The following is a 230,686-nucleotide window of genomic DNA, read 5'->3' as shown; positions in this document are numbered from 1 at the left end:
TATTATCCAGACGTGGTCGACAAACTGATCTTGATGGCGCCGGCCGCAACGTTAAAGTCCGATGCGCAACAAGGTGTTCTGCAAGGTGCGACCTATGATCCACAACATATTCCGACCTATTTGAATATTCGTGATGGCCTTAAAGTTGGTGGCTTTTATTTGCGGACCGCACAACAGTTGCCGATTTATGAGGTAGCTCAGCAGTATTCCGGTTCGGTGACATTGATTCACGGTACAGCCGACACGGTGGTCTCGCCACAGGCTTCTGAAAAGTATCATGAGGTCTATCAGCACAGTCAGTTGCATTGGGTTCAGGACGGTGACCATCGCTTTAGCGGCGATGTGCGCGCTACCACGATCCAATTAGCACTGGCCGCGTTTAAATGATGACTTACGCCAGTTAATATAATGTTAGGTTAGTTAACGTTGGTGAGTTTAAAGGCGGTGCTGACAAATTAGTTTAATGTTCAATGAAAATAACCTTAATCTTTTACCGGAAGACGCCTATACTAAGAGTAGTTAGTTTTCTGAAAGTAAGGTGTGCAACGTGAAAAGTGAAGTACAGGGAATCATTCAAGATTTATATCAAGAATTAGCACCAACTGCGGCGAATCAAGAAATTCGGGCAGCACTATTGAAGGCACACCAACAATTGAAACAGGCGCCCCAGCTTGATCATGCGCTAATTAAGCGGTTAACGAATGACGTGACTTATAATATTTTTACTAAACAGTTGCGCTTGACGCCAACTGAAAACTTATTGGTTAGTGAGTTACTATCGGTCAGTCATCGGTTGAGTGCGTAATGGCTGAACCAGCGACTCATTTTGGAGGTGGGACGATGCGCCGAATCATCGCAATCGGGAAAGCACTAGTGACGGCCGGATGGTTAATAACGATTATTCTGGTGGGTTACGGTGTTAGCCGTCAGCTCAAGCGGACACTATTCGAGTAGCACCCTGTTATCGGTTACAAATTAATTTGCTCAATCTAATGAATATAAAAAACCTCGTAAATTAACGCTTATGATAATGCGTTAATTTACGAGGCTTTATTTGTGATACCTTCGAACAACTAGTATTGACTACCGAACAAGTTACCAATTTGATTGGCAAAGTCAGTTGCGTGACTGAGAAGTGCAGTCTGTAAATCCTGCAGAATAATTTTATCCATAAAGTAGAACAGCAGGCTAACGACTAGAACCGCAATAAGGGCTAGGTAGACACGGCTAATTAATGGTTGGGTCACCGACTTGTTAATGACGAAGATCAAACCTAATTGCCAGACAAGGACACTGACACTCAACAGGATGATCGACCATCTGAAGCTAGCCGCAATGGTAAAGAAGTTATCAACACTGAAGTTAACTAGGGACGAAGCAAACCATAATAATAGGTTCACAATAATTGCGTAATTGGTTAACTGACCGAAGCGTTCCATATAGGTCGTAAAGCCGACTTTGGTCCCACGACTGCCAAGTAAGCAGGTGACATAGCCGACAGCCAGGTAGAAGCACATGCCGATTAGGAGACATAAGAAAATCTTTAAGTCGGTGGAAAAAGCTAATTTACTAATGTGGAAATAGCTTTGACTGTCATTGGCAGTGGTCAGAAACTTATTGCTAATGGTTACAGCGGCCAACGTCATAAATAGTGCTTCAATGACAAAGGAAATGTAACTAAAATAACTTTCAGTTCGGACTTCACAGCTAGGATTTTTCCAGCTAGCCAAGAGCCAACTAAAATAATTCTTAGCAGATGATTGCAGCTGTTGGACTTGTTGGTTAGTAGCCGTCCGTGTCGTATCAGCAGCTGCTGAACGTGATGCTGTTTGTTTTTCAGCGCTGGCCGATTGTTGTTGATTGGCTGAAGCTGTGCTGGTATGGACAGCTGCTTGCGTCGTTGCAGTCGTTGTTTGGGTAGCTGTGGCTGAAGTGGCGTTGGCCGTTGCCGAGGCCGGTGTCGCTTTGGTTAGATCGTAACCACAGTGGGTACAGAACTTTGCATTGGCAGCAATCTCAGTGCCGCAGTTGGGACATTTTTTCATAAGTTAAATTCTCCTTCATTAATTATCAGAATCATCGGATTTAGTGTACGACCGAATTTTTTGGGCCGGTGTGATTTTAACAATCTTGTAGTGCCCCCCGGTTTTCTCGACCGTCGCGGTGTAACGAAAGACCTGAATGCGTTCATCTTCAGAGTTGGTAAAGTCATATTTGACGTCATAAGTGATCTGACTTTGTTGTTTAGCTGCTGGAACCGTTGATAAGACAGTCGGCTCATAGGTGACATCGAGGACGTCATCATTGTCGTAGTAGCCCTTCGCCATTTGGACCAGTTCTTTGTAGTCCGTGTTATCGGTACCGTTGACGAAGTAGTCGTCCAAAGTGCGGTCATCGTAATCCGAAGCATCCGATAGGTCACCGGTGGACGTATAACTGCTGACAGCGGTGAAGATACCGTTCAGGTAGTCCGAGGCAGTATCTTTACTCATCACACCGGCAAATTTGAGGTCCACGTCTTGACCCTCAGCGTCACTAACGTTAGTTTGTTTGGCGGTCAATGTTTGTGAACCGGCTTTGTATTTACCAGTCAACATCATGCGATTAGACCAGGGAATATCATTCAGCGCCAGTGTGCCACTGCTGTTAATCGTTCCTTCATTTTCGCCATTGATATAAACGGTGGTATTCGGTGTACCATTAACGGTGAAGGAAATTGTACGTAAATCTAAGTCGTAAGTTTGGCCGTTTGCCCGGAGGTAATAGGTGCCCTCATTGGTAATCTGATGGCCGCTAACCGTTCCCTTGGCAGTCAAGGTGTATGAACCAGGAACATACGGCCCGATTTTATGCTCGTAAGTTGCTTTATTAGATGTTGCGACGTGCTTACCATTAACGCTGAGTGCAACGTTACGGTGGTTCGTCGCCAGTGTGGCATAAACGGAAGTGACTTGTAGTTGATACTTATCGAAAAACAACCAGGCTTTACCGGTTTTAACGAACTGAATACCGTAATCATTAGTCGCAGAACGACTTTTAAGCGAACTAGCCAGTGATGCTAATGATTTTCGATTGTTTTTAAAGTAAGTGACCATCGGCTTGACGCTATCATTTGTAATCTTGAGTGATGGGTCAGTGCTAGTTACTTGCTTCGCTAAACCTTTTCCAGTCTTGAGTGCGGTTAAGTCACGGTCGAGCTGATTGAGCGGTTGATAATAATTCTGTCCATACAGATAGCCGCCAATCAGAATGACAACGATAACGGCAATCAGACCCCAACCCCAAGTTGGCATATGGCGTTGGGTTTGTTGTCGAACCTTGCGCGTCGAACTTGTTGTTGACTGCGCGGTGTTTACTGATGGCGATGGCTGATCAGTGGTTGCGTGCAACTTAAAACCGCAATTAGGACAAAATTCATCCGTTGCGGCCACCGCTTGCCCACAGTTAGGACAAAACGATGCTTGGCCGCGACGATCGTCAGCGGCTTTAAAAAATTGGTGCTGTTTATACATTCCCCGATGCTCCTCCAAAAATAGATTGATTAGTCGACAATAAAAAACTATTTACTGGAGTCTTCACAGTAAATAGCCGCTACTATCAATCGAGTTAAAATTCTGAATAAGACGTGTCACTTGAATATGAATAATAAGTGCTAATCGATGAATAAGGCTATTGATGACTAATCATCGTTAATAACTTAAGAAAGTCTAAAAATTATTAACATATTTTAAAGTATAAACATGATTAAACTGTTTATCAATGTTTACACGGCGTATTTATTTAGTAATGCCCCAGTTTGCACAATAAACGACATGTCACGCATTAAAAATACGACTCGGCTAAATGCTGTGCCGGTTCGTTAGTCATGAATTATGATTGAAACGTGCCAAGTTTAGATTGTTATTCGTCAGCCGGTGCGCGTCCTATTCCGACCTCCGGGGCTGGGTGACAATTGCTGGAACGTAGCCGACGTCGATTTGAGCTAACGCCCAACCCGCGTCATCTCAAATACGAGTCTTATTCTAAGCCGGAAGTACCCCACTTCCGACTAAGAATAATTTGGCTACTGAGCATTGTCCACCCAGCCCCTCCGGTCGGGAAGTCGCTCGAATGGCTAATGAACGACCACCGAACTCGGTACAATTTGTCGTTGGCTATTTTGATTAAACAAAGCATTAGGTGTATTAAGCCCTCTGTCAAGAGCTTAAATCTCACTACACCAATTCAGGATTAGTGAGCTATCTCAATATCATTTTCACCCTGACAGTTGATTGACAAAGTTATTGTTTATGAAAAACAATGACGAATTCACCAAAAGTTGGGTACGCACATGTCCGCCATTCGAACACTGTTCCGACTGGAAGGCGTTTCAGCCAATGCTCAGCGGTGAAATTCCACTTAGCAAGCGTCCTTGGCTTGGTTAGTGGAAGACCAGTATTTAAGACGTGGGTTGCGGCTTAAATCTGTGTCCACCGCGTTCCAGCAATTGGCAGAAATGCCTGGAAGTCGGCGTAAGACGCGCCAACTAAGCAATTTTACGCTAACTCGAACTTTTTCCAGCGGGCCTAAGCTGGCTGCTTTTGACTTTGGAAATCAGCACGTTTCAATCATAATTAATACATAACAATCATCGACCTAATGCGTTTAGTTGTATTATTCCATTCACGAATAACATATCTGCGCAATCCGAATTGAACCCGCTTACGAGTGGCCGTATGATGGTCTTGTAAACTTTAAGGGAGATGAATGAAATGGCAGAACAACCATGGGATTTGCGTCGCGTGCTTGATGAGATCAAGGATGATCCAAAGAACTATCATGAAACTGACGTCGAAGTTGATCCAAATGCGGAACTTTCTGGTGTTTATCGGTATATCGGTGCTGGTGGGACCGTTCAACGGCCAACGCAAGAGGGTCCAGCAATGATGTTTAACAACGTTAAGGGGTTTCCTGATACGCGGGTCTTGACTGGATTGATGGCGAGTCGCCGGCGCGTTGGTAAGATGTTCCACCACGATTATCAGACGTTAGGGCAATACTTGAACGAAGCAGTCTCTAATCCAGTGGCGCCAGAAACGGTTGCTGAAGCGGATGCGCCAGCTCACGATGTCGTTTATAAAGCGACGGATGAAGGCTTTGATATTCGGAAGTTAGTGGCAGCACCAACGAATACGCCCCAAGATGCTGGACCATATATTACGGTCGGTGTGGTGTTTGGCTCAAGCATGGACAAGTCTAAGAGTGATGTGACGATTCACCGAATGGTCCTTGAAGATAAGGATAAGTTAGGGATTTATATCATGCCTGGCGGTCGGCACATTGGTGCGTTTGCGGAAGAGTATGAGAAAGCTAACAAGCCAATGCCAATTACAATTAATATTGGTTTGGATCCAGCCATTACGATTGGTGCAACTTTCGAACCACCGACCACGCCATTTGGCTATAACGAATTAGGTGTTGCTGGTGCGATTCGGAACCAAGCTGTTCAATTAGTTGACGGGGTGACCGTCGATGAAAAGGCAATTGCGCGTTCTGAATATACGCTTGAGGGGTACATTATGCCTAACGAACGTATTCAGGAAGATATCAATACGCATACGGGTAAAGCGATGCCTGAATTCCCGGGTTATGATGGTGATGCTAATCCAGCCTTGCAAGTGATTAAGGTGACGGCGGTGACTCATCGGAAGAATGCCATCATGCAAAGCGTGATTGGACCATCCGAAGAACATGTCAGCATGGCGGGGATTCCAACTGAAGCTAGTATCTTACAATTGGTTAACCGTGCCATTCCTGGTAAAGTGACGAATGTTTATAATCCGCCGGCTGGTGGTGGTAAATTGATGACCATCATGCAGATTCATAAGGATAATGAAGCGGATGAAGGAATTCAACGGCAAGCTGCTTTGCTTGCGTTCTCAGCCTTTAAGGAATTGAAGACCGTTATCCTGGTTGATGAAGATGTTGATATTTTTGATATGAATGATGTGATTTGGACGATGAATACCCGTTTCCAAGCCGATCAGGACTTGATGGTCTTATCAGGCATGCGGAATCATCCGTTGGACCCATCGGAACGCCCACAATATGATCCAAAGTCGATTCGTTTCCGTGGGATGAGTTCTAAACTAGTGATTGATGGCACCGTACCATTCGATATGAAGGACCAATTTGAACGGGCCCAATTCATGAAAGTGGCTGACTGGGAGAAGTATTTGAAGTAACGTCATCCATTGCACTTGATGAGCGTATTTTTAACTTATCCGCTTATGCCAACCCAACGAGGTGGAACCAGAACATCTCAACTAATGCAACGACAAAGACAACCGCCGTCAGTGGGATTCCTAACCGCATCACGTCTTTTTGTGTGTAACCCCCACCAGTATCGGGGTCGCTTCCAACTAAGACAGCGAGGTTGTGGAACGGTAAAATATAATGCAAGTTTGTCACCGAGAAGACTAGTAACGATACGGCCAAGGGTGAAATTCCCATATGAGCCGTGGCCGCTACGAAGGCCGGAATCGTAATCCCCATCACCGCAATGACAGAACCCATGAACATGTGGATAATCATGGCAAAAGCAGTAATCACAATCGCTAATAAATAAATATTAGTTGGCAAGTTGCTTGGAATCAAGGTCTTCGCAATCCAATTATTCATGCCAGTCACACCACCGACATTCCCGATTGCGATTGCCGAAGTCAAGAACACGAGCACGTTCACGGGAACACCTTCCCATGATTTGGCCGTCAAGATCCCGCCAACTACCGGGAGACTCATCATCAGCGCAACGATCAACGTCAACCAACCAACGTCCAAACCGGTGATCCCACTCGTTAACCAGAGTGCAATCGCAATGATCAGCCAAATAATTGTTCGAACTTCCTTCCCCGTCATACCACCCAACTGGGCTTGTTGTTGCTTTAACGCTTCCACATCGATGTGGACTTCCTGACTAGGCTTGAAGAGGAATAAGAACAGAAACATGGTTAAGATGGCCGCAATGATCATGGGCACGCCCATGTAGATAAAGTAAGAGACAAAGTTGACGCTTTGACCAGAGGCCTGTACTGCCAACGGATTTAGTGACGTGTCACCAGTATAAAAGACCCCGGATAGTGGACAGGACGCAGCAAAGACAGCGAGGCCTAGCTTAGCCAAATCGCGTTTGGGCATCTTCGCCGTTTCCGCGACCACCGTAATGACGGACATAATCATGAACGCCCGAGGCCATGGATGGGGAATCAGGAGTGCGAGGATAAAGGTCAGGGCAAAAATCGAAATCACAATCCCTTTCCAACTCCGCACAAACTTGATAATGAATGCGTACGCGATGCGTTGACCCAAACCAGATTCATTAACCGCTCCCGCAATCAAGTACGCCCCAATTACGAACCACATAATTGAACCAGTCCACGCCGACGAGAAGACCTGTGACGGTGTCGCCACGTTCATAATAATGAGCAACATTAAGTAAATCCCACCAACGAACGCGGGTTGCGCGATTTGGGTGGCCCACCAGACGACCGTCATCAAACTAAGTGCCAAGTCCATCTGCCCCTTAGCTGACAAGCCGGCAATCGGTAAGAAGTAAATAATGGCAAATACGGCGATTCCACTGAAAAAGCCAATCGTTTTCTTGTTCACGAGCTACATGCTCCCTTCAATTTTGACGACGAATTGTCAAATCAAGCGCAACTTTTTGCCGAAGAAAACTTCACTTGGACTTTTCCATCCCAAGACCTTGCGTGGACGGTTATTTAAATCTGTGACGAATGCGATAATCTCTTGGTCATTTAAATCGTTCAAATCAGTTCCTTTGGGGAAATATTCACGAATTAAACCGTTAGTATTTTCATTGGTTCCACGTTGTTGTGGTGCGTGTGGATCTGGAAAAAATACCGGTATTTCTAAAGTGTCAATGACGTCTTGATAATTGGCAAACTCAGTTCCACGATCAGGTGTAAGTGTCTTTACCCGTTCCGGTGTGACGCTATTTAATAAGTCCATCATAGCTTGTGCCACGGGTTTAGCTGCGACTTTACTTACCCGTTCCGCTAATAAATACCGTGATTTACGGTCTACCAGCGTCACCAGCGCTGAACGTCCGGTTTTACCACGCACTGTGTCACCTTCCCAGTGACCAAACCGAGTTCTATTTTCAGCCGAAAGTGGGCGGTCGTGGATTGAAGGTACATCGTTAAAACGACCACGCCGTTCCTTGATAGTTCCCTTAACTTTGCGCGTTTTACCTCGATGTCTTAATTGGCGGGCGAATCCACGGGCACCATGACTTTTACGCTTTTCACCAAGATTATTCAAAGCAATTCCACGATAAATTGTGTTGTAACTGATTTTCCAGTTACTATGCTCAAAATTTAGCCGTCCTGCGATTTGTTCTGGGGACCATTTACGATGGACGATACAATTAATGACAAATGCCCGGATATCAGTTTGCGATAAGATCCGTGGCCGTCGACTTTTCAAACGTTGACGCTCATAATTTAGTTGCGCATTAACTGCGGAATATTTAGAACGACCACCATTCCGGCTAACTTCCCGTGAAATAGTCGCTTTAGAACAACCGATGCGTTGGGCAATGGCCTGGTAAGACTGTTTTAAAGTTAGCCCAACTAGTAGGCATTCACGGTCATTTAAGGTAAGATGATGATATAGGCTCATAGTCTGAGTCCTCCTTGTAAGTAAGTTGTGGTGACTATATTTTACAAGGACTCAGGCTGTGAGTCTTCTTTTTGATCATTTGTTGCACTTCAATTGTAAATTCGTCGTTTAAAAAATACCCTTTTCAAACGGCCGGTTGGTCGGATGAAAAGGGTATTTTTTAAACTTGTTGATTTTCCTGGGCAGTCACCGTCAAGTAGTCAATTAAGTCGGTGAGTAGCTGGTTCCCCGTTCGCTGGGGATATACAAAGTTCAGTTGACTGATGAACGGGATGGCGAGTGAGCGCATGACCACGTGTTCAGTCATGAACGGAAGTACCGATTGTTTAAATAAGAAAGTCACGTTATTTTGATTGAGAATGCCCAGGAGCGTTTCAATATGCGTACTTTCAAAGAAGAATTGGGGCGTCATGCCTTGCTGAGCAAAGAGTGCGTTGATCGGTTCGTAAACACCGGAGCCTGGTGGTAACGTTGCAATTTTCTGCCGCGCTAAGTCTTGAATCCGAATGACTGGCTGGGCAGCTAGGGGGTGATCACGCGGTAAAATAATTTTGAGTTCGTCAGCGAGTAGTGGTTGTTTTTGAAATTCGGTGGGTTGCAATTGGGTCGTCTGAGTATCGCGAATGATGGCCGCTTGCAGCTCACCACTCAGTAACCGTTTGACGATTTGGTCGCCCTCATCCTCGATGATTTTGATTTCAGTATCAGGATGCTGAGTATCAAAAGTGGCGATCTTTTTGGCAATGTTATATTGACCTGAGATTGGAATGGCGCCAATGATGAGCTTGGCAAATGTCGTTGGCCGATTCGGTGCCAAATCGTGCATCATGGTCTCATAGTCTGTAATCATTTTATGCGCATGATGATAGAACGTTTCACCAGCTGGCGTGATTTGTAGACGGCGCTTGTTGTGTGTATCTAGTAGTTTAATGTTCAGTTCGTTCTCAAGGGCTCGCATTCGTTTGGACAATTCCGATTGTGATAAGTGGAGTTCTACGGCAGCGTTAGAAATGTGGCGTAAATCGTACACCATCACGAATGCTTGGAGATCATTAATGGTCATAGCAGTCACACTTTTCTTTAGGTTAAATTTTATTCTAACACCGATGGCGAGGCCCGCCTAATTAAGTAACGGTATAAATTAGTATCAATATTGTGAGGCCGCTACGGTAATCGAAATATTAGTTATTTTTTTTATTGAGAATGGGTCACTAATGAAATCATGGTGCGGGTTAACATTTGTTAGCGGTGATAATTATTCGTTACCGTTTAATTGTGGATGGGGACTCGTGTTGAGGGAGGCAGTAATGACATCTAGATATAATTATTTTGGTGATGTGGATGAAAGTTGTTGAGTGGTTGGTGATTACAAATACGCTGAATCACTAGCTTTCCTTGCTTTTGAAATTGAGTCCGGCAAAATGAAATAGTTCCAGCAGTTTCATATTGATCATCATGCTGGTCATGGCTGGGCAATACTTTTTAAAAGGGGATTAGTTTAGTATGTCAAAAGCGCTTAAGATAGTGATGGGAATCACCATGTTAACAGGGGGCATCATGGCCCAGAAAATGACGGTACATGCAGCCGAATCTAACACTCGAACCGGTCAGGCAGTAAGGATGAATGGCACGGTCAGTTTAGCAAGTCAGGTCGAAAATAACCCAGCTGTTAAGGCGGCCCACTACCAGGTAACGCAAGCGGTGCAAGCATTAACCATGGCTACTACGGCAGTCAAAACGGCTATGAGTGATCTGCAAGCGGCGCAAACCACGTTAGACGCTGCCAACAAAACGTTAGCCAAGAATCAAAAGATTCAGACGCATATGGGCGTACTTAAGCAAGCAGCCACTGACCGGCACGTCAAGGCAACGAAAGCACTTGATGAACAATTGGCAACTAAAAAGACAAGCCAAACTGCGGTAACGACGGCGCAAGTGGCAATGACTAAGTCACAAGCTGCTGTTCAAGTAGCCCAGAGCAACTTCGATAAGGATAACAGTGCGGCCAACAAAGTCACGTTACAAACTACTCAGGCAAAGCTGAAAACGGTACAAGAGACGTTAACAGCGGCACAAGCTAACCTTGATAAGACTAATGAGCACGTGATGATGGCCGAAGAAGAACTAGCCAACGCCAAAATTGAAGTCAGTGGCACGAGCCGCGACTTCCAAATGGCACAAAGAGATTATGATATTGTTCAGCCCCAAGCAGCAGTTAATCAGGCGAAAGCAGCGGTGACAGCTAAGTTGCAGCGCGTTGCGGGTACTCAAGATCAGATCGTTACTGCACAGCGGGAATTGTCCCAAGCTCAAGCTGGATTAACGACCGTGCGCGCTCGGACCTTGGCAACCTTAACAGCAGCGGCCGAAAAGCCAATGACTGAAAAAACTGTGGGCGAACGACCAGTCGTTAGTCATTCAACTGGCACGTCAATCAGTACTAATCAGTCGGCGGCATCACAAGCGACCCCGGCCAAGCCCACTCTTAATCAGTCAAGTTCAGCTTCCGTCCCAACAGCGCAGCAGGTTGTTACGACGCAGCCACGACAAGCCACAACGGTATTGCGGACGACGACGAGTCCGGCCATGGCTAAGCCAGTGACTCATCAGACGGTGCCAACGACCGCAACTAAAACGGCCATGTTACCACAGACTGGTGAACAAACCAATCGAGTTTTGACCGTATTGGGCTTCGTATTATTGGCCGCAACTAGCTTATTTGGTTTTAGTAAGCAACAACGGCGCCATAAAACAACTGATTAATTAACAAGTGTGTGGGCACAATTCGGTTTCTCAATGATTATTTCGAAGTGCAAGACTAGTCCAGTCGGTTAATTTAGTCTGAGCGACTAAGTTGACGGCGGAATTAATGGCGATTTAAAAAAGTTCTTTCGGAGTTTTAGTTGTTCCGGAAAGAACTTTTTTGCTGGGAATGATTGGTATCGTTTAGTTAATAATAATATGCTAAGAACGCCTGTTTTTCGGCCGGAAATACTTGCTTGAAAGTAGCTGCTGGACTACTATAAACATGGTTTCAAAGAGCCCAAGAATTTTACTAAATAAGGAGTTGAGTTTGTGATGATGATGACGGGAATGATGGTTCTATTTGTATTGTTAGTTGGTTTAGTTTTAAGTGGGATTTTCTTCCGATATATGGATACAACTGCCGGTATCTCATTCAGCTCACTGAAGTTCGCTGATTTGCGGATGGAATTGTTAAACTTGGTACTCGTTATTGGACTATTGCTGTGGGCACTGGTTTTAATTCGTTAAAGCGACAATTAAACTTATCAACTTAGCTATTATTGCGAGTCCGGTTAACGCCGGACTTTTATTTTGGCTTGTGATTGACGAATTATGTTAGTGCGGCCGCCAAAATACTTGCGCTTCAACGTGGAACACCGCTATTATGGATAAGTGATTATTATCTAGAAGGGAATGAATAACTATGACGCAGTCGCCATATTGGCAACGGATCGCGGCCAAAGCTCAGGCCGCCCAGCGACCGTTTTTTAGTTTAGCACCGATGGAAGCCGTGACCGGCTCCGTTTTTCGCCGGGTCGTGATGCGCGCTGCGGCCCCCGATGTCTTTTATACTGAATTTACGAATGCGTTAAGCATTACTCACCCGAAGGCTAAGTTTACAACGCGGGGACGACTATATGTTGATGAGGCCGAGTCGCCCCGACCAATCGTTCAACTTTGGGGCAATAGTGGTGAGGACTTTACGAAAGCGGCCCATGAAGTGAAGAATCAAGGTTATCAAGCCATTGATCTTAATATGGGCTGCCCAGATATGGCGGTCATTAAAAATCATAGTGGTAGTGATTTAATCCGACATTTTGATCGTGCCAAAGAAGTGATTGAGGGCGCACGTCAAGCAGAGCTTCCCGTTAGTGTTAAGACGCGGTTGGGCTTTGACGATGTGCATGAGTACGAGACTTGGATTCCATTTTTGTTGCAACAGCAGGTTCCCGTGTTAACGGTTCACGTGCGCACGAAGATGGAGATGAGCAAGGTACCAGCGCATTATGAGTTAATTGATAATTTAGTTCAAATGCGTGATACTTTGGCACCAGCGACGCTATTACAAATTAACGGGGATATCCTGGATTATCAGGCTGGCCTGAAGCTTGCCAAAGCCCATCCAGGAGTCGATGGTATCATGATTGGCCGCGGTATTTTTCAGAACCCATACGCTTTTGAACCGATTCCCCAGCCTCATTCAACGCGTGACATGCTAGAATTGTTACGGTACCAAGTAGATTTATATGATCAATTTATTGGCTTGGGTCTACAAGGGCATTTCGCACCGCTTCAACGCTTCTTTAAGATTTATGTTCGCGGTATGCGTCATGCGGCCGAATTGCGCAATGAATTAATGCAGACGAAGACAACGGATGATGTCCGTGCGATTATTGATCGCTTAGAGGCTGAGCTACCAGCGGATTAGGTCGTGTTATTTTAACTAAAACGGCTATATTTTTGCCATTTAGCTGTGCTTGATTAAAATGGTTTTAATGTCGAACGTACCACATCTAAAGTCAACTGCAAATTAAATGCTAGCCTGTAAGTGGGCCATAAAATAAGCTAGGTCCTTTAAGAAGTTAATTTCTTGGAGGACCTGGCTTATTTTGTGGTCTAAATTATTGTAAACCGGTCATCGAGTAAGGTAACTTGTTCAGGTGATAAGCCAACGATTTGAAGCTCACGTTGTTTAGTCACAAAAATGGCGCCGTAAATATCGGGTCGCTGAGTTGCCCAATCGGGAATCGGTTGGCCCGCAAAGAAGAGCCGCGTCGTTTCGATTTCACCATCAATGGAAGCTTTCGAGAAAACGGTGACACTTTCAAGGTCGTTTTGTCGGGGATAACCCGTTTGCGAATCTAAGATGTGGTGGTAGGACTGGCCGTTAAATTCAAGGTGCCGCTCGTAAATACCGCTGGTCACGGCCGAGCAGGGACCAATCGTAACGCTGGCAATCGCGTTACCGCGGTCAGTGGTGGGATCTTGGATACCAACGCGCCATTGCCCATCCGGATGAAGTGGGGACGTCCCCACCATTAACAGATTACCACCTAGGTTGATCATTCCGGCCCGCTGTCCAAATGCTTCCCAGTAATCTTGAATGCGGTCGGCAATGTAGCCCTTGGCAATTGCGCCTAGATCCAGCTCCATTCCCGTGACCTTGAGAAGCACACTGAAATCAGCGTCATTACAAATGACGGCTTCGGGGTCGATCAAGGCCAATCGTTCGTTAATTGCAGACTGTTCAGGGACGTGCGCGTTAGTAAAACCAATGTGCCAGAGTTTCACGAGCGGACCAATCAACGCATTGAAACCAAAATGTTGTCGACTGAGTTCGACAGCTTGCCGAACGAGTGTATAGGTGGCGGCGCTCACTTGAACGGGGTGTTGGCCCGCCGCCTGGTTGATTGCCATGACCTCAGAAACAGTCCGGTTGACAGTCAAGCGGTCTTCATATTGGTCGATAAGATCGCAAGCAGCTTGTAGGTACTGGTCACTATCACTACCAAAAAGGGTCAAATCAATGTCGGTACCGAGCGCGTGATGAGCTTGGTGTCGACGCTGCTGAGCGAGTGCAGGAATTGCTGTCTCGCCATTATAAGCTAAAGTTGTCATAAAACCAGTCCTATCTTTCATAAATGTCAACGAGTTCAGCAAACTGAACATTTATTCCCGCTCAGTTAGAAGTAGGCACAATTAAATCAGTTTCCCTGCACAGTGATCTAATTCGTGTTGAATAATTTGTGCTGTGAAGTCGTTGAATCGTTGTTGTTGCGGTTTAAAGTGTTGATCTTTATATTTCACCGTGATTTGGTGATAGCGGCTAGTCGGACGTTCACCAGGTAAGGACAGGCAGCCTTCCTTAGTCTCGTAAGTGCCGTGATGATCAATGATCTTCGGATTGATCATTGCAATTGCAAAGGGACCGAGTTGCACGACAATAATTTGTTTGTTGACCCCAATCATATTCGCGGCCATTCCAACGCAATTATCGGTGTGTGCGGCGAGGGTATCCAGTAAATCAGTCAAGACTTGAGTGTCTGCAGGGGTTGCTAAGTCAGCAGGGACACTAAGCGCGGCGGGATCATGCACAATTGGTCGAATCATTTGATGTTCCTCCATTGATTAGTCATATTAATTTAATTATAGAGAGCACGGTTGACAGAAGCAAGCCGTTCGCTAGTTGTCAGGCCCTAAAAAACACACCACACTCACACAAGTCAACGTGCAAATGTGGTGTGGCCTTCAATTAGTACGACAATTTAAATGTTGGCGTTAAGGTGCCCGCCTTTAAGGCGTCATTAGTTGTGGTGGGAACCTGGTTGTGTTCAGGCTGCCAATTTGGATCTTTAATCAGTGCGATATTAGTCCCTTGATAATTCATGGTCATTTGATTAGCGTCGTTGAGGGTCAGTTTTGCAACATTGTGATCGATTGTGAACGTGGCACGTGTATCACTTAACGTTAACGTTGCGCGACTACGAATGGGCGTATGTCCGCGTCGGAACCAAGCAACTTGATGATTGGTACTGAGGTACAGACTCATTGCTGGTCTAGCGCTGACCCAGCGACCTAAGAAATCCCGAGTCGTGACTGAGCGAACGGCGCTGACTTTTGATGTTGCTGGTTGAACGGTGGGCGTTTGTGTGTCAGTGGCAGAATGGCATCCTGTCAGTAGCCCTGTCAACAACAAGCCAACGATTATTCCCCTGCTTTTTTGCATAATTATTCTCTCCTCCAATGTCCACATCCCTCAATGAGGACTTAATTTCATTATAGCGAATCCGCCGCATGAGTTAAACAAAATAGTCATAAGTTAATCAGTTTACAACAACTTGGTTGTGTTCAGCTTAATTTTTAACGAATTAAAATTCGGTTTATGGCGTGTGAAAAATATTGAAAGCAAGCCGTATCAAGGTTGGTTCGGTAGTTAACGAGATTGATTAAATATTCTGATATTAGATAAAAAACAGTATAAAAAATATTTTTTAAATATTCCAAAGACGCACTAACCGGACGATTAAAGCGATTTGGTGTACACAACTGAAGGTGACAGTTAATTTTGGCAATGGGCAAGTTAATGGAAATGAGCTACTATATATAGTGTTGATTCAAACAGAACGCACTATCAATTGTATTCAATCAATGACTTTGAAAAGTGGGGAATTAAGATGCTAACAACGACAACTAACGATATATTAGACCAATTACGGCCACTGACCGTCACAAAGCGGGGTGGCGCACAAACGAAATTTCATCCGTATAAAATTGACTTTGTCTTACGACGGTTGTTAGCGACTGATGACGAGGTACGGGTCGTCAAGCAGGCCCTTGTTGCCCAGTATCAAGATGCTGACAACATTGATACTCGGGAGCTACGTAGTACCATGATGCAGATTTTGAATGCGCAAGGCCTGACCGCGGCAGCTAAGGCATATCAGGATTACTTTGAAGCTGAACAGCAGCGGTTTGCGGCAGCAACTAATGTTCAAGGACGGATTGAAAAGTTGTTTGAGCGCGATGCCAGCGTTGTGCATGAAAATGCAAATAAGGATAGTACGATTTTTAACACGCAACGCGACTTAGAAGCCGGTGCTGCAAGTCGCGCCATGGGCTTGAAGATGCTACCAGATGTTGTGGCTAAGGCGCATCTGCGTGGCGATATCCATTGGCATGATCTCGATTATTCACCAGTCACGCCTGAAACGAACTGTTGCTTGATTGATTTTGACGGCATGTTCAAAAATGGGTATAAGATTGGGAACGCCGAAGTTGCCTCACCCCGGTCGATTCAAACGGCCACAGCGCAAATGGCGCAGATCATTGCCAACGTGGCTTCATTACAGTATGGTGGCTGTTCCGCTAACCGGGTCGACCAATTATTGGCTCCCTATGCGGCAATCAACTATCAAAAACATATGACTGATGCGAAAAAGTGGGTCCCTGCTGATCAGCGGGAAGCTTATGCGAAAGCCAAAACTAAAAAAGATATCTATGACGCGATGCAAGCCCTTGAGTATGAAATCAATACGTTATATTCGTCACAGGGCCAGACGCCGTTTACCACGGTCAATTTTGGTCTAGGAACTAGTTGGATTGAACGAGAAATTCAAAAGGCGATTCTCCAGATTCGAATCAAGGGACTCGGTAAGGAGCACCGAACTGCGATTTTTCCTAAATTGATCTTCACGATGAAGCGGGGGTTAAATTTAAGTCCGAATGATCCCAATTATGATATTAAAATGCTCGCGATTGAGTGTTCGACCAAGCGGATGTATCCCGACCTTTTAATGTATGACAAGATCAAGGAATTAACGGGGAGTTTTAAGACGCCGATGGGGTGCCGGTCCTTCTTACAAGGTTGGCGTGATGAAAATGGTGTCGAGGTAAACTCGGGCCGGATGAATTTGGGCGTGGTGACAGTCAACCTGCCACGAATCGCGTTAGCCGCACATGGGGACCAACAGTTGTTCTGGGAAATCTTCGAGGAACGGATGGCGACTTGTCATGAAGCACTCGCGTACCGTATCGAACGAACGAAGGAAGCTAAGCCGGAAAATGCACCACTCTTATACATGTATGGGGCGTTTGGCAAGCGGCTACCAGCAGGTGGTAATGTCGATGAGCTCTTCAAAAATCAGCGGGCGACTATTTCACTGGGATACATTGGAATTTATGAAGTCTGCACGACCTTCTTTGGTCCGAACTGGGAACAAGACGAGCACGCGTTAGCTTTTGCGGAGACCGTGGTGAAAGCGTTACGGGATAAGTGTGCGCAGTGGGCGGCTGAAAGTGGCTATCATTATAGTCTGTATTCAACGCCGGCTGAATCGTTGACGGATACGTTCTGTCGTGACGATATTGCGAAGTTTGGCCGGATCGCAGATATTACGGATAAGGAATATTACACGAATAGTTTTCATTATGATGTCCGTAAGCACCCGACGCCCTTCGATAAATTAACTTTGGAGGAACGTTTTCCACAATATGCGTCAGGCGGCTTTATTCATTATTGTGAATATCCTAATTTGACTCAGAATCCTAAAGCCTTGGAGGCCGTCTGGGACTGGGCCTATGATCATGTCGGCTATTTGGGAACGAATACGTCGATCGACCAGTGTTTTAAGTGTGGGTTTAAGGGTGAGTTCAAGGCCACTGCCCGTGGGTTCGTCTGTCCAGAATGTGGCAATCACGACCCTAAATACTGTGATGTTGTTAAGCGGACGTGTGGGTATCTAGGTAACCCACAACAACGACCAATGGTACATGGTCGCCACGTTGAAATCGCGTCCCGTGCTAAAAATATGTCTCCGGAGATGATTAAGAATGCCGCGCGCTACGAAAGGACCAAACAATCCGATGCCCAAAGAATGGCTGGCAGAGGACTTAAGTGAACAATATGTTGCTGATTATAAGGCATTTAACTTTGTTGATGGGGAAGGGGTCCGCTGTAGCTTGTACTTGAGCGGCTGCCCATTCCACTGTCCAGGCTGTTATAATGTGGCGGCACAAAATTTTCATTATGGACAACCGTATTCACAAGAATTGGAAGATCAGATTATTGAAGACCTTGGGCAAGATTATGTGCAAGGGTTGACGTTGCTAGGTGGTGAACCGTTTCTAAATACTCAAGTCGGCATTCGGATTTGTGAACGCATTCGCTCCGAATTTGGAAACACGAAGGATATTTGGTCGTGGTCAGGTTATACTTGGGAAGAATTGCAACAAGACTCTGAGGATAAACTGAAGATGCTATCATTAATTGATATCTTGGTAGATGGGCGCTTTTTACAAGATAAGATGGATCTCTCGCTACAATTTCGGGGGAGTTCCAATCAACGTATTATCGACGTTCCTAAGTCGCTAACAGCTGGTAAAGTCGTCATCTGGGATAAGTTGGTTAAGTGAAATTAAGACTGGTAAAAAGAGCGTTATGACGAGGTCGTCACGACGTTCTTTTTTTGTTACGGTCAATATAACGGTTACATATAACCCTTAATAATTTTTTTAATTAAAGTCTCTAACTATGTCTCGATATTTTAGTTAAAAGCGGTTATACTTTACAGGAGTTGTCAATTTATATTGACGTAAAGAAATCATTAAAAGCGAGGCTTCATGAATGTATCGTTTTTTTGTTCAACCCCAAGTTGATCACAGCCATCGAGCTGTTTTTGGTTATGAATTACTGTTACGTAAAGAGATGAATGGTCACTGGGCCGTTCCGAAGTCGTTCACTGAATTATCATTAGATAAACAAGCTGAATTATTAGAACAACTTGCTAGTCAATTGCAGACGAAAGCGACTAATCAGGTGTTAGCCCTTAATTTAAACCGGCAACAAGCTGAGGACGACCTGATGTTAGGGACGATCATTTACCTAAAAAAAGGTTGAATCCGGCCGCGCTGACGATTGAGTTGACAGAATGTCCTTCATTAAACGAGATTCAAAAATATAGTCTCTTTTTCCACCAACATGATATTAAATTAAGCATTGATGACGTGGGGACGGGCACGAACACGTTTGAGAATATTCGCCACGCACTACCGTTTGTTGATCAAATCAAGTTTGCGATGCAAAACTTACGGATGAGTGGGCAAGCGGAGCGCATTCCTCATGAATTAGCATTTTGGCGTGATATTGCTCAGTCTTACCATCTGGAATTTATTCTGGAAGGTGTCGAAGACCAGGGTGATCAAAAGATGGCCGAACAACAAGGTATTGAATGGCACCAGGGTTACTATTATGGGAAACCGCGGTTAGTCGATGATGGTCGGCAATTGGTCAACGGCGGATGCTGAGAAAGGATCCTTACGATGACATGGTCTAATTGGCGAATTTCGCCGTTCGTAACGAGTATTTTCTTTATATTAGGTGTTCTAACACTTTACTGGGTCCTCTTTAATTGGATTACGACGTGGTTTCATGCCTGTCACATTAACATTGACGATGATACCGTCAATGCTTGGCACGGTGTGATTTACATGTTGGTCTTTGTGTTTGTCATGCAACTGTCGGTCGTCGGTAAAGCAGATAGTTGGGAGTTTGTTAACTTTCACTTGATTGCCGTCGTGTTCTGCTCGTTTTTTTTGAATATTCGAATGCCGTATTATTCATTGTTACCTGTGGTCATAGTGTATATGGTTTTCGACCAGTCGATTTTTTACTGGGAATCGTGGAGTTACGCCGTCGTGTTCGTGCTATTTTTCTGGAGCATGAATTATCTACGGCTGTGGGTACCTAAGCATCGGTATCCTTGGCTATATTACTATGGCGCGGTCGCTTTTTACGGCGGAATCTTGTGGGGCCTGATCAAGCTTAAATATTCGCTGGATTGGGACAATACTTTACAAGAATATGGCTACTTAATGATTTTTGCAGGATTATTGTACGCCTACGTTAATATGCTGACCCAAGATAGTGAGATTAAATTACGGTTGGCCCAGTTTGCGAGTCACGACGCTTTGACTGAGACTGAGAACTTTGCCGCTTACACGGAACATATCAAATATTTATTCGATGATAGTGCCAAGAACAATCTCAACTTATCGATGATGATGTTCGATATTGATCACTTTAAGCACGTTAATGACACGTACGGGCACCTTGCAGGGGACCGCGTTTTGCAAGAAGTTGCCGCCACGGTCACAACGGTCTTGGCCGCCAATGACGAGAAGGTCAAGCTGTATCGCACCGGTGGTGAAGAATTCAATGTCCTGTTTCCCGGTTATGATCTGGCTAGTACCAAAGTGATTGTCCGTCAGGTCTTTGAAGCAGTCAATCATCTCGTTGTTAAGTATGAAGACGAGGAAATCAATGTGTCGATTTCGGTTGGTGTCTCGACACTGCATCAAGCCGATGGTAGTCCGATTGATTTGTACAACCGTGTTGATCAGAACCTCTATTTTTCAAAGCGGCACGGGCGGATGCGTGTTACGGTTGAATAGTGGCTGAGATTAAAAATAAATAACGTTGACTTGTTGAGCTCCCGGAATAAAAGCCGGAAGCTCTTTTTTGCTCGCAATCGGTCTGACTGAAATTGTAGGCCTAACCGTCATTGCCTGATTGACGTATTGGGGAAACATGATGTCAAATCTACAAGATTGCTTGAGTGCGACATTGGGGTTATGGTGGCCGATTTCAGCTATTTAGTAGCATCGTTCGTTAATTGAGTTTACGAATTAACGCTAACAGATGTAAACCTTAATCGAAACCGTTAATTATGCTGGCATTCTAGTTTAATTATGGTATGGTTTATGTTGTAAAGATAACAGTCAACGACTTAAACTAATTGACTTACATATTAAAGAAAACAAGTTTTTTACGTTACGTTTGTTAAGGTTATTTAAATACGAATGGTTGCCAATTTATAAAGTAAGGAAGTGAGAAGTGTGCCAGTGGTCATTAGCTCATTAATTCCCGTAGTTGCGCCGGTTAAACGCCAAGTGATCAATGTGACGACCCTTGCAAATACGGTTCACTTATATGGGTTACTAGGATTTAAGCAGCAAATTATACCGGCAACAGATCAAATTGTTGCGCCCTTTGCTGGGGTTATCACAGCCGTGGCAGCCAATCAACGGTTAATTGGCTTTCGAGCGGCCAATGGTCTGGTGGGCTGGCTACGAATTGGACAATTAACCAGTGCTTTGGAATCGCCTACATTTAAGTTCAACGTTAAACCGGGTGACTGGGTAGTTGCTGGGCAGATGTTGGTTGAAGTGATTTCACTACTGACACAACGGCTCCAACCAGTTAAAACGACGGTGGTATTGACGATTAGACATGCGGTTGTTCGTGTTCGAGAACGGTTGCTGGCAGCAAGTAATCAAGTCGATCCGATGGGAACTGTTATCTCAGGTATTACGACCAGTATGGCTGGTAATCATCGGGTCGCAACGATCGGGCCACCCCAAGGTAATTAATTGTTTGACAATAAGCAATCGACGTCCTAGATACGGGGTGTGTCTAGACGTCACGCTTCGACGCAGCCCATTGAATGGGCAGTAGTGGCTGAGGTGTGCGTTTTAATAACGCAGTTAGGGGCAGTACTGGACACATGAACAGTACTGGTTCACAAGGTCGCCGTACTAGGAGGTACGGCGTCGCTGATGTTATAAGGTATTAAGATTAAGTAGTTGTGGGTAGCAGTAATTGGTCAGCGATTAAGTTTTGGCAGACTTATAAGCACAACTGCTATCACGGGTACGATTAATTGGGTGCTAACGTAAGTATGGTTACCTAGTCAATTAAGTTTCGTCGGTCAAAGGTTAGGCCGGTATTACCGAGATGGTTGTGGGGGTATAACTACTTCGGCGATCGTTTGATGTCGCGTTATGTTCAAGATAGGTCAATTATTTGGTTTAAGAACGGATCACTTGCTTTTACTTGGCAGTCCAGTTTATCATGACGGTAAATTGTGAAGGAGTGATTCGGCATGAATTCAGCGACATTTAATCAAACTGAATTAGCAAAATATAATGGTCAGGATGGTCAACCCGCATACGTGGCGGTTGATGGTGTCGTTTATGATGTAACGGGGGTTGCAGCATGGGCTGGCGGTAAGCATCATGGTAATCTTGCGGGGCAAGAATTAACCGCAGTCATCGACACCAAATCACCACATGGACGTAAAGTGTTAACGGGATTGACCGTCGTTGGTCAATACGTGACTAATTAAATTATTGAAGACTGGTTGATTGTGACCAGTCTTTTTTTTTGTGGATAGGCGGCTGTTGTGATTGCTTAAACGAGCTTTCACACCAAAATTTTTCGTACTGCGAGGCAAGTATTGACCAATTTTAGGCGGCTGTTTGTGGGTTTGAGACATTGTGTAAAATAAGTGCGTGATGATAATCGATATTCCAAGTAAACGAATAGATAACAAAAATACTAACTTATGATTAGTTAAGACCTGTAATGGTTGCTGGCACGTCTATTGACAGTCATCCACTGTTTATATAACAATACAAAATAAATTATATAAAGAGTTGAATGTTGTATGAAAAAGCGTGAAAATAGAATTGAATTAAAGGAAAGTTAATAAACTATATTTTAGGTGGGTAAATGATGGAGCGAAAACGGACGAATTTTAAAATGTACAAAATTGGCCGTCGCTGGGCGTTTGCATGTGCCGTTATCTTGACGATGGGCACAACAACGCTGGTGGCTCGGGCTGATGATGGAACGACTGCAACGGGGACTGATACGGCATCAACCAGTTCAAGCACAACCAAATCAGTCACGGCTAAGATACAAACTTTGAAGACTGCGGCCACAACTGAAGCGAATGTGACTAACCAAAATCAGCCGGTTTTAGATACCGATGGTTCGAATTCAAAGGCTGCTGCTGGCACAGTGGCTGGAACTAAGGCGGCAACGAATACTGATACAAACGCTACCACCAATTTGGATGAGACAACTAGTGCCAATACTGAAACTGGTTCAGATACGACAGCTGGTTCAAAGACGGCAAAAGAGACGAATGCGACAACCGGTTCAGAGTCGACAAAAGAGACGTCGACCACAACTGATTCTGCCACTGCAACGGCTGCGCGGACAACAACCAGTTCTAATAAAGGTGCGACTACTGACTCAGCTACCAGCAATGATACCGCGGCAACGGCTGCTAAAACTACCGATGCTAGTGCTAAGATTGCCGGTACGACGACTAGTGATAGTGTAGTCCAGCAAACGACGACAACTAAAGACCAGTCGACGATAACTGCAATGCCCCAGACCGTCGCGATGGCGCTTAGTCAAGCTGTGACCCATGCAAACGATGCCGTTGCCGATGGTGGTAATGTGACGGACGATTATCCGGATCTACATAACATGCTCGGGGTTTCGTCCCAATTCCATATTTTTGCACGGGAAGCAGAACTACATGCCCATACGAATGGGAACGTTGCGGTGCAAAACTTAGTGGGTAACGTTAACTTTGGGACGAACATTATTGAAGAATTATTAGATAAAGATATTTCGTATATTCAAAATATTAGTAATATTGCTGGGAGTTCGTTTGTTTCGGCTGGTGAGACGCGGAGCAATAAAGTCATCTTTGGCGAAAATATTGAGATTGATGTTTCGAATCCTAATCGGCCGATGGTCAACGGGGTCTATATCGACCATTTACTTGCCTCTGAAGTTTATCAAGACAAAGATGGTAACGTCTATATTGATTTTGACAAAGAGTTTGCTAAGTTGGAACAATTGAGCGCTAGTCTTAGCGAAGCGTCCGCGAACGCCACCTATACGAGTGACAGTTTTGAAGATATGAATCAGCGGGTCATCGATGTGACGGATATGCAACCTGATGCGGATGGACACATTGTGATCAATCTGTCAGCGGATGTTTTAAACACGAGTACGCCGCTGACAATCAAGGGACTATCGGCAGATGCGGATGGTAATACGGTCATTATTAATGTTGATACGGCAGGTGCGACCAACTATCAAGTTAACTCGCAGATCAAAATCATTTATGATGACGGTACGGAGCGGAATAATAAAGAAACTGAAGACTTTGGTGATAACCATTTGCTTTGGAACTTCTATGATTCAACCGCGAGTGACAAGTTAGCAACTGGTGTCATTAGTGTCGACCGGCCATTTCAAGGCAGTATTTTAGCCCCAGCGGCGGAAATTGATGCAAATCAAAATATTGATGGCAACATCATTGCTAATAAAGTCAACGTGAAAGCTGAGACTCATCGTTGGGATTTACAGGATAATGTTGATAATGAAGATGATCCCAAACCGGTTCCGGATTATGAGAAACCGGTCCATCCAGGTATTGATGCCGAACTACCAGATGGCGGCGAGGAAGAGGAGCCAGAATACGACAAGCCAGTCCATCCAGGTATTGATGCTGAACTACCAGATGGCGGTGAGGAAGAGGAGCCAGAATACGACAAACCAGTCCATCCAGGTATTGATGCTGAACTACCAGATGGTGGCGAGGAAGAGGAGCCAGAATACGACAAGCCGGTCCATCCAAGTATCGACATCGAAATGCCAGATAATGGCGAAGAAGAAGAACCAGAGTACGACAAACCAGTTCATCCAAGCATCGATGTTGAAATGCCTGACTTTGACGAGATTGAGGACGAAGAAGAAGCTGAAGACGCAGAAGAAGAATTTGAAGACGATATTGAAGATGAAATCGAAGCTGGTGTGACGCCAGACGAAGTTGTCGATCAAATCGAAGAAGAAGTCGACAATGAAATTACAGCTGACTGGGTCACGGACGAAACTGCGACTGAATTGGAAACGGCGTTTGAGGAAGTTCAAAAAGAAGCAGTGGTTGGCGATCAGATTAAGGATGAGGAAACACTGATCAACTTGATTGACCGGGCAATCGCACAAGCTAAAGCGCATCATAATACGGCGTTAGTAGCGCAATTACAAGCTCTACGGACCAAGGTAGCTCGCGCGTTGGCAGTGGCTAAGGGACAAGCATTGCCACAGACTGATGAAACGTCTAGTCAAATGATTAGCTTAGCGGGAATCGCATTAGCAAGTACATTAGTATTAGGTGCTGCAGCGGTTAGCCGGCGGAAGCGTCAGTATTAAACTTAAAATTGTATTTTGAAGTAACTGTTGATTCGGCAAGTTTAATCTTGCGAATCAACAGTTTTTTTGCATAAAAAAGTCACTAAACCAAATTGGTCTAGTGACGCTCAATTCTCTCTACTCCATGACCGACCTAATCTCTTGACCCCAAATGCGCCACTAGTGAAACGTGGTATAAATGCTAACCCCCATTAGCATTTATGATATTTATTATAAATAATTCAGCACATTAGTCAACTTTTATTCGAATATATTTTTAATTTATGTTGAAACTTATTCACAGATAAATTTAATTGACCGACTGAATTGGTCTAAAGTAAGTAACCATAATAAAAAGCTGGATGGTCCGGATGACCATTCAGCTAAGTAATGTTGGTAAGGTTTAATTACGAATTAATTCATTGAAGTTAAACTCGTTCGGAATAAAGTGGGATTCAGTGTATTCAACCTGGCGTCCTTCATCGTTAAATGCGATGCTAATCATATTACCGACGCAATTATTATCACCGAGCGCTAGCTGAGCTTTGTCGAGTTCGGTGGCGGATTCGACTCGTAGCATTCTTTTAACGACAGCAATTTTCAGACCATTTTTTTTGAAGTGTTGATAAATTGAGTGTTGGGCAATGGTCTTAGTCAGAGTGGGTGTGCGCTGGGCGTTAAAATAGTTAATGTCCAGCACTGCCCGAATACCGTCGACGATCCGAACCCGTTGAATGGCATACACTGGAATGCCCACTTCAAAAGCGGTATGTGTGCTAAGCGGCTGGTCAACGATTCGTTGCTGAAAGGCCACGACCTCGGTCTGATAATCGAGGTGGCGCTCCGCGTTGAGGCTCTGCAGACCGTTGAGATTATTTAAGGCCAGGTTGAATTGCTGGGTTTGCGGCGTGTGCTCCAATAAGACCACCCCGCGCCCCTTAACGCTGTAAACTAGGCCGTCTTTGGCTAATTGTGTGATTGCCTTACGAACAGCATAGCGACTGCTATCAAATTCTGTAATTAACTCGTCTTCAATTGGTAACCGCATCTTAACGCTGTAGTGCCCCGTGAGAATGCGGTCCTTTAAAACGTGATAGATGTCGCTGAATGTTTGTTTCCCCATTTGAATACCCCCACTCATCATATAATTAATTTAATTATAGCAAATAATAGTTATTAGCGAGTAAATAAGCGAATAAATATTAATATTTATTCGAATAAAAATTGACAAGTAATCATGTGACCTTCTATAATGAAAGCGAAATCAAGTCGGTAATACGGGAGTAGGAGGGGGAACATATGCAAGTTGAACAGCGCACATTAAATACTGCGGCACACCCATTTCAGATCACGGCGTATTGGTTAGACCAAATTAGTGATTTTGAAACAGCTGTTGATTATCCAATCATGATTATCTGCCCGGGAGGTGGCTTTACTTATCATTCTGGGCGGGAAGAAGCGCCAATTGCAACCCGGATGATGGCCGCCGGAATGCATACGGTGGTCTTGAATTACCAATTAATTGTGGGAGATCAGTCCGTCTATCCTTGGGCGTTGCAGCAATTAGGTGCAACAATTGATTGGATTACGACCCAGGCGTCCGCGCACCATGTTGATTGTCAGCGGATTATTCTTGCCGGGTTTTCGGCTGGCGGCCACGTGGTTGCGACTTATAATGGCGTTGCGCCCCAACCAGAATTGCGCACACGGTATCATTTGGATCATTATCAAGGTCAGCATGCTGCCATTATTTTAGGCTATCCAGTCATTGATTTGACAGCGGGGTTTCCCACGACTTCGGCGGCGCGTAATCAGATTACCACGGATGCCCGGTTGTGGGCAGCCCAGCGCCTAGTCACACCAGCTAGTAAACCCGCTTTTGTCTGGCAAACGGCGACGGATGAGTTGGTCCCGCCAATCAATTCGTTAAAATATGTGCAGGCCATGCTACAACATCAGGTCGCAACTGCGTATCATTTATTTGGTAGTGGGATTCATGGGTTAGCGTTAGCCAATCATGTGACGCAAAAACCTGGCAAGGACAAGTATTTGAATGACCAGGCTGCAATATGGCCACAATTAGCATTGCGGTGGTTACAAGAACAGGGATTGTTAGCTGGTAATTATTGAAAATAAATCTGGGCGATCAGTCGTGCTTCACTGATCGCCCGTTTTTTGTCAACGATCCTGACACCAATTAATTTTCTGCGGTATAATAATACGAATAAGCTTATTAAGTAAGAAGGAGCGATTGAGATGGCAACAAATCAACACTTGGTCATTATTTCCTTAGATGCGTTAGGATTTCGTGATTTACGCGAACATCAAGCAGAATTACCCGTTCTGAGTGGATTGATGACCGGTGGTACTTGGGTCAAGTCGGTGACGGGCATTTATCCAACACTGACATATCCGTCACATACCACGATTATTACGGGACAGTATCCCAGTGTGCATGGAATCGTTAATAATACTAAGTTACAACCGACACGCCGTTCACCAGATTGGTATTGGTATCAAAAGGATGTTCAAGTACCAACACTATATGATTTGGCACGGCAAAAGAAGCTAACAACGGCGGCTTTTTTATGGCCAGTGACGGCTGGTAGCAAGATTACATATAACCTTGCCGAGATCTTTCCTAACCGCATTTGGACGAACCAAGTTCTCGTCTCGTTGAAGGCGAGTTCACCGCTCTTCTTACTCGCGATGAATCATAAGTATGGGCACCTTCGGAATGGGATTAAGCAGCCCCAACTGGATGAATTCATCACGGCTTGTGCAGTCGATACGTTAACGAATAAGAAGCCGAACCTAACGATGATTCACTTAGTCGACATGGATAGTATGCGCCATCGCTATGGCGTGCGATCCAATGAGGCTATGGCAGCTTTACACCGGCTAGACCGGCACGTGGGTCAGTTGATTGACGCGACTAAAGCTGCGGGCACGTTTGCGGATACCAACTTTGTTATTTTAGGTGATCACTATCAAATCAATGTGGATCACATGATTCATTTAAATACGTTATTCGCTCAGCAGGGCTGGTTGACCGCACGTCAAGATCAGACGTTTGAAGATGACTGGTCCGTGATGGCGAAGACGGCGGACGGCTCAACGTACATTTATACGCGACCGGAATTTGACCAGTTAGATGAATTGAAGGCCCTGGTTAGTCAGGTGGAAGGTGTTGAGACCATCATTACTGGGGAGGCAGCTGCACGTCGTGGTGCCGACCCCGCTTGTGTATTGATGGTTGAAGCCCAGGAAGGCTATTATTTTACTGATGAAAGTCGACGACCAACTGTGGTTGAACCCGTCCATCCAGCGACACTCGGCCAACCAGACCGTTACCACGGGGTTCATGGATATGACCCGACTAAGCCTGACTATCAAACGACCCTGTTATTCAATGGACCAGCAGTTAAAGCTGGTGGGATGATTGAAACGGCTAACTTAGTCGATGAAGCGCCGACATTTGCGCGGTTACTCGGATTGAATTTCGATGGCCCCATGCCGGGACATTGCCTCGATGGTATTTTCAAAGACTAGACAAAAAAGAGAGAGAGGAAAAGCGGGCGGACATCAGCACCACTAATATTGTGGTTAATGCTCGTTCCGCCTCCGATTGCGATCAGAGGTTCCCGCGAAGTAACTTAATGAAATTTAATAAACAGCAGTGGGGTTGGATCTTTTACGATTGGGCCAACTCGGGCTATGGCATTATTGTCACAACGGCGGTGCTACCCGTTTACTTTAAGGCAGTTGCCCAAGGTAGCGGTGTGACACCGGCCAATGCAACGGCTTACTGGGGTTATGCCAATAGTATTGGGACCTTACTAGTTTCGATTTTGGCGCCCGTCCTAGGTGCACTAGCAGATTATCCCCATGCCAAAAAACGAATGCTCAACATCTTTTCGATACTCGGAATGGTGATGACGCTAGGGCTGAGTGTTGCCCCGACTAGTGCCTGGAAGTGGCTATTAGGTATTTATATTTTATCAATTATTGGTTATTCCGGTGGTAATCTGTTTTATGACAGTTTTCTGACTGACGTGGCGCCAAACAATCAGATGGATCGATTATCGTCATATGGTTATGGGTTTGGCTATCTCGGTGGTGTCTTGGCGTTTATCTTATTCTTGGTCTTACAATTAACCAGTGGTTTTGGTCAATTATCAAGCTATGGGGTCGCGCGGTGGAGTTTTGTCTTAGCCGCTGCGTGGTGGATTATCTTTTACATTCCTTTGTTGAAAAACGTTCACCAAAAGTACGCATTAGCACCCAGTGCGCATCCGGTGCGTTCAAGTTTTCAACGGGTATGGTCGACTTTGAAACACATTCGGAATTATCGCGCTGCGGCGTGGTTCTTGGTGGCGTACTTCTTCTACATTGATGGAGTCGACACGATCTTTACAATGGCAACTTCGATTGGGATGGATATGGGAATTACGACGACCACGTTGATGATTGTCTTGCTGGTTGTTCAGCTAGTCGCGTTTCCGTTTTCACTGCTTTACGGGTGGTTAGCGAATAAAACGTCGACCCGGACGGGCATCTTGCTTGGCATTATTATTTATTTAGGTATCTGCTTGTACGCGTTGCGGTTGAATAGTACGACGGATTTTTGGATTTTAGCCATACTAGTTGGAACCAGTCAGGGTGGGATTCAAGCGCTCAGTCGTTCGTACTTCGGTCGTTTGATTCCTAAGACTAGTGGGAGTGAGTTTTTCGGCTTTTACAATATTCTCGGTAAGTTCTCAGCCGTGATGGGCCCCGTCCTAGTTGGAATCGTGACCCAAATGACGGGGAAGTCAACGATTGGTGCTGCTTCTTTAAGTATTTTATTTGTTGTTGGATTAGTGATTTTCTTGGCTCTACCGCATTTGAACCAGACAAAGTCGGTTTAAGCCAGGGTTTGTTTAATATCATGCAAAAAGAACTTCTTCTAATTTGGAGAAGTTCTTTTTACGTTGCTCAAGCTCAGACCATCATGAGTTATAAATTCATTTCCGTATTCCGCTGTAATACATAATAAATGATAAACCAACACAATACGCGCTAATTATAACAATCTGAAAGGCGTAGCTATCAGTAAGCCTTAGGCCAGTTAATCAGTATGTGTGATTAAGAAAAAGCCTGTTCCAGTCTGGCATAATTTATTGCCAGGCTAGAACAGGCTTTCGGTGTTAAAGATGCTTGTGAGACTGATGCGATTGGCGATAAGTCTGGGCTTGCTTAGTACGAACGTTACGAATTGCAAATAACGTATTATCAATCCGGGGGTGATGATGTGTTTCTAAGACGCTGACTTCATCAAGCAATTGGTTGCCAATTTGCCAGTCGCCAAAGTAGAGATTCCAGATGCCAAGCCAGAATTGTTGGCTCAACCGCCCATCCCAGTTTAACTGGTGACTGTCGATGGCAGTGAACTTGGTTTTCAGATTTTGAGCGGATTGAAAATCATGAAAGTTCAATTTAGTTTGAAATAGTGATCCATAAAAATCGAGTAAGTCGTTGCTGACGTGAAAGGGATCGCCCCAAGCCGTTTGATAACTGGCACAATTGGCGGCCATACGGGTTGTCAGTGGTGTTAGCGCGGCCAAGCCGTCGATGGATGCAATAATTGGAATTAGAACGGGCACTAATTTTAGTTCCTGCAGGGTCCAAGTCTTGGCTTGGCGCAGGTGATCAAAAGCGGGCTGGGTCGTGGTTGTTATGCCGATTGAACGATGGTCATAGGATAGCATCAAGATGCTGGCATAACTGGCGATGAGTTGTTCGTAGGCATGGGGGCTGTGTCGATGTTCGCGAATCCAAGTGGCTAGGGCGGGAAAATTTAGCGTTTCATAAGCGTGACGAATTGTCCAAAGGGCCTGGTCATATGCTGATGGCTGGTAGTTTTGGTGTATGAATCGTAACTCGTCGGCTGAAATTGCTAAGTTATCCAGAATTGCAAAGAGTTTACTGGCGCCAATATCGTTGGCACCACTCTCAAAGCGTGAGGCGAATGAGCGCGAGATAATACCGCTATACACTTCTTGTTGAGTTAAGCCCTTACTTAATCGAATCTGATGAATAGTTTCTCCGATGTTTGTCATCTAGCACTCCTTAATGTGGCATATATGCAACCTACTTGCTGATTGTACCACGGTAATGACGAGTAAGCTAAGTCCATTATCTTAATGGGAGATGGGTTAATGCTGACTTTATTAAAAAATCGGACCCTCCAAACGATTGCTAGTGCAAATTTTTTTACGACGCTGGGGGTGAGTTTGTTCAATATCATTTTACTCACGTACGCAAAGAATTTTCCAAATCCACATTGGTTTGTTGCCATCGTTTCGGTGGTGACAGTTGTGCCGTACGTTTTCGGGGGATTAACGGGGCGACTCGCTGATCAGACGCGCCGAAAAACTAACTGGCTGATTGGTACTAAGGTCGTTCAAGCGGGGTTATATCTCGTCTTGGCCCAAGTGATTACTCAGCAAACGGTGGTTGTTTTCTACGTGGTCGTTGCGATTAATTTTATTTCGGATCTACTAGGACGATATGGTGGCAGTATTTTGACAATTGTTATTCAAGACCGGATTGGGCCTGACGATCACCAACAAGTGATGGGGCTTAATGCGAGCGTAAGTACACTTGTTGAGCCACTGGGTCAAACACTAGGGGTCTTGATTATCGCCCAGTGGCATGATTATGCGTTAGCTGGAATAGTGAATGCGATGACTTTTATTGGGGCCGCTAGCTGCTTGTTGGCCGGACATTCAGCGATTCAGTCGACTCCCAAAGTTGCTGGACGACCACGACATATTGAGGCCTGGCCCGTGATTCAGCGAGTGATGCTGACGACGACTAGAATGGGCGCAGTCAGTTATCTGGGTATTCTGATGATTTTAAACGTCGCAACGATGAGTATTGATGCGATTTTGAACTTAATGTTTATTGACTTGGCATCCCGCATGCCCGTGAGCTATTCGGTCGCAATTTTAATGGTCAACGTGGTCTTTGTTACCGGAAGCGTATTGGGTGGCATTACTAAAAATACTTGGTTTGATCGGCTCTCGTTGTTTCAATTGCTACTGACAGCGATTCTAGCGCCGATGCTGACCTATGTGATTTTGCTAGTCGTTCCACAACTAATCTTGATTCTTGGGGGCATGTTTGCAGTGGGCTTCATGAGTGGCAAACTGGACCCGAAGATGTTCGCCATCATGATGCCACAAATTGACACGCACTTAACAGGAACGGTCTTTGGTACCATCAGTTCGATTGTGACGTTGGCGGCACCTGTTGGTAGCGTCGGCATCGTTTTATTATATAACTTGGTTGGTGCGACGGCGGCGTGTTCGGTGATGATTGGTGTTAGTGCGCTGGCGTTGATTTGGGCAGTGATGGCGCACCGGCAGTGATTAATTGTTAATCTTTTGTTATTGATATTTCAATTTGGCGTTAGGATGTGGCTATCAGCTTTGTGATGACTTACGAATGGATTTAGTGAAATGCAGTGCTCAAAAAGAGATCTTGGGACGGCTGACTAACTGAAATGGTACATTAAGGAAAAGGACGTTAATTTCGTCCGCTTCATTGGCACTATCTCAGCATAACAAAAGCGTGTCTAACCCCTAGCAAGTTGACTAGCTGGGGGTTAGACACGCTTTTTGATTAAATATTCGATAAGACCGTTGTGATGAATGAGGTCGGTCATCAGTTCATTGGTTAAACGTGGAATAGGGCCAAATGCGTCTTCAAATATTGCCCTGTTACACTAGTTGGATTTTGACTAACGGCTAATGGGGTACCGGTGGCGACAATGTTACCACCGTTGATACCGCCCGCGGGTCCCATATCGATAACGTAATCAGCGTTGGCGATTACGTCGAGATCGTGTTCGATGGCAATGACGGTTGCCCCTTGCTGAATCAGTTGGTCAAAGACTTTGACGAGTTGCTGAATGTCGAGCGGGTGCAAACCGACTGAAGGCTCATCGAAGACAAAGAGCGTTCCCGTTTGGCGTTTGCCAATGCGGGAGGTGAGCTTCAGGCGCTGAGCTTCGCCACCCGAGAGTGCCGGCGTACTTTCACCTAATAGTAAGTAGCCTAGTCCCATATCATGCAGAATCTGGAGTGTATTAGCGATGGCGGATTGCGCTTTGAAAATTGGTAGGGCCTCGTCAACCGCGAGATCTAAAATATCCGCAATCGAATAGCCATGCCATTTGACGGTCAGCGTCTGTTTATTGTAGCGCTTGCCGTGGCATTGGGGGCAGACTTCGGTGATGTCTGGCAGGTATTGCACATCTAAGGAGATTTGGCCCGTACCACCACAAGTTGGGCAAGCACCCGCAGCGACGTTATATGAAAATTGGCTAGCGGTCCAACCGTTTGCTTGTGCTGCTGGGGTGGCGGCGAATAATTGGCGTAGATGGTCGAGAATATTGGTATAAGTGGCGACCGTTGACCGTACATTCTTACCAACGGGCACTGAGTCGACGGTAACAACGTGTCGAATGTGACCATTGTCAAAGGCCTTAACGTGGGTTGGGAGTGGTCGCTTTTTAGCTGTGGCAATCAGTGCTGGAATCAAACTATCTAGTACCAGAGTCGTTTTACCAGCGCCGCTCATACCCGTGACGGTCGTGAAACGGTTTTTGGGAATGCGCGCCGTAATGTCTTGGATGTTAAAGTGATGAGCCACCTCAATAGCAAGGGCCCCCTTTTTCCAGAGTGCATCGTCGGTTAATACGGGGCGTTCACGCAGCGTGGCAGTACCGGTGAGAAATGGCGCAATTAAGGACTCTTTGTCCTGCTTGATGGCTGCGACAGTGCCTTGTCCGACAACGGTACCGCCGTGCTTACCAGCCCCCGGACCAATCTCAATAACATCATCAGCTGCACTGATAATACTAGTGTCGTGGTCAACCACCACGACGGAATTTCCTTGGGCGACTAGCCCGCGGAAAGCTTTGATTAGGCCCGCCACGTTAGCTGGATGAAGTCCAACGGAAGGCTCATCAAGGACATATAACACGCCAGTCGTGGCGCTACGCAAAGTGCGTCCGAGCTGAATGCGTTGTAATTCACCAGTTGACAGGGTCGCGCCGGGGCGACTGAGTGTGAGGTAGTCGAGTCCAAGTTCTTCCATGGGTTGCAGGCTGAGTAGCAATTCATCAACAAGGGATTGTCCAAGATGATGCATCTTAGTAGGTAGCCACGGGACAATCGTGGCCGCAAAATCATGCAAGGCGGCGACAGTCATATCACTAACCGTCGCAATGTTTTGACCATTTAATTCGTAGTTAAACAACTGAGGATTGAAGCGTGATCCGTGACAATCTGGACAAGTATCAAACTTGTAAAAGCGATTCAGCCGAGTAATTGCCCGTTCATTTTTGGTCGTCGCCATACTATCTTCAACGGCGGCAAAGGCGTTCTCGTAGACAGCGTTGTCCATGTGAAAGATTTTACCTTTAGCGCTTGGAATGTTGATGGCAACGGTTTGCTTAGGACCATGTAATACGCGTGTTTTATCGGCTTCACTAAGGTCTTTATATGGAATGTCGATGGGAATCCCAATTTCGCGCGCAACGATCGGCATAAAGTTACGTCCAGGTAGGTGCCAAGAAGCAACGGCCCCTTCTTCGATAGTTTGATTTTCATCCGCAATAATGAGTGCCGGGTCAATTTGGCGAACTTGGCCTAGGCCACCGCAAGTCGGACAGGCCCCACCTGAATTGAAGGCGAAATCTTCGGCGCCAGGCGCTCTGAATTTGGCGCCACAAGTCGGACAGGTGACGTAACCATCATTTTCAGCCACATCAAGCGTTGGTGGCATGCGGTGACCATTGGGGCAAACTGCTGAGCTGAGTCGTGAGAAGGCTAGCCTTAAGATATTTAAGCTTTCAGACATGGTGCCGACGGTTGAACGGACGCCGGGAACCTGGGGGCGTTGGCGTAGCGCTAATGCGGATGGTAAGTATTGTACTGAATCAACACTGGCTTTGCCGACCTGATTGATTCGGCGGCGGGTAAAGGTTGATAGGGCGTTTAAGTAGCGGCGGGCCCCCTCAGCGTACAGGACGCCCATTGCGAGTGATGACTTACCGGACCCACTGCGACCAGTAATCGCAACAAATTCGTTGAGTGGAATGTCGATATCGATATTTTTTAAATTATTGACGTGTGCGCCTCGCACTTGAATGTGAGTCGGTAACGTGGTTTGTGGCATGACTAAAACCCCTTTCGTGTCACTTTCTATGCTACAACAAAAGGACGGCTTTGCCTAAGAAAGCGGTGGCAGTATCTCGCGCCCCACGGCCGGGGGAGTATGATAAACTAGGGCTAACGATTATTGGAGGGGGCGATGGTGAGATGTCGAAGAAGCGACGATTAAGTTGGCTGAGCGTGCTCGGACTATTGGCAGGATTTTGTTGGTGGTTTAGCTTAGCAATGCGCGCGGCTGCGGATTATGATATTGACCAATATCAAGTCAATGTAGCCATTCAACGTGATGGTAGTGCGAATGTAACGCAAGCGATGACTTATCAATTTGATGATGATTATCACGGGGTATTTAATGTTCAAGATTTGAAAGGTATTCAGGGGGCCCAGTTGGAAGGGGTCACGACGCAACTGAATGGTGGGACCACGGTGACGGCGGCGCCAAGTGAAACGGGGGCCAACAACACGTATCAGTTGACCCAAAATGCTGACCGGATGCGTGTCAAGCTCTACCGGCAAGTTCAAGAAGATGATAAGTTACGGGTTGTCTATCGGTATCGGCTTAAAGGGGTCGTAACGAACTATGCAGACACGGCCGAACTGAATTGGAAAGTGATTGGTAGTGGCTGGGATGTACCACTGAATAATGTCAAAATCGTGATTCAGTTACCTGCCAAGAATGTGAGCGCGTTACAAGCCTGGACGCACGGACCGTTGAGTGGTCAGACAAAAGTTGAGCGCGCGGCAGGCCGGGTGACGATGACGTTGGGACATAATCCCGCGAACCAATTCGTTGAAAGTCACCTACTATTTCCAACCACGGTCACGGCGACGAATACGCGGACGAATACTGCCAAGCGAAAAGCGACGGTCCAAAAACAAGAAGCTAAGTTGGCACAGGAAGCTAATGAAAAACGGCGACGTAATCAGTTACTGCGTCGCGTTATCTTTGGTGCCGCGGTGGCTGGTTGGTTATTGGTCATGATTGGCTATCTTTGGTGGCTGGCTCGTCATCCGGCTAAGCCACATCAGCAGCCGATTCCCATCAATCATTCATTTGACGTGCCACCAGTAACACCAGCAGTTGCTGAGTCATTGTGGGCACAGCGGTCGCCGAATACGGATGCTTTAACGGCTGAAATTTTGCGAGCAGCAGCTAATCACGAAATAACGATTGAAACGGTTGCGGGTCACCGAAAACCGGATGTGCGGTTAACGCAATTGAAACCAGTGACTAACTCATTTTTGGCTCACTGTTTTGATAAAATCGCGGTTGACGGGCAGTTCATGTTAACGGATCTCAAAAAATACGGGAAGCGTGATAAAGCTGGTCGGTTGGGCAAATGGTTTAGCCGCTGGCAGACCGAAGTAGACCAAGACGTGGCGGTCTATCAAGACGAAACTAATTATCGGCTTCGTAATCAATGGCTGATGGCAGCAGTTGTCGTGAGTGTTATGGGGATGATTGCCACGGGTGCTGGGTTATTAGTTAGTCCGAAGGTCGTGACCCTGATGGTGATTCCAGCGGTAGTGGCCGCGGTGGCTTTCTGGATCGGCTGGATAATTCAAAGGCGGCGGATTGCCATCAATACTGACGCAGGCTTGGAATTACGTAATCAAATCAATGGACTACGCCGCATGCTTAAGGATATTGGGCACTTTAATACGGCCCAAGTCGGTGATTTGATTTTGTGGGAACAAATCTTGCCATACGCCGCGGCTTTTGGACTAGCCAATCAAGTGACTAAGCAATTGGCGATTGATTTTGGTACGGAAGCATTGGCTACGGGGATGCTCGTGTATTACCCACTCTTCTATGCGAATGGTGGGCTGGACTTCGATTTGTCCGGTGCAATCAACGATAGTTTTAGTGGCGCCTTAGATGCCTCTGGAAGCGCTAGTTCGGCGTCGGGTGGTTCAGGCGGCTTCTCCGGCGGTAGTTCTGGTGGCTTTGGCGGTGGCTCCGGTGGTGGTGCCTTCTAACAAAGTATCAGAAAAGACTTGTACTTTGCGGGCATAATCGGTAGGCTGAGGGGTAGAAAAGGCTTACATGAAATGGATGATTAGTAATGACGATTAAATTAATAGCAACGGATATGGATGGGACGTTTTTAAATGATCATGGTGATTATGACCAGGAGCGGTTTGCCAACGACTATGCGGCGCTACAGCGGCGCGGTATTCAGTTTGTGATTGCCAGTGGTCACCAAGCGGCGGAACTAGCCACGACCTTTAGTGCTTACCCTGAAATGTGGTTGATTGGTGGTAACGGCGCAGAACTGTGGCAACGAGAAGCGGGACTCAAAGCCGCGACGTTCAGTCCCCAAGCGACTCAGCAAGTGTTAGCGGCCCTGGCACCGTATCCTGAATTACAAGTGGCATTGTGTGGCACCCAAACGGTCCATGTGTTGGCGCACGCGAACCCGCAGTTTGTAGCTAATATGCGTGACTACTATTACCAATTAGAGACATGTGCGGATTTAACCACAGTTACTGATCCGGTTGTGAAGTTCGACGTTATTTGTCCCGCGGCAATGACGGACCAGTTAGTATATGAACTTACCCCTAAGCTCGCTGGCATTGCCGTACCCGCTTCAGGTGGTCAGGGCAGTATGGACTTGATTCAGCCGGGAATGCACAAAGGCCGCGCCCTCAAACAGCTTGGTGAACAGTTGGGTATTCTGCCGGATGAGATGTTAGTTTTTGGCGACGGCACCAATGATCTTGAGATGTTTCACTATGCGACCCATGCGGTTGCCATGCAAAACGCGCCTGAAAATGTCCAAGCCAATGCGACAGCGGTGACAGGTACCAATGTGGACAATGGTGTATTGGATTATATTGAACAACATATTTTGAGTTAACTTTGTGAGACCAGTATTTTGCTAACTTGGGTTACTTGGTGTGCGTGATGATCGTCAGACGGGGCTTTGGTCGCGCAAGCCTGTTCACTAGACATGGTTAAAACTGGTGTTTACGGGTGGGGTTAATTTGGATTGTTTATGAAAATGATGAGATGCTTTCAGAAAATCACGTATGGTTTTGATTGCCAAACGAGCTGAAAGCATGCTAAAATTAAAGTTATATAATTAACGACACAGAGGTCTGGAAGGTTTGTTTAATTCCGACCTCTTTTCTATCGGACAATTTCACTTTAAAAAAGAAGAGGTAATGGAATGCTCACCGTAAATAATGTTAGTATGCAGTTTTCAACACGTAAGCTTTATGAAGATGTCAATTTAAAATTCACGCCGGGAAACTGCTACGGCGTTATTGGTGCCAATGGTGCTGGTAAGTCGACGTTCTTAAAAATCTTGGAAGGTAAATTACAACCGACTACTGGGACGGTCTCGATGGGGCCTAACGAGCGGATGTCTAGCTTGAATCAAAATCACTTTGCTTTCGAAGATGAAGAAGTGTTAGCAACTGTTATTCGTGGTCACGAAAAGTTATATGAAATCATGACTGAAAAAGATGCGTTGTATGCCAAACCTGATTTTAGCGATGAAGATGGGATTCGGGCCGCTGAATTAGAAGGCGAATTTGCCGAAATGGATGGCTGGAACGCGGAGTCGGAAGCGGACCAGTTGTTACAAAACCTTGGTATCGATGAATCAATGCAACACTTGAAGATGAGCGAGTTAACTGAACCGCAAAAGGTGAAAGTCTTATTAGGTCAAGCGCTGTTTGGAAGCCCCGACGTGCTATTACTGGATGAACCGACGAACGGGTTGGACGTCCAATCAATTAGCTGGTTGGAAGACTTTTTGGCTGGTTACGAAAAGACAGTCATTGTCGTTTCTCATGACCGGCATTTTCTAAATCAAGTTTGTACCCACATGTGTGATGTCGACTTTGGCAAGATCACACTATTTGTTGGGAATTATGATTTTTGGATGGAATCTAGCCAGTTAGCGGCCAAGTTGCAAGCGAATGCCAATGCCAAGAAAGCTGACCAAATTAAAGAGTTGCAAGAATTCGTGGCGCGATTCAGTGCCAATGCTTCGAAATCTAAGCAAGCCACCTCACGGAAGAAACAATTGGAGAAAATTACGTTGGATGATATCAAACCATCATCACGTAAATATCCGTTCATTAAGTTCACGCCAGACCGTGAAATCGGTAATGACCTTGTGAAGGTCGAGAATGTCTCCAAGTCGATTGAAGGCGTTAAGATTCTTGATAACATTAGCTTCACGCTCCGTCCCAATGAAAAAACGGCGTTAATCAGCCGCAACGATTTGGCAACGACAACACTGATGCAAATTATTGCTGGGTCGATGGCACCAGATAGTGGCACGGTGACCTGGGGACAAACGACTTCGCGGACTTATTTGCCTAAAGATATTAATGAAGAATACGCGGGTAGTGAATTGCCAATTATTGATTGGTTACGCCAGTTTGCATCGAAAGAAGAAAGTGACAATACTTTTTTGCGAGGTTTCCTGGGTAAAATGTTGTTCTCTGGTAGCGATGTTGAACGACCAGTGAACGTGCTATCTGGTGGTGAAAAAGTACGGGGAATGTTATCAAAGATGATGCTTAGTCGGGCTAACGTCTTATTATTAGATGATCCGACCAACCATTTGGACCTGGAATCCATTACCGCACTGAATGATAGTCTGATTGATTTCAAAGGCGCCATCGTCTTTACTTCTCATGACCATGAATTTATTCAAACGATTGCCGACCACATTGTCGAAGTGAGTGCGAAAGGCGTTGTTGATCGTGGTGATACGACTTATGATGAATACTTGGCCCATGAAGCAACACAGGGCCGGGTGCAAGATCTTTATTAGTTAGTTGCTGAACCACGCGTTGTGCTAGTTACTGTTCGGGATGAATCATGATTGAAGCGTGCCAAACAGTTATTGTCAAAAGCAGCCAGCTTGGGCCCGCTGGAAACAGTTCGAGTTAGCGTAAACTTGCTTAGTTAGTGCGTCCTACGCCGACTTCCAGGCATTTCTGCCAATTGCTGGAACGCGGTGGACACAGATTTAAGCCGCAACCCACGTCTTAAATACTGGTCTTCCACTAACCAAGCCAAGGACGCTTGCTAAGTGGAATTTCACCGCTGAGCATTGGCCGAAATGCCTTCCAGTCGGGACAGTATTCGAATGGCGGACGAAGATGTACCTAACTTTTGATGAATTTGTCGTTGCTTTTCATAAACGGTAATTTTGTCAATCAACTGTCAGACTGAAAGTGATATTGAGATAACTCACTATTTCGGAATCACCACAGTAATAATCGAACGTTTCAACAAAGTGGTTAAGGTAGTCCTAACGTCTCGTTTAAAGTTCTATTATCAAAATAGTCGACGACCAATTGTACCAAGTTAAGTGGCCGTTCATCAGCCATTCGAGCGGCTTACCGACCGGAGGGGCTGGGTGACAATGCTCAGTAGCCAAATTATTCTTAGTCGGAAGTGAATTTCTTCCGGCTTAGAATAAGACTCGTATTTGAGACCGGGCGGGTTGTGCACGGGCTCAAATCGATGTCGGCTTACGTTCCAGCAATTGTCACTCAGCCCCGGAGGTCGGAATAGGACGCGCACGTGCTGACGAACAACAAACTACCTAATCAGCACGTTTTAATCAGGATTTATGACAAATTAACTAGTACAATGTGTCGCTGAACCATATAAATCTAAACAAAATCACGTGTGAGCGTCCCCCAATCTGGTATGATTAATGCATATCAGATTGGGGGATTTTTTTATGACGCCGGAAACCGAACAATTATTACGACGCTGGTACATGGGACAGCTCATCGTGTTATTTGGCGCGGCCTTTATTCAACTATTTACGTTTGATGGTGGTGTGTTTTTCCCAGTTGGTGGTATGCAGTTGCTGATATGGGGACTGTTAGCCTGGTGGCCAGCTGCCGAGGAGGACCAAGCACAGTGGCGGCGTTTGCGACATGTTAATTATTATGTCCAAACAGTACTGCAGTTCACACTCTTGCCGATTTTACTGGCAATCCTCGTGGCTTGGTTAAGTCAGCTGTCATGGTTAGACGAGCAGGGATTGATTGCTGTGGGGATGGCTTATTTAATGGTCGCATTCGTACCGGTGGCAGTGGTGGTCACTAAACCGATCGAATCTGTGATTGGCCGGATTGCGGTTCTAATTACGGCTATTTTTAGTGGTGTCGTCAGTGCGCAGCAGACTTTTTTGATTTTACCGAATCTGCAAGCACCATCAGTATTCGAGATGGTCAGTGATACTGGTATTTTAGGCGCCCTGGGCTTTGTGATTGCTGTTGGGGTCTTACTGCGGGGATGGGGATTGACGGGCCCATCGTGGCGGTTTAATCGTCAGGCCCAAACTAGTTTAGTGGTTGGGCTGATCGTGGTGGGAACGGCTTTTAGTCTATGGAATGCCTTTAGTGCGGGTGGTTCATGGGCGACAACGTTCACACATTGGGACTTCCAGCTACGGTCAGCGACTTGGAAAATGTTTTTGAGTGGGTTAGAACCGGGAATCGCGGAGGAATGGTTGTATCGTTTTGCCGTTTTAACCTTGTTATTACAAGCTTTTCGGCATCGGCGTTACCAGATCGACTGGGCAGTGTGGCTAAGCGGTGGCCTATTTGGAATGTGGCATATTACAAACGTTTTTGCGGGCCAACCCTTGTCAGCCACGGTTGAGCAAATCATTTTTGCAGCGACACTAGGCTGGTTTTTAGCCTCGACGTACCTATACTCAGGTAGTATCTTGTTGCCGATGGTGATCCATGCTGCTATTGATATTTTGAGCATGATGGCATCAGGTAGCCAGACAATGGTTAAGCCAGATGCGTTCGAATGGCAAACAATCGGTGCTACCGTCATTATTTTTGTTGGCATAACGATTTATTTCTTGACCGGTTCTCGGCGACAAGTTATTCAAGCACATGTCAATCAACGGCTTTTAGCTCAATAAAGGCCGACTGTTAAGGCCATAGTGGGTGACTTTGTTCGTTAAAGATAAACTGGGTGTCCGTAGCCAGAGACGATTAAGCAATACCAGGCTAACTTTTAGTTGGTTTAGACCAGTTGTAACATTTTTGTAATCTTCGTGTTATCTAAACGCAATGCTGGCTCGCTATACTAAAGACAAAGTTATGAAGCAATACATACGCTTTGTCAGCGGATTTAGGTTGGGAGCCGGATCGATTTACTTTGTCAGGACATTGTTAATAAGCAATTATTGATAGTGATAAGTAGCTCAGTTAGCTGAATCATAACGTTTGACAAGCATTTATACCTCTCGGGATGGGCTGGGTCCATGACGAGGCACATACACAATGGCAAGCTTGGGGTTTGCAAGTCGATCAGAGAAAGGGACGGTTGGTTACCGGCCCTTTTATTGTGGTTAAAATTTGCGAGAATTGGATTTAGGAGGACGAAATGAGAACGCTGCATAAAACGTTAACACGGTTATTACAGGCAGACTTGATTCCGATTGCGCATGTTTCATTTAATGAGATGTATACCGGCTATAGTCGCCGCTATGACACCGTAGTTTTTGTTAAAGTTTTCAGTCCGAATCACGAACGTAAATTTAGAACTGAGCAGCAAGTGACAGCGCAACTCACAGACCGGGTCTTAGCCAGTTTTCAATTAGCAAGTCGCGAGTGGGTGTTGGTGTTGCGAGATTGGCAACTAACTCCTGTACCGACAACTTTGACTCCAGCGCTCGTTTACCAAATGGGTCAGGTAGTCTCCAGATTTCACCACGCAATTCAACTTCCAACAACCGCAGACCTGATGCCGGTACTGGATTTCGATGGGATGGCCGCCCGGGTTGAGCGGTTAAAGACTAGTCCCCATTACGACGCGCTGGTGTCCTTATTACCATACTTTCTCGACCACCGGACGATGATTATAACCGCACTAGCACCGCAACCAGTCATGACACTGCATGGGGACATGGGTACTCGTAACTTTCGCTACCATCATGGTCAGCTTGTTCTGATTGATTTTGAACGAGCCCGTCACGGGTACGCCCTCGAGGACTGTTTGAAATTCTTTTTTGAAGATCTTCAACAATCTGCAACGTTGATTCAAGCTTTTTGGGCTGGTTATGGGACAGACTTACAAATACCACCATTAGTGACACAGTGGTTACTGTTACAATGTAGTACTGGGATATTTACGTACGTTAATCAGATTACTGACCCCCGATTTGAAGCGGTAGGAACTGCGATGCTGGCACAGGTGACTTTGCCAAATCATTGAGAGTGGAACGAAATAATTTACATTTGCCAGTAGATTATTATAATTAACGAATCAATAATAATTTGGGGATGGCAATTTGACTCAGTTTGAAACGGAACGGTTGATATTACGACCAATGACAGCGGCGGATCATGATGCGTTAGCGGACATGATTTTTGATCCGCAGGTTGTCGCTTATTTACGTTACCGCCGGGTTCAGAGTCCGGCCGCGTTCGAGCAACTGTTTACGACGCACTTTTTGGCAGACACGACCACTGTTTTTGGCATTGAACGTCGCCGTGATCATCAACTGATTGGGTTTTATGAGTTTCATGGTAGTGGTGCGACTGGTGAATTGACGTACGCTTTAAGCCCAGCTGCGTGGGGGCACGGTTATGTTGCGGAAGCCGGCAATTGTTTGATGCATTATGGGTTTGAAACGCTGAACTATGAGACCATCGAGGCTCACTATGCGAGTGCCAACCCTAATTCTGGCCGAGTGATGGCTAAGATGGGCATGCAAGCGGCTGGAGAACTGCACACGTTTACCAGTGATAAAGGTGAAGTGATCCACGTCATGCGGTACTTACTGACCAAAGCAACCTGGCGCCAACTTAGTGCTTGACCTGAAACGCGTTTCAGCAGCTATACTAAAATTGTTGCGACAGCTTGCAACACACGCTTAAGACTTATGACCACCATTCTTTCAGCCAGAATGGTGGTTTTTTAGCTGTCGTTGTCCCTAAGTGAGCTAAAGTCAAGGACGGCCAGCTTCGGTTCGCTGGAAAAGGGGCCGTTTAATGTAAGTTTATATGTCCACGAATGTGATTGTTGTTAGGGTGGTTTTTCGATAGAGTAGACCTATGAATTGAGAGGGCGTGATCAAATGACGGCAACAATTACAATTCGACCGCTTCAGCGCGCAGAATTAACGACGCTATGGCAACTAGGTTTTAGTGATCCAAATGCGGAGTGGATGCGCTGGAATGGACCGTATTTTCATGACCAACTACCGACTCAAACAGACTTTGAGACAATTATTGGCCCCCGTGATTGGTTGATTCGACCGCGTAACTGGGTCATCACACGGGATGGTGTGATTGTCGGCAGTGTTAATTGGCACTTTGTGGATGGTTCCCTCAAACGCTGGTTAGAGGTAGGCATCATTATCTATAATCAGGAGCATTGGGGTGAGCATATTGGGCGCACCGCGTTGACTAAATGGTTGACCCACTTATTCCAAGAGGAGACGACTTTGCCGCACATTGGATTGACAACGTGGTCGGGGAATACGCGGATGATGCGGTTAGCGGAAGCCGTGGGATTAAAGCAGGAGGCTCGGATTCCACAAGTTCGTTATTGGCAAGGGCAGTATTATGACTCGGTCAAGTATGGGATTATAAGGAATGACTGGCAAGTACAAAAAGATTAAAAGAAAACGTTTGTTCCCCTTGTGAAAGTACGGTATGATAGAACCGTACTTAAAAAAGACGGGGTGGAAGAGAATCATGGTGAAATTAATGCGACGCGTTGGCATAGCGGGTCTCTTGAGTTTGAGCTTACTGTTGGGTGGTTGTAGCTTGTTAACGTCTGGTACGGATACGACGAGTTCGACGACTAGTCAGCAGTCTGAATCCAGTCGTAATCAAACGACCAGTACGACTGGTAATACACAACAAACTTACAAACAACTGGCAAAAATGACTTATCAATCGGGCAGTGCTGCGGCCATCAAAGTTAATAGCGGTAAGAGTACGCTGGCAGCGAGTCAGTGGAAAAATTCCAAGATTGATTACGGTAATTTAGATTCATTGAATCGGACAACCACGGACACGGCTTACTTGAGCAAGGCCAATTTAGGACGGTCTGAAGGACGGACGGCGCAAACGTGGAGCCCAACTGGCTGGCATAATCAACCGATTACCGTTAATGGTAAGCGGGTCTATCCGCAAAATCGCGGGCACTTGATTGCTTACACGTTATCCTTTAACTTGACGTCTAATGGGCAGTATCGCGCTGGTGAAGATGGTAGCTTAGATAATCCGAAAAACTTGGCAACTCAGACGGCCTACTCGAATCAAAAAACGATGCAGATTTATGAAGATCAAGTGCGTACGGCGTTAGAACAAGGTAAAAAAGTCATTTATCGTGTGACGACGGTTTTCCGTGGCAACGAATTGATGCCTCGTGGTTACTGGTCGCAAGCAGTCTCAACCGATGGCAGTGTCAATTTCAACGTCTATATTTGGAACGTTGAGCCTGGCGTTAGCTTCGACTATGCTACTGGTCGTGGGAAAGCGGACTCGGCGATGCAGGTTGCTGGGGCTGATAAAGTCAGCAGTAGTCAGAATACAAGTACGAGTCGCTCGTCTCAATCGACGACCACTAGTAAGCAAGTCGAGCGCGAGTTGGTTAAGTATGGTTACAAATATGTGAAGAAGGCGTTGAATTAAACGGCAAGACAGTCATCTAGGTCAGCATAATGGGCACGGTCGGCTGTTAAACGTCGTTGTTTCATACAACAATTTAATCTAAATGTCCTGTTTTACGACAAAAGGTTCAAAGTAGGACTAGCAAAGTTTCACTGAGCGATTATACTGTAGTTATTCGAGTTACTTAACCGCCGTTAATTTGCTGATGTTTCTGTCATTATTAACAAGTAACGCGATGTCTTAGATCATGGGGCCTTCCCAAACACCTATGATTTTCCATACAACGGCTCCGGCTCCCAACCGGACGTTGCTATCAATCGTTTTGATTGCTAGTACTAATTACCCTTGGAGACGTCTGACTGCGTGGTCAGGCGTCTTTTTTTTTGCGTCAAATGCGACAAAAATAATAATTTGTCGCGTTTATCGACAAAGTGAATTTAGGTGTTGCAAACGGATTCAAAAAGTTTTATCATTGATACATTCGAACATTAGAATATAAGAATATAGGAGGCTAATCGCATGGTCAGTAGTGAAGAAGCACTGCAAGAATTTCGAGAAACAATTCCGATCTTTGAAGTCTTAGCCGATGAACGGCGTCAACAAATCATGATTGAACTTTCGCAACACGCGCAGGGCATGACTGTTGGTGAATTAACTGAACGGATGCATATTTCGCAACCGGCCGTTTCGCATCAATTGAAGACGTTAAAGGAACGACACTTTGTCGCAGTTGAACATCAGGGGACCCGTAACTATTATCGGGTGACGTTTGACGCGCCACTAACGCAAGTTGAGCATTTGATTCACACGCTTAAGGCGGACTTGGAATTGAAACCGTACTTGCACTAAACTGCATGAACACCAGCAATCGTTGCACGGGGATGCAGCGGTGTTTTTATGGCAACTATATTCTTCTATTCGAATATAAGAATTCAAAAACGGGGTGATGGTAATTTCAATTCGTACGGAGCTGGATTTACAGCGGGCGATGTACCAATTGTTGGAGCAACGTTCAATCTCACAAATTACGGTTGAGCAGATCTGTAAGCAAGCATTTATACATCGCAGTAGTTTTTATCGTTATTATACGGATAAATTTGATTTGCTCAGGCAGATGGTGATGCACACGTTAGATGAACTATTGGCTGCTGAGCGAACTGATACGGTTGGTTCGGCAATTATGTCGACGTTTATCGGGGCGCACACGCAAGTTTTACGACATTTATTAGTGACGAACAATGAGGGTGACAATACCCGTTCTCAACAAGTGATCAATGACTGTTTTGTCACGGTCGCCGAGACGGGTGCGGATGATCGGGTTTTTGCGATGATTCGCCAGTCGCAGCATCCCGATTTGACGGCGTACTTAGTCAGTGGGGTCGTCACAAGTATTGTCCAGTGGCTCAATAACGGTCATCGTGATGGTCAGGCGGCCAGCACGCAGGCGATGATTCAGGGGACGCTTGCGACGGTGTTTTCACTTGAGCAACATACAGTTTAATTATTTGAAGGAAGGTTTCAGGTTGTGAAAATGATACGCGACGAATGGCGGTCAATTCGTCATAGCAAAATACTATGGATTTCAGTTTCAGTCATGATTTTGATCCCGTTTTTATACAGCATCTTCTTCTTGAAGTCGGTGTGGGATCCATATGGGGATACGCAAAACTTACCAGTGGCTGTCGTTAATGAAGATAAGTCAGTGAACTATCAAGGCGAAAAGTTTGCAGTTGGTAAGCAAGTCGTGACGAATTTAAAGAAAAATAACGATTTGGATTGGCACTTTGTGTCGGCTAAAAAAGCCAAGCAGGGATTGAAAGACCGGAAATATTACACGGTCGTCACGATTCCTAGCAATTTCTCAAAAAATGCCACAACGATGACGGATACCAATCCGAAAAAGATGAACTTGCATTATGAGACCAACGAATCGTTGAACTATATTGCTAAGGTCATTACCGATACTGGTGTTTCACGAGTTAATAAGAGTATTCGGGCGCAAGTCACTGAGGCCTACGCATTAGCAATCTTCAAGCAGATTCGGACTGCCGGTAAGGGCTATCAAAAAGCCGCCGATGGGGCTACCAAGCTTAAAGATGGTGGCGTTGAACTGCAGGATGGCTTGACGACGTATACGACGGGCGTTCGTACGTTGAAGAACGGGACGACTGAGCTGAATACGAAAGTGCAGCAATTACCTGCTGGGATTGCTAAGCTTGCTGATGGTGGTAGTGCGTTGAAGACCGGTCTGGATACGTTGAATAGTAAGACCGGGGCGTTGGCTAGTGGCGTCAGTCAGCTACAGGATGGTTCCGGGCAAGTTACTAGTGGGCTTGGAACGTTGAATGGTAAGACTGGGGCGTTAGCTAGTGGCGTCAGTCAGTTGGCAACTGGGTCAGCAAAAGTAAGCAATGGTCTGACGACATTGAATGGCAAAACTGGTACATTATCAAATGGTGTTGTTAAGCTAGCAGACGGCTCTAAGGCCTTGCAAGTAGGAATTGTAAAATATACTGGTGGTGTTTACACTGTCTCGCAAGGGTTAAGCAAACTGAATAGTCAAACAGGAGAGCTTTCAACAGCAGTTCCATTGCTTGCAAAGGGCTCATCTAAACTGGAAAGTGGTGTTTCTGACTATACTGACAATGTTAAAATAGTTGACGGCAAGTTAAAGAAGGCAACTGCCAGTGCTGGCCAGCTGAGTGATGGTGCTACTAGGCTAAAGAATTCAACTGATGGATTAAATGAAAACTCAACTAAATTGCTTTCTGGGGCAACACAGGTTAACTCTGCTGTTGAAGGGCTCTATAGTGGAAGTAATAGAATTACAACAGGCTTAGCTGCTTTGCATAGTGCTGCAACATCCAACCAGGAAAAAGAGCAAGTTGAAAAGTTACAGTCAGGGATGACTGGGATGAATTCAACTTTGAAGGATGTCGATGCATTAATTTCAAGCTTAAAGAATAACGTTGATACATCAAAGATTTCGGCTTTAAATAGGGCAATTAATAGTGATGTTGCAACTTTAACGGCGTCAACAGATGAAACTAATATAAGTGCGGAAATCAATACTAAGATTGAAAGTATCAAAGAATCACAAAATTTAACAGATGAACAAGTGAAAGCACTTGAAGCTACACTATCTGGAGTTGGCAAAAGTACCTCAGATAATGTTGCCAAACAACAGGCAGCAACGGATTTAAGCAATAAAATGAAGCAGATTCAAACAACTTTGGGAATTGTTGGAAAAGCTAACAACGTTAATGTCAGTTTGGCACAAAGTTTTGGTGGCTTGGAAAGTGGCGTAAACGAATACATTGAATCTGTTAATCAATTAGCTGACCAGATTGAAAATTTACGGGGTGGTTCTGAAGAAGTAACAAAAACTTTGAAATTGCTTCAATCTGGAACAGGTGATCTTAAGAATGGATTAACGACGCTGAATGGTTTGGTTCCAGGATTAACTTCAGGAATTTCAACCTTATCTAGTTCAACAACAGCGTTGTCCTCGGGACTGGGGTTGCTTTCTAATGGTGTTACCTCACTTAATAACAATTCAGCAAATCTTAATAGTGGTGCTAGTCAAGTACAAACAGGGCTAACAAAATTAAATGGTAAGATTCCGTCCTTAGTTGGTGCAATTAGTCAGTTGAGTAATGGTGCTGCAGCATTGAATGAAAATTCTGCTACATTGAATAATGGTGTTGACCAAGTGGCTTCAGGTAATCAGCAGCTAAATGAACAGGTACCAACTTTAGTGTCGGCTATTAGCTTACTTACTGGTGGGGCCAACCGAGTAACAACTGGCCTTGTAACACTAAATGGTCAAGTACCAGCCCTAACAAGTGGCGTTCAGCAACTCTTTGTTGGCTCTAGTAAGGTCACAAATGGTTTAGTAACGTTAAACGGTCAAGTACCAGTCCTAGTAAGCGGTGTCCAACAACTTGACACCGGTGCCGGTCAACTAAACACTGGTTTACAAACCTTACAAGGTAGTACTGGTCAATTAACGAGTGGTGTCAGTCAATTAAATGACGGTGCCATCCAGCTTGACAACAACTCTGCTAAACTCCTATCCGGGACAAAGCAGATCAAGAACGGTAACAAGACACTCGCGACTTCCTTACAAGAAGGTGCGGATCAAGTTAACGCGACACCATTAAAGAACGCGAATGCGAAAATGATGGCGGCGCCAACTAAGACGTCCTATAAGGACTACACGCACGTGCCAAACTATGGTCATGCGTTAGCACCTTACGTCTTGTCACTGGCCTTGTATGTTGGGGCAATCGTCTTCAACTTCGCTTATCCAATTCGACGGATTGCGGATGACGACGGCACGCCAACACAATGGTTCTGGAGTAAAGTTGCCGTTGGTGGTCCCGTAGCACTTGCGATGGCGGTCATCGAAGCGACAGTGTTATTAGTTGCTGGTTTGAAACCAATCAGTGTACCTGAATACTACTTGACGGCAATCATGATTGCCTTAGCGTCAATGTTCCTAGTCATGTTCTTATCGATGCTATTCGATAACCCAGGACGGTTCGTCGCAATGGTTATCTTGATGCTACAACTTGGTGGTTCTGGTGGGACATTCCCAATGGAAATTACCAACAAGTTCTTCAACGTTATTCACCCGTACTTGCCATTAACGTACTCGATTCAAGCGTTCCGGCAAGCCTTAACTGGTGGTTGGGGTAGTGGTATCTTCTGGTCATCAATCGTTGTCTTAGCAGGAATTACGATTGTGTCGCTGGGCTTACTGTGGGCTTCCATGGTCTTCCTCAAGCAACACGATATGCAAGTTCCAGCCGAGGCTGAAATTCAGATGAAAGCTGGTAAGTAATTACTGGTAATCATATTATCGCGCTTCCAAGACGAAAAACCGCGTCTTGGGGGCGCGATTTTTATTTGGATTTAAGATACTTCTGGTAAGTTCAGCTGATGTCGAAAAAAGTACACATCGAATTTTTAGCAACTGCATTATGGACTAATGCAAAAGCACTCATGGTCAAATATGCCGCCATCAAGTTTGTGATCATTGTAGTATTGGATATCTCCTTAGATCTGTTTAGCCCAATATGTTAAAGCTAAATATCTGAAAAAATAGATGACATATGATTATCTCATGCTATCATATAAGGACAAAGTATAATACCGGTAAAAACTGGGAAACGTATTATGAAAAGGGGTAGTTTAACTGTGTTACGTGCACTATCGTTATCGGCTGTAGGGCTGATTGTGTCAATTTTTTTCCATGTTATAAATGCCAACTCGAGTACTTTTACAGAGCAAAGCGTTACAACTGAACAAAACGTGATTTATGACAAGGATGGCAATCAGGTTCCACTATTTGATGCATCATCTCAAGAACCAGTTATCGAAGACCGGGGCCCGAAACAACCAACAACCGTCAAGCGGTTGGGTAAAGGGCAATCTTGCCAAGTAAATAAATTTTCTGGTTCAAGAATGCGCTATGGCAGATATATGGGTGGTGTAACTGGAAACGCTAAGAACGTTAGCTTTTCAGAAAAAAAGGGTGCTTTTACGGGTTACATTACTGATCGTCCTGATCTAAGCACTGTGGCACAGTATTTTACAGCAACTCCAAGTGGCGGTCCTTACCACGCCGCCTTCCATGGTCTTCTTTACTTTGAGGCTGACAATCCAGTACCTGGTCCAAACTATTTTATGCAAGTTCACTAAAACCGTAATAATTTGCCCGCAACGGTATAAAGTCGACTATGCAGTCAGCTTTATGTATTTATATCCAATACGCGTTGTGCTAGTTACTTTGTCATGAAACAATTATGACAGCTGACTTTTCCGGTTGTTATCTGAAAGTATTAAAATCGGTGCTAATGTCTTGCCAGTGGCTAAGCCTAAGTTTGACGATTGGCTGAATGACTAGAATAATCTATCTAGAAAATAATAGTCGATTGCTGCATTCGAAGTTGTTCAGGTGTTAAAAAGGTAACTGCCAAGACGAAAATGTTTTGCGGTTGGTACTAGTGAAGTTAGGCGTTAGTTGGTAAATGGTTTTTTATATGGGACGAATTTACAATTGAAGTGCAACAAATGATCAAAAAGAAGACTCACAGCCTGAGTCCTTGTAAAATATAGTCACCACAACTTACTTACAAGGAGGACTCAGACTATGAGCCTATATCATCATCTTACCTTAAATGACCGTGAATGCCTACTAGTTGGGCTAACTTTAAAACAGTCTTACCAGGCCATTGCCCAACGCATCGGTTGTTCTAAAGCGACTATTTCACGGGAAGTTAGCCGGAATGGTGGTCGTTCTAAATATTCCGCAGTTAATGCGCAACTAAATTATGAGCGTCAACGTTTGAAAAGTCGACGGCCACGGATCTTATCGCAAACTGATATCCGGGCATTTGTCATTAATTGTATCGTCCATCGTAAATGGTCCCCAGAACAAATCGCAGGACGGCTAAATTTTGAGCATAGTAACTGGAAAATCAGTTACAACACAATTTATCGTGGAATTGCTTTGAATAATCTTGGTGAAAAGCGTAAAAGTCATGGTGCCCGTGGATTCGCCCGCCAATTAAGACATCGAGGTAAAACGCGCAAAGTTAAGGGAACTATCAAGGAACGGCGTGGTCGTTTTAACGATGTACCTTCAATCCACGACCGCCCACTTTCGGCTGAAAATAGAACTCGGTTTGGTCACTGGGAAGGTGACACAGTGCGTGGTAAAACCGGACGTTCAGCGCTGGTGACGCTGGTAGACCGTAAATCACGGTATTTATTAGCGGAACGGGTAAGTAAAGTCGCAGCTAAACCCGTGGCACAAGCTATGATGGACTTATTAAATAGCGTCACACCGGAACGGGTAAAGACACTTACACCTGATCGTGGAACTGAGTTTGCCAATTATCAAGACGTCATTGACACTTTAGAAATACCGGTATTTTTTCCAGATCCACACGCACCACAACAACGTGGAACCAATGAAAATACTAACGGTTTAATTCGTGAATATTTCCCCAAAGGAACTGATTTGAACGATTTAAATGACCAAGAGATTATCGCATTCGTCACAGATTTAAATAACCGTCCACGCAAGGTCTTGGGATGGAAAAGTCCAAGTGAAGTTTTCTTCGGCAAAAAGTTGCGCTTGATTTGACAATTCGTCGGTACAAGAAAGGCTCGGGTACGCTAACCCGGGCCTTTTTGGTATAGTTTCAAAGTATTAAAGAATTAATTTCCAAAAATACAGCAATCAATCCACTTGCAAGACTAACGATGCTATCAGTCAATCCTAGTTTTGCCCCGCTTCAAGCCGTTTAACATGCAAAACACTAACCAAAATGGCGATTGCCAACACGAATAATAGCAAGAAATCCAATTTGCTCCCCATAATTGTTCCAGTCACAGTCGGGTGATGAATTTCATAGCCGGCAATTACAGCGGACATAATACTGGTCCCGATTGAACCGGCGTACTGTTGCATCATACTGAACATCGAGTTTTGATCGGATTTTTGAGGCAGAGGGACGCGGGTGCTACCATCCGAAATCGCGGTTCCAAAACCGGTATTAAAGCCGACACGTAGTAGCGCGTAGATGACAGCCATGATGATGACTGTGAAGTAATCGGTTGTCAGCCAGAATAATAGTAAGGCGGCGCTCGCCATGATGGCACTAAATGTTAATAAGGTCGTTGGGCCTTGTTTATCGTAAATTCGACCGGCGATTGGCCCAGTGATGGCGCCGACGATTGCGCCGGGCAACATCATGAGCCCCGCCGTCATGGCCGAAGCCCCAAGAACGGTTTGGGCGAAAAGTGGCAGGACGAACGACAACCCGATATTAATGAATTGTAAACCAAAGTAATTAAATAGCCGAAGTCGCAAGATTGGCAATTTGAGAATTGAATAATCGATCAGTTGGCGACGCCCCTTGATGGCGTACGTCACCATTGCACCAATCATCACGATGCTCCACAGACACCAGAGGCCGAAGTTCGGCGACAGCCAGCCGTGAGTTCCCGCGTTGTTAAACGTGAACAACAGACTAGTGAAGGTGATGGCTAAAAGGATTGCGCCCAGATAGTCGAATTTTTTATCGCCAACACCTAAGGCCTTCCCCGAAATGTTGAACGCCCCTAAGATTGCCAGTAATGCCAATAACGGTACGATACCAACGAAAATTACCCGCCATGACCAGACGCTAGTTAAAATCCCGCCATAAGTTGGTCCGAGAGCCGGGGCTAGAGACACGATGACACTAGCTAAACCAGTATAAGTTCCTAGTTGATTGCGAGGGACGTAAGTGAAAATCAACTGGAACATCAGTGGAATCGAAATCCCAGTGGCTACGGCCTGTAAAAGGCGGCCAGTTAATAATACGGGGAAATTCGGCGCTAACCAACAAAGAATGCCCCCAAGCAGACACACGAGGGCGGCAAATAAGAATAAGGGCTTGGGGTTAAACCGCTTTAGAACATAGGCCGTGGTACTCATGACAATGGTTGTCAGTAATAGGTAACCGGTCGTCAGCCACTGGACGGTATCTAGTGAAACCCCCATTGTTTTAATCAGCGTGGGGAACGTCACATTCATCGATGTTTCCACGAGAATCCCGACAAATGAGAGTAAACCAACGGATAAGATTGCCAGTTTGGTTTTTAAAGTGACGGTACTTGGTTGGGACACAATCAACACTCCTTATAAAAATAATTGGCGTATTTTGGACAGCTCACCAAGCCCAATAGTCGGTGGTAAAAAATCAGTAATCTGAATTTTTACGATTGAAAGGGACGATCGTAATGACCGCCCCACTAACGTCCCCAGTTTAAGCTTATTTTCAATCTGGTGCAATCACTTTGCGTTCGGGATGGAACTTATCATTAAGGGGTTTGCGCGAGGTATGGTATTATAAAAAGTTGTCTAATTAAATTTTAATTAAATTATTGGAGGTGCGCTGTGAGTATATTTTTGAAATTAGGCTGGTATTTTCGGCGTGAATGGAAGTTGTACCTCGCGGGGGTGCTTGGACTAGTTTTGACTGCTATTATCGGCATTGTGCCGCCCCGGATTATTGGGGACGTTGTTGATGGGATTAATCAGCACAGCTTGACGGCGCACACGCTGACGGTCTATTTAGTTATTATTGGTGTGGCCGCCGTTGGTCAGTACCTGGCGCGTTATTTATGGCGGAATGCCATCTGGGGTGGTGCAGCCGGCCTTGAACGAACGCTGCGGGAACGACTCTTTTGGCATTTTATGAAGATGGATGCGACGTTTTATCAGCAATACCGTACCGGGGACTTGATGGCCCATGCGACCAATGATCTCACGGCGGTTGAACGGGTCGCTGGTGGTGGCATTCTCCAATTTGCGGATTCCATTATTACTGGTGGGACAACGCTGATTGCGATGATGACACTAATCGACTGGCGACTGACGCTGATTGCGGTGGTGCCTTTCCCATTATTAGCGGTCGTGTCACGGTATTTGGGTAAAAAAATTCACGTCGCGTTTCGTGCCTCCCAAGCCGCCTTTTCGCGACTGAATAATAAGGCCCAGGAAAGTATCAGTGGGATTAAAGTCATCAAAGCGCTAGGTCAGGAAAAGGCCGATGTTGCTGATTTTAATCAACAGATTGATCAGACGATTAAGATCAATCGGCATGTCAACGTACTCGACTCGCTATTTGATCCCGCGATTACCATGATTATTGCGTTATCTTACGGCGCCACAATTATTTTGGGCGGGTTGTACGTGACCCACGGTGTCATCACAATCGGTAACTTGGTCTCGTTCGTCACTTATTTGGGAATGATGGTCTGGCCGATGTTTGCGGTCGGGATGTTATTCAACACGATGGAACGGGGAAACGCCTCGTATGATCGGGTCATGGAATTATTGAATCAGCAAAGTGCCATTATTGATGCCAAACGGGGCATTGAACAGCGCCCGCATGGTGATATTCAGTATCAAATCAAGCAGTTCAATTATCCCAACGATGCAGGAACCAGTCTGAGTAACGTGGACTTTACTTTGAAGGCGGGACAGACGCTCGGAATTGTCGGGCGGGTTGGTGCTGGTAAATCAACGATTATGAAACTGATTTTGCGTGAATTTGATCAGTACGAGGGCCACATTACTTATGGTGGTCACGATATTAAGCAGTATGCGCTTGATAGTTACTTACCAGCCCTTGGTTATGTGCCCCAAGATAGTTTTCTGTTCTCGAATACGATTCGTGAAAATATTCGTTTTGCCGATCCGACTGTGAGTCAAGCCGTTGTGGAAGCGGTCGCCGCCAAGAGTGATTTGAGTGGTCAGATTGCCAGCATGCCCGCTGGTTACGATACCCAAGTTGGTGAGGAAGGTATCTCGCTATCTGGAGGGCAACGCCAACGACTAGCCATTGCGCGGGCCTTACTCATCAATCCTGAATTGCTGATCTTAGATGATGCGTTATCCGCGGTTGATGCCGAAACTGAGGCAGAAATTTTAGCTAATCTAAAGGCAGAACGAGCAGACAAAACGACGATTATCGCGGCCCACCGGTTAAGTTCGGTGATGAACGCTGATGAAATCATTGTGTTGGATGCCGGTCACGTTGTTGAACGAGGGACCCACGCGCAATTAATGACGCAACACGGGTGGTATCAGAAGATGTTTACGCGCCAACAATTGGAGACCAAAGTGGAAGGAGCGGTGCAATAATGGCAGCACGTCAATCGGTATGGGCACGTTCCATGCCTGTTAAGGAACAACTCACGGTTATTCGGCGACTATTGCCGTATGCGAAACCGTTCAAATGGTTTTTTATTGCGGCCATCGTTTTTTCCGGTCTGATTAGTGTGGTTAATATCTATCTACCGCGTGTATTACAGACCTTTATTGATCATTATCTCAAAACAGGACACGCCACGGTACCGGTCATGTGGTACTTTGCGGGCCTGTATTTCTTCGGCATGGTTGTGCGCGCGTTGATGCAGTTCGTACAGAACTTCAGTAGTACGATGGGGGCAGAATATATGCTTGAAAATGTCCGCCGACAAATGTTCGCCAAGTTGCATCGGATGGGCATGCGCTACTTTGATCAAGTCCCTGGTGGCTCAATTTTGTCACGCCTGACTAACGATACGATGTCGTTTTCCAATTTTTGGGCGTTGTTTAATACATTATTTACCGCCTTTTTTGCGGTGATTTCGTCGTTTGTCGCGATGTATCTCACCGATGCGCAGATTGCCTTGTGGTTATTGGTTTTCATGCCTTTTTTGGCTGTAACGATTTGGTATTATCAACGGTATAGCTCACGGGTTTACCGGCGAATGCGGGAACGGCTCAGTGAGTTGAATACCAAGTTGAGTGAAGCAATTACTGGAATTAGTGTTATTCAGCAATTTCGACAAGAACACCGCATCAATGGTGAATTTGATCATACCAATGATGCCTATTTTAAGACCCGCCAAGCGATGATCCGGACGAACTCATTATTATTAAGTCCACTGATCGACTTGTTTTATGCGTTAGGGACGGTCATGGTTCTGGGAATCTTCGGGGTTCGTGGACTCAATGGTTATGTGGCTGCCGGGGTCGTTTACGCGTTCATCACGTACCTGAATAACTTCTATAATCCGATGACGTCGATGATGGATAATTTGTCAGACTTTCAAGATGGCGTCGTCGCCGGATCACGGGTTTTACGGGTCATGGATGATCCAACGATTGCCCCGACCCAACACGCCGATCCTACGGCTAAGATTACGCGCGGTAAGATTGAATTTCGGCACGTCACCTTTGCCTATGACGGCCAGCATCCGGTCTTAAAAGACGTTTCATTCGTGGCTGAACCAGGCCAAACGGTGGCACTAGTTGGTCAGACGGGGAGTGGAAAAACGTCGACGATTAATGTTTTGATGCGGTTTTATGAGTTTCAGTCAGGAGAAGTCTTAATTGATGATCGCGACATTCGTGAGTATCCGGCTGAGGAATTGCGACAGAAGATGGGGTTGGTCTTGCAAGAACCGTTTATGTTTTATGGTGATATTAATTCCAACATCCGAATGTTTAACGATCAGATTTCAGATGAACAAGTTCAAGCAGCGGCACGGTTTGTAAAGGCCGATGACTTCATCAACGATTTACCTGAGAATTATCAGTCACGTGTCATTGAGCGCGGGGCCAGTTATTCTTCAGGACAGCGGCAATTGATTTCATTTGCGCGGACGATTGTGACTGACCCTAAGATTTTAATCTTGGACGAAGCCACGGCGAACGTCGATACTGAGACCGAAGAGATGATTCAGACTGGTTTGGATCGGATTCAGGAGAACCGCACGACGATTGCGATTGCCCATCGCTTGTCCACGATTCAAAATGCTGATTTGATCCTGGTCTTAAATCAGGGGCAAATCGTTGAACGCGGGTCCAACGACGAGCTATTGCAACAGCATGGTTACTACTATGATATGATTCAGTTGCAAAATTCCGCTCACGTCGATTAAAGTGTGGTATGCTCGATTTAAATTAATTGAGGTGATGCCGAATGCGTCGAAAATTATCGTTAATGGTCGTGATGACTGTTATTAGTACGCTGGTTAAAGTGGGCTGGCAATTAATCTTAGCGCGTCATCAAGCGCCTAAAAAGTTAAAAATTAAGGTAAAACTGAAATAAACATTGTCGTCGTGTCGGTAGCGATGCTTACGGCGATTCAATCAGTTGTCATGACCGACCGTTCTGGAAAAGGTGTAACTTCCAGAATGGTCGGTTTTGTGTTGGAAAATTGAGTTGGCGGAGGTGGTCACGGTGAGTTGTGGTGGTGCCCACAAAACCGGTTTATCAGTGGTTCGACCTTAAAATCGGTCGGTGACACTCACTGCAGGATGTGGCCTGGTATGGTTGCAATCGTGCTGTTCATTTTTGGCCCAACACCTGGAGTACGGTGCCACGCTTGGATGTCGCCAGGCACATTGAAAATAATGATTGGTGACTAATAACGGTCATTAATTCCTAAAACGACTGGATGACGGATAACTATACGGAATGGCTATAATTGATTATTTGAACTAGGTATTTTACTCTGCCAACGGATCGCGTTTTAATAAAGAGGGTAATGAGTTAACGAAGGGAGTTGTGATGCAATGCAATATCGACAATTAGGAACATCCGATTTAAAAGTCTCGTCGATCGCACTTGGGTGTATGGGCTTTGGTGCGGGGACTGGAACGGCACTTAATCAGCGCTCATGGGCGGTTGGTCAAACGCAGGCGAACCAGGTACTTGATCGCGCGATATCACTGGGGATTAACTTTTTTGATACGGCGCCGGTCTATCAGGCGGGTGCGAGTGAACGTGTCTTGGGACAAGGCCTAAAGAAATTTCAGCGAGATCAATTGGTACTGGCAACTAAGTTTACGAATCGGACCACCCAAGAAATCGAGAATCATGTCAGTGGGCGTGAACACGTCTTGCGGTCCCTCGACCAGAGTCTACAGAATTTACAGACAGACTATGTTGATTTATATATTTATCATATCTGGGACTGGTTAACACCAATGGCTGAAATCATGGCTGGGCTTAATGAAGCCGTTCAGGCCGGTAAGGTTCGTTACATTGGGATTTCTAACGCCTATTCCTGGCAGATTGCGCAGATCAATGCGCTAGCGGTTCGTTATGGTTATCCACAATTTGTCTCGATCCAGAGTCATTATAATTTGGTCTATCGCGAAGATGAACGGGAACTGTTCAGTTATGCTCATGAGAACGGTTTGGCAACGACGCCGTATAGTCCATTAGCTAGTGGCCGATTGGCACATCCTTTTGGCACCCAGACTACTCGGCGACAACAGGATACGTTTGCTGATACCAAATACCAAGCTACCAGCGAGATGGATCAACCAATTGTTGATCGCGTTGAGGAACTGGCCCACCAACATCATGTTTCAATGGCGGCCATTAATTTGGCCTGGCTACAACAACGAGTAACGGCGCCGATTATTGGGGCAACTAAGCCGCATCATTTAGATGCAGTGGCTGAGGCAGCGGTGTTGGCGTTAACTGCTTCGGAAATACAGTACTTGGAAACCCCTTACCAACCCCATGACTTGGAGGGCGTGATGGCACTTAACCGGTCACGAACTAATAATTGGAATCAGTATTCCGGACAGTAAGCGAACAAGTTAGTTGACTTAACGTGCAGTTGAAGTAATACACTGATCCTATCGTGCGACTAAAGGTCCACGTTTCAGTATAAAGGAGTTATTGAGATTAAATTGAAAACAATCACACAACAGTATTTAACGGGCGAGCGGGCACTCTTTAAAGCTCACGACCTTGAAATCGACAATACAACGTTTGCTGATGGTGAATCACCACTGAAGGAAAGTCGCAATGTCACGTTGAAACAGCCAATCTTTAAGTGGAAATATCCCTTGTGGTACAGTCAACATGTGACTGTGGATCAAGGTTTGTTTGAGACAATGTCTCGCTCTGGCATCTGGTACACCAAGGATATTACGATTACGAATAGTACGCTACAGGCACCTAAGCTATTTCGGCGGGCCAGCCAAGTTAAGTTAGCGCACGTTCACTTTTCAGATGCGGAAGAAACGTTATGGAACTGCCAAGATATTACGTTGAATGATGTTCAAGCAGCTGGTAATTATTTTGGAATGAATAGCCAGAATATTCGCATTGATGGCTTCAACCTCGTCGGTAATTACGCCTTTGACGGTGCTAAGAACGTTGAAATTCATCATGCAACGCTGATGACCAAGGATGCGCTATGGAATTGTGAAAATGTTACCGTTTATGATTCACAAATCATTGGTGAATACCTGGGCTGGAATTCGAAGAATATTCGGTTCGTCAACTGTACGATTGAGAGCGATCAGGGCCTGTGTTACATGGATAATGTTAAGTTGGAAAACTGTACGTTACTCAATACGGACTTAGCTTTTGAATATTGTCGTAACATTGACGCTGACGTGATTTCAACGATTGATAGCGTTAAAAATCCGCTTAGTGGTCGGATTCATGCGCAAGCCATTGGTGAAATCATCATGGATGATCCTGAAGTAGATCCTCATCAGACCCTGATTAGTGTTGACCATGAAAGCCGTGCACCCCATGCCGTTTGATTTTGAGACCGTGCTTAATCGGCGGCACACAAATGCCGTTAAGTGGGACGTCGCGGATGATGAGTTGCCGATGTGGGTCGCTGACATGGACTTTGAAACGGCACCAGTTATCAAGCAAGCGTTGATAAAACGCGCCCAGTTTGGCGTCTTCGGTTACGAAGAAGTCCCCATGGCTTACTATGAAGCCGTGGCAGACTGGTGGGCAACGGAACACAACTTCCGTCCGCAAATTGAGTGGTTGATGTTCTGCACCGGCGTCGTTCCGGCGATTTCATCAATTGTTCGTAAAATGACAGCGGCTGGCGATAACGTGTTAGTTCAGGCTCCGGTTTATAATATCTTCTATCATTCAATTGAAAACAATGGCCGGCATACCTTGAGTAGTGACTTAGTGGCACGTGACGCGTCGTACGCGATTGATTGGGACGATTTGACGACGAAACTAGCTGATCCGTTGACCACGATGATGATTTTATGCAATCCGCAGAATCCGATCGGCATCGTCTGGTCACGTGCGACGTTGCAGCGCCTCGGCGAGCTGTGCTTGAAATACCATGTGCTAGTCGTTGCCGATGAGATTCATTGTGACTTGACCCTTAACGGTAACGCGTACACGCCATTTTCATCATTGACTGCGCCAGTAGCACATAACAGTATCAGCTGTATCTCGCCAAGCAAGACTTTCAACGTGGCAGCCTTACACGCGGCAACGTTGATTATTCCCGATGCCCACGTCCGCGCATTAGTGAGCCGGGGGATCAACAATGATGAATTGGCTGAACCCAATTCGTTTGCGATTCCAGCCAGCATTGCGGCCTATACTGAAGGTCATGACTGGGTAGCCGCATTACGGACCAAACTAGCCGCCAATCAACGCCAAGTTCAGACTTATTTGACCGCTGAATTGCCGCAAGTCAAGTTGGTTGAGGCCCAAGCGACGTATCTATTATGGTTGGACGTGAGTCAAGTGACAACCGACAGTGCGGCTTTGGCTGCTTTTATTCGCCAACGAACCGGGTTGTTTTTATCAGCGGGCGATGTTTACCGTGGTGATGGCAACCGCTTCTTGCGACTGAATGTGGCTTGTCCAACGACTACCCTGACGGATGGATTGGCACGATTAAAAGCTGGTATTACGGCTTACCAACAAGTTCAAGCATAGTTGACGCGTATGGGGTGCAATTCCATAATGATTTCGCTATCATTAAGATAAGCTGGTTTGGTCTAGATGACCGCTGACAGTCCGTGATAACGGACCAGATAAGTTGGTTAATTCAAACCATTATTAAAAGATGAGGTGGAGGATAGTTATGGAAATTGGAATTATTGGTGCCGGTACGGTCGGCACAGTATTAGCCAAGACCTTTGCGCGCGGTGATCATCAAATCAAATTAAGTCGGCACAGTGGTGCGGCTAGTTTAGCAACACGGCGCGCCGAGTTTGCTGCCAATGTGGCTTTTGTAGAAGTTGCTGAAGCCTTACAACAACCGTTAGTCATTCTTGCGGTGCCGTTTGAACAGGCGCCGGCAGTATTAGCGCAGGTCGCCGATTATAAGCAACGGATCGTGGTGGACGTGACGAACCAGTTTACGGCTGACTTTAAGAAAATTAAGACGGCCCCGTTGACTGGAAGTGAAGTCATTGCTCGTGCAGCTAACAATGCCCGGGTCATTAAAGCCTTCAATACGATTCCGCCGGAGTTTATGGATGGGCACGTTGATGGGCCTGGAAAGCGGGTCTTGTTCTATGCGGGCGATGACGTTGCTGCCAAGAAAGAATTCGCTGCGCTCGTCCGGCCGTTGAATTTCCGCCCCGTTAACTTGGGCAAGCTTCGGCATGGCGGCAGTGTCATGCAAGTTGGCGGTGGACTAGGTAACACACACTTTGTTCAGATTGAAGAATAGTGGATTGTAAAAAGGGGTTCACTTTTGGACCAAAATAGTTAGTGCTGACCTTGTAAGAAAAGGTGTGGCTAGTGTCACTTTGATTGGGCCGTGCGGTGGGCATCAATTGACAGGTGTTCCTGCCAATCGATGCCGCGTGGTTAAATTTGAATCGTGTTATGGGTCATGAAGCCTGATTCTTACTGTGTCGTAACTGTAAGAATGGGGCTGCATGGCTTTTTTCAATTGAGGTTAATTATTGTTTATACGGTTTGATGAGGACAATGGTATTGATACGAGTCTAGTCAATCAAATCAGCCCACTTAGCTACGGAAATATCCGATAGGCACAATAAGAAGGACGTGAAAATTCTTATGTCTTTACGTTATTTTGGTTAAATAAAAGTGTGAACATTACCTGCTTTATATCGTATGAGATGCAGTGTGCCCATTCAATAGACTTTGCAGATTACGTTAATGAATTTCAACTATACGCACAATACATATTATTATATTTAGCCACGGGTGTTCTTAGTTCCCAGCTACCTATATACTAGATCAAGCAATGATACTTTCAACTATTATCGAAATTTATTGGAATAATGCAGGTTTTCCACTTACAGCGCCTGAATTTAATCTCCGCTGTCAAAGCAGGTGCATGGGCAATAACCCTTGTCTGACCTGATGAATCATAATAGTGTTATTCTTCAGGCGTATAATCATTTATTTTCTAATACCAAAAGCGTTGTGCTTCATTTCAATGAGAAATCTAGACACAACGTTTTTCATTAAATACTGCTATCTAAGCTAAGATACTTAGGTGACTTCAGAAAGAATTTTCTAAATTAATGTCTTCATATTCGAATGAGCTGCTCATGCTGATTTTCCAATCGACGCTATTCAAACAAGTTATCATACTTTTCGCTTATGGTTGCTTGTACTATTTGGTAACTCATTTTATAGATAAAAAAATTCAGCATAAAAAAATTTCTTATTGAAATTAGGCCTAGTTAAACTCCAAAAAAGAAATAAGACAAGGTGGGAAAAAATACGATTGATAATGCAACTGTTCTTACTGGCATCGATACCGGTCTTAGTCTTTAGTGAACTCGTGCTAAATACTGATTACCAGTACATGCTTTTGGTTTCTTCTATTATGAAGTGTGTTGGTTTCATTTCTTTTGTAATTGCGTTTGTGGATAGTTTAGGCCCAATAAAGGAGATGCAGCAGTTGATTGCTGGCGCGCAAAGCAGTGATACTTTAGACAGTGATAAAAAGGCGCTAGCGGTGACGAGCTTTAAAAAAATTAGATGGATGCTGATATTAAAGCAGGTATTAAAAGTACCCTTGCTTGTAATTCTTTTGAGCTTAAGCGTTGATTACCGGAGCGACGGCTACTTTTTATAAAAATTTGAATATAACTTATTTGTAAGCCTATTCCTTTAGCTATTTTTCTCGCACATTAATTGATAGCAAGCGTCAAGTGGATTAAATCTGCAAATCTTATCCCCTGAGAAGAAAGGGCACGTTTTGACAGCTTACCCAGATGAACTGTTATTAGCATTGTTTCACGGCCGAATCTTGAATTAAGCAACGACGACTGTTTTATATAAATTGCTTTTCTTGCTGATTCGTCAATTGGTCTTTTTGTTGATTGGAGATCAAGGTAAGCAGGTTATTGAGTTAAAAGCCGTCAACACAACTACTCCGCATAGGACCTAATATGTTAAATAGTTCAGTTTTTAAGATACGTTAGGCCTGCGCGCAGAGGTTGCTGATTGTTTTTGCGTTTAAGCTGTTAATAACAGTTTTTGCAGTTGCTTAAAGTTATCCACAGTGTAAGTTGGGGCAATTGTTGTGTCGTTGTGCGCATGCTGTGGATTGTACCAGATACTAGGTAACTGGACGGTGGCCGCTCCCGCGATGTCTGAACGCAGGCTATCACCAATCATGACGGTATTCGTGGCATTCATGTCTGGGTATTGGTCATGAATAGCGTTGAAAAAGTGTGGGTTCGGCTTGGCATAGCCGATACTTTCAGAGATGAAGATATGATCAAAATAGGGCGTCATATGGGCACCTGCCAAGCGACTGAGCTGGGTGTGTTTGATACCGTTAGTGCCGACGAGTAAGGTCAGCCCAGCGTTGGTCAGCGTGCGCAAAAGTTCGTGGGCGCCGGGAATTACCTGATAACTGTGCGCTAATAATTGGTCGTATTCTTGTTGAACCGCAGGACCGTCAACGGTGATGCCCAGTGTGCCTAGAAAGACTTGAAATCGTTGGTCTAACAAGCTATCACGATCGGCACCTTGTTCGATTTGTTGCCAAACAGTTTCGTTATAGGCCTGATACTCATTTTCTGCACGGCGAATATCAGTGACGCCATGATGCTGAAAGACGGCTGCGAGGTTAGCCGCTTCAGCGCGGTCAAAGTCAAGGATGGTATTATCGAGATCAAAAATTGCGTATTGCATGGAACCACTACTTTCAATAGGTTTATTTAAACCATCATACAGCAATTTTGAATGGTGTGGTATGCTTAAAGTATCATACTTAAAAGGAAGTTAAACATGGAAATCGATAATGACCCAGCGTATCAACAAATGATTAATGGTGAATTGTACTTAGAATCACCAATCCTACAGCAACGTCGGCGAGACGTGCGGACGAAGTTAATGCAATATAATCAGATTGCTGACAATGATGACCGGAATACTAAGATGAAAAGCCTCCTACGTTCAGCCGGTGACCGGTTCTTCATTGAACCGACCTTTGAATTCAGTTATGGCGTCAACATCCGTATCGGCAATCATTTTTATGCGAACCATGGGGTCACGTTATGTGATGAAGGACTCATTACGATCGGTAATGATTGCAAATTCGGTCCTAAAGTTGGCTTGTACACGCCTGCTCATCCATTAGACCCAACTGTGCGGCGGACTGAAGCGGAACGGACTGCACCGATTACGATTGGTAATGATGTTTGGATTGGTGGTAGTGCCGTGATCTTACCCGGGGTGACGTTGGGCAACAACGTGATTGTTGGTGCCGGTGCTGTCGTAACACATTCATTTCCAGATAACGTCATCGTAGTCGGTAATCCGGCGCGTGTCTTGAAACAAAATGCACCGCAGTCATAATTGACAATTACGCCTAAATTGATGAAAATAAGGGTGTAGTCAGATTATCAGAGAATGGGGAGTGGAGCCATATGTCAGAGATGAGTCCTAAGGAATTTAAGCACATCTTAGTCGGGGTTGATGATTCGGATGACGCGCAGTTAGCGTTTCGGTACGCCATTAACCGGGCCAAGAGTGACGGTGCTAAGTTGACCATCGTCTCGATTTTGGAACAGGATAATATGAATGTGTATGAGGCGATGAGCAAGGACTTTGTTCATGGTCAACGCAAGGATTTGGAAGAACACGTCCAGCAGTATCAGAAGTTGGCCCGTGACTTCGGGGTGACGGATGTTAACGCGGTCGTTGATGAAGGTGACCCTGGTGAAACCATCGTGAAGACGGTGATTCCAGCGTTAAAGCCCGACTTACTAGTCATTGGCTCAGTTGCCAAGCATGGTGTTCGTAAGTACTTCGGTTCGCAAGCCGCATATATGGCAAAACATGCACCGATTTCAGTACTGGTGATTCGGTAGTGATAAGATGAATTTTGATTGATCAGGCCTTCCGGTTATGGAGGGCTTTTTTTGTTGTGTCTTGAGTATCATTTTCCGGCGATGGTGTTGATGATGAATAATAGTGGTTGTGTCTTGAATACCGTTGTTATCAAAGCAGTGTTCGTTTGAGCAAATCAGATGTTTGCTAGCTTCTATGACTTCGTGGTAAAGTGACCGTGACATGTCGTTGGGATTAACTGAAAATTAAGTTGTGATGGAAAGGTGTGCTGATAGATGGAAGTGAGTATTCGTAAGATTGGCAATGCTCAGGGAATCATTTTTCCCAATGAACTGAACCTTGAAGTAGGGGCACGTTATAGAATTGAGCAAAGTGGTCCGGCACTGATTATGACACCAATCAATTCGGAACTTTTTGCTAATCCAGATGATTGGGTGGGCTTTCGTGACAGTATCTCCCAAGCAGACCGTGAATGGGACCAGTTAGCTGACTCCTAAACTGGTTAGTGACAGGCAATTATAGTGTTAGTTACTTAAAGCGCATCAGTTTTTTGGTGGTACTAGTATTCTGATGATGTTAAATAGGATTGTTCAGTAGGGCGCTGGGCAATCTTTTTTTTGAGGCGACTCTTTTTGAGGGATTGTTTTAACAAAGAGTAAAGGAGGTTAAGTATAACGGATAAAAAATAGTCATTGCACCACACGTTAGTGGCGACAGTACAAAGAGGACGGCGGCTTACATTTGATTTTTACAAAAAACAATTAGAGATACAATTAATAGCAGAAAACCAGGTCTAGCGGTGGCCGATTTCCTGATATTGCTTTTCATAAGTAAAACTTATCAATGTGAGCTGAATTTGAAATTGGTCTAAAAGACGTTTGCTTGTAAGATATGACTTGTAAGTTAAGGTGAATCAAAACAAGTAAAGAGGTCAATGAATATGAATGACGAAGTAATCGTACTTTTCGGTGCCGGTTCAATCGGCGAAGCAATTGTTCGACGTGTCGCTGCCGGTAGAAATTTATTGTTGGCAGACTATAATGAAGCAAAATTAGTTGAAATGAAACAACACTTGACGGAAGCTGGATTTAACGTTGAGACCATCCAAGCGAGCCCAGAGCAAGTGCTCAAAGTGGACCTTTACGGGACTGCTGTTTTGTTAGAAGAATTTGGTCGAGTCATGGCTCCCGGTAGTGCGGGAATCGTCATTTCGTCGCAATCAGGACACCGATTACCCGCCTTATCACAAGCAGATAATCAAGCCTTGGCTATGACACCGACTGAAGAATTATTGGATTTACCAATTTTACAACCGGACGTGATCAAGGATTCATTGGCGGCTTATCAATATGCGAAACGAACCAATGTTTTACGGGTCGCTGCCGAATCGGTTAAGTGGCAAGCTCACAGTGCACGGATCAACACGATCAGCCCCGGTATTATCATGACACCATTAGCCGTTGACGAATTGAACGGGCCGCGTGGTGCGGGTTACAAAAAGATGTTCGAGTTAATGGTTACGAAGCGTCCAGGAACACCCGATGAAATTGCCAATTTGGCGGAACTCTTAATGGATCGCCGTGGTGCCTTTATCACAGGGAGTGATTTCTTGGTTGATGGCGGAATTACCGCACAATATTGGTATGGTAATGTTTCAGAAGTTCGTAACAATGGCGTCCAGAAATAGAATTTTAAGGGGAGTTTATTATGAAAGCAGCAACTTTTATTGAACCAGGAAAAGTCGAAGTTAAAGAATACGACAAACCAACTATTCAAAAGCCAACCGATGCAATTATTCGGGTGCTCCGGGCCTGTGTATGTGGGTCGGATTTGTGGTGGTTCCGCGGGATTTCACAACGCCAAGCAGGCTCAACCGTTGGTCATGAAGCAATTGGAATTGTTGAATCTGTTGGTTCAGCCGTTAAAGATGTACAAGCAGGCGATTTCGTGATTGCGCCGTTCACCCATGGTTGTGGGCACTGTGCCGCTTGTTTAGCCGGTTTTGATGGGGATTGCTTAAACCAAGAAGCCGGCGGTAACGGTGGCTATCAAGGTGAATACTTACGCTTTACTAATGCAAACTGGGCGTTAGTTAAGATTCCTGGACAACCCGAAGATTATTCTGACGACATGCTGAACAACTTTTTAGCCTTAGCTGACGTGATGGCAACGGGTTTCCACGCCGCAACTAGCGCAGAAGTCAAAAAAGATGATACCGTTGTTGTGATGGGTGATGGTGCCGTTGGTTTGAGCGGGGTGCTTTCCGCAAAATTGCTTGGCGCTAAGCGGATCATCGCAATGAGTCGCCATGAAGATCGGCAAAAGTTAGCAAAAGCATTTGGCGCCACGGACATTATCGCTGAACGGGGTGATGAAGCGGTTGCCAAAGTGATGGCCTTGACCGAAACTGGGGCTGACGCGGTGCTTGAATGTGTAGGTACTGAACAATCCGTTGACACAGCAGTCAAAGTTGGCCGCCCTGGTGCGGTTGTTGGTCGCGTTGGGGTCCCACAAAAGGCTGAAATGAATACCAATAATCTTTTTTGGAAGAACATTGGCTTACGTGGTGGGATTGCTGCTGTAACGACGGATGACAAGCAAGTTTTGTTAGATGCTGTTTTGACGGGGAAAATTCAGCCCGGCCAAGTCTTTACGAAACGGTTTATGTTAGATGATATTCAAGCTGCGTACGAAGCAATGGACCAACGGACGGCGATTAAGTCATTGGTCATTGTCAGTGATAAATAGGAGGGAGCATGAAGAAAGTTTTAATTATTGGTGCAACGGGGACTATTGGCGGTGTAGTTCGACAAACGCTTTTGAATGAAACCGATAATCAGTTAACGTTGTTTGCTAGAAGTGCCAATCGATTAAAGACTAGTGAGCGTGAAAGTGTTATCGCTGGCGATGTTACTAAAGATAGTGACTTAGACAAGGCGATTGCAGGACAAGACGTTGTTTTTGTTGCCTTGAGTGGTTCTTTAGGTCGCTTTGCCCAAAAAATTGTTGCGGCAATGGACCGAAATAAGGTTTCACGGTTGCTGTTTATTACTTCAATGGGTATTTATGATGAAATTCCCGCTTCGGTTGGTGCTAGTGGAAATTTGAGTAGTAATCCAATGCTACGCACTTATCGGGAAGCCGCCGATGTTGTTGAAGCTTCTGATTTGAACTACACCCTGATTCGTCCGGGCTGGTTTACTGGTGGTCCTGTTGATTATGAAATCACGAAAAAAGGCGAACCATTTGGTGGGCATGATGTCTCAATCAATTCGATTGCGGATTTTGTCAAGAATGCGATTGTCGATAATGATTATTATGCACATGATAGCGTTGGACTAAATGCAAAATAATATTCAAAAGGTCATTAGCTAGATAGCTAGTGGCTTTTTTCGTTTATAAGCATGGCAGAGAATCGGTTCAGGTTCTGCTGCAAAACATTTCTCAAATTGTTGATTAAGGTTATACTAATTAAAATAATATGACAAATCTGAACATTCAAAGATAATTTTGTAAAGGTTGAGGTGCCGGTAATGTTTCAACAGATGCAGTATTTTATCGCAATCGTTAATAATCATAGTTTTACTCAAGCGGCCGTGGACTGCCACATTTCGCAGTCAGCGATTTCTCAGCAAATGAAGGAGCTAGAAAGTCAACTTGGTGTGAAGTTATTGAATCGGAAAGGACGCAGCTTTGAAGTTACTGAAGCGGGTCAATACTTTTATAGTCATAGTCAGGATATTTTGGTGGATGTGGACCAACTTATAAAGAAAACTATCAAAATTGAAAAGAATGATGAGGTCGAGTTGCGGGTTGGCTATTTAAGAAGTTTTGGGACTACCGAGTTTTTACAAACTGTTTCGAAGTTTACTCAGGAGTGTCCTAAAGTGAAAATCAAAATTAGTAGTGGCACGCACGAAGAACTCTATGAATTATTACAGACAGGAAAAATTGATTTGAATTTTTCTGATCAACGGCGGGCCTTATCCAATGAATATCAAAATGAATTTTTGACTGCTAGTGAGTTTATGGTTGCCGTTAACAATTCGTTGCCAGTTGAGGCACAAAAAATCGACGTTGCTGACTTAGTGGATATTCCTTGTATTTTGATTATTGATGGTCATCAGCAAGTCTCAGAAGAGGAGTATTATCGCAATGTTTTAGGTGTCAAAAGTGAGTTTGTGATTGCTAAAAGCTATGACGAGGCACAAATGTTGATCGCGTCTAATCAGGGGTATTTGATCATCAATCAGCGGATGAGAACACAATTAGATAAAGATATTGTTAAAATGATTTCTTTGGTTAAAGGGGACCAAAAATTGATTCAGAACTATTACGCTTATTGGCAAGCTAATAATTCAGGTTATTATACCGAAACTTTTGCTGAATTATTGAAACAAACCTTTGCATAATTTTTACTTATGAATGACCCTTGATTTCTGAATGGTTTTGGCATAGAAAAGTTGGTATCATGCTTGATGTAAGTAAAGAAAGCGTGGTAAGAATGACGGATAAAGAAATAATTATTCAATTGTATCGTGATGAAAATATTGCTATGGTTCAGAAAAACCTCAGTCGGTTAAATGAAATTTTGGCACCAACTATGAAGTTAACCCACATGACGGGGTATGTGCAGTCTAAATTGGAGTGGATTGACCAAATTCAAAATGAAGAAATGCAATATTTTGCTTCAAAAGAAGATACCATCAAAGCTATTCAAATTGAAGGTAACCGGGCAAGCTTAATTGGTCAGAACCAAGTTCAAGCAAGAATTTGGGGTGGTGGTACGCATACTTGGCGGTTGCAGATGCAGATGTTTTATGAGAAGAAGAAGGGTGATTGGTTCATTAGTGCGCAGAAAGCCAGTACCTACTAAAGCGACTAGTGATTAGTGGTCAGTAAAACGGTCGCATTAGGAAAATAGTATTTGTTGGCTTGGCTAGACTGTCAACTAAAGGCAACACGCCTGTGCTTTATGACAATTCCTGAATAGAATATATTAAGCGAACCATAATACCTTTAATTTCTGATGACTGTGGCATATAACAATTATGGCGATTAAGAACAATGTTCGATATTATACATCTAACACTACTAATGAAGAGAAATACACAATGATGGTGTTAAGCTTACCATCAAAGGAAGTGTGGTGACTTGATGAGTATTCGGCATGGCGATTTTTCGCTAATTCTCGGTTAGCCAAAATGAACGAGCTGTTGCCGCACAATAATTAAAGTCGGGGTAAGGATGCACATCTGATTCTTATCCTGATTTTTTGTTTGCCAGCTGTATGTTTTAAAATGATAGTTGTTTCATTCTTGATGACAATTCTACTCAAATTCATATTAAACAAGTCCTAGAGTCCGTTTGTCCGGCCAAGTTTTTATGCTAAAATAGTTGAATAATCTAAAAAAACTAACGGAGAATTAACCATGAAATCAATCACCTTACACTTAGTCGTTGCTGGAGCAACGTACTTTAATCAACTTGACCGGTTCCAGGGTTGGAGCGGCACGCCGTTGACGGCGACTGGCGAACAGGCGACGGCCAAGGTTGCGCAACAGTTGGCGTCGACAACGTTCGATACCGCCTTCGCTAGTGATACGAGTCGGGCGATTCAGACTGCGCGCATTATCTTAGACTCACGAGTACAACCCGTTAAGTTGCGAACGGTAGTCGCGTTACGTGCGCCATTCTATGGCGGCTTTGAAGGCACTGAACGCGCGGCGGTTTGGTCAGGATTTGCGACTAAGCTAGGCTATCAGAGTGTGGCCGCTTTTGCCGCAGATCAGACCCCCAGTGAGCTACAGACATTGTTGCACGATCACGATGCGGATGGATTGGCGGAAAGTGGTCGGGAGTTCTGGGATCGCTATCAGAAGGGGTTACAACAGGTTATGGCGGCAACGCCTGATCATGGTCAGGTCTTGTTGATTGTGGACGGCGCAACGTTGCGAATGATGCATTACGTCGCAACTGGTCGTGCGGCAACGAGACAAGAATTGGCACCAAGTGTGGTGACAACGATGGTTTACACTGGGGATAAGTTGACTGTACCGGTCACGGAATAAGTTATCCACTGTGGACAACTAGTGGCTTGCGGTTTATACAAAAGTGCGCTACTGTGAAAATTGAGTTTAAAAATTTTAACGAGGAGCTTTTAAAATGCAAGTTAATGTTATTACGAGTACGGTGGCCGGCCAAGAGACGGTCGCAACTGCGGATGTGCAAGCTTTCATGGCCGCCATGGAAAAACAATTGGGCGCAGATTTCAACTTCACGTTAGATACAGATTATGGTCAGAGTTTGACGGACCATAGCGCGGACGTTTATCTAGTTTATTTTGGCTCCCAAGCGAACTTATCCCCAGAACAACGGTCCCAAATGATCATCTTCTATTCCGATGAAGATGTGGCTAACTTAACAATCGGACGTTTTGTGGATATGCTACAACAGTTAAACAAGCAGTAGGCACTGCGTTAAACACAAGTTAGGAAGTGGCACTATGCAATTACTAATTTTAGGTGTTATTGCAATTGTTATCTTTATCTTAGAAGAGTACCTGTTTACGGCCAGTCGCTACTTTTGGGTCGGCGGTATTGTTCCGGTTTTATGGACGGTTTTTTTGGCGTACCTTGTCGTGGTTAATGCCATGAACTTAACGGTGCGCGAGTATGCTTTAGCAATTATTGCGGTCATCATTCCTTATGTTTGTTGGGGTAACGGCTATCAACGGCATCAGAGGCGACAGTCATGAAAATCCAACCGATAGCGGCAGCTCAAATTCCACGGGATTTACTGTTATTAGCTGATCCATCTTGGGCACAGGTCACAGCGTACTTATCGACAGGCCAATGTTATGGTTATCAACAAGATGGACAAGTGGTGGGTGTTGTCGTGTTGACAACGTTCAAAACAGGGGTGTGGGAAGTTAAAAATATTGCGGTGGCGCCCGCCTATCAACATCGCGGCATTGCTAAGGCCCTACTAGCAACGGCGATTGCAGTCTGCCAAGCAGCGCCAACCTGTGATGAACTGCAAATTGGCACTGGTAATTCATCGTTGCGGCAACTAGCGATTTATCAACACGCTGGTTTTGAGATGATTGAGGTGTGGGTCAACTTTTTTGTGGATAACTATCCAGACCCGATCTATGAAGCTGGCTTGCAGTGTAAAAGTATGGTGCGATTGAGTATGTCAACAACCGGGGAGGTGGCACAACGTGTGGAAAACGAGTCATTTACTAATTAGTTGGTTTTACGGTGCAATCGCCGTCTTCATTATCATGTTTTTTACGGCCCGTCAGGAAGTCAATCGGATCGTGTTAGAATTTAATCCGTTCGTCATTTACAGTATTATTTGTGCGCTCGTGCTGTTTCCAATTGTGAAGTATCGTTGGCCGCGGGTGTTTCAAGTCTGGCGTAAACAACCCAAGGAAACACCGTCAACGCGACCAGACGATGAGCAAATCATTCAGGACTCTGGCCGACCATGGTCAGTAGCAGCCAAGCGGACAAAGCCCAAACCTGTTCCAACCGCATTAACGCCGCAAGTCGAGGCTAAGAGTGACTTCATGGATGGCTTTATCAACTTCTTTAAGAATATTTTGATGGCAGTGATTTTGGTTCCTTTAAGCCCAATTATTTGTGGGTATTTTGGGGTCCAGGATTGGCGTCAGCGCCAAAAATAGTCGGAGCTGATAATCTGTTCAGAAAACTGATCAAATCAATTGAAGACTTATGCAGATACTGTGGATAACGGCATTAAGTTATTAACTGTGGATAAAAGTCTGGTTAACAAATAAACGAATCAACAAGTTGTTCATAACTTTGTTGATTCGTTTATTTGTTAGTTTTGAAAATGATTGATGTATTGTTGCCGGTTCTGTCTAATGACGCCAATGACTTTGCATCGGCCATAAATGAGGACAATGCAAATACAGACGAGTCATCTGTATAACAAAAAAGCAAGTCGCAGTTAACGACTTGCTGATAAGGTGTTCAAATCTTAAGGTTGGTAGTTATTAATATATTGTTTGCGGTTCTGCCATGGCCATGCTTTGACGACCCCAATCATCTTGCTCTTAGGAACGAGCCCCCAGTAACGGCCATCGTTAGAGACGCTCCGGTGATCACCAAGGACAAAGTAGTAACCCTTCGGCACCGTATTGTTGGTCACGGACTTGGCCCAGCCTTGATCATGGCTCAAACTATTGAGTGTCCAACCAGTGAACTTGCTGTGACTATTAGCCATGAAGGACCCAGTCGTTTGTTGATACTTATTTTTGAGGTAGGTTTGCTTGACTAATTTGTTGTTCACGTAAAGTTTACCGGAACTTGTGTAGCGGACCGTATCCCCAGGCATCCCAATGACCCGCTTAACATAAACGGCGTTTTTGTCGGTCTGGTTCGGATCGAGTCCGTAGGCGTTGAAGACGACGACGGAACCTGCTTGGATTTTGCTAGTCTTAAAAGCTACGACGCGTTCGTTATTTTGTAAATTCGGTTGCATCGAAGTCCCATCGACTTTGACCATAGTAAACCAGAACTGACGAATCAGTAGGGCGATGATCAAGCCAATCGCAATCGGGACCACCCAGCTCATAATGCTTTTAAATGTTTTCAATGGTTAAAACTCCCTTAATTGTGTGTATACCTCTCATTATAAACGATAATGATTTTTTCGCAGTATAAAAAAGCTTAAAAGTTCAACGATACTCAAAATGGGGGCGGTTGCTTTCGAGAATGCGTGTTCATGGTGATAATTGCGTGCTATGCTGGTGAAAGTGAAATGCGATTGATGGGAGGAACTGGGAGTATGAAAACACAGAAAGAACGAATGCTGGCGGGTGAGTTGTACGTTGCTGATGATCCAGAATTAGGACGTGAAAATCATCGTGCCAAACGGTTAGTACGGGAATTTAATCAAACAACCGAAGCCCAACCAGAAGAACGGCAACGATTGTTAACGGCAATGTTCAACAAAATTGGTGACGGGGGCTATATCGAACCGCCATTTCATACCGACTATGGAAGTAACACGACAATTGGCAAGCACTTTTACGCCAATTACGATGCGATTTTTATTGATGTGGGTCGGATTACGATTGGGGACAACGTCTTTATGGGGCCGCGGGTCGGCTTATATACGGCGGGTCACCCCATTGACGCCGCCATTCGTGCTGAACAACTCGAATATGGTTGGCCAATTACGATTGGACACGATGTTTGGTTTGGGGGCAACGTGGTCGTTAATCCGGGTGTCACGATTGGGAGTAATGTCGTGATTGGGTCTGGTTCCGTGGTTACTCATGATATCCCGGATAACGTGGTTGCGGTCGGCAATCCTTGCCATGTCTTACGAGAAATCACCACCGCCGATCATGAATATTGGGCTCGACAACGGGCCGCCTATTTTGCTGATCGTGATGATGATTGATAAAAATTAATGGTACTGTGTTCATGTCATTAGAGTTTGGATTAGAAATAAGACCGCGATATTTTTAATAATAGACATTACACCCCCTCAGCCTTAAAATTAACTTAGAAACAGGATAAGAAAGAGGCGGTAAGCGCAATGCTAAAAGATGATCAGATCGTGTGGGCAATTCACCAAATGGAAGCAGACATCGGACCAGTGGGGCCTTCCCTGGACTCGCGGACGCCGTTTCAGTATTTGATTTCAGTAATTCTGAGCGCTCAGGCGACCGACGTCTCGGTTAACAAGGTGACGCCGGTGCTGTTTGAGAAGTATCCAGAACCAAAGGACTTGATGGCTGCCGATGTTGCGGATGTGGAAGCAATTATCAAGAGCGTCGGATTATTTCATAATAAGGCTCGCAACATCATTAAAACGGCGCGCATTGTCCATGAAGAATTAGCCGATGTCGTGCCTACCGATCGTAAAGGCATCATGGCGTTACCAGGTGCAGGCCGCAAAACTGCCAACGTGGTATTGAGTGACGTTTTTGAACAACCGACGTTTGCTGTCGATACACACGTCTCGGCAATCTCGAAACGCTTGCACTTTGTCGCTCAGACCGCGACGCCGTTACAAGTTGAACAAAAAATCGTGAGTGTGTTGGCACCGGCAGAATTACATCAAGCCCATCACACGATGATTGAATATGGGCGGAAGTATTCGATGAAGTTGACGCCAGACAAAGAAGTTTGTCAATTGATCATTGACTGTGACAAGTTGAACGAGGAAAATGAAGCGTTGATCTAACAGCGTGGGGCGACAGCGAGCATATTTTAGCCATTGGTAGAACTGCCTGTAAGTCTTGCTAGACGTGTAATCAAAGCCAGGTTACGCTAAACAACCTCTTTTCCGACAGGCCGAAGTTGGCTGCCCTTGATCTTAACTGGCAGTCCTATTTTTAACATAATACGTACTGACGTGAGCATTAAGACGAGTGGTAGTCTTGATGTTCGCGTTTTTTAGTTTGTTCACGGTCGTGTTTTTCGATGCGTCTGAAAAATAGGCTATTCAGAAAGTAAGTAAAACCGAACATAAAAACAATTAGCATTAAAACAGTCGCAATGGCTTGGGCAATCATAGTTGGACCTCCTCGGATAACGGGTGATAACACTGGAATTATCAGTGTCAGTGACTGTTGTCATTGTACGGGCAATGCGAGGCAAAATGCAAGCGGTGGCTTAAATGCTAACCGTGAATCTTGAAGATACGGTATGATAATAGTAACCGATTACATATAGGAGGCTAAATTATGGCATACATCGAAGTGCAGCAGGCAACGCGCCAGTTTAAAAATGGTGAGCAGGTCACCGTTGCTAATCGTGATATTTCATTTGAAGTTGACCAGGGAGCGGTCGTTGTGATTTTAGGCCCGAGTGGTGCGGGTAAGTCCACGTTACTCAATATTTTAGGTGGCATGGACAGCCCTACAAGCGGCCGTGTACTGGTGGATGGTGTGGACATTGCACAATTCAACTCACGGCAATTAACGACCTATCGCCGGCAAGCGGTCGGGTTCGTTTTTCAATTCTACAACCTGGTTCCGAACTTGACGGCGCGTGAAAACGTCGAGTTGGCGTCGCAAATTACCAAGGACGCACGCGACGTTGATGAGACGTTGGCCTTGGTAGGACTGACGCACCGGGCAGATAACTTTCCAGCCCAGTTGTCCGGTGGTGAACAACAGCGGGTCGCAATTGCGCGGGCAGTTGCGAAGAATCCCAAATTATTACTCTGTGATGAACCCACTGGTGCGCTCGACTATCAGACGGGGAAGCAAGTCTTACAGGTGATTCAAGATGCAGCTAAGCAGACGCAGACAACGGTCATCATTGTGACGCATAATAGTGCGATTGCGCAGCTGGGTGACCAAGTCATTCGTATCAATGATGCTCAAGTGCAGTCGGTTGAGCATAATGCTCATCCAACGCCTTTGGCTGAGATTGAATGGTAGGTGCAGCGATGACAGCAGCTTATTTTAAAACAATTATGCGTGAGATTTGGTCGTCGAAAGCCCGTTTTGCTTCAATATTACTGATCATTTTCTTAGGGGTTGCTTTTTATACGGGAATTCGGGCGACTGGTCCGGATATGTCACAGGCAGCTAATGATTATTATGCGAAGCAAAAGCTGGCGACCAATAGTGTCCAGTCGACAATGGGGCTGACTAAGGCCGATATACGAGTACTGAATCAACACCGCTCACAGCTCACTTACCAAGCGACACGCTACGCTGATGTTAATCAGTTGAACAATAGTCAAGTCGTGCGGGTGATGGTGTTACCGACAACCCAACGACTGAATCGGTTACGGATCGTTAAGGGACGATTACCGCGGCATGCCAATGAGATCGTGTTAGACGCGCAAGCACAGCGATTGCAGCCGAAGCTAAAAGTCGGTTCAACGTATCGAATTAGCAGTACGGCTAAGCGCAATGCACAGTTCACGCGGCGAACATTCAAGGTCGTGGGGTTTGTCAATTCACCAACATATGTTGAAAATACGAATCGTGGCGTCACCAACGTTGGTAAAGGGACTTTGGACTACTTGGTCTATGTCCGTCCGCAGGTGATTAAGTCCAGTGTGATAACGCGCATTGACGTGCAATTCAAAAATTTGCGGGGCGTCACCCCCTACACGGCGAAGTATCGGCGCTTGAATCGCGAGAACACCGCGCAACTCAAACGCTGGTTAAAACCACAAGCGCGTAAGCGGCAGCAGGCATTACAAGCCCAGGCCCAGGCTAAGCTGAAACCATTGCAACAGGCGACCCAGCAACTTGCTAGTCAAGTACCAGCGGGAACGGCACAACTAGTCAAGTTACAAAGCCAATTAAAACGCGCGCAGGCCCAGGTCGCGGCCATCACAATGCCGACTTATTTGTACACTGACCGTACGGATAATCCGGGTTACACAGAATATCACGAAAATACGCAACGAGTCGTGGCACTGTCGACTGTCTTTCCGCTGTTCTTTATTGCGATTGCCGCGTTAATTTGTCTAACGACGATGACGCGGATGGTTGAAGAATTGCGGCTACAGATGGGGACGTTAAAGGCCCTCGGGTATACGAATACCGCGGTCGGTAGTGAGTTTATGATTTATGGTGGTTTAGCCGCGCTGATTGGGACCGCGCTAGGCGTCCTGTTCGGCGTCAATTTTTTCCCGCGGTTTATCGCGCAGGCCTATGGCAGTATGTATAATTTGCCCGCAATCAACGTTCAATACATTTGGATGGACATTGGTATCGCCTTAGCCATTGCGTTGTTGTGCACGTTGGGGACGGCACTGGTCGTGCTCCGCGTGGATTTAAACAGTTTACCCGCGCAACTCTTACAGCCACGAGCACCTAAGGCCGGTAAGACTTTGCTATTAGAACGCTGGCAATGGCTATGGCATCGGCTGAGTTTTAATCATAAAATCACACTTCGTAATCTATTTCGGTATAAGCAACGGTTGCTGATGACCGTGCTCGGTATTGCGGGCTGCATGGCAATGATGATTACGGGGTTTGGCTTAAAGGGTTCCATTGGTGATATTAGCGTCAAGCAATTTAACGAATTGTGGCACTACGATGCAGTGGTGACGCGTAGTGGGAACGAAACGGACCAACAACGGCAAGCACTTAGTCGTGGTCAACTTTACCAGGCTAGTTTGAAATTACAGGCCAAGCAGGTGACGGTCAAACAGTCCGGGGTAGCAGAACAGACGGCTACGCTCGGTATCCCGGCACCCCACCAATCGCTAAGCAAGTTCGTGGTATTACGGCACCGACAAAGTCATCAGGCCATTCATATTGGTGATCGCGGTGCGGTCATCGATGAAAAATTAGCTAAGTTATATGGCGTTCAGGCGGGCGATGATTTAACAATCAAGTTGGCCGGGCAAACCACCAGGCGAATTCACATCAGTGCGGTGGCTGAAAATTACGTCAATCACTTTATCTATATGAGTCCGACTTATTATCGACGTGTCTTCAAGCAGGCACCAGTATATAACACGAACTATGTCCGGTTTAAGCAGGCAACGAAAAAGCAAGAAAATGCTTATGCGGATCGGTTATTGAAACAGGCGGGGGTTCAGAACGTGACACTGATGAGTACAGAGAAAGCCACTAATTTTAAAATGCTGGATAGCATGAACTTAGTCGTATTGATCTTTGTCATCTCGGCGGGGGCACTAGCGCTAGTAGTGCTCTATAACTTAACGAATATTAATGTTTCTGAACGGATCCGGGAATTGTCGACAATCAAAGTGTTGGACTTTTACGATGGTGAAGTGACGATGTATATTTTCCGTGAAAATCTGATATTGACGGTTTTAGGCATTATTGCAGGTTGTTTCTTGGGCAACTGGTTGCACGCATATATCTTGCAAACGGCTGAAACGAACGCGTTAATGTTTTCACCAACGATTCATCCGTTGAGTTACGTTTACGCGGCATTATTGACCCTGGCCTTTAGTTTATTAGTCATGGGAATGATGCATCGTAAGTTAAAGCGAGTCAATATGCTGGATGCACTGAAATCTGTCGATTAAACGTGTCTGACAACGCCCAACGGTAGCCGAAGTGGTATAATTAAATTGATTGGAACAGTTTAATTAAGGATGACTAGGGGATGAATGGCATGGCAGAAACGGCACAGTTAGAAGCTGCTGTACAGGCATTAAGCGATATTGTAAAAATGAATACGGTAAATAACCATGAGCAATTGGTGGCGGATTATTTGGTCACACTTTTAAAGCAACATGGTATTGAAGCACAATCAATCGAGTACGCTCCCGGGCGGGTGAACTTGGTGGCCGAAATTGGTGATGGTCACGGTCCAGTCATCGCGTTGGATGGTCATGAAGATACGGTGGCGTTGGGTGATGCAGATAAATGGCACACGGACCCGTTGGCAGCAACTATCAAAGATAATCGGTTGTATGGTCGCGGTGTGACGGACATGAAGGCTGGACTAATGGCTGAAGTCTTCGCGATGATTGCATTGCACGATCAGGACGCCCCACTCCATGGCACGGTGCGGTTACTCGCAACTGTGGGAGAAGAAGTCGACCATTTAGGCGCTGAACAATTGACGGAACTCGGTTACGCCGATGATATTCAAACGTTGATCTGTGCGGAACCAAGCGGTGCGGACAAACAACTTTTACTGACCAAGTCGATTCAAGCCATGTTAGGTGTTGACGGCGATACGGCGCAACGGATGGCGGATGCGAATCCGACGACCGAACAACACTTCATCGAATTAGCGCATAAGGGTTCACTGACTTATACGATTAAAGCGCAAGGGGTGGCGGCCCACAGTTCGATGCCAGCGATTGGTCAAAACGCCATCGATATGTTGATGACTTACTATCAGAAACAAACCGCCTATTTTGACAGTTTCAAGACTATCGTTAATCCCGTATTGGGCCCAACCGTACCTGTCGTGACGTTAATTAGTGGTGGCGAACAGGTCAACACCGTCCCAGCCAGTGCCGAAATGTCAGTAAAAATTCGGACGATTCCAGAATTACGGAATGACCGCTTGATTAAGAATTTGGAAGCCATCGTTGCTGAATGCAATGCAGATGGTGCCAATCTAACGATGGACATCGCAAGTTCGTTCTACCCAGTGCATACGCCGGAAGATAGCCAGTTGGTCCAGTTGGCGAAGAAGGTTGGGGAACAAGTCTTACAACAACGGCTCCCGTACTTTGGTGCTCCTGGTGGGACGGACGCATCGTCTTATATTGTAAAGAGTCCTGATATGCAAGTGATTGTCTTCGGACCCGGCAATATTACAGCGCACCAAGTTAATGAATATGTTGATTTGGATATGTATGGGCGCTTCATCGAGATTTATCAAAAAATGATTACGGAATTGCTGGCTTAACGGAAACGTCAATAAGTGTGAATTTAATTGTGCCGGAAAAGGTTTCAAAAAAAGTAATAGTCGTTTCAAGAATTGATTCTTGAAATGACTATTACTTTTTTTGAGCAAGGCGACTGAATCTCGGTGTATCTAACTTAATAATGATTGTGGTGACGGTTGTGCGTTATTCAGTTATTCGTGATGCCCAAACCGTTGCAAGTAACTCGAAAAATCTTCGTGATCCTGGGTAATGCCAGCTTCCTTTTCTTCATACCAATTAATTTTGTCGTTGAGAATCTGTAGATGATGCTGAACTTCGTTGAACTGGACGAGAAAGTCTTCTTTAACGTGTTTGAGTAGTGCTAATCGCTGGGGAATCGTGTCGTCGCCGGCTGCGCGCCAGGTAACGTATTGTTGCAATTCGCTAATACTCATACCCGTTCCTTTAAGATGCAATAAGAATTTGACCCAGTTAATATCGGCAGTCTCATAATAGCGCCGGCCATTGTCTAAGCGATGTGGTTCAATCAAGCCCGCTTTTTCGTAGTAGCGTAGTGTGGGGGCGCTGAGACCAACGGCTTTAGCGAAGTCACCGATTGAATAACGTTCTGTAGTAGTCCTTACCAATTTTAAAATTCTCCTTATTCTAACTTTTATTTGAAGTAACTTTAGCAATAACAATACCACGAAATCCTATTTTAGCAAGCTTAAACTTTATTGTTGACTTAAAGTGCACTTTAAGTTGTAAGCTGTATTCATCAATCAGTTAGCAAGCAAATAATTAAGGAGTGTTTTTAATATGACAACAACTAATAATAGCGGCCTATTTGGATTAGGTGTAAAGAATGAGGCCTACCAACAATACTTTATCGGTCAAAGTTACCTGAATGCCTTAGCCGGTGATGAGCAGGTCGACGTGAATGTTTCCAACGTGACGTTTGAACCTGGCTGTCGGAATAATTGGCATATCCATCATAACGGATACCAAATCTTATTGGTAACGAGTGGTGAAGGTTGGTATCAAGAGGCTGGTAAACCAGCCCAGTTATTGCATCCCGGTGACGTGGTCACAATTCATCCTGGTGTGAAGCATTGGCATGGTGCAACAAAGGATAGTTGGTTTGCCCACATCGCGATTACTAAGGGAACTAGCGAATGGCTCGAACCAGTTGATGATGAAGCCTACGCAAAATTATAAAAGTTAAAGTAGTTATCGAAGGAGGAAACTAATATGACAGTTAAACAAACCGCAGGACGCGACAACTTAGGCAAATTAGCACCACAGTTTGCCGCATTAAATGATGATGTGTTATTTGGTGAAGTCTGGGCACGCGAAAGCGCACTAAGTTTACATGATCGGAGCATGATTACCATTGCGTGCTTAATGACCAGTGGTGATTTTCCACAATTAAAGGCGCATTTTAAGATGGGCAAGAATCATGGTATCTCAAAGGATGAATCCGTTGAAATCGTTACCCACTTGGCTTTCTATGCGGGATGGCCTAAGGCGTGGTCAGCAATGGCACTGATTAAAGAAGTTTACGGTGAATAGGAGGAATAGTTAGGTGACAGTTAAAAACAAAGTCGTTGTGATTACGGGGGCCTCGTCCGGAATTGGGGCGACGACCGCTAAGCAATTAGCCAGTAATGGTGCTAAAGTCGTATTGGGTGCACGACGTGAAGAACGCCTGGCCGCTTTAGTTGATGAAATCAAGGCAGCCGGTGGACAAGCGGCCTATCAGGTGACGGATGTAACGAAGTCAGCCGATGTACAAGCACTAGTTAAGCTAGCGCAAACGCAATTCGGTGGGCTTGACGTGATTTTCAATAATGCCGGGATTATGCCGACATCACCAATCAGTGCTTTGAACACGGATGAATGGGACCAGATGATTGATATTAACATCAAAGGCGTCTTGAACGGGGTGGCAGCGGTCATGCCAATCTTTACCGCTCAAAAATCTGGTCAGATTATTACGACATCTTCAGTGGCTGGGATTAAGTCCTTTGCTGGCTCCGGCGTGTACGGTGCTACGAAGTTTGCGGTTCGTAATTTGATGGAAGTCATTCGGATGGAAAGTGCCCAAGAAGGTACTAATATTCGAACGGTCAGCTTATATCCAGCGGCCATCAATACGGAATTACTGCACACGATTACGGATAAGACGGCCAAACAGAATATGACTGATTTTTATCAACAAGTGGGAATCAGTCCAGCAGCCGTTGCAAACGTGGTCAACTTTGCCATTGACCAACCAGAAGATGTTAACGTTAATGAATTTACGATTTATCCGACGAAGCAGGCTTAACTTGATTTAGCTGTTGTTATCGGTTGTTTGAGCTAGTTGCCGATAAGTCGAAAATGTGAATTCAAAAAATACAAGCACCCGGTCTAGCGCATAATGGCGTTGCTAGACCGGGTGCTTGCTGTTGTTATATTGTATTAATAATATTTAATTAGTGGGCCTACTTCAACCGTAAGCCACGCTTTAAGTTGCCCCAGAAACCGAGTTCATCCGTTTGTAACATTAGCCCACCATAGATTCGGCCGATGTAGATCATACTTCCAATGATTGTTGCAATGAGAATCAGGAGTGACACGATTGCAGCGGGCATCGTTGCCATGCCGTTAATGAGGCGTAATGGCATGAAGTATGATGAGAAGAACGGAATATATGAGAAAATCTTAACGAAGAGATTGGTGGGTGTGTTCTGAAAGGCTAGGGCCATGAAAAACGCTAGCATACTCAGATAGATGACCGGCTGTGCTGCCTTGCTAGCATCCGCGACCCGGGTCACCAAAGCACCACAGAAGGCCGATGCTACGGTGTAGAGTAGTACGGCCAGTAATGCAAACAACAAGTTGATTGAGACCAAGTTGTGAATTACTTGATTGATCAGATCGGTATTCTGTTGCCAAAAATCAATTGTGAGTGAGCTACGTTTAACGAATTGCATGACGGCAAAGCCACCCACTAAGTAGACGAGCAGCTGAGTCACAATGACTAGTAAGACACCGTAAATTTTACCATTGAAGTATTTCCGCGGTGTCGTACTCGAGAAGATGACTTCCATAATCTTGGTGCCTTTGTCTGCGGCAATTTCTTGGGCTGTGATTGCTGAATAAGTGGTCAAAATCAAGTAGACAAAGAAGACGACAATATAGAAGGAGACCGTTTTAGCCGTTTTATCTGAAGCAGCGTGTTTCTGTAATTGTTCAGTAAATTTGGGCTGTACAGCCAACGCCTGGGTCTGCTTGGCACTTAGTTGTGCGCGCTGTACGTTACGTTGGCTTTGGGCAGTGGCTAAGAACTGCTGAATCTTAGCCTTGTCACCGCCGCTGACAGCATTAGGACCAGTGAACTGCGCTTGCAACTGTTGATTCTTGGTTGTTAAAACGAGGTAGCCGGCGATGTCATTGCGCTTCGTCGCCGCCTTAGCGCTGGCGAGTGTTTGGTATTTATTAGCGGTAGCCACATGACTCTGCTTAATGAAACTTGTGCGTAATTGTGGGCTAGTGCTAACGACCGCGATGTCATTCTTACTAGCGCTGGGTGCAGCAAAATAAGAAAAGGCGGCCACGAACCCGAAGAACAAGAAGGGCATAAAGACGAGTGACAAAAAGCTCCAGGACTTGATCTGCCGCAAGTAGGTTTCAAAAGTCACAATCCAAGTCTTATTCATGGTTAACACCTCCCGCTTCAGTTCGGAAAATCTCATCCAGCGTTGGTGGCTGCTGACTGAACTCTTCAATGTAATGACCAGCAGTGACTTGATCAAAAATCGCTGGACCAACTGAAGCATCTGCAAGTTCGAGTCGGAATCGACGGGCACCCTGTTGAGTAACGGTGGTGACTCCTGGTAGATCGGCCAGTTGCGCTTGTGACCAGTCAGTCGTCAAGAAGAGACGGGTCCGGCCAAACTGGGCGCGAACATCTTCAACAGTACCCTTAAGGACTACTTCACCATTACGTAGCATAACGAGTGAGTCACAGATCGCTTCGACATTACTCATATCATGACTGGAAAAAATAATCGCGGCGCCCCGTTGCTTAGCATCTAAAATGGCTTGCTTGAGCAGGTCGGCGTTGACCGGGTCCAAACCACTGAACGGTTCGTCTAAGATAATCAGTTTGGGATCATGAATTAAAGTACAAATCAGCTGGACCTTTTGTTGGTTTCCTTTAGATAACTTATCAATCTTATCGGTCGGCTGCCCCTTGACCGCAAAGCGCTTCATCCATGCGGCAATTTTTCCCTTGGTCACCCGTGCCGGCTGATTTTTCAAACGGGCCAAGTACACGATTTGTTGTGTGATGGTTAATTTGGACATTAGGCTACGTTCTTCGGGTAAATAGCCGATTTGATCGTAGTCATCAGCGGTCAACGGTTGCCCATTCCAAGTGATTTGACCGTCGAATGATAGAAAATTTAAGATGCTGTGAAACGTAGTTGATTTCCCCGCGCCATTTTGACCAATCAATCCCATGATTTCCCCGTCATGGACGTCAAATGACACGTCATTTAATGCTTGAACAGTCCCGAAACGCTTCTGAATATGTGCGATGGATAGCATTAGTTTGTCCCCCAAATTCTTAAAATAAAGTCATTACGTGTTGTGCGAGCTAATTAGTCATGAAATAGGATTAAAACGTACCAAGTTTAGATTGTTATTCGTCAGCCGTTGCGCGTCCTATTCCGACCTCCGGGGCTGGGTGACAATTGCTGGAACGTAGCCGACGTCGATTTGAGCTAACGCCCAACCCGCGTCATCTCAAATACGAGTCTTATTCTAAGCCGGAAGCAACCCACTTCCAGCTAAGAATAATTTGGCTACTGAGCATTGTCACCCAGCCCCTCCAGTCGGGAACCCGCTCGAATGGCTGATGAACGGCTACTTAACTTGGTGAAATTTGTCGTTGGCTATTTTGATACGGGAACTTTAAATAAAACATCAGGGTGCATAACCTACTTTGTCGCAACATTCAATTTTGACTACAGCGGCTTAAGATGTTGAGCTATTCCAATATCATTTTCAGTCTGATAGTTGCTGAGAGAAATTACTATTTATGAAAAACAATGACGAATTCACCAAAAGTTGGGTCCGCACATGTCCGCCATTCGAACACTGTCCCGACTGGAAGGCGTTTCGGCCAATGCTCAGCGGTGAAATTCCACTTAGCAAGCGTCCTTTGCTTGGTTAGTGGAAGACCAGTATTTAAGACGTGGGTTGCGGCTTAAATCTGTGTCCACCGCGTTCCAGCAATTGGCAGAAATGCCTGGAAGTCGGCGTAGGACGAACGAACTAAGCAGGTTTACGCTAATTCGAACTGTTTCCAGCGGGCCTAAGCTGGCTGCTTTTGAACTTACACAATTGGCACGTTTTAATCCTAATTAGGCCTAATAACTATTAGCAATCATTGTTTGATTTTATGATGACATAGTTGATTCGGTGTGACAAGGGCGTGCGCTTGGTTCTAAGTGAAGCTTATTTGGGCAAGCAGGCGTTTTCAAGAGCTAATAGGGCGCGTTTCATTGGCAAACCACCACGATAGCCGCCAAGTTGACCGTCTTTGCGGCGGATACGATGGCAGGGGATCACAATAAGGAGTGGATTTTTACCAACGGCGCTGGCGACAGCTCGGACTGCGGTAGGGTGATTGATCATTGTGGCGAGTTGTGAATAAGTTGCAGTTTGACCGTATGGAATACGGGTTAAAGCTTGCCAAACTTGGTGTTGTAAAGGGGTGCCCGTCGTTTGGTCGAGGGGTATGTCAAAATGCTGGCGTTGACCAGTTAGGTAATCATGTAATTCTTGACAGGCCTGTTGATTAGCTTGTTGATCATAATGAATATTAGCGGATTTGAAGAAGGCTTGCCATTCGTCGCGTGGACCGTTGGCACGGCCGACAAAGCCTAAGCCGGTGGGCGTTGTGCCCAGCCAGTAAGTTTGCTGGTTAATGGTTGTTTGGGTCAATGTTAAGTGCATGTGTGAGCCCTCCGTCTCAATTAGGATAGCGTTAGTATAACAGAATTGGTGGTGTGACGACCTGATTAAATCAGAACATCACTGCTATATTTTAATGAAAAAAGCCAGTGCGAACGATTAATTGTTCGCACTGGCTTTGATGTCAATGATAAAGCTTGAATTTGATAATTGCAGATGCTGATTAGTACCAGCCGTTTGCTTGCCAGAACGCTTTAGCAGCAGTCCATGAGCCGTAACGGCCAGCGACGTATGCGTCGGCAGTCGCTTCTTGGTTGGCGGCAGAATAATCGCCATTTAAGAGGGATTGACCAAGTTGATATTTACCATAGTAAATACCGTTGGTTACGGTGTAGGAGCCACCAGATTCGCGAGCAGCAATCCAAGCCTTGGCAGCAGCCTCAGATGTACTAGTCGAGCTGGTTGTCGTGTTTGTTGTTGAACTGGCCGTGCTTGAGCTAGCTTGACTGGCAGTTGTGCTGCTAGTACTTGCACTACTAGTTGCGGCTGAACTAGCGGTGGTCGTCGTGCTTTGACTGGTTACCGTTGTACTTTGACTAGCCGCACTTTTTACTGAACTAGCACTGGCTTGACTAGTACTGCTTTGGCTAGCGGCCGACGTTGCACTCTGGCTCGTCGTACTAGTGACTGAACTAGCACTGGCTTGACTAGTACTACTTTGGCTAGTGGCCGACGTTGCACTCTGGCTCGTCGTACTAGTGACTGAACTAGCACTAGCTTGACTAGTACTGCTTTGGCTAACGGCCGACGTCGCGCTTTGGCTCGTTGCACTGGTAACTGAGCTGGCGCTGTTTTGACTCGTGCTGCTCTGGCTAACGGCTGATGTGCTGCTTTGACTGGCTGCACTGGTAACTGAGCTGGCACTGGCTTGACTCGCTGTGCTTTGACTAACCGTTGACGTGGCGGTAACGGTGCTAGTAGGATTTTGAACGGCGGCACTAGTTGTTGTAGTCGTCGTGCTTGGCGTGGCTACTGAGGTGGTGGCCCGTGTCATTTTAACTGTCTGGTGTTTGTTAACTTGTAGTTTGTCCCCGACGTAGATTAAGTTGACGTTCTTCAAATGGTTCAACTTTTGAACGGCGGCAACGGTTGTTTTGTGAGTGTCTGCGATTTCACTGACAGTGTCACCAGCCTTGACCGTCACCGTATCGGCCTTAGCAGCAGTTGCACCAAGGGCAATGGCACCAGTTGTTGCTAATGAGGATAATAATAGGTGTTTAATTTTCATATAATTGATTCACTCCCAAACTAGATTAGACTTCCCTTAAAGTTTACCATCATGTAAGCGGTTCGTTAAGCGCAATTTGCTTACTGACGGACTTTTTAGAAAATAAAACATGCCCGATTAAGACATAGTGTAACAGATTAACGCTTACATTACCGCTAATTTGCAATGCAATCTTAGTGACGAGTGTGTCAATGTAGTGACCTGCGTAACGTGATTACGTTGACGGTGGGGGGCATGGTAGAATTGGACTTTTGAAAAGCCCTCCCAAATTGACTGCGGCTTGCACGTGTTCGACTTTACAGCAGACCATTTGCATAGTGGTTGATGAAGGACTGCAATAAGGGCCGATCATGGGGGGATTGCCAGTTTGCAGTCAGGCAAGTCCGATGCACCTATATGGCAACAGAAAAACGCGGCCCCCATATAGGACCGCGCTGATTGTATGTTCAGTTGTGCATGAATGTGTTTAGTAATAACCGTTGGCTTCCCAGAAGGCCTTGGCCGCTACCCATGAACCGTAGCGTGAAGCCACGTATTCGTCAGCGACGGTTTCCTGATTAGAAGCTGAGTAGTCACCGTTTAGAAGTGACTTGCTGAGTTGATACTTACCATAATAGTTCCCGTTAGATGCGGTATAGGAGCCACCGGATTCCTTGTTGGCAATCCAGGCTTTTGCGGCAGCTTCAGCACTACTTGATGTGCTAGTTGTTGATGAACTGCTGCTAGTGCTCGTTGTGGTGCTGCTTGAAGTGGTAGCACTACTGCTGGCTGCCGTACTTGTGCTGGCGGCACTGGAAGCAGTGGTGTTGCTCAACTTCGTCATAGATGCGGAAGTAGCGGTTGAACTTGATGCCGTGCTAGCTTGGCTCGTTGCAGAGCTTGAAGTGGCACTGCTAGTTGACGAACTGGCGGCACTGCTTGAAGCAGCACTGCTGGTTGATGAACTGGTGGCACTACTTGATGCCGCGCTGGCGGTTGACGTGCTGGTCACGCTACTTGAAGCAGCACTTGTGCTTGATGAGCTGGCAGCACTACTTGAGGTGACACTTGTCGTTGACGAACTGGTAGCCGTGCTAGCTGCTGACGTACTTGTACTGCTGCTAACGGATGCGCTGCTGGCACTTTGGGTGCTAGTACTGTTGGCCGTTGAACTGGCAGTACTGGTCGAACTAGCCGTACTTGAAGCAGCACTAGCTGGTACTTGGGCAGTAACCGTGGTTGCGTGGTGTTTGCCGTTGACTTCCAGTTTGTCACCGATATAGATCAAGTTAACGTTCTTTAAATGGTTGGCTTTTTGAATCGCTTTGATGGTCGTCTTATGCGTTAAAGCAATTTCACTGACAGTATCGCCAGCTTTAACGACAACGGTATCGGCATTAGCAACGGTAGTACCTAAAGCTAACAGACCGGTAGCTGCCAATGAAGTTAATAGGGCATTTTTAATTTTCATAAGTTAATCAGTCACTCCTATAAAAGTTGTGTTGTTATTTCGATTGAATGGTGATTAGTATACCGACCGCAGATTGCAAAGCAATAAATAACAGATTACGGTTTGAGCCAATTTTGTAATAAAGTAACATGGTGTAACAAGTTAACACTTTCATCATGTTTTCGCCACATTATCATCACACTCGCGGTAAAATTCAGAAGGTAACTTAAAAAATGGTTTAAAGCTGTGAGCGATATTCTTATTAATTCAGTAAAATTTGTTATAATCGAAACCGTTAAGCAGAACGTCGTGTAAGGGAGCGAGTAATAATGTATTATTTTGTGAATACCAGCATTAACCCGAAAAAATCGGGAATTGAACATGCTGAAATGAAACGGCTGGCGCTTTTTAACCAGCATCACGTTCCTGCTAAGATGGTGACCAGATTCTTTTCATTGTCATTACATCAAACCTTGAAGTCAGCGGGAATTGCGGCTGAAAATCAAATTAATCTGTTTGATTTCATTCAGCATTCCAGTGAACGGCCAACGACTAAGATGACGATTGAAGATCTGCATCTAGCACCGGACTTGCGGGTGCAATCCGTTGGGCGTCATTATGAAGTTTATCAAAATGACCAATTATTAATGAAGGTCAATACATTTCTGAACACTCAAAAACAACTGAACAATGTCCAATATTATGATCAAAATGGTAAGTTAGTGAAGACCGATTGGTACGATACCCGGGGATTTAAAGGGCTTGAACAGTTCTATGCCGCTGATGGACAAGTAGCAAGTGAACAAGTCTTTAATCCGGACGGGGAGGTTGTCTATCAGACATTTCATATGGCAGATCGACAAAATCAGGTCCAAAATTCACTTTATCGATTCATTAATTATGAGGGGCAAGACTGGTCATTTGCTGGTGAAACGGCAATGACAACCTTTTTCCTCGATGAACTTAATCGGAGGACGCCGCATGCGGTCTTTGTCATTGATCGGACGTATGAGTTGGCTTACGCCGCACTTCACATGCGAACTAAAGCGTTTAAAGTCATGCACTTACACAGTAATCACGTTAATGATCCAGCACATCCTAAGACGGCTAGTCTCAACTTTAATTATGCTTACGCGCTCAATAACCTAGACCAATGGAACGGCGTCATTGCGTCGACTAAGCAACAAACTGCTGACTTTCAAGCCCGCTTTGGCAATCAACCCGCCGTTTATACGATTCCAGTTGGGATTGTCGATGACGCGACTTTGAATGCGCCCAAGCCATCTTTTGATCAGCGCACCGCAGGCAAGATTATTTTTGTGGCGCGTTTAGCCGAAGAAAAGCAACAAGATCAGGTGATCCGGGCATTCAAAAAGGTATTGGCCCAAGTGCCGAATGCGACCCTTGATTTCTGGGGCTATGCAAATGGTGATACCGGCAAACAACTGCATCAACTTGTGGAACAGCTGGGACTGAAAGCGGCAGTTACGTTTAATGATTATACGACCGATTTAACAGCTGTCTATAATGATGCGCAGTTGGCGATGTTAACGTCGCGGGCAGAAGGTTTTGCACTTGCCTTGCTTGAAGGTCAGGCCCATGGGGTGCCCCAGATTGCCTATGATGTCAAATATGGGCCACGTGATATTATTCAAGACGGTCGCGATGGTCAATTGGTGCCGGTCAATGATGAAAATGCGTTGGCTACGGCGATGATCGACTTGTTAACGCAGCCGAAAAAGTTAGCCATGTATAGTCAACAGGCTTATCAAGATGCCCAACGCTTTAGCACAACGGCTGTTTGGCAACAGTGGCAACCACTCATGAAAGCCGCAGCCGATTTTTATCAAGTTGAGGGGGCAACACAGCGATGAATTTTTTTGTGAACCAATATTTAATGGCGTTAAATTCTGGTGTGGAACATGCCGAATTCAAACGGCTCCAGTTGTTTAAAGATCATCAGGCACCGGCTAAACTAGTAACGCGTCAATTCGATGGTTTGTTACATCAGAATATGCGGCGCTTCAATATTGCCGATGATCAGATGGCCAACTTGTTTGACTTTTTTCGTGAAACGACCAGCTTTTCCAGTCGGGTCATCAAGATGGCTGATTTGAACTGGCCAACTGCCTATGACATTAAGCCGGACCCCAATGTCAGTGAGGTGCGAGCTGGTGATCGGCTGGTTGCTAAGGTCCACTTTGTCCCCAGCACGGTGGGGCATGTGTACTTCATTGAAATTTTTGATCACTTCAATAATCTTGTTCAGCGTACTGATTATGATGAACGGGGCTTTAAGGCCCGTGATGAATTCTTCTCGTCAGCCGGGGAACCAATCACGGATATTTTCTATCGACCAGATGGTAGTCGGATGGCCGAACAGTATTATACGCATGATAATAATGGGACTAATTATGTTTCGTTGTGCCATCTTATCAATTATCATGGCCGTGACTACTACTTTAATGGTGAACAAGAATGGTACCGGTTCTTCTTAGATGAACTGAACAAGCAATATGATGAAAACAACGTCTTTATTGCGGATCGGCCGTTAGCTGCTCAGTGGCCGGTGGTGAACATGCAGACGGCGGCTAAAAAATATTTGTGGTTACCCACGCCACATGCAGTCGATCCGCGTGATCAAGTCTATTCTAATTTGAATAACGCGTATGTTTATGGCCTGCACGAGTTTCTGAGTGCTTGGGACGGTGTGATTACGAGTACCGAACAACAGAAGCAAGATTTGACGCAGTGGCTCGGTGGTCAACCGAGTGTCCCAATCCTGACGATTTCAGCAGCCATTGTTTCCAAACAGCAAGCTCAACACGCACCAATTTCGATCAGTGAACGTCATGCGCATGAAATTATTTATACCGGCCGTTTGGATGCGGAACGGCGCGTCGATCAGCTAGTGACAGCTTTTGACCAAGTGCACCATAAGATTACGGATGCGACCTTAGTGATTTACGGGTATGGTGGTGAGCTTGACCGTCTAAAACAGCAAGTGTCCCAGTTGCACTTAGAGACCGCCGTGACTTTTGCTGGGTATCAACCGAACTTAACAATGGCTTATGATCAGGCCGGTGCCTACGTTTATACTGGTGAAAGTGATGCGCAGCCATTATCGTTAATTGAAGCCCTTAGTCATGGTGTGCCAGCAATTGCTTATGATATTAACTATGGCCCTAAGGATGTTTTGAAGGATGGCAAGAATGGTTATCTGGTCACGGATGGTGTCGTCAACCAACTAGTCAGAGCGCTGACCCGAACACTTGAAAGTCCGCAACGTCAGCAACGACTTAGCAAGGGGGCCTATCGGAGTAGTGAACAATATAGTGATGAACAAGTTTGGCAACAGTGGCAGCCGGTTGTTCAGTGAATATCAAAAATGGTCTGACTTTAGTGGTCAGACCATTTTTTAAACGCTAATGTCAAAAAGACCTAATAACAACGGCGGGGATCGCTAATCTGACCACGTTGTTAGGTACTGGGTAATTGCAGTCTGTACGGGGCGCAGTGCCGCCGCCGGTTGCGTGTTAGTCAGTAAAAAGAATTGGCGTTGGTAATGAGCACTTAGCTGTTCGATGGGAATCTCGTTGCTTAAAACGTGACGTGAAATAATTGTTTGGCCGATACCATGAGCGAGGAGGTCCGCGATGATTTGGTTACTGTGGATGACCATGACTTGTGCTGGCTGAATGTTGCGAGCTTTTAAAAAGGCGTTGGTATAATGACGCACACCGGAATTAGGTTCACGTAGCAGCCAGAGGGGACTGGCAAAGTCGCCCGCATGGACGAGCTCATCGTGACCAAACGGCAAGCGATTGAGCTGGTCAGTAACGAGTGGCTTTTCAACTAAACCAAAGTCCAGTTTGTGTTGGGACATAGCGGTCAAAATTTCGGCCGAATTGGCAAGCGTCACTTGAAAGTCAAAGCGATCACTGACGGCACTCAAATTGGCTAATAAGGTGGGTAGAATCAGACGCCCAGTTGTGTGTGAGGCACCAATCCGGCAAGGAACTTTCACCAAGTGGCGTGGTGATTGCACCGCTGTTTTGGTAGCGGCCCAAGTTGTTAACAGCTTTTGAGCCTGTTGATAGAGGAGCTGACCACTGGCAGTAGGAACGATTTCTTGGCGCCCGTTACGTGTTAAGAGCGTGGTTTGTAAATCGGCTTCAAGTTGTTTGATTTGTGTTGAGACGGTGGGCTGGGAAATAAAAAGTTGCTCGGCGGCATGGGAGAAGTTGCGAGTTTCGTATACCGCACAGAACGTTTCCAATTGTTTAAACATTGTGTTCACCCCTAACTATTATGTTTATTAATAGTAACTATCATAATAATTTATTTCTCAAATGTAAATAACTTTCGTATACTTAAAAGCATCGAGATAGAGATGGGAGAAAGCGAATGAAGGTCAAAGGGATTTTACCGGGGTTAGTGACCAGTCTGGTCATTGCAATTATTAGTCAAGGATTGGCGCAATTTGTGCCAGCGTTAGGTGCGGCTACTATCGCGATTCTACTAGGAATCATTGGTGGCAATACGTTTCTGAAACAACCGCAACTTGGTCGGGGGACTAAGTTCGCAGAAAGTAAGCTGTTGGAATATTCCGTGATGTTGCTCGGTGCGACGATGACGGTACAGACAATCGGCAAAATTGGTGGGTTCGGCGTGCTCTTTATTCTTTGCCAAATGACGATTACGATTGTTGGGGCTTTGTGGTTAGGGCGTAAGCTGGGTTTCAGTCAGTCGGTACGTATGTTGATGGCCGGCGGTAACGCCGTGTGTGGGTCGTCGGCGATTGCATCAATCGCCCCCGTTATTGACGCGGATGAAGATGATAAGGGGACTGTCATTACCTTAGTTAACTTGATGGGGACAGTGCTGATGTTAACGTTACCGGTCTTAGGAATGGCCGTGTTTGGTGGCAGTGTCATTCTTAAAGGGGCGTTGATTGGGGGAACTTTACAATCAGTTGGGCAGGTAGTGGCCGCAGCTAGTATGGTTAATCAAACAACGGTTCAATTTGCAACGATTTTCAAAATTATGCGGATTATGATGCTAGTCGTCGTTGTTTTGATTTTTGGCCGGTTACACCAACGCACGATTGAAAATGAATTGGCTGAGGATGCTGTCGTCAGTGGTAATGGGAACGGTCATTGGTTACCATGGTACGTGGCCGGGTTCTTAATCTTATGTGCATTGAATAGCTTGATTTCGTTACCAGCAATTATTGGCGCAACGGCTCATACAATCAGCAGTTGGTTTGAAATCATTGCGTTAGCAGCTATCGGGTTACGTTTGAATCTTGTTAACTTTATGAAAGCTGGCAAGCGCTTAGCACTGTATGGCTTAGGCGTGGGGACGATTCAGGTCGTCAGCGCCTTGATTTTAATTACGTTATTACTGCAACATTAATTGGGTTTTGAGACACTTAAATCGCAATCATGGTTAATCATTCAATTAATCATGATTGCGATTTTTCATCTAAGAGAGTAGGAATGTTCATGCTAACTTATCGAGTCACACCAGCGATTGAATTGCGAGAACCGCTACCCCAAAGCGATGCGCCGGCATTACTAGCATTATTAACCGCTAATCGTGCGCAGTATCAGTATTATTTGCCATGGGTGGCTAAAATTCAAACGGTGGCGGATGAACAACGCTTTTTAACCGTAGCACAGCTTCAGTTACAATGGTCGCAAGCGCTCAACCTAGTCATTGTCGTTGAACAACGGGTTGCGGGAATGGTTAGCTGTGACCACTTCGATGATAACGACCACAGTGCCAACATCGGCTATTGGTTGGGACGACCATTTCAGGGACGCGGCGTCATGACGGCTGCCGTCCGTGGCGTTTGTGATTTGGGTTTTAATCAGTATCATCGGCAATGTTTGCGGATTCGTGCGGCGGTGGACAATCAGGCAAGCAATGCGGTGGCGCAACGGGCGGGCTTTGGCTTTTTGATTCAGCATTCAGGTGGTCAGCACTTATTGGATGGCGATCATGATGAGAATGTGTATCAGGTTTCAGCGGTTGATTGGCTGGCGAAGCGCCACAAGTGATGACGATTAAACAAAATAAAACTGACTAGCCAAGATGGTTAGTCAGTTTTATTAACGTCTAATTTTTAACTGTCACCACTTGCCACGTCTTAGGAATTGTAAACAAATATTGGCGTTGAACAATTTTTGTCTTGGTATTTCCTAGGCTGAATAACACGTGTGTCAGGTGATTTTTGAACTGCCAAGTCGTGGTCTTTAGTTGAACCTGCGCGGGTGAACCGCTAGTCAGTTTAGTTGTTGTGGTGGTTGCGGTCACCGTGTGACTGACTTTAGTGGCGGCTGCAACCCGGTAACTGATGACGCGTTCAGACCCTGTTCCGAGTTGCTGGACCCGCAACGCTACTTGTTTGGATTTTAGCGGGGCTAAGTCTTGAATCTGCGTGCGGGTGACCTCGTGCATGCCCCAATGGTAATTGTCGTTTAGGACGAGGGCGATGAGGCTAGTGGCAATAATGAGGCCACTAATGATAATGGCAATGAGACGGTTACGGCCTGCCGGTGAAAAAATCATCGTGCCAGCAAAGACAAAGGTTGCCAGAATTAGTAAGACAATGATCATGCGGCATCATCCTCCTGACTAATGGTTTTTGAATGATTGGCTTTTAAGAAGAAGGTAATCCCAAAGCCAATCGCACAAAAAATGAGTGAGACAACGAACGCCATGTGATAACCAGTTAAGGTTGCGGTGATTCCGTCCTGACGGTATTTCAAAGGTGCCTGTGTCAGTAATTGATGTCCCGGCATTTGCCACTTAGCGACGCTGGAGTAGACACTGATTAAAACGGCCGTCCCCATTGAAGCTGCGACTTGACGTAGGGTGTTGTTGGCGGCGGTCCCATGGGAAATCAGCCGGAAAGGTAACGCATTGATCCCGGTCGTTGTGACGGGCATGGTAACCATGGTCAGGCCAAACATCCGAATGGCGTAAACAACGATGATCCATAAGATTGGGGTCGTGGCACTAATTGATAGGAAGAAAGCAGTTCCTAGCGTTAGGAGTAACATCCCCGTCATTGCTAGTCTGCGGGCACCGATATGGTCAAAGATGCGACCAGTAATGGGGCTCATAATCCCCATCATGATTGCGCCAGGTAATAAAATCAATCCAGAGTCCATTGCTGAACGACCGAGGACCGTTTGAATATACATTGGCAAAATCATTTCGACGCCCATCATAGCCATGTAAGCGAGGGCGGTCAGGATTGCGGATAGGGTGAAAGCCGGAATCTTGAAGACACGTAATTCCAATAATGGCTGATCCATGTGAAGTTGCCGCCAGACGAATAGACCAATGAAAATCAGACCAATGACTAAAGTTGTGAGAACGACTGGGTCGCCCCAACCAGCATTACCAACGGATGAAAAGCCGTATAACATACTGCCAAAACCAATTGTTGAGATCAAGACTGACCACCAATCAATTGGTTGTTTGGAAGTTGGTAAGACTTTCCGTAAAGTGAAGAATGAAACGATGATGACTAGAATATTGATTGGCAGGATGAATAAGAAGAGTGCCCGCCAGGAATAGTTATCAATAATCCAGCCAGAGAGTGTCGGTCCGATGGCGGGTGCTAAGCCAATAACAATTCCGGCTGTCCCCATTGCGGAACCCCGTTTTTCGGGTGGATAAACTGAAGACATGATTGTTTGAAACACTGGGGCGGAAATTCCGACGCCCATTGCTTGAATCATTCGGGCAATCAGCAACATCTGAAAGTTGACGGCAAAGTACGCCAGCGTAGTTCCCAGACCAAAAATAAGCATGGCTGTTAAGTACAAATACTTGGAATTGATTCGGGTCAGTAACCAGGCACTGACGGGAATCATGATTCCCATGATTAACATGAAACCAGTGGTCAACCACTGAACGGCGGTTGCTGAAATATGAAAATCGGCCATTAACGTTGGAAAAGCTGTCGTTAATAGTGTTTGGGTAATGAAGGTGGTGAACGTCCCGACAAGTAAAGTCAATACAAGCCAAGTCCGGTGATAGGGCTGGCCGTTGGCATCAAGCGGCAACGTTGAATTTTGAGTTGGCATAATACCGTCCTTTCTTTTATAAATTCTGTAATAATGCACAATCAATAAGTATATCACGATGCAAGTCCTAGGCCTATTAATTGGTACTGGGGCGGTCTGCTGAGTGTTCGGTGTCGTGGTAAAATGAAATAGATAATATTAGTTAATTTGTGGTGAGTCGTGCTAATGATAGCCAGCACAATTCATCGACATTCAGTAAGGAAGCTAAAAAATATGACCAAAAAATATTTAACATTTGATTGTTACGGGACGTTAATTAATACTGAGCCGCTGTATCAATGGGTGGCTAATTTAGGATTGGCGGTTGGTTTAGACCCACTAACGGTTCGCAAAGCCTACGCGACTTATGAGGACGATCCTGCCAGTGTCAATCCTTATCTAGATTATTCAACATTAGTCCGGGCTGATCTTAAGCATTTAGATCGATTGTTTGAACAGAGACACTTCTTTGAAAGTCATTACGTTGAATGCTTGGAAGTGCAACGACACCTATTACCATACGCCGATGTTATACCGACCTTAATAGCCTGGCAGCAATTGGGCTATCAATTGATTATTATGTCGAATTCTTCCTGGGATATCATGCCGGCCAACATTGCTGCTTTAAAGGTGTCGTTCACAGCGGTTGTTACGGCTGAAGACATTCAAGCTTACAAACCAGCGTTAGCTTTCTTTGAAACGGTTCAAGAGCGTTTTAAGTTAACGGCAGATAATCATTGGCATATTGCACGTGGCTATGAATCCGATGTTGTTCCAGCCAGTGCTATGCAGTGGCCGATGATTTGGATTAATCGTGATCAGCGACAACCGACTAGTTCTGAACGGCCGACCCATATGGTTACTGATTTGGCCGCTGCTAAGCAGTGGGTTAACTAGGCGTGCGCGGTAGTGTCCCCGTTGATCAACAGTTAAAACACTGGTTGATCATCAGGGCTGAACAAGCTTTCTAATTTTGACTAAGCTGTTAAATCTCAAAATTGGAAAGGAAATTAACGTGAATTCAAAATCTTTAAATAAAAGTACGGTCCTATTAATGGCGATCTCCGCGGCCATTGTAGTGGCTAATATTAATTATATTCAACCGATTGAGGCGGACATTGCGCAACAGTTTAATCTCCCAAACGCCGTTATTGGCGCGGTGGCAATGCTGACGCAGTTAGGCTATGCCTTCGGGTTGCTCTTAATTGTACCCATGGGTGATATCATGAATCGCCGAATGTTGATTATGCGCTTACTGGTACTCGCAATCATTTCAGCGTTACTAGCCTTCGTGGCTCCCAATATTTGGGTGTACGCCTTGGCAAGCTTACTGATTGGGATAACCTCAGTGGCACCACAAGTTATTATTCCGTACGCCGGCTTTCTCGCACCTCGTAATCAGCGTGGTCAAGTCTTGGGCAACGTCCTGAGTGGCTTGCTCGTGGGGGTTCTCTTGTCACGAACTGTCAGTGGGGTACTTGCGAGCTATTTGCCTTGGCAGATGGTCTATCTGATTGCCGCTATCTTGATTGCAGGATTGTGGCTCGTCTTGTGGCGAAAATTACCGCATGATCCCGTGACGACACATACCACGAATTATAAAGCCATGATTCAGACAGTACCTCAGTTAGTAAAACGCTATCCGGTTTTGCGAGCGTCGGCTGTTAACGGATTTGTCTTGTTTGGTGTTTCTAATATTTTCTGGGCAACCCTCGTCTTTTACTTGCAACATCAATACGGGTGGGGAAGTCGTGAAGCTGGTCTGCTTGCGTTGCTAGGTGTTACCGGTGTGTTAGCAGCCCCTTTAATTGGCCGTCTAGCTGATCGTTTTCGGCCCCGAACGATTATCGGCTTGGGTCTAGTGTTATCAACATTAGCCTACGTAGTGTTTTGGCTGAGTGGTACGCATTTGGTGGGGTTAATTATTGGTATTGTCATTCTTGATTTAGGTACTCAATTCGGGCAGGTCGCGAATCAGACACGGATTCAAAGCATTGATGTCCATGCCAGTAGCCGTTTCAATTCGGTATTCATGTTTGGCTACTTCATGGGTGGCGCCCTAGGTTCATTTTGTGGCAACGTCTTATGGGATTTAGCTGGTTGGAACGGCGTCTGCGGGTTAGCGGTCGTCGTGTTAATGATTGGCTTTTATGCCCACTTTGTTCATTATCCACGGGTGGTGACACGACAAGCGCAACATTAGCAGTGTATTAGTTAATCGGTCATGAATCATGATTGAAACGTGTCAAGTTTAGATTGTTGTTCGTCAGCCGGTGTGCGTCCTATTCCGACCTCCGGGGCTGGGTGCCAATTGCTGGAACGCAGCCGACGTCGATTTGAGCTAACGCATAACCCGCGTCATCTCAAATACGAGTCTTATTCTAAGCCGGAAGAAAATCACTTCCGACTAAGAATAATTTGGCTACTGAGCATTGTCACCCAGCCCCTACAGTCGGGAACCCGCTCGAATGGCTAATGAACGGCCACTTAACTTAGCACAATCTGTTGTTGGCTATTTTGATACGGGAACTTTAAACGAAACGTTAGGGTTGTATTAACCACTTTGTCGAGACGGCCAATTATTACGATGTTGATTGAGGAATAGTGAGACATCCTAATATCATTTTCACCCTGATAGTTGATTGATAAAATTATTGTTTATGAAAAACAATGACGAATTTACCAAAAGTTGGGTACGCACATGTCCGCCATTCGAACACTGTCCCGACTGGAAGGCGTTTCGGCCAATACTCAGCACTGCAAGAGTGTGAGGTTCAGACGAGTTGAGACTGAGGATTAGCCTAGCTAGGGCGTTAAGCGGTGAATTTCCGCTTGGCGTCATAGCGTAGCTAACCGCAAGTCTCAGTCTGACCCGAACACGTTTCACCAATATGGCATTAAAGCGTGGAAGACCAGTATTTAAGACGTGGGCTTCGGCTTAAATCTGTGTCCACCGCGTTCCAGCAATTGGCAGAAATGCCTGGAAGTCGGCGTAGGACGAACTTGAAAAGCATGTTTACGCCCACTCGCACCTATTTCCAGCGGTTTTTAGCTGGCCGTTTTTGAACTCCCGGTTTGTAAAATTAAGTTAGAAATTTAAAAAGCCATTTGTGATAGACTTTTGAGTGTCAAAATCAAAAGAAAGGCTGATCACAAATGACCTATACTCATCTTACCATAGACGAACTTGCCACAATTTATTCTTTTTGGAAACTCGGTAAAAAGGCTTATCTAGTGGCCCCAGCGCTCCATCGGAGTGCTGAAACTGTGTATCGTATTTATCGGTTTCTTGACGCTGGCGGTACGATTATTGATTACCAATGCCACTATCGAAAGCATAAACAACATTGTGGGCGTAAACCAATTCAACTACGCCCTGATGAACTGGCCTATATTCAAGCCAAAACTCAAGCTGGTTGGCAACCAGATACCATTATTAATCGCCAAGAACGGGCTTTCAGCTGTGGGGTTCGAACCCTTTACCGCCTTTTCAAACGCGGTGTTTTGGGGTTGTCGACCAAAGATTTACCGATGCACGGCAAACGGCACCCTAATGGTTACATTGAACGCCGTGGGAAAGCGGGTCAATTGGGCAGGGATTTAAAGAATCGTTATCAGGACTATCCTAATTTTAATCAAGAATTCGGCCATTTAGAAGGTGACACGGTTCAAGGTAAAAACCATCAGGGTGCGGTAACCACGCTGGTTGAACGACAAACTAAGGTCGCAATTGTGCTGAATTCGCATACCAAGTCGGCACACGATGTCAATCGTAGTTTAGCAGGATGGCTTTCGAAGCTGCCACGACACCTATTTAAGTCAATTACGTTTGACAATGGTAAGGAGTTCGCCGGTTGGCGAACCATTGCTAACCAATTTGATTTAAATATTTACTTTGCCGCTGTCGGAGCACCCAATCAACGTGGTTTAAATGAGAACACCAATGGTCTGCTGCGTAAAGATGGTTTACGTCACAATCTTATTATGGACCAGCTATCAGATAGATTTGTTCAAGCAGTTGCCAGTCGACGAAACCACATCCCACGAAAAAGTTTGGGTTACCAGACACCTCTGGAAGCATTCATCAGTCAGATTACAGATGAACAGTTAAAAAATTTCTAACTTAATTTGACAATTCGGGACTTAAAAAACGACACGTTTTAATCATGATTAATCCTAAAATGACTAGCACGATACCTGTTGTTAAGTAGGCTGTTGATGTTTGTGTAATAACTTAATGATTGGTATAGGCGCTGGCAGTAGGGGACAGTTAATTAATATGAAGTATGCTGATGATGAGCTTAATGAATATTAACCATAATTGGCGTTGAACTTAATATTAGTCGTAAATCAATTAAAAGGATTGTATTTCAGAGAAAATGGTCTAAACTCTAATTATTCATGTTAGAAGATGTAACATGAAATCTAAATAAGAGGGTTTTGCTATGCGAATTGAAGCTGATTGTATTGGTAAGTTAGCTGTTCCGGATGATGCTTTGTATGGAATTCATACGTTACGTGCCGTTCATAATTTTCCGATTACGACGGAATTGATGCATCCACTGATCATGCAAAGTCTTGTTCAAATCAAGAAAGCGGCGGCCAGTGTGAATGCGGCTGCCGGAACTTTGTCTAATGATAAGGCACACGCCATTATTGCGGCATGTAATCAGTTACTACTGGGGCGTTACGCGGATAACTTCATTGTGCCAGCGATTCAGGGGGGTGCTGGGACCTCGGCTAACATGAACGTCAATGAAGTGGTGGCTAATTTGGCTCACCGGTTGATGCCGGCAGTTGCCGTTCATCCCAATGATGATGTTAATCAATCACAATCAACCAATGATACTTTTCCAACGGCCGGTAAAATGGCGCTTTGCATGCAACTCCCAGGACTATTAACGGCACTCAGCCGGTTGGTACAAACGTTACTGGTTAAATCGCAGCGTTATCAAGATGCCATCAAAGTTGGCCGAACTCAGCTTGAAGATGCGGTACCGACGACGTACGGGCGGACCTTTCATGCTTATTACCAATTATTCAAGCGTGATTTGACCCGTGTACGGCAGGCGGGCGAACATCTCCGAATCGTAAATTTGGGTGGGACTGCAATCGGTACCGGCATCAACGCGACTCACACGTATCAACAGCAGATTTTAGTGAAATTAAATCAAAATACTGATTTAGATTTAGTAGCCGCACCAGACTTGATCGATGCAACGCAAAACTGCGATTTGTTCGTGGAATTCTCTGCGGCCATGAAGACGTTAGCCGTTGACCTTTCCAAGTTTAGCAATGACTTAAGATTGCTGGCGAGCGGCCCACAAGCTGGCTTTGGTGAATTGAATTTGCCCGCGCAGCAAGCAGGCTCTTCTATTATGCCAGGTAAAATCAATCCGGTTATTCCGGAGGTTGTTAACCAAGTTGCGTTTGAAGTGATTGGTCACGACACGACGGTAACAATGGCAGCGGAAGCGGGCCAATTGGAATTAAACGCTTTTGAACCAATTATGTTACGGGCATTGCTAGCCAGTGAGCAGCATTTACAGCAGGCCTTGACTACATTAGTCGATCACTGTGTGCGGCAATTGACGGTCAATCGCCAACGCTGTGCAGATCAAGTGGCACATTCGGCCATTACGGCAACTGTTTTGGCGCCATACCTTGGTTACGAGACGACTACCGCGCTGATTAAAGAAGCGCTCACCACTAACCAAGCAATTCCTGAATTATTACATCGACGTCGCTTGCTTAGCGATGATTTGGTCGAGCAGCTGTTTTCACCGGCCGGACTAACTCAGCCACGTCCAGAGGTTATTGAACAACTACGAGCGGTTGCAAAGTAGCCACTGTTTTGCAGTGCAATTCATGGCTGAGATAGGCTAGTGCTGAAGGTTGACACCAGCCAATTTAAAGCCAATGGACGTCGCACGGCTTAGCACAACCCCAAGTTAGCGCGCTTTCTGCCAATTACTAAAACGCAGTGGATCCAAGTTTAAGCCGTATCTCAAATGCTAGTCATTAAAAATGAGTCACCAGAATGAAAAATTCTGATGGCTCATTTTTAGTTGCCGTTTACTTAGTCTTAACTAAAAGCAGCGAGGCACATTAGTGTAAGTTGACCAAAGCAAAAACGATTGGAATGGTAACGACACTTAAAATCGTTGAGATGCTCATTAGGGCAACGGCTGGCCCGGGATCACCGTGGACTTTGAGCGAGAACAAGACGACGATTCCGGCGACTGGGCAAGCAGCCATTAACACTGTGGTGAATAATGGGATGCCAGTGATACCCATTAGCTGGAGGACAACAATCGCCAAGTATGGAAACAATAAATTGCGCAATAAGATGACTAACCAAAGACGTTTATCGAGTGTTGCACGGTTAAGTTTAACGTCTGCCAAACTATTCCCAATAACGATCATGGACAGGGGTGTGTTGACCGAACTGACATATTTAATAGCGCTATTGGCAATCGTTGGCAGTTGCAGCGAGGTTACGAAGATCAGTAGCCCAACAACAATGGCGATGATATTCGGATTAAAGACGATCTGTTTAAGATTATCCCGCCGATTGCCCTGTTGTCCGGTGAAGAGGGTGATACCGTGAGTCCAGCTAAAAATATTGAAGGCCGCTAACGAGGCAACAGCATAGAATACGCCAGTTGCACCGAATAGGGAGCTGGTTAATGGAATCCCCATAAAACCGGCATTAGAATATACGGCACCGTAACGCATAATGCGACGCAAATTCTGGTCAGAGACACGTTTGAATAGTAATTGCGTCACAATAATCATGAGCACATAAATGATCACAATTCCAGCAATGACCCGGGCTAACATTTGTAAGCGGTCGGCTGAAAATGTCTTTTCAAAGGCTTGAATAATCAAGCAAGGTGACACAATGTATAACAGGATGTTGGTTAAATCAGTTGAAGTCTGGGCATGCATGAAGCCGAGCTTGTTAACGAGCAGGCCGACGAGCATGAGAATGAACATCAAAATGATTTGACTAGTTAGTTGCGTTAAATTCATTTACTTCAGTCCAATAAATTAGAATACTCTCATTATTGAGGCTTGGCCTGAACTTTGTCAAGATTCATTTAGGCCGGATGATGCGCCTGGACAATATCCACGTGATGTTTGAGATGGGGAAATACATGATGATCGGACCACCCCATGATGGCACCTTGAGCAATTAGGGCAAAGGCCGTCCCGAAGCCAATGGCGCGCAAATGACCTGTGGCGAAGAATGAAACGACGATAATCGTCAGAGGTGGCAAATAACTAGTCCACTGGGCAATAATAGCGGAACCATGTAAAAACCGAAAGCGTAAGATATACGATAAATCATCGTTCGGATGCTGAATTAAATTACAACGCTGGTAAATCGAGACGGCGGCCGCAACGCCTAATAGCCCAAGCACGTTTAGAATCAAGCGTGGTAACAGGGGCAGGGCGGGAATCTGTAGCCAATCCCAAAAGTAGCCGATAAATTGGACCAGGTAACTAAAGGGCACGATATAGAGCAAGTTGGAGATAAACCGCCGCCGATCAAAGTGACCTAACAGAAGTTGGTTGAGAATCGTGACAACCACACCGTACAGTAATAAGGTGGTTCCTAATGAAATATGGGTCCAGTCAGCTAGATTAACGCTGGAGCCAGTCCAGACGGCGCTGCCTAGGCTGGTGGCGATGGTGAGCGCGTTGGCAGCAGAATTCAGAATAATGGAAAAGACTAAAAAACCAAAACGTTGACGAAAATCAGGAATGTTCAACACGACTAAGCGACCTTTCAGTTAACAGTATATGAGTTATTATAACCGCTTTCATAAGTAGATGTCACGGCTAGACTCATAAAAATATGCTATACTAATTGCACAATAGATTTTACGGTTGAAGGACACTTCAAGAATTCGGACTACTTTTGGGTTGGGTAGTCAGAGCTTGCAGTGCCCTTTTTTAGGAGGTTTTTAATGGATTACGTTGGTAGTTTAGCGTTGATTTTAATTGTTACGGCGGTTGCGGGTCACCTGAGTGTCCGAATGGGCCTACCCGCGGTGATTGGCCAATTGTTAAGTGGAATTATACTTGGTCCAGCCGTATTAGGTTGGGTCTCAGCAACAAGTTTTATCAAAGACTTCGCGGAGCTTGGCGTGATTATTTTAATGTTCATGGCCGGCTTAGAGAGCGATTTGAAATTGCTGAAGAAGTATTGGCGTCCTAGTTTGTTAGTTGCGGTCCTGGGGGTCATTCTACCCGTTGCGGTGATTGACTGGTGTAGCCAACTATTTCACCTTAACGCCACTGAAAGTTTGTTCTTGGGCGTAACCTTCGCGGCCACATCGGTTTCGATTTCAGTCGCGGTTCTCAAAGAGTTAGGCGCTCTCGATGGTAAAGAAGGAACGACGATTTTAGGTGCAGCGGTCGTTGATGACGTCCTGGCTGTTTTGATTCTGAGTTTGATGATCAGCTTATTTGGCAGTGAAGTCAGTGGTGGCGGTAGTCATGCCTCAACCAACTTGGGACTCTCGCTGGCGATTCAGTTGGCGTTCTTTGTGGCGCTGTACTTTGTGGTCAAGTGGGTGGTGCCACATTTAATGGCCGTGGGGAATGCCCTACTGGTTCCAACCTCCATCACGCTGATGTCACTAGTGATTTGTTTTGGACTCTCATACTTAGCGGACGCAATCGGTTTAAGTGCTGTGATTGGCGCGTTCTTTGCCGGTATCGCCGTTGGTCAGACGGACTATCATGAAGTTATCGATGAGCATATTCAACCCATTGGTAATGCTGTATTTATCCCAGTCTTTTTCGTTAGTATTGGGCTGAATATGTCATTCAATGGTTTCTTGAACGATTTTTGGTTCATCGTTGTGATTACCGTTGCGGCAATTGCCACTAAGCTCATTGGTGCCGGGGGCGGCGCACGGTTAGCGGGTTTTAATTGGTTAAGCGGCTATGAGATTGGCGCCGGCATGGTGTCACGTGGGGAGATGGCCCTGATCATTGCACAGATAGGTTATCAAGGTAAATTACTATCAGCTGATCGTTATTCGGCAGTCATCACAGCAATCATTTTAACGACGCTGATTGCACCGCTATTACTTCGTCAGGCGGTTAAACGCCAACGTGAAGCTTAAAGCAATTGAAAATCCCAACTTGTTTGCGTGTTGCAAACGGGCTGGGATTTTTTAATCACGACATTATTCAGTTGTTAAACGTTGATAGTGGACTTCGGCGAGCTGACCATATCGATTGGTGTCAACTAATTCAAAGCGCTGTTGCTGGTCAATTGCTTTAAATAAGGGAATACCATCACCCAAAATGACCGGTGCAATCTGAATGTAGAGTTCATCAACTAAATCAGCAGCTAATAACGGCATTAAGACGCCAGCACCGCCCACAATCCAAATATTTTGGCCAGTGGCACGGCGCAAGTCTTCGACGATTTCCGTGACGGGCGTGTTGGTGAACTGTGTGCGTTCATCGCCGGTGTGGGGGTGGGAAGTCATGACAATATTGTGGGTCGCCGGATTATATGGATTAATGAGTTGATCAGTGGTTTGTTCCATCGTGTATTCGTAAGTATGGCGGCCCATGATGGCGGTATCAACTTGCTGCATAAATGCTTCGGTGGGGGCATCGTTGGCACCAGCTGTTTTGAACAGCCAGTCCAGCCGATTATCCTTAGTGGCTAAACAACCGTCAATTGAAATGGCCCCATAAAACTGAACTTTACGCATGATTCGACACCTACTTTATCTTTAGTAGTCATATTGTACCATGTTTTCCTGTCATTCACTTGCTGAACTCCGGTAAAAGTTCAGTAACATAATTAAATAATTGGTTCGAAATGGGAGGTGGGAAACTACTTAAGGTGTCGCTGGGAGCGTATGAATACTGCAAATAATGATGTTGCGGGGCTAATGGGGATGAGTATTCACAGCGGGTTAAGCAGGTCGTGGTGATCATTGTCGGAGAAGTAGCATGCGGCAATCAAGATGTGAGTCGGAGTAACGATTGGTGGTTTTCAAGGGCCCCACCGTCCGCTATAATTGGATTAGCATTTCATCACATACAGTTTGACCTAATTAGGCGAGCTGGCCTGGTTCGTAAACTTCCCAGGATAAAAAACCAAGAACTTCAGTTATCGGAGGTAAGAGAATGAATGCGACGCGTAACGTTATTATTGACTGTGATCCCGGGATCGATGATAGTTTAGCACTATTATTGGCGCTTAAATCACCGGCACTTAATGTGATTGGGATTACAATTGTTTGTGGGAACGTGCCAACCCATATCGGTGCGGAAAATGCACTGAAAATTTTAGATTTGGCTGATCGATTGGATATTCCAGTCTATTTGGGCGCTAATCGCCCATTGGAAGTCGCCTATACGAGTGCGCAAGACACCCACGGCGATGATGGTTTAGGGAATAGTCAGATTCCAGCGGTAACGGCGGTACGACCGATTCAAGATGCCGCTGGTTTTATTGAAGAGACGCTGATTGAAGCACCTGATACTTCGATTTTAGCGTTGGGACCGTTGACGAACATTGCAACGGTACTGCAACGTGATCCACGCTTATTTGAACAAGTCGATCAATTTACACTGATGGGTGGAAGTTATCGGAGTCACGGGAATTGTTCGCCAGTAGCTGAATACAACTTCTGGTGTGACCCGGATGCGGCCAAGGTCGTCTTTGACTTGATGCCTGTTCCCATTCAGATGGTTGGTTTAGACGTCACGCGTAACATCGTGTTGACACCCAGTTTATTAACGTATATTAAAGACGTCAATCCAGCAATGGGGGCGTTTGTTGAGAAAATTACAACCTTCTATTTTGACTTTCATTGGGAATATGAACGGGTTATTGGTTGTGTGATCAATGATCCGTTGGCCGTGGCCGGAATGCTTGACCCAACGATTCTGAGTGGCTTTGAAAGCTACACGACGGTTGTGACGGATGGTATCGCGCGTGGGCAGTCAATCGTGGATGATCATGATTTCTGGCACAACACACCCAATAGTCAAATCATGACGAAGGTTGACGTCGTAGCTTTTTGGCGGTTGTTCTTAACGACTGTGGTCGGTGCGGCTGATCCTGATTTAACGCAAGTCTTGCACCAATTGGTGAGTGCATGAAGAGAATAAAAACGCGGGCAATTACGTTATTGGCGCTCTGCATTGCCCTGAATATTGTTGGCAGTAACATTGCCTTGATGTTAAAATTACCGATTTATTTAGATTCAATTGGTACCGTTTTGGCTGCTGCTGTGTTTGGACCACTGGGTGGAATGTTGGCCGGGGGTGCCACCGGAGTTATCGTGGGTGCGACGACAGACCTGTACTCGCTGTTCTTCATGCCCGTTCAACTGCTGACTGGGTTAGTTGCTGGTCTGCTATATCGGCGAATCAAGCCGGGCACGTGGCGGTCAAATTGGTGGCTAGCTGGTGTTATTTCACTTCCCGGAACACTTTTATCCACGGCGATTACGGTCATCTTATTTCATGGCATCACATCGTCTGGTTCGAGCATGCTAGTCCAATTATTATTAGGTACCGGTATGGGCAAAACGATGGCCGTCTTCTTGATACAAGTGGGAACGGATTATTTAGATCGGTTTATCACAGTGTACGTGGTCGCACTTGTTTACCGCGCATTGCGATATAAATTGCCGCAAGCTAATTAGTTGAACGGATGACTAAATCTAAGCATGTTTACGCTAACTCGCACTTTTTCCAGCGGGCCGAAGCAGGCTGTCTTTGAGCTTGGTAAACTCTAGCTTTCGATTTGTAGTACCTGATAAGTTGTGTGAATATGAACAATAAAAATGACCTCGCAGGAATATTATTGCGAGGTCATTTTTGTTGTTATGAGGTTAAAGTGCAGTGGTCAATATCGCTACGAATCGCGGCGACTCATCTTACCATCTTCAATTTGATAGACCACGTCACAGTCATCAATTAGCCGCTGGTCATGGGTCACCATTACGATGGCCTTTTGGTGCTGATGAGCTTCGTTGACGAGGCGCTTGACGACGTCGATGGAGCGGGGCGTGTCCAGGCTGGCGGTCGGTTCGTCTGCGAGAATGACGCTTGGATCATTGTAAAGAGCGCGGGCGATGGCAACACGTTGGCGTTCACCACCGGAGAGGTCACTTGGGTAGGCATCCCGAACTTCAGTAAGGGCTAACTCTGCTAGTAATTCATCGGTGCCTGCTTGATCAAATTTGCGCCGGGCCATTTTATCGACGAGCTTGAACTGTTCACGAACCGTCAGGAATGGAATCAGATTGGAACTCTGCAAGATAAAGCCAATTTCATTGAAACGGTAGGCTAAGCGCTGTTTTTCCGTTTGATTCGATAGTGGTTGTCCGTTCAGAATAACTTGACCACTTGTTGGCGTTTGTAAACCGGCAGCAATCGTCAAAAAGGTGGATTTACCTGAGCCAGAGGGGCCGATAATCGCGACGAATTGGCCAGCACTGACTTCGAAATTGGCATCAGTCAAAGCGTTAACAGCGGTATGACCGTGACCAAATTGTTTATTAATATTTTGTAAGGCTAAAACTGGTTGACTCATTGATATCATCCTCCTTATCCAATGGCAACGACGGGGTCAATCTTGGCGACAGTCCGCCATGAGAGTAAGGCACCGACGACTGCAGCTAACAAGAGAGCCACACTATAAATACCAAATTGTGGCCAGTCAATGGCGAATGGTAATCCGGCGGGCATGATTTGCGCGAGGCCTAACGTAATTAGAAGGCCGATGCCGATACCAATGATTGCCATGACGACACTTTGGGTGAGTAGGGCAGCCAAGATGTGTTTGGTACCAATACCTTGTACTTTTAAGACCCCGAACAAGGCTTGTTTTTGAAGGGTCAGAACGAACATGAAAATTCCAATCACGGCTAGGGCAATTGCGAACAAGAAGTAAATCATCGTGTTGAGTGTCAACTGCTCAGCGCTGTATCCTGGTAATTTTTCAATAAACGTGGCAATTGATAAACGTTGCATGTTGCCATGATGTTGAGTCTTGAAATGACTCTTTTTAGTCACAAAGGCGTTGACCGGTTGTTGATCGCCACTGGTGATGGGATTACCTTTGAGACGATTGAGCGTGGCAACGTCCGTGTAGACCGTTGGCGCAATACTATAGGTACTAGCTTTGAAAGTACCGACGATTGTTACCTTTTGATCAGTGGTCCCAATGCGAACTTTCTGACCAATCCGATAGCCTTTGTCTTTTAATCCCGCGGAAATCAATAATTGATTCTTGCCGTTGATTCGGTGTCCTGAGATGACTTTTGGCATCAGAAAACTATCGTGAGTGGTCCCAAAAGCGCTAGCGTTAGTCTTTTGACCATTACTGGCAGTTCGTAAAGTACCGGACAGACTAGCTAAGGGTGCGACGTCCTGACCTTTGATTCGATCTTGGTCTGCTAGTTTTAATTGGGATGCTGACAGTGTCTGATTCGCATCTTCGTTCAAATAAACTGTTTGAGCATGCCACTGGTCAACAGCCTGACGATTACCATTGGATAACCCGTTAGCAAGGCCCGCTAACATAAAGACGACGAGGGCAATTAGTAGCAAAACCCCGCTAAGTAGCCCATATCTGAGTTTTTCGTGGGCCATTTCTTTTAAGCCTAAATACATGTCAATTCCTCCCTTTTAATTTCATTTATCAAGTGATAAATCAATGTGGTAATCGTATCACGTTCATTTTTGTAAATCAAATTTTTTATTTAATTACCAGGCTAAATTATTTCGAAATGGGTACCAAGGCTGGTATGATTAATTTATTGAATAGAGAGGCAGGTAATTATTAATGGTGAACAAGCAGTTCAATCATCGGGCCGCAGTTATTGCTGGTGTGACTGGTGGTGTGATTTCTGGTTTAGTTAAGTTAGGGTGGGAGAATATCCTACCGCCACGAACGCCACAGCGGGATCAAACGAATCCCCCACAACAATTATTGCAACAAATTGGGATTCCCGCCAGCGTTACGCATGCAACGTATTCATATTCTGGTCATGATTTACCAGGTGTCAGCTATGTCATGCATTTCGGATTCTCAACGACCTTTGCTGTGGCCTATAGTTTATGGGCTCGCAAGCACCCCCGGGCAAAAGGTGGCAGCAGCGCGTTGTATGGGTTAGGTATCTGGACAGCCTTTCACCATGGTATCTTGCCAGCACTGGGGACCGTTCCCGCTGCGAAGGATCAACCAATGACCGAACACGTGTCAGAAGCCATTGGGCATGTTTTATGGATGTGGACCGCTGATTGGGTTAGTGCCGCTGTCTATGACCGGATGACCCGTTCCAAATAGCGGTTTAAATCGGTTAGTGAGTGACGACATGATGAAGTGTCGTAATCGCAACCGTTGAATAAAGTTTTTGCTTAAAAAACTAGCTTGGTTAGGAATGATTACAACTGCTAACCAAGCTAGTTTTAATTGTCGCTATTTTGGTTAATGTTCGGATTCTGATGGTAACGGAAATAGTGATTCACCGCGACAATCACGTGATTATGAGGAAAGCAACTGAGATTAACGTCTATTACAATGGGACCATTTGATTTTAATGATTGATTTTTTAATTTAATTCTCATATTGACTGAAAATGTGCTAAAATATTAATATTGTGTGCAATGTTTCATAAAAACATCCATAAATGAGAATGGGGCGGAAGTAGCTTGGAAAAGCAGGGAAAGATGAAGCGGTATCGCCAGTTCCGATTGAGCTTGGGCTGGCAGATCTTAATTGGGCTAGTGCTTGGAATTGTATTAGGGGTCGTCTTTTATGGCAATAAAACGGCGATTACTGCGATGCAAAACATCGGGACGATGTTCATCAGTCTGATTCAAATGATCGTTTTACCAATCGTGGTGGCATGTCTGATTACCGGGATTGCTAATATGGGCGACCTCAAAAAGCTAGGTCGGATCGGTGGTAAAACCATTATCTATTTCGAAATCATGACGACGATTGCGATCGCCTTAGGGTTGTTAATGGGTAACATTTTTCACCCTGGTGACTATATCGATATTCATCAACTACATGCGTCGAATATTAGTCAGTATGTGCAAACCGCTAAGACGGTCTCACACAATGGTATTTGGTCCACGGTCATGGGCATTATCCCGACTAACGTCTTTAAATCATTGTCAGCTGGTGACATGATTCCAGTCATCTTTTTTGCCGTTTTCTTTGGTTTAGGGACGGCGGCTATTGGCGAACAAGGCAAAATTATTCTGGACTTTATGAACGCTGTCGCCGAAGCTATGTTCAAAGTGACGAACTGGGTCATGCACACGGCTCCGATTGGCGTCTGTGCCTTAATTGGGGTAACGGTCGCTGAAATGGGCTTGAAGGCGCTGGCCCCTTTAGGCTATTTCATTATTCTTGCTTATATTACCATGGCAATCTTTATTGTGGTTGTGATGGGCATTGTTGGTAAGTTATTCGGTTTAAATATTTGGCACCTACTACGGGTCATTCGTGATGAAATGGTGCTTGGCTTTTCAACGGCGAGTTCTGAAGCGGCCCTGCCCCGCATTATCGATAAGATGGGGAAATACGGTGTTAGTGAAGGGATTGTCTCATTTGTGATCCCAACTGGGTATACGTTTAACTTAGATGGTTCCGCAATTTATCAATCGTTAGCGGCGCTTTTCTTAGCTCAGGCTTATGGGATTCACCTGTCCCTCAGCCAACAGATCACTTTATTGATTGTACTTATGATTACGTCAAAGGGGATTGCTGGTGTGCCGGGGGCTTCGTTTGTTGTCTTATTGGCGACGATTTCAACGATTGGCGTGCCAGTACAAGGGCTCGCCTTTATTGCGGGAATCGACCGGCTAGTTGACATGGGACGAACCGTGGTTAACGTGGTCGGCAATTCATTAGCTGCGGTAATTATCGGTAAGTCAGAACATGAATTTGATACGGCCAAAAGTGATCAGTATTTAGCTGAGATTCGGGCGGGGCATGCGCGCGCAATTACGAAATAATTGAAAACAGCTCTGTCAGTTAGTTCTGCATTAATAATGCGATGGCGATGGTCACTGATGATTGATAGGCCCAAAAGTTGTATTTCAGAAATTAATTTCTGAAATGCAACTTTTTTTATGATATCTTATTCTGGTTACAGCAATTACTTCAGCGATTAAGTTATGATAAGACCTATAGGGGAGGATGGCGATCGGATGACAACTGATTTTTCGATTGGGCAACTCGCACAGTTATTTGATATCCCAGTGGCGACTTTACGCTATTATGACGAGATTGGGTTATTGACGCCGGCACGAGTCAATCCGCATAGTCACTACCGATATTATGGGACGCCTCAGTTCGAACGGTTGAGTACCATTAAATATTTGCGAGCACTCGGCTTACCATTAGCTACGATTGCCGATTTTTTTGCGGCCCGTGAACTGTCCAAGCTGACGAGTATGTTAACGACCCAACAGCAGCAGGTTGAGGCGCAATTGCGATTATTAACGGCGGTACAACAACGGATCAATACACGCTTGGCCCAGATTAAAACGGCCCAAAGTGCCAATTTTGATGTGACTGAATGCGTGACGTTACCTGAAAGAGCGATGGTGGCTTTACGTCAGCCTTATCGCCCTCAAGATGATATTGAACTTGTTATTGCTAAGCTACGCGCACAGACCGGCGCGACGAACGAAATCTTTCTCGGCAAGGTTGCGCTGATGCTCGACCAGCAAGCCATCCAAGCCGGACATTTTGACCGCTATGCGGGAATTTGTTTATTATTTGAACCGGGTGATACGGTGCCACCCCATCAAGAACACTTGGCGGCTGGTAGCTATGCGCAGCGGATTTTTCACGGCACTCATTTGGATGCCCCGATGCAGTATCGACAATTGTTAGCGGATTGTCGTGCTCACGGCTGGCACGTGGCGGGAACAGCTATTGAGACAGCACTGATTGATTATGGGATTACAGATCAGGTTGCACAGTCGGTGACGCAGATACAATTACCAATCAAGGCTTGACCCTCAAGTAACTTTAGACTTTATACTAAATGATAATTAATTATTTTAAATTGAAATAAGCGCTAAGGATTAAGCTATTGATTAGGAGTGGCGATATGATTGGGACGATTTTTAATACGAGTATGATTTTAGCCGGGTGCTTAGTCGGCAGTATTTTTAAGAAAGGAATCAAACCGGCCTACCATGCGATATTATTACAAGCGTTAGGGCTGGCGGCTTGTGTCATCGGCATTAATGCGGTCGTGCAACGGATGCCGCAGAGTAAGTACCCGGTGCTTTTTATTGTGAGCTTGGCGATTGGTGGATTAATTGGTCAAGCTTTGGATATTCAAGGGAATTTTGACCGCTGGGTGGGCCGTTTGGCGGGTGGCAACTTAGCGGAAGGCCTAGCGACTGCGGTGTTACTGTACTGTATTGGATCGTTATCGATTTTGGGGCCGATTGAGGCAGCCTTAAAGCATGATTACACCTTTTTATTTACGAATGGCATGTTAGATGGCATCACGTCGATCGTATTAGCATCCACTTTCGGATTTGGCATCGCGATTGCGGCGGGCGTCTTATTTTGTTGGCAGGGGAGCCTGTATGTTTTAGCATTAATTTTGAAAGGTGCATTGAGTGCAGCGTTACTGAATGAAATTACCATTGTTGGTGGTATCTTGATTCTAGCATCCGGCTTAGGCATGTTGAAAATCAAGCAATTCAGTACGTTGAACCTATTACCAGCCTTGCTAGTGCCACCAATCGTAATTAGCGTGATGCAATTATTTTAACTAGTGGGCCAATGGTGAAGTCAATTAAGTCTTTTGATTGATAAAGTAAAAGCCACCAACTTAGGACAATCAGTGAAAGCTGATCATTTTAAGTTGGTGGCTTTGTGTATAATGCATCGATTTGAGAGATTGGCATTAAATATGGTTAAAACGGACTGTTTAACTGGATTGTTTTCCGTCAGCCGGTGCGCGTCCTATGCCGACCTCCGGGGCTGGGTGCCAATTGCTGGAACGCAGCCGACGTCGATTTGAGCTAACGCCCAACCCGCGTCATCTCAAATACGAGTCTTATTCTAAGCCAGAAGCAACCCACTTCCGACTAAGAATAATTTGGCTACTGAGCATTGTCACCCAGCCCCTCCAGTCTCAAGCCTGTGAGGGGCCACGGGTTGAAGCCGCTCGAATGGCTGATGAACGACCACCGAACTTAGCACAATCTATCGTTGGCTATTTTGATACTGGAACTTCAAACAAAGTGTTAGGTGCATTAGCACTTTGTCGAGAGATTACATCTTACTACACCAATTCAGGATTAGTGAGCTATCTCAATATCACTTTCAGTCTGACAGTTGATTGACAAAGTTATTGTTTATGAAAAACAATGACGAATTCACCAAAAGTTGGGTCCGCACATGTCCGCCATTCGAACACTATCCCGACTGGAAGGCGTTTCGGCCAATGCTCAGCGGTGAAATTCCATTTAGCAAGTGTCCTTGGCTTGGTTAGTGGAAGACCAGTATTTAAGACATGGTCTGCGGCTTAAATCTGTGTCCACCGCGTTCCAGCAATTGGCCGAAATGCCTGGAAGTCGGCGTAGGACGCGTCAACTAGGCAATTTTATGCTTACTCGACTTTTTTCCAGCGGGCCTAAGCTGGTTGCTTTTGATTTAAAAAGTAGTCCGTTTTAACCATAATTCACGCCAACACGCACAATAGATGTCAAAGTAAGACACCGGTTAGATTAAGTGGTGTTTGATGCTGAAGAGTTGACGATTGCGTTCCAGATGACGGTGAATGTGATCGATGAGGACGTCGTGCGACCAATCGGTAGTTGTGTTAAGTGGCGGAACGGGAAAACGTTCATCGATATCGATTGTCGGTGGCGTGATGGCACAGTTGGCGACTAGGGCGATGGCGAGGCTCGTAGGTGTGTGCTGGTACATGAGGTCATTTCGAATCGCAAACCTGATGTGCTGCTGGTTGGCTAGTTTAACGTAGCGATTCAGGATGTCTTCATCTAGTAAGCCATGTAAGAGTAACTGGTAATCAGGATGGGCCACCATTTCACTTTTTAGTTCGGTTGAGTAGTCACGCATGAGTGCTTGGGTGAAAGTAATGCCCACATCGATTCGTTCGTGAAACGTGCCAAGGTTACGGTGTTGTTCATCCGGATGTAGTACAGGGGCCCCGAATATTGCGGATTGTAAGTGTTTATCCATTTGGTCTTCAGAATTAGCCATGCCGGTCAGGTCCTTTCACAATTAACCATAAGATTTAACTACTTTTACTACTATTGTAATAAAGAAAGCGCTTTAATCAACATAAAATTTTCTAAAGCTGATTAGAAGTTACATCTTTGGATGCCACTAGGCTTGAAACGGATGACAGATAATTAAGGACGCAACGGATTTGCCGGGGCCAATTTAATGCTGTTTTGAAAACAAGGACTCGGTGCTTCATAAAATAAAGAAGGTGCCCAGAATTAGGAAAGGTGGCTTCATCGGCAAATAACGAATATTCAAGGCCATTTTGGGAAAAGCCAGCCTCGGCCAGACAATCTCAATTATAATCTAAGTAACGGTCAGGGCTAATTTAACAAATTGATAATAAGGTTACTAATATATCAATAAACTGATTAAAGCAGTGTGTTGCTTAATGATTAACCAGGCTAACCTTAATCCTTGTCAGCATTGACTTACGGCTGATTATACAAGTCTTTTTTTTAAGATTGTAAAGGTGTATTATTGATTCGTCCATGGTATGATACTACATAGTATGTTAGTAAAGTAGTCAATCAAATTAAAAGAGAAACGGATGGTAACAAATGCCAAGACATTTACGGAAGCGGCGCCGGTCATGGACGCTGATCATAATTGCCATGGTGCTTTTGGGGGTCATTGGATTTACAAGCACACAAGTTTCTGACTGGATTGATGCATCGTTTACAACTAAACAAACGGATGCAGCTAAGTCTAGTTCCCAAACGAAGCCCAAGTCGGTCAATCAGGTCAAGTTGGACGTCCCGCTAGTGAATCAAATGACAACACCACGTTTATATAATGGTTGTGAGGTCACATCGCTGACGATGTTGATGAATTACGCGCATATTAATGTCACCAAGAATGAATTGGCGGCAAAGATTACGAGTGTACCACTCACTTATAGTGATGGCGAACATGGTAATCCAGAATATGGGTTTGTTGGGGATATTACTGGTAACAATCCTGGGTTAGGTGTTTATCATAAACCAATCTATAAATTGGCGAAAACTGAGACGAGCCATGTGAAGGACTTAACTGGGTCAAACTTTGATACTGTGATTGAACAGTTAGAACAGGGCCGGCCCGTTTGGACGATTACGACTGCTTCGTTTGCACCGGTCAGCACGATGCAAACTTGGCAGACACCACAGGGCTCCGTTAAAGTGACTTATGATATGCACAGCGTGGTCATTGTTGGCTTTAACCGGACTAAAAAGTTGATTTATGTTAACAATCCGTACGGAGAAAAACAGCAGGCAGTCAGCTGGAAGAATTTTGAGGCTGCTTATAATCAGATGGGCAAGCAAGCCATTGTTCTGACGTTACCACATTAGTTAGTTAACAACATGCTATTGTGAACCAATTAGTTTAAGCAACTAATCTTGGTCAAGATGAGCCAAAATCTTGATGAGGGTTAGTTGTTTTTTTTGTAGCGGCGCTTGCGAATGAAATGAGGGCGATGCCCGGTAATACGGGCAGTTTGGCTGCCGCAAATTAGTTTGAGAATGGGTGATTGCGAAACTGTTGTAACCAAACTGTAATCCAAATATCAGCCTTTCCGGAGTTGTTCATAATATTAACCATAAAGGGGCGAAGCTTTGTTAACAAGCTGTAACTGAATTGAAATCGAATTGACGCCGCAACCCATCGAAAATGACCTATCATTGGTAGTATAAGAATGTTAAAGTTATGGGTACGTCATAAACTGGTTTTAACAGTTTAGTTGTTTGTAATTGTGGGGATTACTAGCAACTTATAATGATAATTTTTTTAATTGCGGAGCACAATATGGGGAGAGGGACCGCATGATGGGGATTAAAAAGCTCAGTTGGTTAGTTGGAACGGTTGTGGTCGCCACACTTGGTATGCAAATTAATGTTCAAGCACAGGGACACGCGGTGGTTGATATTTCCGAGTGGCAAGGACAGCTCAGCCCAAGTCAGGTGCAGGCGATGAAGTCGCAAGTGCTATTTGTGATCAATCGCCGTCAGTATGGTTTGAATTATGTTGACCGGGATGCAGCAAATAATACGGCATTATATGTTCGCTATGGCATCCCGTTTGGTGAGTATGATTTTTCGCAGTTTACGGATGCCGTCAGTGCGCGCCGTGAAGCCCAGGCGTTTTATGCGCGGTCTAATAAGGCTGCTCGTTTTTATGCCTTGGATTTTGAAGTTAATACGGTCCGCTCCGGCTCAACCAATGCAGCCGTTGCGGCTTGGTATCACGAAATGCGGGCGTTGACCAATAAGAAACTGATTTTTTATTCGTACGCTTCGTTCGCACTAACGTATGCCAACCAAGCGCGGCAACGGTTCGACGCCCAGTGGATTGGAGCGCTAACACCCAACCCGCCGATCGTTCCGGCTGCGTTGTGGCAGTATACAGATCGTTATCACTTAGCTGGGCTAGCTGCGCCAGTTGATAATAGTCGGGTGATTACAAGCGTTCATCCCGTTTCGTGGTGGCTGGGGACGGACCGTGTTGCACGCGTTGTTACGAGTAACACCCAACCGAGACTAAAAGTTGTCCGCCATCGCCGGTTGACAGCGCCCGCCCGCAATCAATGGGACGGACGAGGACGAGCGACCCAACCAGTTGCCGCCATAAAGCCGTCAGTCGTAGTCCAAGCACAGCCACTCGCTCAATCGCAAGCACGGCCCCAGGTTCAGCCGGTTGTTAAGATTCAGCCGGAGCACCGGCTGGCGACCAACCAAAAGACACATTGGCGGGTCAAGCGGCGGGCATCGCGCACAATTAGCGTTAACCATCGTAAGGTAATTCGACACCGCGTCATTTGGCATCAAGCGACGCCGCCCAAAGTGGTAAAACTTAAAGTGACGCGGCGTAAAGGTACTAAGTTTAAGCTGAACACGGCCAGGGTAATAAAGCGTAGCCAACGCGGGCAAAGAAATCGAACAAACCGGGTGGCTCGTTTTAAAGGCCGGACACGGCAAGGGGGCACACGGCGTCAACGGTTGCTGGGACAGCGAAGAATAAGGCGTAATCAATTCCAACGGCACGCACCACGAGTAACGGTGCAGCGCCAGCAGTCAACGTTTCACCGTGAAGCACGTCGGCCAGTTCGACGATTCACACACACACGTCCCGTACATAATACTTCCCGGGACAAGCGAGGACTTAGCTGATGGCATGGCTGTCACTCGGTTCTCATTATCATGGTAGCAAAGGTTATTAATGGTTAAGTAAAATCGGTCATTTGTTGTAGAAATTAGGAGGACATTTTTCATGAACTTTAAGCGCAAAATTCAGTTGGGAATCGCCACGGCAACTGGGATGTTGGTGGTTGGAATCGTTGCCGTACCTTCAGTAACGAACGTACTACACGCGGCTTCAGACAATGTTAGTTTGGTTAGCCAGACAGCAGCACCTACGAGCGTCAAGGCAACTAATCAAACAGTCAAGGCTATCAGCGCAAGCGGGACAAAGGGTAATTACCGGGTGAAGTACGCCAAAGCTGGGACTAGTTCGACGACTGCGACCTATCAGCAGACGAACTACAATACGAAAAGCGATGCTAGTAACCAAGTCGATTATTTAGCGAATACGCAAGGTCAGCGTACGACGCTTAATTCAGGTACGGCAGCGACGGTCCAAGGGACGATGGGCAAAGTGTATGTTCATTGGAACACGGGTAGCTGGTCAGTGACAACGATTGCCAATACGCAGGACGTTGCCGGTAATCCAACTAAGTTTGCTAATCAGGTCAATAATCAGATTCAAAAGCAAGATTTAACAAGCAAGAATGTCACCAGTGGCGCTGTCACGGTATACGATACACCACAAAACGGACAGGCTAACTCAGTTCAGTGGCAAAACGGCAAGCAGGTTGCTAAGGTTCAAGGCCAACAAGCCAATACGGTCATTAAAATTGCGGCGAATGCTAAAAATTAGGCGTTTACTCGGAAGATCAGTAAATAAGCAGTGGGCGCTTGGACGTAATCGGAGCGGCGATGCTAGCCGCGTTTCCGTACTGAACGCCCTCAGCTAGCCAGTGGCCGTCAATGCGGTGTTTCGACGGAAAATAGGATTGACTTTTGTCCGTGGAGTGCTTATGATGTTAGATAATAATTAAAAAGTAGTGATCGTTAATTAGTAGTCGTTGACCCAACAGTCTAGCGACTCGGTGGGTGGTGCGAACCGAGCTGTGGTCAAGGATGAATTACATAACGTGAACTGCCATTGGCCGGATGATATCCGTTACTAATCAATGAGCGATCACATTTGGTGATAACTTGGGTGGTAACGCGGAAAACTCGTCCCTGTTTTGATGACAGGGACGAGTTTTTTTGTCCAGCGACAATCACAAGGAGGACTAACATGAACATTATCGACGATTTAAAATGGCGTGGTGCCATTAACCAACAAACGGATGAGGCCGGGTTAAAGGAACTTACCGAAAACCAATCCGTCTCACTATACTGTGGGATTGATCCAACCGGGGATAGTATGCATATTGGGCATTTGATTCCCTTCATGATTCTCAAACGATTCCAGTTGGCTGGTCACCATCCCTACGTTGTAGTTGGTGGTGGGACCGGTGCTATCGGTGATCCGTCTGGTAAGAACTCAGAACGTAAGTTACAGACCATGGATCAAGTGAAGCATAATCAGGATGGCTTAAGTGCTCAGATGTACAAGTTGTTTGGTCATGACGAAAACTTTTCGATTGTAAATAACTATGATTGGTTATCCAAAATTTCATTACTAGATTTCTTACGCGATTATGGTAAGTTGTTCAGTGTGAACACGATGCTGAACAAAGAAGTTGTGGCTAGCCGGTTGGAGGTCGGAATTTCATACACTGAATTCACGTACCAAATCTTACAATCAGTTGACTTCTTACACTTGTACCGGGCTGAACACGTGCAACTCCAGATTGGTGGGGCCGATCAGTGGGGCAACATCACGGCGGGGACGGATTTGATTCACCGCTTAGAAGGTAATGACGCCAAGGCTTACGGGTTGACGATCCCATTATTGTTGAAGGCGGATGGGACTAAGTTCGGCAAGACTGCTGGTGGGGCCGTGTGGTTAAACCCTGAGCGGACATCACCATATGAATTTTATCAATTCTGGATCAACCAGGATGATCGGGATGTCGTCAAATATCTCAAGTACTTCACGTTCTTAAGTCATGAAGAAATTGACCGCCTAGCCGAAACAGTGAAGACTGCACCTGAAAAACGGGAAGCACAACGGCGGTTAGCTGAAGAAGTCACGGAATTTGTTCATGGTAAGCAGGCGGTAGTTGAAGCTGAAAATATTACTAAGGCGTTGTTTACTGGTGATGTTCAAAGTTTAACAGCAGACGAAATCGAACAAGGATTCAAAGGGGTGCCATCAGCCGACGTCTCTGCTGAAAAGCAGAATATTGTTTTGTGGTTGGTTGACGCCACAAAATTCGAACCTTCACGGCGTCAAGCACGGGAAGATATCAAAAACGGTGCGATTCGTATCAATGGTGAAAAGGTGACGGATGTTGATGCCGAGATTGATCCATCAGCTGCTTTTAATGGCAAATTTGTCATTGTCCGTCGGGGTAAGAAACGTTACTTCTTGGCACACGTTAAGTAAATTAATTTAGCAAGTAGACTGGACCCGGTGTGGCCCAGTCTTTTTATTATTATCGTAAGTAGGAACTGGTGTAAACTTTACTTTGGTTGCACTAACAAGGTGTGATCATGGCCAGATGAGAATCAATTGAGGAGATGAAAGTTTTGGTGGGGGTTAAATTTAATACGCGTACGATTGCAATCTTAGGAATGTTGATTGCACTTAATGTTGTTATTTCTATCTTTTTCCATATTCCAATCCCGATGACGCATGGTTATATTAATTTATGTGATGCGGGAATCTTTATTGCAGCACTGATTTTTGGCTGGCGTGGTGGTGTCATTGTTGGTGGCGCCAGTGGGCTATTGTTGGATCTGTTGCTGGGATACCCACAGTATATGTTCTTCTCGCTACTTGTTCATGGCTTAGAAGGTGGGCTAGCAGGGTATCTTGGTGCTGGTAAATCGCATGGTCGGCAGATTGCGGCAATTATCACGGCAGCGGTGGTTATGGTTGTCGGCTACTTTTTATCAGATTCATTGTTGTATACGATGGCAGCGGGGCTAGTTGGTGTGCCGACTAATTTAGTTCAGGCCGTAGTTGGTGGTATCCTGGCGTTTCCAATTGTTGCTGGTATTCGTCCAATTGTTAAGGGCCACTTGAACATGTAAAATTAGATGTGATTTGTTATTCGGTTAAATTAAGTGCTCGCTAGATTTTAGGCGGGCGCTTTTTATATTGTGGTGGGTGTGTACCGCAGTATGGTGGCTGACAAGTCTGGGAGGTTGGCCAATTTCGCAGGAGGGGAATTGCTGACCTATAATGTAGCAATTGTGTAATTTTTCGACACTGGACAGCTGGGTTTTCATAAAAATGAAAAAATATTGAATTATTTGTTGACAGTTTCGTGGTCGGCTGGTATATTAGTAAACGTTGCTGCTACGGCAGATGCAATTCATCATCAAATAATTATTGAAATTAGTTGTTGACAACTTCTTCAGTAATTGGTAAGATAGTTTCTGTTGTCGCAACGGCAACCACGACAAATTAATCAAGTTACTTCTTAAAAAAAGTTGTTGACAAGATATTGATTAAGATGTTATGATGATTAAGTTGTGTTAAGCGATTAACACACGGAATTAGATCTTTGAAAACTGAACAAAGTTTCGACGAATCAAATGTGTAGGGTCTCTTGATTTTGAATCAAGAGCAAACATTTGCGAAGTCAATTCGCTAGCAAATAAATTTTAGTACAACATTAAATGAGCTTTTTAGAACTCATCATTAATTTGAGAGTTTGATCCTGGCTCAGGACGAACGCTGGCGGCGTGCCTAATACATGCAAGTCGAACGAACTCTGGTATTGATTGGTGCTTGCATCATGATTTACATTTGAGTGAGTGGCGAACTGGTGAGTAACACGTGGGAAACCTGCCCAGAAGCGGGGGATAACACCTGGAAACAGATGCTAATACCGCATAACAACTTGGACCGCATGGTCCGAGTTTGAAAGATGGCTTCGGCTATCACTTCTGGATGGTCCCGCGGCGTATTAGCTAGATGGTGAGGTAACGGCTCACCATGGCAATGATACGTAGCCGACCTGAGAGGGTAATCGGCCACATTGGGACTGAGACACGGCCCAAACTCCTACGGGAGGCAGCAGTAGGGAATCTTCCACAATGGACGAAAGTCTGATGGAGCAACGCCGCGTGAGTGAAGAAGGGTTTCGGCTCGTAAAACTCTGTTGTTAAAGAAGAACATATCTGAGAGTAACTGTTCAGGTATTGACGGTATTTAACCAGAAAGCCACGGCTAACTACGTGCCAGCAGCCGCGGTAATACGTAGGTGGCAAGCGTTGTCCGGATTTATTGGGCGTAAAGCGAGCGCAGGCGGTTTTTTAAGTCTGATGTGAAAGCCTTCGGCTCAACCGAAGAAGTGCATCGGAAACTGGGAAACTTGAGTGCAGAAGAGGACAGTGGAACTCCATGTGTAGCGGTGAAATGCGTAGATATATGGAAGAACACCAGTGGCGAAGGCGGCTGTCTGGTCTGTAACTGACGCTGAGGCTCGAAAGTATGGGTAGCAAACAGGATTAGATACCCTGGTAGTCCATACCGTAAACGATGAATGCTAAGTGTTGGAGGGTTTCCGCCCTTCAGTGCTGCAGCTAACGCATTAAGCATTCCGCCTGGGGAGTACGGCCGCAAGGCTGAAACTCAAAGGAATTGACGGGGGCCCGCACAAGCGGTGGAGCATGTGGTTTAATTCGAAGCTACGCGAAGAACCTTACCAGGTCTTGACATACTATGTAAATCTAAGAGATTAGACGTTCCCTTCGGGGACATGGATACAGGTGGTGCATGGTTGTCGTCAGCTCGTGTCGTGAGATGTTGGGTTAAGTCCCGCAACGAGCGCAACCCTTATTATCAGTTGCCAGCATTAAGTTGGGCACTCTGGTGAGACTGCCGGTGACAAACCGGAGGAAGGTGGGGATGACGTCAAATCATCATGCCCCTTATGACCTGGGCTACACACGTGCTACAATGGATGGTACAACGAGTTGCGAACTCGCGAGAGTAAGCTAATCTCTTAAAGCCATTCTCAGTTCGGATTGTAGGCTGCAACTCGCCTACATGAAGTCGGAATCGCTAGTAATCGCGGATCAGCATGCCGCGGTGAATACGTTCCCGGGCCTTGTACACACCGCCCGTCACACCATGAGAGTTTGTAACACCCAAAGTCGGTGGGGTAACCTTTTAGGAACCAGCCGCCTAAGGTGGGACAGATGATTAGGGTGAAGTCGTAACAAGGTAGCCGTAGGAGAACCTGCGGCTGGATCACCTCCTTTCTAAGGAATATTACGGAAACCTACACACGCGTCGAAACTTTGTTTAGTTTTGAGAGATTTAACTCTCAAAACTTGTTCTTTGAAAACTAGATAATATCAAATATATTTTTTCATAATGAAACCGAGAACACCGCGTTTTTTGAGTTTTTTATTGAAGTTTAATTATCGCTAAACTCATTAATCGCATTTACCGTTAGGTAAATGAGGTTAAGTTAACAAGGGCGCATGGTGAATGCCTTGGCACTAGGAGCCGATGAAGGACGGGACTAACACCGATATGCTTCGGGGAGCTGTACGTAAGCTATGATCCGGAGATTTCCGAATGGGGCAACCCAGCAGTTTTAATCAACTGTTACCACTAGATGAATTCATAGTCTAGTTGGAGGTAAACGCTGTGAACTGAAACATCTCATTAGCAGCAGGAATATAAAGAAATTTCGATTCCCTAAGTAGCGGCGAGCGAACGGGGAACAGCCCAAACCAAAGTGCTTGCACTTTGGGGTTGTAGGACTGAACATTTGAGTTACCAAAGAACTTGATAGTCGAAGGATTTGGGAAAATCCGCCATAGATGGTGATAGCCCAGTAGATTAAATCAAATTCTCTCAGTTCAGGATCCTGAGTACGGCGGAACACGTGAAATTCCGTCGGAATCCGGGAGGACCATCTCCCAAGGCTAAATACTACCTAGTGACCGATAGTGAACCAGTACCGTGAGGGAAAGGTGAAAAGCACCCCGGGAGGGGAGTGAAATAGTTCCTGAAACCATGTGCCTACAATAAGTCAGAGCGCGTTAATGCGTGATGGCGTGCCTTTTGTAGAATGAACCGGCGAGTTATGATCCCGTGCAAGGTTAAGACTAAAAAGTCGGAGCCGTAGCGAAAGCGAGTCTGAAATGGGCGATTTTAGTACGAGGTTATAGACCCGAAACCAGGTGACCTATCCATGTCCAGGTTGAAGGTGCGGTAAAACGCACTGGAGGACCGAACCCGTGTAAGTTGAAAATTGCTGGGATGAGGTGTGGATAGCGGTGAAATTCCAAACGAACTTGGAGATAGCTGGTTCTCTCCGAAATAGCTTTAGGGCTAGCCTCGGAATTAGGATCATGGAGGTAGAGCACTATTTGGACTAGGGGCCCGTCTTGGGTTACTGAATTCAGATAAACTCCGAATGCCATTGATTCATATCCGGGAGTCAGACGATGAGTGATAAGATCCACCGTCGAAAGGGGAACAGCCCAGACCATCAGTTAAGGTCCCTAAATGTATGCTAAGTGGAAAAGAATGTGGAGTTGCATAGACAACTAGGATGTTGGCTCAGAAGCAGCCACCATTTAAAGAGTGCGTAATAGCTCACTAGTCGAGTGATCCTGCGCCGAAAATGTACCGGGGCTAAGCATACTACCGAAACCATGGATGCGACCATTAGGTCGCGTGATAGGAGAGCGTTCTAAGGGCGGTGAAGCAAGATCGTGAGGACTTGTGGAGCGCTTAGAAGTGAGAATGCCGGTATGAGTAGCGAAAGATAGGTGAGAATCCTATCCACCGAATGACTAAGGTTTCCTGGGGAAGGCTCGTCCTCCCAGGGTTAGTCGGGACCTAAGTCGAGGCCGAGAGGCGTAGACGATGGATAACAGGTTGAGATTCCTGTACTAGTTAAGTGCGTTTGAGCAATGGAGGGACGCAGGAGGCTAAGATGTGCATTCTGTTGGATTAGAATGTCCAAGCAGTAAGTCTTGTGAAGAGTCAAATGCTTTTCACTTTAAGGACAAGCTGTGATGGGGAGCGAAATTTAGTAGCGAAGCGTCTGATGTCACACTGCCGAGAAAAGCTTCTAGTGAGTACTTAACTACCCGTACCGCAAACCGACACAGGTAGTCGAGGAGAGAATCCTAAGGTGAGCGAGTGAACTCTCGTTAAGGAACTCGGCAAAATGACCCCGTAACTTCGGGAGAAGGGGTGCTGATCGCAAGATCAGCCGCAGTGAATAGGCCCAGGCGACTGTTTATCAAAAACACAGGTCTCTGCAAAATCGTAAGATGACGTATAGGGGCTGACGCCTGCCCGGTGCTGGAAGGTTAAAAGGATGGGTTAGCTTCGGCGAAGCTCAGAATTGAAGCCCCAGTAAACGGCGGCCGTAACTATAACGGTCCTAAGGTAGCGAAATTCCTTGTCGGGTAAGTTCCGACCCGCACGAAAGGCGTAACGATCTGGGCACTGTCTCAACGAGAGACTCGGTGAAATTATATTGTCCGTGAAGATGCGGACTACCCGCGACAGGACGGAAAGACCCCATGGAGCTTTACTGTAGCTTGATATTGAGTGTTTGTACAGCTTGTACAGGATAGGTAGGAGCCATAGAAACCGGAACGCTAGTTTCGGTGGAGGCGTTGGTGGGATACTACCCTCGCTGTATGACCACTCTAACCCGCACCACTAATCGTGGTGGGAGACAGTGTCAGGTGGGCAGTTTGACTGGGGCGGTCGCCTCCTAAAAAGTAACGGAGGCGCCCAAAGGTTCCCTCAGAATGGTTGGAAATCATTCGCAGAGTGTAAAGGCACAAGGGAGCTTGACTGCGAGACAGACAGGTCGAGCAGGGACGAAAGTCGGGCTTAGTGATCCGGTGGTACCGTATGGAAGGGCCATCGCTCAACGGATAAAAGCTACCCTGGGGATAACAGGCTTATCTCCCCCAAGAGTCCACATCGACGGGGAGGTTTGGCACCTCGATGTCGGCTCATCGCATCCTGGGGCTGTAGTCGGTCCCAAGGGTTGGGCTGTTCGCCCATTAAAGCGGTACGCGAGCTGGGTTCAGAACGTCGTGAGACAGTTCGGTCCCTATCCGTCGCGGGCGTAGGAAATTTGAGAGGACCTGTCCTTAGTACGAGAGGACCGGGATGGACATACCTCTGGTGTACCAGTTGTGCCGCCAGGCGCATCGCTGGGTAGCTACGTATGGATGTGATAAACGCTGAAAGCATCTAAGTGTGAAACACACCTCGAGATGAGATTTCCCATTCCTTTATGGAAGTAAGACCCCTGAAAGATGATCAGGTAGATAGGTTAGAAGTGGCAGTGCGGTGACGCATGAAGCGGACTAATACTAATCGGTCGAGGACTTAACCAAGTAATTGGTGTTCCAGTTCATATGAAGATATTTGATATTAGCTAGTTTTGAGAGCACAAGTTTCTCAATAGTGTGGTGACGATGGCGAGAAGGATACACCTGTTCCCATGTCGAACACAGAAGTTAAGCTTCTTAGCGCCGAGAGTAGTTGGGGGATCGCTCCCTGCGAGGGTAGGACGTTGCCATGCGACCTAAGGAATCGTTAATTCGATTCCTTTTTTTGCGTCGAACGTCAATAAGTACGGTTTGAATTTGAGCATGCTTTTGGTATACTGGAAAAGGTCAATTAACGCCGTTTTAGCTCAGCAGGTAGAGCACTTCCATGGTAAGGAAGAGGTCGGCAGTTCAAATCTGCTAAACGGCTTCGAGATATTATTTATTGTGATTGGCTGTCAAACAAATCCATTCCATAAACGCTTTTAAATAGGCGCTTACGGAATGGATTTTACTTTTGGGGGTATTAAGAGTTTCGCTAAATCAAATATTGTAGACGCGTCGTACACACGGATGCTTAGTAGCAACCAGCACGTGTTTGACGTTCGAAATTGAGTGTCGTGCCAGATCTGAATGCAAGCGATGAATAATCACCACCAGACTAAGATGTGGACGTACGCTTGAGGTTAGTTCGGCCAGGCGGCTTCAAATTGCGTGAACAGTGGCGTTAATGAGTGACGGTTGCCAACTAGATAGTTGACATAGATGGGCATATGAGCACTATCATCGCTGATTGGAATAGCGACCCGATTATCATCATCGTTTTGGTTATCCTGGGGGTGCCGGTCCAACGTAGTAAAGTTAGTACTGAAATACGGAAAATCAGAGTACTTAGTGATTTCTGTAAAGGCCGTGCGTTGGGGTTGGTACAAAAACTTGGCATCTGGGATGGCTTGCTGAATAATGGTTTTCCAAATACCGATTGCACTCAGGACTACAAAGCTGATGCCTTTGAGTTCAGCGAAGGTGATACTAGGTTGATTCGCACGGTACATGAATCGTTGCAAATGAACGACGAGATTTTCCGAACCGATGAAACGAGATTCAATGTCGGCCGTCAGAATCTCCTGATTAGAGAAAATAAAACTAGTCTGGCGACTAATGAGATGCTCATTAATCTGGTTATCTGTAATCAATGATTGCTTTACCTGGAGCGTATTAGGTAGTGCTGCTTTCAGATGAGCAAGTAACACGAGGGGACCGGGTAAGGTGGTCTCGACAGTACGCGTAACTAAGCTTTGCTCGTAGTTTTGGATTTTAGTCACAAAGGCCCGTTGTTGTGTCAATAATCGTTCAGCTTCCTGAGCAGCTAACTGGCCAGTGGGCGTCAGTGTAATTCGATTAGGCTGGCGATCAAACAAGCGAACGGCAAGCATCGTTTCCAACTTCTGCATGCCACGCGTGATGGTTGGTTGCGTCACGTTTAATGCGGCCGCGGTCTTAGCCAACGTGTGCTCGTGGGCGAATGTGATCAGTTCTTCTAGTAAATAATTTTCAATCATCAGGAACCTCCGTTAGCAGTATGCGCTATATGTATACTAGTATGAATAAGTAGTAATTTTCAAGTATTAGGTTTGCGGGTATGCTGGTTATTGTAATCAAATAGCGAAAGGTTGATGCGTGATGGTTCCAACAACGAAATTGAACAATGGTGTGGTTATGCCCCAATTGGGATTTGGCGTGTTCCAAGTCCCTGACCTGGATGAATGTGAAGCAGCGGTGACCGCAGCCTTAAAGGCTGGTTATCGTTTAATTGATACGGCAACCGCATATCAAAATGAAACCGCAGTGGGGCGGGCAATTCAAAAGAGTGGTCTGAAGCGTGATGAGCTCTTTGTCACTTCCAAGCTGTGGGTCTCAGAATTCACCTATGAACGTGCCAAGCAAGGCATTGATGCGTCATTACAACGTTTAGGCTTAGACTACTTAGACTTGTATCTTTTGCATCAACCTTATGGCGATGTGATGGGGGCCTGGCGCGCCTTAGAAGAGGCTTACCATGCTGGCAAGATTCGCGCAATTGGTGTTTCCAATTTTTATGCGGATCAGCTAAAGAACTTGGAACTGACCATGTCTGTGCAACCGGCTGTTAACCAGATCGAAGTTAATCCGTGGTATCAGCAGGCAGACGAGGTCAGCTTTAATCAAAATGAACACGTGCGGGTCGAAGCCTGGGCACCGTTTGCAGAAGGTAAGCATGCGATTTTCAGTCATCCAAGTATTCAAACTATCGCACAGGCCCATGGTAAGACGACCGGACAAGTTATCTTGCGTTGGTTGTTGCAACGCGGTATTACGGTAATTCCAAAATCAGTGCATCCAGAGCGGATGGCAGAAAATATTGATGTCTTTGATTTTGAATTAACAGCGGCTGAAATGGCAGCGATGGCTGAACTTAATCAGGGCGTCAGTCAATTCTTTGATCACCGCGATCCCGTGACCATCGAACAGATTTTTGGCGCTAGTTTACGCCAATTACACGAATAAGTTAAGAAACGTCAACTGATACCAATTGACCAAAGCTAGCGACAATTAGAGATTATCACGCAGGGCCAATAAATAGTAATAGCAGGAATAGTATCAGAGATTAATTTGAATAATTTATATCATACGAGGAGTGGTTATTAATGACAAAAACACCAACGATTACGCTAAATGATGGCCGCGCGATTCCAGCAATTGGGTTTGGCACTTTCCAAATTCCAGATGACGGGTCTACTTATCAAGCAGTCAAAGAAGCCTTGGCAATCGGTTATCGACACATCGATACGGCCGTCGCCTATTTTAACGAAGACGAAGTTGGTCGGGCAATCAAGGATAGTGGGATTCCTCGAGACGAAATCTGGGTGACGAGTAAACTTTGGCTTCAAGACTATGGTTTTGACGCAGCCAGTCGCGCCATCGATCGTTCGTTAACTAAGTTGGGACTAGACTATATTGACTTGTACTTAATTCATCAACCTTATGGCGATGTTCCGGGGGCATGGCAAGCAATGGAAGATGCGCAAAAGGCCGGCAAATTGAAGTCGATCGGTGTTTCCAACATGACACCCAAGTTATGGCAAAAATTCGTACCTCAGTTTGAAACGGTCCCGGCGGTCAATCAGGTTGAATTCAACCCATACTTTCAGCAGCAACCGTTGCGCAAATTACTTGCGGCCCAAGACGTCAAATTAGAGGCCTGGGCAAGGCAATCAAGCACTGCTTGAAGAACCAGTCATTCAGCAGTTAGCCACTAAGTATCATAAAGATGCTGGCCAAATCATCCTCAGATTTGAACATCAGGAAGGCGTAATCGTCTTTCCAAAATCGGTACACACTGCGCGCATCAAGAGCAATCGTGACATCTTTGATTTTGAATTAACACCCACTGAGATGGACCAGTTACGAGCTTTAGATACGGGTAAAGGTCAACATAACCCCGATGCACCGGGGGTTTCAGAACAGTTGTTGCATGCCTTTGATGTGCATGCTGATGACTAGCGTGCGCCGGGCAGCACCACTACTTTGATCATAACTAAAATTAACGGCGATATGGACGCTAAAAATGCTAGCGTAACATGTCGTCGTTTTTTTTGATTCGGTTGTTTGTTTAAGGACATTCAAAGCGGTACTTCGATCGGATGAGCGTAACATCGAGATGATACTGAGAAAGTGGTACCACTAAGCAGTGATAAGACTGCGTGCTGCCACTGATTAGTGGCCTGCAGGAACCTCGTTATTAATAATTTGCTCATTAAAGTCATTGAAGATGTCGAGCAGAGACTTCACGCGTTGCGGGCCCAACTGAGTCGTCCACTGGTGAACCGTTTTGTGCATGGTGGTCATTAGTTGTTGATCTAGATGACGGCCGGTAGCCGTTAAGGAAAGTCCTTTTTGGCGGCGATCAGCAGCATTCGCCTGTTGCGTAATGTATTGATTGCTTAAGAGCATACTAATTTGGCGTGAAATCGCGCTGCGGGAAACGTGGTGCCGATGTGCAAGTTCCATTAATAACAGCGGTCGGGGACTTTGACCGATTTCGTGCATGATAAAAAAAGCGTCAAAGGTTAGATGTTGCGTGGTCAATAATGAATTCAAACGAGAGTTCAGGTAGCGAGAGATATTAGCGTAATCGGTCAGAAACATGTCGAGAGCGTCGACGGTAGCCATAAATAAGAACCTCCTTGAAGGGCGACGGCTTGGTGAATTTTGATTGACTATATTCACTAAGCATCATACCGCTAAACGCAAGAAAAGTGTAAGATTGTGAGCTACAAATTAGCATCCGAAATCGGGCATGAATTACTTGCATGGCAGGTAACGTAAAAACACCGCTGACGGCTTTATGCGCTGTCAGCGGTGGCGAATGACTCATCGATTAACCTTGTCGAAAGGCGGTGCGTTCGCAGGCGTAGAATCGTGATGTGAACACTTAAATTTGCGGCGTACTAAGCGGTTTTAGCGCGATGACGACACGCGATCATTGGCAAAATCATCCCTAAGGCCACAAAGATGATTGGCGTCAAAATGTTTAGCGTCAGTTGGAAGAGCCAACTGCTAGGATTGCTGGCGTAGGAAGTCTTAGGAACCATGCCGAGGATGCAAGCAAATGCGGTAAACAGGAAGCACCAGGCACCAACTAATCGACCAGCGACCGGATTTTTCAGGAACTTGTAATCACTCTTAAATTCCTTTAAGTGCTTGTTGAGTAACATGTAAGCCAAGAAGACCCACAGGTAGCGCATTGGCATTACGACTGAATTCAAGTTCAGTAACCAATTAAAGAGTTCATTCATGTTTCCAATCCCTAATGCAGGAATGATAATGAGAATGCTGACCAGAACTCCAGTTAAGATGTAGCCATTGACAGGCACATCCTTCTTGTTCATTTTACTTAATTTTTTGGGAATAAATTCAGGGTCGGCGTCACCAAGCAAAATCTTTAACGGTGCGTCGATTGAGAACGCCAAGGCTGAAATCTGAGCGAGGACGTTGGCAATTGCGTACAGGATCAAGAACAAGTTACCTACGTGGTAGAAAGCGCCCAGTCGTTGAAATGCATAGTAAGCACCGTTGGCCATCAAATCAGCGGGAATGTGTTTGGAGTTGAATAAAATTCCCATGGCGAATGAGCCCAGTAGCGCACAGATTGCGACCATTCCAGCGAGTACTAACATCCCTAATGGGAACTCACGTCCTGGATTCTTCGTCTTATTAACGTACGGCGAGATTTTTTCAGAACCCCCGACCGCAAAGACGAGCATTGAAACGGTCGTAAAGTAGGTAAAGTCGAACTTAGGTAAGTAGGACTTGAGTGAAAACATGTTCGGTGTCTGAACAGTCGCCTTGGTCATAAACGGTGCTGAGACGGCCAAGATGATGAACAGAATCGACATGATGAACATCCCCGTACCAGCAACACTCCCGATGCGTTTCAGTGTCGTTAGTCCCAATGAAGCAATCCAGAGGAAGAATAAGAATAGCACTAAACAAATGGCTTGAACGACTAACGCAGGCGTTGTATTGACAAAGTTCCCATTTCCACGGAACAGCCAGCTGAACGCAATCAGGATCCCTTGGGGTTTTTGTGCTAAGTACGGAATGTGGACGATCCAGTAAGTCCAAGCGGCATAGTAGGCTAGGCGCTTAGTACTCGTTGCCCGAATCCAGGACGAGACGCCCCCCTCAGCATCCTTAAAGGTCGATCCCAGTTGACCTACGATCAAGGTGTAGGGGATAAAATAAATAATCATGATCAAGATCCAAGAAGTGACGACTGAGAGTCCTTGCAACGCAAAGTTATTGACAACGTTACCCAGACCCCAGACCGCCACGAATGCAATTAAAGCAATGTTGGACCAGCGAAGCTGCTTTTCGTTTTCCATGTTGAACTCCTTTGTGATAAAGTATGCTTAATTGTAAGGCCAAACTGAAAACGATACCAGTATTAACAAGTTAATATTAAAAGCGCTTTAAATTTTAGACTAAAAAATGAATTTTGGGTGTCAAAATGGCGAAAATTTGCTATTGTTAAGAGGAGACAAAATTTAACGGCGGCGGACGCGAATCGGTCGAATGAAAAATGAAAGCAGGAATGGTCTTGAAAGAAGTTACGGTTGGGGAGTTAACGTTAGCGACAGGAAAGCCTAAAATTGGCGTTGTTTTGGCGGGGGCAACACGGGAGGACCTGTTGCGTAAAGCGGGCCAGATTTTAACCTCGGTAGCGCAAATTGTTATTTGGCGATTAAATCCCTATCAAGAATTGGATAACCGCGCGGAACTCGTCAATACGGCGGCACAATTACAACAAGTTCTGGGGACCATTCCGTTGATTGCCATGTTCAGTATGGCGAATGAAGCGCCCGAAGCGCCCGAATATTATCAAACTTATCAAACATTGGTTAATAATCGAAGTGTCGCCGGGGTGGATATTGACTTAGCTATGGTTAATCAGCCAGATTTCATGACGTTGACCAAGCAGATGCGTACCAATCGAATTCGGTTAATTGCGAGTCAGACCGTCACGACGGCAACGACTGGCGATTTGTTGGCGACTTATCGCGAATTAGCAGCAACTGGTGCTGATGTCGTGCGGGTGACAGTGGCCAGTCACGATGCGCAGACGGTGTTGGCATTGATGGCGGCGACTGAACAGGCACAGCAACAATTAGCTGTGCCAATCGTGGCAACGGCGACGGGCAAGTTTGGTCGGTATAACAGTGTTTGTAGCCATTTGACTGGTTCAGCCATCGCCTTTGGGCATGTTGGCCGGGTCGGTGACCAGAGCCAACTAGCCGTGAGTCAGGTCAAACAGGCGTTACAGATGTTAGCGCCAATTGAAGGAGCGTGAAAGCAATGCAATGGCGATCGTTTTGGCGACATACCCGAACGATTTTTGAAACGTTAGTCATCTATTTCTTACTGATCCAAGGACCATATGATTTATGGATCGGTAAGATCGGCTATCGATTCAGTTCGTATGTAATTGATATTGTGGGTATCACGGTGCTGTTTGTCATTGTCGAGCTTGTCTATAATGCGATTCGACAAATCGTGGTAAAACGGCGATCCAAGTGACGCAGGCGTCGGTGCAATTACTGCGCCGACGAACTAACGATCGTGCGGGTCGCATTCCGCAATCGAATTCGGAAAACGCGCAATTTGAATGGGTAAATAAGGTCTTGGACAGTATTACTGTTCAAGGCCTTTTTGATGCTCAAGCATTACTGTTAGACACGGTCAGTCATTACGGTAACAATTGACCGGTGCACGATGCAACTGTCGCTATGGTGAACGGATGTTGGTGGCAAAGTGTCAGGCTGGCCAAGACTGACGAATCATCTGAGTGAAAGCGATTACTTAAATATCGAGCTGATAATTATATTTTTGCGATAAATAAGCGGATTAATCATAATGATAACGGGTTAATTAGAATTGTGATAATCAGTTGAGCATTCTGAGGATACCATGGTATATTTAAAAACCGTAAATGATGTACTAGTTAAACACGATAATCAAATATAGTAAAAACACTTTATTTAATGAGATTAATCGTTAGGTCAGTCAGGTTATTTTTTGAGGAAATGGGGAATTATGATGAATTACCGTGAATCAGATGTAAAACGTTATAAAATGTATAAAGGTGGTAAGCTGTGGTTATTTGCAAGCGCCTCACTATTATTGTTGAATACGCAACTGTTAACCGCACGTGCGGATGCTGGTTCATCCGCGTCGACTAGCGAAACGAGTGTCGTAGTGACCAGTGACGTGTTAGTTCATGACCAAGGTAGCGGCAATCAAGTACCGGTGAGTTCCGTTTTCAATACGGATAACGTTGCTGAGGCTAATGATGAGAACGCTTCGATTACTGATCAGACGGTAATCGATGGGCAGCCAGCGACTAATGACGAGCCGCAATCTGACGCATCAGCGGCTGCGCTGAACAAGGTTCCTGACGCATCAGATAGTGAAATAGCCGCTGAGTCGATGCCAGCAGTGAACGAGCGCGACCAAACTGTGTCGTCTGCCGCCAATCATGAAGCACCTCGGACTGAGGATCTGTTCAGTAATGCCGCAGAAGCAGCCGTTAGTGAACAAAGTCCTGAAGCAGCTGAACAAGCACAGGTGGGGACTGCTAATATACCAGCGCGCGAACCAGCTGCTGACAGGCAAAGTATCAACGCTGAGCACCATCAGCTGGGCGATGACCTTAGCGCAGATGCCCCGCAAGCTGGCACTCGCACCTGGATGACGGCCGCAACTAGGGTGGATGAGGATGAAATGTCTGGTAACTTCGGCGTTGATTGGCACTTTGATGCCAGTACGGGCACACTAACCTTGAACGGAGGGACGTTAAATAACAGTTATGGGGATAATCCTTGGCGTCGTAAGTCGTGGGCGCCGCTGATCAAGTGTATCGTGATTGCCGATAAAATTGTAGCCGGTACCAACATGAACAGTCTGTTTGCGAATCTTGACAGTGTGACGCGTTACGAAGGGCTAGAAAAGATCGACACCAGTGCTGTGACCAACATGCAGTCGCTATTCAAAGAAAATACCTCGCTAGAGCGGCTGGACTTGAGTGCTTGGCAAGTCGGTAACGTGACCACGATGGTGAACATGTTTATGGGGAACTTCATGGGTACTGAACTTAAATACCTCAATCTCAGTGGCTGGGATACTCATAATGTCACCAACATGCAAAATATGTTCCAGTTCAACGGCCAACTTCGAACTATTGACGGTTTGACTGACTGGGATACGCGCAGTGTGACGACGATGGCCAACATGTTTGCGCGTACCGGCGTCCGTCACTTGAATCTGACGAGCTTTGATTCAGCAAGCCTGGTTGAAATCGATGGTGCCTTTGCGCAGATGTCCGATTTGGAGCGTATCGAATTCGGTACGCAGTTTACTGTCGCTAAAGTCACTCAAATCAATAGTTTGTTTAATGATGATGTCAAACTAAAGGTGCTCGACTTGTCCCATTTCAATATGCAGAATGTTGAACAAAACTGGCAAATGCTAGCTGGTTTGACAAGTTTGCAAACGTTGACACTTGGTCCGGGACTGGATTTTAGTCAACACGGCACGCAACCCTTAGTTGGTTTACCGGAAGTGCCTAAGAATAGCAAATACACCGGCAAATGGGTCAACGTAGCTGATAGCTCGCAAACGTTCACGAGTGCTGAACTCCTGGCGCAATATTCGGGAAACCACGCTGACACGGCGACGTTTGTCTGGGAAACCGTCTCTGCGGCTGCGATTACCGGTAAAGACAGCACGCTCTTCGTGGATCAAGAGTGGGACTGGACACAAAATGTTGCGCAACTAGTTGATCAAAATGGGCAGTTGGTGGATCCTGGAGTCTTGTTCAGTACAGATCCCCAAGCGGTGACAGTTAGCGGCGAGCCTGTTGACACCAGCCGGCCAGGGTCGTATCACGTGACACTAACTTATGCGGGGCGGCAAACATCCGTGGTTGTCACGGTTGTGGCTAATCAAAGTCAACTAAACTTGCATAACCAAGAAGTTGCGGTTGAAATCGATCTCGCAACGGGAAGCGCTGTCTGGCGCCCACGGGATAATTTTGCAAGTGCAACGGATGCGGATGGGCGTTCAGTGGAATGGCAGAACGTGACGGTACTTGGCGAACCAGACTTAACGCGGCCAGGAACGTATGAGGTCGTTTATCAGTTCACTGACTTGACCGGACAGTTAGTCACGGCGACAACGATCGTAACGGTGACTGAACAAGAGGCTGACGTTGAAGACCTGACAGAACTGGTTGTTCAAGACACAACGGTGACAGTTGGTGACCACTGGCAGGCGACGGACAATTTTGTAAGTGCCAGTGATGCGACGGGACTGCCGTTAACATTAGCGGACTTAGTTGTGATTGGTGACGTTGACACGACGCAACCCGGTACTTATGAAATCACGTATCAATATACGAACGCCGATGGCCTGCAGTGGACTCAAACGGCAACGGTTACGGTAGTCGCAAGTACTGGCAATGGTGAAACGCCGTTACCGGGAGAACCTGCTGAACCGGAACTACCGGAAGAACCAGGAACACCAACAGAACCTGAATCCCCAGCGACACCGGCAGAGCCCGAAACGCCAGCAGAACCTGAATCCCCGGCGACACCGGCAGAGCCCGAAATACCTGAACAACCTGAATCCCCAGCGGCCTCAGAGACGCCCGAACTGCCGGGAGCTTCTGAAGCGTCAGAACAACCAGGAACTACTGAACACCCTGACACTAGTGATTCTAACAGTGGTTTAACAGACGCAAACGCTCGTCCTAGCAATCAAACTGAACAAGCAGACGTCGTGGCGCGACCAGACTTTAACGCTGGTTTAGAGAAGCAAGTGACCACGGTGTTTCGTGATGACTTGAAACTGAACACTAGTGAAAGCAATGAGCGCAGAATTGATGGCAAACGGTATATTGTGGGTGATGCAGCTAAACCCGAAGTGGCTATGGCTCCAGTCAGCCATCCCACGTCAGTAGCTGATGAGTTACCGCAAACTGGCGAACAAGTTAATCGCTTCGGGCTGCTGGGACTCATGATGTTAATGGTAACTGGTTTAGCCAGCATCGTCGGGATTAAACGTCGCCAAGGTTAATTAATAAAGGAGTGAGGAATTAATGGAACAAGCGAAGAAACGGTATAAAATGTATAAAAGTGGAAAAGTGTGGGTTGCAGCGAGTACCACAGCTATTGTACTGAGTATAAGTCTATTTAGCGCGCAAGCAGATAGTTCTATTGAGCAACAACCGACCTTAAGTATTGAAAGTACGCTAGAAGATGAATTTTCAATGTCGCGTGCCGAAACTTTAAATACGAAATCGGATACCGAAGCATCTTGCAGTGAGAATTCAAGTATGTTAGAAGAAGCGCCAAGTACTAATTCAGTTGAAGTGGTGGCAGAGACAAATATGCCAATTTCAGATGTTCAGGAAGGTGAAAGTGTGCTGAATCAGGCACAAGATCAACTAGACTTAGGTGAGCATCCCGACGCTACTACACAATCGGTTCAGAATACATCTGATAATCAATTAATCCCAAGTGTATCTGAAAATGATGATGAATTGTCAGAGAATCGTGTTGAAGATGTAACGAGTAGTGCCCCTTCAACTGAAAATAACGGACCTAGACGAGACGAAAAGATAGGGGAGTGGGACGCAAATAAAATCCTGCCTGCAGAGACTAGCGAAAATCATAAAGCGTCCAATTTGACAGAAACAATGGCTTTATTAGATAACCGTCACGCATTGCCACGGGAAAAGGATCATCTAGAAACAGAAAAATTACAGACTGAATTATCTGGTAATATTGGTGTTGATTGGTGGTTTGATCAGAATGCCGGGGTGCTTTTCTTTGGTGGTGGCGATTTAACTACTCATATGGGAATCGACTTTTGGCGTCAGTATTCTTGGTACGATCAAGTAACTAAGGTCGTTATTACAGATAATATTAACGCAACTAATTTAGGTGGAACATTTGCCAATCTTATCAATGTCAAGCACTATGAAGGATTGGAGAAGATTGATACTGCTAATACGATTTGGTTAGAATATACGTTTTATAATAATCTAAGTTTAAAGTCATTGAACTTGAGTAGTTGGAAGACGCATAATGTCAAGTATATGAATGGCGCTTTTATGGTAGACATGCGGTTGTTTTCTACTTTGACGACATTGGATCTAAGTGGCTGGGATACTAGTAACGTAACGGACATGGCGAATATGTTTATGTATGCACGTAGCTTAAAACAAGTTAAGGGGTTAGAGTGCTTTGATACTGCAAAGGTCAAAGATATGACTAATATGTTTTGTGGTACTGGATTTGATAGTCTAGACGTTTCAAATTTTGTCACCAATAATGTTCTAGCAATGGGTGGTATGTTTGGCGTTATGCATAATATTACTAATATTAATCTGGGTGTGAATTTTAATACGAGTAAGGTTGTGGATTTCCGCCTGATGTTCTTTTTGAGCCCTAAATTAGCTGAACTAGATTTATCTGGTTTAGATATGTCTAGCGCCCAGGAGATTTTTGGGATGTTTAGCGGGTGTACTAGCCTGAGAAAGATTACTTTAGGCCCCAAAATTAATTTTTCTAAGTTTGATGATGGCCTATCAGTCGGACTAATGGAGGCTCGATTATCTGAGCAGTACAGCGGCCGTTGGGTGAATATTAATAATCCAGCGCAAACTTTGAGTGCTAAAGAACTGATGGCGCTCTATACGCAGCAGGGAGCCACCTTGGAGACTTTTGTCTGGGAAGCAAACCAAGCAGTTATCGATGCTGGCGACGTTACCCTACAAGTTGGCGAAAATTGGAACTGGACGGACAGTATTGGGGGCTTAACCGACCAATTTGGTCAAAAAGTCGATGTTCAGGCCCTCTATGCCACTAATCCCCGGGCTGTAAAGTTATCCGGTGACCGGGTAAATACGAGCCGGCCGGGGACTTACCGGGTCACTTTCAAGTATGCAGGTAAGACGGTCACTGCTTTGGTGATCGTGAAAGCTGATCAGACAAGTCTGACTGTCCATGATACAGAATTACACGCTGGTGGGACTTGGCATGCGCAGGACGGTTTTGACGGGGCGACGGATCAAGACGGTCACGCCATCGACTTTAACGATGTGACGGTGACAGGTGAAGTGAACACCATGGTCCCGGGTGATTACCAGATTACTTACACGTATGGTAGTCAGACGCAGACGATTACTGTAACTGTTAAGGAAAACCAAGCAAGTTTGAATTTACATCAAAATCATGTAACGGTCCATACGGATGGACAGGAAACCAGTACTTGGCAGCCCCAAAGCAATTTTCAAAATGCTACTGATAGTGACGGTCAAACGTTAGACTGGTCGGCCATTGAGGTCGTTGGAACGCCAGATTGGGCCACGGCGGGGGATTATCAGTTGACGTATCAATTTACTGACAAGACTGGCCAGTTGGTGACGGCAACGATGACGGTGACGGTGGCTATCGAGGAGGCTGACGAACAAGCGGAATCCCAAAGTGATTTACAGATTCAAGATTCAACCATCACTGTCGGTGAGTCGTGGCAACCAAGTGATAATTTAATCTTAGCTACGGATGTTAACGGCGATGAATTGTCGATTGCTGACCTAGTCGTAACCGGCACGGTTGCTACTGATCAAGCTGGTGTTTACCAAGTGACTTATCAGTATACGGATGCGAGGGGCCAAGTGTTCACCCGCGTGGCAACAGTCACGGTCGTTGCGGCGAACGCTGGCGATACGAATACTGAACAACCGGGTGTGAACGACACCGATGATGATGTGAACGCCGGCTCGACCGGAAATAGCACTGGTGATGATCAAGCAGAGCTACCCACGAATGATGCTGACCAGGTGAAGGACGATACGGCTGACGTTGATGTAAATGCAGTTATTGACGACGTAACACATGCAGTTGGTACTAATCGTGGAAAGGGCGCAAATCACAATTCTGGCGTGCAAGCGACGGCTAATGTGGCTAAATCAGAAGTCACGGCATGGCCGCATCGGAGCCAGACGCCCAGCACGGTTAGTTCGCAACATGCGCAATCAAGCGTTGCTGATCATCATCAAAAGTCGCGGCCAACTGAACCAGTTTCAGCAGCTGTTCAGCCCGCAACGGCCAAGCTTGGCACAGCGACTTTACCACAAACTGACGAAGCACCAAGCCGTGCAAATGTGCTGGGAACAGTGCTATTAGGCTTGACCATGTTCGGTAGTTGGCTCGGATTTCGGCGTATGAAACGTCAGTAAACAGCGTGTTTGAAATCGTAAGGACTGAATAAAAGTAATCACGGTGATCGTGATTTTCGCTATCAGCGTCATGATGACGTGCTGATAGTCGCCAAACAAAGGAACGCTTCAAGAATTATGAATTCTTGAAGCGTTCCTTTGTTGTTCACTCAGTCATCAGGTTACTGAACTTTAGCAACGAGTTGTTCAGTAAATGCATCCAGGGCTTTCACATCGTCGACTTCTGGTGCAAGGTTAACGAACACATCCTTGGCACCTTGAGTAGCACCAGCCTTCTTCAGTGCGTTACTAAAATCGGTGACGGCACGGCAGTAATCATCATCGTAGAAGGTATCGCCGGAACCGGCGCAACCATAAATCTTACCGGTCAAGTCCAAATCTTGTAAGTCCTCGTAGAAGTCGAGCCCCTCTTCAGGGAGGGCGCCCTCATCGTAGGTGTAAGGGACGACAACACAAATATCAACATTGTTGAATTCGGTTGCGTCGGCTTGCGAGATTTCTTCTTTGGCAACATCGACCCCAAGTTTTTCGAATTTTTCAGTAATAATATCGGCAACGTCTTCGTTGTTACCAGTAATGGTAGCAAAAATAACTTTCGCAGTGGCCATATGAACTCCTCGCTTTCAAATATCTTGATAAGCTGATTATAGCAGAGTTTTAACCTTAATTTAAGGTATTGGGCAGTTATTCACAAATCCGCTTGACCAGTGGTTTCTCAGCGGACGATTCCATGCTATAATTTAACTATTAATGGTTATTTTACCGAAATTGGTCACAATTTTTGGTCGGCGCTTAACCAGGAATCTAATGTAAATTATAAATTGGCGAGGAGCGTTGGTTTTGTCTAGAAAAAATAAAAAAGAAGGTTTGGGTAGACGGCTTTGGAATTCGATTACTGAGCCAATTCCCGACGATGATAGTACTGAACAGGATAATGAACAGATCCCTTTGGCTTATGATCTGAAAGACTCGGCCGCATCAAAGGCGGACGAAGCCGAAGCAAAATCAACAGTCAATATTCCACGCTCGACGGCAAATAGTGGTGCTGAAAAGCAACCCGTTGACGCAGTAATTGAACCGGAAAAGGTGGCTAAAAAAGCGCACCAGTCCGAAGCCGGCAGCCAGGCTGTAAAACAATCGGCAACCCCCGTCAAGCACGGGGCGACTAGTGCAGTTAAGCCTAAAGAATTGGCTGGCTCTCAGTCGTCGTCCAAGGCGGTATCCGCTCAAATAACTAAAAAATCAGCAGCAAGCCAGGCGGCCCCGAAGACGGCCAGTGCAGCCCCATCACAGGTAGCAAGCGACCGGGGTGTCAAGCACGCAGCTTCGACGACCGCTAGCGCGGCGCAATCGGCACCGGCACGCGCCGCTAAGCAGGCGTCACAAGCAACCAGCACCGCTGTGTCTGACCAGAAGCGTGCGGCTAAAAAAAACGCCAGTACCGAGGCTAGTCAGTCGGCGGCAACGTCGGAAGTTCCAATGACGCGGATGGCTCGGCGTGCCAGTCAGGAAGCCGCCAGTCAGGCCAAGTCGCACGGTCAACAATCTAGTACGTCAACATCGAGTGCTGCGGCCGCCGCATCTGCGGTAGCCCAATCGTCAGCGCCAAAGTCGGCAGCACCAAAGTCAGCAGCGCCAAAGTCGGCGGCCAGCAGCGCTACGAACGCAAAGTCCACCGCCACGACCGCTAAGGACTCGCAAGCGACTGCTGCTAAGCAGCCGAGGGTCGAAAGGCGCATCCCAGCTGACCACATTCCACCGGTTGCCCGTAAACAGCAGCCCCGGATTGCGGTCAAAGGAACGGAACAAGCGGATGATGACACGCAACCTGAATTACCACTATCACGTGAAGAGTTGTATGGTGATCAGCAACCAAATGGTGGTAAGCAACCTAATAAGGCAAGCATGTCACGGGTCGCTCGCCACGAAGAACGGCGGGTACCACATGATGACCAGCCCGATGACGACCGCGACTTTTCCGAATTAGAAACGGATGAAAAGAATCCGCATCTTAAAAAGCCATCTCGGCGCTACAACTGGAAGTTAATGTTGACTGGTGTCGCAATTTTGGTTGTTGCTGCGGGTGGGGCCTTCTTCATGTGGAACCATGGGCAAGCCACTCAAGCTGCGGCTCGAACTAACGCGGAAAAAATCGTGGACCAAGTTTATACGTCGTCAGCGCAACGGGACTTGCGTGCGAGCGCCTCAAGTTCGACTTTGACTGAGTTGCAAAACAATATTGATAATATGAAGGATTCCAGTGAAAAGACTCGTTTGCAGAAACAGCATGATACGGCTGCTAAGATGCTGACGGTCCGGACTAGTTATCAAGATTTACGCAACGCCAAGGGGCTACTCAAGACCGATGTGACCATGGACACCATCACCAAGGACCAACAACGGTTGACGACCGCTGGTTTAACCAGTAGCAAGCCGTACTTTGCGAAGAAGTACGACAAGTTGTTCACGACAACGGGTAAAACGGTTAAGAAAGTCGTCAGCTATGACGCTGCTTTCCAAAAGCTGTATAACAAGAAAAATAAGCTTAAGGCTTCTACCCCGTCAACGACGGTCGATAAAGTACTTGCTAATCTGAAAGCTTATCGTAACAAGTCGCAGTTAGCGGCCAATGATTACCAGAAGCTGATTACGGATCGCAAGAAGTTGGCAAAAGCGAATAACGCGTCGTCTTCGATCTCAAGTTCGAGCTCGTATAGCTATAGCGAACCAGAATCATCGTCGAGTTCATCATATTCGACCTATAGTGAAAGTAGTGACGATAGTAGTTCGTCTTCAACGTACAGTTATAGCAACGATACGGACACAAGTTCAGCAACTTCAAGCTCGAGCACGCCTAGCTACAGTTATAGTGCCAACACCGATAGTAGCTCAACGACGAATTATGGTGAGACGTCTTCAACGACGACCGGTGGTACAGCTTCTTCTACGGATGGCTATAGTACGACAACGAGCAATAATTAATTTTGCTGGGTAATAGACCAGTAGCATTGATGATTGTCTGAAATTATAAAAACCGGCCGGCTTAATTAGTTTATAATTAAGTTGGTCGGTTTTTGGCCGTTAATGACTGATTTACTAGTCCCCACAATCTGAGAAGAGTGGCAGGCACGCGAACATCCATATTGGGGTGAGCCAGTAATTCCACGGATTGTCATCAATCCAGGGAGTACCACTATCTAGGGTGAGTGATGACCAGTTTGCGGCAACTGTCAGGCACAAGAGTGATGTAAATGGGACATCAGTGTTAGAATGTAAATATAAAATTAATTATAAAGTGAAAGAGGCGTGTTTTGAGATGGAAATCACAATTTTTGGTAAGGGCAACATGGGGCAAGCGATTGGTCATAATTTTGAGGTCGCTGGGCACGAGGTCACTTATTATGGTTCCAAGGACCAAGCTACGACGTTCGGTGAAATCGTGATTATGGCGGTACCTTATCCCGCTTTAGCTGCGCTGGCCAAACAGTACGCGGCTCAGTTGAAGGGTAAAATCGTCGTTGATATCACGAACCCCTTGAATTTTGATACGTGGGACGAATTGGTTGTTCCAGCTGATAGTTCGGCCGCTCAAGAATTACAGCAGCAACTACCAGATAGTCAGGTACTCAAAGCCTTCAATACGACTTTTGCAGCGACACTTCAGAGTGGACAGGTCAATGGTAAGGAACCAACGACTGTTTTAGTTGCTGGTGATGATGACAGTGCTAAGCAACGCTTCACTCAAGCCTTAGCTAAAAGTCCGTTAGAAGTGAAGGATGCGGGTAAGTTGAAGCGCGCTCGTGAGCTCGAAGCGATGGGCTTCATGCAAATGACACTAGCAGCCAGTGAACAAATCGGCTGGAACGGTGGCTTTGCGGTTATTAAGTAATTGATCAGAAATTAAATCAAATTAGGCTGATTATCAACTGGCGATGCTCGGAAGTGTGACTTTCGAACATCGCCTTTTGTTGACACTTTTGACTTGGCTGTCAACGACAATGGCAAATATTGATGATTAGACCAAACGCTAGGCTAAAGTGGTTTGCATAATCTACAGCGTGAATCTAAACTAATATTCGATTGTGAATCATTACGGTTCAACCGAATGATAGTGGTATGATGAAAGTATTGATCAAGAAATTAGAGATGGGGTAATAAGTTATGCCAATGGTATTGATGGCCCAAGCAACCAAACCTGAACAGCTGCAACAGTTACAAACCGCTTATCCAGACTGGACGTTCAAGGATGCGGCGGCAGTCACGGCGGCCGATTATGACCAAATTGAAGTCATGTACGGGAACCATCCGTTATTAAAGACGATCCTAGCGCGGCCAACCAACCAGTTAAAGTTTGTACAGGTCATCTCAGCCGGCGTCGATTATTTGCCATTAAAGGCATTGCAAGCGGCCGGGGTAGTGGTTGCGAACACCAGTGGTATTCACGCCGATGCAATCAGTGAATCGGTCTTAGCCGCGATGTTAAGCGTAGTCCGGGGGTATCATGCGGCCTGGTTGAATCAGCACGGAGCGCGGCAGTGGGCGTTGCCAATGACGACATCAACCTTGACCGGGCAACAGTTGTTGATCTATGGCACGGGCCAAATTGGGCAATCGTTAGCGGCGAAGGCTAGTGCGTTAGGCATGCACGTGATTGGGGTCAATACGACCGGTCACCCCGCTGATCATTTTCATGAAACAGTGGCATTTACCGCGACGGCCGACGCGTTAGCAACGGCTAACTTTATTGTCAACGCTTTGCCATTAACGCCAACAACGCATCATTTGTTTAGTACTGAATTATTTCAGCAGACCAAACAGCAACCGATGCTGATTAATATTGGGCGTGGTCCGGCGGTTGATACTACAGCGTTAATGACCGCCCTGGATCATCATCAACTCAGTATGGCAGCGTTGGACGTTACTGAACCAGAGCCATTACCGACGGACCACCCGTTGTGGCAACGAGATGACGTGCTGATTACGCCACATATTTCAGGTCAAATCGCTCATTTTCGTGCAACCGTTTTTCCAATCTTTGCGGCGAACTTCGCCCAGTTTGTCAAAGATGGTACACTGGTACGTAATCAAGTGGATCTGAATCGTGGTTATTAATTGACTGCATTCAGCGATAGCAGCAAAGTAAAAGCCGGTTGTGACTAAAGCTTAGTCACAACCGGCTTTTACTGGCTTCATGGTTGTTTGAAATTCTTCGCCATGCGATCATTCGGACCCTGCCCGATCGCCAAAATAAAGACGGTACTAATAATCAGGACACTGCCCAGAATGTCGAGCCACCCAAAGCTGACACCGAGTAGCACCACCGCAATGATAGTTGCGGATAACGGTTCGAAAGCATCTAGCAGGCTGATGACGGTTGGCCGGATATATTGCAAACTTTGCAAGAAAAACAGGAAAGCTAACAATGTTCCGAACAACACAACGAAGGTCAACTTGCTGATATTCAGCACCGTCAGTGGAATATGGATTGACCAGACTGGCTGAACGATGTTGAACAAGATACCACCCAATAACATTGACCAGGTGTTGACGGTCATTGGATCATACTTAGTGAGTAACTTGGTCGGCAACAAGGTATTCGTAGCGGACGAGACCCCTGATAAGAGCCCCCAGATCAGCGCCCAGACGGAGATGCCTAGGGTCTGAGGATTGCCGTGAGTCACGAGCAAGAATGAACCTAGTAGCGCACAAATAATGGCGAGGCCTTCCGCGCGGGTCGGCAATTGCCGGTGAGCGACTAACATCCACAACGCAATGAACACGGGGCCCATGAATTGTAGGATCGTTCCAGTTGCTGCGTTACTAGCTTCAACAGCTAGAAAATAAGTGAACTGGACCGGCATTAGGCCCAATAGTGTGTAGGCGATGATTTGTAGCAGATCGCGGGGGTGACGCCAGATCGACCACAGATCAACGTGGGTCAGCAAGCTGACTAGTAGTAGCGCAATGCCAGCTCCCAACATGCGAATTCCCGTTAACCAGATGGAATTAATGTCGGTCGTATCAAAAAGTGTTTGTGCGACGGCTCCGGAAATCCCCCAGAAGGTCGCACTGATACTGGCAAGAAAGATGCCTTTGAATTCCCGACTGACTTGCACAGTGAATCGCCTCCCTCAGTAAAATCAACTTAACTTCCATTGTACATGATTTTGCTGAGAAAAGGGGAATCGGTTACGCGCTTGCTTGTTGACTGGCTTGTTCAGTCGCGTCCTGAACATTTTGTTCAGTATCGTGTTCAGTTGCGGTGCTGGCTTGGCGGGTCGTTTCGGCTAAGTGAACCAGGTGAGTCAAGAACGCGTGCGTTTTTGCTTGATAATGGTATTTTTGGCCGAGCTTGACGAGGTAGCCATTGATATAATCGACTTCAGTCGGTCGGTTATGCGACATATCCTGATACATCGATGGGTAATGGAGCGGATTCGCCACTTTGCTGACGTAGTTGACGGAGGCGAGTTCTTCCGCGCGGGTATTCAACATGGTGACCCCATCGCGTTCACAAACATCATAGGCCTCATCGATCAATTGCCGGCTCAGCTCATCGGCCCCTGGATAGGCGGCAAATTCACCCATCGTAATTTCGAAGAGGGTACAGAGGGTGTTGACCACCGAGTTGAAGACGACTTTGGCCAGTAAGGTACCACGGAAATTCGTCGTTAAATTGGGGTGGAATTGGCATTTATCTAATTCTGTCACGATTCGGTGGGTCATGTCGTCCGGCTGTTCCGTATAATTAGCAAGATTCATGGTGCCGGCGCCACGAGCTCCAATGAAATCGACATCGCCAGGCCCATTCAAGACCGTAGCGACTAGCGCGGTCCCAGCTAATAATTTTTCAGGTTTAAAGTAGTGTAAGAGCTTTTCAACGTGACCCATCCCATTCATGCAAGTGAGCACGTACTGGTGGTCGTTGAAAGCGTGGGCGGTCCGCGTCAGAAAATCAGCAAGTTGCATCTGTTTGGTAAAGACGACCCACACATCCGGATCGTCGTGATAATCTTCGGGCGTCGAGACTTTGACGGGAACTAAGTGGCGGTTCTGGTGATCGCGTGACACGTAGACGCCACCTTGACGATGAATCTGATCAACGTTGGTTTGCCACGTGTCCACAAAATCAACTTGATTGCCTGCTTCTTGTAATAACACACCGTAACGTAATCCCATGGCGCCTGCGCCGAGTACTGTAAAATGCATATGTATGACCATCCTTTAAAGTGATTTATTAATAAATGAAAATAAAGCGTCCGGCAGACGATTTGTCTGCCGGACGCGAGCGCGGGTTACCACCGGTATTCGTCAGTGACTCACATTACTGACCTTAAGCACATCATAACAGGTGTGCCACACGTTAATGGGTGTTAACCAGTCTGGGTTACTTAGTTTCACCCGAACACTCACAGCCGATGTTCGTGATACCGGGTTAGGTCTGCTCACACCATCTCAGACTCGCTAAGGCTAACGGCCGGCAACTACTGAACTGCTCAATGCTTTTTCATCATTTATTAATTGTTCTCTAATTTAGCGACCTAGTGACTGAATGTCAAGCCGCACGTTTGAATCCTTTGGTATGTAAAGCTGATTACGGAAAATAAAGGGCTAAAACGACCACTAAACTTAAGATTGTTCAGTTTGGTCTGGTCAAAATGCGTTAACGCCCCTGATTTTGAAAGCGATTTCCATTATAGGGTGGAATAGCGTACAATTGAAAGTGTAAATAAGCCTAGTGCTAATTATGATTGCTGGCAAAATGCTGGGCGGGGCAGTCTTTTTGGAATTAAAGCGCCTTCAAGTCCCGGCTAAATAGCGGGTGTTCGTATCAGTGACTCGCGCTAAGCTGTGTGGTTACCAGCGATTGCAGGAGTGGGGCGGACTGTTTGTAGGCCCAGCAGCGCAATCTGGCTGAGTGACAGTAAGAATCAGAGTGCTAGCACAGCACGTAGGTAAATACGTAGGAGGAGTTCAACTATGCCAAAATATCTAGTCTTTATGGACATTGACGGAACATTATTAACGGATCATCAATATGTCTCGGAGCGAACTCGCGCGACGATTGAACGGTTGCAGAAGCAGGACGTGTTATTTTACATCGCTACGGGGCGCATGTACGAGCTGGCGAAGATCGTTCGGGACAAAGTAAACGCTGACGTGCGCTTGGTAACGTCTAACGGGGCGGTGTTCGATGGTGCCCAGGGCCGCGAGCTAACCAAACTCGGGGGGGCTGCAGTTGAGCTTGCCTATCTGATTGCACGTCGTGATAACTTGCCAATGATGCTGTTCACGCCGGACATGGCCTATTATACGGAACAGATTCCACGGTTCGTGGCACGGAATGCAGCCAACTTTGATGCGGATGAAGTCTCAATCGGCTATGAAGAAGTGAAGAGCTTTACGCAATTGGCCACGATTGAGGACCAGATTACGAACGGCGTGATTCTCAGTCGTGAAGATATGTCACGGTTGGATTCTGCCCGTGAAAAACTAACGAATAGCAAATTACTGCGGCTGTCATCATCGAATCCGAATAATATTGAGATGATCCCGCTAAATACGGATAAGGGGACGGCGGTCAAACAAATTCAACGTGAGCAACATGTTAATGCTGCCCACACGTTTGTCTTTGGAGATGGCATGAATGACGTTGGGATGATGGCTGAAGCTGACTTATCGGTGGCAATGGGCAACGCCTTGCCACAAGTTAAGAAAGTCGCGAACTATGTGACTGATATGAATTATAATGACGGTTTGGCGCTTTTCTTAGAAAAATACTTTGCGGCTCACCCCCTTGTCAACGACTAAGTAAGGTCAGCTTACAAGCGTATTTGTATATCGACGAGGACAATAAGGCCGTAAAAAAGCGATTCTCACGTGTTTGAGAATCGCTTTTGTGTTATTATTAAAATTTCGCTATGACTTAAGTGGTGGTGATTGACTTTTACGTCAAATTTGGCACACTTAGTATTGAAGTGTTTTTAGGAAGTGATAACTGTTGAAAATTGAAATTTTACCGACGACTACCGCGGAAATTCCGCTAGCGATTTTGTCAATGAGCAATCTTGATAACCGCGAGTTGAATCCAGCAATTGAAAAGCAACTGACCATGCAAGATCTGGCCGTTGCTCAGCCGCAGAGTGCCTTGGCGGACTTGATCCAAGTGATTCACGCACGTCACCCAGTGCAAATCAATGCGTGGGACATGAACGCGCTAGGTACTGAGCAGGTTCAGCTTCGATTAACGGCACAGGGGGCCAGCCTTTCAGCGGATGCTGTTACCCCAATCAAGCCTAATGTCGACAGTAAAAGCAGTCGCATCTTAATTGTGATTGGTGATCTGGAGGCCAGTGAGGACGCAGTTCATGCGACTGGGCAAGAATTGCAACGCAAAATCAAAGCCTTTTTTGGTATCCAGGCCCGCTTGCAATTTCCAAGTTGTACCACCCAGGCGCTTAGTGTCGAGACGACTAGACCCGCTTCTTAGGGGTAATATTAATGTCAATCAACTTAAATTGTCGATCTTGATAATCAATGCGACTCACACTTGTATTTTTCAGGAGTCGGGTGGGCAGCTCACGGGGGCTGATTTGGTATAGGAATGCACTGAGGACCAGTCCGTGAGAAACGATGAGAATGTTCTTGTCATGCTGACTGTTTTGAGATTCGTATAAACAGATTCGGCGCAGCGCGCTACTAATTCGATCCGTGACACCGACTAAAGTCTCGGCGCCACGAGTCTGGTCGAGGGAATTAAAGACCCACAGTAGCGTGGCGAAGCGCTCTCGACTCAACATCAACTTAACAAACGTTCCGATGCCCAATTGTTTTTTGACTTGCTTGACGATCCACATGTTTCTGGTACCCTCAAGCCCACCAAAATTAAATTCGCGTAAGCCGACGTCAACCGTCGGCTTTTTTATTTCAGGATGGAGTGCGGTGATGATGCGACTCGTTTGTTGTGCTCGGCCCAAGTCACTGACGTAAGCGGCGTCGAAATGAACGTCTGCCAGCATGCGGGCTAACCGTTGGGCGGAGCGGACACCGGTATGTGTGAGCTCTGAGTCATAGATGCCTTGCAGCCGGCCAGCTGCGTTGAGCTTAGTTTGTCCATGACGGACTAAGTATAAGTGAATCGTAGCCATCGCTAACCCTCCCATCAAATTAATTAACATAGTCCAATTGTAAGGCGTTACCGGTTATTCAACAAGTCTTTAATTGTTAATTGCCACTTTATTTTGTCGCTGATATCAAAAAGAGTTTGAGCAGCTAGCTTGTTTCGCGCCACGGTCGGTTTAATTGGCGGTGGAAGCGCATTCCAGACTGCGAGTGGATGGCTACTAGCCTCGAATAATTGCGCATCTTCTGGTCATCGTAGCCGATTATGCTAGGTATCAAAAAATCCCCTAAAGGGTGATAGCTATTTCAGCTACCGACCTTTAGGGGCGATGGCAACGTAACGTTGCTACTGATTATTCCAATCTTCGTTCAAAACTTGCTTGTTTTCCTGCTTGAGAATCTTCATCATCTTACGACGAGCGGTGAAGAATGGAATTCCAATGTGAGCAAGGTTGCTTCGAAAACGCCAACGGTAATGGTAAGTCCGGTCCGGTACGTATTCGGAGGACTGTACGTAGTTAGCGTAACGAAAGGCAAACAACTGGTCTTCAAGAAAATCAATATCTTCGTTGAACTTGAGGTGGTGTGTGGTAATAATGCTGCGAATGAATGCTTTATTCCACGAAAAACCACCGACCGTCCCAAAGTTGATGTTAGCAATCAAATCTTTTTGGCTGTATGTTTTGGCGGGGCTCGGAACTGCTAAGTAACCGTAGTGGCCGCATACAACGAGCTGGGTATCAGGTGCTGCTTGGTAGGCGGCTAGGAAGGTTGCCAGGAAGTCTGGTTCGACCCAATCGTCGCCATCGACAAAGCAAAGGTACTTACCCTTAGCAGCAGCCATACCGGAGTTACGAGCTGCGGAGACGCCCCGGTTATGGGCGTGAGTGATCACGTGGAACCGGTCGTCGCCTTTGATTAACGCGGCAATCTGTTCACCAGTGTCATCAGTCGAACAATCATCAACCACGAAGACTTCAAAGTCTGTCAAGGTTTGGCGTTGTAGACTAGTCAAGCAGCTATCTATAAATTTGTGCTGGTTGTAAGCTGGTACAACCACTGAAAAAAGGGGTGCTGACACGCTAATTCCTCCATCGTAAATTTGGATACTGCTACTAGTATACCCATAAATTGTGATGAAATTATAGTGAATCGTCTTTTTTTAGCCATAAATTAATTATTTGCAAGATTTGTCGTATGAAAATACAATGCGAGGTCGGGATAAACAAAGATGGTGTGAGAAAAATCTAGTAAGCCATTATTCTTATAATAGTTACAAGAATCCAAGGCCAAGTGAGTTGCGCCCTGTGCCAAATTCATTAGTTCGGCCTCTTCCTTGTTAAGATTGGTGAGTGAAAGATAATCATCACTGTTAGCAATCCCGATGCCGTAAGCTTCGTTGATGAAGTCCCAAATTGACGTATTGACAGCTTCGGTCGATAGATAGGGGACGACAGAGCGTAAGTAGTAGGCCTTTTCCAAACAATACAGTTGGTCGTGCCAATAGCGGAGGCGAATGATACGATACAGTTCTTCGTCGACGGGAATGTTGAGTTTGCGGCTCAGGGCACTATCGCCGTGGATCGTATCAAAAGTCAGAATCTTGGAAGTTAAAGTCCGTGGGTGGACATGACTATTGAAGAGTGAGCGTGCTGACAGATTCACTACCGTTTTATGTTGAAGCTGAATATTAGTAATATAATAGCCACTGCCTTGAACCCGACGCAGGAGCCCCTGCTGGTACACCAAGTCAATCGCTTTGCGAATGGTGTTGCGGCTAGCTTGGTAACGTTCCATTAATTGGGCTTCCGTGGGGAGTTTGACGGTAAAAATGCCGTCTTGAATGGCGGCAACGAGTTTGGTTGCAATGTCACGATACATGGTGTTCACTTCTTTCGAATATTAAGTTGTTATTTAATAATTTGTGGGTACAAATCAAATAAATTGCAGATATCTGATTAATAAGGCTTGTCAAATTTGTACCCATGACTTATAATTCTAATTGTAATGAAAGCGGTTTATTAAAGCAACCGCTGTAACATATAAATTTAAAACAATCTAGGAGCGTGTTTATTATGGCTGAAAGAACAATTATGTTGGTATGTGCCGCTGGGATGTCAACGTCATTATTAGTCTCAAAGATGCAAAAGGCTGCGGAAGCAGAAGGCATTGATGCAGATATTTTTGCAACCGCTGCCAGTGACGCTGATGCGAAGTTAGCTGAAAAGAATCCTGACATTTTAATGCTTGGACCACAAGTTCGTTATATGTTAAGTGATTTCCAAAAGCGCGTTGATATTCCAGTTGAAGTTATCAACATGCAAGACTACGGCATGATGAACGGCGAAAAAGTTTTAAAGGAAGCCGAAGCATCAATTGCAAAAGCAAACTAATCATTAAATTGTAAGTGCTACCAGCCCAAGGTAGATCAATCGCGGCCGGTGGCATTTTGATTGTGATGCACACGAATAAATGCTAAAAGGATGAGGGTAAATGGCAGAAGAACAAACAAAAGAAGTTGAAGCAAGTCTCGAAACCATTATGGGTTTGATCGTTAATGGTGGTAATGCAAAGAGTTCCGCTTTCGAAGCAATTAAAGCTGCTAAGGAAGGCGACTTTGAAACCGCTGATGCCAAGTTAAAGGAAGCAGATAACTTTCTAACCGAAGCACACAATTCACAAACCTCAATGTTAACGGCGGAAGCACAAGGGGAACATACCCACGTGTCATTGTTATTAGTACATTCACAAGATCACATCATGAATGCCATCACCTTCCGCGACTTAGCTGGTGAAGTTGTAGACGTTTATCGGCGTTTAGCTGCCGATGAGGCGAAGTAGTTAATTAATTTGAGCCTAGGCAAATACCTGCTGGTGTTGGTCTGGGCTTGTTTTTTCATTCATGCCGTGGTCGCTTATAATGGCAGACAGCTTAACAACGGTGACGTGGCGGTTACACGCTTTTCGTTAGTTAAGGTAACAAAGACTGTAACTCAGGGATAGCCTGAGCAGCATTAATGGAGGGAATTAGTTCATGACAAAAGGATACAAAATGCCCAAAGATTTTCTGTGGGGTGGCGCGGTCGCGGCCCATCAATTAGAAGGCGCTTGGGATGTTGATGGCAAGGGCGTTAGCATTGCCGATGTAATGACAGCCGGACGTAACGGGGTTCCCCGTAAAGTCACGGATGGCGTCAAAGATGGTGAAATCTATCCTAATCACTGGGGCAATGATTTTTATCATCGCTATCCAGAAGATGATCGATTATTTGAAGAAATGGGCTTTAAGTGTTTCCGGACGTCAATCGCGTGGACCCGGATTTTCCCGAATGGTGATGAGAGCGAGCCTAACGAAGCTGGTTTGAAGTTTTACGATGACTTATTCGATGATTTATTATCGCATGGCATCCAACCCGTTGTGACCCTGTCACACTTTGAAATTCCATACCACTTAGTGAAGGTTTATGGTGGTTTCAGCAACCGTAAGATGATCGACTTCTTTGTTCATTTTGCGAAGACCGTCTTCAAGCGCTATCAGGATAAGGTCAAGTATTGGATGACCTTCAACGAAATCAATAACCAAACAGCTTGGAGTGATCCGCACCCATTGTTACAAAATTCCGGCCTGCAACTTAGCAAGGATGACAATTGGGAACAGGCGATGTATCAAGCAGCTCATTATGAATTAGTAGCGAGTGCCCTAGCTGTGCAAGCGGGCCACGCAATCAATCCTGATTTTCAAATCGGCTGTATGGTCGCGATGTGTCCAATCTATCCACTAACAGCTAAACCAGCGGATGTGATGATGGCGGAACGGGCCATGCAAAAACGGTATTGGTTCGGGGATGTCCACTGTCTCGGTGAATATCCAAAGTGGTTACCGAAGTACTTTGAACGCAAGGGCTTCGATATGGATATTACCGCTGCTGACTTGGCAACTTTAAAGGCTGGTACGGTGGATTACGTTGGTTTCAGTTATTACATGTCATTTGTTACAAAGGGTCGTGACGGTGACAGTGATTACGATTTCAAGGAACCCGATGACTTTGTTGAGAACCCCTACGTTGAGAAGTCTGATTGGGGCTGGCAAATTGATCCAACTGGGTTGCGCTATGCGATGAACTGGATGCAAGATCGGTGGCACTTACCACAATTCATTGTTGAAAATGGCTTTGGTGCTTACGATAAGAAGGAAGCCGACGGGAGTGTACATGACGACTACCGGATCAGTTACTTCCGTGATCACATCTTGGCGATGGAACAAGCGGTCGTATTAGATGGTGTTGATCTGATTGGCTATACACCGTGGGGCTGTATTGATTTGGTCTCAGCAAGTACTGGTGAAATGGCGAAACGGTATGGATTCATTTATGTTGACGCCGATGATAATGGTCAAGGCAGTTTTGACCGTTCTAAGAAAGACTCCTTTAACTGGTTCCAACAAGTTATTGCGAGTGATGGTGAAGATTTATAGTGAAAGGATGATAATGCATGGCAACAACGAGTGGTTTACGATCTGATTTCTTATGGGGTGGGGCGGTCGCAGCCCATCAACTAGAAGGCGGCTGGCAAGCTGGTGGCAAAGGGGTCAGTGTGGCTGATGTCATGACTGCCGGTGCCAACGGTGTTCCTCGTGAAATCACGGATGGTGTGATTGCGGGTAAGAATTACCCGAACCATGAAGGCATCGACTTTTATGGTCACTATAAGGAAGATATCAAGCTATTTGCTGAGATGGGCTTCAAGTGTTTTCGGACATCGATCGCCTGGACGCGGATTTTTCCAAATGGTGATGAAGAAGAACCCAATGAAGCGGGTTTGAAGTTCTATGATGATATGTTCGATACTTGCCGGCAATATGGTATCGAACCAGTGATTACGCTGGCCCACTTTGAAATGCCGTACCACTTAGTTAAGGAATATGGTGGCTGGCGTTCGCGGAAAGTCATTGACTTTTTCGTGCACTACGCTGAAACGGTCTTCAAACGCTATAAGAACAAGGTTAAGTACTGGATGACCTTCAACGAAATTAATAATCAGACGACTTATACGAACCAATTCCTGATGGCGACGGATTCTGGTTTAGTGTTGAAGCCCGATGATCCTGACGCTGAAGCGTTGATGTATCAAGCTGCTCATTATGAAGTCGTTGCCAGTGCGCTAGCCGTTAAGATTGGCCATGCCATTAATCCCGACTTCCAGATTGGCAATATGATCAACATGACACCGATTTATCCTGCAACTGCTAAGCCACAAGATATCATGCAAGCTGAAAAGGCCATGCAGCGGCGTTATTGGTTTGCAGACGTACAGTCATGGGGTTATTATCCAAATAATATGGAAGCTTACTTCAAACAGACTGGTTTCCGCCCTGATATCACGGCTGAAGATCGCCAGGTCTTGAAGGAAGGCACCGTTGATTATATTGGTTTTAGTTACTATAATTCCAACACGGTCGCTGCCCAGGATGACAATCCAAGTTACCACTTTGTTGGGACCGAAGCCGTTGACAATCCATACTTGAAGACGAGTGAATGGGACTGGCCAATCGATCCAGAAGGTTTGCGGTACTCGTTGAATTGGTTGCAAGACCGTTATCACAAGCCAATGATGATTGTGGAAAATGGATTGGGTGCCCGTGACAAAGTCGAAGCCGATGGCAGTATTCATGATCCTTACCGGATTGACTATTTACGCGCTCATATCAGTGAAATGATCAAGGCCGTTACCGAAGATGGCGTCGACTTGATTGGCTATACGCCATGGGGTTGTATCGACCTAGTCTCAGCCGGAACCGGTCAGATGTCGAAACGTTATGGCTTTATCTACGTCGACAAGGACGATGAAGGTAACGGGACACTAGAGCGCTCGAAGAAGGATTCGTTCTACTGGTATCAAAAAGTGATTCGGACGAATGGGGCCGATTTGAAGTAGGAAACTCGTTGTGCTAGAAGACTACTGAATGATTATGCAGTTCGAACGACGATTATTAGTCAATTAATAACCACTAATTGAAGACGACGTTCAAAGTGAGTGAACTTTGAACGTCGTTTTTCGATTGCCTTATTAGCTTGTTTGATTGGCTAATCAACAATTATTGTTAATCAGTGCCTAAAGATTGTTTCTAAGTATCAAATATGGTTAAATGATGGACGAAGGCGATGTCATATTATCTAACATGAGTTGTGATTAAAAATCGTTAGATTCAGAGAAAAGCCACTAACTTAGGTTCGGTTGAAAGGGTCGGGTTGGGGGAGGCTTGTTGGCTCAGTGCGTGTTATATCGACTTATCGGCATTTGTGCTGATCGTGGTGACGTTTCAGTATGTTACCTAGTCTCGGAAGGTCGGAATAGGCTGAACGCATGCAGACGGCCATCGAAAACTGATAATTTTAACTCACGATACGTAATATGATGCAATTAAATGAAAAGGACCTGAAAGTATGGATACAACGGTAATGATTGAAGAACACCCACAGATTAAGGAATTGATGGCAAAACGACCAATTGTTTGGCAGAACCCAGATTATGGGAAGCGGGCGGACCTGCCGTTGACGCGGGCCGATATTTTTGACGCGGTCGCACGTTGGGAACGTTTCGCACCATTTTTGGCGGTTGCTTTTCCAGAAACGGCAGCTATGAATGGGATTATTGAGTCACCATTGTTACCACTTGAGCAGATGAAACCCGCATGGGAGGCTATCAACCATCAGTCATTGGCCGGGCAGCTTTACTTAAAAGCTGATAGTCAGTTGCCAATTTCGGGTTCGATCAAGTCCCGTGGTGGGATTTACGAAGTGCTCAAGTTTGCAGAACAAGTTGCCATGGCTCACACGGATCTAACGTATATGGATGATTACAGTGTGTTGGCAACGCCTGAGTATCACGAGTTATTTGCACAATACGGCGTCATCGTTGCGTCAACGGGAAATTTGGCACTCAGTGTGGGCATCATGGCCGCAACATTTGGTTTCAAGACGACCGTTTATATGTCGCACGATGCTCGTCAGTGGAAGAAGGACAAACTGCGGGCCAATGGCGTCACCGTTGAGGAACTAAATACCGACTTTTCAAGTGTGATTCCAGTGGCCCGCGCCGCTGCAGCTAAAGATGACCATACACACTTTGTTGATGATGAAGGGTCACGTGACTTATTCCTCGGGTACGCGGTTGCTGGGGTACGGTTGCAACATCAATTAAAAGCACAAGGCATTAAGATGGACGCTGAGCATCCGGTCGTCGTTTATCTGCCAGCCGGGGTCGGTGGCAGTCCTAGTGGCGTTGCTTTTGGCCTCAAGATGATCATGGGAGCCAACATTTACCCCGTCTTTTGTGAACCGACCCACGTGCCGTCCGTGACCTTGGGGATGATGACCAAGCTGAATGAAAAAATCGCCGTTCAAGACATTGGTTTAGATGGATTGACTGCCGCCGATGGGTTAGCCGTTAGCCGGCCATCACGATTGGCGGGCAAGGTGATGCGAACGTTATTACTCGCAACAGCAACATTTGAAGATGATGATTTATACCGTTATTTGACGAAGCTCGTCGATACCGAAGATGTGATGGTCGAACCATCTGCTGCAGCTGGATTTACCGCGATCGCCCCCATCATGGCCCAATTTCCCACGCTTGCTGGCAAAGACGTCACCCACATTGTCTGGGCAACTGGCGGCGACATGATGCCGGAATCGGAGCGTCAGTTGGATTATGAGCTAGGACAAAAATTGCTGACCAAGATTAACAATCGTTAAAACATTGCTAACGCTTATATCAGTGCTGATATTTAATTAAAATGCGACATCCCAACAACGGGGTGGCGCATTTTTGTTTGCAGTGCGGTGACAAATGGGCTGGAAATAAAATGAGTGAGTGACAACTCATTTTGCTGTTGACAAACCGAGATGTACTGATTATACTAAAGCCATTAAGTGAGTGAGTATACACTCACCTCGAGAAAGAGGGTTATTAAAATGGCAACGGATTATGTCATCGCCAAGCAGGTCAGCAAGCACTTTGGTCATCAGCAAGTGCTTAATCAGATTGATTTGACACTGCCGGCTGGAATGATTTATGGCTTGATTGGGCCATCGGGAGCTGGGAAGACCACCTTGATCAAGAGTATTTTAGGGATGGAAGCTGTGGATAGTGGCACTGTTAAAGTTATGGATACGGTGATGCCCAATAGGGCGGTAATGGCACAAGTAGGGTATATGGCTCAAAGTGATGCTTTGTATGAGACACTAACGGCCCGGGAAAATCTTAACTTTTTTGGGCAATTAATGAGTGTTCCAAAAATAAAGTTAGCACAGATGATTGATTATGCAGCCGGATTAGTTGACTTGACGTCCCAATTAGACAAGCGGGTCAGTGGCTATTCGGGTGGGATGAAACGGCGCTTGTCGTTGGCAATCGCCCTGATTCAGGATCCCCAATTATTGATTTTAGATGAACCGACCGTTGGGATTGATCCAGAATTACGGCAACAAATTTGGACCGAACTAAATAAGCTCAAGGATACCGGTAAGTCGATGCTCGTGACAACGCATGTCATGGACGAAGCAGAACGGTGTGATTATCTCATGTTGATTCGGCACGGGATTGCGCTTGCTGAGGGGACACCCGCGGCACTGAAACAACAGTATGCAGTAGATACGATCGAACAGGTCTTTTTGAAAGCGGGGCGGATGCAAGATGCGAACGATGGCAATCGTTAGACGAGTTTTTAAGCAAATGTTACGTGATAAGCGTACCTTGGCGCTGATGTTTTTGGCACCACTCTTAATTATGGCGTTGATGTATTTTTTGTTCCAAAATAACACGACTCAAGTGGCGACTTTAGGTGTTCACAATGTTGATCATCAGGTGGTCAAAGCCATTAATACGAAGCATGTCGATATTCACCATTACAGTAGTAACCAGGCAAAAGCGATGATTAAGCAGCATGATTTGGATGGATATTTGACGCAAAAAGATGGCAACTTAACGATCACGTATTCTAATAGTAATCCGACCAATACGTCATTGATCAAAGCTTCTTTGCAAAGCGGACTGGTCAAATTAAAAATTCAAACGTTGGTCACGGCTACTAAAGCACAAAAAAAGGTGTTGCAAACGCAACAGGTGGCACTACAAAAGTTGACCGCGGCGCAAAAACAGGCAACGGTTAGCAAGCTAAAGACGGCCTTGGCCCAAGCACAGGCAAGTGGGAATACTGCTGCGGCGGCTAAAATTCAAAAGCAATTGAGGCAGGCTACAGCGAGTGCTGCGGCGCCAACAAATAGTCAATCACAAACGACGACCTATACCACTAGCAGTCATTATATTTATGGTAGTAGTAATTCAACGTTCTTTGAAAACTTTTTGCCAATCTTTCTCGGTTTCTTTGTCTTCTTCTTTGTGTTCTTGATTTCTGGCGTTTCACTTTTGAATGAGCGCACTACTGGAACCCTAAGCCGGCTACTTGCAACTCCAATTCGACGGAGTGAAATTATTATGGGCTATCTAATTGGTTATGGGGGCTTTGCCATCATTCAGACTGTCCTGACCGTTGTTTTTGCAATTACGGTCTTCAAGATTCACTTAGTTGGTAGTATTTGGCTGGTCTTTCTGACTAACTTATTATTAGCGTTAGTGGCTTTGACCTTGGGTATCTTTATTTCCACCTTTGCTAACTCAGAATTTCAAATGATTCAGTTTATTCCACTGATTGTTGTACCACAAATCTTTTTTGCTGGGTTGATTCCAGTCGATGGCATGGCGAGTTGGTTGCAAGCAATTGCCCACATCATGCCGTTATACTATGGTGCTAATGCGTTGACGGCTGTTGTGACAAAGGGTGCTGGGCTTGGCGATATTGGTGTCAATTTGTTAATATTAGTAGGGTTTATGGTCGTACTAACAATGTTGAATATTGTTGGAATGAAACGTTATCGGAAGGTGTGAGGATATGGAACGACCACGGATACGGGATTATTTTCAACATGATCTAAGTCAGAATGAAACGATTACACCTAAGCAACGGGCCATCCTCCAGGCAAGTCTCGATTTGTTTGCTGAAAAGGGTTTTGACCAGACTAGTACTAGTGATATTGCACAACGGGCCGGCGTTGCGGAGGGGACGGTCTATCGGCGGTATAAGACTAAGGCTGCCTTACGGGATGCCATCTTAGCACCAATTGCCGCACACATTGTGCCAATTTTAGCGAGTGATTTTTCAGAGGATGAATTACGGCAGCGTTATCCCAGTCTACAGGCATTCGTCACAGCAATTTTTACGGACCGAGTTGCATTTGCTAAAGCTAACGTGAAAGAGTTAAAGGTCATTTTTGAAATGGCAGCTTTTGACGCCGAACGACGCGAACAGATTCTTAGCCAGATTGCGCCTAAGATGGTCAAGCAGATGGGAAGTGTCATAAATCAACTAAAAGCAGATCATTTGATTGTGGATTGGCCGAATGATTTGATACTGCAAAGTTTGTTATCGCAGCTATTCGGTTACCTAGCGCGGTTAATGCTGGAATTGCCGGGAACTGAAATTGAGCGCGAACAAGCGTATTTGATTACGGTGATGACCAAAATATTGACCCCGGGTGAACATGATCAAATTACTGGTCAGTGAGCTAAGTGTTACTTGATATAAACTAAAGCCACTTCTGTACTTAGCGGTCATTTGAACGCTAAGTACAGAAGTGGCTTTGGTCGTTGCTACGCGTGTTCGTTTGTTAATCTGCTAGTATCGTCATTTTATTCAACAAACTAGTTTGTAACTGGCTGAGTGTGGTTGTCATGTAGACCGGGTAAAGATCTGGGTTGACGAGCCGCTGGGTTGTTCGTGGGAGCTCGGCAAGTTTAGCCTGGGTCGTTGCCTGAATGGTTGTAACCGGAATTGACGTGGTGTTGGACAAATCTACCGGCGCGAGTAAGGGCCGGGCTTCAAAATGGGTGAGTCGCTGTTGGCGGTCGACACTGAGTGGGTCACTGTTGACGACGGTTAGGCTGGTCGCATCGACGATCGTCTCGGTAGCTAGTGCAATCAAGTCAGCAAAGGCCCGCTGAGTTCCTGGTTCGTACAGACGATAGACTTGCTTATCACCAGGAATCGTTAGTTTTTCGCGACTGGCACTGACCTTGATCTTGGGGGTGCTCTGACCATTGCTCTCAGTTGCCGCAAGCTTGTAGACGCCACTTAGAACCGGTGCGGACGCGCTAGTGATGAGCTTTTCACCGATACCAAAATTATCGATCGGTGCGCCTTCGTGCAACAGCGAAGTAATGATGTGTTCATCCAATGCGTTAGAAATAGTGATTTTGGCATTGGGAAAGCCAGCCGCGTCCAATTGTGTCCGGGCAGCTTGTGATAAAGTCGTGACGTCCCCCGAATCGATTCGAATACCGACGGGTTCATGCCCAGCTGCTCGTAGCTCCTTAAAGACCGTCACCGCGTTAGGAATCCCAGAGTTAAGCACATCATAAGTATCGACTAGTAGCGCACTATTGTCAGGATATTGTTCGGCCCATTTGCGAAACGCCGTTAGTTCATCCGGGAAGGCCTCAATCCAACTGTGGGCCATGGTACCAGCAACGGGAATATCAAACAGCTTCGCAGCGAGAACGTTTGAAGTACTATTGGCGCCACCAATAATGGCTGCCCGGGTGCCGTAAAGCGCGCTGTCCGGGCCTTGCGCACGGCGCGCACCGAATTCCATAATTGGACGTCCTGCCGCAGCATAACTCAGTCGACGAGCTTTAGTGGCAATCAGTGATTGGTGATTGACGATATTTAAGACGAGTGTTTCAAGTAATTGCGCTTGCTCAAGTGGTCCAGTGATTGTCAATAGTGGTTCACGAGGAAAGACCGGGGTTCCTTCTGGTAGTGCCTTAATTTGGCAAGTTAACTTAAAATTTGCCAGCATGGCTAAGAAGGATTCATCCCATAGGTTAAGTTGACGGAAGTAGTCGAGGTCACTGTTGGTAAAATGAAAATCTTGTAAAGCTTCGACAACTTGCTGAAGGCCGGCCGCAATGACAAAGCTACCATTGTCAGGAACCCGGCGATAAAAAAGGTCGAAGGTGGCGTTGGTCTGAGGTAAGTCGTGATGAAATCCATTTGCCATTGAGAGTTCGTATAAGTCGGTTAATAAAGATAAATTGCGCATTGCTAATCAATCCCGTTATTAAGATTTAGGTGTCTTGACACCTATGGTAAATGAACTTAGTTTATCATAATTTAGTATTTGATGAAAGCTATTCTACTGGTTTTCTGGTAGAATGATTCTATTGAAAGAGTAAGAAGGGTGAGTCATGACAGGATCAGAACGGCGTGAACAAATTCGATCAAAATTATCGCAAACGCAGATCCCCGTAAGTGCAACAACGCTAGCGAAGCAGTTTAACGTTAGTCGTCAGACCATTGTTGGGGATATTTCATTATTGAGGGCTCACGGAACGGCCATTGTTGCTACTCTTCAAGGGTATGAATTAGAAAAAGCGGATCAGCCAACTGCTGTCCTAGTTTGCCGTCATTTTCCAAACGAAGCGATGCAGGAAATGGCCTTGATCATTCACGCAGGGGGCATAATCAAGGATGTTGAAGTCGAACACCCATTGTATGGCCGGCTCCGGGGTGAATTAGAGATTCGCTCAGTTGGTGATGTTAATCTGTTTATGGGCCGGCTCAAGAAATTACAAGGCCATTTATTATCAGAATTAACAGATGGCGTCCATAGCCATACGGTTGCTTATCAGACCCCGGAACAATTAACAGCCATCAAGGCAGCTTTACGGGATGCGGGTTATTTGTATGAAAATTAATGTCAAGACATGGTTAATATTACATTGGTAATCAATTGATATTCGTTAGTTTTATTTACGCACGATGCTGGTGATTAACCAGGATAATGTCAGTAAAAAGATGTTTGGAGATCTAGTCGGATCTTCAAACATCTTTTTTGAATAGAATAACTATTTGCCGTTGCAAAAGCGCTAGTTGTTCATAACGATTGGTCGTGATGTTGATCGTAACATTGGCTGGTATAATTCCTAGGTATTATGTCGGTCGTTAATCAATAATTTGTTTATTGGCGGTTTTATGAGGGCTCGAAGTGATAGAAGCACGGTGGTGAGCCCGTTGAAAGTCGAAAGCAACGTTTTCCATCGCAATCGGGATTGTTAATTGCCTGATGATACGTGACTCATGGCTGTTCACTATGAATGGCCTGATTTAATGGCCGCAACAGCAGTAACGTATACCCAAGTAGTAGAATTCCGTTGATGATTAGTACGAGACCGCCATGAGTGGTACTTTGAAAGATTAAAGTGAACATAAGTGTTCCGATTGGCATGATTGAGCTATTGACTGTTGTTAATGTTGCAACGACTCGGCCTAGTAATTTAGTTGGCACGGTTTGCTGCAAGTAGACCTGAAAAGTTATATTAAGAATAACAAGCGCGAAAGCCAATATTCCCATGATAAAGCTACCAAGCAGGGCATATCCAGTTGGTGATTGGGACGTCATGAACAGAACACCTAATAGCAATATTTGGCTATCAAGAATAAGTACCGGAATAATTAATTTTAAAAAGAGACGTTTCTGACCGGTTGGCGGTAGCAAAGTTAAAAGTAGACTGCCAAGTAGCATACCAATTGCGCTCCCGGTTTCAAGCACGCCAATAGGACCATTACCTGTGTGAAGCTGATCTTTTAAGATGTACGGAATTCCAATCGTAACAGCAGTATATAAGAAGTTCAGAATAACACTCAACAGAATTGTAATTTTAATCATTGTTCGCGACCGCATGTAATTTAGACCAGAATGAAATTTTGCAAACTGACTGTGCGAATTTACTGGGGCGTGTTGTGAATTAGCGAATTGATTAGTTGCGTGATAATGAAATTTCATCGTGAGCATAATGCCAAATGAGGCGAGTGTGGCAGCAATCTCTAATATAATGAAGCCAGAAAAGCCGACTAAACTGTATAAGCCAACGCCTAACGCTGGTGATAGAATCGAGGAGAGTGAAATTGCACTTTGCGTCAATGAACTTAAACGTTGAATATTGTGAGTGTTAACAAGCTCGTGAGTGGCAGCGGAATAACAGGTATCATTAATATTTGTTGAAATGGCATCGATGATTAGAAAAAGAACGATTGGAATGAGTTTTGCCGTTGCTGTAAATAAGTTGATGCTCACAGCAAATAAAAGTCCTGCAAGTACACGGGCAGTCAGACTAACAGTGAGAATGGCTTTGTGCGGGTAAGTATCAACAAGATTGCCAATTGGGACAAGGCAAAGCAAGCCAACAATTGGACTGATAATCATGTTGATACCGAAACTAATGGCAGAATGTGTCTCATCGAGTAACATGAGTCCAAGTCCAAAAGTGAACATTTTACCGCTTAGTGAGCTAATGAAATTACTTGCGGCAGCTTTGAAGATTTGCAAGCTAGATTGATGATTACTAATGTTGATGGTTAAGTCAGGTTGCTTGATGGCCATGGCGAGTTCCTTTCGGTAGTATGGATTTATTAGAAATGAGAAATAGTAAATTAACTAATCTAATATAATTTTAATATTTTTAATCAAATTGTCAACTTCCACTAGACCAGACTTATCCATAGTAGAATAGCTAGTTAGTAAAGTGGCCACATATTTGATTGGATTAAACAGATGAAAGCGTTACTTGCCAAAGAACCTTAGAAATTAGTGGTTGAAAATTAAGGCGATTAGTTATCGTCAAATGGTAATTGAAAATCGCCACATTTGAATCTTTCTATCGAGTGATGTCCAGTGTGTTTGCTAAGACAGCTGAAGTATGGCGACTAATCAAAGACGTGGCTTGGTTACCAATTCGTGATTATTAAGTTGATTTGCTCACAATGCTGCCGATTATTGTGGGAGTGCCAGCTTAATCGACCAGTACTAGTATCTGTTGCCATCTGATTTGTAAATAACTTAACCCATGCAAATCTCAATACCAGCCAGCGCCAAAACAAAAAGTGGACCGTCAGAAAATATTCTGGCGGCCCACTTTGAGTCAGTCATGCTGCTTATCTAAATTAAGCACTTAGAAGTAGTCAATAAGTGCTGGTCGTTCTTTAACTAGACTAGTGTCAAGTCGGTTGATCGCATTCACATCACCGGTGATTAATCCGTGTTGGTACGCCCGGGCTAAGCTCTGGGTGCCAAAGCAAGCAGTGGTTAATTGCTGAATCGTTAACTGAATGTCAGCCGGTCCAGTTAATTGGTCGCTAACCCGATTGAGCGTTACTTGCCCGTTGTGCCGCGTCAATGACCAGATTCCTTGATTAGCAGGGAGGGTAGCGTCACTGACTGCTAGGCGAATTGGTTGGATGTCCGTGAGAAACGGATAGCGCTTGATAAAGTCATATAAATCAACAATGCGGGCCATCATGTACGGCTGGACAGTCACTTTTAAACGGTATGGGTCGGCTAGTAGGTCCAAGCCGTTGGTCGCACTTGGGCTATCATAACTAAACGTTTCAAAGGTGGTGCCATGCTTAGTGATAAAGTTAGCCAGTCGTTCGAAAGCGGTCGGCGTGCTAGTCACCCATTCTTGAATCGCAAAGTTAGTGGCCTGCCGTTCATAGATCAAATAGCCCTCGATATTGGCAGCCGCATTGCGGTAAATTGCGACCGACCAATGATGTTTGAGAGTCAGGTAATGTTGCCACCAGGCTGGTCGAATCAGACCACCACGCTGATTTTGCGGTTGTCGTGCATAAAAATCGTTGATTTGGGCCAGCCCGTCATTGCCATAGCGGGTGATCGTACCAGACCAGTCCGTCGGTTTGACACGTGGTAGGTCAGAAGCGGCCATGACTTGGTGCGCGTGGTCGAAGACGTGTTCATAGCCAAAACGACGATAGTAACCGTACGCGAAGGGGGCAAGGTAGGACAGCGTCACGTGGTTGGCTTCCATTTCTGTCAGCGCCGTCGTTAACAGCTGTCCCGCGCCACCCTGACCGGCATATTCAGGCGCACTCATCACGTCGCCAATACCATTCATCCGGTAGGTGACGCCATGAAAGTTGACTGCTAGTGGTAGACTGTATAGCCCACTGACCAGTTGACCATGATCGTGACGGCCGTAGATCCAGCCATGTTGGTAGCGATCCATGAAAAATCGCCGCCGCGCGGGGGTATCGTGATTATTGAACGCGTATTGATAAAGTTGGTAGAAAGCTTCGCGGTCAGCATCGCTAGTTAAACGGTAATCAGTTGTCATTAATGCGACCCCTCCATTCATTGAGTACTATTTGGCAGCGACAAATTTAAAGTCGGCCCACGGTTGTAACAAGTTAAGGCAAGGTAAGTCACTCTTGGTAATATGACCAACCACATTGATTCGGCCAGTATTTTCAAGATTTTGGCGTGCAATCTGCAATTCACCTTTGTATTGCCCAAACTCATCGTTATCGATCAAAACATCACCGGTATGAATGGCATCTAGGTGATGAGCAGGAAAGGCTTCGTCTTTGTAGATGACCCGGGTCTGAGAAGAACGAATGACGTAATCTGAAAAATCACCGCGATAAGTCTGTGGTTGCGCAAAGAGTACTTTTTCTTCAACTGCCGATAGATCAGCAACGGTTTCGACGTGTAGCAGTGGGTAAGGACTAAAGAACACTTCAGCAGCCGCTTTTAGTTCGGCTTCACTCGCGTAGGCGTTACCAATTAAGACGTCGTCGATTAGCCCCGTCATTTTCAAATGTTGAACTTGTGCCGCAATCGGTAACCCCCGATGATCTTCAAGGGTACATAACCCGTCTTGCATGGGCCAAGGCCCATAAGTCGCATCATTTGATGAAACAAACGCGGCGGTGTTGATGCCATACTGACGGTATTGTTCAGAAGTCTGAACAAAATAATCATAACCAAGACCAGTGTATTGTTGTGGGTAGAAGTTATGTGAGCCTAGTAAGTTATCTTTTTCAGGTGAATAATCCATAATCGTGTCAACATAGTGAGTCCCTTTAGACATGTTGATTTCAATCTTAATGCCGAATTCGTTGTGCGTCATCCGGGCTTCTTCTTGACCAGTGAATCCTAGGTCGAGGCGGACACCCCAGGCACCGAGGTCGTGGAAGAATGACAAGTCGTCATAGGACACGCCAAGTTGTTTGAAGAGGTCAGGATTGACGTCGACCATTACTTGCAAGCCTAATTGGTTCGCGTAAGTGATCACTTTTTTAAAGTTGGCAACCACTGCGGCTTGGTCCCCTTTGATTTCAAGCAGTGAAGTGAATACCCGTTGATAGCCATATTTTGCGGCTAAATCGAGGTACGCCGCATCCTTTTCAAAGGTTGATCGTTCGGGATAAACGGAAACACCGAGTTTACTCATTTAAAATTCCTCCAAATAATAATTAGTTTCTGTATTCGCTTACATTATCGCACAAATAATTGGTCCGTACCAGTAAAATAGACAATTTGTTGGTACCAATTTTTGCCTGTCACTCCACGCGGGATTATGATACGATTTGGGTATTAATAATTGGAGGTATCATGATGACATTTGAAGCTATTTTACCTGAATTAAAAGCTGGTAAGCGCGCTGTTCGGACTGGTTGGGAAGGGACCGAATTGTTCGTCGAATTACAGACGGCAACCACTTTTAACGGCGACCCGCTGAACCCGTACTTTTTAATCAAAACGGCCGATGAAGCCTATAGTATGTGGTCACCAACGGATTGTGATATTTTAGCGACGGACTGGCAGTTGGTTGACTAATGCAATTTGATGAATATCGTGGACAGACTGTCTTGGTTACTGGAGCTGCCTCCGGGATTGGCTTAGCCCAGGTCCAGAGTTTCCTAGCCCAGGGGGCTGACGTGATTGCCATTGATCGGCAGCCACAGCCATCAGCGCTAGTAACGACGTCAGCCCTGCGCTATGAAATTGCTGATGTGACCGACACTAATGCGCTCGTCGCGGCGATTAAATCAGGAGTTAACGTACTCGGCAAGCCAACCGTCGTGTGCAATACGGCCGGTAAGTTAGACGGCTATCAACCAACTTTAGCAACGGATCTGAAAACGTGGCAAGATATTTTGGCGACGGATCTGACAAGCCAGTTTATCGTGACTAATGCGGTGCTACCTGCAATGTTAGCCGCACAACACGGCGTTTTCGTGAATATGGCATCGATCGCTGGACTGGTGGGTGGCGGAGGCGGCGCAGCGTATACCGCAGCCAAACACGCCATCATTGGTTATACGAAACAACTTGACTTGGACTATGCGGCTCAGGGAATTCGCGCCAACTGCATTGCGCCGGGGGCTATCGATACCCCGATGAATGCCGCTGATTTTGCTGGCGATGGTAAGATGGCGAAATGGGTTGCCAGTGAGACGCCCGCAAAACGGTGGGCCCAACCGCAGGAAGTTGCAGATCTGACGCTATTCTTAGCGAGTCAGCACGCTGATTATATTCATGGGACGGTGGTTCCAATTGATGGTGGTTGGTTAGCAAAATAGGAAGGGGACTTTGGTATGGCTTGTATTTTTTGTCAGCCGTTGCCGTATATTTTGGAGAATGACCTAGCAGCGGCCTTCTTCGATAAAAAGCCGGTGAGTCCGGGGCATTTGTTGATTATTCCGAAAGCACATTATGCCACGTATTTTGATGTGCCCACGGCGACCAGGAATGCGATGCTCGCCTTATTGACCCAAGCAAAAGCGTACCTAGATGCGCACAATCATCCGGATGGCTATAATATTGGCATTAACGTTGAACCGGCTGCGGGCCAAACCGTAATGCATTGTCATCTCCATCTGATACCGCGATATCAAGGTGACGTGCCAGACCCCGCGGGTGGCATTCGTAAGATGTTGCCGGCGGGCGTACCAGATTTGAGAAAGACTAAGGAGTAGTGAATGTGTATGGCAGATTTATTTGAGAAAGTTGGCCGGCCCGGTAAGGTCCTCTCAACGACACCGGTGTACCATGGGCCGATTTTTGATTTGGTCAAACAGACGATTGAAACACCGGATGGCTTAGAAGTAAAACGCGATTTGATTCAGCACGGGAACGCCGTCACGATTTTAGCCATCACCGCGGATGACCAAGTCGTGCTAGGTTCAGAGTACCGGGTCGGTCGCAATGCCGAGACGATCAGTTTACCTGCTGGCCTCATTAATGCGGGGGAAGATCCGTTAACGGCCGCGGCCCGTGAATTACAAGAGGAGACGGGCTACATCGCCCATGAACCACAAATTATGACGCAAATTAGTTCGTCGGAAGGCTTCACGGACGAAACGGTCAGCTTGATTTTGACCCACATCGATCCACAAGAACATGGCGAACGACACTTTGATGCGGACGAATACGTGAATACGCAACTTGTTCCGCTCAGCAAAGTGATTGACCTATTAAAGAATGGCCAGATTCGTTCAGCACAAGGAATCTGTGCCATCACGTGGTACTTGAATTTTATTCGATAAAAGAGGGGTGCGGGATGGATTTAGATGAGAAGTTTGCGTACATGGCGACTGGTCAGCCGTATCGAGATACTGATGCAGAACTAACGGCGTTACGTGACCAAGCGACGTTGACAACGAACGCGGTCAATGCGACTGCTGATCCAGAGACTAAAGAAACTTTATTGCGACAATTGGTTGGTTCAGCTGGTCGCAAGCCATTTGTAAATCCTAATTTTCGCGTTGAATTTGGACGGAACATTCATCTAGGTGATAACTTTTATGCCAACTATGATTGTGTAATGTTAGATGGGGCGCCAATTACGATCGGCAGTCAGGTCCTGTTGGGGCCAAAAGTCGGCCTTTACACGAGCAACCACTTGTTTGATGTAACCGAACGAATTAGGGGCGGCTGCATCGCCCGACCAATCACAATTGGAGATGGTTGTTGGCTAGCCGCTAACGTCACCGTATTACCAGGAGTGACCATTGGTGCTAACACGATTATTGGTGGTGGGAGCGTGGTCACCCACGATATTCCAGCTAACGTGATTGCGGCTGGCAACCCTTGCCAAGTGATTCGACCAATCACGGCGGCCGACCGCACTGGTTACACCGGGGCGCAATTCGAATTGTCATGATGAACGACAAAATACCACCTTCGCAGGTTGTTACCTGACGAAGGTGGTATTTTTGTGTTCAGCGCATAAAAGTATTCTGACAGATACGTGCAGTGTTATTAGAAGATTTACCAGCCAGCAGCTTAATCGTCCTTGGCATTGTGAGTTGGTCACTCATATGGTGACTGTTCCACCGGTATCAGGGCTTAACTTTGATGCCGTTTAAAGCAGCGGCCAAATATGCAGCCTGCTCAGTATTGACAATCATACCGCGTGCTGCGGCAGTATCAAGTTCGAGACGCTCGAATTGACAGGTACTTAGGTCAATATTTTTGAGGGCGGTATCGTTGAAAGCGACTTGGTCAAGGTTGGTTTCGTTAAACTTGACGGTCGTTAGTCGATTGTTCATAAAGCTGGCCCCATTCAGCCGACAGTGATCAAAGGTCACGGTTTTGAACCGCATGTCGCACAGCATGGCTAAGTCGAGCTGACAGTGGTCAAAGGCGACGTTATTGAGGGCAGCCTCGTTCAAGTCGACACCGACGAGCTTACAATCTTTGAATTGAGCGCGTAGCCAGCTGGCTTTTTCAAACTGGCAATTAGAAAAGTCACAATTGATAAAGACGGCATCGGTCAAGTCAAGCCGTTCAAATTGACTGGCCGTAAAACGGACATTTTCGAAGTGCACGTGATCCAGCATGGGGTGATCGATGTGTTGGTGACGCACGTCTTCTTCACTAACCTGAATATAACTTAAGCTATGGTCCTCATCTGCTAAAATATCGAAAAAAGTGCCAGTCGTTAATTCTGCTGGGATAATGCGGGGATCTTGCATGGGACACCTCGTTAGTTTGATTTTGAGTGGTTGTGCTAAAAAAGAAGCCCGTTACAGGCTTCAGTTTGGGATCAGTTGAAGTAATTTTCTAGGAAAACGGCGACCCCGTCCTCGTCATTACTCAGGGTGGCATTGGTGGTTGCAGCCTTGACCGCAGGAATCGCATTCGCCATCGCTACGCCAACTTTGGCGGCGGTTAGCATTCCTAGGTCGTTTTCTTCGTCCCCAAAGGCCATCAAGTTGTCATAGTCTTCATTAAAGTGACCGAGGAGTTGTTTCAAACCACTGGCCTTATCAGTATGCGGTGGTAAGAATTCCAACAAAGTCCGCCGGGATGGGACCACGTGGAAGAAATCGGTAATTTGACTTGGTAATTTGGCCTGGACTGTTTTAGCATCTTGACCAGCACTAACGACTTTACCGAATAGATCATCAGCAGGCAGGTCGGCAAAACGAACATTCTTAAATGGCATTAAGCCTTGCAAGAATTCTTCGTACGGTGACTTGCCTAGATCCGTAATGGAGTAGACTTGCTTCAAATCAATCACGTCTAAGTAGAAATGATCGCGCTGGGCTTGCTCAAATAAGGGTTGTAAATCTTGTTTGGTCACACTAGTACGAGCAAGGACGTCACCAGTCGTGTTTTGCTGAACGAGCCCACCATTAAAGGTAATCGCGTAGTCAGTTGGTTGGTTGAGTTCAAGTTGTTGTAAGTATGGTTGAATCGCCTTAATTGGTCGCCCAGTACACAGTACGATCCGTTTGCCGGCCGAATGCAGCTGTTTGAGAACTGCTTCAGTTCGCGGAGAAATCGTCTTCTCAGAAGTTAGTAACGTATTATCTAGGTCTAACGCAATGGTCGTAATCATCTTGGTCACACTTTCTAGTTAAGATTTAAAATTGTTTTAATGGTCGTTCCCATATCATCAACATCCGCAACCCGCTTATGGCGCACGGGCGCAGTACGGAGGGCTGTGACCGTTGCTGGAATGGGCGTTTGAATCAACTCATGTAACTGATCAACTGCGGCTAGGCCATCTACCGCACTAAGCTCACCAGTAATTGCCGTTAGGACGGCCTGTGGGAATTTATACGGACTAGCGGTTGAAACAACCACCATGGGCCGCTGATCTCTGGTTGCGGCTTGATACTGTTTGGCAACCGCCGAGGCCACGGCCGTATGTGGATCGATTGTGTAGTGATGGGCATGGTTCAGGTGATGAATTTCAGCTTGATCTTGGCTTTCAGTCACGAAGCCGGCCCAAAAATCAGCTAAGTTGGCACGCATTGCCGGTGTAATCGTATAACGGCCGGTCGTTTGCAAATCAGTCATTAGTTTAGCAGTCGCCGTGGCGTCTGATCCTGTCAAGTAGAAGAGGAGCCGTTCCAAGTTACTTGAGACTAAGATGTCCATGGACGGTGAACTCGTCAAGAAGAATTCACGGTTTTTATCATAAGTCCCGGTATTAAAGAAATCGGTGAGAACGTTATTGCGATTGGAAGCACAGATCAGTTTATGAATGGGCGCGCCCAGTTGTTTGGCATAGTAGCCAGCTAAAATATCCCCAAAGTTCCCAGTTGGAACACTAAAGTTAATCTCATCACCGTTCTTGATTTGCCCCTGCTTGATAAGTTGAGCGTAGGTGTAGACATAATAGGCCACTTGTGGGAATAAACGACCAATATTGATGGAATTAGCGCTTGAGAATTGGAACTGGTGGGTGGCTAATTCCGCGTGTAATTGGTGGTCGTTTAACAGTTTTTTAACCGTTGTTTGGGCCTCATCGAAGTTACCATTGATCGCAACAACACTAGTATTGGCTCCGGTTTGGGTCACCATCTGCTGTTTTTGGATTGCACTGACACCATCTTTTGGATAGAAGACGATGATGCGAGTCTGATCAACATCGGCAAACCCGGCCATGGCTGCTTTACCAGTATCGCCCGAAGTGGCCGCTAAAATAACGACTTCGGCTTGTAAATGGTTCTTTTTAACTGCCGTTGTCATCAAATGCGGTAGGATTTGAAGGGCCAAGTCTTTGAATGCAATGGTCGGTCCATGAAAAAGTTCAAGGTAATACTGCTGACCATGCTTGGTGACCGGCGCAATTTTGGGGTCATCAAACTGATCACCATAAGCCGCGTCAATGCAGGCGTGTAATTCATCAGCGGTATAATCCGTGAAGAAGAGTTTAAGGACCTCGTAAGCAACTTCTTGGTAGCTCATCGTGGCGAGCTGGTCGAAGTCAAAATTAGCGGTCGGTAGCGTTACGGGCACAAAGAGACCACCATCCGGCGTCAGGCCTTGAAGTACGGCTTGTGATGACGTCATGGTGTGACTTGCAGTTTCGCGGGTACTGCGATAAAGTGTTTTCATGGATAACGTCCTTTCAACTGATTTTGACTAAATGATACACTAAAATCGAGGCGAACGGGGACGTTTTCACCAAAATCATGAGGATAATTGATGTAAATGGTCTAGTTAACAATGTAATCGTTTACACAAAAGGAGATCTTACAATGCAACTAGCTGGAATTAGGCACCGCCCTGAAAGTGAAGATACAGCCGTCTTAGCCGCACATCAACTACAGGTACGACTACAAACTGCGCGTGACGATGTTGCCCAAGTGGAGATTTTGTTTGCCGATTCTTACTTATGGCAAGAAGGAACAACAGCGCTAGAGCGGCGGATAATGCAGCCCGGATTAGCGACGCAGGGCAACCAGTACTGGCAGACGACGCTGACCGTACCGACTAACCGGGTGGTCTATGCCTTTCTGATCACGGATACGACCGGTGCGACGGTTGGCTATGGTGAGGGTGGCTTCTTTGACGACGTTGCCACTAACTGGCAAACGGTGGGCAACTATTTTCACATGCCATATATGCACGTCAGTGATGCGGAGCTGCCACCGGCATGGGTCAAGGAGACGGTCTGGTACCAGATCTTTCCTGAACGGTTTGCAAATGGTGTGCGGCAAAATGACCCGGCTAATGTTCAACCGTGGGGTGCTGGGCGTGTTCACCGTGATTCATTTTATGGTGGGGATTTGCCCGGAATTACAGCGCATTTAGATGATTTGGCTGCACTGGGGGTCAATGGCCTGTACTTGTGTCCCATTTTCACGTCACCATCTAATCATAAGTATGATACGATCGATCATTTTGAAATCGATCCCCACTTTGGTACGAAAGCCGATTTTCAGGCGCTAGTCGATGGCGCCCATGCACGCGGTATGCGCGTGATGTTAGACGCCGTCTTTAATCATTTTGGCGAGCAGTCACCACAGTGGCAAGATGTGATTAAAAATGGCGAGCAGTCACGGTTTGCTGATTGGTTTCATATTCATGGCTGGCCGGTGGGACGTGATCCGAAGACGAAGCGGCTTAATTATGAAACCTTTGCGACGGGAGCAGCGATGCCGAAAGTTAACACCCAGAACCCCGCGGTACAAGCTTACTTGATTGATGTGACCAAATATTGGATCGAACAATTCGGGATTGACGCTTGGCGTTTTGATGTTGCTGATGAGGTCGACCATGGTTTCTGGCGAGCGTTATGTGGTGCCTTGCGGGCAATCAAACCTGATGTGTACCTATTAGGTGAGTCTTGGCATAGTAGTCAATCGTTAGTCGGTAACGGCCAGTTTAACGCGGTTATGAATTATCCACTGACACAACCAATTCTGGCGTTGTTTAATGGTCAACTCAACCCTGAAGATTACGTTGGTAAAACCAATCTGGAATTAATGATGTATCGTCAGCCTAATCAACAAGCAATGTTCAACGCGTTGGATACGCATGATACGCCACGGTTACTGACCACGTTGCATGGTCAGTTAACTAAATTTAAATCTGCACTCACGCTACTGATGCTATTGCCGGGGAGCCCGTGTATTTATTATGGAACGGAAGTGGCCATGGCCGGTGGCGCCGACCCTGACAATCGTCGGTGCATGAACTGGCAACCAGACGAGCAAGAACAACAAGTTCGACAATTTGTCACGCGTTTGATCAAGTTTCGCCGGCAACAGGCCGACTTTTTAGCAACTAGCCAATTGACATGGACGATTGATGGTCACTGCTTAATCTTAACGCGGACGGATGTTGAACAGACGATTCAGGGGCGCTTTAACTTAGGTACCCAGGCAGTCTCCGCCGGAAGTGACGCTTCGCCAATCTTAACAGCGGGAGTTGCTGCAGATGAAGTGGCACCGGGGGGCTTTGAACTGACCGTAGTTTAGTCGTGACGCAACACGACTAGCGGACTGGTGGGGCGTTTTGTCCGCCAATGTTTATCGCACTCGAATTGAAGTATTCAAGTCTGATCTGGCCCAATGATTAGCGACAGATTAAGACGGTTCTAAAAAAACGATTCTCAATATCTTTGAGAATCGTTTCTTTGTGCTTAACGCGTTGTACCGGTTGTTCCTTTTACGAAGCATGATGAAGAATGCGCTGCTAATTAGCTTCGGGTTAGTCACCGGACATAATCGCTGGAACGGCCAAACTCGGCTGATAACGAGATGCAAAGCATGCCGCATACCTACCTAATTGTTAGCACTGTAACAAACATTGACAGGAAGATGAATGCCCCATTTGACAATAAAAACGCTAAGCAATTTGCTTGGCGTTTAACATCATCATTATTTAGCTGTTTCAGGCTTGATGCCCCGGCCTTGGATGAATTCGATGACAATCAAGACAACGTAGCAGATTAGGACGATGCCTAATAGGTTGGTTGTCTTAACGGTGCTGGATAACCAGTAGTACTGCCAGTCTTGATTGTTGAAGACCCACCATACTAAGAGGCCGGCCAAGGCACCTAATGTATTCATAATTGCAATAAAGAAAATGTTGCCGTTTTGTTTTTGGCTGGCCCAATATGCGGAAAGGATGGCCATCCAAACACCCCAAACAATCAAGCCGACAACGACGACCCAATAAATTAGTGACGCGATCATGTGTACTCCTTCTTTCTACAAGTTAATAACTTTATTTTACCATGAATTCGATTACATTGGCACCGTTTCAGTGATTATTTTCACAATCTGCTTCTGAATGATTGTGTTGAATTTGCTGGATTACTTGTTATTTAAGGTTGGATTATTTACAATTAGAACATAATAATGTAATTGAGAAAGGGTTGGCAATCAATGACTTCTGCATGGAATTGGATTGGGATCATTGCGTGGATCATTGTTTTGGCGTTAGTCGTGTGGGTATTTCATCATATTCGCGTACGACGCATCAAGATGATCGTGGAACGTAAGCATACGTTTGAGTGGGGAAATCTTATCATTACCACCGTTGAATTAATCGTTAGTCTCGGATTACTAGTTGGCATGGGATACGTGACTTTCAATCACCAGGTCGACCTGTCAGATGCTAAGGACGTTAAGGTAACGTATCAAGTCGAACCATTAGTCTTGCGCGTGGGAACGAATGGCTCCTACTATGTCGCGGTCGATCGGGGTACGACCCAAAAACCCGTGCATATTTATAATTACTGGGTTAACGGTGCGAAATATACCGTTTCAAGTAACAAGGCGACCGTAGTGACTAATCTATCGCAAGTTAACGTGGCGGACGCTGGTATTCCATGGTCACAAAAGCAATTACTCAAGCAGGACCGGGAGCATGAAAAGGCCTACGCAGTCAAGTTAACGGCTACTTACCGGCCGTCATTCTGGAATGGCTTAGGTGTCCATGTTGGTCATCAGGCGATGACGCGCTGGTTAATTCGCGTGCCGGCACAGTCGTTTATCAATACGACCGATGTGCAATCTAACTAAATAGTGGCAAAAAAGTAATCGAATCTTGTGCGTTTTAGTAGCCAAGATTCGATTTTTTTCATAGAATTATTAAAAGTTGTTAAATATTCATATCAGCACGCTTTTTTTAGCAAACTAGCCGCCATTATACGGTAAAATGTAACTGTTATATTTTTATAGGCTAATTAATTTATCTATTTAATCGTATGACTGAGAGAAGGAAAAAATTGATGATTAACGAACCAGCAAGTAGTCCACTATTTGTTTGTGGTATCATTGGTGATTCGACGGCCATGGTTCTGAATAAATCTTTAACCGGGCCGTTCAAGAACCGTTATGATTTAGTAACCGCACCAGTGACGACACGGGCCACGTTGAGTGAGGCCGTTAGTCAGATCGCACAACTTCAAACAGGACTACAAACCGTTATTTCCAAGCAACTCGGGGCCGTGCAACTCACGATTCCCGCCTTAACGACATTAGACTTGCCAGCAACGTTAATTAATATCTATTATTTACTAGAACCAGTGGGTGGGCACTTGTTACTCAAACGACCACATTTCACTGAAGCGATGTCGGCCGGGGCTGCACGGGTGCCGCTTGACCAATTGAATTGGGCGAATAGTTCGCCGCGCGTCATGCAGGCCAAGCGCTTCTTACAAACCGGTGCGTTCCCAACTGCTGAACAACGTATCGATGGCTATCAGATTCTAGAGCAAACGCAATTTTAAAGACGCTGTTGACTTTTGTTTCGGCACGTTGTAACTTAGAAACAACGTGAAGATTAAATGTTGATGAGAAGAGTAGTGTTAAGCTGGTGCCCAGCGAGTCAAAGATTGGTGTGATTTGACCATTAGCTTAGCGTGAAGATGAACTCGGAGTTGGTTAACGGTTGACGCTGTTAGCCCGGATTGACCGCCGATAAACGGGTTGAACGTAACGAGTACGTTGCGTGAGTGACAGCCAGACTGTAATCGTAGGTGGTACCGCGGAGTAAAAACTTCGTCCTTAGTAAGTTAAGGACGAAGTTTTTTTGTTGAGAAAGAAGGCCTTTAAGATGGAACAAGCAGCATTTATTAAGAAGTACGGGACAACCCGTCGGCATACGGATTCATTGAAGTGGGACGCGCTACAGGCGCGTTATGGCAACCCTGATTTGTTAGCAATGTGGGTGGCTGACATGGAATTTAAGGTCCCGGAGCAAGTAACGCAGGCATTGCAAGAACGAGTCGCACATGGAATCTATGGTTATTCCATTACACCCGACAGTTATTATCAAGCCTTTATTGATTGGGAGCAGACGCGCCATGGCCTGACACTGCAACGCGATTGGATTCGTTTTGGTAGTGGGGTGGTCAATTCGTTGTACGCACTCGTTAATATTTTGACGCAACCGGGGGATGGCGTTTTAATTCTAACGCCCGTGTATTATCCGTTCTTCAATGCGGTACGGGACAACCATCGCCAGTTAGTCACGTCCGAGTTACAGAATGACCATGGTCACTATACGATTGACTTTGAAGATGTGGAACGGCAAATTAAGTCGAATCAGGTCCGGTTGTTTATTCAATGTTCGCCACATAATCCCGTGGGGCGGATTTGGTCTGAAGCGGAAGAGACGCGGCTGTTAGAATTATGTGAACAGTATCATGTGCTCGTGATTTCAGATGAGATTCATCAAGATTTAGAGATTGATCGGGCTAATCATCCGTTCAAATCAGCGTTGACGATCGCCAATGGTCGCTTTAGTGACCGGGTGATTGTCGTCAATGCCCCGTCTAAGACGTTTAATCTCGCGGCCCTGTTGAATTCACATCTGATTATTCCTAATCCGGAATTGCGACAACGCTACGATGCACAAATCGGGCGCTTCAGTCAGACTGAAATCAGTGTCTTAGGACAGGTTGCCGGTCAAGCGGCCTATGAATCGGGGGCGGCCTGGCTAGACCAGATTCTGGAAATCGTCCGTGATAATTATCATTATTTACGTGCCACCTTTGCGGCCCACGCGCCGAAATTGGTTTTGGCTGATTTACAGGGAACGTACTTGACGTGGCTGGATTTACGGGCATATGTTCAGCCGACTGAAACGAAAGCCTTTATTCAGGATCGATGTCAGCTCGCTGTAGACTTCGGTGAGTGGTTTAGTCCGGATGATCAGGGCTTCGTTCGCTTGAACTTAGCGACTGATCCGCAAAATGTGCGTGAGGCCGCACAGCGAATCGTCACTTGTTTATCACAAACTCAAAAATAATCAAAAAAATTCCGACACCAGCGTGTTGGAATTTTTTATCGACTTTTATTGGTGACCGTGCGCCGCTTGAGCAAACGCCGTCGTGCGATTTCTCGGCGAATGAAGGAGTAAGCAATCAAGCTCAGTGCCAGTATACCGATGATAACGGCGGTTTTAACGTAACCAAATATCCAGAAAAAAACCGCAATAGCGAACGTACAATAAACAATTAAGAACATGGAAGCCCTCCTTCGGTCAAGTGGTTGTATTTGATGATAAAACCATTGTACCGAGAAAAAGTAGCTAACTCGTGATTGAAATTTGAATTTTCTGTTAAGGATTACGAAATAGTTTTGAATATCGTGGCCAATATGCCTAAGTTGCGCAATTTAACTGCGATACCGACGATTTAACCGGCGTTCATTAGCGTGTCCAAGTTGGTCGGCAGTTAACTGATAGGTGGTGGCGACTTGAAGTTTCTTCAAACCTGCTTGAATGGCCCCAAGCTGAGTTGGGTCAGTGGCCTGTTCTTGGAGTTTGGCAGTGATGTCTGTAAGCATGGTCAGTTCGGGTCGCAGTGTCTCGTGCACTTGTCGGTCATATTGTTGTTGACTCAGACTGTGAGTCTGCCAGCGCATGACGCGGCCTAATAGGGCCATTAACTGGTTGGTTAGTAGGTTCATGAGATAATCAGTTTCTTGGTTGGTAAATGTCATTCAAACGGGACCTCCGTAGATAAAGTTAGTTAACTCAAATATTAGCATGAGTAAGGATAATTTAATTACTATTTTAATAAAAAACGCCAAAAACGGTCGATTGTGGACTTTAATCACAACTATGCTTGTGAAGCGTGATACATTATCAATAACTAATTGAAGGGAGTGAATCATTATGATTGGGCATATTACGGCAATGCAACCGGATTACGATCAGGGCATTCTGACCGATTTTCATGGCCGGCATTTTAAGTTTCGACTCTCCGCGGTTTGGCCGTCAAGTGCGTTGCATATCGGCGCGGAGTTTTACTTTAGTCCGCAGCTGACCGCGGCCGGTTTAGTTGCGGTGCAGTTACGATATCAGCACCATGACGGCTCCTGTCTATCCGTACGACCACCGACTGCGATCAATCAGCGTGTCGTCGTGCGAATCGGCGAGTTAGTCTTGAATGCGGATGATATTCAATACTACGCGCTGACGACGGATCAGGCCGAGGTCCGCAATGGTTATGCGTCGTCAGCGCGCCATTTAGTGATTAAGATGCGCTGTGGTCGTCAGTACATCTTCTATAATTGGGATGGTGTTAATATTGATGATGTGGTCACAAAGTTAGCGACGTTACATACGGTGCAACGCCAGTTTGGGTGAAAGCCATGTCCACAAGAATAGTGTTAACTGAAAGTTAAGTGTCAGAAAATAATGAATTGGCAATGTGGTCGATAAAATAAGCGCCGCCGGAATGGTTAGCATTCCGGCGGCGCTTATTTGGATATTTGAATTGGTTAGTTTTGGTGGCCCCGGTCTTTGAAAATAAAGAGTTTACTGAAGAACCAATTCAGTAAGACCACGATAATTTGATCAATTAATTTGACGATGAGGTCGTTTCCGTGCAGGACTGAAATACCGACAACCATAATGCCTTGGTCAATAAAGTAACTGAGTAGGCGAAAGCCAAAAAATGACGTCATTTCAAGCATAACCGCGCGGAAAGTTGGCGTTTTGGAGTCAAACACCCAAATCTTATTCGTGATATACGCGAACAGGACTGAGAGAAGCCAGGCAATCGTATTGGCAATCCAGTAAGGCCAGAATTGGTTGAAAATGCCAAAAACAATAATATTAATTAGGGTGGTTAAGCCCCCAAAGATTAAATAGGAGAGGACGCTTTGATAGCGTTGCCAGAGTTGTTTGATAAGTTGTCCCACAGATAAATACCCTCACTTTAGCTGATTAGTACTAGGTACCATCCTATCATATTAAACAGCTGAGTGTTGAATATTTTTAGCGGGCCTGAAGTTGGTGGCACTGATGAGTAAAGGCCTGGTGAGCTGTGGCCAAGTCATGGTAGCAGGTGTGTAGCACGGTCAGTTGGCCCAGTGTCGTGGTCGCACGGACGTCTAGGCGATAATGATCAGGCCCGAAATGTCCTTTGCTTAAGCGGACTTGATATGAAAGGGTATCGTTAATGACAATTGTATGACTAGTAATTAGACCTGGTCGAATACCTAAAGAAAGCATACCATTCACCCCCAAGTGGATTAATTCCAATTGTAAGGGGCAACTGTAAAGTTCAGATGTCGTTGTTGTAAATATTGTGTAAATCCGCTTGTCTGGCCTGGTGAGCCCCCCGCGAGTAACTGGTATTGGTCGTCGGTTTATATAAATGGTAACGCAACCAACGCTGATAAATGGTAGAATAGAGTTAACAGATGGAAAGGGCGTGACGTCAATGGTACAAGAATATTCGAATATTTTAGTTCCCCTCGATGGCTCACAACAAGCTGAGATTGCGCTTGATAAGGCGGTTGCAGTTGCCAAACGTAATGAGGCACATATCGACGTGTTAGCAGTCATTGATCCTGGTCAGTTTGGGTATAATTTAGCTGGTTTGGCGGATGGTGATATTACGTATCAATTGGTTCAGGATTCTGAAGCTTATTTAAAAGAAACGGTTGATCAAGTCAAAAAGGATGGCTTTACGGACATCGCCTTCCACATTCGAATGGGAAGTCCCAAACCAATCATTTCACAGGACTTCGTCAAAGATCATCATAATGATTTGATCATGATGGGCGCAACCGGGTTAAATGCCGTTGAACGGGTGCTTGAAGGTTCAGTGACAACGTATGTGCAGCGTAATGCGTTGACTGACGTAATCGTGGTCAAGACGGATTTGCAAAATACGCAGGTTGAAAAGTAGCGTTAGTGGCAAGGCAGGTGTCTAGTGATGTGGCGTTGGTACTAACCATTAAAAATGAAGCAGGTCGTGAAGTTATTGACTTCACGACCTGCTTCATTTTTTAGATTACCGGTTTAATTTCTGATTCTTAACTTACGGTTGAACAGATAGGCGAGACCACCGATGATACCGCAACCTATCAGCATCGTGATGAATGGCATGGTTGGGTTAAAGTAACCAGTTGTCGCTTCACCGTGGCTGGGATAACCGACAAGAAACTTCAGAAAGGTTTCAAGTCCCGTGTAATTATAAGTCGATTGATTGCGGGACATAACGACAATGATGATCCACATCAGCACCATTGCAAGGATGGGTACACCGATAATTAGAATTGTTTTGGCCCATTTTCCAAATAATGCGAGTAACGTGCCACATGCCATACCTGTCAAACCGACACCAATGTAGAAAATCCAGTTAAAGCATAGGCTAGCTAAAATGTTTAGCCAGACCTGACTTCCTAGTGCATGGCTGTATAGCGAATAGCCCGTTCTCATCAAGGCGGTGTTAGCGCTCCAGTGTAAATAAGGGGCATGGATACCGTAGTAATAAATGGCGTTGAGGATGACGAACAACCCACTCAATGCAAGCAGGGCGAACACCCGAGCTTGAAAATAAGTTGGCCGGGAAATCCCGTTTTGTATAAAAAGCTTAAAGTTGTCATAAGTGAGTATCCCAATGATGAAGATCAGCATGAAAAACAGGGCGCTAAGGCTGAGATTGGCGAAGTTGCTCAGTGGCGAGTATTGACTGATATTGCCACTGATAAGTGCGAGGAACAAGGGTAGTATGCCGAAGACCACCGCACAACCAACTAGCGACCACCCCGTCAATTTCAATTGTTCCGTTAATAAATAACGGGTGGTGATGCGAAGCTTAATTGACATGAGCGGCGGCCTCCTCCTTGGTATTAGTCAGGTTAACGAATAGTTTTTGTAGGTCCAGATGTTCGACTGTGACCGTGTCAGGAATTGGTCGGTCGTTATTTAATGGCCCGTAGACGTAATGGGCTGTAATACCGCCAAGGTGGTCCTGGCCGATAATGTTTAGCCCATCTGTATAAGTGCTGACATCAGTTTGTGGGCCAGTTACCGCGTAAGATTGTCCTAGGATGTCGGTGACATCGCCATCCACAATAATATGATGATTGTCTAGCACGAAGACGTGCTCAATCAAGTTCGCGATTTCTTCAATGAGATGGGTCGAAATTACGAATGTCCGGGGATGGTCACTGTAGGTTTCAATCAGTTCTTGATAGAAGATTTCGCGATGATTAGCATCCAGACCGAGGACTGGTTCATCCAAAAAGACGTAGTCAGCTGGAACACAGAGCGCAATAATCAATTTAAGAATCGTTCGGTAACCGGTCGATAATTTGCCAAAGCGGGCGTTTAAATCGAGCCCGAATGTCTGTGCTAATTTGTTAGCATGGGCGTCATCGAAATCACCATAGAGTAGGGCGGTGGTTTTAAACAGTTGTTTGACTCGGGAACGCTCAGAATAGAGGTTAACTTCACTCATCAAGTAAACCTTTCCTAACGTGTGGTCGTTATCACACATGGTTTTGTTGTCCATGGTGACCGTTCCGCTATCCGCAAAGATTCGATTGCTGATGATGTTCAGCAAGGTGCTCTTGCCGGCACCGTTACGACCTAGTAAGCCGTAAATCGTGTTTGGTTTGATCGTTAGGTTGAGATTATCCAGGACGGTTTGACCGCGAAAGGCCTGCTGGACAGCCTGAACTTGAATACTCATGATTCGGAAAACCCCCGTTCAATTAATTTTGCTAATTCCGCTTGTGTAATGTGGAGCTTTTGTGCTTCGGTGACTAGTTTTTTGACGTAATCGGTGTAAAACTGATCTCGCCGTTTCTCAACAATTCGGTGCTGGGCCCCCGTAATGACAAACATCCCGACCCCACGCCGTTTCTCAATCAATTGGGCATCAACTAGAATATTCATGCCCTTAAGCACGGTCGCAGGATTAATATGAAATTCTTTAGAAATCTCGGTTGTCGAAGGAATTTGTTCACCTTCAGCGAAGGTTTCCGTAAAGATAGCTTCTTCAATTTGGTCGGCAACCTGCAAGTAGATTGGTTCCGTGCTATTAAAGTTGAACTGCATTTTATTCACCTCATTGCAGTGATTGCCCTATTTCGTTGTGGCCTTTTGTTGCGGCTGGTGCAGTTGTCGTTCGGTCCGGTCGATCCGAGCAGCAATCCAACTAGATAGTAGGAGGAGGGTGCCCAATACGGCCAGTAGGGTGTCTTGATGTTCGAAGATAATCTGGGTGGTCAAACCGAAGTTAACGCCCAGCCACAGAAGCGGCATGAGCGACCCTAACCAGAATTGACGACGATTTGCGAGCACGTAACGGTGTAATGGTGTAATAACGATTAATAAAGCGACTAATCCAAAGTATACCATGATTTTTCCCTCCTCCGAAAGGTTATTGTAAAACGATTCGCCGATAGATGGTGATCGTAATGAGATAGTAAAGTAGGTAAAGACCGGCAAAGATGACAAACGGCAGCCAAATACCGGTATAAGGTGACGTGATCATGATGAGTTTGAACATCTGCAAGCCGAATAGAACGTGCACGATACCAACGATGCCAGGGAGAATGAACAGAACGGCAATCTCCTTATTGATGGCACCTTTCAGCTGACGTTTAGTTGTCCCAACTTTGTCGAGCATCTGGTAGCGGTGTTGATCAGCATCGGCTCCCGAAAGAATCTTGAACATCAAGCAACTGGCTAACATGGCTAGAAAGGCGATTCCTAAGAACATCCCCATGAATTCGAGTCCGGAGTACATACTATTGACCATTTGATACATCGCGTAGCGGCCACTGAATCGTTCAGGATTAGCGGTATGAAAATGACTTTTCGCGAGCTTTTTCAGCGCAGCACGGTGCGTAATCACACTATTAGTTGCAAAGACGGTCAAACGTTGTTCAGGCTGATTGACCTTGTCGTAAGCCGTCTTTGACAAGAAGACTGGTGTTGCAGTAATCATGACGCCATCCTTTAGTTGCATTAATTGATAATTACTAGTTGACTGCTGCAATTTAGCGGCCTTATTTTGGACCGCTTTATAAGTCAACTGATGCTTATCTTGGACTTCAATCGTTGTGAAGGGGGCGCGATTAAATTCAGCAGCTTGGTAGTAAACGGCTTTCTTGGTCGCTTTAAAGTGATACGTCGCGTTGGTTTTAGGTTTCATGGCGGCAATTTGCTGACGTTCGGCGGTCGTGGCATTCACGAGCCCCATGTCATAGGCGTTGTTGGCATTAGCCATCAGTGGGATTTGTTGATGAAAGCCCATTCCAACGGTAATCGCCCCGAGTGACAGTGCGAACAACATCGCGACGATTGATAGCATCTTGGTGTAATTGCGAATGCGGAAGCTTAATTGTGACAAGGTGAAGCCGTTCAGACCCCGCTGTGCAAATGGCAAGCGCTTGAGTGCCACCATTAGCCAAACAAAGATGGCGTTGAATAACAAGTAAGTGCCTAATACGATCGTCACTAGGGCCACACCGATCCCCATTAATTGGAGCGTCGCTAGGTGGGCCATTGACCAGTAACCGATACCGATGGCGATTAACCCAATTACGATTTCAAGGAGTTGCCGTGCCGGCTTTAGTTGGGGCCGGTTGGGTTGATCGTTACTATGCAGTAATTTTAAAGCAGGTGTCTTGGTTAGGGCCAACAGGTTGAATAGTCCAGCGATAATGAATAAGCCCACGTAACCAAGCAGGGTCGTCATCGCTGCGGGAGTATACCAGGCGGAAAAGTGCCGGATGGTTAATCCGAGGCTATTGACCAATAGGTGACTGACCCCGGCCGTCAATAGCGTGCCGACTAGGATACCGATGATTGTGGCGGCGACCCCTACGAGGAGAGTTTCTAGCCAAATCAACTGGCCAATTTTACTTTTACGCGCGCCCACCAGCATGAAGAGTCCGTAGTCCCGTTTACGCATGCTGAGCAAGAATGAATTGGCATAGCCAATGTAGACTAAGGTGATGATGGTCAGCAAAACGGAACCAAATTGAAAGATAAAGCCGACCATACTAATACTCGTATTTTGTTTTAAGAAACTTTGATTGGTTGCGAGGGCTTCAAACATGTAGAAGATGGCACTAGACATGATCAGGCCTGAGAATAAGACCAGGTAGTCACGCCAGCGGTGCTTGAAGCCGGTCATTGCAAGTTTAGTTAACATCAGTTAAAGCGCTCCTTTTATTTGTTCGATTTACTGCTCAAATGTCCCCAGATTATCAAGTACTTGTTGGTAAAAGTCGCTGCGGCTTAGCTCACCACGGCGGAGCTCTTGGCCAATCTGGCCATCTTTGATGAAGAGGATTCGTTGACAGAAGCTAGCTGAGAATGGGTCGTGGGTCACCAGCAAGATGGAGACGGCTCGTTCTTGATTGATTTTGGTAAACAAGTCGAGTAATTCGCGGGCTGATTTGGAATCAAGGGCACCAGTCGGTTCATCACCGAATAGAATGGCCGGATTGTTGATTAAGGCCCGTGCCGCGGCGACCCGTTGCTTTTGACCACCCGATAATTCGTTGGGATAGTTCGTCAAAAATTCTTGGATGCCCAATTGTTGGGCGACTTTTTCGACGGCGGGCTTGATCTTCTTGGCCGGCGTATTTTGCAGTGACAGTGGTAAGGCGATGTTTTCGTAGGCCGTCATTGTTTCCAATAAGTTGAAATCCTGGAAGATAAATCCAATCTCGTTAGCCCGAAAATCAGCGAGTTGATTGCCCTTTAAATGGGTGATTGGTTGCTGATGGATGGTCACTTCACCACTAGTGGGGCGATCTAGTGTCGCTAGCATGTTGAGCAGAGTCGTTTTCCCCGAACCAGAGGCTCCCATGATGCCAACGAATTCCCCCGGTTGAACATTGAAGTTAATGCCTTTTAACGCTTCGTATTGTTTACTGCCCGCCTTACCATACGTTTTGTGTAGGTCACTGACGGTCATGATTGGTGTGGTTGTCATTTTTAAATACCCCTCTTGAGTTAGTTGGTTTGTTATTTGGTTAATTACTTATGTAACTAACTATAAAGGCAACTAACGGCTGTGTCAAACATTATTTTCTTGTTTGATGGTAATTGTGCTATCAAATGCTGGTCTATCAACGTTTGTCAAATGGGGGATTAGTTGCCTCTGCGACTAAACTTGATGAAGTTGGTGCGCTGTGGTTAGTTACCACGCACCGAATAGGTGATTAACTGACTAACGAACTCACCGGTGTGTGAACTGACCAATCGGCTGACGATGTGGCGAGCTAATAACCGTGCTGAATAATTAGTGGTCATGTGCCAATCGTGGCAAGGGCTAATTTGGTTGCCAGGGTGGTGCTCAGTTGCGGTAAAGCGGTCGAATGGCCGCTTGCTTCGTTAGTCGATTCAGTGAAGCTGATACTGCTTGTATGAGAATCTAAGGAAGCTGACATGAAGAACCAGTGAGGGTGGATTGCAATTAAGCGGTGGCAGGCCTAAAATAATTTTACTGTTAGATGTGCGCAGGCACGTGACAAGATGAGGAGGAGCATACTTGAAGAAGATTTTGGTATTACACACTGGTGGCACCATTGCGATGTCGGCTGATGAATCCGGCAATGTGACCCCCGGCGATGAAAATCCTTTAGACAATTATCAGAGTTCGTTTGGCACGGATATTGAATTAGAGACCGAGGACGTCTTTAACGTGCCGTCGCCGCACATCACTCCAGCACGGATGTTGCAACTAAAGCAACGGATCGATAAGGCTGCACACGAAGGGGTCGATGGGGTGGTCGTGACTCACGGGACGGATACTTTAGAAGAAACGGCATATTTTTTGGATCTGACGTTACCGAATGAACTCCCCGTTGTTATTACCGGAGCAATGCGGTCCGCTAATGAGATTGGCTCGGATGGTCTGCATAACCTCGAAACGGCGATTCAAACGGCTAGTACACCGGATGCGGCCGAAAAAGGTGTTTTAGTGGTCATGAACGATGAAATCCACTCAGCCCGCTACGTCACTAAGACGCATACGACCAACGTGGCCACTTTTAGAACACCGACTTTTGGCCCGATTGGGTTAGTCGCAAATAAAGGCATTGTCTTTTTTGAATCATTATTACGGTCAACGGTTTGCCCAATTCAAACGGTCACGGATAATGTTTTTCTGATCAAAGCATATGCCGGGATGGGACCGGAGCTGTTTGACGCCATTGCGCAGCCCACGACTCATGGGGTAGTCATTGAAGCGTTAGGAGCCGGGAATTTGCCGCCGGCGACGTTACCAGCTGTGCAAAAGTTATTAGACATGCAGATCCCAGTCGTGCTGGTTTCTCGTTGTTTCAACGGTATCGCTCAGGATGTCTATGCCTATGAAGGTGGCGGTGTTCAATTGAAACAAATGGGGGTCATCTTTTGTCAGGGATTGAATGGACAAAAAGCTCGAATTAAGTTACTGGTGGGTGTTAGTGCGGGGATGTCGACCGATGAGCTGGCTCGATTTGTAGCGACTGCCAATTCATGATGACATTCAGCACCGCATCTGGGCCCCGGTCCACAAATAATCGGATTGTGCATGAAGCTGATTAACGGTATTGAAAGCTGGTGGCGTCGACAACCCGCCATAAAGCGTCAAAAAAGCTGAGCCATTACTTCTCAAGGAAGGATGGCTCAGCTTTTTTTGAATGTTTGATTAGATGATATGGAAAATATCATTGATTGATTAAGTTTTGGCGAATGAGCCTGGCGACGTACGCTTCGTGGAGTAGATCGCCGTGACTGATTGATTTTTGGTTAACAGTCATGGCGGTGTAGCGGGTGGCGTTGTTCATAAATAAGTTGCCACCGGCGTTGACACTACTGAGCGGGACAATATCGTCGTTACCCTCACCAGTATCACCCGCAATGTTAATGACCGCATGGAGTTTCTTGAACTGGCTCTTGTGATCAAGAAGCGGCGTATAGAGCGTCTTATCAGGATGCGCGGCATCGGTACCCAAAAAAGGGGTGCCAATCAACATCAAATCGTGGACTGCTAACGGTTTGGACGAACTCAGGCCTGCCAGATAGCGACTCCAAATCAAGCCGCCGTTCGAATAACCGAGTGCGTTAGCCGTTGTCAGATGTTGATGACGTTGCAAGTAACGAATGGCTTTATCTAAGCCGTTCGTTTGGGTGATGATGTTCGCCGTTGAATCAGCACTGTTTTCGAAAAAGATCACGATGAGCGCATCATTAAGGTTAGTGTTTTCGACGCGCTTTTCGCTAAATTCCAGTTGTTGGTTCGCCTTAATGGTCAGGGTGATGAGCGGATGGTGCTGTTGCTCATTGAGTGAACGGACGATATCATCAAAGTCAGAGCGTGTGCTACTACTACCTGCAATCATGATCAATGGCCGTTTTTGAGCGGTAATGACGTGACTGGTTTTGTCATGGTGAATTTGCGTTGTCAGTCCGAGGCCGACAATCAATAAGAGAAAGAGGCCACTTGCAATTAAGCCCCAGATTACCTTCTTAGGCATCAGCTCACCCCATTAGAATTATTTAGAAACGTTCAGCAATGATTGGCCGATCGTTTAATGGTTGAATCTCGCGATTATTAGCAGCAAATAATTGCTGATAAGTGGCTAATTGTTGTTCACCAATCATGACCGTGTCGGCGCAGACATACCATTCTACGGTTTCGCTTAATGGTGGCGTCGTCAATGATCCCAAGTAGTGGTAAACCGTCCCGGTATCAGGAAGGAGTTCAGTTAAGTCGACCGGTGTTGTCAGTTCATGGCTCGTTTGGGGTGTGAACTGGTCAAGTAGGCCTTGTAAACTAGCATTAGGCTTGCCAATCCGTCCAAACACCGCGACGACGGCGAGTTGGCCGGTGGCGCTTCGATGAACGAGATGCCATTCGATCGGCGCGGCCTGACCGTCAATCAGATGCTCTGCTGGTGTATGAAAGTGAATTTGTTGAAAGTTAAAGTCGCGGTCGTTCAAATAGGCGGCCCCGATGCCGCTAGCCTTCATAGTCGTTGCTTCACCCGTAATCGTCTGTGCTTGGTAGAAGCCCCGCCAGCTGATAGCGGATAGCTGTGAAGCTTGCGTGTGTTCGGTTTGAATGTCAATTGGTGACTGATGTTGGCCGCTAGTCATAGCCCAGTCAGTTTGGTGTGCGTAGTCAAATGTCATCGAAAAATCCTCCATTAATATTACTCAGTGATTAGTTACGTTTACTTGGTGTCAGTGCTGGAACTAGTGTCAGCGACCAAAACGACCAACGGGTGTTCCTTCAGGTAATTGGCCGAACGTCTAATTAAGCCCAAGTTGTCATCTTAATTGGCAACAAAGCCGCCAATGATACGATTGCTTAAGTCGGGCGGGTCGTGCTGGCCATGCAACTTACATTATAGCACGCGTTAATGTTGGTTGGTGCCGGTGATGCGAATAGATAATTCTGGAAATAAAGCGGCCGATTCGGTGATTGAGTCACCGGTAGACTCACTGATAATGTTAGAATAGAGAATGAAAAGTTAACAGATAGGTGGCTTCAACAATGACAAATCAACGTGTATTAACTGTACCAGGTGGTATCAATTTCCGTGAACTCGGTGGTTACTCGACTAAGGACGGCCGAAAAATCAAGTGGCATAAGGTCATTCGTACTGGTGGACTTGACCAATTAACCCCCGCTGGCCAAGCTTTACTGGATGACTATGGGGTCCGTTATGATATCGACTTTCGTTCCCCACAAGAAGTCTTAGACGCGCCGGATCGAATTCCCGCTAACGCTAAGTACGTGTACGCACCAGTATTCAACGTCGACGAGACGCGGAACTCAGATGGTACTGATAAGATGACAGCGAATTTGGAAAAACACCCCGACAGTGGGTTCAAACACATGCTAAAAGTTTATCGAATGGTCGCTGACGAGCAACATGCGAAGGACGAATATCGCCGCTTCTTTGATAATCTGCTGGCAAATGACCAACCTGATTCGACGTTACTATTCCACTGCACTGCGGGGAAGGATCGGACTGGAATGGGGGCGGTGTACTTATTAACTGCGCTCGGGGTTGATTTTGAGACGATCAAGCAAGATTATCTCTTAACTAACCAGGCTTCAGTTGGCCGCATCAATGGGGCGATGGCCGATGCACGTGCCCAAGGGGCCTCCGCTGCAACGGTCGAAAGTATCCGGGCATTGTGGTCAGTTGACCAAGCCTACTTGGACGCCGCTATGACTGAAATTAAGCGACAATCGGGTAATTTAAACCACTATTTACACACTGAACTTAAATTAACTAACAATGAAATTAATGATCTGCAACGGATTTATTTGGAATAGGAAGTGTGACGATGCGCTATCTTGCAAGCTCCAGTCATGATATTCGCACGAATCTCGCCATTGAGACTTACTTGATGGAACATGCTGATTTGACGGAGCCAATTTTATACTTTTATATTAACGATCCCTGCATCATTGTTGGGCGTTATCAAAACGTCAAAGCGGAGATCAACCAGGATTATGTCGATGCTCACCACATTACGTTGACACGGCGGACTTCTGGTGGTGGTGCCGTTTATGATGATCTTGGCAATGTCAGCTTTAGTTTTATTACTAAGGATGACGGCGACGGCTTCGGTAACTTTAAGCGGTTTACAGCACCAGTTTTAAAGGCTTTACATGCAATGGGAGCCACTGGTGCGACGATGAGCGGTCGTAATGATTTACTGATTGATGGCAAGAAATTCTCAGGTAATGCCATGCACGTTGAGAATGGGCGGATGTTCTCCCATGGCACCTTGATGTACGATGTTGACCAGACGCAAATCGCGAAAGCCCTCACGGTGCCGAGCGACAAGTTGGCCTCTAAGGGCATCAAGTCGGTCAAAAGTCGGGTCACGAACTTGAAACCATACATGGCGCCGGCCTATCAGAACTTGACGATTGAGGCTTTCCGCGATACGCTGGCTCGTGAAATCCTGGGTGTAACTGATCTGAGTCAGGCGAAGACCTATCAGTTAGACGACACCGCGCGGGCTGGGGTGGCCGCACTAAACCAGCAGTATTTTAAAAACTGGGATTGGATCTACGGCCAGTCACCAGCGTTTACCGTTAAGCAGCGCCGGCACTTTGATGCTGGCACGGTTGAGTTTCAGTTGAACGTGGTGGCTGGGCGCATCGAAACGGTGACGATTTATGGTGATTTCTTCGGTGCGGAGCCGATTGAACCGGTCATTGCACAACTAACTGGTGTGAAGTATGACCGAAAGGCGATTACAACGGCGTTAGCATCGTTAGACTTAACTCGCTACTTTGGGCGCATTGCACCCGCTGACTTGATTGACCTGATTGTGGCGTCATAGCTTTGTGAAAAAAATCTGTTAAGCAGATGGAATATCGACGAAGTCATTCGGATGCTGGATTTACTCGATTAAGTGGATAAGCTTAGTATCAGTGAATTCAGTTGTTCGTTAATCAAAAGTGAAAGCGCTTAAAATTGTTTTGCTTTCTTTAGTGAAATCCATTACAATATAGTTATTGACTAAGAAATTATATAATATTTGACTATTTGACCATAGAAGGAGTTGTTCTCAATGCACAAATTTATCGCGATGGTTGGAACCAATTCAGATGAATCGACCAACCGTAAGTTGTTGCAATATATGCAGGCCCACTATGCGGATCAAGCAGAGATTGAATTAATGGAAATTAAAGGTTTGCCCATCTTTAATAAGCCAGAGAATCATGAAATTCCGGCGCAGGCCCAAGCAATGGCGGACAAGATTGAACAAGCTGATGGTGTGATTATTAGTACACCAGAGTATGATCATTCAGCCCCCGCCGCGTTATTGAACGCCCTAGAATGGTTATCGTTCCACATTCAACCATTCGTGGACAAACCCGTTATGATTCTCGGGGCCTCATACGGGGCGCTGGGGACCTCGCGGGCACAAGCACACCTGCGGCAAGTCTTGGATTCACCAGAATTACGGGCGCGGATCATGCCAAGTTCAGAGTTCATGCTTGGCCATTCATTACAAGCCTTTGATGACGAAGGTAATCTAACGGATGAACAGAAGGTAACGAAGCTCGATGGGTTGTTCAAGGATTTCCAAATCTTTGTTGAAATCACGAAAAAATTAAAGAACGCCAACGCGACGACGTATGAAGAAGTGCGCGAAATGGATTGGGAAAAATTATAGAGAGGGCGACGACGATGAAATTAGTTGGAATTGCGGGTTCAATTGAAGATAAGTCTTATAATCGGTTACTATTAAAGTTTATTGCCAATCATTTCAGTGACATGGTTGACATTGAAATTTTGGATATTCAAGATGTGCCAATGTTTAATCAGAGTGACGATCAAACGGAAGGCGAAGCCGTTCAATATTTGAAGCGGAAGATCATGCAGGCGGATGGGGTCATTATTGCGACGCCAGAACATAATCACACGATTACCGCCGCACTCAAGAGCGTGATCGAATGGTTGTCGTTCAAGATTCACCCGATGTCAGGGAAACCCGTCTTGATCGTAGGTGCTTCATACTATGATCAAGGTTCATCGCGGGCACAGTTGAATCTTCGCCAGATTTTAGAGTCACCCGGTGTAGATGCCGTGGTCATGCCCGGTAACGAATTTTTGCTCGGTGAAGTTAAGCAGGCTTTCGATGACCAAAACAATCTGAAAGATGCTCGGACCGTTTCATTTTTAGGAGAAACGTTAGGTAAGTTCCTGAAGTTTGTCAAGATGGTCAACGCGATGGACGCGGAAGCCCACGCTGATGACTGGAAGAATGAAGACCTCGAAGCGAAGGGCGAAGTCGAAACGACGATCAAGGGTGTTAACATGCATGCAGCTGATTGGGTCGAACAAGCCGCTGCCAAGACCCATGCGGCTGAGGGTGACGACTACGTTAAGCTCGACCGGGGTGTGCTGACCGTCAACCAATTGAATTGGTTCCTCAACTCGATGCCGATGGAATTGACGTATGCCGATGCCAATAACCAATTCTTATATTATAACCATCAGATGGATGGCGACAAGATGTTAGCTTCACGGACACCGGCTCAAGCCGGTAACCCACTAGCTGACTGTCATCCAAAGCGGGCCGTACCCGGTGTTAAACGGGCGGTACACATGCTACGGACCGGTGAGACTGACCTCTTCAAGTTGCCAGTTCCTGGTATTCCGAATAAGTATGTCATGCACTATTACCAAGCTTTGCATGACGATAAGGGTGAGTACAAAGGTATCAACGAGTTTGTGCTCGACCTCTTACCAATCGTGAAGTATTACCTGAAGCAGACGGGCCAGATGTTAGCACCTGATCCAGATGCTAAGACGGACGCCGTTTCAGGAGCTTCATCGAAGGCGAAGGAAACGAAGCCTGATGCTGCCCCAGCGGTGGATGATGTCTCCGGCGCTTCAGCCGATACGGAAGCCGCACCAGAAGTACCAACCAAGCCGGCAACACCTGATGTCGACAGTGTTTCCGGTGCTTCAGCAAAATAATTAGTACCTTAAAAAAGTCTCGAGGAATCGCTTCCTTGAGACTTTTTTTGCGTTATTTTGGTCACTTCAATCCGATCCTTTAGGAAAGCGTTCGCAAATTAAGTTGTTGATTGTTTTTAAGTTCAGCGGCAGTCAGTTTAGCCCCGCTATAAATAGTCTGAGTTAGCATAAACATGCTTAGTTGCTCGTCCTACGCCGATTCCCAGTCATTGCTGTCAATTGTTGGTGCGCACCGACAAAAGTTAATGGCCCGTTTCAACGGATAGTTGTTGATAATGGTAGCAGTAAGTTTGTTATGGTGAAACTTAGATGATGACGGATTGTTCGGAAATTTCAATATTAATAATATTATCAAGATAGTCGCTTGAAATCAGTTGATAACTTTTTACAGACACCGAAAACCTGCAAACAGTGAGGTAATTCGTACATGTTGAGGTAGCATTAATCTAATTATCAACTTCATTAACACGAACATTAAAACGTTAATTAATAGATAAAGTTAAGAAACTCGTTGACAGCGAACCGTCTGGTTGCTAAACTAATGGTGAAAACAGGGAAAGAGGGATCATGATGGCGAAAGTTGGTTTGATTATGGGGTCAATTTCTGATTGGCCAACCATGCAATTAGCGGCAGAACAGTTAACGGCACTGGGAGTCTCTTATGAGCGTCACGTTATTTCGGCCCACCGAATGCCCCAGACATTACAATCCTATGGTGAAGAAGCAGCGTCACGGGGAATTCAAGTCATTATTGCGGGTGCGGGGGGCGCTGCCCATTTACCCGGAATGCTAGCTGCTAATACACTACTCCCAGTAATTGGGGTGCCCATTAAGACCCATACGTTGAACGGAGTCGATTCATTATTGTCAATCGTACAGATGCCAGCGGGCGTACCCGTGGCGACGATGGCAATCGGTGATGCGGGAGCTAAGAATGGCGCGTTGATGGCTGCGCAAATTATTGGTTTGCGCGAACCGCAAGTGCAACGTGCAATTGGAGAATTTCGTACGCATCAACGTCAGGAGGCTGAACAAAGTGAACGCCAATTTTAAGGAAGCAATCTTACCGCCCGCAACGATCGGAATCGTTGGTGGTGGTCAGCTCGGTCAGATGATGGCACTTAGCGCGAAGGCGATGGGCTATCGGGTAGGTGTACTTGACCCGACACCCAAAGCACCGGCAGCCCAGGTCGCAGATTTTCAGATTGTTGCGGCTTATGATGATCAGGCGGCTTTACTTGATCTAGCGCGCCGTAGTGATGTCTTGACCTACGAGTTCGAAAACGTTGATGAGAATGCTTTGATTGCTGCGCAAGCCTATGCAAAGTTACCGCAGGGCACTGCACTCCTGCATATTACTGGAGATCGTCTTAATGAGAAGCAATTTCTTCATGATCATGGCATCCCAGTCACATCTTTCGCACCGGTGACGGATTTACAGTCATTAAATTACGCCCTCAACCGTGTTGGTACGCCGGCAATTCTCAAAACGGCGGCAGGTGGCTACGATGGTCACGGACAAACGGATCTAGACACAGCAGTGGTGACAAAAGCCGCTAGCGCCTTATTGACACAGCCGTGCATTCTAGAGGCGCGGCAGAAATTTCGAACAGAAGTTTCCATGATGGTGACGCGTAGTGCTGCTGGTGTTGTGACGACTTTTCCGTTAGTTGAAAATCAGCATCAACATCATATCTTACACACAACGATTGCCCCGGCTAATGTTCAGCCCAGTGTTCATAGTGCGGCCCGCAAAATTGCGGTTTCGATTGCTGAAGCCCTGGAACTACGTGGCGTGCTAGGAATCGAATTCTTTGTTTTACCGGATGATACTTTATTAGTCAATGAACTGGCACCACGCCCACATAATTCTGGTCACTATACGATTGAGGCCTGCAACATCTCGCAGTTTGAGGCCCATATTCGAAGTATCTGTGGCTTACCGATTCCGGCCATTACGCAGACCAGTCCGGCAGTGATGCGTAATCTGCTAGGTGATGACTTAACAGTGGCACGGCAACAGTTGGTTGAACACCCAGAATGGCATTTTCACGACTACGGTAAGGCGGCCATTAAGCCCCAGCGCAAGATGGGCCATGTCACCGTATTAAATCACGATATTGACGCAGCATTAACGTCAGTGGCAATTTTGAAAGGGGAACAATAATCATGACGGCAGCGATTGAGAAACAAGCTTTGCTATACACGGGTAAGGCGAAGGCGATGTATGCCACTAATGATCCTGAAATTCTATGGGTCGAATACTTAGATCAAGCAACGGCGTTAAATGGTAAGCGGAAGGTGCCCATTGACCAGAAAGGCCGCTTGAATAATCGGATTGCAAGTTTGATTTTCAAAGACTTAGCAAACCACGGCATCGCCAACCATTTTATTGAGCAACCTTCAGACTACGTGCAACTTGTCCGCCGCGTAACCATGATTCCCCTGGAGACAGTTGTTCGGAATGCCGCTTCGGGTAGTTTTGAGCGTAAATTTGCCGTGCCACACTTAACTAAATTTGCAGAACCAGTACTGGAATTTTTCTATAAGAGTGATCAGCTGGATGATCCATTTATCAATGATTCACAAATCCACGCGCTAAATGTTGCAACACCGGCAATCGTGGCGGAAATTAAACGGCAGGCCTTACAGGTTAACCAGCGTTTGACGGCAATTTTTGCGGCGATGGGGGTACAGCTCGTTGATTTTAAAATCGAATTTGGGTTGACGACCACCGGTAAAGTCTTGCTGGCTGATGAAATCTCACCAGATAGTTGTCGGTTAGTCGACCTAAAGACCGGTGCATCGCTTGATAAGGATGTCTTCCGCAAGGATCTAGGCGACTTGACTAGTGTTTATCAGGAAGTATTGACGCGGCTAGCAACCGTCGAGGAGGCCTAACATGTACTTAGTTAAAATCTATGTGACTTATAAGCAATCAATTCTGGACCCCAAGGGTGAGGCAATCCATGATGCCTTACACCGACTCGGATATACGAATGTCGATGCCGTTGAATTAGGTAAGTATTTTGAGGTGAAAATTCACGCGGATGATCGGCCAGTGGCTGCTGAAATCGATGAGATGTGTGATCGCTTATTAGCCAACGTTAATATGGAAACTTATCGTTACGAAATTACTGAGATGGAGGCTTTGTAATGATGAAATTTGCCGTACCAGTCTTTCCTGGTTCTAATTGTGATCATGACATGGTGAACGCCTTGCGCGATATTTTACACGTTACGGCTGATTTGATTCCGGCGACAGCGACCTCATTAGCAGGTTATGACGCGGTGGTGTTACCTGGTGGCTTTTCGTACGGTGATTATTTACGGAGTGGGGCGATTGCTCGCTTTGCGCCCATCATGCCGGCCGTTATTGCATTTGCTAACGCTGGTAAACCAGTCATCGGAATCTGCAATGGCTTTCAAGTCTTGACCGAAGCCGGATTATTACCTGGTGCATTGCAGGCCAATCGCTCAGCGAAGTTTATTTGTCAGGACAGCCCATTACGAATTGCCAATCATGAGACGATTTTTACCGCGGCATACGGGTCGACGGATCAGATCAGTTTACCGATTGCCCACGGCGAGGGCAATTATTATTGTGATGACGCCACCTTGGCACAATTACGTGCTAATCATCAAATCATCTTCGAATATGTCGAGAATCCAAATGGCAGCACGGCTAATATTGCTGGCATTACAAATGAAGCGGGCAATGTGCTTGGGATGATGCCCCATCCGGAACGGGCCGTGGAGATGATCTTAGGTTCCACGGACGGTCTCGGAATTTTTCAATCGGTCATTGCACGTCAAGAGGAGGTCACCCATGCTTAAAAAGCAACCATTATCACCTACGGATGTTCGCGATTCCAAGGTTTATCGGGATTGGGGCTTAACCGATGCTGAGTATCAGTTATTAACGGATAAAGTCCTGCAACGCTTACCTAACGAGACTGAAACCGGGTTATTTTCCGGCATGTGGAGCGAACATTGCTCCTACAAGAATTCAAAACCAGTCTTGAAAAAATTCTGGACGCAGGGTGAACAGGTACTTGAAGGGCCCGGCGAAGGTGCCGGTATTATCGACATCGGTGATGGTCAGGCTGTCGTCTTTAAAGCTGAAAGTCATAATCATCCGTCTGCAGTTGAACCTTATGAGGGTGCGGCAACGGGTGTGGGTGGTATCATTCGGGACATCTTTTCGATGGGGGCCCGGCCGATTGCGCTGCTGGACAGTCTTCGCTTTGGGGAACCGACTGATGCGCATACGAAATACTTGATTTCACAAGTGGTCGCCGGCATTGGCGGTTATGGCAACTGTATTGGCATTCCGACAATCGGTGGTGATACGGTATTTGATGCGAGTTATCAGAAGAACCCGTTGGTGAACGCCATGTGTGTTGGAATCTTGGATCAAGCTGATATTCAGAAGGGCCAAGCAACCGGTATTGGCAACGCCGTTATTTATGTCGGCGCAAAAACTGGGCGTGACGGCATCAACGGGGCGTCCTTCGCCTCTGCTGAATTTAATGACGCCAATGAAACCCAGCGTTCCGCGGTTCAGGTTGGTGATCCCTTTATGGAAAAATTATTGATGGAAGCGTGTCTCGAAGTCATCCAAGATCATCGGGAGGTTTTAATCGGGATTCAAGATATGGGCGCGGCAGGCCTAGTTTCCTCCTCAGCCGAAATGGCGTCGAAAGCCGGCAGTGGGTTGTCACTGAATCTCGACTTGGTGCCACAACGTGAAACTGGCATGACACCGTTTGAACTGATGCTCTCTGAATCACAGGAGCGGATGCTACTATGCGTCAAAGCTGGTGCTGAAGCAGAAATTTATCAAGTCTTTGAAAAGTACGGTCTGGATGCAGTCACAATTGGTAAAGTGACAGCCGGCCATCAGTATCAATTATTCCATCATGGCAAGTTAGTTGCAGATGTGCCCGTCGATGCGCTTGCGACTAAAGCGCCAGTCTATGAACGCGAAAAGAAACGCCCAACGCGCTTGAACCATCAAAGCCATCATCAATTTATGCCACGACTAGTTGATGCAACTGGCACATTGAAGAAGATGCTTCAACAGCCAACGATTGCTTCCAAGGCGTCGTTATATGGGACGTATGATTCGCAGGTCCAAACGAATACGGTCGTTAAGCCGGGGGCCGATGCGGGGGTTATTCGGATTCGGCATACGGATAAGGCGTTGGCGATCACTACCGATGTTAACGGACGCTACTTATACTTAAACCCCCGTATCGGTGGGGAAATCGCCGTAGCCGAAGCGGCCCGTAACATTGTTGCTTCCGGTGGGCAACCTTTAGGTATCACTGATTGCTTGAATTTTGGTAATCCAGAGAAACCTGAACAATTTTACGATTTGGACGAATCGGCGATGGGCATCGCTCGGGCCTGCCAATTATTCAATACGCCCGTGATTTCCGGCAATGTCTCGCTGAACAATGAATCGAACGGGGAAGCCATCTATCCTACCCCAATGATTGGGATGGTCGGGTTAATAAAGCATCAGAAAGATATTACGACTAGTGATTTCAAGCACGCTGGCGATGCAGTCTACGTATTAGGGACCACCGAAGCTGATTTCAATGGTAGTGAGCTGCAAAAGATGTTAACGGGAACGATCAGTGGCGAGTTGTTTGATTTTGACCTTGTGACGGAAAATCGCAATCAGCGCTTATTGTTAACGGCCATCCAAAAAGGACTAGTTGCTAGTGCGCATGACGTTTCTGAAGGTGGCTTGATTACGACGATTGCGGAAGCATGTTTTCCACAAAATGTCGGGGTGGAACTGGTCAGTGACTTGCCTGCTGCTAACTTCTTTTCAGAAACGCAATCGCGGTTTGTTATCTCAGTGACGCCGGAACAGCAAGCCGCGTTTGAAAGTTTAATGGAACCATATGTCACCTATTTAGGGCGAACGACTGCCACGGATCGGCTACACGTTCAAACTGCTGATCAGGCGTTTGCTATCAAGGTTAGCTTCGCCAAACAATTGTGGGAAGGGGCCTTACCATGCCTACTGAAGTAAGAAGTTTGAATGAAGAATGCGGCGTCTTTGGGGTTTGGGGCTCGCCGGACGCCGCCCAATTAACGTACTTTGGGCTCCATGCGTTACAACACCGAGGGCAAGAAGGAGCCGGTATCACGGCGAATGATCACGGCAAACTGCAGACGGAACGCGGACTAGGGTTGTTGGCTGATGTCTTTCGGGATCCACGGCGGTTGGCTCGTTTGACGGGTCAAGCCGCAGTCGGCCACGTGCGGTATGCCACGGCTGGCAATCATGGATTGGAAAACATTCAACCCCTGAGTTTTAATTTTAGCGACTCACAGTTTGCACTCGCACATAACGGCAATTTGACGAACGCGGTGACACTGCGGCGACGGTTGGAACAGCACGGCGCGATTTTTCACGCCAGTTCTGATAGTGAGATTTTAATGCATCTGATTAGACGCAGCCCCGCAGCAACGTTAACGGAACAGGTTAAGGATGCTTTACGTCAAGTCCACGGGGGCTTCGCTTACTTACTACTAACGAATGATTGTTTAATTGCTGCGTTGGATCCAAACGGGCTGCGACCATTAGTCGTCGGTCAGTTACCCACGGGCGGGTACGTCGTTTGTAGTGAAACTTGCGCGCTTGATACGATTGGTGCGACGTTTGTTCAGGATGTTCAGCCGGGAGAATTGTTAACGATCGATGATCATGGCTTGACGATCGACCATTATACGACTGATACACAGTTGGCGATTTGTTCAATGGAGTTTATCTACTTTGCACGGCCAGATTCCGATATTCACGGTGTCAACGTTCATTCTGCACGTAAACGCATGGGCGCTCGGCTCGCAGTTGAGCAGCCCGTGGACGCCGACATTGTTGTTGGGGTACCCAATTCATCCTTATCAGCGGCGACCGGCTATGCGGAAGCGAGTGGCCTGCCTTATGAGATGGGCTTAATTAAGAATCAATACTCGTCACGGACCTTTATTCAGCCAACCCAGGCATTGCGAGAACAAGGGGTCCGGATGAAACTTTCAGCAGTCAAAGGGGTCGTCGCTGGTAAACGGGTCGTCTTAATCGATGATTCGATTGTACGTGGTACCACCAGTCGGCGGATCGTCAAATTATTGAAAGATGCGGGTGCCAAGTCAGTTCATTTACGAATTGCATCGCCACCATTACGCTACCCGTGCTTTTACGGTATCGACATTCAATCGACTAATGAGTTGATTGCGGCTCAACAAACGATTCCTGAGATGTGTCAGACGTTTGGTGCCGACTCGCTAGGTTTTCTCAGTGAACAGGGTGTCGTCGATGCAGTTGGCTTGTCGACCACCGAACCATATGGTGGGCTATGTATGGCTTACTTTAATGGAGATTATCCAACGGCCTTGTATGATTATAAAGCCGAGTATGATGCGGAAATCGCGCAATTACAAGCCAATCATGAAGGGGTGATCAAGTGAGTGATGCGTATAAGCGGGCTGGCGTTGATATCAACGCTGGTTACGACGTTCTAAAGACGGTCAAACAAATGAGTGGCAATCAGCAATTAGGCGCTTTTGGGGGGGCGTTTCCACTTAGTTCAGATGCAACTGCCAACGATCCCGTGTTAGTAGCCGGGACGGATGGCGTGGGAACTAAGCTCTTAGTCGCAATCGCTGCTGATCAACATACCACGATTGGCATTGACTTGGTCGCAATGTGTGTGAATGATATTTTGGCACAAGGCGCGACGCCCCAGTTCTTCCTAGATTACTTAGGCCTCGGACATACGGACCAGAAGCGGGTCAAAGCCATTTTGACTGGCGTTGTTGCGGGCTGTCAGCAGGCCCATACAGCGTTGATTGGTGGCGAGACTGCGGAGATGCCCGATATGTATGGTCAGGACCATTACGACCTCGCTGGTTTTGCGGTCGGAATTGCGAACCGCGCGGACCTGTTATCACCAGCAAATGTTCGGGCTGGGGATGTCTTGATTGGATTACCGTCGAATGGCCTCCACTCGAACGGGTTTAGTCTAGTTCGCGATATTTTATTCAAACAACACGACTACCAATTGACCACGGTTTTTGACGAACTTGGTCATGATTTACAAACGGAACTGTTACGACCAACGACTATTTACGTTGATGCAGTTCAACCATTGCTACAGCAAAAATTAGTGACGAGTATCGCCCACATTACCGGGGGCGGCTTGATTGAAAACGTCGCCAGAGCGTTACCGGACGGCTTGAGTGCACACCTTGAATTGGGTCAATGGCCAGTACCACCAATTATGACGTTATTGGCCGAACTCGGTGGGCTGACTGCCACGGATCTTCGGTCGACCTTTAACTTGGGCTTGGGAATGGTTCTGGTCGTTCACCCCGACCAAGTGGCAGCTGTGACGGCTAATTTAACGGCCAACGCGCAGTCCTATTATCGCGTCGGAACAGTCCAAACTGGGACGGCCCCCGTCATTTTCGAGGAGGCTGAACATGCCTAATAAGATTGCGGTATTTGCTTCGGGGAACGGCACGAACTTTGACGCGCTGTACCAAGCGATTATTGAACGGCAGTTACCGGTGGTGATTGGGTTACTCGTCTGTGATCAACCCACGGCGCCGGTCATTGATAAAGCCCGGGCAGCTAACGTACCGATATTAATTGTTGATTTTCATGATTATGCGAATAAAGCGGCCGCGGAAGCAATCATTTTGACGGCCTTGCAAGCACGGCAAATTGAACTGGTATTATTGGCCGGGTACATGCGCATTATTGGTCCGACCCTCTTGAATGCGTATGCTCATAAAATCATCAATATTCACCCAGCATTGTTACCAAAGTTTCCTGGTCGTCACGGCATCGAGGATGCTTTTGCCGCTGGTGTGACTGAGACGGGCGTTACCATTCACTATATCGATGCCGGAATCGATACCGGGCAAATTATTGCCCAGCGGGTCGTTCCGGTTGCACCAGACGATACGCTAGCCAGCCTGGCGACCCGGATTCATGATTGTGAACACCAATTTTATCCAGATGTATTACAGACACTCATTAATGAAGGAGCAATTTAAGATGACAAAACGTGCGTTGTTAAGTGTTTCTGATAAGCAGGGATTAACTGATTTTGCGAAGGGCCTCGTTGCCCTTGACTATGAATTGATTTCAACGGGTGGGACCAAAAAGGCATTGGAAGCAGCTGATATTCCAGTCATCGGAATCGAAGAAGTGACCGGTTTTCCTGAAATGCTCGACGGTCGGGTCAAGACGCTCCACCCTAAGGTTCACGCCGGACTGTTAGCACGGCGGGACCTGCCAGCGCACATGGCGCAATTAAAGGAAGCCGGGATTCAGCCGATCGACATGGTCGTGGTTAACCTGTACCCATTCAAAGCAACCATTCAACAACCAGACGTCACGCAAGCGGAAGCCATTGAACAAATCGATATTGGTGGTCCGTCGATGCTGCGTTCCGCAGCTAAGAACTTTGCCGCGGTACTGCCAATCGTCGATCCTGCTGATTATGAGCAGATTCTGGCTGATTTGCAGGCAGATGCCGTCACACCGGCACTCCGTCAACGATTAGCTGCCAAAGTTTTTCAACATACGGCAGCCTATGATGCCTTGATTGCCCAATATTTAACGACTGAAGAATTTCCAGAAAAGTTGACCCTTACTTATGATAAGAAGCAGGCCCTGCGTTATGGCGAGAACAGCCATCAAAAGGCCGCCTTTTATGAAAATGCCTTACCGACGCACTTCTCGATTACGGGTGCTAAGCAAATCCATGGGAAAGCCCTTTCTTACAATAACATCAAGGACGCGGATGCCGCCTTGCGGATGGTCAGTGAATATCAACAGCCAGCCGTCGTCGCGATGAAGCATATGAATCCGTGTGGGGTCGGCTTAGGTACGACCATCGAAGCTGCCTGGGATAAAGCCTATGAAGCTGATTCAATCTCGATCTTTGGGGGTATCATTGCCTTAAATCGACCAGTCGATCTCGCAACGGCTGAAAAAATGCACGCACTCTTCTTGGAAATTATTATTGCCCCGAGCTTTGATGACGATGCCTTTGCTATTTTAGCCAAGAAGAAGAACTTGCGCCTAATGACGGTTGACTTTGAGCAAACGCACACGGCCGATAAGTTTGAAACGATTTCAGTCGGTGGGGGCTTACTACGTCAGGAGGTCGACGCGGCCTTCGAAACGCCAGCTGATTTTACCGTAGTCACCGCTACCCAGCCAACGCAAGCACAACTAAAAGCACTTGCGTTTGGCCAACAGGTTGTGAAGCACGTTAAGAGCAATGCGGTCGTTGTGACCACCGCAGATCGGACATTGGGGATCGGTTCTGGTCAGATGAACCGAATCGATTCAACTAAGATTGCCATCGGTAAGGCGATGCAACAAGCTGGCTACGAAAATGCTATCTTAGCCTCCGATGCGTTCTTCCCAATGGATGATTGTGTCGAATACGCTGCACAGCACGGCATTCGTGCAATCGTGCAACCAGGTGGTAGTATTCGCGATAAGGATTCGATTGCCATGGCTGACCGTTATGGTATCGCGATGGTCACTACTGGTGTTCGACACTTCCGGCATTAATGAAGGGATGGTGCGTGCATGGCAAATGTATTAGTAGTTGGTGGTGGCGGTCGCGAACACGCCATTGCCAAGGCAATGATGGCGAGTCCGCAAGTCAATACCGTCTATTGTGCACCCGGTAATCCAGGCATGCTTCAAGATGGTATTCAGACACTAGCAATCGACGAAATGGACTTTGCGGGGTTAGTGAAATTTGCGCGGGCCAATATGGTCACCCTGACTTTTGTCGGCCCCGAAGTACCGTTAGCCGCGGGCATCGTTGATTACTTTCAGGCGGCCGGCCTGGCCATCTTTGGCCCCGACCAGGCTGCGGCACAGTTGGAAAGTTCTAAGGTATTTGCGAAGGCCTTCATGAGTCGCCATCACATTCCGACGGCCGACTACCGGCAATTTCATGAATTGGATTCGGCACTAGCTTATAGTCATGAACAAGCGGTGCCGCAAGTTATCAAAGTCGATGGGCTGGCAGCTGGTAAAGGGGTGACGGTCGCGACGAGTTATGAACAAGCCGCGGCAGCAATTACGACTGCTTTTAAAACGAGCTCGACGGTCTTGATCGAAGACTACGTTGCTGGTTTCGAGTTTTCCCAGATGGTTTTGGTTGGTGGTGAGCACTATGTATTATTACCGACTGCCCAAGATCATAAACGGTTACGGGACCATGACCGGGGACCGAACACGGGTGGCATGGGCGCTTATTCACCAGTGCCGCAAATCACGCCCGCAATTATTGATCAAACGATTGCGACGATTATTGAACCGACGATTGCGGGTCTCAAAGCCGATGGGTTGAGCTTTGAAGGGGTCATCTATGTTGGGGGCATCCTAACTGCGAGTGGTGTCCAAGTTATTGAATATAATTTGCGATTGGGCGATCCAGAAACGCAAATCTTATTACCCCAACTACAGAGTGATTTTTATCAAGTCATCGTCGACTTACTGCAACATCGGCAACCACACGCGCAGTGGCAAACGACGGCAACTTATCTCGGCGTTGTACTGGCTGCTCCCGGTTATCCGGGACCAACTGAAGCCGGCGTACCGGTTCCAACGGTTGCTGGTGCGGATTATGCTAGCGTTGCGGGTACCCCGGATCAATTAGTCAGTGCGGGTGGCCGGGTGATGATGGTTACCGCAAGTGCCCCGAGCTTGGTCGCAGCACAGCGGGCTGTTTATCAACAAATCGACCAACTCAGAGTCGGTGATCTAGTGTACCGAACTGATATTGGCGCTAAGGGGATGACGGCGACCCACGATTAGCGCTTGACATTCGGTGAGCACCATTCTATGCTGGAAACATTACTTAAATTCGTCATAAAAGAATAATGGTTGGTGTTGGCAGTTAAAGGCTGATCCAAACGTTGAAATCGTCCTTTTTAAGCAGTAGGGGACGATTTTTATATTGGCAGAATGCAATTAATTTGGAGGCTAAACGGGCATGGAATTTGGCACATTGATGATGATGGTTAGGCACCGTGTACATGGTTGGCAAATGGCAATGCGGTCTCAAAAAGGGTTGCATCGGGGCACAACAACGCTGAATATTAATGCGGCGGGACTTAAACGGATGGAGGACGCTGCTTTTATGCATCATATTCGGAAACCGGTTGATAAGCCGCATAATCTAAATTGGTGGCACTTTAACTTTTTCTGGGGGCTACAAGGCATCACCCAATCCGGGATAGGTTCGGTACCGGCGCTCGCGTTGACCGGTAAAATCAGTGGCTTCAACCATCCTGCCGTTGCGCATTTTGAATTCATGCGCAATCAAATCAGTGGTGGAACTGTGGATAAACAAATCTTGCCCGCTCCCGAGCTGTGCTTGGCAGAACTCAAACGGTCCGATAATGCGCGCGCACTTAATCGAGTCTATCAATCAGATACGGAAATGGTGCATGACTTGGCCGCAGCCTACCACCAGATCATGAGTGACTTGTATCGAGTTGGTGCGCGGACGATTCAGCTGAATCGCCAGGGCCTCGGCAGTCAGCAAGGGCGATCAATTACTGAACTTGGCACACAGGTAAGTCGTGAGGCCGTTCGTGATTTACCTGCCGATCTCTGCGTTCAGTGGCACGTGACACATGGGACCTGTTACTCAGCGTAGTCTGGGCAGCTCCATTTGCATAGCTAAGAAAACGATCAAAAGGGATTAATATTAAAACGTGCACTTACCTGAGTCAGTTATCACTCAGGTAAGTGCACGTTTTTAGTTGGGCTGGTTGCAAGTTCTCGCACCAGTAGACCCGTTATCGATTATTGAAAGCGTTAACAGCGACACCATTTTACTCTTTACCCTGCAATGACTGTCGCTTCGGGCTGACCCACGTTCCGGAGCCAAAGCCCAGAATGGTTTTGAGTGCAGGAATAAACGTTGCAACGACGGTGATAGGATTGATCATCCAGTAAAATAACATGTAGAGTGGGGCGAAGAACCAGTACTTTAGTTTCGCACCATGATGGTCCAACAGGAGTGCCGCTAACAGTTGCATGAACCCGGCCAATAGTTCAAAACTAACAAAGACAAATGACAACATCAAGCCGTGGTAGACTCGTTCAAAATTGCCGGTTATCAGGAAGTAACCCATCAGAATCAAAAACATCAAGGAAGTGATGACGAAGAAAAAGGACCAGATGATTGACAACGTCGAATCGACGAACATTGATAGTTGATAGCGATGAACGATTGGGTGGAAAATGAATTTCTTAATGTTCGTTAACCACACTTCCGTGCCACCCTGTGCCCAACGCTTGCGTTGATGATAAAGGTCTCGGATTGTGGTGGGGACGTTCATATGGAAGACGATGTTAGGGGCAAACCGCGGGACGGCGCCCACCATTTGGTGATCCCAGGCAATACTGATATCTTCCGTCGCGCGATTTTGTCGAAAGCCACCAACGTCAATTAGAAATTGTTTGCGGTAGAGGGTATTTGCCCCGCTATACGCGTACATAGAGTCGTTGATGGAAGTTTGACTCCGCTTTATAACACCGACGATACTAGAGAATTCAACGGTTTGAGATTTACCTAAAAGCGACGTTCGATTTTGAACATCCATATTGGCGGTGACGGCGGATGTATTCATATCGCGGTCATGGATGAAGAAGTTCATATACTTCATCAGGGCGTCCTTTTCTGGAATCGTATCGGCATCGTTGCTGAGAATATACTCACCCTGAGCAAAGTACATGCCGATATTGAAGGCGTGGGCTTTGCCCTTATTTTTCTCGATTTCAACGGTTCGAAGCCGGGGATAGATGGACTGCAACCGTTGAATAATGGCGGCCGTCTTGTCGGTCGAACCATCGTTCATGACTAGGACCTCGTAGTTCGTATAATTGAGCTGGGTAAATAAGTATGTGATGGTTTCTTCAATCATGACTTCTTCGTTGTGCGCCGGGATCATGATGGTAATCATTGGTTGATGTTCAGCCGGAATGTACTGCCAGTCATCATCACGCTTATTGGTCTTGATAAAGCGGTAGGATAGCGCGCCGGCGAACCAGAAAAAAGAGCCAACGATGGGGTAGAGGCATAAAATCAGGAGTGCGATGTTGATTACCGATTTAAATAAGGTTGCGGCGAATATGTGGTCAATAAAAATATTTGTCATGGCGCCCCCTGGTTAATCGTTAATATCGTCTAAATTATTTTGTTGATAAAGTTGCTGAATCTGATTAGTATCGAGATTTTGTTCTGGCTTGACCCGGTAGTGGCGGGTATGTTCACGAAATTCGGCATTGCCGAAACGGTCCGCCATGAACTGAGCGAGCAGTTGCTGCCGTTTTTTCTGATTAATGGGATTAAAGGTTGGCCACTGTTCAACGACACGTTCACGCTTACGATTCTGTATAATGGTCATGGTCACTGCAAAAAGGGATGCGAGTGCAAAGCAAAAGGCCAGTAAGATACCGATGAACTTAAATTCGAAAAGACCTTCATGGTAGTGCCAGAAACGCGGAATGTGTGGATTATAACTTGACCAAATGGAAAGGACTGTCACGGTGATGGGCACAATCACTGCGAGCCAACCCACGATACCAACGATCGTTTGGCGAATCTTGAGTCCCCAATGGCCAGTGTCAAAGTACGCATCAGAGTATAGCTGTTGCCGATTAACATCATCAGTGGTTGGTTTAGGCATCGTGGTTCTCCTTTGTGGTTGATTGCTGGGGATTGATTGGATGGCCGAATAAGTAGCCTTGGCGAATGCTGATTTGCAGTTGCTCGGCGAGCTGTTCATCGGCCTCATTTTCGATTCCCATTAGAATTAGATCAATATTGTTTTCCTTAGAGAGCTGATTCCAGAATTGGAGGTTCAGGTCCAGCCAGACGGATGGGTCTTCTTTGCGAAATGAGCGCATTGAGCATTTGAGCGTGTCGATATCTTTTAAAAGCCACTGAATGTTTTTAAGATTGGCTAGACTTGCACCGACGTTATCGATTCCAAACTGCATGCCGTAACCGCGGGCTTCACGAATTCGCCGCCGAAATAGGCGTTTATTGATACGACGTGGTTGGTATTGAGGTGTGTACTCAATTGCCAAGCGCATCGGTTCGATGTTCGCAATTGCCCAGCGAACAAAATAACGGAATTCGGGACTGATGATTTGTTCGTATTCTAAATTGATTGATAACGTAATCGCTTCATCAGGTAGCGCCTTAAAGGTATCTTCAAGCAGGAAGATCACCCGCTGAAGTGGAAGTGAGTCAAGTTGTGGTGGTAATGACCACGAACCATCAGTATTTTGTTGGCGCAGGAGACATTCATAGCCGGTAGTGCGGCCACGAAAATCGACTTGTTTTTGAATAAAGTAGCGTAGATTAAAATCATCATTTTCAAGGTAATTGTTGGAACGTTTGCGGGAGTACCAATAGTAAGTACCAATCGTCAGGATGAAGATGACCGCAATTGAGCCTGTCAACCACAGTAATCCTATTTCTAATTGTGCTAGACTCATCTAATATAATCTCCGTAAGAAAAACTTATGGTAACAGGAAAGGCGACTAACCGTCGTAGTTGACAGTGTCAAACATTTTGACATTATAGGCCTAATTTTGCACAGTTTCAACAAAAATTATCTTTTGATAAATAGAAATAATTTTTGATTAGCGTTAATCAGTCCTGTCTTATGAACGAATCGCGCAACCGCACATCAACACTGTTTAGCCAACTAAACCACCAGTGATTGACGGGGTTTTAGTGGTCGCTTATAATCGATAATGACTTTGACGGATATTTTAATAAGTATAGAAGAGGGTTATCATAAAATGAAAATTGTTTTAACGGGTTCAATCGGTCGTATTAACCAGACCTTGGTACCTAAGCTGACCCATGCTGGTCATGAAGTGACGGTCATCAGTCATCAAGCAGCTCGCAGTAGTTTGATAAAGGTTTTTCGCGCAACCCCTGCCATTGGTCGACTTGATGACGAAGCGTTTTTGACCAAGACGTTCATGGGCGCTGACGTGGTATACCTCATGGTAACTGGTATAGCGGCGAGTGATGATCTTTATACCGCTGCCAAACGACAAGCGGACATCTATGCCGCCGCGATCAAGGCAGCCGGCGTAAAACGAGTGGTGAATCTGAGTAGCGTGGGGGCCGACTTGGGACCAGAAGTCGGTGCACTTTACATGTATCATATTATCGAACAAACGTTAACAACCGCTTTACCAGACGTGGACTTAACGTTTATCCGCCCAACGGCAATGTACTATAATTTACTGAGCAGTGTGCCAACCGTTAAAAAGAGTCATCGAATCTACACAAATGCCAATTTGGCTGTTAAGAACGTGTGGGTTGCGCCGGTCGACGTTACAACTGTACTGATTAAGGCGCTGACCGAACCGACACCGGGGCAAACAGTGACATATGTTGCGAGTGATGAGAAAACTTATTTGGAAGTTGCTTCCGCACTGTCACAGGCTCTTAAAATGCCGGATTTGCGCGTTTCACAAGTGCCTGATGAGGTCATGCAAGATCATTTAGTGACTGCCGGAACCCCGGTCGCATTTGCACGGGAATATGTTAAAACGGTCGCTTACCAGCGTGACCACGATTTTTACGCGGATTATCGAGCACATCAACCTCGATTAGGCGATGTTAAACTTGCTGACTTTGCCCAAGTCTACGCTGAAGATTACCATAATCAACAAGTTCTTAAACACTAGTAGGCGTTAGATGCAGCCGTGCCTACTAAAAAACACCCCTGAGTTAAACGACTCAGGGGTGTTTTAGACTGCCATCATTGCTTAGTGAACCATCAGTTCTAAGCGACAAATGCAAAGTAGAGAATGAAGACGACCATCATCGTCCACATGAGGGCGTTTACTTCACGCCACCGGCCTTTGACCGTCATGGTGATTGGGTAGAAGATAAAGCCAACGGCCAAACCTTCTGAGATACTATAAGTTAATAACATCATAATCATGGTGAAAAAGGCTGGGACGGCGATTTCAAACTTGGTCCAGTCAATGTATTGGACGTTTGATAGCATTAAAATACCAACGATAATCAGGGCTGAAGCGGTCACCGCGGACGTAATCACCGTCAAAATTGGAGAGAAAAAGGCGGCGATGGCAAACAAGAGGGCAACGAAGACGGAAGATAACCCAGTACGGGCTCCCACGGCAACGCCGGAAGTCGATTCAACATAAGCCGTTGTCGGTGACGTGCCAAAGACTGCTCCTAAAGTTGTGGCGAGTGCACCACTAAAGAGCGCTTTACCAACGCCTTTGACTTCGCCGGATTCTTTGTCCACCATGCCGGCTTCGGTTGCCACCCCAACCAAGGTTCCCGACGTATCGAAAAGGCCAATGATGAAGAACGTCAGGATGACAATGATCATTTGAAACGAATTAATATTACCAAGGTGTGTCACGGCTTGACCAAAAATCGGTTGAACGCTTGGAACCCCACTGATAATCCCAGTTGGTAGGGGAATAATCCCGAAGATCATTCCGACTGCGGCGGTGATGAACATGCCCCAGAAAATACCACCAGTTACATTAGCGGTGACTAGCATGATGCCGACGATAATCCCGAAAATCGCCAACAAAACGGTGGGACTGTGCAAGTTACCCAGGGCGACCGCGTTGGACTTATTCGCAACGATAATCCCGGAGGTTTGTAGTCCTGAAAAAGCAATGAACAAGCCAATTCCGGCAGATACGGCGTATTTTAGCGCACTTGGAATCAAGTTGATCAGTTTATCGCGTAACTTGGAGAGCGTTAGTAGGATGAAAAGAATTCCGGCAACAAAGACTCCCGCCAAAGCGGTTTGCCAAGGAATGTGCCATTCCTGGACAACTGTATAAGTAAAGAAGGCATTCAGCCCCATCCCCGGTGCTAATGCTACGGGAAAATTGGCAACTAGCCCCATCAAGAGACAACCAACGATGGCCGCTAAAATCGTTGCGGTGAAGACGGCGGTCTTACTCATACCAGTACTTCCCAATAGTTCGGGATTTACGGCCAAAATATATGACATGGCTAAAAAGGTCGTCAGACCACCAATCAACTCGCGGCGGACTGAAGTGCGGTTTTCACGCAAATGAAATAATTGTTCTAGAATAATGACCCACTCCTAAAATTAATAAAAAACTAACAATTCAACAATTGTCTAGTATAACATACTGATTTTTAGGGTAACAGGGGATTAATCAGTTTATTGCCTCACGATGGCTTGTTTTTGGAATGGACCAGGTTTAGATGACTCTTCGGCAGCATGGGCAAGTTTTATGCCAAGTCGAAAGAAAGTTACTTTAAAAAAAGTCTTCATCGGTACGACGCTTGACATTCAGCAAAAAATGGCAGTATAAAGCAATCAATAGAATGAGAGCGGCTATTAAGTAGCAGAACAAAAAAACAGCGGTTCACTGCCAGATTAGGACTGTGAACCGCTGCTTTTAAGCGTCATAATTAAGGTTGTTCTGTTTCATTGAGACCGACTGATTCATCATCAACCGTGTTTTCGGCTGCGTGGCGGTTGAAGAGTAAGTTAAGGCCAACTGCGGCTACACTACCAACGACCACCCCGTTGCTCAACATGATTTGAAGTGCACCAGGTAAGAATTGGAAGATATTGGTTTGCACCGTGACGCCCAAACCAAGACCAATCGAAACGGCTGCCACGAGTAAATTATTGTTATTGCGGAAATCGACTTGAGCTAACATTCGAATCCCTTGAATGCCAACGATCCCGAACATGACGACCATGGCGCCACCAAGTACTGGGTCGGGGATAATCGTCGCTAGCGCACCAATCTTAGGCAGTAGGCCCAATACAACTAAGAACGCAGCGGAAAAGTAAATTGGCTTTCGCGTCTTGACACCAGATAATTGAACGACGCCGACATTTTCAGAAAACGTTGAATAGGGGAAGGTACTGAACAAGCCACCGAGGATGACGGCAATTCCTTCTGCCCGGTAACCACGTTTTAAATCGTCGCCTTCAATTTTACGACCGGTAATGTCGCCAAGGGCAAAGAAGACCCCGGTCGATTCAACCATCGTTGTTAAGGAGACGAGGATCATGGTCAAAATGGATGACCATTCAAAGTGCGGGGTCCCAAAGTAAAAGAGGGTCGGTAAATGGAACCAGCTAGCTTCAGCGACGGGTTTTAAAGAAACCATCCCCATTGCCCCGGCAATCAAAGTCCCAACTAAAATACCAATCAGAATCGAAACGGATTTCATGAAGCCACGTGCAAACACGCTAATTAATAAAATAATTGCGATGGTGAGAAAACCAATGCCAAGTGCTTGCAAGTTACCGAAATCCTTGGCACTGGTGTCGCCGCCACCAAGATTTTGGAAGGCGACCGGAATCAGCGTGAATCCAATAATTGTGATTAGCGATCCCGTAACGACTGGTGGAAAGAGGTTCTTGATCTTTGAAAATAAGCCGGCAATCAGAAAAATAAAAATACCAGCACCAATGATTGAGCCATACATGGTCCCCAGCCCATATGTTTTACCGATTTGAATCAACGGATTGACGGCTTGAACGGCACAGCCAAGCACGACGGGAAGCCCGATTCCTGTTAGTGGTGTACGTTTTAATTGTAGGAACGTTGCGATCCCACACATGAAAATGTCGATTGAGACTAGGTAAGTTAATTGTTCTTGGCTGAAATGCAAGGCCGCGCCAATCAATAATGGCACGAGCACATCACCCGAATACATAGCTAACAGATGTTGAAACCCTAAAATGGCCGCCTTAACATTGGTAATTTTAGGTGCTGCGGATACTTCCTTCAAATCAATCTTCCTCTCTCGATTAAGCTGATTTGCCTATAAAAAAAGTCACCCCGGCAAACGGGATGACCTCGTTTGCTTATAGTCCAACCTTTACGGGGTTGGGTAGAAACTCGTCAACCATATCATGACATTATATAGGCAATTACCACTTATTTGAATGAGACTTATTCTAGCACAGATGAAAACCGAATACAAATGTAGCCGAATAAATTAATGTTCGTGAAAACGATATTTTTTTGGAAGATGAAAATGAAAACGTTCACTTTTGTGATTGTTGATTATGCCAAAGTAGCACTGCCATTTCTAGTGTTTGGGTCTGTTCAGGATCGTCCAAGTTCAACGTTAGCATTTTTTCGATCTTTTTAAGGCGGTAAATCACCGTATTGCGGTGAATATCTAGGTGGCCGGCAACTTCGGCAATGTTTTGATGGTAATAAAAATAGCCATACAGGGTCGTGAGTAGATTAAGTTGTTCATTCGCACTGACGCCACTGACGAGTCCACCCAAGACCCGCTCGACAAATGAACGAGCTTCATTTTGTGGGATCAGTGAAATTAGTTCTTTGACGTACTTGGGCCGGTAGATCGTGACTGCGTGGGGACTGTTTTTGCTGAGGGCCAAGGCTTCTGCCGCTTCATTATAGGTCGTTGCGAGTTCGGTTAGCGGTAGGGTCGAATAGCTGTAGCCGGCAATCAACCGCGCCTGTTTATCCAACTTTGGCTGAATGAATTGAACGAGGGCGGTCAGAAAGTGCTGGGCATTTTGTTGGTCATTGATTAATAAGACCAATTGCTGCTTTAATGAAAAAACAATGACGGATGCTTGGTATTCTTTAATAAACCACAGGGTCAGTTGCTGAACCTGTTCCAAGAGATGGTTACTTAAGAGGGCCTGGTGATTAGTCGTGACTAGAATGGTGGCGCAGTGGAACTTCGTACTCGGATCAATATTGCGGGCTTTCAGAGTCTTGTTCACGAGGTCGTTTGAAATACCGCCATCCATTACATTTAAGTAGAAACCACTTTGGTTGCGGAATGCGGATTCGTTTAACATGTCCACCCGACCATTGACGAAACTCAAGGTGTTTAAGACGACTTGCGTCAGCATCTGATCAGTTGAGTTGGCCGGGTCCAAGTCGACGACGCCTACAAAGGCCTTATTTTCCTTATAAGCCGAAAATAGTGGCATGATGGTCAGGTCATTTGCTTGGTAAGGGAGAATGACGCGGGTATTGAGGTTGAAATAGTCGATATCGGTTTGATTGCGTAAAAAATCAGTCAAGGTATTGCGGGTCATCGGTAAATCTTGGGAAGCACTGACCACCCGAAAATGACTATCCATTAAGAAGAGAGGATGATGAATTAGCTCGCTACATTTATTCAAGACCGTGGTGTTCGTTGGGTCTTTGAGCAACAAATCCGCTAGTGTTTGGTTTGCCTTGACGATGCGACTGAGCTCATTAGTTTGTGACTTTAAGATGATGCTCAGCATTTTGCGCATGGTTTCAGAAATCAACTCATCACCGGGTGTAATAATGATTGGAAAAGCGAGTTCATTCGCTAATTCCAGCACCTTCTTCGGCAAATGGTCAACGTAACGATGATCCTTAAATCCGAGACCAGCACAGTTGGCATTGTGCATCGCCTTGATCAAAGTTAGTGGGTCGGTGGTTGTATTGACGAAGGGATATCCGTTCGTAATCAAAAACTGACCATTAGCAAGGTAGTCAGCAATGTCAGGTGACTCGATCATTCCGATATTACTAATTTCGCGTTTGAGACCGCGTTCACCCGCAATTACCCGCATATGTTGCATTGATGGTGTTTGTAATAGTGTTTGTAAACGCATGGTAAGTCCCCCTAAAATTAGTTATCTTTAACAAGTAGTATACCGATAATTTGGCAGTTTGACTATAATTAAATGAAAAATAGATTAAAAACAAATGAAGTGTCGAACCAGTGTTATGGGTTACGGAATTTAATTATTTGAAAGGTTTATCCTCATTTAAGCGCAGGAGTAGCCGGCGCAGGACTGCTGAAGAAGGTTTTGTTTAGTGTAAATTCACCTGGTTAGGGCGTTGGATGCCGACATACAGAAACGGGGTTCGCTCGGGTTGAGACTTCCAGTTAGCTAAGTGAAAGTTCACCCCTCAACGTTGCCGTTGAGATAATCTTCAGTTTCAACCCGTCTGAACTTCACCGGCTTCCAGTGCTGAGTATTGTCAGCAACGCCTTTCAGTCGAGGTGGTGTTCAAGTGATGGGTGGACTTAACTTTTGCTGAGTTTGTTGTTGCTCATAAAGGGTAGATTTCGCATATAATGATATTTTGATAGACCATTTGTTGCTAAATTAGCACGTTAAGATTGAAACAGTCATTAAAGTGAATTGATGGTCTCCCAGCTTTAATTGAAGTTCTAATATCAACGGATTCAACGACCAATGGTACTAATATTAGGCGACCGCTCATCATTTATTCTTAGAGGACGGAATAAGACGATCACGTGTCACGATTGGAAATCTATTGAACTCGCCAGGTTCCTCAATGATGCTTGTCAACATAAAGGGCAAATGACCAAAGTCGTCAGATAATTAACGCGACTTAAGTTGATTAGTCCTTGACAGTTGTGGTGGAGTTCGTTACACTTAGTCCAATTAAACAAGCACCTTTAACTTAGTCCTGTGAGGCTAACAAGGGGAACGGTCATGTAGGGTCTCCCACGCTTTTCGCAGGAAAACAGGGTGACTCTTTTTTTACCCCGTGGATTAAGGTGAAATTACAGAAATGGAGCTGACAAACTAATGGCACGAGAAGTCGTTGATGCAATGACCATGCGCCGCGCGCTGACGCGGATCACTTATGAGATTATTGAGCAGAATAAGGGTGTTGGTAACCTGGTATTTATCGGTATCAAGACTCGTGGGATTTTTTTGGCCCAACGGTTAGCGCAACGATTGAAACAGTTGGAAGGCGTTGACGTGCCAGTTGGTTCGCTAGATATCACGTTATATCGGGATGATCATCATGCGGTTGATGTTGCCGGTCAAGCGAAGCTAAATGGTGCTGATATTCCGGTTGATATCAATGGCAAACACGTTATCTTGGTCGATGATGTCTTATTTACAGGTCGGACAGTTCGGGCTGCGCTAGATGCCTTGATGGACCATGGACGTCCCGCAAAGATTTCGTTAGCGGTCTTAGTCGATCGTGGACATCGTGAATTACCGATCCGGCCTGATTTTATTGGTAAAAATATTCCAACGGCCTTGGATGAACAAGTCAGTGTCGCCCTTGAAGAACACGACGGACATGATGGAATTAGTATTGAAAAATTAGAAGAATAATTTAATTGAATAAAACCATTTAATTGTTTCCAGAGAGGAACGAAACGGTTTGGTCATGCGTGACCACTTAATCGGAGTCTAGCCTCTTTGCAAACATTTTTGCGGAAGCTAGACTTTTTTTATACACAAAGGAGACGGCAATAGCCATGAAAACGAGTCAAAACCTAGTTAGTGTTGAACAATTTAGTAATCAGGACGTGATGGCCTACTTGAAGTTGGCCCAAGCTTTCAAGAATGGAAAAACGGTACAACTGTCACAGCCAACGTTTGCGATGAACTTATTTTTTGAGAATAGCACCCGCACACATACAAGTTTTGAGATGGCCGAACGACGATTAGGATTACAGGTGATTCCGTTTGACCCAAAGACTAGTTCCGTGACTAAGGGCGAAAGCTTGCTGGATACTTTGAAAACGATTGAAGCCATTGGCGTCAACTTGGCAGTGGTTCGGCATCCACGCGATCGTTATTATCAACCACTTCTCGACGCCGGGTTTGACATGAGTTTGCTCAATGCTGGTGATGGTAGTGGGCAACATCCGTCACAATCGTTGTTGGATATGCTAACTATTTATGAAGAATTTGGTCATTTTGATGGTTTAAAGATAGCTATTGTGGGTGACTTGGCCCATTCACGTGTGGCCCGTTCCAATATGGCGTTACTGACGCAACTAGGAGCCCAGGTTTACTTTGGCGGCCCCAAAGAATGGTATGGCCGTGACTTTGAAGCATACGGCGAATATCAGACGATGGACCAGTTAGTCGCAACGATGGACGTCATGATGTTATTACGTGTCCAACACGAACGATTATCGCAAGTGAACAATCAGACCTTCGATGCGTCTGCCTACCATCAACAGTATGGGTTGACGACTGAGCGCGCCGCACGAATGCCCAAGCATGCGATTATCATGCATCCGGCCCCCGTTAATCGAGGTGTTGAGCTAGCGAGTGACTTAGTTGAAGCGCCGCAATCACGAATTTTTCAGCAGATGACGAATGGTGTTTATATTCGGATGGCAATGGTGGCGAGCGTCCTCGCTCATCAAGGATTAATTTCAGCAACTCAAGTGGAGGTTTAACGCATGACAACATTAATTAAGAATGCTCAAGTGTGGCAAGCAGGGCAGTTACAAACAACGGATATCCTGATTGCCGAGGGCCGAATTAAGGCGATCGGGCATCAACTCCACGATCAGTTTGGACCGGCGGATCACGTCATTTGTGCCGATCAGCACTTTGTTAGTCCGGGCTTTGTCGACGTACACGTCCATTTACGCGATCCTGGTCAAACAGCGAAGGAAACGATTGCGACCGGAACGTTAGCCGCGGCGCATGGCGGTTTCACAACGGTCGGAGCAATGCCTAATGTGGATCCGGTACCTGATACACCTGAGCGGGTCGCGACGATGGTGGCGCGTAATCAGCAGGAAGCACATGTTCACGTCGCACAATATGCCAGCATTACGACTGGGCGGACTAGTGAACAGCTCGTTGACTTTGCCGGCATCAAAGCTGCGGGGGCCTTTGCCGTCAGTAACGATGGTTCCGGTGTTCAAACGGCCGGAACCATGTTTGCAGCCATGCAAGGTGCTGCTAAAGTTGGGTTGCCATTAGCGGCACACGTTGAGGATGATTCGCTTTATCATCATGGCGTGATGAACGCGGGGCCCGTTGCTGATCGGCTAGGATTGCCTGGTATCAATAATGTTTCAGAAGCGGCCCAAGTGGCTCGTGATGTCATGTTGGCCGAAGCGAGTGGGGTTCACTACCATGTTTGTCACGTCTCAACGGCGGAAAGTTTACGCGTGATTCGCAATGCGAAAGCAGCTGGCATCAACGTGACTTGTGAAGTATCGCCCCATCATTTACTCCTTTGTGATGAAGATATTACGATGGATAACCCGATGTTAAAGATGAATCCACCGTTGCGTTCAGCCAAGGATCGCGCAGCGTTAGTTGCGGGATTGTTGGATGGCACAATCGACATGATTGCGACGGACCATGCGCCGCATACTGATGCCGAAAAACAGGGCAGCATGAAGACGGCAGCCTTCGGGATTACTGGGATTGAGACTGCCTTTGCCACGCTATATACGGCGCTGGTCAAGACCCGGTTACTGACGCTCGGTCGTTTAATTGAACTGATGAGCACGCGTCCGGCTGAACTATTTGGCTTAAATACAGCCGGCCGGTTGGTAGTGGGGGCACCGGCTGATCTAACCATTATTGATTTAGATCATCAATATGAAATCGAAGCGGCCACCATGTTATCGAAGGGGCACAATTCCCCGTTTATCGGTTGGCCCGTTTATGGCAACGTCTTAATGACACTAGTTGACGGTAAGTTGGCATATGGAAAGGAAACGCAAGCATGAAACGATACTTAGTACTTGAAGATGGTACGATTTACCCCGGCACGGGGTTTGGTGCGACAACGGCCACGGTTGGTGAATTAGTCTTTAATACCGGCATGAGTGGTTATCAAGAGTCGATCACAGACCAGTCTTATAATGGCGAAATCTTGATGTTTACGTATCCTTTGATTGGAAATTACGGCATTAATCGGGATGACCATGAGTCAATCAAGCCAACTTGTAAGGGCGTTGTTGTTCACGAAGTTGCCCGACGAGCCAGTAATTGGCGTAATGCTCAGTCGTTGGACGATTATCTAAAACAGAATGCGATTCCTGGCATTATGGATATTGATACGCGGGCGGTCACTAAACATATCCGAACGAAGGGCGCGATGAAGGCCACCATCGTCGATAACGTCTTACCAGATACGGTTGACCGGCTCAAAGTCACGGAATTAAATCGGGCCGTTGTTGCCCAGAGCTCAACGAATAACGCCTATCCCAACCCAGCGACAGGTCCCAACGTGGTCGTCGTCGACTTTGGGTTGAAGCATTCGATTTTACGCGAATTAGCAAAGCGTCAATGTAACTTGACGGTGTTGCCGTACAATACCACGGCGAGTGAAATCATGGCTTTGAATCCGGATGGTGTGATGTTGACGAACGGCCCTGGTGATCCCAAAGATGTTCCGGGAGCCTTAGAGATGATCAGAGAAGTGGAAAAACATGTGCCGCTATTTGGAATTTGTCTCGGACATCAACTTTTTGCGCTAGCAAACGGTGCGGACACGTTCAAGATGAAGTTCGGACATCGTGGGTTTAACCATCCCGTTCGTGAGATTGCAACTGGGCGGATTGATTTTACGTCGCAAAACCATGGTTACGCGGTGGATCGGGATTCATTAGCGCAGACTGATTTGTTAATCACCCATGAGGAGATTAATGATGGTACCGTGGAAGGCTTGCGGCATCGCGACTACGCGGCCTTTTCCGTGCAATATCATCCGGACGCAGCGCCGGGTCCTCACGATGCTGATCATATTTTTGACGAATTTATTGATTTGATGGCGGCTAATCAAGCAACCCAGAAAGGAAGCCAATTCAATGCCTAAACGGACAGATATTCATAAAATTATGGTAATTGGTTCAGGACCAATTATTATTGGTCAGGCCGCAGAATTTGATTATTCTGGGACACAAGCTTGCCTGGCATTAAAAGAACTCGATTATGAAGTGGTCTTGGTCAATTCTAACCCCGCAACGATTATGACGGACAAAGAAATTGCGGACCAGGTCTACTTGGAACCAATTACACTTGAATTTGTTTCACAGATTCTCCGCAAAGAACATCCGGATGCGATTTTGCCAACTTTAGGCGGCCAGCAGGGCTTGAATATGGCGATGGAATTATCTAAATCGGGTATTCTCGATGAGTTGCACATTGAACTGTTAGGAACGAAGCTCAGCGCAATTGATCAGGCGGAAGACCGGGAACAGTTTAAGGCACTGATGGAAGAATTGGGCGAACCCGTGCCAGCTTCTGGTATTGCGCGGACGGTTGACGAAGCGTTGGCTTTCGCTGAGCAAGCTGGTTATCCGGTCATCGTGCGACCAGCCTTTACGATGGGGGGGACTGGCGGTGGCATCGCCGAGACGCCCCAACAGTTACACGACATTACCGAAAATGGGTTGGCGTTATCACCAGTGACCCAAGTTCTGATCGAACAAAGTATTGCCGGGTACAAAGAAATTGAGTTTGAAGTTATGCGTGATGCTGCGGATAATGCGATGGTCGTCTGCAATATGGAAAATTTTGACCCCGTGGGGATTCATACCGGTGATTCAATCGTCTATGCACCTGTTCAAACGTTAGCAGATCGCGAAGTGCAATTATTACGGGATGCTGCTTTGAAGATTATTCGGGCGTTGAAGATTGAGGGGGGCTGTAACGTTCAGTTGGCCCTCGATCCGAATAGTTTTAATTACTATATTATTGAAGTAAATCCGCGGGTCAGTCGCTCATCAGCGTTAGCCTCCAAAGCGACTGGTTACCCAATTGCTAAGATGGCTGCCAAGATTGCAGTCGGCTTGCATTTGGATGAAATTAAAAATCCGGTGACGGGAACCACTTACGCTGAATTCGAGCCAGCGTTGGACTACGTGGTTTGCAAGATTCCTCGCTGGCCGTTTGATAAGTTCACCCATGCTGATCGTCGTTTGGGCACTCAGATGAAGGCGACCGGCGAAGTCATGGCGATTGGGCGCAATATTGAAGAAGCCACACTAAAGGCGGTCCGATCACTAGAAATTGGGGTGCACCACGTTGAAGAACCCGCTTTGCGTAGTGTTGACGATGATGTACTCAGCGATAAGCTCATTCATGCGCAGGATGATCGGTTATTCTACTTAACGGAAGCAATTCGCCGCGGTTACCCGATTGATGAATTAGCCGAACTCACTAAGATCAACGTGTTCTTCCTGGATAAGCTATTACACATTATTGAAATCGAACAAGCCTTGCGTACCCATACGGATGACTTAGAGACACTAACTGTCGCTAAACGCAATGGCTTCGCCGATCAAACGGTAGCTGACTATTGGCACGAAACGATCGACCAGGTTCGCGACTTCCGCTTAGCGCACAAACTAGCGCCGGTCTATAAGATGGTCGATACTTGTGCCGGTGAGTTTGCTTCGGAGACACCTTATTATTACGGCACTTATGAGTTTGAAAATGAGAGTATTGTTACGAAACGCCCATCCGTTTTAGTGTTAGGGTCAGGGCCGATTCGCATTGGACAAGGGGTGGAATTCGACTATGCCACCGTTCACTCCGTTAAAGCCATCCAAAAAGCTGGCTATGAAGCGATTATCATGAATAGTAATCCGGAAACCGTCTCGACTGATTTCTCAGTATCAGACAAATTGTACTTCGAGCCACTGACGATTGAAGACGTCTTAAACGTGATCGAACTTGAACAGCCGGTGGGCGTCATCGTGCAATTTGGTGGTCAGACAGCGATTAACTTAGCGAAACCATTAGCTGACCATGGTATCAAAATCTTAGGGACGAGTGTGGCGGATGTCAACCGTGCGGAAGATCGCGATGAGTTTGACAAGGTCATCAAAGCCTTGGCGATTCCGCAACCGGCTGGTGATACAGCAAGTGATGAAGCGACTGCGCTAGCGATTGCAGATAAGTTGGGCTATCCCGTCCTGGTTCGGCCCAGCTACGTGCTCGGCGGTCGGGCGATGGAAATCGTTAAGAAGCGCGCCGACTTGGACTACTACATGCATAACGCGGTCAAGGTGTCGCATGACCACCCCGTCTTAGTGGACAGTTACTTAGTCGGCAAGGAATGTGAAGTTGATGCCATTTGTGACGGTCAAACAGTCTTGATTCCGGGAATTATGGAACACATCGAACGGGCGGGTGTCCATTCTGGCGATTCGATGGCCGTTTATCCGCCACAGTCACTTTCGGCGGCGGTCAAAGCACAAATTGTGGATTATACTGAAAAATTAGCCATTGCGCTCAACTGTGTCGGGATGATGAACATTCAATTCGTAATCCACGACGACCAAGTTTATGTGATTGAAGTCAATCCGCGCGCGAGCCGGACGGTGCCATTCTTAAGCAAGGTCACGAACATTCCGATGGCTCAAGTTGCGACTCGGGCAATCCTTGGCCAGTCATTGGCTGAACAAGGTTATCAGACTGGCTTGGTCACACCAGGACCCTTAGTACACGTCAAAGCGCCGGTCTTCTCATTTTCAAAGTTGAATCGCGTGGATAGTTTGTTGGGACCAGAAATGAAGTCAACCGGTGAAGTCATGGGCAGCGATGTCACGATGGCGAAGGCACTTTACAAAGCCTTTGAAGCGGCTAAGCTTCACGTGCCGAGCCACGGTAACGTCCTTTTGACTGTCCGGGATGAAGACAAGCCAGAAACGGTGGCGTTAGCCAAGCGGTTCCATGCGTTGGGCTACCAATTGCTAGCGACTCGGGGAACGGCGACTGCTCTGACCACACACGGGTTACCCGTTACGACCGTCGACAAGATCGATAGTGGCGAGCATGATTTGCTGCATCGCATGGAAGCTGGCGAAATTCAAGTCGTCATTAATACGGTTTCGGATGAAGAACAGGCTGAAAATGATGGTACCCTGATTCGAAACACGTCAATTATGCACGGTATTCCGTTGTTTACGGCCTTAGATACGGTCGCGGCAATTTTGCAAGTACGAGAATCACAATCATTTGTAACGCAGGCGCTCTAAATCAGGACACCCGCCGATAAGCTTGATCATAGGAGGAAAACGATGGGACGATTAACAGTAAATTTAGCCGGTGTCACGTTCAAAAATCCGGTTATGCCGGCTAGTGGTACGGCGGCATATGGTCAACAGATGGCTCAACAGTTAGACCTGAGTGCGCTGGGGGGCTTGGTCATCAAGTCGACCACCGCCGAACCGAAAGGGGGCAACCCACGACCAACGACCGCGGAAACAACCGCGGGGTGGCTCAATGCAATTGGACTCAAGAATCCCGGAATTGACAATGTGCTGGCCGATAAATTACCGTGGTTAGCGACTCATTATCCGGATTTACCGATTATTGGGAGTGTCGCGGGGGCGAGCTTTGATGAATACGTGGCAGTCGCACGAAAAATGGCGTCGGCACCTAACGTCAAATTATTGGAAATCAATATTTCATGTCCAAACGTCGACCATGGCGGCCTAGCATTTGGAACTGATCCAGCGACGGTAACGGCGTTGACTAAGGCGATTGTTGCCGCGGTCGATAAACCAGTTTTCATGAAGCTGACCCCGAATGTCACTGATATTGTCCCAATTGCACTCGCTGCCGAAGCTGGTGGAGCGGCTGGACTGACGATGATTAACACGTTAACGGGTATGGGCATCGATTTAGCCACGCGCCAACCGATCTTAGCGCATGGTACGGGCGGCTTATCTGGAAAAGCCATTCATCCACTTGCTGTTCGGATGATCCATGACGTGCGTCAACACACCAAGTTACCGATTATTGGAGTCGGTGGGGTGTTCACGCCAGCGGATGTCCTGGAGTTTTACTTGGCTGGTGCGAATGCCGTTCAAGTTGGGGCCGCAACGTATGGTCACCCGACTGCTTGTTCAGACATTATTGCTGGATTACCGGCGGCAATGGATCAGTACGGGATCACCAGCTTGCAAGCGTTGATTCAGGAGGTCCAAGGATGAAGCGACCAATTATCATTGCGTTAGATTTTCCCACCGCCGAACGAGCCTTAGCTTTTTTAGACCAATTTCCGGCTGATTTACATGTCACTGTCAAAATCGGCATGGAGTTATTTTATGCAGCGGGACCGAGTATTGTGACGGACGTGCAAGCTCGCGGCCATGCGGTTTTCTTAGATTTGAAACTACATGATATTCCCAATACCGTCGAATCCGCAATGCGGGTGATCGGGCGGTTAGGGGTAACCTATACGACGGTTCATGCTGCGGGTGGGCACGTGATGCTTTCAGCCGCCAAACGAGGATTGGTCGTGGGTGCAATGGCCGCTGGAGTCACTGCCCCCAAGTTATTAGCGATTACGCAGTTAACTTCGACTAATCAAGCTATTTTGAATCAGGACCAGCAAATCATGGGAACGGTTCGGGCGAGTGTCGTGCATTATGCCAAACTAGCACGGGCGAGTGACTGTGATGGCGTCATTTGTTCCGCCCAAGAAGTTCAGGCGATTCATACGGCCGTCGGTGCTGATTTTCTCGGAATTACGCCGGGAATTCGGCCAGCGTCGGCGCAGTCAGATGACCAGCAACGGGTGATGACACCGGCTGCCGCTGCTAAGGCTGGGAGCAACGGTCTCGTCATCGGGCGGCCAATTACGCAGGCTGCAGAACCAGTTCAAGCTTACCGAGATATTATGACAGAATGGAGTAACTAATATGAGTGAAATTGCAGCAACCATCGCCACTGATTTGTTGACGATTAAAGCCGTTACACTACGACCAAACGACCCGTTCACCTGGGCCAGTGGCATTAAAAGTCCAATTTATACGGACAATCGGCTGACGATTTCCTATCCGGCGGTCCGTCAGCATATCGCGCACGGAATCGCCGCCATCATCAAGCGTGAATACCCGGCGACCGAAGTGATTGCGGGGGTCGCAACGGCTGGCATTCCGCATGCAGCCTGGGTGGCGGAATTGTTAAATCTACCATTGATCTACGTTCGTGCTAAACCCAAGGATCACGGTGCTGGCCGCCAAATCGAAGGGGTGTTAAAGCCCGGTCAAAAAGTTGTCATGCTGGATGATCTGATTTCGACGGGTGGCAGTGTGTTACAGGCGGCCAAGGCCGTTCAAGCAGCAGGTGGCGATATTCAGGCTGTTGGGGCAATCTTCAGTTATGCCTTGGATGCGGCAACGCAAAATTTTGCCGCTGCGTCATTACCGCTGTTCAGTTTGTCCAACTATCCTGAACTAATCAAAGTTGCTCGCCAAGCAGATTACATTGATGACGAGGAATTAGCTTCGCTGCATACGTGGCGTCAGGACCCAGAACACTGGGGAGTGACTGATTAGGATTACGCGCCATAAATGGCTGGCATATTTAAAATAGTCATGAAAATTAAGCTGGATTATCCAGACGATTTTCATGACTATTTTAGTTACCGGCTCGTGCTAATATTAACCTGTGACAGATTGTTAAGACAAGATAAAGAAATGAGGGAATATTCGATGTTAGCAATTTTAGTTGGCTTAGCAATCGGGATTGGGTTACCAATGCAAACGAGTATTAATTCGCGATTGCGCAATTCAGTGGGATCTCCATTTGGTGCCTCCCTAATATCTTTTGCTGTGGGGACGTTGTTTTTGGCGATAATGACACTAATTGATGTCCATACTTTAGGATTTTCGACGACGTTATTTACGAGTCAACCGGTTTGGATTTGGCTGGGTGGGCTGTTGGGGGTCGTCTACTTAACTGGCAATATCTTGTTGTTTCCGAAGCTGGGTAGTGTTCAAACCGTTATTATGCCCGTGCTTGGTCAAATTTTGGCCGGGCTATTGATTGATAATTTTGGTTGGTTCGACTCACCCCA

200 protein-coding genes, 1 tRNA gene, 3 rRNA genes, 3 pseudogenes, 2 riboswitches and 1 other annotated feature (2 of these 210 running past the window's edge) are annotated in these 230,686 nt (G+C 46.1%); of the genes and pseudogenes, 143 read left to right on the top strand and 64 right to left on the bottom strand.

The genetic code is table 11. From position 1 onward, the window contains the following. The 3 genes from V7R88_RS11890 to V7R88_RS11880 all read left to right on the top strand — a co-directional run. Nucleotides 1-387, top strand: partial view of an alpha/beta hydrolase gene (locus tag V7R88_RS11890; protein ID WP_072535135.1) — the 3' portion only. Its footprint begins 363 nt before the window's first position; only the last 387 of its 750 coding nucleotides appear in the window; its start codon lies off the left edge, out of view; the stop codon is at nucleotides 385-387. Nucleotides 388-547: 160 nt separating this feature from the next. After that, complete coding sequence (locus V7R88_RS11885) at nucleotides 548-805, top strand: bacteriocin immunity protein (protein WP_003642219.1); 258 nt, start codon at nucleotides 548-550, stop codon at nucleotides 803-805. After that, nucleotides 805-954 (top strand): hypothetical protein, encoded by a 150-nt coding sequence (locus tag V7R88_RS11880; protein ID WP_003642218.1) that lies wholly within the window; start codon nucleotides 805-807, stop codon nucleotides 952-954. The genes V7R88_RS11885 and V7R88_RS11880 overlap by 1 nt, the downstream gene beginning before the upstream one ends. A 119-nt stretch (nucleotides 955-1,073) precedes the next feature. Here the strand turns inward: V7R88_RS11880 and V7R88_RS11875 are convergent, their stop codons facing one another. Both V7R88_RS11875 and V7R88_RS11870 read right to left on the bottom strand, forming a co-directional pair. Further along, a complete protein-coding gene (locus V7R88_RS11875) occupies nucleotides 1,074-2,045 on the bottom strand; it encodes a zinc ribbon domain-containing protein (protein WP_045352453.1) in 972 nt (323 codons plus the stop codon). 18 nt (nucleotides 2,046-2,063) lie between these two features. Further along, nucleotides 2,064-3,512: a zinc ribbon domain-containing protein gene (locus tag V7R88_RS11870; RefSeq protein ID WP_054397139.1), complete on the bottom strand. Its 1,449-nt coding sequence runs from the start codon at nucleotides 3,510-3,512 to the stop codon at nucleotides 2,064-2,066. Nucleotides 3,513-4,751: 1,239 nt separating this feature from the next. On the opposite strand from V7R88_RS11870, the gene V7R88_RS11865 reads away from it, so the two are divergent. Continuing rightward, nucleotides 4,752-6,224, top strand: coding sequence for a UbiD family decarboxylase (locus V7R88_RS11865; protein WP_003644796.1), 1,473 nt, complete (start codon nucleotides 4,752-4,754; stop codon nucleotides 6,222-6,224). Nucleotides 6,225-6,267: 43 nt separating this feature from the next. Here V7R88_RS11865 and V7R88_RS11860 read toward each other — a convergent pair whose 3' ends face one another. The 3 genes from V7R88_RS11860 to V7R88_RS11850 all read right to left on the bottom strand — a co-directional run bounded on the left by V7R88_RS11860 (nucleotide 6,268) and on the right by V7R88_RS11850 (nucleotide 9,745). Next, nucleotides 6,268-7,647 (bottom strand): SLC13 family permease, encoded by a 1,380-nt coding sequence (locus tag V7R88_RS11860; protein WP_054398247.1) that lies wholly within the window; start codon nucleotides 7,645-7,647, stop codon nucleotides 6,268-6,270. Nucleotides 7,648-7,683: 36 nt separating this feature from the next. Beyond that, nucleotides 7,684-8,682, bottom strand: coding sequence for an IS30 family transposase (locus V7R88_RS11855; protein WP_016527164.1), 999 nt, complete (start codon nucleotides 8,680-8,682; stop codon nucleotides 7,684-7,686). A gap of 160 nt (nucleotides 8,683-8,842) precedes the next feature. Continuing rightward, nucleotides 8,843-9,745: a LysR family transcriptional regulator gene (locus V7R88_RS11850; protein WP_054398249.1), complete on the bottom strand. Its 903-nt coding sequence runs from the start codon at nucleotides 9,743-9,745 to the stop codon at nucleotides 8,843-8,845. 440 nt (nucleotides 9,746-10,185) lie between these two features. Between V7R88_RS11850 and V7R88_RS11845 the strand changes: the two genes are divergently transcribed. The 3 genes from V7R88_RS11845 (at nucleotide 10,186) to V7R88_RS11835 (ending at nucleotide 13,135) form a co-directional block, all read left to right on the top strand. After that, the gene (locus V7R88_RS11845; RefSeq protein ID WP_057717051.1) at nucleotides 10,186-11,445 is read left to right on the top strand and encodes an LPXTG cell wall anchor domain-containing protein; all 1,260 of its coding nucleotides are present in this window, start codon (nucleotides 10,186-10,188) and stop codon (nucleotides 11,443-11,445) included. Nucleotides 11,446-11,760: 315 nt separating this feature from the next. Continuing rightward, nucleotides 11,761-11,955, top strand: coding sequence for a hypothetical protein (locus V7R88_RS11840; protein WP_003642209.1), 195 nt, complete (start codon nucleotides 11,761-11,763; stop codon nucleotides 11,953-11,955). Between the two features lie 175 nt (nucleotides 11,956-12,130). After that, entirely contained in the window at nucleotides 12,131-13,135 is a 1,005-nt protein-coding gene (locus tag V7R88_RS11835; RefSeq protein WP_003644875.1) for a tRNA dihydrouridine synthase, read from the top strand. Between the two features lie 188 nt (nucleotides 13,136-13,323). Here V7R88_RS11835 and V7R88_RS11830 read toward each other — a convergent pair whose 3' ends face one another. From V7R88_RS11830 to V7R88_RS11820, 3 genes are all read right to left on the bottom strand, one after another. Continuing rightward, nucleotides 13,324-14,325 (bottom strand): FAD:protein FMN transferase, encoded by a 1,002-nt coding sequence (locus V7R88_RS11830; RefSeq protein ID WP_011101977.1) that lies wholly within the window; start codon nucleotides 14,323-14,325, stop codon nucleotides 13,324-13,326. A gap of 81 nt (nucleotides 14,326-14,406) precedes the next feature. Next, a complete protein-coding gene (locus V7R88_RS11825; RefSeq protein ID WP_003644790.1) occupies nucleotides 14,407-14,817 on the bottom strand; it encodes a peptide deformylase in 411 nt (136 codons plus the stop codon). Nucleotides 14,818-14,959: 142 nt separating this feature from the next. Continuing rightward, a complete protein-coding gene (locus V7R88_RS11820; RefSeq protein ID WP_003644789.1) occupies nucleotides 14,960-15,433 on the bottom strand; it encodes a lipoprotein in 474 nt (157 codons plus the stop codon). 448 nt (nucleotides 15,434-15,881) lie between these two features. Here V7R88_RS11820 and nrdD point away from each other — a divergent pair, with 448 nt between their 5' ends. The 7 genes and pseudogenes from nrdD to V7R88_RS11785 all read left to right on the top strand — a co-directional run bounded on the left by nrdD (nucleotide 15,882) and on the right by V7R88_RS11785 (nucleotide 25,282). Further along, a complete protein-coding gene (nrdD, locus tag V7R88_RS11815) occupies nucleotides 15,882-18,104 on the top strand; it encodes an anaerobic ribonucleoside-triphosphate reductase (protein WP_003644788.1) in 2,223 nt (740 codons plus the stop codon). Then, a complete protein-coding gene (gene nrdG / locus V7R88_RS11810) occupies nucleotides 18,070-18,618 on the top strand; it encodes an anaerobic ribonucleoside-triphosphate reductase activating protein (protein WP_003642203.1) in 549 nt (182 codons plus the stop codon). Before nrdD ends, nrdG begins: the two co-directional genes overlap by 35 nt. Nucleotides 18,619-18,829: 211 nt before the next feature. After that, nucleotides 18,830-19,509 (top strand): annotated as a pseudogene (locus V7R88_RS11805) (EAL domain-containing protein). A 15-nt stretch (nucleotides 19,510-19,524) separates the two neighbouring features. Further along, complete coding sequence (locus tag V7R88_RS11800; protein ID WP_057717050.1) at nucleotides 19,525-20,655, top strand: GGDEF domain-containing protein; 1,131 nt, start codon at nucleotides 19,525-19,527, stop codon at nucleotides 20,653-20,655. Nucleotides 20,656-21,099: 444 nt separating this feature from the next. Continuing rightward, complete coding sequence (locus V7R88_RS11795; protein ID WP_003644869.1) at nucleotides 21,100-21,633, top strand: PTS sugar transporter subunit IIA; 534 nt, start codon at nucleotides 21,100-21,102, stop codon at nucleotides 21,631-21,633. 512 nt (nucleotides 21,634-22,145) lie between these two features. Then, a complete protein-coding gene (locus tag V7R88_RS11790; RefSeq protein WP_003642199.1) occupies nucleotides 22,146-22,388 on the top strand; it encodes a cytochrome b5 domain-containing protein in 243 nt (80 codons plus the stop codon). A gap of 389 nt (nucleotides 22,389-22,777) precedes the next feature. Then, the gene (locus tag V7R88_RS11785; RefSeq protein WP_057717049.1) at nucleotides 22,778-25,282 is read left to right on the top strand and encodes a collagen-binding domain-containing protein; all 2,505 of its coding nucleotides are present in this window, start codon (nucleotides 22,778-22,780) and stop codon (nucleotides 25,280-25,282) included. A gap of 382 nt (nucleotides 25,283-25,664) precedes the next feature. Here V7R88_RS11785 and V7R88_RS11780 read toward each other — a convergent pair whose 3' ends face one another. Further along, complete coding sequence (locus V7R88_RS11780; RefSeq protein ID WP_054398264.1) at nucleotides 25,665-26,384, bottom strand: UTRA domain-containing protein; 720 nt, start codon at nucleotides 26,382-26,384, stop codon at nucleotides 25,665-25,667. A 176-nt stretch (nucleotides 26,385-26,560) separates the two neighbouring features. Between V7R88_RS11780 and V7R88_RS11775 the strand changes: the two genes are divergently transcribed. The 3 genes from V7R88_RS11775 (at nucleotide 26,561) to V7R88_RS11765 (ending at nucleotide 30,171) form a co-directional block, all read left to right on the top strand. Next, nucleotides 26,561-27,391 carry an alpha/beta hydrolase gene (locus V7R88_RS11775; RefSeq protein WP_057717048.1) on the top strand — a complete coding sequence of 277 codons (831 nt, stop codon included), beginning with the start codon at nucleotides 26,561-26,563 and terminating at the stop codon, nucleotides 27,389-27,391. A 126-nt stretch (nucleotides 27,392-27,517) separates the two neighbouring features. Then, complete coding sequence (locus V7R88_RS11770) at nucleotides 27,518-28,813, top strand: alkaline phosphatase family protein (protein ID WP_057717047.1); 1,296 nt, start codon at nucleotides 27,518-27,520, stop codon at nucleotides 28,811-28,813. Continuing rightward, nucleotides 28,786-30,171, top strand: a complete 1,386-nt coding sequence (locus V7R88_RS11765) for an MFS transporter (protein ID WP_080392693.1) — start codon at nucleotides 28,786-28,788, stop codon at nucleotides 30,169-30,171. The genes V7R88_RS11770 and V7R88_RS11765 overlap by 28 nt, the downstream gene beginning before the upstream one ends. A 279-nt stretch (nucleotides 30,172-30,450) precedes the next feature. Here the strand turns inward: V7R88_RS11765 and V7R88_RS11760 are convergent, their stop codons facing one another. Next, nucleotides 30,451-31,362, bottom strand: coding sequence for a helix-turn-helix domain-containing protein (locus tag V7R88_RS11760; RefSeq protein WP_011101970.1), 912 nt, complete (start codon nucleotides 31,360-31,362; stop codon nucleotides 30,451-30,453). A 99-nt stretch (nucleotides 31,363-31,461) separates the two neighbouring features. On the opposite strand from V7R88_RS11760, the gene V7R88_RS11755 reads away from it, so the two are divergent. After that, nucleotides 31,462-32,676: an MFS transporter gene (locus V7R88_RS11755; RefSeq protein ID WP_338816255.1), complete on the top strand. Its 1,215-nt coding sequence runs from the start codon at nucleotides 31,462-31,464 to the stop codon at nucleotides 32,674-32,676. Nucleotides 32,677-32,983: 307 nt separating this feature from the next. On the opposite strand, the gene V7R88_RS11750 is transcribed toward V7R88_RS11755, so the two are convergent. Beyond that, nucleotides 32,984-35,491: an excinuclease ABC subunit UvrA gene (locus tag V7R88_RS11750; RefSeq protein WP_003644861.1), complete on the bottom strand. Its 2,508-nt coding sequence runs from the start codon at nucleotides 35,489-35,491 to the stop codon at nucleotides 32,984-32,986. A 143-nt stretch (nucleotides 35,492-35,634) separates the two neighbouring features. On the opposite strand from V7R88_RS11750, the gene V7R88_RS11745 reads away from it, so the two are divergent. The 13 genes from V7R88_RS11745 to V7R88_RS11685 all read left to right on the top strand — a co-directional run bounded on the left by V7R88_RS11745 (nucleotide 35,635) and on the right by V7R88_RS11685 (nucleotide 53,275). Beyond that, on the top strand, nucleotides 35,635-37,467 hold the full coding sequence (locus V7R88_RS11745; RefSeq protein ID WP_011101967.1) for a DUF2207 domain-containing protein: 1,833 nt from the start codon (nucleotides 35,635-35,637) through the stop codon (nucleotides 37,465-37,467). Nucleotides 37,468-37,553: 86 nt separating this feature from the next. Next, nucleotides 37,554-38,348, top strand: a complete 795-nt coding sequence (locus V7R88_RS11740) for a Cof-type HAD-IIB family hydrolase (RefSeq protein ID WP_015380831.1) — start codon at nucleotides 37,554-37,556, stop codon at nucleotides 38,346-38,348. A gap of 312 nt (nucleotides 38,349-38,660) precedes the next feature. Beyond that, complete coding sequence (locus V7R88_RS11735; protein WP_003644778.1) at nucleotides 38,661-40,283, top strand: ABC-F family ATP-binding cassette domain-containing protein; 1,623 nt, start codon at nucleotides 38,661-38,663, stop codon at nucleotides 40,281-40,283. Between the two features lie 921 nt (nucleotides 40,284-41,204). After that, complete coding sequence (locus tag V7R88_RS11730) at nucleotides 41,205-42,410, top strand: CPBP family intramembrane glutamic endopeptidase (protein ID WP_057717525.1); 1,206 nt, start codon at nucleotides 41,205-41,207, stop codon at nucleotides 42,408-42,410. 467 nt (nucleotides 42,411-42,877) lie between these two features. Then, complete coding sequence (locus tag V7R88_RS11725) at nucleotides 42,878-43,708, top strand: phosphotransferase (RefSeq protein WP_015825877.1); 831 nt, start codon at nucleotides 42,878-42,880, stop codon at nucleotides 43,706-43,708. 76 nt (nucleotides 43,709-43,784) lie between these two features. Next, nucleotides 43,785-44,312, top strand: a complete 528-nt coding sequence (locus tag V7R88_RS11720) for a GNAT family N-acetyltransferase (RefSeq protein ID WP_003642184.1) — start codon at nucleotides 43,785-43,787, stop codon at nucleotides 44,310-44,312. A gap of 261 nt (nucleotides 44,313-44,573) precedes the next feature. Then, nucleotides 44,574-45,119 carry a GNAT family N-acetyltransferase gene (locus V7R88_RS11715; protein ID WP_003644856.1) on the top strand — a complete coding sequence of 182 codons (546 nt, stop codon included), beginning with the start codon at nucleotides 44,574-44,576 and terminating at the stop codon, nucleotides 45,117-45,119. 76 nt (nucleotides 45,120-45,195) lie between these two features. Further along, nucleotides 45,196-46,140, top strand: coding sequence for a DNA/RNA non-specific endonuclease (locus V7R88_RS11710; protein WP_057717524.1), 945 nt, complete (start codon nucleotides 45,196-45,198; stop codon nucleotides 46,138-46,140). Between the two features lie 498 nt (nucleotides 46,141-46,638). After that, on the top strand, nucleotides 46,639-46,968 hold the full coding sequence (locus V7R88_RS11705; RefSeq protein WP_003642181.1) for an ArsR/SmtB family transcription factor: 330 nt from the start codon (nucleotides 46,639-46,641) through the stop codon (nucleotides 46,966-46,968). A 97-nt stretch (nucleotides 46,969-47,065) separates the two neighbouring features. Continuing rightward, nucleotides 47,066-47,620 carry a TetR/AcrR family transcriptional regulator gene (locus V7R88_RS11700; RefSeq protein ID WP_015825875.1) on the top strand — a complete coding sequence of 185 codons (555 nt, stop codon included), beginning with the start codon at nucleotides 47,066-47,068 and terminating at the stop codon, nucleotides 47,618-47,620. Nucleotides 47,621-47,644: 24 nt separating this feature from the next. Beyond that, nucleotides 47,645-50,965 (top strand): YhgE/Pip family protein, encoded by a 3,321-nt coding sequence (locus V7R88_RS11695; RefSeq protein ID WP_129531765.1) that lies wholly within the window; start codon nucleotides 47,645-47,647, stop codon nucleotides 50,963-50,965. 356 nt (nucleotides 50,966-51,321) lie between these two features. Beyond that, complete coding sequence (locus V7R88_RS11690; protein WP_054398280.1) at nucleotides 51,322-51,825, top strand: hypothetical protein; 504 nt, start codon at nucleotides 51,322-51,324, stop codon at nucleotides 51,823-51,825. Nucleotides 51,826-52,276: 451 nt separating this feature from the next. Further along, complete coding sequence (locus tag V7R88_RS11685; RefSeq protein ID WP_016527164.1) at nucleotides 52,277-53,275, top strand: IS30 family transposase; 999 nt, start codon at nucleotides 52,277-52,279, stop codon at nucleotides 53,273-53,275. 135 nt (nucleotides 53,276-53,410) lie between these two features. Here the strand turns inward: V7R88_RS11685 and V7R88_RS11680 are convergent, their stop codons facing one another. Further along, nucleotides 53,411-54,805, bottom strand: coding sequence for an MFS transporter (locus tag V7R88_RS11680; protein WP_054395874.1), 1,395 nt, complete (start codon nucleotides 54,803-54,805; stop codon nucleotides 53,411-53,413). Between the two features lie 270 nt (nucleotides 54,806-55,075). Between V7R88_RS11680 and V7R88_RS11675 the strand changes: the two genes are divergently transcribed. The 8 genes from V7R88_RS11675 to V7R88_RS11640 all read left to right on the top strand — a co-directional run bounded on the left by V7R88_RS11675 (nucleotide 55,076) and on the right by V7R88_RS11640 (nucleotide 64,539). Further along, nucleotides 55,076-56,827 carry an ABC transporter ATP-binding protein gene (locus tag V7R88_RS11675; protein WP_011101957.1) on the top strand — a complete coding sequence of 584 codons (1,752 nt, stop codon included), beginning with the start codon at nucleotides 55,076-55,078 and terminating at the stop codon, nucleotides 56,825-56,827. Beyond that, complete coding sequence (locus tag V7R88_RS11670; protein WP_054395872.1) at nucleotides 56,827-58,614, top strand: ABC transporter ATP-binding protein; 1,788 nt, start codon at nucleotides 56,827-56,829, stop codon at nucleotides 58,612-58,614. The genes V7R88_RS11675 and V7R88_RS11670 overlap by 1 nt, the downstream gene beginning before the upstream one ends. 41 nt (nucleotides 58,615-58,655) lie before the next feature. After that, a complete protein-coding gene (locus V7R88_RS11665) occupies nucleotides 58,656-58,784 on the top strand; it encodes a hypothetical protein (RefSeq protein ID WP_003642173.1) in 129 nt (42 codons plus the stop codon). Between the two features lie 467 nt (nucleotides 58,785-59,251). After that, nucleotides 59,252-60,280, top strand: coding sequence for an aldo/keto reductase (locus tag V7R88_RS11660; RefSeq protein ID WP_057717434.1), 1,029 nt, complete (start codon nucleotides 59,252-59,254; stop codon nucleotides 60,278-60,280). 102 nt (nucleotides 60,281-60,382) lie between these two features. Beyond that, nucleotides 60,383-61,249, top strand: a complete 867-nt coding sequence (locus tag V7R88_RS11655; protein ID WP_057717435.1) for a DUF3737 family protein — start codon at nucleotides 60,383-60,385, stop codon at nucleotides 61,247-61,249. Beyond that, the gene (locus V7R88_RS11650; protein WP_057717436.1) at nucleotides 61,239-62,411 is read left to right on the top strand and encodes a MalY/PatB family protein; all 1,173 of its coding nucleotides are present in this window, start codon (nucleotides 61,239-61,241) and stop codon (nucleotides 62,409-62,411) included. Before V7R88_RS11655 ends, V7R88_RS11650 begins: the two co-directional genes overlap by 11 nt. Nucleotides 62,412-62,559: 148 nt before the next feature. After that, nucleotides 62,560-63,153 (top strand): NADPH-dependent F420 reductase, encoded by a 594-nt coding sequence (locus V7R88_RS11645; RefSeq protein WP_027821793.1) that lies wholly within the window; start codon nucleotides 62,560-62,562, stop codon nucleotides 63,151-63,153. 1,038 nt (nucleotides 63,154-64,191) lie between these two features. Continuing rightward, nucleotides 64,192-64,539 (top strand): hypothetical protein, encoded by a 348-nt coding sequence (locus V7R88_RS11640; RefSeq protein WP_261764399.1) that lies wholly within the window; start codon nucleotides 64,192-64,194, stop codon nucleotides 64,537-64,539. A 383-nt stretch (nucleotides 64,540-64,922) separates the two neighbouring features. On the opposite strand, the gene V7R88_RS11635 is transcribed toward V7R88_RS11640, so the two are convergent. Then, nucleotides 64,923-65,606, bottom strand: a complete 684-nt coding sequence (locus tag V7R88_RS11635; protein ID WP_021356578.1) for a YjjG family noncanonical pyrimidine nucleotidase — start codon at nucleotides 65,604-65,606, stop codon at nucleotides 64,923-64,925. A gap of 96 nt (nucleotides 65,607-65,702) precedes the next feature. Here V7R88_RS11635 and V7R88_RS11630 point away from each other — a divergent pair, with 96 nt between their 5' ends. From V7R88_RS11630 to V7R88_RS11570, 13 genes are all read left to right on the top strand, one after another. Further along, complete coding sequence (locus V7R88_RS11630; protein WP_338816254.1) at nucleotides 65,703-66,272, top strand: sugar O-acetyltransferase; 570 nt, start codon at nucleotides 65,703-65,705, stop codon at nucleotides 66,270-66,272. A 71-nt stretch (nucleotides 66,273-66,343) separates the two neighbouring features. Next, nucleotides 66,344-66,787, top strand: coding sequence for a universal stress protein (locus V7R88_RS11625; protein ID WP_003642165.1), 444 nt, complete (start codon nucleotides 66,344-66,346; stop codon nucleotides 66,785-66,787). A gap of 255 nt (nucleotides 66,788-67,042) precedes the next feature. Then, complete coding sequence (locus V7R88_RS11620; protein ID WP_011101947.1) at nucleotides 67,043-67,264, top strand: hypothetical protein; 222 nt, start codon at nucleotides 67,043-67,045, stop codon at nucleotides 67,262-67,264. A gap of 437 nt (nucleotides 67,265-67,701) precedes the next feature. Beyond that, entirely contained in the window at nucleotides 67,702-68,454 is a 753-nt protein-coding gene (locus tag V7R88_RS11615) for an SDR family oxidoreductase (RefSeq protein WP_080392718.1), read from the top strand. 20 nt (nucleotides 68,455-68,474) lie between these two features. After that, nucleotides 68,475-69,515, top strand: a complete 1,041-nt coding sequence (locus V7R88_RS11610; RefSeq protein ID WP_003644838.1) for a zinc-dependent alcohol dehydrogenase family protein — start codon at nucleotides 68,475-68,477, stop codon at nucleotides 69,513-69,515. Nucleotides 69,516-69,523: 8 nt separating this feature from the next. Further along, the gene (locus V7R88_RS11605) at nucleotides 69,524-70,120 is read left to right on the top strand and encodes an NAD(P)H-binding protein (RefSeq protein WP_003644837.1); all 597 of its coding nucleotides are present in this window, start codon (nucleotides 69,524-69,526) and stop codon (nucleotides 70,118-70,120) included. 180 nt (nucleotides 70,121-70,300) lie between these two features. Then, complete coding sequence (locus tag V7R88_RS11600) at nucleotides 70,301-71,179, top strand: LysR family transcriptional regulator (RefSeq protein ID WP_054395859.1); 879 nt, start codon at nucleotides 70,301-70,303, stop codon at nucleotides 71,177-71,179. A gap of 59 nt (nucleotides 71,180-71,238) precedes the next feature. Beyond that, entirely contained in the window at nucleotides 71,239-71,643 is a 405-nt protein-coding gene (locus tag V7R88_RS11595; protein WP_072535193.1) for a nuclear transport factor 2 family protein, read from the top strand. A 556-nt stretch (nucleotides 71,644-72,199) separates the two neighbouring features. Continuing rightward, nucleotides 72,200-72,838 (top strand): histidine phosphatase family protein, encoded by a 639-nt coding sequence (locus tag V7R88_RS11590; RefSeq protein WP_054395855.1) that lies wholly within the window; start codon nucleotides 72,200-72,202, stop codon nucleotides 72,836-72,838. Nucleotides 72,839-72,932: 94 nt separating this feature from the next. After that, nucleotides 72,933-73,238 (top strand): hypothetical protein, encoded by a 306-nt coding sequence (locus tag V7R88_RS11585; RefSeq protein WP_003642142.1) that lies wholly within the window; start codon nucleotides 72,933-72,935, stop codon nucleotides 73,236-73,238. A 34-nt stretch (nucleotides 73,239-73,272) separates the two neighbouring features. Further along, nucleotides 73,273-73,524: a hypothetical protein gene (locus V7R88_RS11580; protein ID WP_003644834.1), complete on the top strand. Its 252-nt coding sequence runs from the start codon at nucleotides 73,273-73,275 to the stop codon at nucleotides 73,522-73,524. Then, on the top strand, nucleotides 73,521-74,018 hold the full coding sequence (locus tag V7R88_RS11575; protein WP_046947862.1) for a GNAT family N-acetyltransferase: 498 nt from the start codon (nucleotides 73,521-73,523) through the stop codon (nucleotides 74,016-74,018). Before V7R88_RS11580 ends, V7R88_RS11575 begins: the two co-directional genes overlap by 4 nt. Then, the gene (locus V7R88_RS11570) at nucleotides 73,990-74,457 is read left to right on the top strand and encodes a hypothetical protein (RefSeq protein ID WP_011101941.1); all 468 of its coding nucleotides are present in this window, start codon (nucleotides 73,990-73,992) and stop codon (nucleotides 74,455-74,457) included. The genes V7R88_RS11575 and V7R88_RS11570 overlap by 29 nt, the downstream gene beginning before the upstream one ends. Before the next feature lie 317 nt (nucleotides 74,458-74,774). On the opposite strand, the gene lepB is transcribed toward V7R88_RS11570, so the two are convergent. Beyond that, nucleotides 74,775-75,392, bottom strand: a complete 618-nt coding sequence (gene lepB / locus V7R88_RS11565; protein WP_054395853.1) for a signal peptidase I — start codon at nucleotides 75,390-75,392, stop codon at nucleotides 74,775-74,777. Between the two features lie 192 nt (nucleotides 75,393-75,584). Between lepB and V7R88_RS11560 the strand changes: the two genes are divergently transcribed. The 5 genes from V7R88_RS11560 to V7R88_RS11540 all read left to right on the top strand — a co-directional run bounded on the left by V7R88_RS11560 (nucleotide 75,585) and on the right by V7R88_RS11540 (nucleotide 82,126). Further along, complete coding sequence (locus V7R88_RS11560; RefSeq protein ID WP_003644763.1) at nucleotides 75,585-76,205, top strand: sugar O-acetyltransferase; 621 nt, start codon at nucleotides 75,585-75,587, stop codon at nucleotides 76,203-76,205. A gap of 138 nt (nucleotides 76,206-76,343) precedes the next feature. Beyond that, nucleotides 76,344-76,994 carry an endonuclease III domain-containing protein gene (locus tag V7R88_RS11555; protein WP_003642136.1) on the top strand — a complete coding sequence of 217 codons (651 nt, stop codon included), beginning with the start codon at nucleotides 76,344-76,346 and terminating at the stop codon, nucleotides 76,992-76,994. A 502-nt stretch (nucleotides 76,995-77,496) separates the two neighbouring features. Beyond that, entirely contained in the window at nucleotides 77,497-78,198 is a 702-nt protein-coding gene (locus tag V7R88_RS11550; protein ID WP_003644830.1) for an ABC transporter ATP-binding protein, read from the top strand. Then, nucleotides 78,192-80,783, top strand: a complete 2,592-nt coding sequence (locus tag V7R88_RS11545) for an ABC transporter permease (protein WP_338816253.1) — start codon at nucleotides 78,192-78,194, stop codon at nucleotides 80,781-80,783. The genes V7R88_RS11550 and V7R88_RS11545 overlap by 7 nt, the downstream gene beginning before the upstream one ends. Nucleotides 80,784-80,863: 80 nt before the next feature. Then, nucleotides 80,864-82,126, top strand: coding sequence for an ArgE/DapE family deacylase (locus tag V7R88_RS11540; RefSeq protein WP_054395849.1), 1,263 nt, complete (start codon nucleotides 80,864-80,866; stop codon nucleotides 82,124-82,126). A gap of 171 nt (nucleotides 82,127-82,297) precedes the next feature. On the opposite strand, the gene V7R88_RS11535 is transcribed toward V7R88_RS11540, so the two are convergent. Continuing rightward, nucleotides 82,298-82,732 (bottom strand): MerR family transcriptional regulator, encoded by a 435-nt coding sequence (locus tag V7R88_RS11535; protein WP_003644761.1) that lies wholly within the window; start codon nucleotides 82,730-82,732, stop codon nucleotides 82,298-82,300. 172 nt (nucleotides 82,733-82,904) lie between these two features. On the opposite strand from V7R88_RS11535, the gene V7R88_RS11530 reads away from it, so the two are divergent. Genes V7R88_RS11530 through V7R88_RS11520 form a run of 3 tightly spaced genes read left to right on the top strand, consistent with a single transcriptional unit; the run spans nucleotide 82,905 to nucleotide 84,414 of the window. Further along, nucleotides 82,905-83,303, top strand: a complete 399-nt coding sequence (locus V7R88_RS11530) for a cupin domain-containing protein (RefSeq protein WP_003644760.1) — start codon at nucleotides 82,905-82,907, stop codon at nucleotides 83,301-83,303. A 33-nt stretch (nucleotides 83,304-83,336) separates the two neighbouring features. Further along, nucleotides 83,337-83,657, top strand: a complete 321-nt coding sequence (locus V7R88_RS11525; RefSeq protein WP_054395847.1) for a carboxymuconolactone decarboxylase family protein — start codon at nucleotides 83,337-83,339, stop codon at nucleotides 83,655-83,657. 13 nt (nucleotides 83,658-83,670) lie between these two features. Next, nucleotides 83,671-84,414 carry an SDR family oxidoreductase gene (locus V7R88_RS11520; protein ID WP_338816252.1) on the top strand — a complete coding sequence of 248 codons (744 nt, stop codon included), beginning with the start codon at nucleotides 83,671-83,673 and terminating at the stop codon, nucleotides 84,412-84,414. 157 nt (nucleotides 84,415-84,571) lie between these two features. On the opposite strand, the gene V7R88_RS11515 is transcribed toward V7R88_RS11520, so the two are convergent. From V7R88_RS11515 to V7R88_RS11495, 5 genes are all read right to left on the bottom strand, one after another. Further along, complete coding sequence (locus V7R88_RS11515; RefSeq protein WP_054395845.1) at nucleotides 84,572-85,789, bottom strand: ABC transporter permease; 1,218 nt, start codon at nucleotides 85,787-85,789, stop codon at nucleotides 84,572-84,574. After that, entirely contained in the window at nucleotides 85,782-86,681 is a 900-nt protein-coding gene (locus tag V7R88_RS11510) for an ABC transporter ATP-binding protein (protein ID WP_054395844.1), read from the bottom strand. The genes V7R88_RS11515 and V7R88_RS11510 overlap by 8 nt, the downstream gene beginning before the upstream one ends. Before the next feature lie 912 nt (nucleotides 86,682-87,593). Continuing rightward, complete coding sequence (locus tag V7R88_RS11505) at nucleotides 87,594-88,094, bottom strand: methylated-DNA--[protein]-cysteine S-methyltransferase (protein ID WP_054395842.1); 501 nt, start codon at nucleotides 88,092-88,094, stop codon at nucleotides 87,594-87,596. A gap of 181 nt (nucleotides 88,095-88,275) precedes the next feature. Continuing rightward, nucleotides 88,276-89,340 carry a LysM peptidoglycan-binding domain-containing protein gene (locus tag V7R88_RS11500; RefSeq protein WP_057717782.1) on the bottom strand — a complete coding sequence of 355 codons (1,065 nt, stop codon included), beginning with the start codon at nucleotides 89,338-89,340 and terminating at the stop codon, nucleotides 88,276-88,278. A 466-nt stretch (nucleotides 89,341-89,806) separates the two neighbouring features. Beyond that, complete coding sequence (locus V7R88_RS11495) at nucleotides 89,807-90,790, bottom strand: LysM peptidoglycan-binding domain-containing protein (protein ID WP_054395838.1); 984 nt, start codon at nucleotides 90,788-90,790, stop codon at nucleotides 89,807-89,809. Between the two features lie 308 nt (nucleotides 90,791-91,098). Here V7R88_RS11495 and V7R88_RS11490 point away from each other — a divergent pair, with 308 nt between their 5' ends. Continuing rightward, nucleotides 91,099-92,643, top strand: coding sequence for a glycosyltransferase (locus tag V7R88_RS11490; protein ID WP_054395836.1), 1,545 nt, complete (start codon nucleotides 91,099-91,101; stop codon nucleotides 92,641-92,643). After that, on the top strand, nucleotides 92,640-94,148 hold the full coding sequence (gene asp1 / locus V7R88_RS11485; protein ID WP_054395834.1) for an accessory Sec system glycosyltransferase Asp1: 1,509 nt from the start codon (nucleotides 92,640-92,642) through the stop codon (nucleotides 94,146-94,148). The genes V7R88_RS11490 and asp1 overlap by 4 nt, the downstream gene beginning before the upstream one ends. Before the next feature lie 84 nt (nucleotides 94,149-94,232). Here the strand turns inward: asp1 and V7R88_RS11480 are convergent, their stop codons facing one another. Continuing rightward, nucleotides 94,233-95,060, bottom strand: a complete 828-nt coding sequence (locus V7R88_RS11480) for a LysR family transcriptional regulator (protein WP_003642119.1) — start codon at nucleotides 95,058-95,060, stop codon at nucleotides 94,233-94,235. Nucleotides 95,061-95,176: 116 nt separating this feature from the next. On the opposite strand from V7R88_RS11480, the gene V7R88_RS11475 reads away from it, so the two are divergent. Together V7R88_RS11475 and V7R88_RS11470 are read left to right on the top strand one after the other, a co-directional pair. Next, entirely contained in the window at nucleotides 95,177-96,187 is a 1,011-nt protein-coding gene (locus V7R88_RS11475; RefSeq protein WP_013355871.1) for a YeiH family protein, read from the top strand. An 83-nt stretch (nucleotides 96,188-96,270) separates the two neighbouring features. Next, on the top strand, nucleotides 96,271-96,834 hold the full coding sequence (locus V7R88_RS11470; protein ID WP_054395832.1) for a GNAT family N-acetyltransferase: 564 nt from the start codon (nucleotides 96,271-96,273) through the stop codon (nucleotides 96,832-96,834). Nucleotides 96,835-96,892: 58 nt separating this feature from the next. Here the strand turns inward: V7R88_RS11470 and V7R88_RS11465 are convergent, their stop codons facing one another. Both V7R88_RS11465 and V7R88_RS11460 read right to left on the bottom strand, forming a co-directional pair. Continuing rightward, a complete protein-coding gene (locus V7R88_RS11465; RefSeq protein WP_003644815.1) occupies nucleotides 96,893-97,393 on the bottom strand; it encodes a DUF4811 domain-containing protein in 501 nt (166 codons plus the stop codon). Beyond that, nucleotides 97,390-98,874 carry an MDR family MFS transporter gene (locus V7R88_RS11460; protein WP_011101931.1) on the bottom strand — a complete coding sequence of 495 codons (1,485 nt, stop codon included), beginning with the start codon at nucleotides 98,872-98,874 and terminating at the stop codon, nucleotides 97,390-97,392. The genes V7R88_RS11465 and V7R88_RS11460 overlap by 4 nt, the downstream gene beginning before the upstream one ends. 213 nt (nucleotides 98,875-99,087) lie before the next feature. On the opposite strand from V7R88_RS11460, the gene V7R88_RS11455 reads away from it, so the two are divergent. The 4 genes from V7R88_RS11455 (at nucleotide 99,088) to V7R88_RS11440 (ending at nucleotide 104,699) form a co-directional block, all read left to right on the top strand. Next, a complete protein-coding gene (locus V7R88_RS11455; protein ID WP_054395830.1) occupies nucleotides 99,088-99,750 on the top strand; it encodes an HAD family hydrolase in 663 nt (220 codons plus the stop codon). 118 nt (nucleotides 99,751-99,868) lie between these two features. Then, entirely contained in the window at nucleotides 99,869-101,056 is a 1,188-nt protein-coding gene (locus tag V7R88_RS11450; RefSeq protein ID WP_011101930.1) for an MFS transporter, read from the top strand. A 953-nt stretch (nucleotides 101,057-102,009) separates the two neighbouring features. Next, nucleotides 102,010-102,975 carry an IS30 family transposase gene (locus tag V7R88_RS11445; RefSeq protein ID WP_033609918.1) on the top strand — a complete coding sequence of 322 codons (966 nt, stop codon included), beginning with the start codon at nucleotides 102,010-102,012 and terminating at the stop codon, nucleotides 102,973-102,975. A 323-nt stretch (nucleotides 102,976-103,298) separates the two neighbouring features. Further along, nucleotides 103,299-104,699 (top strand): aspartate ammonia-lyase, encoded by a 1,401-nt coding sequence (locus V7R88_RS11440; protein WP_011101929.1) that lies wholly within the window; start codon nucleotides 103,299-103,301, stop codon nucleotides 104,697-104,699. A gap of 262 nt (nucleotides 104,700-104,961) precedes the next feature. On the opposite strand, the gene V7R88_RS11435 is transcribed toward V7R88_RS11440, so the two are convergent. After that, on the bottom strand, nucleotides 104,962-105,888 hold the full coding sequence (locus V7R88_RS11435; RefSeq protein ID WP_003644751.1) for an AEC family transporter: 927 nt from the start codon (nucleotides 105,886-105,888) through the stop codon (nucleotides 104,962-104,964). Nucleotides 105,889-105,956: 68 nt separating this feature from the next. Beyond that, the gene (locus tag V7R88_RS11430; protein ID WP_003642110.1) at nucleotides 105,957-106,634 is read right to left on the bottom strand and encodes a YczE/YyaS/YitT family protein; all 678 of its coding nucleotides are present in this window, start codon (nucleotides 106,632-106,634) and stop codon (nucleotides 105,957-105,959) included. 195 nt (nucleotides 106,635-106,829) lie between these two features. Here V7R88_RS11430 and V7R88_RS11425 point away from each other — a divergent pair, with 195 nt between their 5' ends. After that, nucleotides 106,830-107,996 carry a cation:proton antiporter gene (locus tag V7R88_RS11425; RefSeq protein WP_054395828.1) on the top strand — a complete coding sequence of 389 codons (1,167 nt, stop codon included), beginning with the start codon at nucleotides 106,830-106,832 and terminating at the stop codon, nucleotides 107,994-107,996. A gap of 63 nt (nucleotides 107,997-108,059) precedes the next feature. Here the strand turns inward: V7R88_RS11425 and V7R88_RS11420 are convergent, their stop codons facing one another. Beyond that, complete coding sequence (locus V7R88_RS11420) at nucleotides 108,060-108,599, bottom strand: dihydrofolate reductase family protein (RefSeq protein WP_054395826.1); 540 nt, start codon at nucleotides 108,597-108,599, stop codon at nucleotides 108,060-108,062. A gap of 356 nt (nucleotides 108,600-108,955) precedes the next feature. Further along, a riboswitch (PreQ1 riboswitch) is annotated at nucleotides 108,956-109,000 on the top strand. A 20-nt stretch (nucleotides 109,001-109,020) separates the two neighbouring features. On the opposite strand from V7R88_RS11420, the gene V7R88_RS11415 reads away from it, so the two are divergent. Both V7R88_RS11415 and V7R88_RS11410 read left to right on the top strand, forming a co-directional pair. Further along, the gene (locus V7R88_RS11415; RefSeq protein ID WP_054395824.1) at nucleotides 109,021-110,001 is read left to right on the top strand and encodes a nucleoside hydrolase; all 981 of its coding nucleotides are present in this window, start codon (nucleotides 109,021-109,023) and stop codon (nucleotides 109,999-110,001) included. Beyond that, nucleotides 109,998-110,549 (top strand): ECF transporter S component, encoded by a 552-nt coding sequence (locus V7R88_RS11410; protein ID WP_003642106.1) that lies wholly within the window; start codon nucleotides 109,998-110,000, stop codon nucleotides 110,547-110,549. The genes V7R88_RS11415 and V7R88_RS11410 overlap by 4 nt, the downstream gene beginning before the upstream one ends. A gap of 212 nt (nucleotides 110,550-110,761) precedes the next feature. Here V7R88_RS11410 and V7R88_RS11405 read toward each other — a convergent pair whose 3' ends face one another. Then, complete coding sequence (locus V7R88_RS11405) at nucleotides 110,762-111,442, bottom strand: ABC transporter ATP-binding protein (protein WP_054395823.1); 681 nt, start codon at nucleotides 111,440-111,442, stop codon at nucleotides 110,762-110,764. A gap of 14 nt (nucleotides 111,443-111,456) precedes the next feature. Continuing rightward, entirely contained in the window at nucleotides 111,457-112,524 is a 1,068-nt protein-coding gene (locus V7R88_RS11400; protein ID WP_054395820.1) for an ABC transporter permease, read from the bottom strand. A gap of 172 nt (nucleotides 112,525-112,696) precedes the next feature. Between V7R88_RS11400 and V7R88_RS11395 the strand changes: the two genes are divergently transcribed. The 5 genes from V7R88_RS11395 to V7R88_RS11375 all read left to right on the top strand — a co-directional run bounded on the left by V7R88_RS11395 (nucleotide 112,697) and on the right by V7R88_RS11375 (nucleotide 117,243). Then, nucleotides 112,697-113,200: a YagU family protein gene (locus V7R88_RS11395; protein WP_003642103.1), complete on the top strand. Its 504-nt coding sequence runs from the start codon at nucleotides 112,697-112,699 to the stop codon at nucleotides 113,198-113,200. A gap of 383 nt (nucleotides 113,201-113,583) precedes the next feature. After that, on the top strand, nucleotides 113,584-114,882 hold the full coding sequence (locus tag V7R88_RS11390) for a cation:dicarboxylate symporter family transporter (protein WP_003644750.1): 1,299 nt from the start codon (nucleotides 113,584-113,586) through the stop codon (nucleotides 114,880-114,882). 195 nt (nucleotides 114,883-115,077) lie between these two features. Further along, the gene (locus tag V7R88_RS11385; protein ID WP_024002475.1) at nucleotides 115,078-115,893 is read left to right on the top strand and encodes a MerR family transcriptional regulator; all 816 of its coding nucleotides are present in this window, start codon (nucleotides 115,078-115,080) and stop codon (nucleotides 115,891-115,893) included. 95 nt (nucleotides 115,894-115,988) lie between these two features. Next, on the top strand, nucleotides 115,989-116,666 hold the full coding sequence (locus V7R88_RS11380; RefSeq protein WP_054395819.1) for a DUF554 domain-containing protein: 678 nt from the start codon (nucleotides 115,989-115,991) through the stop codon (nucleotides 116,664-116,666). A 403-nt stretch (nucleotides 116,667-117,069) separates the two neighbouring features. Beyond that, nucleotides 117,070-117,243: a hypothetical protein gene (locus V7R88_RS11375; RefSeq protein WP_003642098.1), complete on the top strand. Its 174-nt coding sequence runs from the start codon at nucleotides 117,070-117,072 to the stop codon at nucleotides 117,241-117,243. 379 nt (nucleotides 117,244-117,622) lie between these two features. On the opposite strand, the gene V7R88_RS11370 is transcribed toward V7R88_RS11375, so the two are convergent. Beyond that, the gene (locus V7R88_RS11370; protein WP_054395816.1) at nucleotides 117,623-118,126 is read right to left on the bottom strand and encodes a YueI family protein; all 504 of its coding nucleotides are present in this window, start codon (nucleotides 118,124-118,126) and stop codon (nucleotides 117,623-117,625) included. A 584-nt stretch (nucleotides 118,127-118,710) separates the two neighbouring features. Here V7R88_RS11370 and V7R88_RS11365 point away from each other — a divergent pair. From V7R88_RS11365 to V7R88_RS11325, 9 genes are all read left to right on the top strand, one after another. Continuing rightward, nucleotides 118,711-119,481, top strand: coding sequence for a C39 family peptidase (locus V7R88_RS11365; RefSeq protein WP_054395814.1), 771 nt, complete (start codon nucleotides 118,711-118,713; stop codon nucleotides 119,479-119,481). Nucleotides 119,482-119,955: 474 nt separating this feature from the next. Continuing rightward, nucleotides 119,956-121,296, top strand: coding sequence for a GH25 family lysozyme (locus V7R88_RS11360; RefSeq protein WP_054395876.1), 1,341 nt, complete (start codon nucleotides 119,956-119,958; stop codon nucleotides 121,294-121,296). A gap of 100 nt (nucleotides 121,297-121,396) precedes the next feature. Then, the gene (locus V7R88_RS11355; protein ID WP_054395812.1) at nucleotides 121,397-122,062 is read left to right on the top strand and encodes a hypothetical protein; all 666 of its coding nucleotides are present in this window, start codon (nucleotides 121,397-121,399) and stop codon (nucleotides 122,060-122,062) included. 178 nt (nucleotides 122,063-122,240) lie between these two features. After that, nucleotides 122,241-122,435 (top strand) — a binding site (T-box leader). A gap of 53 nt (nucleotides 122,436-122,488) precedes the next feature. Next, nucleotides 122,489-123,745 (top strand): tyrosine--tRNA ligase, encoded by a 1,257-nt coding sequence (gene tyrS, locus V7R88_RS11350; RefSeq protein ID WP_015380777.1) that lies wholly within the window; start codon nucleotides 122,489-122,491, stop codon nucleotides 123,743-123,745. 134 nt (nucleotides 123,746-123,879) lie between these two features. Then, complete coding sequence (locus V7R88_RS11345; protein WP_054395809.1) at nucleotides 123,880-124,395, top strand: ECF transporter S component; 516 nt, start codon at nucleotides 123,880-123,882, stop codon at nucleotides 124,393-124,395. A 614-nt stretch (nucleotides 124,396-125,009) separates the two neighbouring features. Further along, nucleotides 125,010-126,576, top strand: a 16S ribosomal RNA gene (locus tag V7R88_RS11340). A gap of 205 nt (nucleotides 126,577-126,781) precedes the next feature. Continuing rightward, nucleotides 126,782-129,702: ribosomal RNA gene (locus V7R88_RS11335) — 23S ribosomal RNA — on the top strand. Nucleotides 129,703-129,773: 71 nt separating this feature from the next. Further along, nucleotides 129,774-129,890 (top strand): 5S ribosomal RNA (gene rrf, locus V7R88_RS11330). The 16S, 23S and 5S rRNA genes sit together here with 1 tRNA gene alongside, the layout of an rRNA operon. Before the next feature lie 103 nt (nucleotides 129,891-129,993). Next, a tRNA-Thr gene (locus tag V7R88_RS11325) sits at nucleotides 129,994-130,066 on the top strand. A 231-nt stretch (nucleotides 130,067-130,297) separates the two neighbouring features. Here V7R88_RS11325 and V7R88_RS11320 read toward each other — a convergent pair. Then, nucleotides 130,298-131,198: pseudogene (locus V7R88_RS11320) on the bottom strand (LysR family transcriptional regulator). Between the two features lie 121 nt (nucleotides 131,199-131,319). Here V7R88_RS11320 and V7R88_RS11315 point away from each other — a divergent pair. Beyond that, complete coding sequence (locus V7R88_RS11315) at nucleotides 131,320-132,183, top strand: aldo/keto reductase (protein WP_054397850.1); 864 nt, start codon at nucleotides 131,320-131,322, stop codon at nucleotides 132,181-132,183. A 140-nt stretch (nucleotides 132,184-132,323) separates the two neighbouring features. Further along, a pseudogene (locus V7R88_RS11310) lies at nucleotides 132,324-133,179 on the top strand (aldo/keto reductase). Between the two features lie 213 nt (nucleotides 133,180-133,392). Here the strand turns inward: V7R88_RS11310 and V7R88_RS11305 are convergent. Both V7R88_RS11305 and V7R88_RS11300 read right to left on the bottom strand, forming a co-directional pair. Beyond that, nucleotides 133,393-133,848 (bottom strand): MarR family winged helix-turn-helix transcriptional regulator, encoded by a 456-nt coding sequence (locus V7R88_RS11305; RefSeq protein WP_054397848.1) that lies wholly within the window; start codon nucleotides 133,846-133,848, stop codon nucleotides 133,393-133,395. Between the two features lie 278 nt (nucleotides 133,849-134,126). Then, nucleotides 134,127-135,563: an amino acid permease gene (locus tag V7R88_RS11300; protein WP_054397846.1), complete on the bottom strand. Its 1,437-nt coding sequence runs from the start codon at nucleotides 135,561-135,563 to the stop codon at nucleotides 134,127-134,129. Nucleotides 135,564-135,760: 197 nt separating this feature from the next. Here V7R88_RS11300 and V7R88_RS11295 point away from each other — a divergent pair, with 197 nt between their 5' ends. From V7R88_RS11295 to V7R88_RS11280, 4 genes are all read left to right on the top strand, one after another. Then, on the top strand, nucleotides 135,761-136,528 hold the full coding sequence (locus V7R88_RS11295) for a type I 3-dehydroquinate dehydratase (protein WP_225588614.1): 768 nt from the start codon (nucleotides 135,761-135,763) through the stop codon (nucleotides 136,526-136,528). A gap of 5 nt (nucleotides 136,529-136,533) precedes the next feature. After that, nucleotides 136,534-136,755, top strand: a complete 222-nt coding sequence (locus V7R88_RS11290; RefSeq protein WP_054397844.1) for a hypothetical protein — start codon at nucleotides 136,534-136,536, stop codon at nucleotides 136,753-136,755. Nucleotides 136,756-137,271: 516 nt separating this feature from the next. After that, nucleotides 137,272-140,310, top strand: a complete 3,039-nt coding sequence (locus V7R88_RS11285; RefSeq protein WP_237761864.1) for a BspA family leucine-rich repeat surface protein — start codon at nucleotides 137,272-137,274, stop codon at nucleotides 140,308-140,310. Nucleotides 140,311-140,332: 22 nt separating this feature from the next. Continuing rightward, nucleotides 140,333-143,479, top strand: coding sequence for a bacterial Ig-like domain-containing protein (locus tag V7R88_RS11280; RefSeq protein WP_054397841.1), 3,147 nt, complete (start codon nucleotides 140,333-140,335; stop codon nucleotides 143,477-143,479). A 161-nt stretch (nucleotides 143,480-143,640) separates the two neighbouring features. Here the strand turns inward: V7R88_RS11280 and V7R88_RS11275 are convergent, their stop codons facing one another. Beyond that, nucleotides 143,641-144,087 (bottom strand): flavodoxin, encoded by a 447-nt coding sequence (locus V7R88_RS11275; protein ID WP_054397840.1) that lies wholly within the window; start codon nucleotides 144,085-144,087, stop codon nucleotides 143,641-143,643. A gap of 226 nt (nucleotides 144,088-144,313) precedes the next feature. Here V7R88_RS11275 and V7R88_RS11270 point away from each other — a divergent pair, with 226 nt between their 5' ends. From V7R88_RS11270 to V7R88_RS11260, 3 genes are all read left to right on the top strand, one after another. Then, nucleotides 144,314-146,461, top strand: a complete 2,148-nt coding sequence (locus V7R88_RS11270; protein WP_338816251.1) for a hypothetical protein — start codon at nucleotides 144,314-144,316, stop codon at nucleotides 146,459-146,461. A 334-nt stretch (nucleotides 146,462-146,795) separates the two neighbouring features. Next, nucleotides 146,796-147,368, top strand: coding sequence for an NADPH-dependent F420 reductase (locus V7R88_RS11265; RefSeq protein ID WP_054397838.1), 573 nt, complete (start codon nucleotides 146,796-146,798; stop codon nucleotides 147,366-147,368). A gap of 272 nt (nucleotides 147,369-147,640) precedes the next feature. Continuing rightward, entirely contained in the window at nucleotides 147,641-148,591 is a 951-nt protein-coding gene (locus V7R88_RS11260) for a phosphoglycerate dehydrogenase (protein ID WP_054397836.1), read from the top strand. Nucleotides 148,592-148,668: 77 nt separating this feature from the next. Here V7R88_RS11260 and V7R88_RS11255 read toward each other — a convergent pair whose 3' ends face one another. Continuing rightward, complete coding sequence (locus V7R88_RS11255; RefSeq protein ID WP_338816250.1) at nucleotides 148,669-149,595, bottom strand: DMT family transporter; 927 nt, start codon at nucleotides 149,593-149,595, stop codon at nucleotides 148,669-148,671. Between the two features lie 73 nt (nucleotides 149,596-149,668). After that, on the bottom strand, nucleotides 149,669-150,688 hold the full coding sequence (locus tag V7R88_RS11250; protein ID WP_054397831.1) for a ketopantoate reductase family protein: 1,020 nt from the start codon (nucleotides 150,686-150,688) through the stop codon (nucleotides 149,669-149,671). A 771-nt stretch (nucleotides 150,689-151,459) separates the two neighbouring features. On the opposite strand from V7R88_RS11250, the gene V7R88_RS11245 reads away from it, so the two are divergent. Continuing rightward, complete coding sequence (locus V7R88_RS11245; protein ID WP_054397826.1) at nucleotides 151,460-152,290, top strand: HAD family hydrolase; 831 nt, start codon at nucleotides 151,460-151,462, stop codon at nucleotides 152,288-152,290. 190 nt (nucleotides 152,291-152,480) lie between these two features. Continuing rightward, nucleotides 152,481-152,969, top strand: a complete 489-nt coding sequence (locus V7R88_RS11240) for a hypothetical protein (protein ID WP_054397825.1) — start codon at nucleotides 152,481-152,483, stop codon at nucleotides 152,967-152,969. Here the strand turns inward: V7R88_RS11240 and V7R88_RS11235 are convergent. The 3 genes from V7R88_RS11235 to V7R88_RS11225 all read right to left on the bottom strand — a co-directional run bounded on the left by V7R88_RS11235 (nucleotide 152,953) and on the right by V7R88_RS11225 (nucleotide 155,482). Then, a complete protein-coding gene (locus V7R88_RS11235) occupies nucleotides 152,953-153,627 on the bottom strand; it encodes a histidine phosphatase family protein (RefSeq protein WP_054397824.1) in 675 nt (224 codons plus the stop codon). The genes V7R88_RS11240 and V7R88_RS11235 overlap by 17 nt on opposite strands. 320 nt (nucleotides 153,628-153,947) lie before the next feature. Beyond that, the gene (locus tag V7R88_RS11230; protein ID WP_054397823.1) at nucleotides 153,948-154,682 is read right to left on the bottom strand and encodes a glycosyltransferase family 2 protein; all 735 of its coding nucleotides are present in this window, start codon (nucleotides 154,680-154,682) and stop codon (nucleotides 153,948-153,950) included. Between the two features lie 92 nt (nucleotides 154,683-154,774). Then, on the bottom strand, nucleotides 154,775-155,482 hold the full coding sequence (locus V7R88_RS11225) for a GntR family transcriptional regulator (RefSeq protein ID WP_003642541.1): 708 nt from the start codon (nucleotides 155,480-155,482) through the stop codon (nucleotides 154,775-154,777). A 194-nt stretch (nucleotides 155,483-155,676) separates the two neighbouring features. Here V7R88_RS11225 and V7R88_RS11220 point away from each other — a divergent pair, with 194 nt between their 5' ends. The 8 genes from V7R88_RS11220 to V7R88_RS11185 all read left to right on the top strand — a co-directional run bounded on the left by V7R88_RS11220 (nucleotide 155,677) and on the right by V7R88_RS11185 (nucleotide 164,222). Next, the gene (locus V7R88_RS11220; protein ID WP_003639490.1) at nucleotides 155,677-155,994 is read left to right on the top strand and encodes a PTS sugar transporter subunit IIB; all 318 of its coding nucleotides are present in this window, start codon (nucleotides 155,677-155,679) and stop codon (nucleotides 155,992-155,994) included. Between the two features lie 100 nt (nucleotides 155,995-156,094). Continuing rightward, nucleotides 156,095-156,442, top strand: a complete 348-nt coding sequence (locus V7R88_RS11215; protein ID WP_003639489.1) for a PTS lactose/cellobiose transporter subunit IIA — start codon at nucleotides 156,095-156,097, stop codon at nucleotides 156,440-156,442. A 193-nt stretch (nucleotides 156,443-156,635) separates the two neighbouring features. After that, nucleotides 156,636-158,075, top strand: coding sequence for a 6-phospho-beta-glucosidase (locus V7R88_RS11210; protein ID WP_013355848.1), 1,440 nt, complete (start codon nucleotides 156,636-156,638; stop codon nucleotides 158,073-158,075). Nucleotides 158,076-158,092: 17 nt separating this feature from the next. After that, nucleotides 158,093-159,535: a 6-phospho-beta-glucosidase gene (locus tag V7R88_RS11205; RefSeq protein WP_003642544.1), complete on the top strand. Its 1,443-nt coding sequence runs from the start codon at nucleotides 158,093-158,095 to the stop codon at nucleotides 159,533-159,535. 509 nt (nucleotides 159,536-160,044) lie between these two features. Continuing rightward, the gene (locus tag V7R88_RS11200; protein ID WP_054397821.1) at nucleotides 160,045-161,355 is read left to right on the top strand and encodes a D-serine ammonia-lyase; all 1,311 of its coding nucleotides are present in this window, start codon (nucleotides 160,045-160,047) and stop codon (nucleotides 161,353-161,355) included. A 219-nt stretch (nucleotides 161,356-161,574) separates the two neighbouring features. Beyond that, on the top strand, nucleotides 161,575-162,318 hold the full coding sequence (locus V7R88_RS11195; RefSeq protein WP_054397820.1) for an ABC transporter ATP-binding protein: 744 nt from the start codon (nucleotides 161,575-161,577) through the stop codon (nucleotides 162,316-162,318). Then, nucleotides 162,296-163,546, top strand: coding sequence for an ABC transporter permease (locus V7R88_RS11190; RefSeq protein ID WP_054397819.1), 1,251 nt, complete (start codon nucleotides 162,296-162,298; stop codon nucleotides 163,544-163,546). The genes V7R88_RS11195 and V7R88_RS11190 overlap by 23 nt, the downstream gene beginning before the upstream one ends. A gap of 4 nt (nucleotides 163,547-163,550) precedes the next feature. Next, on the top strand, nucleotides 163,551-164,222 hold the full coding sequence (locus V7R88_RS11185; RefSeq protein WP_003642548.1) for a TetR/AcrR family transcriptional regulator: 672 nt from the start codon (nucleotides 163,551-163,553) through the stop codon (nucleotides 164,220-164,222). A gap of 103 nt (nucleotides 164,223-164,325) precedes the next feature. Here V7R88_RS11185 and V7R88_RS11180 read toward each other — a convergent pair whose 3' ends face one another. Continuing rightward, the gene (locus V7R88_RS11180) at nucleotides 164,326-165,759 is read right to left on the bottom strand and encodes a nicotinate phosphoribosyltransferase (protein WP_003645843.1); all 1,434 of its coding nucleotides are present in this window, start codon (nucleotides 165,757-165,759) and stop codon (nucleotides 164,326-164,328) included. 145 nt (nucleotides 165,760-165,904) lie between these two features. Between V7R88_RS11180 and V7R88_RS11175 the strand changes: the two genes are divergently transcribed. Further along, entirely contained in the window at nucleotides 165,905-166,414 is a 510-nt protein-coding gene (locus V7R88_RS11175) for a transcription repressor NadR (protein ID WP_011101910.1), read from the top strand. A 380-nt stretch (nucleotides 166,415-166,794) separates the two neighbouring features. Here the strand turns inward: V7R88_RS11175 and V7R88_RS11170 are convergent, their stop codons facing one another. The 3 genes from V7R88_RS11170 to V7R88_RS11160 form a co-directional block, all read right to left on the bottom strand. Next, nucleotides 166,795-168,099 carry an MFS transporter gene (locus V7R88_RS11170; protein WP_054397818.1) on the bottom strand — a complete coding sequence of 435 codons (1,305 nt, stop codon included), beginning with the start codon at nucleotides 168,097-168,099 and terminating at the stop codon, nucleotides 166,795-166,797. A gap of 568 nt (nucleotides 168,100-168,667) precedes the next feature. Then, nucleotides 168,668-169,849, bottom strand: a complete 1,182-nt coding sequence (locus tag V7R88_RS11165; protein ID WP_054397813.1) for a GNAT family N-acetyltransferase — start codon at nucleotides 169,847-169,849, stop codon at nucleotides 168,668-168,670. 27 nt (nucleotides 169,850-169,876) lie between these two features. Then, nucleotides 169,877-170,968, bottom strand: coding sequence for a DUF871 domain-containing protein (locus tag V7R88_RS11160; RefSeq protein WP_338816249.1), 1,092 nt, complete (start codon nucleotides 170,966-170,968; stop codon nucleotides 169,877-169,879). Between the two features lie 164 nt (nucleotides 170,969-171,132). Here V7R88_RS11160 and V7R88_RS11155 point away from each other — a divergent pair, with 164 nt between their 5' ends. The 5 genes from V7R88_RS11155 to V7R88_RS11135 are packed head-to-tail and all read left to right on the top strand — an operon-like array spanning nucleotide 171,133 to nucleotide 173,683. Next, entirely contained in the window at nucleotides 171,133-171,354 is a 222-nt protein-coding gene (locus V7R88_RS11155) for a DUF2829 domain-containing protein (protein ID WP_003642553.1), read from the top strand. Further along, nucleotides 171,354-172,100 carry a 3-oxoacyl-ACP reductase gene (locus tag V7R88_RS11150; RefSeq protein ID WP_003642554.1) on the top strand — a complete coding sequence of 249 codons (747 nt, stop codon included), beginning with the start codon at nucleotides 171,354-171,356 and terminating at the stop codon, nucleotides 172,098-172,100. The genes V7R88_RS11155 and V7R88_RS11150 overlap by 1 nt, the downstream gene beginning before the upstream one ends. Nucleotides 172,101-172,115: 15 nt before the next feature. Beyond that, a complete protein-coding gene (locus V7R88_RS11145) occupies nucleotides 172,116-172,496 on the top strand; it encodes an HIT family protein (RefSeq protein WP_054397811.1) in 381 nt (126 codons plus the stop codon). Nucleotides 172,497-172,499: 3 nt separating this feature from the next. Further along, complete coding sequence (locus V7R88_RS11140; protein WP_054397809.1) at nucleotides 172,500-173,066, top strand: NUDIX hydrolase; 567 nt, start codon at nucleotides 172,500-172,502, stop codon at nucleotides 173,064-173,066. Between the two features lie 14 nt (nucleotides 173,067-173,080). Continuing rightward, entirely contained in the window at nucleotides 173,081-173,683 is a 603-nt protein-coding gene (locus V7R88_RS11135) for a sugar O-acetyltransferase (RefSeq protein ID WP_054397807.1), read from the top strand. A gap of 178 nt (nucleotides 173,684-173,861) precedes the next feature. Here V7R88_RS11135 and V7R88_RS11130 read toward each other — a convergent pair whose 3' ends face one another. The 3 genes from V7R88_RS11130 to thrC form a co-directional block, all read right to left on the bottom strand. Beyond that, entirely contained in the window at nucleotides 173,862-174,497 is a 636-nt protein-coding gene (locus V7R88_RS11130; protein WP_054397800.1) for a pentapeptide repeat-containing protein, read from the bottom strand. Between the two features lie 71 nt (nucleotides 174,498-174,568). Further along, a complete protein-coding gene (locus tag V7R88_RS11125) occupies nucleotides 174,569-175,366 on the bottom strand; it encodes a Cof-type HAD-IIB family hydrolase (RefSeq protein ID WP_003645847.1) in 798 nt (265 codons plus the stop codon). 14 nt (nucleotides 175,367-175,380) lie between these two features. Next, on the bottom strand, nucleotides 175,381-176,874 hold the full coding sequence (thrC, locus tag V7R88_RS11120) for a threonine synthase (RefSeq protein ID WP_226319679.1): 1,494 nt from the start codon (nucleotides 176,872-176,874) through the stop codon (nucleotides 175,381-175,383). A 143-nt stretch (nucleotides 176,875-177,017) separates the two neighbouring features. Here thrC and V7R88_RS11115 point away from each other — a divergent pair, with 143 nt between their 5' ends. Then, on the top strand, nucleotides 177,018-178,742 hold the full coding sequence (locus tag V7R88_RS11115; RefSeq protein WP_054397798.1) for a glycoside hydrolase family 13 protein: 1,725 nt from the start codon (nucleotides 177,018-177,020) through the stop codon (nucleotides 178,740-178,742). A gap of 402 nt (nucleotides 178,743-179,144) precedes the next feature. Here the strand turns inward: V7R88_RS11115 and V7R88_RS11110 are convergent, their stop codons facing one another. Beyond that, the gene (locus V7R88_RS11110; RefSeq protein WP_003642562.1) at nucleotides 179,145-179,462 is read right to left on the bottom strand and encodes a hypothetical protein; all 318 of its coding nucleotides are present in this window, start codon (nucleotides 179,460-179,462) and stop codon (nucleotides 179,145-179,147) included. A gap of 192 nt (nucleotides 179,463-179,654) precedes the next feature. Here V7R88_RS11110 and V7R88_RS11105 point away from each other — a divergent pair, with 192 nt between their 5' ends. The 3 genes from V7R88_RS11105 (at nucleotide 179,655) to V7R88_RS11095 (ending at nucleotide 182,526) form a co-directional block, all read left to right on the top strand. After that, entirely contained in the window at nucleotides 179,655-180,293 is a 639-nt protein-coding gene (locus V7R88_RS11105; protein ID WP_054397797.1) for an LVIS_2131 family protein, read from the top strand. Nucleotides 180,294-180,502: 209 nt separating this feature from the next. Further along, complete coding sequence (locus V7R88_RS11100) at nucleotides 180,503-181,003, top strand: hypothetical protein (RefSeq protein ID WP_054397796.1); 501 nt, start codon at nucleotides 180,503-180,505, stop codon at nucleotides 181,001-181,003. A 326-nt stretch (nucleotides 181,004-181,329) separates the two neighbouring features. Beyond that, nucleotides 181,330-182,526, top strand: a complete 1,197-nt coding sequence (locus V7R88_RS11095) for a MalY/PatB family protein (protein WP_338816248.1) — start codon at nucleotides 181,330-181,332, stop codon at nucleotides 182,524-182,526. Nucleotides 182,527-182,561: 35 nt separating this feature from the next. Here V7R88_RS11095 and V7R88_RS11090 read toward each other — a convergent pair whose 3' ends face one another. Both V7R88_RS11090 and V7R88_RS11085 read right to left on the bottom strand, forming a co-directional pair. Further along, entirely contained in the window at nucleotides 182,562-182,744 is a 183-nt protein-coding gene (locus V7R88_RS11090) for a hypothetical protein (RefSeq protein ID WP_054397791.1), read from the bottom strand. A 150-nt stretch (nucleotides 182,745-182,894) separates the two neighbouring features. Further along, nucleotides 182,895-183,221 carry a hypothetical protein gene (locus tag V7R88_RS11085; protein ID WP_054397789.1) on the bottom strand — a complete coding sequence of 109 codons (327 nt, stop codon included), beginning with the start codon at nucleotides 183,219-183,221 and terminating at the stop codon, nucleotides 182,895-182,897. 175 nt (nucleotides 183,222-183,396) lie between these two features. Between V7R88_RS11085 and V7R88_RS11080 the strand changes: the two genes are divergently transcribed. Next, the gene (locus V7R88_RS11080) at nucleotides 183,397-183,870 is read left to right on the top strand and encodes a hypothetical protein (RefSeq protein ID WP_054397786.1); all 474 of its coding nucleotides are present in this window, start codon (nucleotides 183,397-183,399) and stop codon (nucleotides 183,868-183,870) included. Nucleotides 183,871-184,004: 134 nt separating this feature from the next. Here V7R88_RS11080 and V7R88_RS11075 read toward each other — a convergent pair whose 3' ends face one another. Both V7R88_RS11075 and V7R88_RS11070 read right to left on the bottom strand, forming a co-directional pair. Beyond that, nucleotides 184,005-184,427 carry a GtrA family protein gene (locus tag V7R88_RS11075; protein WP_054397785.1) on the bottom strand — a complete coding sequence of 141 codons (423 nt, stop codon included), beginning with the start codon at nucleotides 184,425-184,427 and terminating at the stop codon, nucleotides 184,005-184,007. Nucleotides 184,428-184,503: 76 nt separating this feature from the next. Beyond that, nucleotides 184,504-184,740: a hypothetical protein gene (locus V7R88_RS11070; protein WP_054397784.1), complete on the bottom strand. Its 237-nt coding sequence runs from the start codon at nucleotides 184,738-184,740 to the stop codon at nucleotides 184,504-184,506. A 211-nt stretch (nucleotides 184,741-184,951) separates the two neighbouring features. Between V7R88_RS11070 and V7R88_RS11065 the strand changes: the two genes are divergently transcribed. Further along, entirely contained in the window at nucleotides 184,952-185,422 is a 471-nt protein-coding gene (locus V7R88_RS11065) for a universal stress protein (protein WP_003644733.1), read from the top strand. A gap of 113 nt (nucleotides 185,423-185,535) precedes the next feature. Here the strand turns inward: V7R88_RS11065 and V7R88_RS11060 are convergent, their stop codons facing one another. Genes V7R88_RS11060 through V7R88_RS11035 form a run of 6 tightly spaced genes read right to left on the bottom strand, consistent with a single transcriptional unit; the run spans nucleotide 185,536 to nucleotide 190,477 of the window. Next, nucleotides 185,536-186,345 carry a hypothetical protein gene (locus tag V7R88_RS11060; RefSeq protein WP_054397783.1) on the bottom strand — a complete coding sequence of 270 codons (810 nt, stop codon included), beginning with the start codon at nucleotides 186,343-186,345 and terminating at the stop codon, nucleotides 185,536-185,538. Continuing rightward, complete coding sequence (locus V7R88_RS11055) at nucleotides 186,335-187,213, bottom strand: ATP-binding cassette domain-containing protein (RefSeq protein ID WP_054397781.1); 879 nt, start codon at nucleotides 187,211-187,213, stop codon at nucleotides 186,335-186,337. Before V7R88_RS11055 ends, V7R88_RS11060 begins: the two co-directional genes overlap by 11 nt. Continuing rightward, a complete protein-coding gene (locus tag V7R88_RS11050) occupies nucleotides 187,210-187,581 on the bottom strand; it encodes a GntR family transcriptional regulator (protein ID WP_054397779.1) in 372 nt (123 codons plus the stop codon). The genes V7R88_RS11055 and V7R88_RS11050 overlap by 4 nt, the downstream gene beginning before the upstream one ends. A gap of 27 nt (nucleotides 187,582-187,608) precedes the next feature. Continuing rightward, complete coding sequence (locus V7R88_RS11045; RefSeq protein WP_054397777.1) at nucleotides 187,609-187,884, bottom strand: hypothetical protein; 276 nt, start codon at nucleotides 187,882-187,884, stop codon at nucleotides 187,609-187,611. A 22-nt stretch (nucleotides 187,885-187,906) separates the two neighbouring features. Then, nucleotides 187,907-189,688 carry an FtsX-like permease family protein gene (locus V7R88_RS11040; protein ID WP_054397775.1) on the bottom strand — a complete coding sequence of 594 codons (1,782 nt, stop codon included), beginning with the start codon at nucleotides 189,686-189,688 and terminating at the stop codon, nucleotides 187,907-187,909. A gap of 30 nt (nucleotides 189,689-189,718) precedes the next feature. Continuing rightward, nucleotides 189,719-190,477, bottom strand: a complete 759-nt coding sequence (locus tag V7R88_RS11035) for an ABC transporter ATP-binding protein (RefSeq protein WP_054397773.1) — start codon at nucleotides 190,475-190,477, stop codon at nucleotides 189,719-189,721. 558 nt (nucleotides 190,478-191,035) lie between these two features. Between V7R88_RS11035 and V7R88_RS11030 the strand changes: the two genes are divergently transcribed. After that, a complete protein-coding gene (locus V7R88_RS11030; protein WP_003642578.1) occupies nucleotides 191,036-192,010 on the top strand; it encodes an asparaginase in 975 nt (324 codons plus the stop codon). Between the two features lie 187 nt (nucleotides 192,011-192,197). Here V7R88_RS11030 and V7R88_RS11025 read toward each other — a convergent pair whose 3' ends face one another. Together V7R88_RS11025 and V7R88_RS11020 are read right to left on the bottom strand one after the other, a co-directional pair. After that, the gene (locus tag V7R88_RS11025; protein WP_054397771.1) at nucleotides 192,198-193,007 is read right to left on the bottom strand and encodes an alpha/beta hydrolase; all 810 of its coding nucleotides are present in this window, start codon (nucleotides 193,005-193,007) and stop codon (nucleotides 192,198-192,200) included. A gap of 22 nt (nucleotides 193,008-193,029) precedes the next feature. Further along, complete coding sequence (locus V7R88_RS11020; protein ID WP_054397769.1) at nucleotides 193,030-193,665, bottom strand: carbonic anhydrase family protein; 636 nt, start codon at nucleotides 193,663-193,665, stop codon at nucleotides 193,030-193,032. 364 nt (nucleotides 193,666-194,029) lie between these two features. On the opposite strand from V7R88_RS11020, the gene V7R88_RS11015 reads away from it, so the two are divergent. The 16 genes from V7R88_RS11015 to V7R88_RS10940 all read left to right on the top strand — a co-directional run bounded on the left by V7R88_RS11015 (nucleotide 194,030) and on the right by V7R88_RS10940 (nucleotide 210,715). Next, nucleotides 194,030-194,821 (top strand): tyrosine-protein phosphatase, encoded by a 792-nt coding sequence (locus V7R88_RS11015; protein ID WP_054397766.1) that lies wholly within the window; start codon nucleotides 194,030-194,032, stop codon nucleotides 194,819-194,821. A gap of 11 nt (nucleotides 194,822-194,832) precedes the next feature. Beyond that, entirely contained in the window at nucleotides 194,833-195,843 is a 1,011-nt protein-coding gene (locus tag V7R88_RS11010; protein ID WP_054397764.1) for a lipoate--protein ligase, read from the top strand. A 231-nt stretch (nucleotides 195,844-196,074) separates the two neighbouring features. Further along, nucleotides 196,075-196,683: an NADPH-dependent FMN reductase gene (locus V7R88_RS11005; protein WP_054397763.1), complete on the top strand. Its 609-nt coding sequence runs from the start codon at nucleotides 196,075-196,077 to the stop codon at nucleotides 196,681-196,683. Between the two features lie 14 nt (nucleotides 196,684-196,697). Continuing rightward, complete coding sequence (locus V7R88_RS11000) at nucleotides 196,698-197,993, top strand: NADPH-dependent oxidoreductase (RefSeq protein ID WP_054397762.1); 1,296 nt, start codon at nucleotides 196,698-196,700, stop codon at nucleotides 197,991-197,993. A 567-nt stretch (nucleotides 197,994-198,560) separates the two neighbouring features. Then, entirely contained in the window at nucleotides 198,561-199,046 is a 486-nt protein-coding gene (purE, locus tag V7R88_RS10995; RefSeq protein WP_054397761.1) for a 5-(carboxyamino)imidazole ribonucleotide mutase, read from the top strand. Beyond that, nucleotides 199,030-200,160, top strand: coding sequence for a 5-(carboxyamino)imidazole ribonucleotide synthase (gene purK, locus V7R88_RS10990; RefSeq protein ID WP_054397759.1), 1,131 nt, complete (start codon nucleotides 199,030-199,032; stop codon nucleotides 200,158-200,160). Before purE ends, purK begins: the two co-directional genes overlap by 17 nt. A gap of 2 nt (nucleotides 200,161-200,162) precedes the next feature. Continuing rightward, nucleotides 200,163-200,894 carry a phosphoribosylaminoimidazolesuccinocarboxamide synthase gene (purC, locus tag V7R88_RS10985; protein WP_003642587.1) on the top strand — a complete coding sequence of 244 codons (732 nt, stop codon included), beginning with the start codon at nucleotides 200,163-200,165 and terminating at the stop codon, nucleotides 200,892-200,894. Nucleotide 200,895: 1 nt separating this feature from the next. Beyond that, entirely contained in the window at nucleotides 200,896-201,150 is a 255-nt protein-coding gene (gene purS, locus V7R88_RS10980; RefSeq protein ID WP_003642588.1) for a phosphoribosylformylglycinamidine synthase subunit PurS, read from the top strand. Then, nucleotides 201,150-201,830, top strand: coding sequence for a phosphoribosylformylglycinamidine synthase subunit PurQ (gene purQ / locus V7R88_RS10975; RefSeq protein WP_072535386.1), 681 nt, complete (start codon nucleotides 201,150-201,152; stop codon nucleotides 201,828-201,830). The genes purS and purQ overlap by 1 nt, the downstream gene beginning before the upstream one ends. Next, complete coding sequence (gene purL, locus V7R88_RS10970; RefSeq protein WP_338816245.1) at nucleotides 201,823-204,042, top strand: phosphoribosylformylglycinamidine synthase subunit PurL; 2,220 nt, start codon at nucleotides 201,823-201,825, stop codon at nucleotides 204,040-204,042. Before purQ ends, purL begins: the two co-directional genes overlap by 8 nt. Beyond that, nucleotides 204,027-205,481 (top strand): amidophosphoribosyltransferase, encoded by a 1,455-nt coding sequence (gene purF / locus V7R88_RS10965; RefSeq protein WP_338816244.1) that lies wholly within the window; start codon nucleotides 204,027-204,029, stop codon nucleotides 205,479-205,481. The genes purL and purF overlap by 16 nt, the downstream gene beginning before the upstream one ends. Then, nucleotides 205,478-206,503: a phosphoribosylformylglycinamidine cyclo-ligase gene (gene purM / locus V7R88_RS10960; RefSeq protein ID WP_054397752.1), complete on the top strand. Its 1,026-nt coding sequence runs from the start codon at nucleotides 205,478-205,480 to the stop codon at nucleotides 206,501-206,503. The genes purF and purM overlap by 4 nt, the downstream gene beginning before the upstream one ends. Continuing rightward, nucleotides 206,496-207,074 (top strand): phosphoribosylglycinamide formyltransferase, encoded by a 579-nt coding sequence (purN, locus tag V7R88_RS10955; protein ID WP_054397750.1) that lies wholly within the window; start codon nucleotides 206,496-206,498, stop codon nucleotides 207,072-207,074. The genes purM and purN overlap by 8 nt, the downstream gene beginning before the upstream one ends. A 1-nt stretch (nucleotide 207,075) precedes the next feature. After that, complete coding sequence (gene purH, locus V7R88_RS10950; RefSeq protein ID WP_054397749.1) at nucleotides 207,076-208,608, top strand: bifunctional phosphoribosylaminoimidazolecarboxamide formyltransferase/IMP cyclohydrolase; 1,533 nt, start codon at nucleotides 207,076-207,078, stop codon at nucleotides 208,606-208,608. Between the two features lie 18 nt (nucleotides 208,609-208,626). Next, nucleotides 208,627-209,868, top strand: a complete 1,242-nt coding sequence (gene purD, locus V7R88_RS10945) for a phosphoribosylamine--glycine ligase (RefSeq protein ID WP_054397748.1) — start codon at nucleotides 208,627-208,629, stop codon at nucleotides 209,866-209,868. 178 nt (nucleotides 209,869-210,046) lie between these two features. Continuing rightward, on the top strand, nucleotides 210,047-210,715 hold the full coding sequence (locus V7R88_RS10940) for a methionine synthase (protein ID WP_003642596.1): 669 nt from the start codon (nucleotides 210,047-210,049) through the stop codon (nucleotides 210,713-210,715). A gap of 178 nt (nucleotides 210,716-210,893) precedes the next feature. Here V7R88_RS10940 and V7R88_RS10935 read toward each other — a convergent pair whose 3' ends face one another. Genes V7R88_RS10935 through V7R88_RS10925 form a run of 3 tightly spaced genes read right to left on the bottom strand, consistent with a single transcriptional unit; the run spans nucleotide 210,894 to nucleotide 213,570 of the window. Beyond that, nucleotides 210,894-212,222, bottom strand: a complete 1,329-nt coding sequence (locus V7R88_RS10935) for a glycosyltransferase family 2 protein (RefSeq protein WP_054397746.1) — start codon at nucleotides 212,220-212,222, stop codon at nucleotides 210,894-210,896. A 12-nt stretch (nucleotides 212,223-212,234) separates the two neighbouring features. After that, nucleotides 212,235-212,753, bottom strand: coding sequence for a hypothetical protein (locus V7R88_RS10930; protein ID WP_015380728.1), 519 nt, complete (start codon nucleotides 212,751-212,753; stop codon nucleotides 212,235-212,237). Then, nucleotides 212,746-213,570, bottom strand: a complete 825-nt coding sequence (locus V7R88_RS10925; protein ID WP_054397744.1) for an EAL domain-containing protein — start codon at nucleotides 213,568-213,570, stop codon at nucleotides 212,746-212,748. Before V7R88_RS10925 ends, V7R88_RS10930 begins: the two co-directional genes overlap by 8 nt. A 310-nt stretch (nucleotides 213,571-213,880) precedes the next feature. On the opposite strand from V7R88_RS10925, the gene V7R88_RS10920 reads away from it, so the two are divergent. Continuing rightward, entirely contained in the window at nucleotides 213,881-214,783 is a 903-nt protein-coding gene (locus tag V7R88_RS10920) for an NmrA family NAD(P)-binding protein (RefSeq protein ID WP_063721322.1), read from the top strand. Nucleotides 214,784-214,881: 98 nt separating this feature from the next. On the opposite strand, the gene V7R88_RS10915 is transcribed toward V7R88_RS10920, so the two are convergent. From V7R88_RS10915 to V7R88_RS10905, 3 genes are all read right to left on the bottom strand, one after another. After that, nucleotides 214,882-216,189 carry an NCS2 family permease gene (locus V7R88_RS10915; protein WP_003644722.1) on the bottom strand — a complete coding sequence of 436 codons (1,308 nt, stop codon included), beginning with the start codon at nucleotides 216,187-216,189 and terminating at the stop codon, nucleotides 214,882-214,884. A 344-nt stretch (nucleotides 216,190-216,533) separates the two neighbouring features. Further along, on the bottom strand, nucleotides 216,534-217,874 hold the full coding sequence (locus tag V7R88_RS10910) for a nucleobase:cation symporter-2 family protein (protein ID WP_003645874.1): 1,341 nt from the start codon (nucleotides 217,872-217,874) through the stop codon (nucleotides 216,534-216,536). A gap of 59 nt (nucleotides 217,875-217,933) precedes the next feature. After that, nucleotides 217,934-218,032: riboswitch (purine riboswitch) on the bottom strand. Nucleotides 218,033-218,133: 101 nt separating this feature from the next. Continuing rightward, on the bottom strand, nucleotides 218,134-219,723 hold the full coding sequence (locus V7R88_RS10905; RefSeq protein ID WP_054397741.1) for a PucR family transcriptional regulator: 1,590 nt from the start codon (nucleotides 219,721-219,723) through the stop codon (nucleotides 218,134-218,136). 951 nt (nucleotides 219,724-220,674) lie between these two features. Here V7R88_RS10905 and pyrR point away from each other — a divergent pair. The 9 genes from pyrR to V7R88_RS10860 form a co-directional block, all read left to right on the top strand. Continuing rightward, complete coding sequence (gene pyrR, locus V7R88_RS10900; protein ID WP_003639428.1) at nucleotides 220,675-221,217, top strand: bifunctional pyr operon transcriptional regulator/uracil phosphoribosyltransferase PyrR; 543 nt, start codon at nucleotides 220,675-220,677, stop codon at nucleotides 221,215-221,217. A gap of 146 nt (nucleotides 221,218-221,363) precedes the next feature. Further along, nucleotides 221,364-222,299: an aspartate carbamoyltransferase catalytic subunit gene (locus V7R88_RS10895; protein WP_054397740.1), complete on the top strand. Its 936-nt coding sequence runs from the start codon at nucleotides 221,364-221,366 to the stop codon at nucleotides 222,297-222,299. A gap of 3 nt (nucleotides 222,300-222,302) precedes the next feature. Then, complete coding sequence (locus V7R88_RS10890; RefSeq protein ID WP_003644720.1) at nucleotides 222,303-223,595, top strand: dihydroorotase; 1,293 nt, start codon at nucleotides 222,303-222,305, stop codon at nucleotides 223,593-223,595. Beyond that, entirely contained in the window at nucleotides 223,592-224,686 is a 1,095-nt protein-coding gene (locus tag V7R88_RS10885) for a carbamoyl phosphate synthase small subunit (protein ID WP_011101887.1), read from the top strand. The genes V7R88_RS10890 and V7R88_RS10885 overlap by 4 nt, the downstream gene beginning before the upstream one ends. Continuing rightward, complete coding sequence (gene carB, locus V7R88_RS10880; RefSeq protein WP_054397738.1) at nucleotides 224,679-227,855, top strand: carbamoyl-phosphate synthase large subunit; 3,177 nt, start codon at nucleotides 224,679-224,681, stop codon at nucleotides 227,853-227,855. The genes V7R88_RS10885 and carB overlap by 8 nt, the downstream gene beginning before the upstream one ends. A gap of 42 nt (nucleotides 227,856-227,897) precedes the next feature. Next, the gene (locus V7R88_RS10875; RefSeq protein WP_057717318.1) at nucleotides 227,898-228,815 is read left to right on the top strand and encodes a dihydroorotate dehydrogenase; all 918 of its coding nucleotides are present in this window, start codon (nucleotides 227,898-227,900) and stop codon (nucleotides 228,813-228,815) included. Next, entirely contained in the window at nucleotides 228,812-229,525 is a 714-nt protein-coding gene (pyrF, locus tag V7R88_RS10870) for an orotidine-5'-phosphate decarboxylase (protein ID WP_057717319.1), read from the top strand. The genes V7R88_RS10875 and pyrF overlap by 4 nt, the downstream gene beginning before the upstream one ends. Nucleotide 229,526: 1 nt before the next feature. Next, on the top strand, nucleotides 229,527-230,165 hold the full coding sequence (pyrE, locus tag V7R88_RS10865; RefSeq protein ID WP_011101885.1) for an orotate phosphoribosyltransferase: 639 nt from the start codon (nucleotides 229,527-229,529) through the stop codon (nucleotides 230,163-230,165). A gap of 15 nt (nucleotides 230,166-230,180) precedes the next feature. Further along, nucleotides 230,181-230,686: the 5' end (the start) of a DMT family transporter gene (locus V7R88_RS10860; RefSeq protein WP_057717320.1), read on the top strand. 598 nt of this gene lie beyond the right edge of the window; only the first 506 of its 1,104 coding nucleotides appear in the window; it begins with the start codon at nucleotides 230,181-230,183; its stop codon lies beyond the right edge, outside the window.

This window comes from Lactiplantibacillus argentoratensis (genome assembly GCF_037290055.1).
Lineage (GTDB): Bacteria > Bacillota > Bacilli > Lactobacillales > Lactobacillaceae > Lactiplantibacillus > Lactiplantibacillus plantarum.
This window is presented reverse-complemented; position numbering and strand designations above follow the sequence as displayed.

Excerpts from the sequence above, each read along its gene's own strand:
- V7R88_RS11880 (WP_003642218.1), top strand. The coding sequence starts at position 805 with ATGGCTGAACCAGCGACTCATTTTGGAGGTGGGACGATGCGCCGAATC.
- V7R88_RS11875 (WP_045352453.1), bottom strand. The coding sequence starts at position 2,045 with ATGAAAAAATGTCCCAACTGCGGCACTGAGATTGCTGCCAATGCAAAG.
- V7R88_RS11870 (WP_054397139.1), bottom strand. The coding sequence starts at position 3,512 with ATGTATAAACAGCACCAATTTTTTAAAGCCGCTGACGATCGTCGCGGC.
- V7R88_RS11865 (WP_003644796.1), top strand. The coding sequence starts at position 4,752 with ATGGCAGAACAACCATGGGATTTGCGTCGCGTGCTTGATGAGATCAAG.
- V7R88_RS11855 (WP_016527164.1), bottom strand. The coding sequence starts at position 8,682 with ATGAGCCTATATCATCATCTTACCTTAAATGACCGTGAATGCCTACTA.
- V7R88_RS11850 (WP_054398249.1), bottom strand. The coding sequence starts at position 9,745 with ATGACCATTAATGATCTCCAAGCATTCGTGATGGTGTACGATTTACGC.
- V7R88_RS11845 (WP_057717051.1), top strand. The coding sequence starts at position 10,186 with ATGTCAAAAGCGCTTAAGATAGTGATGGGAATCACCATGTTAACAGGG.
- V7R88_RS11840 (WP_003642209.1), top strand. The coding sequence starts at position 11,761 with ATGATGATGACGGGAATGATGGTTCTATTTGTATTGTTAGTTGGTTTA.
- V7R88_RS11835 (WP_003644875.1), top strand. The coding sequence starts at position 12,131 with ATGACGCAGTCGCCATATTGGCAACGGATCGCGGCCAAAGCTCAGGCC.
- V7R88_RS11830 (WP_011101977.1), bottom strand. The coding sequence starts at position 14,325 with ATGACAACTTTAGCTTATAATGGCGAGACAGCAATTCCTGCACTCGCT.
- V7R88_RS11825 (WP_003644790.1), bottom strand. The coding sequence starts at position 14,817 with ATGATTCGACCAATTGTGCATGATCCCGCCGCGCTTAGTGTCCCTGCT.
- V7R88_RS11820 (WP_003644789.1), bottom strand. The coding sequence starts at position 15,433 with ATGCAAAAAAGCAGGGGAATAATCGTTGGCTTGTTGTTGACAGGGCTA.
- nrdD (WP_003644788.1), top strand. The coding sequence starts at position 15,882 with ATGCTAACAACGACAACTAACGATATATTAGACCAATTACGGCCACTG.
- nrdG (WP_003642203.1), top strand. The coding sequence starts at position 18,070 with ATGCCCAAAGAATGGCTGGCAGAGGACTTAAGTGAACAATATGTTGCT.
- V7R88_RS11800 (WP_057717050.1), top strand. The coding sequence starts at position 19,525 with ATGACATGGTCTAATTGGCGAATTTCGCCGTTCGTAACGAGTATTTTC.
- V7R88_RS11790 (WP_003642199.1), top strand. The coding sequence starts at position 22,146 with ATGAATTCAGCGACATTTAATCAAACTGAATTAGCAAAATATAATGGT.
- V7R88_RS11785 (WP_057717049.1), top strand. The coding sequence starts at position 22,778 with ATGGAGCGAAAACGGACGAATTTTAAAATGTACAAAATTGGCCGTCGC.
- V7R88_RS11780 (WP_054398264.1), bottom strand. The coding sequence starts at position 26,384 with ATGGGGAAACAAACATTCAGCGACATCTATCACGTTTTAAAGGACCGC.
- V7R88_RS11775 (WP_057717048.1), top strand. The coding sequence starts at position 26,561 with ATGCAAGTTGAACAGCGCACATTAAATACTGCGGCACACCCATTTCAG.
- V7R88_RS11770 (WP_057717047.1), top strand. The coding sequence starts at position 27,518 with ATGGCAACAAATCAACACTTGGTCATTATTTCCTTAGATGCGTTAGGA.
- V7R88_RS11760 (WP_011101970.1), bottom strand. The coding sequence starts at position 31,362 with ATGACAAACATCGGAGAAACTATTCATCAGATTCGATTAAGTAAGGGC.
- V7R88_RS11755 (WP_338816255.1), top strand. The coding sequence starts at position 31,462 with ATGCTGACTTTATTAAAAAATCGGACCCTCCAAACGATTGCTAGTGCA.
- V7R88_RS11750 (WP_003644861.1), bottom strand. The coding sequence starts at position 35,491 with ATGCCACAAACCACGTTACCGACTCACATTCAAGTGCGAGGCGCACAC.
- V7R88_RS11745 (WP_011101967.1), top strand. The coding sequence starts at position 35,635 with ATGTCGAAGAAGCGACGATTAAGTTGGCTGAGCGTGCTCGGACTATTG.
- V7R88_RS11740 (WP_015380831.1), top strand. The coding sequence starts at position 37,554 with ATGACGATTAAATTAATAGCAACGGATATGGATGGGACGTTTTTAAAT.
- V7R88_RS11735 (WP_003644778.1), top strand. The coding sequence starts at position 38,661 with ATGCTCACCGTAAATAATGTTAGTATGCAGTTTTCAACACGTAAGCTT.
- V7R88_RS11730 (WP_057717525.1), top strand. The coding sequence starts at position 41,205 with ATGACGCCGGAAACCGAACAATTATTACGACGCTGGTACATGGGACAG.
- V7R88_RS11725 (WP_015825877.1), top strand. The coding sequence starts at position 42,878 with ATGAGAACGCTGCATAAAACGTTAACACGGTTATTACAGGCAGACTTG.
- V7R88_RS11715 (WP_003644856.1), top strand. The coding sequence starts at position 44,574 with ATGACGGCAACAATTACAATTCGACCGCTTCAGCGCGCAGAATTAACG.
- V7R88_RS11710 (WP_057717524.1), top strand. The coding sequence starts at position 45,196 with ATGGTGAAATTAATGCGACGCGTTGGCATAGCGGGTCTCTTGAGTTTG.
- V7R88_RS11705 (WP_003642181.1), top strand. The coding sequence starts at position 46,639 with ATGGTCAGTAGTGAAGAAGCACTGCAAGAATTTCGAGAAACAATTCCG.
- V7R88_RS11700 (WP_015825875.1), top strand. The coding sequence starts at position 47,066 with ATGGTAATTTCAATTCGTACGGAGCTGGATTTACAGCGGGCGATGTAC.
- V7R88_RS11685 (WP_016527164.1), top strand. The coding sequence starts at position 52,277 with ATGAGCCTATATCATCATCTTACCTTAAATGACCGTGAATGCCTACTA.
- V7R88_RS11670 (WP_054395872.1), top strand. The coding sequence starts at position 56,827 with ATGGCAGCACGTCAATCGGTATGGGCACGTTCCATGCCTGTTAAGGAA.
- V7R88_RS11665 (WP_003642173.1), top strand. The coding sequence starts at position 58,656 with ATGCGTCGAAAATTATCGTTAATGGTCGTGATGACTGTTATTAGTACG.
- V7R88_RS11660 (WP_057717434.1), top strand. The coding sequence starts at position 59,252 with ATGCAATATCGACAATTAGGAACATCCGATTTAAAAGTCTCGTCGATC.
- V7R88_RS11650 (WP_057717436.1), top strand. The coding sequence starts at position 61,239 with ATGCCGTTTGATTTTGAGACCGTGCTTAATCGGCGGCACACAAATGCC.
- V7R88_RS11645 (WP_027821793.1), top strand. The coding sequence starts at position 62,560 with ATGGAAATTGGAATTATTGGTGCCGGTACGGTCGGCACAGTATTAGCC.
- V7R88_RS11640 (WP_261764399.1), top strand. The coding sequence starts at position 64,192 with ATGCAACTGTTCTTACTGGCATCGATACCGGTCTTAGTCTTTAGTGAA.
- V7R88_RS11635 (WP_021356578.1), bottom strand. The coding sequence starts at position 65,606 with ATGCAATACGCAATTTTTGATCTCGATAATACCATCCTTGACTTTGAC.
- V7R88_RS11630 (WP_338816254.1), top strand. The coding sequence starts at position 65,703 with ATGGAAATCGATAATGACCCAGCGTATCAACAAATGATTAATGGTGAA.
- V7R88_RS11625 (WP_003642165.1), top strand. The coding sequence starts at position 66,344 with ATGTCAGAGATGAGTCCTAAGGAATTTAAGCACATCTTAGTCGGGGTT.
- V7R88_RS11620 (WP_011101947.1), top strand. The coding sequence starts at position 67,043 with ATGGAAGTGAGTATTCGTAAGATTGGCAATGCTCAGGGAATCATTTTT.
- V7R88_RS11615 (WP_080392718.1), top strand. The coding sequence starts at position 67,702 with ATGAATATGAATGACGAAGTAATCGTACTTTTCGGTGCCGGTTCAATC.
- V7R88_RS11610 (WP_003644838.1), top strand. The coding sequence starts at position 68,475 with ATGAAAGCAGCAACTTTTATTGAACCAGGAAAAGTCGAAGTTAAAGAA.
- V7R88_RS11605 (WP_003644837.1), top strand. The coding sequence starts at position 69,524 with ATGAAGAAAGTTTTAATTATTGGTGCAACGGGGACTATTGGCGGTGTA.
- V7R88_RS11600 (WP_054395859.1), top strand. The coding sequence starts at position 70,301 with ATGTTTCAACAGATGCAGTATTTTATCGCAATCGTTAATAATCATAGT.
- V7R88_RS11595 (WP_072535193.1), top strand. The coding sequence starts at position 71,239 with ATGCTTGATGTAAGTAAAGAAAGCGTGGTAAGAATGACGGATAAAGAA.
- V7R88_RS11590 (WP_054395855.1), top strand. The coding sequence starts at position 72,200 with ATGAAATCAATCACCTTACACTTAGTCGTTGCTGGAGCAACGTACTTT.
- V7R88_RS11585 (WP_003642142.1), top strand. The coding sequence starts at position 72,933 with ATGCAAGTTAATGTTATTACGAGTACGGTGGCCGGCCAAGAGACGGTC.
- V7R88_RS11580 (WP_003644834.1), top strand. The coding sequence starts at position 73,273 with ATGCAATTACTAATTTTAGGTGTTATTGCAATTGTTATCTTTATCTTA.
- V7R88_RS11575 (WP_046947862.1), top strand. The coding sequence starts at position 73,521 with ATGAAAATCCAACCGATAGCGGCAGCTCAAATTCCACGGGATTTACTG.
- V7R88_RS11560 (WP_003644763.1), top strand. The coding sequence starts at position 75,585 with ATGAAAACACAGAAAGAACGAATGCTGGCGGGTGAGTTGTACGTTGCT.
- V7R88_RS11555 (WP_003642136.1), top strand. The coding sequence starts at position 76,344 with ATGCTAAAAGATGATCAGATCGTGTGGGCAATTCACCAAATGGAAGCA.
- V7R88_RS11550 (WP_003644830.1), top strand. The coding sequence starts at position 77,497 with ATGGCATACATCGAAGTGCAGCAGGCAACGCGCCAGTTTAAAAATGGT.
- V7R88_RS11545 (WP_338816253.1), top strand. The coding sequence starts at position 78,192 with ATGGTAGGTGCAGCGATGACAGCAGCTTATTTTAAAACAATTATGCGT.
- V7R88_RS11540 (WP_054395849.1), top strand. The coding sequence starts at position 80,864 with ATGAATGGCATGGCAGAAACGGCACAGTTAGAAGCTGCTGTACAGGCA.
- V7R88_RS11530 (WP_003644760.1), top strand. The coding sequence starts at position 82,905 with ATGACAACAACTAATAATAGCGGCCTATTTGGATTAGGTGTAAAGAAT.
- V7R88_RS11525 (WP_054395847.1), top strand. The coding sequence starts at position 83,337 with ATGACAGTTAAACAAACCGCAGGACGCGACAACTTAGGCAAATTAGCA.
- V7R88_RS11515 (WP_054395845.1), bottom strand. The coding sequence starts at position 85,789 with ATGAATAAGACTTGGATTGTGACTTTTGAAACCTACTTGCGGCAGATC.
- V7R88_RS11510 (WP_054395844.1), bottom strand. The coding sequence starts at position 86,681 with ATGCTATCCATCGCACATATTCAGAAGCGTTTCGGGACTGTTCAAGCA.
- V7R88_RS11505 (WP_054395842.1), bottom strand. The coding sequence starts at position 88,094 with ATGCACTTAACATTGACCCAAACAACCATTAACCAGCAAACTTACTGG.
- V7R88_RS11500 (WP_057717782.1), bottom strand. The coding sequence starts at position 89,340 with ATGAAAATTAAACACCTATTATTATCCTCATTAGCAACAACTGGTGCC.
- V7R88_RS11495 (WP_054395838.1), bottom strand. The coding sequence starts at position 90,790 with ATGAAAATTAAAAATGCCCTATTAACTTCATTGGCAGCTACCGGTCTG.
- V7R88_RS11490 (WP_054395836.1), top strand. The coding sequence starts at position 91,099 with ATGTATTATTTTGTGAATACCAGCATTAACCCGAAAAAATCGGGAATT.
- asp1 (WP_054395834.1), top strand. The coding sequence starts at position 92,640 with ATGAATTTTTTTGTGAACCAATATTTAATGGCGTTAAATTCTGGTGTG.
- V7R88_RS11480 (WP_003642119.1), bottom strand. The coding sequence starts at position 95,060 with ATGTTTAAACAATTGGAAACGTTCTGTGCGGTATACGAAACTCGCAAC.
- V7R88_RS11475 (WP_013355871.1), top strand. The coding sequence starts at position 95,177 with ATGAAGGTCAAAGGGATTTTACCGGGGTTAGTGACCAGTCTGGTCATT.
- V7R88_RS11470 (WP_054395832.1), top strand. The coding sequence starts at position 96,271 with ATGTTCATGCTAACTTATCGAGTCACACCAGCGATTGAATTGCGAGAA.
- V7R88_RS11465 (WP_003644815.1), bottom strand. The coding sequence starts at position 97,393 with ATGATCATTGTCTTACTAATTCTGGCAACCTTTGTCTTTGCTGGCACG.
- V7R88_RS11460 (WP_011101931.1), bottom strand. The coding sequence starts at position 98,874 with ATGCCAACTCAAAATTCAACGTTGCCGCTTGATGCCAACGGCCAGCCC.
- V7R88_RS11455 (WP_054395830.1), top strand. The coding sequence starts at position 99,088 with ATGACCAAAAAATATTTAACATTTGATTGTTACGGGACGTTAATTAAT.
- V7R88_RS11445 (WP_033609918.1), top strand. The coding sequence starts at position 102,010 with ATGACCTATACTCATCTTACCATAGACGAACTTGCCACAATTTATTCT.
- V7R88_RS11440 (WP_011101929.1), top strand. The coding sequence starts at position 103,299 with ATGCGAATTGAAGCTGATTGTATTGGTAAGTTAGCTGTTCCGGATGAT.
- V7R88_RS11435 (WP_003644751.1), bottom strand. The coding sequence starts at position 105,888 with ATGAATTTAACGCAACTAACTAGTCAAATCATTTTGATGTTCATTCTC.
- V7R88_RS11425 (WP_054395828.1), top strand. The coding sequence starts at position 106,830 with ATGGATTACGTTGGTAGTTTAGCGTTGATTTTAATTGTTACGGCGGTT.
- V7R88_RS11420 (WP_054395826.1), bottom strand. The coding sequence starts at position 108,599 with ATGCGTAAAGTTCAGTTTTATGGGGCCATTTCAATTGACGGTTGTTTA.
- V7R88_RS11415 (WP_054395824.1), top strand. The coding sequence starts at position 109,021 with ATGAATGCGACGCGTAACGTTATTATTGACTGTGATCCCGGGATCGAT.
- V7R88_RS11410 (WP_003642106.1), top strand. The coding sequence starts at position 109,998 with ATGAAGAGAATAAAAACGCGGGCAATTACGTTATTGGCGCTCTGCATT.
- V7R88_RS11405 (WP_054395823.1), bottom strand. The coding sequence starts at position 111,442 with ATGAGTCAACCAGTTTTAGCCTTACAAAATATTAATAAACAATTTGGT.
- V7R88_RS11400 (WP_054395820.1), bottom strand. The coding sequence starts at position 112,524 with ATGTATTTAGGCTTAAAAGAAATGGCCCACGAAAAACTCAGATATGGG.
- V7R88_RS11395 (WP_003642103.1), top strand. The coding sequence starts at position 112,697 with ATGGTGAACAAGCAGTTCAATCATCGGGCCGCAGTTATTGCTGGTGTG.
- V7R88_RS11390 (WP_003644750.1), top strand. The coding sequence starts at position 113,584 with ATGAAGCGGTATCGCCAGTTCCGATTGAGCTTGGGCTGGCAGATCTTA.
- V7R88_RS11385 (WP_024002475.1), top strand. The coding sequence starts at position 115,078 with ATGACAACTGATTTTTCGATTGGGCAACTCGCACAGTTATTTGATATC.
- V7R88_RS11380 (WP_054395819.1), top strand. The coding sequence starts at position 115,989 with ATGATTGGGACGATTTTTAATACGAGTATGATTTTAGCCGGGTGCTTA.
- V7R88_RS11375 (WP_003642098.1), top strand. The coding sequence starts at position 117,070 with ATGGCTGATGAACGACCACCGAACTTAGCACAATCTATCGTTGGCTAT.
- V7R88_RS11370 (WP_054395816.1), bottom strand. The coding sequence starts at position 118,126 with ATGGCTAATTCTGAAGACCAAATGGATAAACACTTACAATCCGCAATA.
- V7R88_RS11365 (WP_054395814.1), top strand. The coding sequence starts at position 118,711 with ATGCCAAGACATTTACGGAAGCGGCGCCGGTCATGGACGCTGATCATA.
- V7R88_RS11360 (WP_054395876.1), top strand. The coding sequence starts at position 119,956 with ATGGGGATTAAAAAGCTCAGTTGGTTAGTTGGAACGGTTGTGGTCGCC.
- V7R88_RS11355 (WP_054395812.1), top strand. The coding sequence starts at position 121,397 with ATGAACTTTAAGCGCAAAATTCAGTTGGGAATCGCCACGGCAACTGGG.
- tyrS (WP_015380777.1), top strand. The coding sequence starts at position 122,489 with ATGAACATTATCGACGATTTAAAATGGCGTGGTGCCATTAACCAACAA.
- V7R88_RS11345 (WP_054395809.1), top strand. The coding sequence starts at position 123,880 with ATGAAAGTTTTGGTGGGGGTTAAATTTAATACGCGTACGATTGCAATC.
- V7R88_RS11315 (WP_054397850.1), top strand. The coding sequence starts at position 131,320 with ATGGTTCCAACAACGAAATTGAACAATGGTGTGGTTATGCCCCAATTG.
- V7R88_RS11305 (WP_054397848.1), bottom strand. The coding sequence starts at position 133,848 with ATGGCTACCGTCGACGCTCTCGACATGTTTCTGACCGATTACGCTAAT.
- V7R88_RS11300 (WP_054397846.1), bottom strand. The coding sequence starts at position 135,563 with ATGGAAAACGAAAAGCAGCTTCGCTGGTCCAACATTGCTTTAATTGCA.
- V7R88_RS11295 (WP_225588614.1), top strand. The coding sequence starts at position 135,761 with ATGAAAGCAGGAATGGTCTTGAAAGAAGTTACGGTTGGGGAGTTAACG.
- V7R88_RS11290 (WP_054397844.1), top strand. The coding sequence starts at position 136,534 with ATGCAATGGCGATCGTTTTGGCGACATACCCGAACGATTTTTGAAACG.
- V7R88_RS11285 (WP_237761864.1), top strand. The coding sequence starts at position 137,272 with ATGATGAATTACCGTGAATCAGATGTAAAACGTTATAAAATGTATAAA.
- V7R88_RS11280 (WP_054397841.1), top strand. The coding sequence starts at position 140,333 with ATGGAACAAGCGAAGAAACGGTATAAAATGTATAAAAGTGGAAAAGTG.
- V7R88_RS11275 (WP_054397840.1), bottom strand. The coding sequence starts at position 144,087 with ATGGCCACTGCGAAAGTTATTTTTGCTACCATTACTGGTAACAACGAA.
- V7R88_RS11265 (WP_054397838.1), top strand. The coding sequence starts at position 146,796 with ATGGAAATCACAATTTTTGGTAAGGGCAACATGGGGCAAGCGATTGGT.
- V7R88_RS11260 (WP_054397836.1), top strand. The coding sequence starts at position 147,641 with ATGCCAATGGTATTGATGGCCCAAGCAACCAAACCTGAACAGCTGCAA.
- V7R88_RS11250 (WP_054397831.1), bottom strand. The coding sequence starts at position 150,688 with ATGCATTTTACAGTACTCGGCGCAGGCGCCATGGGATTACGTTACGGT.
- V7R88_RS11245 (WP_054397826.1), top strand. The coding sequence starts at position 151,460 with ATGCCAAAATATCTAGTCTTTATGGACATTGACGGAACATTATTAACG.
- V7R88_RS11235 (WP_054397824.1), bottom strand. The coding sequence starts at position 153,627 with ATGGCTACGATTCACTTATACTTAGTCCGTCATGGACAAACTAAGCTC.
- V7R88_RS11225 (WP_003642541.1), bottom strand. The coding sequence starts at position 155,482 with ATGTATCGTGACATTGCAACCAAACTCGTTGCCGCCATTCAAGACGGC.
- V7R88_RS11220 (WP_003639490.1), top strand. The coding sequence starts at position 155,677 with ATGGCTGAAAGAACAATTATGTTGGTATGTGCCGCTGGGATGTCAACG.
- V7R88_RS11215 (WP_003639489.1), top strand. The coding sequence starts at position 156,095 with ATGGCAGAAGAACAAACAAAAGAAGTTGAAGCAAGTCTCGAAACCATT.
- V7R88_RS11210 (WP_013355848.1), top strand. The coding sequence starts at position 156,636 with ATGACAAAAGGATACAAAATGCCCAAAGATTTTCTGTGGGGTGGCGCG.
- V7R88_RS11205 (WP_003642544.1), top strand. The coding sequence starts at position 158,093 with ATGGCAACAACGAGTGGTTTACGATCTGATTTCTTATGGGGTGGGGCG.
- V7R88_RS11200 (WP_054397821.1), top strand. The coding sequence starts at position 160,045 with ATGGATACAACGGTAATGATTGAAGAACACCCACAGATTAAGGAATTG.
- V7R88_RS11195 (WP_054397820.1), top strand. The coding sequence starts at position 161,575 with ATGGCAACGGATTATGTCATCGCCAAGCAGGTCAGCAAGCACTTTGGT.
- V7R88_RS11190 (WP_054397819.1), top strand. The coding sequence starts at position 162,296 with ATGCGAACGATGGCAATCGTTAGACGAGTTTTTAAGCAAATGTTACGT.
- V7R88_RS11185 (WP_003642548.1), top strand. The coding sequence starts at position 163,551 with ATGGAACGACCACGGATACGGGATTATTTTCAACATGATCTAAGTCAG.
- V7R88_RS11180 (WP_003645843.1), bottom strand. The coding sequence starts at position 165,759 with ATGCGCAATTTATCTTTATTAACCGACTTATACGAACTCTCAATGGCA.
- V7R88_RS11175 (WP_011101910.1), top strand. The coding sequence starts at position 165,905 with ATGACAGGATCAGAACGGCGTGAACAAATTCGATCAAAATTATCGCAA.
- V7R88_RS11170 (WP_054397818.1), bottom strand. The coding sequence starts at position 168,099 with ATGGCCATCAAGCAACCTGACTTAACCATCAACATTAGTAATCATCAA.
- V7R88_RS11165 (WP_054397813.1), bottom strand. The coding sequence starts at position 169,849 with ATGACAACTGATTACCGTTTAACTAGCGATGCTGACCGCGAAGCTTTC.
- V7R88_RS11160 (WP_338816249.1), bottom strand. The coding sequence starts at position 170,968 with ATGAGTAAACTCGGTGTTTCCGTTTATCCCGAACGATCAACCTTTGAA.
- V7R88_RS11155 (WP_003642553.1), top strand. The coding sequence starts at position 171,133 with ATGACATTTGAAGCTATTTTACCTGAATTAAAAGCTGGTAAGCGCGCT.
- V7R88_RS11150 (WP_003642554.1), top strand. The coding sequence starts at position 171,354 with ATGCAATTTGATGAATATCGTGGACAGACTGTCTTGGTTACTGGAGCT.
- V7R88_RS11145 (WP_054397811.1), top strand. The coding sequence starts at position 172,116 with ATGGCTTGTATTTTTTGTCAGCCGTTGCCGTATATTTTGGAGAATGAC.
- V7R88_RS11140 (WP_054397809.1), top strand. The coding sequence starts at position 172,500 with ATGTGTATGGCAGATTTATTTGAGAAAGTTGGCCGGCCCGGTAAGGTC.
- V7R88_RS11135 (WP_054397807.1), top strand. The coding sequence starts at position 173,081 with ATGGATTTAGATGAGAAGTTTGCGTACATGGCGACTGGTCAGCCGTAT.
- V7R88_RS11130 (WP_054397800.1), bottom strand. The coding sequence starts at position 174,497 with ATGCAAGATCCCCGCATTATCCCAGCAGAATTAACGACTGGCACTTTT.
- V7R88_RS11125 (WP_003645847.1), bottom strand. The coding sequence starts at position 175,366 with ATGATTACGACCATTGCGTTAGACCTAGATAATACGTTACTAACTTCT.
- thrC (WP_226319679.1), bottom strand. The coding sequence starts at position 176,874 with ATGAAAACACTTTATCGCAGTACCCGCGAAACTGCAAGTCACACCATG.
- V7R88_RS11115 (WP_054397798.1), top strand. The coding sequence starts at position 177,018 with ATGCAACTAGCTGGAATTAGGCACCGCCCTGAAAGTGAAGATACAGCC.
- V7R88_RS11110 (WP_003642562.1), bottom strand. The coding sequence starts at position 179,462 with ATGATCGCGTCACTAATTTATTGGGTCGTCGTTGTCGGCTTGATTGTT.
- V7R88_RS11105 (WP_054397797.1), top strand. The coding sequence starts at position 179,655 with ATGACTTCTGCATGGAATTGGATTGGGATCATTGCGTGGATCATTGTT.
- V7R88_RS11100 (WP_054397796.1), top strand. The coding sequence starts at position 180,503 with ATGATTAACGAACCAGCAAGTAGTCCACTATTTGTTTGTGGTATCATT.
- V7R88_RS11095 (WP_338816248.1), top strand. The coding sequence starts at position 181,330 with ATGGAACAAGCAGCATTTATTAAGAAGTACGGGACAACCCGTCGGCAT.
- V7R88_RS11090 (WP_054397791.1), bottom strand. The coding sequence starts at position 182,744 with ATGTTCTTAATTGTTTATTGTACGTTCGCTATTGCGGTTTTTTTCTGG.
- V7R88_RS11085 (WP_054397789.1), bottom strand. The coding sequence starts at position 183,221 with ATGACATTTACCAACCAAGAAACTGATTATCTCATGAACCTACTAACC.
- V7R88_RS11080 (WP_054397786.1), top strand. The coding sequence starts at position 183,397 with ATGATTGGGCATATTACGGCAATGCAACCGGATTACGATCAGGGCATT.
- V7R88_RS11070 (WP_054397784.1), bottom strand. The coding sequence starts at position 184,740 with ATGCTTTCTTTAGGTATTCGACCAGGTCTAATTACTAGTCATACAATT.
- V7R88_RS11065 (WP_003644733.1), top strand. The coding sequence starts at position 184,952 with ATGGTACAAGAATATTCGAATATTTTAGTTCCCCTCGATGGCTCACAA.
- V7R88_RS11060 (WP_054397783.1), bottom strand. The coding sequence starts at position 186,345 with ATGTCAATTAAGCTTCGCATCACCACCCGTTATTTATTAACGGAACAA.
- V7R88_RS11055 (WP_054397781.1), bottom strand. The coding sequence starts at position 187,213 with ATGAGTATTCAAGTTCAGGCTGTCCAGCAGGCCTTTCGCGGTCAAACC.
- V7R88_RS11050 (WP_054397779.1), bottom strand. The coding sequence starts at position 187,581 with ATGCAGTTCAACTTTAATAGCACGGAACCAATCTACTTGCAGGTTGCC.
- V7R88_RS11045 (WP_054397777.1), bottom strand. The coding sequence starts at position 187,884 with ATGGTATACTTTGGATTAGTCGCTTTATTAATCGTTATTACACCATTA.
- V7R88_RS11040 (WP_054397775.1), bottom strand. The coding sequence starts at position 189,688 with ATGTTAACTAAACTTGCAATGACCGGCTTCAAGCACCGCTGGCGTGAC.
- V7R88_RS11035 (WP_054397773.1), bottom strand. The coding sequence starts at position 190,477 with ATGACAACCACACCAATCATGACCGTCAGTGACCTACACAAAACGTAT.
- V7R88_RS11025 (WP_054397771.1), bottom strand. The coding sequence starts at position 193,007 with ATGCCTAAGAAGGTAATCTGGGGCTTAATTGCAAGTGGCCTCTTTCTC.
- V7R88_RS11020 (WP_054397769.1), bottom strand. The coding sequence starts at position 193,665 with ATGACATTTGACTACGCACACCAAACTGACTGGGCTATGACTAGCGGC.
- V7R88_RS11015 (WP_054397766.1), top strand. The coding sequence starts at position 194,030 with ATGACAAATCAACGTGTATTAACTGTACCAGGTGGTATCAATTTCCGT.
- V7R88_RS11010 (WP_054397764.1), top strand. The coding sequence starts at position 194,833 with ATGCGCTATCTTGCAAGCTCCAGTCATGATATTCGCACGAATCTCGCC.
- V7R88_RS11005 (WP_054397763.1), top strand. The coding sequence starts at position 196,075 with ATGCACAAATTTATCGCGATGGTTGGAACCAATTCAGATGAATCGACC.
- V7R88_RS11000 (WP_054397762.1), top strand. The coding sequence starts at position 196,698 with ATGAAATTAGTTGGAATTGCGGGTTCAATTGAAGATAAGTCTTATAAT.
- purE (WP_054397761.1), top strand. The coding sequence starts at position 198,561 with ATGATGGCGAAAGTTGGTTTGATTATGGGGTCAATTTCTGATTGGCCA.
- purC (WP_003642587.1), top strand. The coding sequence starts at position 200,163 with ATGACGGCAGCGATTGAGAAACAAGCTTTGCTATACACGGGTAAGGCG.
- purS (WP_003642588.1), top strand. The coding sequence starts at position 200,896 with ATGTACTTAGTTAAAATCTATGTGACTTATAAGCAATCAATTCTGGAC.
- purQ (WP_072535386.1), top strand. The coding sequence starts at position 201,150 with ATGATGAAATTTGCCGTACCAGTCTTTCCTGGTTCTAATTGTGATCAT.
- purL (WP_338816245.1), top strand. The coding sequence starts at position 201,823 with ATGCTTAAAAAGCAACCATTATCACCTACGGATGTTCGCGATTCCAAG.
- purF (WP_338816244.1), top strand. The coding sequence starts at position 204,027 with ATGCCTACTGAAGTAAGAAGTTTGAATGAAGAATGCGGCGTCTTTGGG.
- purN (WP_054397750.1), top strand. The coding sequence starts at position 206,496 with ATGCCTAATAAGATTGCGGTATTTGCTTCGGGGAACGGCACGAACTTT.
- purH (WP_054397749.1), top strand. The coding sequence starts at position 207,076 with ATGACAAAACGTGCGTTGTTAAGTGTTTCTGATAAGCAGGGATTAACT.
- purD (WP_054397748.1), top strand. The coding sequence starts at position 208,627 with ATGGCAAATGTATTAGTAGTTGGTGGTGGCGGTCGCGAACACGCCATT.
- V7R88_RS10940 (WP_003642596.1), top strand. The coding sequence starts at position 210,047 with ATGGAATTTGGCACATTGATGATGATGGTTAGGCACCGTGTACATGGT.
- V7R88_RS10935 (WP_054397746.1), bottom strand. The coding sequence starts at position 212,222 with ATGACAAATATTTTTATTGACCACATATTCGCCGCAACCTTATTTAAA.
- V7R88_RS10930 (WP_015380728.1), bottom strand. The coding sequence starts at position 212,753 with ATGCCTAAACCAACCACTGATGATGTTAATCGGCAACAGCTATACTCT.
- V7R88_RS10925 (WP_054397744.1), bottom strand. The coding sequence starts at position 213,570 with ATGAGTCTAGCACAATTAGAAATAGGATTACTGTGGTTGACAGGCTCA.
- V7R88_RS10920 (WP_063721322.1), top strand. The coding sequence starts at position 213,881 with ATGAAAATTGTTTTAACGGGTTCAATCGGTCGTATTAACCAGACCTTG.
- V7R88_RS10905 (WP_054397741.1), bottom strand. The coding sequence starts at position 219,723 with ATGCGTTTACAAACACTATTACAAACACCATCAATGCAACATATGCGG.
- pyrR (WP_003639428.1), top strand. The coding sequence starts at position 220,675 with ATGGCACGAGAAGTCGTTGATGCAATGACCATGCGCCGCGCGCTGACG.
- V7R88_RS10895 (WP_054397740.1), top strand. The coding sequence starts at position 221,364 with ATGAAAACGAGTCAAAACCTAGTTAGTGTTGAACAATTTAGTAATCAG.
- V7R88_RS10890 (WP_003644720.1), top strand. The coding sequence starts at position 222,303 with ATGACAACATTAATTAAGAATGCTCAAGTGTGGCAAGCAGGGCAGTTA.
- V7R88_RS10885 (WP_011101887.1), top strand. The coding sequence starts at position 223,592 with ATGAAACGATACTTAGTACTTGAAGATGGTACGATTTACCCCGGCACG.
- carB (WP_054397738.1), top strand. The coding sequence starts at position 224,679 with ATGCCTAAACGGACAGATATTCATAAAATTATGGTAATTGGTTCAGGA.
- V7R88_RS10875 (WP_057717318.1), top strand. The coding sequence starts at position 227,898 with ATGGGACGATTAACAGTAAATTTAGCCGGTGTCACGTTCAAAAATCCG.
- pyrF (WP_057717319.1), top strand. The coding sequence starts at position 228,812 with ATGAAGCGACCAATTATCATTGCGTTAGATTTTCCCACCGCCGAACGA.
- pyrE (WP_011101885.1), top strand. The coding sequence starts at position 229,527 with ATGAGTGAAATTGCAGCAACCATCGCCACTGATTTGTTGACGATTAAA.